Here is a 230,686-nt window from a genome sequence, read left to right as displayed (position 1 = left end):
GGTTCTGGCATCCGCAACTGAGGCCAGGGTCATTCCCCCGAGAACCAGGGACGTCGATAAAATACGAACCAGGGATGATGTTACAGGCATGGCAGTACTCCGGATATTTGTTGTTGTAGTACGGGTGGTGGGCTCCCTCCCGAAATGGTTCATATCCTGAAATATCACGATAGTCGCGGAACAGACAACCAATCAACTGGTTGGTAAAAAAATCGTCGGAATGGACGAGGGAAAGCGGAGCAACCTGAGACGATTGACGGAAAAGTTTCTTCAGCAGATGGTGCCCGGGGCCGGACTCGAACCGGCACGACCTAACGGTCAGGGGATTTTAAGTCCCCAGTGTCTACCAATTTCACCACCCGGGCATTTCGAAAGGGTAAAGACGCGCCGAATTGTATAAGGCCATGGCGCGCAAAGCAATTGGCAGGCTAACCGCTGTCTGGGGTTGCGGCAATTTTGACCGCCGTACCATGATAGAGGTAGCCGGCGATCTGTGGGGCTCCGGGCATGTAAAAGTTTTCCAACTCCTTAATGGAGAACCCCGCCTGTTCGATCAGTCGAGCGATCGGGCGATTCAGGTGGCAACCGCCGGCGAATTTCTTCCAGACCGGGGTGATTCTGTGCTGCCACTTCCGCGTAGGGTTCTCGGGGGCTTCACCGTGCTCCAGGAACAACAACTCCCCACCAGGCCTGAGGACCCGCATCATCTGCTCCAGGGCGCGCTGGTGACCCGGAATAGTGCAAAGTGTGAAAGTCAGCAGAACCGTATCTACACTGTTATCCGGAAGTGGAATTTCCTCTCCTGGAAGGTCCAGCCACTGGACGGGTACCCGGGATTTGGCCATGTTATCGGCGGCTTTCAGTCGCATACCCGGTGAAGGCTCCAGACCATACACCAACTGGACAGTATCCGGGTTGTAGAACTCAAGGTTAATGGCCGACCCCATGCCCACTTCCAGTACGATACCGGTGGCCCGCGGGACTAACTGGCTGCGCAGCTTCATGACCTGGCCCACTGAACACGCCTTGTCGATGATATGGGGAAGTATGCGTTCCTCGTAAAAGCCCAAGGTTTTCTCCACAATTGATTTAACGCAAGTGCGTGCGACATTCTGCCCCTATGGAGAACAGCGGCTTCAGAGTAGCATGCTAGTGTTCCAGAATATAAGTTAGCTGCCGGTACTAACAAAAACTGCACAAACGGAAGGCAGTATACCAAGGTGGGAGTGGCCTCACTCTCCATAAGAACTATAGGTACCGGAGGTTTACGATGGAGCTAGATCCCCTGTTGCTATCGCGAATCCAGTTCGCGTTCGTGGTTTCCTTCCACGCTATTTTCCCCGTCTTTACCATTGGCCTAGCCTCCTACATCGCGGTGCTGGAAGGGCTAGCCTTCAAGACTGAAAACCCGGTCTGGACCCGACTGTCCACTTTCTGGATAAAGGTGTTTGCGGTGGTTTTCGGCATGGGCGTGGTGTCCGGGATTGTCATGTCGTTCCAGTTCGGAACCAACTGGTCAAACTTTGCCCAGGCGACGGCCAACTTCCTCGGGCCCATGCTCAGCTATGAGGTGGTGACGGCGTTCTTCCTGGAAGCCGCATTCCTGGGCGTATTGCTGTTCGGCCGTGACAAGGTGCCGGCAGGGGTCCATCTCTTCGCGGCAATCATGGTGGCTTTCGGCACGTTTATCTCATCCTTCTGGATACTCTCCGCCAATAGTTGGATGCAGACCCCGGCCGGCGTTGAGTTTCGGGAAGGGATTTTCCATGTCACGTCCTGGTCCGAAGCCATCTTCAATCCCTCATTCACGTGGCGCTTTGTTCACATGGTGATGGCCTCATTCCTCACCGGTGGCTTTGTGGTTGCAGGTGTGAGCGCCTGGTACCTTCTGCGCGGACGCGAGGTTGAGGCCAACCGCAAGGCCCTGTCCATGTGCCTGTGGATGCTCCTGGTCATGGCCCCGTCCCAGGCAGTGATTGGCGACTTCCATGGTCTGAATACCCAGGAACACCAGCCAGTCAAGGTTGCCGCGATGGAAGGTAACTGGGAAACCGATACCCGTGTGCCCCTGCTGCTGTTTGCCCTGCCCGACCAGGAAAACCAGACCAATCACTTCGAAATCGGGATTCCGGGGATGGCCAGCCTGATCCTGGCCCATGATATCGACGGTGAAGTGCCCGGGCTGGACCTGGTACCGCAAGAGGAGCAGCCCCCGGTAATGCTGGTGTTCTGGAGCTTCCGGGTAATGGTGGGGCTTGGCTTCCTGATGATCGGCTTCGCCATCGCCGGCCTGGTATTGCGCCGGGGTGGGCGTTACGCCGAGAACCGCTGGTTCCTGCAGGGGCTGCGGCTGATGTCGTTGACGCCCTTTGTAGCGGTACTGGCCGGTTGGTTCGTTACCGAGTTTGGCCGCGCGCCCTGGGTAGTCTACGGCATGATGACCCAGGCGGAGGGGCTGACACCCTCCCTCACTGGCGGCATGGCCCTGTTTACCCTGATCGGTTATATCGTTGTCTACGCCCTGGTGTTCTCGGCAGGCGTTTACTACCTGATGCGAGTACTGCACGACGGACTTGAGGCAAAGGACCGGGAATACTCGTCGGACCACCCCAAGCGGCCGCTTTCCGCAGCCCATGTGCCGTTTGAATACAACGAAGACATCGTGCGTCCGGGAGGGTACTGATTATGGAACTTTTTGACCTGGCCCTTATATGGGCATTCATCATCGGCTTTGGCGTCATCATGTATGTATTGATGGATGGCTTTGATCTGGGCGTGGGAATTCTCTTCCCCTTTGCGCCGGATGATGAGTCCCGTGATGTGATGATGAACTCCGTGGCACCGGTCTGGGATGGCAACGAGACCTGGCTGGTACTTGGCGGTGCCGGGCTATTGGCAGCCTTCCCCATGGTGTACTCGATTCTCCTGCCGGCGTTGTACATCGGCGTGTTCCTGATGCTGGCCGGCCTGATTTTCCGCGGGGTGGCCTTTGAATTCCGGTTCAAGGCCAATACCTCCCGTTACCTCTGGAACTGGGCGTTTGCCGGTGGTTCCACCGTTGCTGCCTTTGCCCAGGGCGTCGTGGTCGGTGCCTATATCGAAGGTTTTGAAACGGCAAACGGCGTCTACGTCGGTGGTGCGCTGGACTGGCTGACACCCTTTACCGTGCTGACCGGACTTGGCCTGCTGGCCGGTTATAGCCTGTTGGGGGCCACCTGGCTGGTGCTCAAGACCGAGGGTGAACTCCAGCAATGGGCGCGAAGACTGGTTATACCTCTGCTGGTGGCTGTGCTGGTGGTGTTTGCGATCATCAGCATCTGGACACCGTTCGTCGATCCGTTCGTGCGCGACCGCTGGTTTAATCACATCACACTGATCTGGGTGTTCCCCGCCTTCGGCCTGTTCTGCGCCTGGCAGATCTTCCGGGCCACTCGCCGGCACAAGGACGCATGCCGTTTGTTGCGACCATGGGATTATTTATCAGTACCTACCTTGGGCTGATCGTCAGCAAATGGCCTTACGTAGTGCCGCCGGACTACACCCTGTGGGACGCATCTTCAGCCTATGGATCGCAGCTGTTCCTGCTGCTGGGCCTGTTGTTCGTGATCCCGGTCGTGCTGGGGTACACCGCCTGGACCTACTGGGTATTCCGCGGCAAGGTCCGTGCCGGGGAAGGCTACCACTGAGTGCCTGAACCCTCCCCCGACACACCCTCCCGGGAGGCAGCGCGCTGGCTGAGGGAGCGCCAGCGCCCTGCCCTGGGTGTCATTCGAGCCGCCGCTCTGGCGTGCATCCTCGCCGCCGTTGCATCTTTCTTCCAGCTGGGGGGAATGGCCTGGATTGCCCATCAGGTACTGGTGGGCAAACAGCCGCCAGACCAGTTGGTTGCCGTGGTTATCATGGTGTTGGCCGCCATTGCAGTGCGGGCAGCCGCCGTTGCCCTGCAGAACCGATTTTCAGCCAGCGCCAGTGACCGGATACGGCTGGCCCTGCGCCGGGACCTGCTTGATCATTTTCACCACCTTGGCCCTATCGGTGTCGGTCAGTCCTCAGCGGGCACCCTGGCGTCAGAGTGGCAGGACCAGGTAGAAGCACTGCACGGATACTACGCCCACTACCTTCCCCAGATGGTGCTCTCGGTGGTGGTGCCACTGTTGATACTGGTCACTGTAGTCTGGCTGGACTGGCTGGCCGCACTGTTCCTGCTATTGTCGGCTCCGCTGATTCCCCTGTTCATGGCCCTGGTGGGTATGGGAGCGGAGAAGCTGAACCAGCAACACATGGAAACCCTGGGACGCCTGTCCGGTCATTTCCTGGACCGCCTGCGGGGGTTGTCCACCTTGCAGCTGTTTGAATACACCGGTGCCGCCACCCGCGAGATTGCGGAGGCCACCGACCAGTACCGGCAGGTAAACATGAAGACCCTCAGGGTGGCGTTTCTGTCCTCGGCGGTGCTGGAGTTCTTCGCCTCCATTGCCATCGCAGTGATTGCCATCTATATCGGTTTCGGGTTACTGGGCTATATCTCCTACGGTCCATCCCCGGAGCTCACCCTGTTCTCGGGCCTGTTCATACTGCTACTGGCACCGGAGTTCTACCAGCCCCTGCGCCAGCTGGCACAGCATTACCACGACCGGGCGACAGCGCTGGGCGCGGCAGCGCAGTTGCAGCAACGGCTTGCAACGCGTCCCGGCGCCACCACGGGTTCGCCCGGTCAGGCCTGCGGAAACAGGACTGCCGTGGTGGAAGTGGTTCATGCGTCCGTTGTTTTTCCCGACGGGCGCATCGGCCTTGAGCCCTTGTCCCTGGTGGTCGGCAAAGGCGGAGGTCAAGCCGAGCTGGTTGCCCTGGCTGGCCCCTCCGGCTCGGGCAAGTCCACCCTGCTCCACCTGATTGCCGGATTTCTGCCCCCCACAAGCGGCGTGGTCCGTGTGAACGGTGAGGAACCGGGGGCCCGGCCCTTTGGCTGGCTGGGGCAGACACCATTCATTCGGCAGGATACCTGGGCCGGTAACCTGCGGATGGTGGCACCGGATGCAACCGACGAGACGTTGCTGGATGCCCTTGAGAAAGTCGGTCTGGGTGACCTGGTCCGGCAGCGCCCCGGGGGACTCGATACACCCGTTAATGAAGGTGGCGGGGGGCTGTCAGGTGGCCAGGCCCGCCGGCTGGCTGTGGCCAGGCTGTTTTTGGCACGCTACCCACTGATCCTGATGGACGAACCTACCGCCGGGCTGGACACCCGCAGCGAGCATTACCTGCTGGAGGCCATTCGCCAACTGCGGGATCAGGGCTCTACCATCATTATGGCCAGTCACCACCCGGCAGCGTTGGCTGCCGCAGACCGTTGTCTGACCCTGGTGGACGGGAGACTCCAGGATGAATGAACTGCGGCCCTGGGTTGAGCTCATTGCCGCCCGCTGGCGAAGGCTGCTGGTTGGCGGCCTGCTGATGTTTGCCACGGTGCTGGCAGGGATTGGCCTGCTGGCACTGTCGGGCTGGTTTATCACCGCCACAGCCCTGACCGGATTATTGCTGGCGGCCGGCGTAGCGGCACAACTGGATATCTACACACCGGGCGGCGGTATACGTTTTTTTGCCCTGGCGCGAACCGTATCCCGCTACCTGGAGCGGGTTTACAACCATGACACCGTGCTCAGGTTACTTGCCGATGTGCGGGTTACCCTGTTTTCCCGCCTGGCTATGACCAGGCCCAACCGGGTTGGGGCCAAGCGCCCGGCTGACTGGCTGAATCGACTGATTGCTGATATTGACGCGCTGGACACCCTTTACCTGCAACTGGTCGCCCCGCCTGGACTGGCCCTGGCCGGTCTGTTGCTCGCTGGCCTGGTGATGGCCATGGTAGCACCTCCGCTGATCTGGTCGCTGGTGCCCCTGGCGCTGTTACCCCTGGTTTTATACCTGCTGGCCCGCCACACCCTGGCACCGTCTCGCAACCAGGGCGAGCAGGCCGAAGCTCTGCGTGGCCGCTTTGTCGATGTCATTGAGGGTAACGCAGAACTCCAGGCCGCCCACCTGTGGTCCAGGGAAGCCGATGCCCTGCTTCACAACAGTCGCACCCTGGATAACACGCGCTTGCTGGTTGAGCGGCAGGCCGCAATGGCCAATGGTTTGACCTTGATGGCGGTCCAGCTGGCGTCAGTGATTGCCATGCTGACCGGGCTGTCACTCTGGCGATCTGGCGAGCTCAGCGGTCCGGTAGCCTTGCTGTTTACCCTGGCGGTTCTGGGCCTCGGGGAAGCGTTTACCGGTTTGCCGGCGGCCTTCAGCCGTCTTGGGGCGACCCTTGGTGCGGCCGGCCGTCTGAACGGTGAAGGTGAGTCCCGCTCCCCGGGCGATTCTGGCCCGCATCCTGGCCCGGGTAACCTGCAGTTGGCCGACTTGGTTGTGGAGCAGAACGGAGAGGCCCTGATGCGCCCCGTTTCCCTGGAACTGCCGGAGGGCGGCCGCCTGGCCCTCATTGGCCGGTCCGGCGCTGGCAAGTCCACGATGCTGGATGTGTTGGCGGGTCTGAACGACAACTGGCACGGCGAGCTGAAACTGGCAGGCCGAGCACTTGACCCGGCCAGCACCAGGGACTGGCGCAGCGGTGTCAGTTACCTGACCCAACGTACCCACCTGTTCAGCGATACCGTCGCCGCCAATCTGCGGATCGCAAAGCCGGAGGCCGCGGACCAGGAACTCAATGCGGTACTGGCCGCTGTCGCACTGACGCCGTTGCTGGAGCGGTTACCCAATGGGCTCTACAGCATGATTGGCGAACAGGGGCGGAGGCTATCCGGCGGTGAGCGTCGCCGCCTCGCCCTGGCCAGAGCCCTGTTGCGACCTTCCTGGTTGCTATTGCTCGATGAACCATTCACAGGCGTGGACAGCGCGACCATCGAGCAGATCCGTGTGTCCATGGAACCCTGGCTACAAGGACGGACCTGCGTGTTTGCCGGCCACAATACTGCCGCCTTGCCAGGTACCGACATCCAGCTGAATCTTGACGGAAGTCAGTAAAGCGGGTTAACTAAAATGGCAATATCTCGTTGTATTCCAGAGTTTTTCTCCTCAGCTTTCGCACCCCACCAAGTTGCACCGGAGATGAAGTGTACTATCTGAAGGCCTTTTCCCATGCTTTCCTGCATGCACTGAAAAACCTCCTCCCGATCGTGGTGGTTGTGGCCTTTTTCCAGGTGCTGGTGCTTCAGCAGCTTCCCGATAACCTGGCCAGTATGATCGTTGGCCTTTTGATCGTGGCGGCCGGTGTGGCACTTTTTCTCCAGGGCCTGGACCTGAGTATATTCCCGGTCGGCAAAAGCCTCTCAAACCAATTTGCCCGCAAGGGTTCCGTGCCGGTGCTACTGGCCTTCGGATTTGCGCTCGGCTTTTCGGCGGTTGTGGCCGAACCGGCTCTGATCGCTGTCGCCATGCAGGCCCAGGAGATCAGCGGCGGCCGGATTGACGGATTCACCCTGCGAATGCTGGTCGCGGTTTCCGTGGGCCTTGTGACAGCACTCGGGGTGTTTCGAACGATTTTCGGCTTGCCCCTGCACTGGTTCATGATCACCGGCTATGTCACCGTTGTCATTGTTACCTGGTTCTCGCCGCCCGAAATCGTGGGCCTTGCCTATGATTCCGGCGGGGTCACCACCAATGTTGTAACGGTGCCCCTGATTGCCGCGCTGGGTATCGGGCTGGCTACTTCCATCCGTGGTCGCAACCCATTGATTGACGGATTCGGACTGGTGGCCCTTGCGGTTATGGTGCCCATGGTTACCGTCCAGCTGTACGGCATTGTGGTGTATGGGGGACACGACGAGCTGCCGGGCAATGTGTCATTGCTCGCAACGGATGTCGACACGTCACCTGCTTCCGGCATCGCAAAAACGATCAGCGAACTCGTGGGAATGGTTCGGGATGTGCTCCCCATCATCGCCACTGTGCTCATCTTCCAGTACCTGGTGTTACGCAAGACCCTCGCAAACCCTCGCCGTGTTGCCTTCGGCTTCATACTGGTGATTCTTGGTCTCTACGCCTTTGTGGTGGGCCTGAAGCTGGGCCTTTTTCCGATCGGGACCAGTATGGCGGAGCAGCTGATCAGACTTGACGGTTACCTGTTCGTCTACCTGTTTGCATTTACCATCGGTTTCGCCACTACCATGGCCGAACCCGCACTGATCGCTATAGGCCAGCAGGCTGAGGAGGCGGCTGCGGGCCAGATTAACGGTAACGTCATTCGCATACTGGTGGCCTGCGGGGTGGCGGTTGGTATCACCATTGGTGTGCACCGCATCATCGCCGGCGACTCCATGCATTTTTATATTATCGGCGGGTATACGGTGGTCATACTGTTGACGCTAATGGCGCCCCGGTACATCGTGGCTCTCGCCTATGACCTTGGCGGGGTGACCACGTCGGAAGTCACGGTGCCACTGGTGACCGCGCTCGGCATTGGCCTGGCGACGAATATCGAGGGTCGCAATGTACTGATCGACGGTTTTGGACTTATTGCCTTTGCCTCGATCTTCCCTATTGTGACGGTCATGGGCTACGCCATACTGGCCGAGTGGATGAACCGACGACGTGAGGTAGAATCATGAAATTTTCCGCGCTTGCGGCCATCGTCCCTGAGGACCTGGAGCAGGAATGCATCGATGCCGCCCGGGAATTGGGCGCTGGTGGTATCACGGTTCTGGCTGGCCGCGGGATCAGCAATACCGCCCGCAAGACCTTCTTTGGGCTTACCTACGATGGGAGCCAGAGCGTCCTGCTGATGGTGCTGGAAAAAGGCCTGTCGCTGGAAATTCTCAAGGCTATCCAGAAAGTGATCATGCCGGACAACAGGGACTCTAGCGGCATCGTGTTTACCCTTCCGCTTGAACATCTGGGAGGGATCGATTTCAGCCAGGTAGAGAAATTCGAGCAACATCTCAAAGATTCACAGGAATAGGAGCCACCTGATGCTGACAGTTAGGGACGTGATGGTTCGGGAAGTAATCAAGGTGTCGCCCTTTGCCACCATCCGGGAGGCGATAACCCTGATGAAGCAACATGGTGTGAAATCGCTGGTGGTAGAACAACAGAACGAGCACGATGCCTGGGGGCTGATCACCTACACCAACATTCTCAAGACGGTAATTGCAGAAGACGGTGATATCGACCTGCTCAACGTTTACGACGTCTGCGCGAAGCCGGTAATCAGCGTTGGCGAAAGTCTCGGGTTGCGCCACGTGGCTGCCCTGATGAGCGACCACCGGGTGAAACGTCTGCTGGTACTGGAAGACAACCGCCTGCTGGGGTTCGTGACGATGGACGACATTATGGCGGCACTGTTCGAGAGAATGGAAAGTTAACAGCCCCCTGTAGAACAGGGGCTGCAGGGTGCTGTGGGTTTCAGGCAGTCGAGGCTGTCAAAACCTCGAACGTTACCTTCGCGTTGGCCTGTAATCGCTTCAGCAGGTCGCCATCCATCAGGCTCGACGGCGTCCAGAACCCGCCCACTGCATCCTCTGCCACATCAAAGGCAAGACATTCCGCCGCCTGGGCGAGCATTCGGCTGGTGGAACCATATCCCGGATCGCCCTGGCCGGTCACCTTGACCGTCAGGCTCTCGCCACCCTCCGTGGTGCCAATAAATCGCAGGTCGTAGAAGCCTTTTTGCTGGGCTGCCTGGTCCGGACCCTCGCCGGGTTCCGGCAGCACGAATCGTTCCAGGGCCCAGCGGGTGGGCTTGATGGCGGTTGCCAGGGCAAAACCGCCCATGGCACCGGCAACTGCCAGCGCCCTTCCCCGTCCTTTCAGGCCGCGCCCGGTCATCATTGCCTCGTCATACTGGAACTCGGTTCCGTAACAGGCGTCCAGTAATGCGTTGGAGCGGTGCACCACCCGGGTATTGATAGCGGCCATCAGAAACGGTGCCACCCACGATTCCAGGTCCTGGTCGAACTCCGCCGCCGTGACGTTGGGCTGGCGGGTGACGGACCGATGATCTGGCGGACACAGGGAAAAGGGGTTCGCCAACTCCTTGCGAAGTGCCTTGTTGGAGGCGGCTTCCTGGATGACGTTCATCAGACTGGCGACGGTTCCCCCGGAAAGACCCCCCTTGGCGGCCTTTACTCGCATTTTCACGCGCTGGCAGGGCTGGCCAAAACGGGAGATGGCCTCCTGCTGCAGGTACCATACTCCCATGTCGGAAGGAATGGAGTCGAAACCACAACAATGAACGATCCTTGCGCCGGTGACCTTCGCCCTCTCCTCGTAAAGCTGGATCATCCGGCGTATCCACTGCACTTCACCGGTCAGGTCACAATAGTCCGTCCCGGTTTCTACACAGGCCCGGACCAGGGGCTCGCCGTGAAGCGCGTAGGGGCCCACGGTGGAGACAACGACCCGGGTTTGTTCGCACATGGCGTTCAGCGAATCCTCGTCGCCGGCATCTGCAATGAGCATGGGCAGGTTGACGGCTGCCGGGCCCAGCTCATCTTTCAAACTGTCCAGCTTTGCCTTGGAACGACCGGCAATGGCCCAGCGTACCGGTTTTCCTTCGTTACCCTGTGAGTCCTTCCCATCTCCAAAACCATGACGTTCAGCCATCCGGCGAGTGAGAATCTTTCCGATAAAGCTGGTGGCGCCGAACAGCACGATATCAAACGGAGTTTCCATGGCAGTTGCTCCTTTGGGGTGAGGGGAAGTTGGTCAATATGGTCCGGGAGTCTGCAAGGATAGCAGAGCGAATGCGGGCATGGTGAAAGCGGGACGTTTCTTTCGTCCGGGGACAAAAAAGGGGCGCCCGGAAGCGCCCCTTTTTAACCTGAAACAAGCCCTTATAGGACTTTTTTCAGTTCCTCTTCAAGCTGGGGAACAGCTTCGAAAAGGTCAGCTACCAGACCGTAGTCGGCAACCTGGAAGATCGGGGCTTCTTCGTCCTTGTTGATCGCAACGATCACCTTGGAGTCACCCATACCAGCCAGGTGCTGGATAGCACCGGAGATGCCTACGGCAACGTACAGCTGCGGAGCAACGATCTTGCCGGTCTGACCGACCTGCATGTCGTTGGGCACAAAGCCGGCGTCAACTGCTGCGCGGGATGCGCCAACAGCCGCACCCAGCAGGTCAGCAACCTGCTCCAGCATCTTGAAGTTCTCGCCGTTCTGCATGCCGCGGCCACCGGAGATAACGATGGAGGCGCTTGCCAGGTCCGGACGGTCAGACTTGGCCAGCTCTTCGCTGACAAAGGAAGAAATACCGGCGTCCTTGACCACGTCCAGGTTCTCGACAGAAGCGGAGCCGCCTTCACCGGCAACCGGATCAAACGCGGTCGGGCGAACGGTGATCACCTTGGTGCTGTCCTTGGACTTGACGGTCGCGATGGCGTTACCGGCATAGATCGGACGAACAAAGGTGTCAGCGTCAACGACGCCCATGATGTCGGATACCTGGGCAACGTCCAGCAGCGCAGCAACGCGCGGCATGAAGTCCTTGCCAGTGGTACCGGCAGCAGCCAGGATATGGCTGTAACCGTTGCCTACTTCGGCGACCAGCTCGCCAAGGTTCTCACCCAGGTTGTGACCGTAGGCAGCGTTGTCGGCAACCAGTACCTTGTTAACGCCTTCGGCCTTCGCGGCCTGCTCGGCAACCGCACCACAGTTCTCGCCGGCAACCAGAACGTCGATATCGCCACCGATCTCCTTGGCAGCAGCCAGGACACTCAGGGTAGCCTGCTTGAGGCTGCTGTTATCGTGTTCAGCAAATACCAGGATGCTCATTTAGATCACCTTCGCTTCGTTCTTCAGTTTGTCGACCAGCTGGGCTACGTCTTCTACCTTGATACCAGCCTTGCGTGCGGCAGGCGCCTCAACCTTGACGGTTTCCAGGCGATGGGCCATATCGACACCCAGGTCAGCCGGGGTGGTGGCGTCCAGCGGCTTCTTCTTGGCCTTCATGATGTTCGGCAGTGAAGCGTAGCGCGGCTCATTCAGACGCAGGTCAGTGGTGACCACAGCCGGCAGGTTCAGGGAAACGGTCATCAGGCCGCCGTCAACTTCACGGGTTACGTTGACCTTTTCACCATCTACAACAACTTCGGACGCGAAGGTACCCTGGGCCATACCGGTCAGGGCGGCCAGCATCTGGCCAGTCTGGTTGTTGTCGGAATCGATGGACTGCTTGCCGAGGATAACCAGCTTCGGCTCTTCCTTCTCGACAATCGCCTTCAGCAGCTTGGCAGCTTCCAGGGACTGGACTTCTTCGTCAGTCTCCACGTGGATACCGCGATCAGCACCGAGGGCCAGGGCTGTGCGGATCTGCTCCTGGGCAGCCTTCGGGCCAATTGAAACCACGACGATCTCGCTGGCAACGCCCTTTTCCTTCAGGCGAACCGCTTCTTCAACCGCGATTTCACAGAAGGGGTTCATTGCCATCTTGACGTTGGCAAGATCAACACCGGAGTTGTCCGGCTTGACGCGCACCTTCACGTTGTAGTCGATAACTCGTTTTACAGCGACCAGAACCTTCATAGATTCCTCGTTCTTCTACGATGGGTTTAATGACTCGTAATCAGAAAGACTCTCGCCGGAACCACCCGGGAAACGAACCGCCAGGGCTGGCAACACCAGAGCATTCATGATTCCTGTCGCTCCGACCGCTCGCGACGCCGCGGCCGAACCTTGATTCAAACAGCAAAACTCCGTTGGACCTGCTGTCAGGGCGCCATAATACTGAAGGCAAAGACCCGGTGGGTCAATAGCAAATGCAGCATTGCGGCGGCTTTGCAAGGCATTTCAGGGCTTTTTTGCGGTATTTTTCCGGATCGCATGTTCTGATTTTGACCCTGAAAAGCCAGTTTTGATTGCGTTATTGAAACACTGTTTCGCAAAATATGGTAAGATTAGCTTTGCTTGCTATCCGGTTGGTTTCCTCCTGATCGGGGTAGTAACCGGAGCGTTCAAACCTTGCCAGAAACCGGCACCATATTCAAACGAGCGTTTGAACTAAGCAAAAAGCAGGTTAAACTGTCGTTTATCAGCCAGTTGTCCGGTAATATGTGCCCTTTGCCCTGAGCGCGGGTACGCCACGCCGGGCCCTGGCCACGAACATGTGACATGTTCAATAAACCAAATAGATGAAGGGACAGACGCAGTGTGTGCCCGGCGCATCACCTGCCCCGGCTGAATCCGGTCGGCGCCCGAACGTGCCAGATTCCTTCTGTTCAACTGATGAGATGTTTGAGGAGACCAACGTGGAACGCGAATCAATGGAATTTGATGTTCTGATCGTCGGCGGAGGACCTGCGGGTCTCTCGGCAGCCTGTCGCACGATGCAACTTGCCCAGGAAGCCGGCGAGGAACTGACCGTATGTGTTGTTGAGAAAGGCTCCGAAATCGGTGCCCACATTCTCGCCGGCACCGTATTCGAGCCCACTGCCCTGAACGAACTGTTTCCGGACTGGAAAGAGCGTGGCGCTCCCCTGAACACTCCGGTTACCCGGGATGACATCTTCCTGATGAAGAGTCAGGACAAGGCCACCAAGATTCCAAATGCCTTTGTTCCCAAGAACATGCACAACGAAGGCAACTACATCATCAGTCTGGGCAACCTGTGCCGCTGGCTGGCCGAACAGGCTGAAGCGCTGGGCGTTGAAGTCTATCCCGGCTTCCCCGCCGCCGAGACCATCGTTGAAGATGGCCAGGTGAAAGGTATTATCACTGGCGATATGGGCGTTGCCCGTGACGGCAGCGAGAAAGACGGCTACATGCCCGGCATGGAACTGCGCGCCAAGTACACCCTGTTTACCGAGGGCTGTCGCGGCCACCTGGGCAAGCGCCTGATCAACGACTTCAAACTGGATGAAGGCAAGGATCCCCAGCACTACGGTATCGGCATCAAGGAACTGTGGGACATCGATCCCGAGAAGCATGAGCCGGGCCTGGTGGTACACAGCACCGGCTGGCCCCTGAGCGAATCAGGCACCACCGGTGGTTCTTTCCTGTATCACCTGGAAAATGGCCAGGTCTACGTGGGCCTGATCACCGACCTGTCCTACAGCAACCCCCATGTCAGCCCGTTCCATGAGATGCAGCGCCTGAAGCTGCACCCGGAAATCAAAAAGTACCTGGAAGGCGGCAAGCGTGTTTCCTATGGCGCCCGGGCGATCACCAAGGGCGGCCTGAATGCCCTGCCGAAAATGAGCTTCCCCGGTGGCCTGCTGCTGGGCTGCGACGCTGGTACGCTCAATTTCTCCAAGATCAAAGGCTCCCACACTGCCATGAAATCCGGCCTGCTGGGTGCTGAGGCTGTTTTCGAAGCCCTGAAGGAAGGCAAGAGCGGTGAAGAGATCACCGGCTTCCAGAAGCAGTTCGAGGACAGCTGGCTCTACAAGGAGCTGTTCCAGGAGCACAACTTCGGCCCAGCCATTCACAAGTTCGGCCAGGTTGTCGGGGGCGCGATTGCATTTGTTGAGCAGAACATTCTTGGGCGTCCGCTGCCGATCACCTTCCGTGATACCGTTCCGGATTACGCCACCATGAAGCCGGCGGACCAGTGCAAGAAGATCGACTATCCGAAGCCGGACAATGCCCTGACCTTCGACAAGCTCTCCTCGGTGTTTATCTCCAACACCAACCATGAGGAAGATCAGCCGATTCACCTGAGGCTGAAGGATCCGTCGATTCCCATCGAGCACAATCTGCCCAAGTACGACGAGCCAGCGCAGCGTTACTGCCCGGCTGGTGTGTACGAGGTAATAGAAGCGGAGGACGGCAGTGGCAAGAAATTCCAGATCAACGCCCAGAACTGTGTTCACTGCAAGACCTGTGATATCAAGGACCCGGCCCAGAACATCACCTGGGTGACGCCCGAAGGCGGCGGTGGTCCCAACTACCCGAACATGTAAAAGCGTATCGGATAGCAGTAAGGCCGGGGTTCGCTCCGGCCTTTTTTGTGCCCGTAGAATACGCCCGCCCCTCTCTGGCAGCCGGCTTTTCTGCGGACATAAAAAAACGGCCCCGTAGGAGCCGCTTCTTACGCAACCTTGACGGAAGGCATCAGTGCACGTGACCGTGCTCCTGCTCTTCGTCGGTTGCCGGACGGGTTTCTACCACTTCCACGTCAAAGTGGAGGGTTTCGCCGGCCAGCGGGTGGTTCGCATCAATGGTGACGGTTTCGTCGTTGACTTCCACGACACGAACAATCTGGGGGCCACCCGGGGTCTGTGCCTGGAACTGCATACCAGGCTCAATGGTGTCGACACCCTCAAACGCGGAACGCGGAACCGGCTGAATCAGTTCGTCGTTCTTTTCGCCGTAACCTTCGGCCGGGGCAACGGATACCTTGACCTGGTCGCCAGAGTCCTTTTCGGTCAGCGCGCTTTCCAGCCCGCCGATGATGTTCTGTGCACCTTCGAGATACGACAGTGGCTCACGACCTTCCACGCGGGAGGAGTCCAGCTCTTCTCCCTGATCATTGGTCAGTGTGTAGTGAATGGTAACAACGCGAGGTTGGGCCATGGTTTCTCCTTGCATGTCGCAATGACTGTAAATGTAAAAACGGATGATCGATGATCTTGAACAGTCGGACTGCACAGAGGAACTAACGACCACCGGGCCTCGTTAGAGAGCCGGGCTCGGTAACAAGATCTAAAAGACAGTCTAACAAGGGTCAGACTGCGTTTTCTACCGTGTTGCACCCATTGGTGGAGCCGGGCGGGCGTATTTCAACCGTTACCCACCGGAAAAAATTCACCATTGCTCCAGACTCCAAGTGCTGCGCTATCACCGGAGGGCTGCTCGACCAGGAGGTCTGCCAGTTCGTAATAGGCAACAGTAACCAGCCTCGCTTCCAGTCCGCGCCGCACCTGAACGACCGGGCGCGGGCTGCCATCACTGTTATAGGTGCCCACGTCAAGGGGATGGTCCTGGCCCAGTAACAGGCGTTCGCCGAAATTGGTGGTCACTGCCAGAACCTGTTCTTCGCCGGTTCCGGCCACTTCCAGACTGTGGGCCAGTAATGGTGTGTCTTCCACCTGGATGCGCCATTTCTCTACCGGCGTAACCAGGTAGTACTCGCCGTCATCCTCACGCCGAAGGATGGTGGAGAAAAGGCGCGGAATCGCTTCACGCTGGATCAGTTCGCCCTCGTGATACCAGTTTCCGTCGCGGGCGATTCGTATATCGATATCGCCGGAAAGCTCCGGGTTCCATTTTTCGATAGGTGGCAGGCTGGCACCTTCTGCAGCGGCTTTCACCTGATCTGCGAGACGTTTCGGGTCCTGGCTCATGGGTCTCTCCTGAAGGATTTTTGAAACGATACGGGCTAAGTCATCTTATGGGGTAAAAATGGGGCCGGACACGGAAAGTTGCAACCCGTCATCGGGCCCTGTCACGAAGCCGTCCGGCGGTAAGGCATGACCAGGAATCAGGGGAGGAACTGGGCTTTCAGGTCGGCGCAGCCAGGGCCCACCACCGGCATCTCCAGGGCGACGGCCTGACTGGTCATGAACGGAATGCCCTGGCGATGGGCATCCACAAGCAGCGTAGCCAGGGCACCCACCAGGGGCATGTGGGAGATAATCAACAACCGAGTTGCCGGCGACTCTTCCAGCAGCGCATCCAGGCAGAGGCCCGGATCGTCATCCGGTGCCAGGAAGGGTTTCTCGGTGACCCTGCAGTTGAGTATCTCGGAAGCTATTGCGGCGGTCTGGCGAGCACGAATCAAGGTGCTGCACCAGATCTCCCGGGGACGCCAGGGGGACTCTGCAATCTGGTGAACCACCCTGCCCGTTCCATAGCGCCCTGTCTCGGTGAGCTCGCGCTGCTGGTCAACGGAGTGCCAGCCGGCTTCACCATGGCGCATCACCAGTACTTTCACGACTCAGCGCTGCCCTGCCAGGGTTCTGGGAAGAATGAACTCCACATCGGAGTTCTGGACAGCGGTCATCAGGCCATTGATAACGGCCTTTATGGAGGCGCCGCCATAGAGGATGTCATAGAGGCCCCGTACCAATGGCATATAGATGCCCACGCTCTCTGCCTTTTCCTTGACCAGTAACAGTGTATGGATGCCTTCGGCTACCTGGCCAAGCTCCGCCACGGCGTCCTCCAGGCGGGCGCCCTTGCCCACCGCATAGCCAACCCGGAAGTTACGGCTCTTGGAGGAGGTACAGGTTACGACCAGGTCGCCTATGCCAGCAAGGCCCATGAACGTCATGGGATTCGCGCCCAGGCTCACCGCAAAGCGGCTCATCTCGGCCAGGCTGCGGGTGAGCAACATGGCTCGGGCGTTCTCTCCCAGATCCAGGGCCGCTCCCATTCCCGCCACGATGGCATAGATATTCTTGAGCGCCCCCGACAGCTCAACCCCGTAGATATCGACGTTCGCATAGACCCGGAAATAATCACAGCCCAGCAACTCCTGGACGGTTCGCCTTACGTCCGGGTCTTTCGCCGCAATAACCGTTGCAGTCAACTCCCGGTTGACGATTTCAGCGGCCAGGTTGGGGCCGCTCAATACACCGATGCGTGTACGGGGGATTTCTTCCTGGAGAATTTCACTCATCAGCCTGAAACCGTCCCGCTCAATCCCCTTGGTCAGACTGATGACGATCTGGTTCGGCCGGAAGTCGCCGGCATGGGCGCGAATGACATCCCGGAAGGCCTTGCTGGGAATGGCAACAAACACGATCTCGGCGTTCGCGAGGGTCTCGGCAAAGCGAGTGGTGGGCAGGAGATCGCCCTCGATGCGGACATCGGGCATGTAACGGCTGTTGGTGCGATTCTCCTTCAGTTCCTGGACTTGCTGCTCGTCCCGCATCCAGAAATGCACACGGTGGCCGTTCTCGCACAACACCTTGGCCATGGCAGTGCCGAAGCTGCCGCCACCAAGGACGGCAACGTCGTGTTTACTGTCAGATGACCGGGAAGTGTTTGCGGAGGTGTGCCCGTTACCGGGCCGTGTAGTTTCAGACATAGTGCTTCCGTATCGGCCCTGTCGTGTCATTGGGCGTAGCTGGCGCCTGTGCTGAACTCAGCCCGTATCCTCACACTCCAGGGCACGAACCAGGTTGTGAAACTCTTCCCGGTTGCGGCTGTTCAGCCCCATCAGTACACGGTGGGCATCCAGTACCTTGTCCCGTACTTCCTGCTCACTGGCACGCAGCACGGGAATTTCTTCGAGTTCCTCGATACGCGAGGCAGGCTCACGCACAATAATAAAAATCCGGTCAAACCCCATCGACGTGATGATTCGGGTGATGTCCGGATTGGTGGAAATCAGGGTTGGCAGAAAATGGCTCTGCCGCTTGGCGGCCATGGCTATCTTGGCCAGCAGTCCGAGGGTGGTACTGTCAATCACCTCGGTTTCGGTCAGATCGATTACCACGGTCTTGAACGCGGGATCGGACGTGATGGATTCCACCAGGTTGTCCAGCGTCGAGCACAGGTTGAGACGGATTTCTCCAATAAACTTGAGGACGTAAATCCCCTGCTTCTCAGCCTGCAGAATCTTGTAGCCAGCCATGTCTTCTACTGCCAGTCGTTCGACAAAACGGAAACGCCCGGTAAGCCTGGCTTACCTGACACCCGCCGGCTTCCCGGCATCAGTGACCGATACACCTTGCAGATCCGGATCGGTCAGTCTTATATCGGTGACAGACACGATCGCTATATCGTCCGGAAGCTCTGACGTGCTTTCAAGGTGCAGAGCCTCACTCAACGATGCGATAGTGTGACGGCCTCCTGATATGAGTTCAAGTAGTTGCCGTTCCTTTTTATCCAGATTCTCCGCTTCCAGTACTTCCAGTATACCGTCCGAGAACAGCATCAGGTGAAACGGCCCCGGTAAGGGAATCTCATACTCGTCCCACTCCGGGTCCTCAAACAGTCCCACCGGGAGTCCGGAACCTTCCAGGAAACGGGTCTCACTGTCTTCAAATGCAATCACCGGCATCGGGAAGTGGGCACCGACAGCGTAGCGCAAGGTTCGCCTGGACGCGGAGATAATGCCCACAAATACCGTGACGTGCTTGCCGAGGCCGGTATCCAGCAACTCCGAGTTGATACGCTGAAGAAACCGCGCCGGATAAAGGATGTCATCTGAGGAACCCCGACGCAGGTTTCGCTGCAGACGGTTGGTCAGGTTCTTGAGCAGCACCGTCACGAAGGCAGAACTGGCACCATGCCCGGAGACATCGGCAATATAGACCAGGGTTTCGTCGTCGGAAATACGGAAATAGTCAAGAAAATCGCCGCTCAGGAACAGGGACGGTTTGATCAGGTGATCAATTGCAAGGCCGTTAAGGATGACCTGCCGGTCCGGCAGCATTTTCATCTGCACCTTGCGCCCGGCCCGCTGGTCCGCCCGCAACTCGGAGATGCCTTCCCTGAGGTCGGAGTTGGCTTCTTCAAGCTCTTGCCGGTAAAGCTGGTTAAGTCGGTGGACCCGCACCCGGTCAAACAGCCGGCCCAGCACATCTTCTACCACGGACCTGTCCGACAGCGGCTTGAGGATGAAGTCCGCCGCGCCGGCACGCAAGGCCTCGATGACCTGGCTGGCCTCGCTGGCGTGGGAATAGGCAATCAGCGGAAGGAAGCCGCTTTCGTCTTTCAGGCAGGCAGTAAGCTCGGAGATGGTTGCTGGCGGCAGGTCCGCAAAGATGACATCCGGTGGCCGGTCCTCAAACAGTCGACGAGCCTCGGTGATACTGCCATAGCCATGCACATAGAATCCCCGGGACACCAGGTAACGGTCGAGTTCTGCCCGGGCAGCCTCGTCCGGGTCGATAATCAGTATGCGCTCGGTGCGCGATGTCATTCGTTGGCCTTCAAAGTCATCTCGGGTCTTGTTCTGGATAAGCCACTGCTTATACCGGGTATTCTGGCACGGTGGTGTGATATAACAAGTGCCACACTGTTTTCCCGCGAGGTTTCATCATGCGCAGGGCGGTAAACGACCTTCTCGGAGCCTATGACAAGATCATCATGGATCCGGTTCACGGGGGCATTCCCCTGTATCGCCACGAAATACAGGTTATCGACCATCCGCTGTTCCAGAGACTAAGGAATATCTGCCAGAATGACATCCTGAGCCTGGTCTTTCCCGGAGCGACCCACTCCCGCTTTCTGCACAGCGTTGGAGTCATGCACGTTGGCGGCCGCATGTTCCGGGCTATGATCGATGCCTACCTGCGAGAAAGACAACTCAGCGAGCAGGTCGACCTGACCCTCAGCCAGCTGGACGCGATTGACTACCTGTCCAAGACCATTCGCCTGGGTTGCCTGCTCCACGACAGCGGGCACTCCAGCTTTTCCCACCAGTTTACCCAGGCCAGGCGCATCCACGACCTGATGGCCCAGCCCGGTCGTTTTGAACAGCTCTGGGAAGGTGCGGATTACCGGACCTATTTCCGGGCACCACCGGAAGAACTGGAACACGAGCACTATTCGGTGCGGGTGGCCCACGACATCCTCACCAGCATTGACCTGGAAGAGGCCGGACTGCATGCGCAGGACGTTATGGGGATCATGGAGACAACCGAGGTAATCCCCAGTGAGGCCTTTTCACGCCATGCCCATACCTTCTGGGAGTTTATCGCCGGCGAGGATTCTGAGGCCGGTCGATTACGGCGGGCGGATATCCCGGCGCTGGTCATGACGATGCTGTCATCCATTGTGTCCGGGGAAATCGACGCTGACCGGGCAGACTATATGCTGCGGGATGGCTTCCACTCCTCCGTGACCATTGGCGGTTTCAACCTGGATCACCTGCTCAGCAACCTGCGTTTCGGCTGGGATACACGTACACCCTGGCTGGGTCTCGCCATCACCCACAAGGGACTGGGAGCACTGGAGGACTTCGTATACAGCCGCCACCAGATGTATCGCAAGGTCTATGCCCATAAGACCGCGCTGGGTTTTGACTGGTTGTTGCGGGAGGCCATCAATGAAGCACTGGAAGACCCGGAAATCTTCGAGTGGGTCAATACATGCCTGAGTGACATGCAGTACTTCGCCGACCTGACCGACAGCTTTTTCTGGGAAGCCTTCCGGCGCATCGCCCGCCGTCGACCTGAAAGCTATTCCCGGTGTATCGTGGACCGGGTTAAGCTGCGGCACCTGGACACCAGGGAGAACCTGGGGGAAGACGAAATTGGTGCCCACCGTCACTGGCTGGCCCGGGAATTACAACTTCCGCCAGCGGATGTGGTGACCTGCACCATGCGGGCAAAGTTCTCCCGCATTGGTGAGAACTTCGATGGCATCCAGGTGCTGGTGCGGGATCCGGTGAGCCGCCGCCGTAGCTTGCGTCGCATCAGTGAAGTCAGCGCGTTCTTCAGCAAGTTTGGTGACGGCACCATTACCCACTTCTATCTGAGGCCACAGCAGGTGACGGAGACCGAGTGAACCGGGCAGTCGTCAGGGGCTGTCCGGCAGAACACCTAGTGACGCAAGGCGCTTCACCAGGCTGTCGGCGCTGTTAAAGGCCCCTTCGACACGTCCACCGTCCAGCCAGTCACCGGCAATGGCGATGCGCTCACGCTCAAACCACAGCTGCCCGGGGCCTGTCCTTGCCTTGGGCCTCGCATAGAGCCAGCGGTGTACCCTTACCGTACCGGGCATTGCCTCGATAGCACCGAAGTGACGAAACTCTTTTACCAACCGGTCTGCAACCTGGTCAGGGTCTGCCTCGGTGTGTGCGTCAGACCAGTCCGGGTCGCCGTGGAGCACCCACCATTCACCCTGATCCTCGCGTCCGGGCTTGCTGGAGTTGTTGGCCGCCCAGTTGAGCACTCGGCTGTTCGGCATCAGTGCCTCGAAGTCCGCACCGGCGCCATCCGGAAAATACGCCATTACTGTCCAGCAGGCCTGCATACGACTGATCTGGATGTTGAAATCATCCGCCAGGCTTGCCAGGCCGCTGTCATTCAGGAGGTCCACAGTCTGGGCCGGCGGCGGGGTTAACAGCACAGCATCGTAGCCCCGGTGAACCGCCCCCTCGGTGTCCCTTAACTGCCATAGCTCATCCGTGTCCCGCTCAAGGCAGGCGATGCGAACACCCGTTCTGACATCAAGGCCTGCGGACAGGGCCCGGGTGATGGCAGACATCCGGGGTATGCCCACGTAACGCTCCGCCGGCCGCATGTTCTGCCAGCCGTTATCGGCACCCTGATAACGGAAGCGGCCATCCCACTGCCCCCAGCACCCGGTGCCGGCATGTTCGGTGAGGAAGTCAAGAAACGCAGGATTGCGGATGGTGAAATACTGTGCACCGATGTCCGCCGACGAGTCTGCAGGGTCAGTCAGTCGTTTCGAGGCCATGCGTCCGCCCGGGCCACGGCTTTTTTCAAACAGGGTGACGTCTACCCCCGCGGCCACTAACTTGCGGGCCGCGGTGAGGCCGGCAAGCCCTGAACCGACGACGGCCAGTCGTCGTATAACGTCCTGAGTCGCTTGCGTATGAATCATGGTTATCCAAACATCCGAAATAGCAGTCGATTACGTATCAATGCCAACGATGCTGTCTGGTGACAGCGTCTGTAGCCCAAGCCCGTTACAACAGTCAGAAAAGGTTTTAGCTGTATGACCAGAGTTCAGTCCTGGTTCACGGACATTCTGAGATGGTTCGATTCCGAGGCCGGATCGGATCATCTTGACCTAACCTCCCGGCATTTCAGTGTGGTCCGGGTAATACCCTTCATGGTCCTTCACCTGGCTTGTCTGCTGGCGTTCTACACCGGGGTCAGTACCTTCGCAGTTGTGTTTGCTGCGGGGTTATTCGCCATTCGAATGTTCGCCATTACCGGATTCTATCACCGGTATTTCTCACACAAGACGTTCAAGACCAGTCGCGGCTGGCAACTGGTGTTTGCCATCCTCGGCGCCAGCGCAGCCCAGCGCGGCCCCCTGTGGTGGGCGGCTCACCACAGGCACCATCACCAGCATTCGGATGGTAAGGAAGACCTTCACTCCCCCCATCAGGGCGGGTTCTGGTGGTCCCACGTGGGCTGGTTTACCTGTGACGCCGCTTTCCGAACCGAAGAACGACGGGTCAAGGACTGGATGAGATTCCCGGAGCTGCGCTTTATCAACCGCTTCGACGCCCTGGTGCCCGCTGCCTTTGCGGTGGCGATCTTCGCCCTTGGCGAGGCACTGGCGGCCTGGGCTCCCGGCCTGGGCACCAACGGCCTGCAGCTACTGGTGTGGGGGTTCTTTATCTCTACCGTCGCTCTGTTCCACGCCACGGTCTCCATCAACTCCCTGTCACACGTGTGGGGTTCCCGGCGCTTCGATACCCCCGACGACAGCCGTAATAATTTCTGGCTTGCACTGATCACCTTTGGTGAGGGATGGCACAACAATCATCACCGTTGGCCCCAGTCCGCACGCCAGGGCTTTCGCTGGTATGAAATTGACCTGACCTATTACGGGCTCTGGCTGCTGGCAAAGGTCGGCATTATTCATGACCTCAAGCCGGTTCCCCAGACCATCCGCGACGAAACCCGCCGTCTTGACCTGCAGCGGAGGACCCCATGACTATTCAAGGCACAACGGCAACTGCCACAGATATCCACCAGAACGAAACGGCCTCGGCAACGGTCGAACGGTTTCAGAGATTGTTCAACACCCTGTCGTCCGGCAACGTTACCGGGCTGGCAGAGGTCTACAGTACCGACATTCGGTTCACTGATCCTTTCGGAACCGTCACTGGCCGTGAGGAACTGCAGGCCTATTTCGAAAAAGTCTACACCAACGTCCGGTCGTGCCGGTTCAGCTTTGCCGAGGTCATCATAAGCCGCGACCACGCCTGCCTTGCCTGGGTGATGCACCTGGAACACCCGAAATTGCGACGTGGCCGCGAAATCACTGTCCACGGAATGACCCACCTCACCATCGAGGCCGGCCGTGTGAACTATCACCGGGACTATTTTGACGGCGCGGAACTGCTCTACGGCAACCTGCCGTTGCTGGGCGGCGCCATACGCTGGATCCGGAACTATGCGTCATGAGCCAATTTCTCCAGACGCCATCCAGCATCTGGCTCACAGGTGCTACCTCCGGTATTGGTGAGGCACTCGCCAGGCGACTCATTAAAGACGGTCACTCACTGGTGCTGACAGGGCGGCGGCAACCTGCCCTCGATGAACTGGTGGCACTGGCTCCGGAGCGTCTCAAAAGTGCCCGGGCAGATACCACACAGACATCAGACCTGGAGCAGATCGAACCAGTACTGGCAGCAGCAGGTCCTGTCGACCTGGCCATTCTGAACGCCGGCACCTGTGAGTATCTTGATGTGAATCAGTTCGACGCCGGATTGGTCGGGCGCAATATAGAAACCAACGTTATGGGCACCGTGCGTTCCGTTGAACGGATTTTGCCCCACCTCCGCCGGACGCGTGCCTCTGGTCGCCCTGCAGCACTGGTCATTGTCGGCTCGTCGGCCTGGTGGTTTCCGTTTACTCGCGCGGAGGGTTATGGGGCGTCAAAGGCTGCACTGGCCTACTTCGCCCAGTCATTACGTGCTGACCTGGCACGGGAAGGTATAGAGGTCTTCCTGGTGTCTCCCGGGTTCGTCAGGACGCCGCTCACCGACCGTAACGACTTCCCCATGCCCTTCCTGATCGAAGCAGATGATGCCGCCGAGAGAATCGTGGACGGGCTGCGCAAGGGCCGGCATTCCATTGAATTCCCGAAACGCTTTACCTGGACCCTGCGCCTGTTGGGTAACCTGCCCCAGGGGCTGATCGACCGAATGGCCGCGAAAATGGCCCGAAACACCACCCAGGAAAACCCATCACCATGAGCAATACCCCCCAGCGTATCGCGGTTATCGGCGCCGGAGTCTCCGGGCTCACGGCAGCCTGGCTGCTTTCCGAAAAACACGATGTATCGCTGTTTGAAGCAGGTAACTATGCCGGCGGCCACACCAACACCCGAATGGTGAGCGCCGGTGGCCGGGAGTGGCCGGTGAACACAGGCTTCATAGTATTTAATGACTGGACGTACCCGAATTTCATCCGGTTGATGGACAAGCTTGGGGTCGCTTCCGAAGACAGCGACATGAGCTTCAGCGTTGACTCGCCAGCGAACGGTCTGCAGTACAACGGCACCAGCCTGAATACCCTGTTTGCCCAGCGCAGGAACCTGGCCAACCTCCCCTTTCTGAAGATGATCAGGGAAATCCTCCGGTTCAATCGGCAGACCCGGGCTGACCTGGAGGCAGGCACCCTGGACGACACCCAGACCCTTGGCGATTACCTGGACCGACATGGTTTTTCCCGTTACTTCCGGAACTACTACATCGTACCCATGGGCTCGGCTATCTGGTCAGCTCCCGAAGTCGTGCTGGAGCAGTTCCCCGTCAGGTTCTTCCTGCAGTTTTTCAATAACCACGGCATGCTTTCGGTGGATGATCGTCCCCAATGGCGGGTCATTTCAGGTGGCTCAGTGACCTACGTTAACCGCATGATGGAGCGCCTGGGCGATCGCACCTGGCTGAACAGCCCAGTGGAATCGGTTATCCGGGATGCAGAAGGTGTGACGGTTCGGGTCCAGGGTAAAGATCACCGTTTTGACCAGGTTGTTTTTGGCTGTCACAGCGACCAGACCCTCGCCATGCTCCGGGACCCCACGGAGCAGGAGCTCTCGATCCTGTCAGCGATCCCCTACCAGGATAACGATGTGGTCCTTCACACTGACAGCCGGCTGCTGCCGTCAAACCGACGCGCCTGGGCAGCCTGGAACTATTATATTCCGCAGAAACCGGATCAGCCGGTTTCTGTGACCTACAACATGAACATCCTGCAGAATTTCCACGACGCCCCGGAAACCTTTTGTGTCACCCTTAACCGTAGCCATGACATTGACCCGAATCGGGTGATTGAGCGCTACACCTATGCCCACCCGGTGTTCTCCCTTGAGGGCGTAGCCGCCCAGCAACGCTACGCCGAAATTGGCAACCAGAACCGAACCCACTATTGCGGGGCCTACTGGTTCAACGGCTTCCACGAGGATGGCGTACGCAGTGCGCTGCGGGTAGCAGAAGCCTTCGGGGTACGGCTGTGACCACGATGGCTCCTGCCCTTTCCAGCAGCTGGCTCACCGGTACCGTAAGGCATCGGCGCCGGTCTCCGGTTCGCCATGAGTTCCAGTACCGCACCGGCATGCTGGCCCTGAACCTGGCCGACTGGTCGGCGTTCGATCAGTTGGGTCCCCTGGTATCGGTGGAAAGCTTCAACGTTCTGTCATTACGCCGCCGGGATTATCTCGACCCCTACATACCAGACCTCCAACAGGCTGTTCGCGACCGTGTGGAGACTGCCACCGGGTGGCGGCCGGACGGGCCGTTGGAACTGATTACCCATCCGCGGCATTTCGGCTATGTGTTCAACCCGGTGAGTTTCTATTTCTGTTATCGCCACGGTGACGACCCGGCTAACGGGGCAGTACCCCGGGTGATCCTCGCCCAGATCACCAATACCCCCTGGCATGAACGGCACGTGTACTGCCTCGAAGTGGGCGATGTTCCCGTCAGCACTAGCGGATGGCAGTCGGTTAAGGCCGGCTTCGACAAGCGATTCCACGTATCACCGTTCAATCCCATGGAGCAGAGCTATCAGTGGACGTTCAGTTTCCGGGGCCCGGAACTGAGGATTCACATGAACGTGAGCGGGGCCGACTCAGGAGAAGAGCGTGCAAAAACCGGGTTTTTGATGCCACCCTGGTGGTCCGGCGCACCCCCCTTACCCGTAAAACGGTATACAGGAGCCTGATGCGCTTTCCGGTTGAGTCTTTCAAGGTCGTGGCCGGCATTTACTGGCACGCCCTTCGCCTGAAACTCAAGGGGGCACCTTTCCATACCCACCCGGACAAACTGCCCGCCGATCACCCCAGCCGGGGGCTGGGGAGGGATGACCGGGGTCGGGACAACCGGACAATCGACCCCCACCAGGGCTCGCCCGATTCACATGGCTCCGCCTGCGACACTGTTACGAGGATTACTTCATGGAGAACATAGAAAACCAGGCTGCACGCCAGAGTCTGCCGCTGATGACCCGTGTTGCCCGTCACCTGGTGTGCAGCCAGCTTGGGCAGCTGGGAGCCGGGCAGCTGGTCGTTCGGGAAACGGGCGGCCATGAACAGGTTTTCGGCGATGGTGACCAGCGCTGGCCGGTTGCAAGGCTGGACATCCACGATGGCTCGGCCTGGCGGGACCTGCTGACCGGAGGGGGTATCGGCGCAGCGGAGGCCTTCGTAGCCGGCGACTGGAGTTCCCCAGACCTGACAGACCTGCTGCGATTCTTCACCCGTAACGTAGACCGGATGAACGCGTTCGAGGATCGTTTTGCCTGGGTCACAAAACCCGCGCTCAAGGGGCTCCACTGGCTTAACCGCAATACACCCACGGGCTCGCGAAAGAACATTTCGGCTCATTATGACCTCGGCAACGAGCTGTTCGAGTTATTCCTGGACCCGACCATGATGTACTCATCGGCGGTGTACCCTGGTGAGGACAGTACGCTGGACGAGGCCGCCATCTACAAGCTGGACCTTATCTGCCGAAAGCTGGAGCTGAAACCCGGCGACCGTGTCATTGAAATCGGTACTGGCTGGGGCGGATTTGCCATCTATGCAGCCAAACACTTCGGCTGCCACGTCACCACCACAACCATCTCCGCCGAGCAACTTGCCATGGCCCGCGAAAAGGTCGAGGCGGAAGGCCTGCAAAACCGGGTGACGCTGTTGTTTGATGACTACCGGGACCTGGAAGGCCAGTTCGACAAGCTGGTCTCCATTGAAATGATCGAGGCGGTGGGGCCGCAGTTCCTGGACAGCTATCTCAGCCAGATCAGCCGCTTGCTGAAACCTGACGGACTGGCGCTGGTGCAGGCCATTACCATGCCGGAACAGCGCTACCGGCGGGCCCTGAAGAACGTTGATTTTATCCAGCGCTATATTTTCCCCGGCAGCTTCATTCCGTCTTTTGGAGCCATACTCGAGTCCATGGGTCGAAAATCCGACCTGGTAATGACCCACGCCGAGGACTTCGGGTTCCACTATGCCCGCACCCTCCGAGACTGGTACAACCGCTTCGACGAGCGTACCGCTGAACTGGAAGCACTTGGCTATGACCAGTCGTTCCGGCGCCTCTGGAAGTTCTACTTTGCCTATTGCGAGGCTGGCTTCAGTGAACGGGCTATTGGCGTTAACCAGATCCTGATGGCAAAGCCGGAAAACAAACGGGCTCACCTGATCGCAAACGTCGCCGGTAGCTGATCCCATGAATCGCGACACCCTGCGCAAGGCCGCCAACTTCATCCTGTTCCAGGCGGGCTGGCTAATTTGTGTACTGATGGGGAACTGGACGGCAGTCGCTATCGGCCTGGTCCTGGTGGCCATCCACCTGCTGGCCCTGAGTGACCGCCCCCTGGCGGAAGCTCGGTTCATCCTGGTCGGTGTGGTGCTGGGCAGCCTGCTCGATGGGCTGTGGTTCCGCACCGGCGTCCTTCAGGATGCTTCCATGAGCGGCTGGACGCCGCCCTGGTTGGTCATAATATGGGCCCTGTTCCTCACCACATTGTCCCACTCCCTCGCCTGGATGCACAGCCGACGCTGGTACCCGTTCGTGTTTGCCCCACTGGCGGGGCCTTTTGCCTACTTCTCCGCAGCGGCACTGGGCGCCATTACCCTGCCCTACGCCCTGGTTTCGCTTGCGGCCCTTTCCGCCGGGTGGCTGGTGATGTTCCCGGCGTTAATGCGCATTCAACGGCGTTACTTTTCGGAGACACTGGCATGAAATCCTGGCTGGCACTGTTCGGTTACCCATTGCTTGCCCTGTCCGCAGCTGCCTCGGAAACCTTCGTTTTCAGCGGAATCGCATCCAATACCGACGGTGTCCAACTCTATCAGGAGGAGCACAGGGTCACCGGTTCCTGTGTGGAGGGCCATTGGCGTCCCGAACAACAGAACGTCGATTACCTTCGCCAGGACAGTCCTAGTCCGTTTGCTGCCAAGGCACTTACCTATAAGGACTCCCCGTTACGGCCGGAGGTCGACTTCAAGCAACCAGACTTCAGCGAGCACCTGCTGGTTCGCCATGATGGGGATGAAACGCTCAAAGTAGAATGGACAATGTCTGATCAACCTTCGAAACGCTGGCGTGTCCCATTTGAAGACCAATTGGTGGTTGACGCGGGGTTCGATCATTTTGTCCGTGCGAACTGGCAAGCCCTGACTGACGGCAATGCGGTGGGCTTTTCCGTACTGGCACCGACACGTGGCGAGAGCTACGACTTTGTCGCTGAACCGGCACCAGACAAACTTGCAGGCGCCGACCACAGCTTTCGTATCCGGCCGCAGGCATGTTCTTACGAGTCCTGGTGGACCCCATCCGGCTTGGTTATCGAGACGATGGCTTTCTCACCCACTATGCCGGGCTGGGCAATATCCGCCGTAACCAGGACGAGAACCATGTCGTCTCTATTCGCTACCAGGTGATCGAGGCGCCCGGCTGCTCATTGCTGCCCTCCAGCCAGTCCCGTTGACGTTCTTTCCCCGCAGACGCTGGTGACTTGGCCCTGCCGGGGGCTGTGATAGACTTGCCGGGGCATTCATAGTGAACGGCGGGCCAGACCTGATGAAACTTGTTTCCTTTAACGTCAACAGCATACGAACCAGACTTCACCAGTTGCAGGCCGTGGTGGACCAGCTGAACCCGGACATTATCGGTCTTCAGGAAACCAAGGTGAATGACGACCAGTTCCCTGTTGCCGAAGTAGAAGCCATGGGTTACCACGTTCACTTCCACGGACAGAAGACCCATTATGGGGTAGCGCTGCTTTCACGTCAGGCACCTGAGGATGTTTACCGCGGCTTTCCCTGGGACGGTGAAGAGGCGCAAAGGCGGCTTATCCGCGGCCATTTCACGGTGAATGGTACGCCCCTGACCGTTATCAACGGCTATTTCCCACAGGGCGAGAGTCGTGACCACCCGGTAAAATTCCCCGCCAAGGAGAAGTTTTACCAGGATCTGATGCGACTCATAGATGACCTACAGGCCGAAGGCGGTCACCTGGTGGTGATGGGTGACATGAACATCTCCCCGACAGATCGGGATATCGGTATCGGAACGGACAATGCCAAACGCTGGCTTCGTACCGGAAAATGCAGTTTCCTGCCTGAAGAGCGGGGCTGGCTGGCTGAGGTGGAGCGTCGTGGCCTCACCGATGTGTTCCGGCATCTCCACCCGGAAGAAGCCGACACCTTCAGCTGGTTTGATTACCGAAGCCGGGGATTCGAACGGGATCCGAAGCGGGGCCTGCGCATTGACCTGATCATGGCCAGCGACAGCCTCCTGCCCAAAGCCAGGGCCGCCGGTGTCAGTTATGACATCCGAGCCATGGAAAAACCATCGGACCACTGCCCGGTCTGGGCTGAGTTCGATCTCTGAGCAAACCTCAGCCAGGGAGACGGCGGTGGCGAAGGTAAAAACCCGGGACAGGATACTCACCACCAGCCTGGCGCTGTTCAACGAGCTTGGTGAACCGAATGTCACCACACTGCTTATCTCCGACGAGCTGAATATCAGCCCTGGAAACCTGTATTACCATTTCCGCAGCAAATCCGACATCGTCGGTGAACTGTTCGGTCAATACAGTCATGAGATCAACGACCTGCTGGCCATTCCGAAGGATGTGGAAGTGAGCCTCGACCAGCTCGGGTTCTTTCTGCACCTGCTGTTCGAAACCATCGAGCGTTACCGGTTTCTCTACCACGACCTGGTGAATATCCTCTCCCGTTACCCGGAACTTCGGCCAGGGTTTCGCCGGATTCTGGATAGTAAACAGAAAGGATTTCAGATCCTGTGCGACAGCCTGGCAAACCAGGGGCTGATGGCAACTGAGCCAACGATAATTAAAGCACTATGCGAACAACTAACTTTAACTGTATGTTACTGGGAGAGTTTTGATTCTTTGAGAGATGCGGGAAATCGGAACAACCTTGACCCTCGCCGGGGCGTCTACCAGGTCTTCCACTTGCTGATACCCCACCTTGGGGCATCTGCTTCAAGGGAGCTGTATCTTCTGGCGCAGGACTACCAACCCGACTGACTCCCTATTCTTCCTCGTCAGACCCGGGCACACGAGCGCCAGTCACACTGGTGCCGGCTGAACGGAGTTCGGCGAGTTCCTGCTCCAATGCCTCTACCCGATCCTCCAGCCGCCTGAGATCTTCGCGGCGTGGAATGCCAAGTCGCCGCAGGGCGCCAGCGACGCGGTCATCAAACAGGGTTTCAAGGCGATCCCAGGTGCCAGTGGCACGGTCACGAACATCTTCCACCCGGTGCTCAACCGCCTTGACCTGGCGCTCTACCAGGCCCCGGGTCTTGCCCTCAAGCTCTTCTCCTTCGTGCACCAGGCGTTCGAAAAACCGGCCGGCGTCTTCTTCCGCCTTGGTGTAGGCACCAAGACCTGCCAGCCAGATCTGGCGGGCAGAATCGCGGATCTTCCCTGCAAGCTGGGGATCGTCCTCCAACTTGGACGGCGGCGTATCAGCGTTGCGGTCAGGCTTTTTGTTGGGCATAGACAAGGCTTCTTTTCCAGCTTGCGGGAGAGCAATGAGCGAAGGTTACTGTCCCTAGTCTATTACAAGAATCGGCACAATTCATGATGGTCCCTGACCATACAGCCATGCAGTTTAACTATAAGAGTGCTATTCATATTCAAAAACAGTTTTAGAGATCACACATTGTATCCTTGAAGTGTTCAAAATATGGTCAATACTGAAACTGACTGGCATCCCTGCTGATGTCAGTTTGTCTGGAAGTCTTTCATGGATACTACTCGCACGCCTCTGCCCGGCCATCAGTGCCGGGCCTTTTTTTGCCGGATCCGTATATCTCCTGAGAGCAACCTCATTTTGATATAAGCTTAGTTTCATTTATTATATCGGCCGTTCACCACTCCGCCTGACGGCGGAGGTCCAGCGTTCAACCGGAGGTATCCATGCCCACTATCGCCTGGGAGAGTTTCACCCCCTGGTCCGCCCTTGCCGGCGGACTGGTTATCGGCCTCGCAGCCGCCCTGTTCGTTCTGCTTAACGGCCGGATTGCAGGCATCAGCGGCATACTTGGCGGCCTGCTTGCCCCTGAGAAAGGCCATATTGCCTGGCGCGTAGCCTTCCTGGCCGGAATGGTCCTTGCGCCGCTGGGCTGGATGGCCCTGGCTGCCCTGCCCGATATCCGTGTAGAAGCCAGCTACCCGGTGGTTATCGTGGCCGGCCTGCTGGTTGGTATCGGTACCAGCTATGGCTCGGGCTGCACCAGCGGTCACGGGGTATGCGGACTGTCGCGCTTCTCCCTGAGATCCCTCGTTGCCACCCTGAGTTTTATGCTGGCCGGCTTTGTCACCGTTTACCTTGTGCGCCACGCCTTCGGCGCCTGACATTTCCACAGGAGATTCCAGTATGAAGTACACACTTTCGTCTTTTGTGGCTGGCCTGGTGTTTGGCCTCGGTCTCCTGCTCTCGGGTATGGCCAATCCGGAAAAGGTTCTCGGATTCCTTGACCTGGCAGGCAACTGGGACCCGTCCCTGGCCCTTGTCATGGCGGGCGCTATCATTGTCGGCGTAATTGCCTTTGCCATTGCCAGGCAGCGACATGTTTCCTTCCTGGGTTTCGACATGCGCCTGCCCTCCGGTGACCAGATATCCAGGCGGCTTGTCATCGGCAGTGTCATGTTCGGTGTAGGCTGGGGCCTGGCCGGCTTCTGTCCTGGCCCGGGCCTGGTAGCCCTGGGTGCCGGCGAGCCAAAAGCGGTAACGTTTGTGGCAGCAATGGTCGCAGGCATGGCCCTGTTCCAGCTGATAGAACGGCGCCGTCAATCAGCCTGACAGGCTTGGTTCCAGGCTGTCCTGGCGGGCGCTTTTCTGTAGAATCCATTCAGGTTTGTTACTGACGCGTTTCCGGCCTGTCCAGCGCTCCACAGGCAGGCCAGGCCGGTGACCATGCCATCAAAGAGATCCCAGACATGGATATTCGCAAGATCGACGACAGCATTTCTGTTGCCCCCCAGATAACCCCGGAAGATGTAGCGGAGCTTGCCCGCCTCGGGTTCCGCACCCTGGTCGCCAATCGCCCCGATCGGGAAGAACCCGGACAACCGGCCATGGCTGATATTCAGCGTGCCGCCGAGGAGAACGGTCTGAAGTGGGTTTTCCTGCCCGTGGAGTCCGGTAATATCCAGGATTCTGACGTAGACGCCTTTGCGCCCATGTTCGAAGAGGCTGAAAAGCCAATGCTGGCATTTTGTCGCTCTGGCACCCGATGCACTGTGCTGTGGGCCCTGAGCTCAGCCCGCCACATGCCCCTGGAGCCCATCATCCAGCGCGCCGGACAGGCCGGCTACGATATCCGTGGGCTGGTACCGCGTCTTCAGCAGCAGGCATCCAGCCACCAGGACTGATCCCGGAGCAAGCCGGGTTCGTATGATCGGCTTCGCTGAATTGCCCCGAACCAACAACTCTGAGGATCACCGCCCCCATGACCTACAAGGGTGAGGAAACTTTTCGCCACGGCCAGCCATCACGCCTGGGTATCCTGGTCACCAATCTGGGCACCCCCGATGCCCCCACCACCAGTGCGTTGCGCAGGTATCTCGCCGAATTCCTGTGGGATCCAAGAGTCGTCGAGGTGCCCCGCCCGCTGTGGTGGCTGATTCTGCACGGCGTTATCCTGCGGATTCGACCCTCCCGCTCCGCCGAGGCCTACCGCTCGGTGTGGCAACCGGGAGGGTCGCCCCTGCTGATTCATACCGCCGATCAGTGTGAGGGCATCCGCGCCGCATTGCAGAAGAAGTACGGCGACAACCTGGTGGTCGGGTTTGCCATGCGTTACGGCAACCCGTCAATCGCCAGTGTGCTTGACCAGATGCAGCAACAGGGCGTGCGCCAGCTTCTGGTGCTTCCCCTGTACCCGCAGTATTCCGCGTCGACCTCGGGGTCCACCTTCGATGCTATCGCGAAGGACTTCACTCGTCGCCGCTGGCTGCCGGACTTCCGTTTTATCAGCCATTACCACGACTTCCCCCCCTACATCGAAGCCATGGCCACCCGGATTGAGCGCCACTGGGCAGCCAATGGCCGTAACCAGAAGCTGGTACTTTCCTATCACGGGGTCCCGAAGAAGTACCTGTTGAGAGGGGACCCCTATCACTGCGAATGTCACAAGACCTCAAGGCTGCTGGCGGAGCGTCTGGGGCTCAGTGCAGACGAGTTCATGACCACGTTCCAGTCCAGGTTTGGCCGCGAGGAATGGTTGCAGCCCTACACAGACGAAACCATGAAGTCCCTCCCGGGCAAGGGCGTTGAGTCAGTGGATGTGTTCTGTCCCGGCTTTTCATCCGACTGCCTTGAGACCATCGAGGAGATTAACGAGGAAAACCGGGAATATTTCACTGAGTCAGGCGGCAAGGGGTTTGCCTACATTCCTGCGCTCAACGCCAGTGAGGAGCACATCGAGGCGTTGGTTGCACTGATCGAGCAAAATCTTGAAGGCTGGGCCGCTCCATCCAATGACCCGGAAACGTTACGCCATCGCGAGCAGCGGGCAGAATCGGTGAAAGAACAGCTTGGGTGGTAAACTGACCCGGTAGTCGTTCGATCAGAGGGTCAATAGCCATGAAGCTCAACTGCGATCTCGGGGAAAGTTTCGGCGCCTGGACCATGGGCCAGGATGAGGCGGTCATGCCCTATATTGACATGGCCAATGTTGCTTGCGGTTTTCATGCTTCCGATCCGTCCATTATGGCGACAACGGTAGCCCTGGCGCTGCAACACAGTGTCGAGATCGGAGCACATCCCTCCTACCAGGACCTGGTGGGTTTTGGACGGCGCTCAATATCCCACACCCCGGAGGAAATACGGGGGCTGATCTGGTACCAGGCGGGCGCCCTTGACGGCATATGCCGGGCGCACGGTACCCGTGTGACGTACGTGAAACCCCATGGCGCCCTCAACAATGACATGATGAAGGACAGGACCGTCCTGAGGGCGGTCATGGAGGCTGTTGCCAGCTTCCGTGACGGACTGCCGCTGATGCTTCCGGTCACCCTGCAGGCCGACCAGCATCGGGAGCTGGCCGGGCAAATCGGCCTTCCGCTGATTTTCGAAGCCTTTGCTGACCGGGCCTATGATGACCAGGGCCACCTGGTACCCAGGCGGGAGGCCGGTGCTGTGCATGCGGATCCCGAGGTGATTGTGCAACAGGCGCTCTCGCTGGTTAGCCACCAGGGCCTGCGTAGCCGGTCCGGACAGTGGCTGTCCCTGGCGGCCGACACCCTGTGCGTTCATGGCGACAACGCCCATGCCCTTGAAGCCACCCGCCTGATCCGTAAGACCATCAGAGAACAACAGGCCAGCGCCTGATAATGACGGTGACAGCCCCCCTTCCTCGCATCATTCCTGTGGCTGAAGATGCCGTGCTGCTTGAATTCAGCCAGCAGATCGAACCGCAACTGGCACCGGTTATTTCAGCCTGGGCTGTGGCCATTCGCCAACAGCTTGGCCAACTACTGACAGACTTGGTTCCTTCCTACGGTTCTATCACCGTTTACTATGATCTGACCTCAGCTGATTTCCGGCTAATTATCAGTCTATTAAAGACTATTCCTGAGAAGCTTTCCCGACAACCAGCTCAACGCCCCGGGCGCCTGGTTGAGTTACCCGTCTGGTATCACCCGTCGGTGGGGCCGGACCTGGAGTCCCTTGCCCACGCCCGTGGGCTTAGCCCCGACCAGGTCGCCGACATCCATAGCGCAACCACATACCAGGTCTACGCCCTGGGTTTTAGCCCGGGTTTCGGCTTTATGGGCCTGGTAGACCCTGCTGTCGCAACCCCGCGCCTTGAGCGGCCGCGTACCCTCGTACCAGCCGGCAGCGTAGGCATCGCGAATCGCCAGACCGCGGTTTACCCTTCGCTATCACCTGGTGGCTGGCAATTGATCGGTCGATGCCCGACGCCGCTCTTCGACGAGGACAACCTTGCCTTACTCACCGTCGGCGATCGGGTGAGGTTTATCGCCGTTAACAGGCATCGTTTCGTGGAGCTTGGAGGTGACGAAACACCCTTTGAAGACACGGAGAGCCCCCGGTGACCGGCCTTCGGATTGAAAACCCCGGCCCCCGCAGCACCGTACAGGACGGCGGTCGCACCGGTTTCCAGCATCAGGGCCTTTCCCCGGGGGGAGCGGCCGATCTTCGTGCATGGCGATGGGCCAACCACCTGCTCGGCAATCCCCCGGACGCGGCCTGTGTGGAAATTACCCTCGGGGGCTTCGCGGCAGAGGCCGAGGGTGACCTTCTGCTCGCCGTAACCGGGGCAAGCGGTGCCGTCCATGTCAATGGCAAGCCGGTACCCGAATGGGGTGTGTTCAGCATGCTGCCAGGCGACCGTTTGCAGCTCGGAGCGCCAGGGCATGGGCTGCTGACCTACCTGGCGGTCGCGGGCGGCTGGCGCACCCGCTCCTTTCTCGGCAGCCGGTCAACGGTCGCACGGGAGGGGCTCCGGGAACTTCGTGCCCTGCGCTGTGGTGACCTGTTGCCTGCCCAGCCGATTCGCCATGAAGCAGCAAGCGACACCATCAGGCGCCGGCAGGTACCTGAACAATGGCGGTCACAGCCAGCGCAACCGGACAAACCCCTGAAGCTCATTCCCGGCCCGGACCGGTCACAGTTCAAACCGACCGACCTGGCCCGCCTTGTACTGAGCGACTACCGGGTGTCCGGGTTATCGGACAGAATGGGTTACCGGCTTGAAGGACCGGCACTGTGCTCTCCAGGTGGCGTGACTTCCAGGGCGGTCAACTGCGGCACCGTGCAGATTCCCGGAGATGGCAAACCGATGGTTATGCTCAACGATCGCCAGACCATTGGCGGCTACACGGTACCGGGTACTGTGCCACGACTGGACTGCAGCCGGCTGGCCCAGTGCCGCCCCGGTGACGTCATACGTTTTACCTGGGCGGATGTCGCGGAATGCCAGGCTGAGCGCATGGTGTTCGAGGAACAGATGAACTCAATGAGCTGGGATCACAAGGGCCGTCTGGTACGGCGCAGGGGCTGATGGCCGCTGTCCAATCACGCAGGCAACCGACCTGGCCACCAGGCCCGGGTTCAGCTTAGCGCAGGGAAGGCGTTGACAGCCCAGAACATTCCGGTATCATGCACGTCGCTGTCGCAATGGCAGCAACAATTTGGATCAACGGTGGGCTGGCAGAGTGGCTGAATGCAGCGGTCTTGAAAACCGCCGACGGTTAATAGCCGTCCCGGGGTTCGAATCCCTGGCCCACCGCCATTTTCCTTGCTTTATAGTCCCTCCCCCTCGACATCTTCCCTGAAAGCCGTCCCAGACCGAGCGACGATACAGCGTTGCGTTAACACCCCCAGGGAAAAACCTTCCTGGCGACCCATTATGCGGCTCTACCACCTCACAGTCCTTTGAGAAACCAGAACTCCGGGGCGTTTTCGAGATTATTACCCGGGCCAGTTGGAAACCTTTGCCAACGGTTTTCTTGCCTTATTATCAATGTTTTGCCAGTCTAAAAAGGCGTTAATCAAAAAATGCCACGGCTGGGTTCGGGTTTCTCGCGCCCGATCCCTCGGCCTACCTACAGAATAATAAAGCCGGTCAGACCCCAGCCGTGCCTCTTGAGGACGATGGAGAAGAAAGGCATGAACAAGAGCACAATGTTACGGAAAATCACCGGTGCAACCACGCTCACCCTGGCTGCGGCCATCGGTGCGACCAGTGTTGCCAACGCTGCGACCTGGCGCTACGCCCACGAGGAGTATGACGGCGACGTCCAGGACGTCTATGCCGAGTTCTTCAAGGAATACGTTGAGGAGAACTCTGACCACCAGATCCAGATCTTCGAGTTCGGCCAGCTGGGCGAATCCGATGACATCATGGAGCAGACCCAGAACGGTATTCTGCAGTTTGTGAACCAGTCTCCCGGCTTTACCGGCGCGCTTATCCCGGAAGCCCAGATCTTTTTCATCCCCTACCTCATGCCCACCGACATGGACACGGTAGTGGAGTTCTTCCGGGAAAGTGACGCCATCAACGAGATGTTCCCGGAGCTGTACGCAGAAAAAGGCCTGGAGCTCCTGAAAATGTATCCCGAGGGTGAAATGGTCATCACCCTCGATGAGAAGGCCTCCTCACCGGAAGACCTTCAGAACAAGAAGATCCGGGTCATGACCAACCCACTGTTGTCTGCCACCTACGAGGCCTTCGGCGCCACGCCAACACCACTGCCCTGGGGTGAGGTCTATGGTGCCCTGCAGACCAATATGATCGACGGCCAGGAAAACCCGATCTTCTGGATCGAGTCAGGGGGTCTGTACGAGGTGTCACCGAATCTGCTGTTCACCGGCCACGGCTGGTTCACCACCGCCATCATGGCGAACCAGGACTTCTATAACGGTCTGTCCGAGGAAGACCAGAAGCTGGTGCAGGAAGCCGCAGACTACGCCTTTGACAAGATCATCGGCCATATCGACGGTCTCGCCGAGGAGTCCCTTGAGAAGATCACGGAAGCGTCTGACGAGGTTACCGTGACCAAGCTCAATGAAGAGCAGATCCAGGCATTCCGTGAGCGCGCCCCTCAGGTTGAGGAGCGTTTCATCGAAATGACCGGCGAACGTGGTGAGGAGCTGCTCAATCAGTTCAAGGAAGACCTCAAAGAAGTACAAAGCAACTGAGCCGGCAGGCCCCGGGGATCACCCCGGGGCCTGATTGCTTTACAGACCTGTTTCAGAACGGAGTTCGCCCGTCATGACCAATTCAGCCACCGAACCGGATGAAGCCGAAGGCTACAAATCGGGACTACCTGGCCCACTGGGCTTTGTCGACCTGGCAATCGCAAAAATAGAAGCTGTGATGCTTGCGGCCGGTGTGTTGCTAATGGCCCTGAACACCTGCATTAACGTCATCGCCCGCTTTGTGTTCGGAGAGGGCCTTTTCTTCTCGGGCGAGATCAACCGCATACTGATTATCCTGATCACCTTTGCAGGCCTCGGCTACGCCGCACGCCATGGGCGGCACATCCGGATGTCTGCCATCTACGACACATTGCCAACGACGGCCCGCAAGGTCCTGATGGTGGTGATTGCCCTGTTTACGGCAGCGGTCATGTTCTTCCTGTGCTACTACTCGGTGGAATACATACAGAACCTCTACAGCCGTGGACGGGTATTGCCAGCCCTGGGCCTGCCGATCTGGATTATTTACCTCTGGGTACCCATCGGCTTCGCCATCACGGGTATTCAGTACGTTCTCACCGCCATCAAGAACCTCATGGCCAGGGACGTGTATCTGTCGACTTCCGTGCTGGACGGCTACGCCGACACCGAATCCGAAGTCTGACGCCCCGCAAGAGCAAGAAAAAAGGAAACATTCATGGCGACTTTACTACTGGTGATCATGATCGTGCTGCTCCTGCTGGGCTTCCCGATGATGATCCCGCTGCTGACCGCAGCCCTGGTCGGCTTCTACGAGATGTTCAACGGCTTCGGACAGATGACCACCCTGATCCAGCAGATGATGGGGGGCATTCGCCCTGCCTCGTTGATTGCGGTACCCATGTTTATCCTGGCGGCCGATATCATGACCCGGGGCCAGTCTGCCGACCGCCTGATTGCGATGGTTATGTCGTTTATCGGCCATATCAAGGGTGGCCTGGCGATCAGTACCGCCACCTCTTGTACCCTGTTCGGCGCAGTTTCCGGTTCCACCCAGGCGACGGTAGTGGCCATTGGTTCGCCACTGCGGCCAAAGATGCTCAAAGCCGGTTACTCTGACTCCTTTACCCTGGCGCTGATCATCAATGCCAGCGATATCGCTTTCCTGATTCCTCCCAGCATCGGCATGATTATCTATGGGGTAATCTCTGAAACGTCCATCGCCGAACTGTTTATTGCCGGCATCGGCCCCGGCATCATGATCCTGTTGATGTTCTCCCTTTACTGCCTGTTCTATGCCTATCGCAACAAGGTACCTACCGAAGACAAGGCAAGCTGGGGAGAGCGGCTGCGCTCAGTCCGCCAGGCGGTCTGGCCGCTGTTTTTCCCGGTTATTATCGTGGGCGGGATCTATGGCGGCATATTCAGCCCCACTGAGGCAGCTGCCGTCTGTGTGCTCTATGCATTGCTCCTGGAGTTTGTGATTTTCCGCTCCCTGAAGACAATCGATATCTATAGGATTGCCAAGTCCACTGGCCTGATTACTGCAGTGGTGTTTATCCTGGTCGCGGCGGGCAACGGCTTTTCCTATATCATCTCGTTTGCACAGATTCCCCAGACCATCCTGGCAGCTGTCGGTGTGAACGAAGCCGGGCCGGTGGGTGTTCTGGTTGCCATCTGTGTGGCCTTCTTTATCGCCTGCATGTTCGTTGACCCCATCGTGGTGATCCTGGTACTCACCCCGATCTTTGCCCCGGCAATCCAGGCTACCGGCCTCGATCCTGTGCTGGTGGGTGTGTTGATCACGCTGCAGGTTGCTATCGGTTCGGCAACCCCGCCGTTTGGCTGCGACATCTTCACCGCAATCGCAATCTTCAAACGACCCTACTGGGAGGTTATCCGGGGTACACCGCCGTTTATCTTTATCCTGATTCTGGCGGCTGCGCTGCTGATCGCCTTCCCGCAAATAGCCCTGTTCCTGCGGGACGTGGCATTCCGTTGACCAGAAAGCGCGAACGCGCGTTGAGGAGGTGATCATGTTCCGACGAATCCTGGCAGCCGTCGATGGCTCCAAGCCGGCACTGTATGCACTGGAAAAAGCGGTGGAATTCCAGAAACTGACCGGTGCTGAGCTCTATATCATCTGCGTGTTCAAGCATCACAGCCTGTTCGAGGCGTCTCTGTCCATGGTCCGCCCCCAGGAGTTGCAGATTCCCGACCAGGCGCTGACCGAGTACGCACGGGAAGTGGTGGAGCATGCCAAGCAGCACGCACTGGAACTGGGTGCGCCCAGTGTGCGTGGCTTCGTCAAGGGCGGCCGACCGTCGAAAGCCATCGTAAAGTTCGCAAAACAGCATGATGTAGACCTGATCGTGCTGGGCTCCCGGGGCACTCACAGCGACAAGGACGGCATGGTCCTTGGCAGTGTCTCCCAACGCGTCGCCAGTATGGCCAAGTGCCCTACCCTGGTGGTGTAACCATTGATTCCTGCCCGGGTGCCCCCAAATTGAAGGTCAGTGATACCGGATGCTACCGCTCCGATTCCAAGCCAACGGTGAGACTCTATGACCACTGACAAAACCCCTCAATCTGATCAGCCGGAACGGGAACGGGATCGGCGATTCTCGGTTTCAGCAAACCGTGGCTCGGCCCGTCATCGGATAAGATATGTCGAGGCTGGTGGCGCATCTGTTGATATCGAAGAATGCACATTTTGCCAGGCCAATCCTGAACTCGACTGGGAGCCCGGCACTACCGGCAGAAAACGGCAGCCCGAAGACTCCGGTCATGGCCAGTCAGCATCCGACAAACATTAATTTGAAGTAATGCGGAACCCTGACAACTGAAAATTGTCTGAATTCCTGAACCTTAACGATTGAAACTTGATGGCCGTCCATTATGATGGGCGGTATGGCGCAAGGGTTCCGAACCGGGAACCGCTAACCCACGAGCAATCATCCTACGGAGACACACATGGATAACAGGCGTTTCAACGTCAACCAGAACCAGGGTACCTATGCGGCTCCGCGAGCCGGTGCAGGCACCGGCATCAGCGCCGATGCCACGAAGGTGCTGAAAAATACCTACATGCTGCTGGCCATGACACTTGTCTTCAGCGCTGTTATGGCGGGTGTCTCCATGGCAATGGGACTCGGCCACGGGATTGGCATGGTCTGCTCCCTCGTTGCACTGGGTCTGATCTGGTTTGTACTACCCCGCACTGCCAACAGCCCGGCAGGTATCGGTGTGGTATTCGCATTTACCGGCCTGCTTGGCCTTTCCCTGGGGCCGCTTCTGTCCCATTACCTGGCACTTTCGAACGGTGGCGCCGTTGTTATGCAGGCGCTGGGCGGCACGGCGATCGTGTTCTTCGCCCTGTCCGGCTACGTGCTGACCACAAAGAAGGACTTCTCCTTCATGCGCAGCTTCCTGGTCGCCGGTCTGGTGGTGGTTCTGGTAACCATGCTGGGCGCTATGGTTGCTTCCATGTTCGGCGTTGATGTCAGCATGCTGAGCCTGGCCTTGAGCGGTGCGATTGTGCTGCTGATGTCTGGCTTTATCCTGTTCGACACCAGTCGAATCGTGAACGGTGGCGAAACCAACTACGTCATGGCGACTGTTGGCCTCTACCTCAGCATCTACAACCTGTTCGTTTCCCTGCTGCACATCATTGGTGCGCTGAGCAACGAATAGCGCGTCAGGCGACCTGACGCCCAACGGAAAAGCCCCGCCCTGCGGGGCTTTTTTCTTGCTACCATCCATTACGGACAACTGATCTGATTCCGGGATATTGGCAATGCCTGACATTTCTACAACCAGCAAACCCGGCTACAGCCTGGTGATCACCGGGGCACCCTATGTCAGCCAGGCACCCGCCACCGCCCATGCCTTCTGCCAGACGTTACTGGAGACCGGCCACAAGATTGACCTGGTGTTCCTGTATGGTGACGGAGTCCACCTGGCCTCTGCCCTCAATACACCGCCTTCCGATGAAACTGACTGGACATCTCGCTGGCAGGCCCTCGCTGGCGAACACCAGATTACCCCGGTGGTCTGCATCGCCTCCGCCCTGCGCCGGGGGCTGCTGAACGACGAGGAAGCACGCCGCTATGAGAAGCCTGCGGCCAATCTGGCCAATGGATTCGCCATCGCAGGGCTCGGAGAGTGGGTACAAGCGGTGACCAGTTCGGATCGGGTGGTCTATTTCCATGGAGGTGCGTGAGATGAGCGATGCCACCACCAAGACCCTTCTTATCGTCATTGACAGCCCACCATACGGTGACTGGCGGGGCCGGGAAGCCCTGGATATGGCCTTTTCGCTGGCAGCATTTGACCAGCCTGTCGCCTTGCTGTTCCGTGGTGAAGGCGTCAATTGGCTCAGACCTGGCCAGGATGGCGCATCGATAAACCAGAAAACCGTGAGCCGGAACCTGGGCGCGGCAAGGATGTTCGGTGTCAGTGAACTCTTTGCCGATACAGCCTCCCTGGCTCGCTTCGGGGTAGAAAGGCCCCAGCCCGAGGTTGAGCCGGTCGTTGCTGACGCCGCTTTCTATACTCGCTTTCAGGAGGTGATCCAGCCATGACCAGCTCAGCCGTCAATGGCAAGACACTGCCCACATTGCACCTGCTCAACAAGCCCCCCTCACACCCACGGTTTCGGGACTGTCTGGGCGCTGTAGCAAACGAGGATAGTCTATTGCTGATGGAAAGTGCGGTTATCGCACTGCCTGATGCCACCCTGGCGCTACCGGCCAATACCCGTGCGTTAAGGCACGACTGCCTGGCCCGGGGTCTCGACGAAGACACCCAGGAGGACGTGGAGTTGATCGATATCCGGGGCATGGTCGAGCTCACCGACCGGTTCCCACGAGTGGTCAGCTGGTAGCCGTTTCAGGAGACAAGTCCGGATGCCAATACCCGAACGCAACAACGAAGGCTTTCTCGAAGATGCCTGGCAATGGAATGAAGCTATCGCCAGCAAAATTGCTTCAGAGTCAAATATTGACCTGGATGAAAAGCATTGGGAGATCATATGGTTATTAAGGGACTTTTACAAAGAACATGAAATTTCCCCACCATCCAACCGCCTGTTTGTGAAGGCCGTAAGGGAAATTCTGGGAGAGGAAAAGGGTAACAGTATCTACCTGATGCAGCTGTTCCCGGGCACACCGGCAAAAACCGCGTGCCGAATCGCGGGCCTGCCCAGGCCCACGAATTGCCTGTAGACAATGATACAGACGGTCCGGTTTGCTCCCATAAAAAAGCCCCGATCTCTGGAGATCGGGGCTTTTCAGGCTGGACAGCAGACCGCCAGGAACACCGAAACCTTCCTGGAAACCTTACTGGTAGTAAGCGTTTTCCTTGTAGGAATGATCGGTGACATCCCGAACTGCAGTAATCTCCGGCACACGCTCTTTCAGTGTGGATTCAACGCCCTGCTTCAGGGTCAGGCTGACAGCGCTGCAACCCTGGCAACCGCCGCCGAACCGAAGTACGGCAACGGATTCATCAACAATTTCGACCAACTGAACATCACCGCCGTGGGACGCCAGCCCCGGATTGATTTCTGACGCCAGTATGTAGTTGACCCGATCCGGCAGCGGAGCGTCGTCATCAATCTTGGGAACCTTCGCATTGGGCGCCTTGATGGTCAGCTGGCCACCCATCTGATCCTTGGCATAGTCCACGTAGGCTTCTTCCAGGAAAGGTACCGAGTTGTGGTCCAGGAACAGGGTGAACTTGCCCAGGTCGAGCTGCTCATCGGTGGGCACCACCTCGTTGGGTGGACAGTAGGCAAGGCAGGTCTCGGCGTGCTTGGTGCCCGGCTGGGTCACGAAAATGCGCACACCCATGCCTTCTACGTCCTGCTTGTTGATCAGTTCGGCAAGATAGTCTCTTGCAGAGTCGGTAACAGTAACCAGTGCCATTTCGTAAACCTGTTTGAAAATGTGAGTTCATTTTAACGGAGTTCGCGGGATCCTGAAAGACCAAGTAAAATAGTCAGACTTTATACTGGATATAGGCGCAGACCCGACGATTCAAGGGTTGAGAGACTTGACCCATATCAGGGCCTGCAGGACGCCATGGGACAACTTTGGTATTATGCGCCGCTCCGAATCGCACACTCATTACTCCCGGAAAGACCTGACCATGACCGATCGCGCAACACGACTCGCCCAGCTTCACCAGGCTCTCAAGGAACGCATTGTCGTCCTCGATGGCGGAATGGGCACCATGATCCAGAACGAGAAGCTGGATGAGGCCGCCTTTCGCGGTGAGCGATTCCGGGACTATGAACGAGAGGTCAAGGGCAATAACGACTTGCTCTGCCTGAGCCAACCTGACCTCCTGACCCGCATCCATGCCGACTACCTGGAAGCCGGGGCGGATATCATCGAAACCAATACCTTCAACTCCACCCGGCTGTCCCAGGCCGACTACGGCCTTGAAGCGCTGGTCCCGGAGCTGAACCTGGAATCTGCAAGGCTTGCCAGGGCCGTCGCGGACGACTTTACCGCCCGCAACCCCGACAAGCCCCGCTTCGTGGCCGGCGCCATCGGGCCGACCTCCCGCACAGCGTCTATCTCTCCGGATGTAAATAACCCCGGTTACCGCAATGTGGATTTCCAGACCCTCGTCGATAACTATTACGAAGCTGCCAGGTATCTCACCGAAGGCGGCTGTGACCTGATATTGATTGAGACCATCTTTGACACCCTCAACGCCAAGGCTGCCATCTACGCGGTACAACAGTACTTTGAGGATTCCGGTGTCGAACTGCCGCTGATGATTTCCGGCACCATTACCGATGCTTCCGGTCGTACCCTGTCTGGCCAGACTACTGAGGCTTTCTGGAACTCCGTTGCCCACGCCCGGCCGCTCACCGTGGGGCTGAACTGTGCCCTGGGGGCCGATGCCCTTCGACCCTACGTGGAAGAATTGTCGGCAAAGGCGGATACCTATATCAGCGCCCACCCCAACGCGGGCTTGCCCAACGAGTTCGGCGAATACGATCAGACCCCCGAGGAAATGGCATCCATCATCGAGGGCTTTGCCCGGGATGGCTTCCTCAACATCATCGGCGGCTGCTGTGGTTCTCGCCCGGATCATATCGCAGCCATTGCCGAGGCCGTAGCCAAGTACCCTCCCCGCCAGATCCCCGAGCGCCCGAAGGTTCTCCGCCTTTCCGGCCTGGAACCGTTCACTGGTGATGAAAACACCCTGTTTATCAATGTGGGTGAGCGCACCAACGTCACCGGCTCAAAACGTTTTCTGCGGCTTATCAAGGAAGAGCAGTACGAAGAGGCCCTCAGTGTGGCCCGGGACCAGGTGGAGAATGGAGCCCAGATCATCGATATCAACATGGACGAGGGCATGCTGGAGTCAAAGGAGGTGATGGTTACCTTCCTGAAGCTGGTGGCCTCCGAGCCGGATATCTCCCGTGTGCCCATTATGCTGGACTCCTCCAAGTGGGAGGTCATTGAAGCTGGCTTGCGCTGCGTTCAGGGCAAGTCCGTCGTCAACTCCATCTCCCTAAAGGAAGGTGAGGAAGAGTTTCTCAAGCGGGCCCGGGACTGCATGCGGTACGGCGCTGCGGTTGTGGTCATGGCCTTTGATGAACAGGGCCAGGCGGATACGTTTGAACGCAAGACCGAGATCTGTAAACGCTCCTACGATCTGCTGGTCGGCATAGGCTTCAACCCCGGGGATATCATCTTCGACCCCAATATCTTTGCCATCGCCACCGGGATTGAAGAACACAACAACTACGCGGTGGATTTCATCAACGCGACCCGCTGGATCCGCGAAAACCTGCCCTACGCCTCGATCTCGGGGGGCGTAAGTAACGTCTCCTTCTCATTCCGGGGCAACGATGTCGTGCGCGAAGCCATTCACTCGGTGTTCCTGTACCACGCCATCAAGGCTGGCATGAACATGGGTATCGTCAACCCCGGCCAGCTCGTGGTCTATGACGAGATTGACCCGGAACTGAAGGAGCTGGTCGAAGACGTGGTGCTTAACCGCCGTGAAGATGCCACCGACCGGCTGCTGGAGATCGCCGAGCGCTACAAGGGCCAGGGCGGCAAGACCAGGGAAGAAGACCTGGCATGGCGCGAATGGCCCGTTGAAAAGCGGATCGAGCATGCCCTGGTGAAAGGGATCACCACCTATATCCTGGAAGACGCTGAAGAATGCCGTCAGCGGGCCGAACACCCCATCGAGGTTATCGAAGGCCCCCTGATGGACGGCATGAACGTGGTGGGCGACCTCTTTGGTGACGGCAAGATGTTCCTGCCCCAGGTGGTAAAGAGCGCTCGCGTCATGAAGCAGGCAGTTGCCCACCTGATTCCATATATCGAGGCGGAGAAGACCGAGGACCAGAAAGCCAAGGGCAAGATCCTCATGGCTACCGTGAAGGGTGACGTCCATGATATCGGCAAGAACATCGTTGGAGTGGTCCTGCAGTGTAACAACTATGAAGTCATCGACCTGGGGGTTATGGTTCCCTGCGAAAAGATCCTGGATACCGCCCGCAAGGAAAACGTCGACATTATCGGTCTGTCCGGTCTGATCACGCCGTCCCTGGACGAGATGGTCCACGTGGCCCGTGAGATGCAGCGGCTCGACTTCAACATTCCCCTGATGATTGGTGGCGCTACCACGTCCAAGGCTCACACCGCAGTCAAGATTGAGCCCCAGTACAAGAACGACGTTGCCCTGTACGTGTCCGATGCTTCCCGTTGCGTCAACGTGGCCTCCACCCTGCTCAGTCGCAATGGCAAGCCGGAGTACGTCGCAGGCATTCGCAAGGAATACGATGAAATTCGCGAACGCCGCAAGAACCGTGGCGACCGCACCAAACTGGTCTCCCTGAGCGAAGCCCGGGCGCGCGCGCCAGAGATCGACTTCGAGACCTACCAGCCAGTACGCCCCTCGTTCCTGGGTGTACGCAGCTTCGAGGACTACGACCTGGAAGAGCTGGTGGACTATATCGACTGGACGCCGTTCTTCATCTCTTGGGACATTGCAGGCAAATACCCGGCGGTACTGGACGATCCCAAGCGTGGAGAGGCGGCCCGCAGCCTGTTCAACGACGGCCAGGCGATCCTGAAGCGGATGATCGCGGAAAAACGCGTCCGGGCCCGGCGGTTATCGGTTTCTGGCCTGCTCGCCGACGTGGCGATGACATTGTGGTCTACAAGGACGAGTCCTGCAGTGACGAACTGACTGTGCTCCACCACCTGCGTCAACAGGACGAGAAAGCCCCGGGGCAACCCATGCGGGCCTTGTCGGACTTCATCGCGCCAGAATCCAATGGCTGCGACTACGTCGGTGGCTTTGCGGTGACTACCGGCATCGGCGCTGAAGAATTCTCCCTGGAGTTCAAGGAGGCCAATGATGACTACAACGCCATTATGGTGAAAGCGCTGGCAGACCGCCTGGCGGAAGCCTTCGCCGAGCGTATGCATGAGCGTGTGCGCAAGGAGTTCTGGGGCTATCAACCGGAAGAGTCGCTGGAGAACGAAGACCTTATCCGGGAAAAATACCAGGGCATCCGCCCCGCCCCTGGCTATCCGGCCTGCCCGGACCACACCGAGAAGGCGACGCTGTTTGAACTGCTGCAGGCGCCGGAAAATGCGGGTATCGAGCTGACCGAACACTTTGCCATGTTCCCGACCGCGGCGGTTTCCGGCTGGTATTTTGCCCACCCGGAATCAAAGTACTTCGCCGTGGGCAAGATCGGCAAGGACCAGGTAGCAGATTACGCGGAGCGCAAGGAACTGAGCAAGGCCGAGGCTGAGCGCTGGCTCGCCCCAAGCCTGGCCTATGATCCCGCGGAATAGCAATGAAGCGCAGGTGGTCGGCAGAGCCCTTGAGTTCTTGCCGGCCACCCGGCATTCTCAATAGAACAAGAACAATCCGGGATGGAGAATATCCATGTCAGACCAGGTATCAGGGCAGTCACGAAACGGGGATCATCCCCCTCGCCGCAAGGGTCCGGGCGTATTGAAGGTTCTCCAGAGCGTAATGGCTGGAGCCTTTGGTGTTCAGTCCGGTAAACGCCACGAAGAGGATTTCAGCAGCCACAGCCCCTGGCCCTATATCGTCGCGGGCCTGATCTTCACCGTTGGCTTTGTCGGCGCGCTGGCGCTGATTGTCCAGTGGGTACTGGCGTCACATTAAGAAAATGGCAGTGAGCTATACAAAGCACTGGCAGGAGGGAAAACAACGGCAGGCATACCCGTAAGTACCACCTGCCGTGGGGCATTTCGACCGGGTTACTGGCCGGACACCCAGGTAACAGCGAAAGCCACCACCAGCAGAGCCAGCATGGTGAATGCGATGGCATCGACCTGACTGTCTTTCAGGGTACTTTTCTTCATAGACGGTTCTCCGTGATTACTGTTGTTGGTCTTGTTTTTCCTCGAATTCCGGTTACCGCGATCGGCCCCCCTAATTTAGGTTACCTTATCGGGCAAGTCCACCCGGCTGTGCCCCCTATTTCCTGTTTTTGTTAACCGGCAACCCGGATTAAAACCACCGGAAAGTCAGCCGCTGCTTATCACTTAAATCGATTACTATATTTTGAAATAATCATTTTAAGAATAAGGGCGTGGTGCTATCCTGCCCCGCATCTGCACTGATTGACCGATGTCATCCCTTTCAGGAACAGTGCCCAGACTTATTCAGGACCACCCGATTATGTACGTTTACGATGAACACGACCGGCAGCTTCTGGCAGAGCGCGTTGCCCAGTTCCGGGACCAGACCGATCGTGCCCTCGCTGGCGAGCTGAGTGAAGACGAGTTTCTCCCCCTGCGTTTGCAGAACGGCCTGTACGTGCAGCGGCTGGCCCCCATGCTACGCATCTGCGTACCCTACGGCATGATGCGCTCCGGGCAGCTTCGCCGCCTGGCGCGAATTACCCGTGACTACGACAAGGGCTATGCCCACTTCACCACCCGCCAGAACGTACAGCTGAACTGGCCGGCGCTTGAGGACGTGCCTGACATCCTTGCGGAACTGGCCGAGGTGGAAATGCACGCTAACCAGACCAGTGGCAACTGCATTCGCAACACCACAACGGATCAGTTTGCCGGCGTACAGGCGGACGAGATTACCGACCCGCGACCCTATTGCGAGATTATCCGGCAATGGTCCACCTATCACCCTGAGTTTGCTTTCTTGCCCCGCAAGTTCAAGGTGGCGGTCAATGCCTCCGAGCATAGCGACCGTGCGGCTATCCAGATCCACGACATCGGCCTTCAGATGGTCCGTAATGAGGCGGGTGAACTGGGCTTTCGGGTGCATGTAGGTGGCGGGCTTGGTCGTACTCCCATGGTTGGCCCGGTGATTCGTGACTTTATTCCCGAGCAGGACCTGTTGACCTATCTTGAAGCCATTCTGCGCGTCTATAACCGCTATGGTCGCCGTGACAACAAATATAAGGCGCGGATCAAGATCCTGGTAAAGGCACTGACCCCGGAAGGGTTCGCCGAGAGGGTTGAAGCAGAGTGGGCCCACATCAAGGACTCCCCCACTCACCTCACCCGTGAGGCCATTGACCGGATGAAGGGGTTCTTCACCGAACCCGCCTATAAGGCGCTGCAGGATAACCCGCCGGCGCTGGCAACGCCCCGTAGCGAAAGCAAGGCGTTCGACAACTGGATCCGCCGCAATGTAAACAGCCACAAGCAGCCGGGCTATGCCATCGTCACCCTGACCATGAAGAAAACCGGTACACCGCCAGGCAATGTGACTGACCGCCAGCTTGAGCAGATTGCCGACGTGGCAGACCAATACAGTTTCGGTGAAGTGCGGGTGACCCACGAACAGAACGTGGTATTGGCCGACGTTCGGCAGGACCAGTTGTTCGAGCTGTGGCAGGCCATCCGGCCCATGGGCTTTGCCACCGCCAACCTGAACACCCTGACCGACATTATCTGCTGCCCGGGAGGCGATTACTGCGCCCTCGCCAATGCCAAGTCGATTCCGGTGGCAGAGTCGATACAGCGTCGCTTTGATGACCTGGATTTTCTCTACGACCTCGGCAATATCGATCTGAACATTTCAGGCTGCATGAACGCCTGTGGTCATCACCATGTCGGTCACATCGGCGTGCTGGGCGTGGACAAGAAAGGCGAAGAGTACTACCAGATCAGCCTCGGTGGCGCGTCGCAGCACGACGCTGCTATCGGCAAGATCCTGGGGCCCTCCTTCGCCAGGGATGACATGCCCCAGGTGATCGAGAAGATTATCAACGTCTACGTGGACAACCGGACCGAGGAAGAAGAATTCCTCGATACCTACCGCCGTATCGGAATCGCCCCCTTCAAGGAGCGTGTATATGCGTAATATTGTCAAACACGACGGCACGATTGTTGTCGATGCCTGGCAGGTACTTGAGCATCCGGCCGAGGGCGATTCATTGGCCCTGCCGGAGGGGCCATGCCTCGTTCCTGCGGAGCTCTGGCTCGCAGGCCGGGAGCATTTCGTCGGTAATGAGCAGGTCGGCCTGTGGCTGGACAGTCATGAAGAGCCCGAGCTGATTGCGGACCATATTCATCAGCTTCCCCTGATTGCAGTGAACTTTCCCAAGTTCAGTGATGGCCGGGGATATTCCTCCGCTCGCCTGCTCCGGGAGCGCTTTGGCTACCGGGGTGAACTCCGGGCAATCGGCGATGTTCTGTTGGATCAGCTCCAGTTCATGAAGCGCTGCGGCTTTGATAGCTACGCCTTGCGGCCAGACAAGGACATCAGCAAGGCCCCTCGTTGCCTGAACTTCTTCAGCAACGCCTACCAGGCCGCTACAGACAATGATGAACCACTGTTCCGTCGCCGGGGCGAATTTCCGGTCGCGGCAACGGCATAATCCCTGAGCACGGCAAAAAAAAACGCTGACCTGGAACAGGTCAGCGTTTTTACACCTGCAAGCCGGTCCATCGTCGGATGAAGACCGGCCGGGCTTACCGTCAGCGGGCGTGGTCGAGCACGATCTTGCCTACGGACTCGCCCTTCAGGAAGGCCTTCAGCGCCCCGTCCAGGTCACCACGGCCAATGTCCCGCGCAGCCGCCTCGGTTTTCGGACATGCCCAGTCCGAAGAAAGCTTGTGCCAGACCTGCCGCTTCTGATCCAGCGGAATCTCCACCGAGTCAACACCCAGCAGGTTCACACCCCGGAGGATAAAGGGCATTACCGTGGTTTCCACCTTCGGGCCAGCAACCAGGCCACAACAGGACACTGAGCCGCCCGGCAGGACCTGTTTGAGCAACTCAGCCAGCGGCGCACCACCGACCGTGTCCACGGCATTGGCAAAGACCGGCTTCAGCATTGGCTTGGGTGAGGCCTCCAGAGTCTCGCGGCCAACCACCGCGGTTGCGCCCAAACCCTTGAGGGCGTCCACCTGATCCTCCTTGCCGGAAACCGCGGTAACCTCAAAGCCAAGGCCCGCCAGGATTTCCACGGCGACTGTTCCGACCGCACCACTGGCGCCGGTCACTACCACCGGTCCCTGTTCGGGAGCGGCGCCCATTCTCAGCAGTTTATTGACACAAAGTCCTGCCGTCAGTCCAGCGGTCCCATAGATCATCGCCTTGCGGGCGTCCCATCCGGCCGGCATTTCCACGCACCACTGCGCCGGTACACGGATATATTCACCGAAGCCACCCGGGGTGTTCATGCCAAGGTCATAGCCGGTGACAATCACCTGGCTACCCTTACCCGGAGTGCCACTGGATTCCACGACTTCCCCGGCTGCATCAATACCCGGGGTGTGCGGGAAGTTCCGGGTTACCCCCTTGTTACCGGACGCCGACAGTGCATCCTTGTAGTTCAGGGACGAGTGCGTGACCCGGATCAGCACCTCATTGGCAGGAAGGTCAGCCACGCGGCAGGTTTCTTCTGCACCAACGTACTCGCCGTCCTTTTCATGAACGCGCCACGCCTTGTATTCGATGTCATTACTCATATTCGTCCTCCTGGGGGTTGGGAATTGTTATTGGAGATTCTGGTTACGAAAGGTACTCAGCAACCGCCACACGGTGTGTTCAAAGGCTGCACTGGTGGCCAGCCCGAGCTTTTCGGGCAGGGTTCGTTTGCGCTGGAATCCGACTGAGACCACTTCGGATCGCTCACAGGCGTCAATCAGGTATTCGTCAGAGGTCTTGACCTCATCGATCAGTTTTACCTCCAGGGCACGGGTACCAAACCAGATGTCACCATTGGAGACCTTGTCGATATCCAGCTCCGGGCGTCGTTCACTGACATAGTCCTTGAAAAGGTGATGGGTATCTTCCAGATCCTCCAGGAACTTGCGCCGGCCTTTCTCGGTGTTCTCACCAAAAATGGTCAATGTTCGCTTGTGTTCCCCGGCGGTGAGAATCTCGTAGTCAACCTCGTGCTTTTTCAGGACCCGGTGGAAATTGGGAAGCTGGGCAACAACGCCGATGGAGCCAAGTATCGCAAAGGGTGATGCAACAATGCGATCCGCCACACACGCCATCATGTAGCCGCCACTGGCGGCCACCTTGTCGACACAGGCAGTCAGCTTGACGCCCTTGCTACGAATACGGTCCAGCTGGGCTGCAGCCAGTCCGTAAGCGTGGACAAGGCCGCCGCCGCTTTCAAGCCGGATCACTACTTCATCCCTTTCCGGATCGGCCACGGCAAGTACCGCTGAGACAGACTTGCGGAGGGTTTCCGTATCCGAGGCCTTGATGTCTCCGTCAAAATCGATGACAAAGGTCCGACTGGGAGTCTCCTCCTCCCCTGCCTTGCCCTTACGCGCCTTTCGGGCAGCCTTTTCAGCCTTATGCTTCGCTTTCGTCCACGCCTTTCGCTGATCCGGCGCAAGCATGCGGCCTTCAATGGCTTCACGCAGTTTGCGGTACTTTTCATTGAGGCGGCGAACGGTGAGCTCACCCTCATCGTCGCCCTCGCCCCGGTTACGCTGAACGGCAGCTGCACCGAGTGCGATAATGATCACGACAGCAACGACAACGGTCGCCGCCTTGGCGAGAAACAGCCCGTACTCAGATAGAAATTCCAATGCACACTCCATGATGTTCGTGGTACACGGTCTGAAACCGTGCCCTGCCACTGTCCTGGTGCCAAAATGCACCACACGGCAAACGACGGAAACCCGATTGTAACCGAGGCCATGGTGTGTACAACCTCCCACCCGGAAAAGTTATCAAACGATCGTTTGATTTTTCCTTGACACGCCTGGGTGCGGCCCCTAAAGTCGGAATGAGCCGGCTGGCAGGGAGGCCCGACAGCCCCATTAAACCAATAGACGTACCAGCCGGCCGATTGGCAGGGAGCGACAACCTCACCCGCCCCGCAGACTCCGTTTTATTTAAAGGGAAAAATAATGTCCGTAGCCCAGGTATTCGAGAAATTCGAGCAGAACTTCAATCCGGAAGCCGCCGAAGGCATGGATCTGGTCTTCCAGTTCAATATCGAAGACGACCAGAACCACCATGTCATCGTGAAGGATGGCACCTGCAAGGTGGTTGAAGGCGAACACGAAGACCCTTCCGTTACCCTGATCATGGATGCCGCCACCCTTAAGGGCATCGCTTCCGGAGAGACCGATGGCATGCAAGCATTCATGTCCGGTCAGCTGCGGGCCGAAGGCGACATGATGCTGGCAACCAAGCTGGGCCAGCTCTTTTCCATGGGCTAAGCGATCAAGCGCTTCGTGGACAAAAAAGGCACCTTTCGAGGTGCCTTTTGTCGTTTATGGCAGGAGCCTTTTCAAAGCCCGCCGTCCTGTAGTGACGTTTCCGCCAGGCGCAACAGGTCCGGATTGCGGCTATCACGGGTACCAATGTTCTCGATGTAATACTCGAGTGATGTCAGGGCATCCGCCAGTGACTCCAGTACCGCATTGCCAGGAGGCTCTTTGACATCCAGCAGGCGGGTCTGGATTGATCGGGCAACCCTGTCCATGACGTCCGCGGCGTCGGGATCGCCGATCATCATCAGCCCCCCCCAGATGCTGTGGAGCGTATTGGGCAGGTTTGCCAGGTGCAACTTGTCGTAGTCCGACTCGACAAAGGCCGTGATGGCCCGCTTTGCCAGGGTCAGGGCACTTTTTGCCTCGTCACCGACTACAATCGCTGCTTCTCGCAGGTACAGGGTGCCTTCCCGGGTGTCAGGGCGAGCAATCGCCAAGGCGTCGGTTTCGGAGGTAATGCCACGGCTTACCATCTGCTGGACAGCGCTCTCGATGCCAAGCACAGCGTCCGCCAATGTGTACAATTCATCTTCCGCAGGCAGCTCACCGGCCTGTTCCCAGGTAAGCAGGCGGTCTGCCTCGTTGCGGGCAATATCCGAAAGGCGGTTCAGATCCAGCATGTTCAGGGTGTTGGCCAGCCGCTTCAGCGAATCTGCAATGGTGGAAAGTTCACTGAGGTCCGGTTCAATGCCCCGCTCAATGATATCCAGGCGGTCCTTGAGCTGGTTGAGCTCATCCTGCAGCGCACTGGACAGCGACTTGAGCACGTCTGCCCCAGGCCCGTACAGGCGCTTGCGATGCGCCTCCATCATGGATTCCGGGTAGTCTGAAGGGGCCAACTTCCAGGCCGACAGAATGCGCTGTACTTCCTGGTTGGCAGAGCCACTGCGATACAACAGGTAGACCAGGTCCCGAATGACGGACTCGTCCAGAGTGCGGCGGGCAGCGGTGCGACCTACATAGACAATGTCCCGGCTATACTTCTCGATTCGCATCAGCAGGCGCTTGCGGGCCTGGTTGAATCCCATGGCGCGGTCAGTCATGGTCTCCGCCACAACGACCAGCAGGCACCATAACTGCTTTAGTTGACCTTCTCCGCAAAGACGCGCAAACCCCCGGGACGAACGGGCTATCAACTTTTTGCTAACCTCTTCGTTGCGCTCCCGGATGACACCTACCAGCGCCACCTGAAGCATGAGACGCATACGACGGGCGTAAGCTTCAAATTCGGTGTCGGAGAGTTGCACCGGCTCTGCCGCAACCCCTGTGCAGAAATCCGGTCGCTGTTCCGTGTCCAGCTCAAAAAAATGGGACTCCGGAAGGGGCGCCTCGCCCCGGGCTACTTTCAGTTCGTTGATAATGGGCAGCAGTAGCTCTGGGTGATCTTCCCGTTGCTGGTGATAGTACTCAACGTAACGACGGAGGATAAACAACGCGCTATTGAGCGTGGTTAGCAGAATATTCTTGTCGTCACTGGCGCCTACAGGAACGTCATTGGCAACGGTCACTGCCTCTTTGCACAGGAGTGTGCCGCCCCTGAGCTCCACCAGCACAAAAATGCCCCGGAGCTGGTTCAGGTAATCGACACAGTTCTGGAGGTCTTCTCCGCTTTCACGGTTTTCCTGGAAGCGTTCCAGGCTGGTTTCCGCATTACGGATGGTCTGTTCGATCTCACTTTTTACCAGATCGAACGACTGTGACTTCGTCGCGAGTGACGACTGGATCATATACTGGCGCTTCCTGTCTCAGCTTTGCCTGCGCAGGTACCCTGGTCACAACATTATCCGGGCACCTCCTGCACAGGGCTGACCTGAACAGGGGTTTCCCCGGGGGCGTCGGAAATCCGACCCCCGGCTACAACGGGTACTGCCTGGTCGGGCGCCCCAGCCGGCACGACAAAGCCGCACCAATGAACGCCCTGACGAACTGCCGTAATTCAAGGACTGTCCATTACTTATAACACAAAAGGCTGGTCGCTCAAGGGCCTGCTGCAACCACTTTCGCGATATCCTAAGCAGTTCTCAGTTCTGCACGCTGGCCATCGCACACCGCCCCGGGAGCTTGCATTTCAGGCGTTACGCCAGACCGCTTCGCCGCCGGCTTTCTCTACCGTATCCAGGAAGGCTTCATGGGCTTCCACCTCTTCATTAGATGCACGGAGGACAGACAGCGCCGGACGGTCCGCCGACAACCGCCGGATAACCTGTCCACCCTGGTCACCATCGCTGCCTGCGTCCAGGGATAACGCTGTCTGTCCACCCGTGAGCAGCAGGAATACATCGGCGAGGATCTCGGCATCCAGCAAGGCGCCGTGCAGCTCACGGTTACTGTTGTCCACGCCGTAGCGTTTGCAGAGGGCATCCAGGCTGTTCTTCTGGCCCGGGTGCTTGCGACGGGCAACCGCCAGCGAATCCAGTACAGAACAATGGTCCGCGACCTTACGCACCGGTTTGATGCGGGCAAACTCTGCGTCGATAAAACCCACGTCAAAGGCCGCGTTGTGAATGACCAGCTCGGCACCGTCAATAAAGTCCAGGAATTCCCGGGCAATCTCCCTGAACCGTGGCTTGTCCTCCAGAAACTCATTGGTAATACCGTGAACCGAGATGGCCTCCTCTTCCACTTCACGATCCGGGTTGATGTAGACGTGGTAGTGGCGCCCGGTGAGCTGACGCTCCATTAGTTCAACGCATCCGATCTCGATAATGCGATGACCTTCATTGGGATCAATACCGGTGGTTTCCGTATCCAGAACAATCTGTCTCATTGGTTCACTACCCTTTTCTCTTGGCCGCGGCCTTTTCAATGCCCAGGTTAGCCAGTGCGTCCGCACGCTCGTTGTCCGGCACGCCGGAATGCCCTTTCACCCAATGCCACTTCACCTCGTGCCTCGCCACTTCCTCGTCCAGGGTGCGCCAGAGGTCTTCGTTCTTGACCGGTTTCCTTGCGGCGGTTTTCCAACCGTTCCTTTTCCAGCCGGTCATCCACTCGGTGATGCCTTTACGCACGTACTGGGAGTCGGTATAGAGATCTACTGGGCAACTCCGTCTCAAGGCCTTCAGACCCTCGATGGCGGCCATCAACTCCATCCGGTTGTTGGTGGTGTCGGCTTCACCCCCACAAAGCTCCCTGGATTTATCCCCGTACCGCAACAGGACACCCCAGCCGCCGGGCCCGGGATTCCCCTTACAGGCGCCATCGGTATACAGCGTTACTCGTTTGCTCATGATATATCCGCAGTCAGCATCCTTCGGCGTTCCGCCCCGGTCCTTCCTGACGCCGGGCCTGTCTTGAGGCGCCGAGTGTACCGGGTGTAGGCAATGGAATCACCTTACCGGGGCGCCACAGGCGCCGGCGGGCAATGGGCGCACAAACCCGTTTGCTCGCCAGGATGCAGTAATAGGCGCCTACCGGGAGCATGCCCTGGGTACCGAGATACTCCAGGGCACTGCGACGCTCCAGCAGTCGCTCATTTTGCAGCGGCAAACGGAAAAAATAGCTGCCGGAGCTTTCCACCGTAAAATCAAGCAGGTTAAGCCAGTCTTCCATTCGTGATCGCAGGAGAAAACGACCGCCCCAGGGGCCTCGCCGCCTGCGGCTCAGCAACCGGCGTATACCCCAGCTGCTGAGAGGATTGAAACCCAGCACCAGCAACTGTCCCCCGCCCCGTAACACCCGGGCAGACTCCCTCAACACCTGGTGGGGCCAGGCAGAGAAATCCGCGCTGTGATGGAGGATGACCAGGTCAATGGAGGCCGAGGGAAGTGGCAACTCGTCAGGATCACAGACCACCACACCATCGGGGAGTTCAGCGTGCCAGTAGGGTGTCGCAACAATATGCTGGGTATAGTCGGTATCAGCAGCTAGCGGAAGGCGATGACTCAGGGCGATGTGTAACTGCCGTGCACCTCCCAGGTCCTGCACGTGGGTATTGACACAGGCCCGCTGATCTTCCAGCAATGCCTGGCCCAGAGGCGAACGGAACCAGTGCTCCAGGTTGCGGTGAGAGACCCGGTAATCAGGCCGTCGCCTGCCACTTGACCTGAACGGTTTCTGCCATTGACCGCGATTGCTTTGCATCATCCTTCCCCCAACCCGGTATGGAAGCCCTGCAGTGGTTCCCTTGGGCAGGGACTGCCTGATGCACTATGATAGCAGTCACCATCTGCCACCTGAACATGAGGGCCCTATGCTGAGCATTACACCGATTTCGGCATTCTCCGACAACTATATCTGGTGCCTGTCCGATTCGGAGTCCGGCAAGGCACTCGTGGTCGACCCGGGCCAGGCGGCCCCGGTCGCTGACTTTCTTGAGCGCCAGGGGCTTACCCTGGATACTATCCTGGTAACCCATCACCACCCGGACCACACCGGCGGAATCGCCGAATTGCTTGAACGCTATAATCCGGAACGGATCGTGGCGCCCGCCGACTCCCCCTATACCGGTGGAACCGATGCCGTTCATGCCGGCGACGAAGTGGTCTGGCTGGGCCTGACGTTCGAAGTGCTCGCCACACCCGGTCACACCCTTGACCATATTGCCTACTTCTCGGACACACAGGTAGCCGGACACCCGGTTCTGTTCTGCGGTGACACGCTCTTTGCCTGCGGGTGCGGCAGGCTGTTCGAGGGCACACCGGGACAAATGGTGGAATCCCTTGCCGGCCTGAGGGCCCTGCCCGACGAAACCATGGTGTATTGCGCCCATGAGTATACCCTTGCAAACCTTCGTTTCGCCCGCGACTGGCTCCCGGACGACCCTGCACTATCCTCATTTGAAGCTCATTGCCAGAACCTGCGAGACGAAGGCAAGCCCACGGTGCCAGTGATGCTCGGTGACGAAAAACAGCGCAACCCGTTCCTGCGCTGGGATGACCCGGCCGTTATCCGGGTGGCAACAGACTATGGACGAGGGCACGGGCTCGTTACCGACAGTGACAGTGGCGTGTTTGCGGCAGTGCGTCACGGCAAGGATCATTTCTGATCCAGTAAAATGATTGCTCGCCCGGCAACCAGCGGCTGCCAGGCGAGTCGTTTCGATCCCGTAACGCAGGTTTCATTGACCCGGATTGCCGGCACACATAGAATCGCGAACGTTTCATAGAACCCGATAACCCGCTCGGAAGCCCGGGAACATCGCGGGAGTCTGCCCGACTTTCCTGCCTTGCAGACTTCCAGGCCCCTTCCGAGCCCTGGAATGTCGATTATGATGGCAAGACGTACGACCACGCTGACCCTCCTTACCGTATTGCTGACTGGTTGCTCTTCCACACCTGCATGGCTAGGTAACAATGATGACGCCGTTCTGGGTACCCACCAGCAAACGGTTGCAGCTGGCGATGAAGCCCTCAAGGACTCCGTGGAGGGAGGCAACAAGCAAGACACCACCCGGCTGGATGACTCCATAGAGCCCTCTCTCAAGCAGACCGCAGAGCAGGCCCGCAACCGGCTGGATTCCGGTCAGGTAGCCGGGGACCAAGCACCCCCGAAAGAGCGTGACCTCTGGACCCGGCTTCGTAATGGCTTCGACATGGACCACGAGCAGGGAGACGAGCGGGTCCAGCAGCAACTGAACTGGTACGCCCGTCATCCTGCCTATATAGAGCGGGTTGTTGAGCGTGGTCGGCGCTACCTGCACTATATTATCGACGAAACCGAGCGCCGTGGGCTGCCAATGGAGTACGCCCTGCTACCGGTGGTCGAAAGTGCCTTTGACCCCTTCGCCTACTCCCATGGCCGCGCCTCCGGTCTGTGGCAGTTCATCCCCGGAACCGGACGCCACTTCGGGCTGGACCAGAGTTGGTGGCACGATGACCGGCGTGACGTGATCGCTTCCACCAATGCAGCGCTTACCTATCTGGATCAGCTTGCGAAACGGTTTGATGGCGACCCGACACTGGCGCTGGCTGCATACAACAGTGGGGGCGGCACGGTAAACAGTGCCATCCGCCGCAACAGCCGCCAGGGCAAGCCCACAGATTACTGGTCACTGCAGCTGCCCAAGGAAACCCGTCACTATGTGCCCAAGCTGATCGCCCTGGCGCGGATCTTCGATGATCCGGAGGCCTATGGTGTCAAGCTACCGCCTCTTGAAGACAAGCCCTATTTCGAGGTGGTCGAAACCGGCGGTCAGATCGACCTTGCCCATGCGGCGGAACTGGCAGAGGTAGACGTGGATGAAATCTACCTTCTCAACCCGTCCTTCAACCGCTGGGCAACTCGCCCCGATGGGCCTCACCGCTTGCTGGTCCCGGTGGCCAGCGCAAACCGTTTTCGTGAGGGTATCGCGTCGCTGGACCCGAACAGTCGTGTCTCATGGGAGAACTACCAGGTCCGCTCCGGCGATAACCTTGGCGCCATAGCCCGGCGCTATGGCACTACGCCTTCAGTTCTGAAAGAAGTCAACAAACTCAGCAATGACCTTATCCGGGTTGGCCAGCAACTGCTGATTCCCTCGGCCCGAGCCGGTCAGGACAGCTACAGCCTCAGCCAGAACCAGCGACTCGCCCGCAAACAGGAAAGCGCCGGGCGTAATAACGGGGGTGAACGTGTTGAACACCGCGTGACCCGGGGTGATACGTTCTGGGATATTGCCCGTGAGCACGGTGTCAGTGTCCGCCAGGTGGCCGCCTGGAACGGCATGGCACCCGGAGACCCACTGGTCCCCGGCCGCAAGCTGGTGATATGGTCGAAGAACGCTGAGGCAGCCTCCGGCGCCCGTGTTGCCACCAACAACCGCGCCGGCATGGTGCGCAAGGTGGGTTACCGGGTCCGCCGTGGAGACTCGCTGTCCGCTATCGCCAACCGGTTCGCAGTTAACGTCCGTGATATCGCGGCCTGGAATGACCTGAATACATCCCGTTACCTGCAGCCAGGACAGAGTCTGGTACTTTACGTGGACGTACGGAACAGCCCCTGAGTTTTCCGGTCAAACGCTTTCGAAAGTTTCCACGGGCTGTCTGACTGGCAGCCCGGCCACCGACAACGGGTATCACAACAGCTATGGCCAGCAGTCCAAGGACTTCCCGATTATCGCGCTCTCTCCTTCTCATTGGTGCCCTGATTCTGCCCGCTGGTTTCAGCGCGGCTCAGTCCCCAGAACGCGCGTCATCGAACCCGGCTCCGGAGCCGGTGCACGGACTCGCCATGCACGGAGAGCCGGCCTACCCTGCGAGCTTTGAGCACTTTGACTACGTCAACCCGGACGCGCCCAAGGGCGGACGCCTGCGACTGGCGGTTCGTGCTAACGGTTATGACAGCTTCAACCCGTTCGTTGTCCGCGGCGTTGCTGCCGCCGGCATCAACAGCTACCTGTACGAAACCCTCCTGGTGTCCTCTGACGATGAGCCGTTCAGCGCTTATGGGTTGATTGCCGAAAGCATCGAGACTCCGGAAGATCGTAGCTATGTTGTGTACAACCTTCGCCCGGGCGCACGCTTCCATGACGGCCACCCCATCACGGCAGAAGATGTCGCCTTTACCTTCAATACGCTGATGAAGGAAGGACATCCGTTCTACCGCAGCTATTATGGCGGAGTTGAAAGCGTCACGGTGGAGTCCGAGCGCCGGGTACGCTTTGACTTCGGCGAAACAAACAACCGGGAGCTACCGTTGATCCTGGGACAGATGCCGGTGCTGCCAGCCCACTACTGGGAAGAGCGCAGTTTTGGCGACAATGGCCTGACGCCACCCCTGGGTAGCGGCCCCTACCGCATCAAGGAATTCGAGGCGGGCCGCTATATTACCTATGAGCGTGTAGAGAACTACTGGGCCAAGGACCTGCCAGTCCGCAAGGGACGTTACAACTTCGACCGGCTGCGCTACGACTATTATTCGGACGAGACCGTGTCACTGGAGTCCTTCAAGGCGGGTGACTACGACTTCCGCGTCGAAAGCTCCGCGAAGAACTGGGCTACGGCCTATACCGGGGACCGTTTCAGTACCGGACAGATTGTTACCGAGGCCATCGAACACCAACGCCCCGCAGGGATGCAGGCCTTCATTTTCAACACCCGCCGCGGCCAGTTCGCTGACCCGAAGGTCCGTGAGGCCATCGCCCACGCCTTTGATTTTGATTGGGCCAATCGCAACCTTTTCCACGATCAGTACACCCGGACGCAAAGCTATTTCGAGAACAGCGAGCTGGCCTCCTCCGGACTCCCTGAAGGCCGTGAACTGGAGATACTCGAAGGACACCGGGAACAAATCCCGGACGCAGTATTCAACGAACCCTACTCGCCTCCATCTACGGAAGGTGACCAGACGCTCCGTGATAATCTCCGCAAGGCGCTGACACTGCTTAAGGAAGCCGGGTACCGTATCCAGGATGGCATCATGGTGCACAGCGAAACCGGCCAGCCCCTTTCCTTCGAGTTTCTGCTGCACCAGAAAAACTTCGAACGTATTGTGCTGCCCTTCAAGAACAATCTTGAGCGGCTGGGTATGAAAGTGGAGGTCCGGCTGGTGGACACCAACCAGTACGTTGAGCGGGTACAGAATTTCGACTTCGACATCATTACGCAGGTGATTGCCCAGTCGGACTCCCCCGGTAATGAACAACGGGATTTCTGGCACTCCTCCGTTGCCGATATCAAAGGCTCCCGCAACTACGCCGGCGTCCGTGATCCGGTGGTGGACGCCCTGGTGGAGCAGGTTATCCAGGCGCCTGACCGGAAAGAGCTGGTGTATCGAACCCGTGCCCTGGACCGGGTTCTGCTTCACGGCCACTATGTGGTGCCTCAGTGGCACTTGTCCATGGACCGGATCGCTTACTGGTCCTTCCTGGAAAGGCCGGAAACCACTCCCAAAAATGGCGTCGACATCAACAACTGGTGGTATGGCAACTGATTTCATGCTGATGACCACTATCCACCCCCTCCACCGGAGCTGATAGCAACCATGGGCGGCTATATACTCCGGCGACTTGCGTTGATCATTCCGACCCTGTTCGGGATCATGCTGCTCAACTTTGTCATCATCCAGGCGGCACCCGGTGGACCTGTCGAGCAAATGCTGGCTGAAATGCAGGGCCATGGTGGCAGCGCGCTCAGCCGTGCCGGCGGCGGTGGCGGAGCGGAGGTCTCCAGCGGTGGGGGGGATTCTCGGGCATCCCGGGGGATACACCCGGAACTCCTGGCCGAAATCGAAGCCATGTACGGCTTTGACAAACCGGCCCATGAACGTTTTTTTCCAGTTGGTGGGCGACTATGCCCGCTTCGACTTTGGTGATTCCTTCTACCGGGACCGCAGCGTGGTGGAGCTGATCATCGACAAGATGCCGGTATCCATCTCCCTAGGCCTCTGGTCTACCCTCGTCATCTATCTGATATCCATTCCCCTGGGCATCCGCAAGGCCGTGTCGGATGGCTCCCGGTTCGACGTATGGACCAGCTCGCTGATCGTCATCGGTTACGCCATACCAGGGTTCCTGTTTGCGATACTGCTGATCGTCCTGTTCGCTGGCGGCAGTTATTTCGATATTTTCCCGAACAGCGGGCTGACTTCCAGCAATTTCCACGAACTGTCCTGGCCTGAACAGGTGAAGGACTACTTCATGCACCTGGTATTGCCTGTTACTGCCAACGTCATCGGCGGCTTTGCCACCCTCACTCTGCTCACCAAGAATTCCTTCCTGGACGAGATCGGCAAACACTACGTGGTGACAGCCCGGGCCAAGGGTCTCAGCCAGCGCCAGGTGCTCTACGGGCATGTGTTCCGAAATGCCATGCTGATTGTGATTGCGAGCATGCCCGGGGTCCTGGTCAGCCTGTTCTTCACCGGCTCACTACTGATCGAGGTCATCTTCTCCCTCGACGGCCTCGGATTATTGGGATTCGAGGCGGCACTCAACCGGGACTACCCGGTCATTTTCGGCACCCTGTACATTTTCACGCTGATGGGACTATTGCTGAAGCTGGTGAGTGACCTCACCTACGTGGCGGTGGATCCACGCATCGATTTTGAAAGCAGGGAGGGCTAGGTTTGTCTCCCATTCAGCAACGCCGCCTGGCCAATTTTCGCCGTAACCGCCGTGGGTACTGGTCGCTCTGGATATTCCTCGCGCTGTTCGGCCTGTCCCTGTGCGCGGAACTCATCGCCAATGACCGGCCGCTGCTGGTGTCCTACCAGGGAGACCTCTATTTTCCGGTAGTACAGTCCATTCCGGAGGAAACCTTCGGCGGTTTTCTGCCCTCGGAAGCCGACTACCGGGAAAGCGTCATCGCCGACGAAATCAACAGTCACGGCTGGATGCTTTGGCCGCCTATCCGCTTCAGTTATGACACAGTGCACTATGAGCTGGACCAGCCCTCACCGGCACCACCCTCAACCGAGAACTGGCTGGGTACTGATGACCAGGCCAGGGACGTGGCTGCCCGGGTAATCTACGGTTTCCGTATCTCCGTGCTGTTCGGGCTGATCCTGACGGCACTTAGCTGTCTCGTTGGCGTGGCCGTGGGTGCCCTCCAGGGGTATTACGGCGGCAAGATCGACCTGTTCGGTCAGCGCTTTATCGAAATCTGGTCCGGGCTGCCGGTGCTGTACCTGCTGATTATCCTGTCAGCCATACTGCAGCCGAATTTCTGGTGGCTGCTGGGCATCATGCTGCTGTTCAGCTGGATGGGACTGGTGGACGTCGTTCGTGCCGAGTTCCTTCGCGCCCGTAACCTCGAGTACGTAAAGGCCGCCCGCGCCCTGGGGATGGGCAACCGCAAGATAATGTTCCGGCACATCCTGCCCAATGCGATGGTGGCTACCCTGACTTTTCTGCCGTTCATCCTGACCGGCGCAATAACCGCGCTGACGTCGCTGGATTTCCTGGGCTTTGGGTTGCCTCCGGGATCACCTTCCCTTGGTGAACTGATCTATCAGGGAAAGGAAAACCTGCACGCGCCCTGGCTGGGCATTTCCGCATTTTTCAGCCTGGCGCTCATGCTTACCCTGCTGGTGTTCGTCGGCGAGGCAGTTCGTGACGCATTCGACCCGAGGAAGAACTGATATGGGCAGTGTGCTGCGCTTCGACAGGCTGACCCTGAGCTTTGGCCACGACGAACCCGCGGTCAGGGACCTGTCATTCGAGATTTACGAAGGAGAAACCGTTGCCCTGGTTGGCGAGAGCGGCTCAGGCAAGTCCGTCTCCGCACTGTCCGTGTTACGCCTGCTTGATCATCGACTGGTAAGCTACCCGGGCGGCTCGATTTTCTACCGGGGCGAGGATCTGCTGCATGCCGACGAAAAACGCCTGCGGCAGGTACGTGGCCGGTCCATCAGTATGATTTTCCAGGAGCCAATGACGTCGCTCAATCCTCTCCATACGGTGGAGAAGCAGATCAGCGAGATCCTCGCCGTACACAAGGGGCTGCGTGGGCCAAAAGCCCGGGAGCGGGTTGTGGAGCTGCTGGAACTGGTCGGCATCCCCGAGCCACGGGATCGTCTGAAGAGCTACCCACACCAGCTTTCAGGCGGCCAGAAACAGCGGGTAATGATTGCCATGGCACTGGCAAACGAACCCGACCTCCTTATCGCTGACGAGCCCACGACGGCGCTGGATGTGACCGTACAGAAGCAGGTCCTGGAGCTGCTCAAGTCCCTGCAGCAGCGATTTGGCATGGCCATACTGCTGATCACCCATGACCTCTCCATTGTGCGCCACTACGCCCGCCGTGTAGTGGTCATGGAAAGGGGCACCAAGGTTGAGGACGGGGAAACAGGGACTGTATTCAGCAAGCCTGAACATCCCTATACCCGAAGGTTGCTGGACTCCGAACCGCCCGAACATCCGGGCGCACTGGATAGCAACAGTGAAGAACTCCTTCACGTGGAGGACCTGGGTGTTCGTTTCCCGGTCCGGCAATCCCTTTTCGGTCGTACCCGCGAGTGGTTCCATGCCGTCCGGAACGTCAGCTTCCGGCTGCACAGGGGCGAAACCCTGGGCATTGTCGGCGAAAGCGGCAGTGGCAAGACCACTATCGGCCATGCCTTGCTCAAGCTCACCGAGAGCCAGGGCCGCGTACATTTTCTCGGTGAGCGAATTGATCATCTGAACCAGAGGGAGTTCCGGCCCTGGCGCCGGCGTATGCAGCTGGTTTTCCAGGACCCCTTTGGCAGCCTGAGCCCGCGCATGTCGGTAGGTGACATTGTTCGGGAGGGCCTGGAAGTACACGGCACAGATAGCCGGGACTTCCAGGAACAGCAGGTTATCCGTGCCCTGCAGGATGTAGGGCTGGACCCTACCGTTCGCCACCGCTATCCTCACGAGTTCTCTGGTGGCCAGCGACAGCGAATTGCCATCGCCCGGGCGCTGGTTCTGCAACCGGATATCATTGTGCTGGACGAGCCCACGTCGGCCCTGGACCGTACGGTACAAAAGCAGGTTATTGAACTATTGCAGCAATTGCAGGCCCGTTACCGCCTGAGCTACATTTTTATCAGTCATGATCTGGCGGTGGTAAGGGCCCTGAGTCACCAGTTGCTGGTTTTGCGCGGTGGCCAGATCGTTGAAAGTGGTCCGGCAGAAACCATCTTCCGGAACCCCGGAACTGACTATACCCGGGAACTCCTGACGGCCGCCCTGTTCTATCGGCCACCAGTGACCGAACCGGTGGCAGACCTACGACCAATGGACCGTTAGGCAGCACCACCTCCATCAGGGATAATGCCCGCAACATTCATCATAGGGAGAAAAACCATGGGAATCCTCAGCGGAAAACGCGCACTTATCGTAGGTGTCGCGAGCAAGCACTCCATTGCCTACGGTATTGCCGAGGCATTTCACGAGCAAGGCGCCGAGCTGGCGTTCACCTATCAGAACGACAAGCTCAAGTCCCGGGTACAGGGATTTGCCGAAGGCTGGGGAAGCACCCTGACCTTTCCCTGCGATGTCGCTTCCGACGAAGAAATTGATCAGGTATTTGCTGACCTGAAGCAGCACTGGGATTCGGTTGACATCATCGTTCACGCAGTCGGCTTCGCGCCCGCTCATGAACTGGACGGCAACTACGTGGATGTCACAACCCGGGAAGGCTTCCGCATTGCCCACGACATCAGTTCCTACAGCTTTGTTGCGCTGGCCAAGGGCGCCCGCCAGCAGGGGCTGCTGAACCAGAACAGCTCCCTGATGACCCTTTCATACCTGGGCTCCGAAAAAGTTCTTCCGAACTATAATGTCATGGGGCTGGCAAAGGCCTCGCTGGAAGCCAGTGTACGTTACATGGCCGTCGCCCTGGGTGGTGACGGTGTTCGGGTCAACGCGATTTCTGCGGGCCCCATAAAGACCCTCGCCGCCTCTGGTATCAAGGCCTTCCGCCGGATGCTGAATGAGAACGCCGGCCGGGCACCACTGAAGCGTAACGTCACCCAGAAGGAAGTTGGTAATGCGGCCGCATTCCTTGGCTCTGACCTGGCCAGCGGCGTGACTGGTGAAGTCATGTACGTGGACTGCGGCTTCAACATCACCGGCATGGGTACCCTGGAAGATTGATACCACGCCAGGTGCACCTGTTCTAGGGGGGGGCGCCAGGGGTTAGTTAGCCCGGGCCTGGCCCGGGCTAGCCCGCCTCCATTACCCGGGCCATCGCCTCTATCCAGGCTAGGTAGTTTGCTTCCCCCGACTCCAGTACGCAGAGCCCTGACTGCCATTGGCCATCCGTTGCCATTGGGCGGCACCAGACCACTTCCACTGTCAGTTCAAACCCTTGCTCTTCTCCGGGCAGTAGCACCCGTGCCGGCAACAAGGCGCCCGGAGGCAACGGTTCTTCGGTCACCAGGCGCATGCCACCGGCGGACACATCTGAGCTTGTCGCCTGGATGATATTGGCCTCAGTGCCGCTACCCGGCTCTGCCGCCACCAGTTCCAGCGTAACGCCGGCCCGCCCGGTCAGGCGATATTCCGCTCGCTTGTCCTGCTCGGGTTCCGACTCCGGATTACCGAACGAGTATGGATCCTGTGTTGTCATGGTGTCGGTGTTTCCCCGTAGTTTCTGGCAGATGCTTTCCAGCCGTCTGCGTTCGTCCCTTGCTAACGGCCCACCCGGATGCGACCCACCACCCGACTCAGGGTTTCGTCGAACTCCGCAGAGGCCCCGAGTATACGGGCCGTTCCTGCCAGCAAGTGATCGACCAGGCCATCTACCGTCAACTCGGTACGATTGAGTCCAAGCCGGTCTACGAAAACCAGTTTACGGCGGGCATTAATCCGGACCGCCAGTTTCAATCGCTGCTCCTGCCCTTGCTGCCCCTCAACCGGCACCCTCAAGGCAATCCAGCTACCCGGCCCGAGGCGGTCAACCTCCGTCTGGGCCTGGTTCCGGGCAGCAGCACGGACCGCCTCAATGCGGGCTGCCTCCTCCTCAAGGGCTCGCGCCCGGGCTTGCTGTTGCTGGTGTTCCTCTTCGGCCTGTCTCCGTGCTGTTGCCTGGCGCTGCTCGAGTTCCTGCGCCTCTTGCTGCAAGCGCAACTGTTCAGCCTTGGCCCGCGCACGACGGGCTGCCTCCTGTCGTTGTTGTCTCTGTGACTCAAGCACCCGGCTCAGGGCGTTAACCGTGTCATCAAGCACCTGCCCAAAGCGTGTCAGTTCCGGTAAAGGCCGTACAGCGCCGTTGGCAAGGGATTGCTGGAACGATTGCCAGTCAGTCGTCGCGAGCCTGACGCCAAAACCATTGCTCCAGAGGATTTCGCTCGTCTCCGGAAAGCAGGCCAGGAAATAACGGCGCTGCTCATCTTCTCCCTCGCCTTCCACAAACCAGTTGTCCCGGTAGCGACTGAGTTCTTCGGTGGGAACATCCGGAAGGTCCAGCCAGTGGCTGTGGTAATCCAGGGTGGCGAGTCGCTTCCTGGTGGACACAACTTCGGGCTCGTCACCGCGAAGCCGCGCTACCAGCACCTGTTCCATCGCCGCCAGCTCGTCCCGGGGTGGGGGTTGATGACAGATTCGTTGCCAGACTTCGGTAATCCGGTCAGTTAACTGCTCACCCACCTGGTAGAGGCGCTCGAGGTTCTGTCCAGCCAACGCCGGATCACCAACCCAGACCATCCACTCCAGCAACCGCTGTCCATGCCGCCAGTTCTCACCTTCCAGTCCTTCACGCCAGGCAATCTGGCGAAGCAGGGGCACCCAGTGATCTACCAGGAAGTCCTGGGTAGCCGCCGGCAACTGGCGACCTTCGAGTGCACGGCCAGTAATCGCCCGGGAAACCTGGTCAGCCCGGCGCTGGCGTGCCGCCCCCGCTTCGGTTTCCAGTAATCGCTGGTGCAGCCGGCTTGAATGCTCACGACGTCTCTGGGCGTCGGTTTGCCACTTTTCGCAATATGCCATGAACGGGGAAATATCCCTGTTTTCGAAGCACTGATCGATGTCACCAACCAGGACGTCCAGGCGGTCCAGCAGCGCCCGGGAAGAGCGGCCACCGGAGTCGCTCCAGCCCCGCCAGTCAACAAAACTGTCCAGCCAGGTTACAAGGGTGTCGAGAAAGGCCTCCCTCTGATCCCCTGCCAGCTGCCATGCCAGAGGGTATCGAAGCCGTGCCAGCCGGGCTACCAGCACCGGGTGTAATCCTGACGAGCGCAGGAAGACATCCATAATGCGATCGGCCACATAGGCCGCATTCACCTGTATCACCGACCAGGGTCCGTCCAGGTGCCGGAGCAGATCCGAGACCCGCTGGTCGACCTGGTCAGCCCACCGCGACCGCAACAGCCCGTTCCAGTCCGCTGCCTGGACTGGCTGGCCTACGGGATAAGGCAGGTCCGGAACCCGGATTTCCCGGAGGACACCGTCAATCCTGGCAGACATCGCCAGGGGGGGTGGGGTTTCAGGCATAGGGGCTGCTTACCGGCATGGGGTTATTCAGTGACACAGTCTGTGTTTCGAACATAGAGGTACAGGATCACATTGCATCACGGCAAGTTCCCCAGGTCCAGCCAAAACGCCGGCGCTGTCCCCCTTGGCTCGTTGCATTGACCTGTCAAATGGCGCAGTATATCCATCCATCAAAATAACCACTGAAAGCCCTGCAAGGCACAGACCGCAAGGCTTCCAAGAGAGAGCACCAGGAACACAACAGTATGTCCGGCAAGCAACTAGAGAATCTGAACGTGGCCAGTCAAGAGCCGCTGATCACCCCGGAAGCCCTGAAACGGGAACTGCCCCTCACTGACAAGGCCGCCGCCACCGTGACAGAAGGTCGGCAAACCATCTATGACATTCTTGACGGCAAGGACCACCGCCTGTTTGTTGTGGTTGGCCCCTGCTCGGTACATGACGTAGAGGCAGCCCTTGAATACGCCCGCCGTCTCAAGGCCCTGGCGGATGAAGTCAGTGATACCCTGTACATCGTCATGCGGGTGTATTTCGAGAAACCACGTACGACCGTGGGCTGGAAGGGTTTGATCAACGACCCGCACCTGGACGACTCCTTTGACATCGAACAGGGGCTGCATATTGGCCGCCGCCTGCTGCTGGATATCGCCGAGATTGGGTTGCCGACGGCTACCGAGGCCCTGGATCCAACCTTACCCCAGTATTTGCAGGACAGTATTTCATGGTCCGCCATTGGCGCCCGTACCACTGAGTCCCAGACTCACCGGGAGATGAGCAGCGGCCTGTCCATGGCCATTGGCTTCAAGAACGGCACCGATGGCAGCCTCGATGTGGCCGTCAACGCCCTGAAGTCAGTATCCCACCCCCATTCTTTCCTGGGCATCGATCAGCAGGGCAAAGGCGCCATCATCCGTACGCGAGGTAACAAGTATGGCCACGTGGTACTTCGCGGAGGCGGCGGAAAGCCAAATTACGACTCTGTGAGCGTAACCTTGTGTGAACAAGCCCTGGAGAAGGCAGGGGTACGCAAGTCCATCATGGTGGATTGCAGTCACGCAAACTCCAACAAGGATCCGGCTATCCAGCCGTTGGTGATGCAGGATGTCACCCACCAGATACTGGAAGGCAATCGCTCTATCCAGAGCCTGATGATTGAAAGCAACCTGAACTGGGGCAACCAGCCCATTCCGGAAAACCTGGCCGACCTGAAGTACGGCGTATCGGTAACCGATGCCTGTATCGACTGGGAAACCACCGAAAAAGCCCTGCGCGAAATGCGGGATAAACTGAAAGACGTACTGCCACGCCGTCTGGGCTGATCTGCATCGATACTGAGGCGGTCCGGTAATACGGTCCGCCCTTGCTCCCCTTCCCTGGCTGGAATTTACGGTGTTTCCCGGCCGTCCATAGTCTGAACCGCAGCCATCCAGTCCAGTCGATTCCGCAGACTCACTACTTCACCGATAATCACCAGGGTCGGTGCTGGCACCTCCCGTTGCTGTACACGCTCGACAATATTCTCAAGGGTGCCACACACGACTTCCTGTTCCGGCGTGGTGCCCCGGGACACCAGCGCCACTGGCATGGTTGGCCGCATGCCGTGGGCTGTCAGCTCCCGGACGATAATGGGCAGGCCTACCAGCCCCATATAGAACACCAGGGTCTGGTGAGTCTGTACAAAGTCATTCCATGGCAGGTCGCAGGTATCGTTCTTGAGATGGCCTGTTACGAACCGGACTGACTGGGCGTGATCCCGGTGGGTCAATGGTATGCCTGCGTAGGCAGCGCAACCAGAGGCCGCAGTGATCCCGGGCACAACCTGGAAGCGAACACCCGCCTCTGCCAGGGTTTCAATCTCTTCACCGCCACGACCGAATATGAACGGATCTCCGCCCTTCAGGCGTACCACTTGCCGGCCTTCACGGGCCAGGGTCACCAGGCGCTGGTTGATCTCGTCCTGGGGAACACTGTGATTGGAACGCTGCTTGCCCACATGCACCATATGGGCACCGTCAGGAATCATATCCAGTATGGGCTGGGAAACCAGTCGGTCATACAGTACGACCTCTGCCGACTGCAGGATGCGCCAGGCTTTCAGGGTGAGCAGTTCGGGATCGCCCGGACCGGCCCCCACCAGGAAAACCTCCCCTGCGGACGAGTTAGGGTTCCGGGTAACGGGATTGGCCCGGTACCGGGGCGGCAGGCGAACGCCGTCCTTGCCTCTGAGTGGTGCATCTTCGGGCCGCCCTGCCCTTTGTTGTAGCCTGTTGATATCGCTCCGGTCCGGTCGTGTCATTGAATCCTGTCGAGGCCTCGCATATAGGGTCTCAGTACTTCCGGCACCTCAATGGTGCCATCAGCCTGCTGATAGTTTTCCATAACTGCAATCAAGGTTCGGCCTACCGCCAGGCCTGAACCGTTCAGGGTGTGTACAGGTTCGGGCTTGCCGGTTTCCGGGTTACGCCAACGCGCTTGCATGCGCCGTGCCTGGAAATCCCGTGTATTGGAACAGGACGAAATTTCCCGGTACTGATCCTGCCCCGGCAGCCAGACCTCAAGGTCATAGGTACGGGCAGCCGAGAAGCCGATATCGCCGCCACACAACTCGACCACCCGGTAGGGCAGGTTCAGCAACTGCAGGATTTTTTCTGCATGGCCGGTGAGCTCCTCCAGCGCCGCATCGGATTGCTCCGGTCTCACCACGTGGATCAGCTCCACCTTGTCGAACTGGTGCTGACGGATCATGCCACGGGTGTCACGTCCGTAGGAACCGGCTTCGCTGCGGAAGCATGGCGTATGGGCGACAAACTTCAACGGCAGGCTGGCATCATCGATAATGCTGTCGGCCACCAGGTTGGTGACCGGCACTTCCGCTGTGGGAATCAGGTAAAGGGGGTGTTCGCCCACGGTGCGGAACAGGTCTGCCTCGAACTTCGGCAACTGACCGGTGCCATAAAGTGTGTTGGCGTTAACCATGTAAGGCACATAGGTTTCTTCATAACCATGCTCAAGCGTGTGCTGATCAAGCATGAATTGGGTGAGGGCCCGGTGCAGGCGGGCAATGGCGCCGCGCATGGCAACGAACCGACTGTGGGCCAGGCGAGTTCCTGCCTCGAAATCCATACCACCGAGTTCTTCACCAAGGCTCACATGGTCCTTGACCTCGAAGTCAAAGGCACGGGGCTCGCCCCAGCGGCGAATTTCAACGTTATCCGCCTCACTCTCACCTTCCGGTACGGTCTCGTCCGGCACATTGGGGATACCGGAGAAAAATGCGTTGAGGGCCTCCTGAACTGAACGAAGCTCATCCTCGGCTTCCGCCTTCTGACGCTTGAGCTCTTCCACTTCCTGCAGTAGCGGCTGGATGTCCTCTCCGGCTGCCTTGGCCTTGCCAATAGACTTGGAACGGCGGTTTTGCTCGCCCTGTAACGTCTCGGTCCGCACCTGGATGGCACGACGTTTCTCTTCGAGCTCGTTGAATACATCCCGGTCGAAGGTGAAGTGCTTGATAGCCAGGCGGCGGGCAATCTCGTCGGTTTCAGCGCGGACGCGTTTGGGGTCGAGCATGGCAATCCCTGTGGTTAACTGGATGAAATCGGTTTGGACAGCGTCGCATTATAACCTTGGGGCCTGCGTGCCGTTAAGGCGTGGCTGCCAATTCGCCGGTTATGGTCAGCCGGGGGGGGATAAAACCACCGAATGTGTGGGGCTCAGCGCGAGCCGGAAGGATAGCGCTGACGATCACTGGCCCGGTTCATGGCGTCCAGCCGCTCACGTTTCTCGCCCAGCCGGATTTCAAGCCCCCGTGGCACCGGCATGTAATATCGGCGTTGGTGAATATCTTCCGGAAGATAAGCCTCCCCGGCGGCAAAGGCATCGGGTTCATCGTGGGCGTAGCGGTACTCCTCACCGTAGCCGAGGTCCTTCATCAAGGCCGTCGGGGCATTCCGGATATGCACCGGCACCTGATAGTCCGGATCTTGTCGGATGTCCGCCATGCAACGGTTGTAGGCGTTATAGACAGCATTGCTCTTCGGTGCCAGTGCCAGGTAGATGACCGCCTGGGCCATGGCCAGCTCACCTTCCGGCGATCCGAGCCGCTCCTGAACGTCCCACGCGTCCAGGCAAAGTCTCAGGGCCCGGGGATCAGCATTGCCGATGTCTTCGGAGGCGATCCGGACCAGCCGCCGGGCCACGTACACCGGCTCAGCGCCTCCATCGAGCATGCGACACATCCAGTACAGGGAAGCATCAGGGTCAGAGCCGCGCACAGCTTTATGCAGAGCAGATATCTGATCGTAGAAAACATCGCCGCCCTTGTCGAAGCGCCTCAGGCTGCTTTGCAGCACCAGCTCGAGAACCGTTTCGGTGATCTCGGGAATACCTTCCACCCCGGGCTCAGCGAGATCCGACGCCACCTCCAGCACGTTCAACGCCCGCCGCGCGTCACCCCCGCCGGCACTGGCGATCATTGCGAGCACGTCTTCACTCACTCTGACCTTCCCTGCCAACCCCTCTGCGGAGGTCAATGCCCGCTGCAGAAGCGCGATCAGGTCAGGTTCTTCAAGGTTTTTCAGGACATAGACCCGGGTTCGGGACAGCAGTGCGCTGTTCAACTCAAAGGAGGGATTTTCAGTGGTCGCCCCCACAAATATGAAGGTACCATCCTCGATATGGGGCAGGAACGCATCCTGCTGACTCTTGTTGAAGCGGTGGACCTCGTCAACAAACAGTAAGGTATCCCTTCCCTCTGCCTGCTTGCGACTTCGCGCCCGGTCCACCGCGGCACGGATATCTTTCACGCCCGCCAGTACCGCTGAGAGCGTTTCGTAGCCCATATCCCCGACACTGGCCAGCAACCGGGCGAAGGTGGTCTTGCCAACGCCTGGCGGCCCCCAGAGGATCATTGAATGCAACTGACCCTGCTCGACCGCCATGCGAAGGGGCTTTCCAGGCCCGACCAGGTGGGCCTGGCCAACGTATTCATCAAGGTTACGCGGTCGCATGCGGGCGGCCAGGGGTTCAAATCCCGGCTGGTTGTCGAACAGGCTGTCCTGCATTACTGAATGCCCTGAATCACATCTACCGAGTCAGGGTAATCCAGCTCGAACGCCCCATCCGGCACGGGCTCGTTGATGCGGATATTGCCGAATTCCAGCTCCGTGCGCTGGGCCAGGGAGTCATCCAGGCGCATGGCCTGAAGCTCTCCGTTATAGAAGGTAAGGGTCAGCGAGACGAACAGCGAATCCTCACTGCGGGGCAAGAGGGTATATTCACGGGTGCTGTCACCATAGCGCTCTTCCGTGATCTCGTAGGTCTCGGCCAGGCCTTCGGTTTCGCCACTGAGCAACAAAGCCGGGGTTGTACTCACCTGCTCGTCCAGTTCCTGGACGGTGACCTGCTCCAGGTCTGGATCGTAGAGTTCAACGGTCTCGCCATCACTAACGATAAACTGGTTGGCAGGGGGATCGGTTTCCCAGTAGAACAGGCCCGGACGCTTGGCCTTCAGATTACCGGTGGTTTGCTGCATAACCCTGCCCTGTTCGTCCGCAACGACCTGGGTAAAAGCTGCCTGAAAGGTGGAATAGCCGCCAAGGACATCCGCCAGTCGATCGGCAGCTTGTTGCTCTGCCCGGACTGTGCCGGTCGCAAAGAGCAGGAGCGCGAATGAGGCCAATATTACACGACCGGTTTTGATCATCTGGAACCTCCTGATGGATCAGGCTTTCGGGGGTGGCGGTGCCAGAACTTCCCGGGCACCGTTATGGCCGGCCGGGCTCACAACACCGGCGGCTTCCATGGCGTCCACCAGGTTGGCGGCACGGTTATAGCCAATCTTGAACTTGCGTTGAACGGAAGAAATGGAGACCCGACGACCCTCCGTCACAAAGGCAACAGCCTCATCGAACAGGGCGTCACCTTCACTATCGTCACCCCCCTCGCTCAGGGTGGGCACACCGGGCAAACTCTCGCCCTCGGCCCCATTAAGGACATCATCGACGTACTCGGGTTCCCCACGGGCCTTCCAGGCATTCACAATCCGGTGCACCTCATCATCATCCACAAAGGCCCCGTGGACGCGGACCGGCAGCCCGGAGCCAGGCGGCAGGTAGAGCATATCGCCATGACCAAGCAACTGCTCTGCCCCCCCCTGGTCCAGCACGGTACGGGAGTCGATCTTCGACGACACCTGGAAGGAAATCCGGGTGGGAATGTTCGCCTTGATCAGGCCAGTAATGACATCTACCGACGGACGCTGGGTCGCCAGAATGAGGTGGATTCCAGCCGCCCGGGCCTTCTGGGCAATACGGGCAATGAGCTCCTCCACCTTCTTGCCGACAATCATCATCATGTCGGCGAACTCGTCGATCACAACCACGATAAACGGCAGTGTGTCCAGTTCGGGGCGCTGCTGCTCGTCGTTTTCCAGGTATTCGTCCGGCTTCCAGAGAGGGTCAAGCAGGGGTTCCCCCGCGGTACGGGCATCCTTCACCTTGCGGTTGTAGCCTGCGATATTCCGGACACCCAGGTTTGCCATGAGCTTGTAGCGGCGCTCCATCTCGGCCACACACCACCGCAAGGCGTTGGCGGCCTCCTTCATGTCCGTCACCACAGGTGAGAGCAGATGAGGGATACCCTCATAGATGCTCAACTCCAGCATCTTGGGGTCCACCATGATGAAGCGAACCTCATCCGGCGTGGCTTTCAGCAACATGCTTAGCAGCATGGCGTTAACCCCCACCGACTTGCCCGAGCCGGTGGTACCGGCCACCAGCAAGTGAGGCATCTTCGCCAGGTTGGCTACCATGGGGTTACCCCCAATGTCGTTCCCCAGGGCGAGGGTCAGCGGCGAAGAGGACTCGGTGAATACCCGGGCGCCAAGAACCTCGCTGAGGCGAACCATCTGGCGCTTTTCGTTGGGGATTTCGATGCCCACCACCGATTTTCCCGGGATAACCTCGACCACACGAACGCTCAGTACCGCAAGTGAGCGGGCCAGGTCTTTCGCGAGGTTCGAGATTTTGCTGACCTTGACGCCCGGCGCCGGCTTAATCTCAAAACGGGTAATGACAGGCCCCGGGTTTACCTCCACCACTTCGACCGTTACGCCGAAGTCCGCCAGCTTTTCTTCAAGCATGCGGGACATATGTTCCAGGGATTCCTCGGAATAGCCTTTTTCCTGGTGCTCGTCGGGGGGGTCGAGCAATGTCAGTGGCGGAATCGGACTTTCCAGGTCCTCGAACAGCGAAGCCTGCTTACGGGTCTTTTCCTTCTCGGAGTCCGTGTTGTCGTCCCGCTTGAACGGCGAGATCTTCACTTTGCTGGCGACACCGGCGGCCTTTGCCGGCCTGACGGACTCTGGTTCGGGTTCTGCGTCATCGCGGGAGCTGAAACTCTCAAGCAAGACAGGTTCGTCGTCATCAGGACGACGACGCGCAGAACCGGTTTGCTGCTTGCCATGATCGGATGAGCCGTGGTCCTGAACCGGTCTTTCGGTGCCACCAAACGGCCACAAGCGTCGCCACCAGGACGGCTTGTCAGAGACCTCATTGTCAGAGGTCAGTAGCGGAGGCTCCGGTTCCTTCCGGGGCGGCTCCTTTTTCGGGGAGGCATCCGGCCCATCTCCCGAGGCGAAGAGTCCGCGAAGCCAGAGCATGCCTTCCAGGGTATAGCCCCCTACCCTGTCCATCAGGCTGAACCAGGACAGTCCCGTGGTCACCGTCAATGCAAACAGGAAGATTGCCACCAGGATCAGGGTGGTAGCGGGCAAGTTAAAGAAACGAACCATCGCGGAAGACACCGCCTGCCCCAGAACGCCTCCGGAGGCAGCTCCGAGGCCAAACAGGGAATAGAGTGCCAGCAAGCTGCACGCGGACAGAAGGATAAGCAGGAAACCACCGGCGCGCACCAGCAACAGCGGCCAGTGCATCTCCAGTGGGTCATGGCGCAGACGTATCAACAACAGTGCATAACCTGCGACCATCAGCGGAAACAGATAGGAAACCTGGCCGAATACATCCATCATCAGGCTGGCCAGCCAGGCCCCGAAACGGCCAGCTGAGTTATCGACCCGAACATCATGGCCGATCGACGCCCACCCGGGGTCCGCTGCACTGTAGGTCGCCAGCGCCATGGCCAGGAAAATGGCCATGGCAATCAGCGCAATAACCAAGCCTTCCCTGGCGCCTTGGGCGACCAGGCGACGGAACCTTTGCTGTTTTTCGGTGAGAGCCGCTGGGGCTTGCTCTTGCTTGCCGGTTTTAGCCATGAAGTCGGGACATGATCCTTTGCTGATGAAATGGCGAAAGCGTCGATACCGCCGGCATCAATTCTGGAGGGCCTGCAGCCCCCGCTTCATGTCGTTTTTCAGGTCTTCGAGGGCCTCGATGCCCACCGACAGGCGGATCAGGTTGTCAGTGATCCCCGCCAGTGCCTTGTCGTCCGGCGACAGGCGGCCATGAGTGGTGGTGCCGGGATGGGTGATGGTGGTTTTCACATCACCCAGGTTGGCAGTAATGGACACCATGCGAGTGGCATCAATAAAGGCCCAGGCTTCAGCCTGGCCGCCTCTCACGGTGAACGACAACACACCGCCGAAGCCGCTCTGCTGGCGACATGCCAGCTGATGTTGGGGGTGGCTTTCCAGCCCGGCGTAATAGACCTTCTCCACCGCTGACTGCTGCTCCAGCCAACGGGCCAACTGTAGCGCATTCTCACAATGCGCACGCATACGGATTGGTAAGGTTTCCAGACCCTTATGGAACACCCAGGCATTAAACGGACTCATGGTGGGCCCCGCCGAGCGCAGGAATCCGTATACCTCTTCCATCAGCGAAGCACTGCCAACCACCACACCGCCAACACACCGTCCCTGTCCATCCAGGTACTTGGTGGCGGAGTGGATCACGATGTCGGCTCCGAATTCCAGCGGGCGCTGCAGTACCGGTGTGCAGAAACAGTTGTCCACCACAAACAGTGCACCATGGGCATGGGCCAGCTCCGCCAGTGCGGACATATCGGCCACCTCGCACAGCGGATTCGACGGGGTCTCGATAAATAGCATGCGGGTGTTCCCGGTTACCGCATCACGCCAGCCATCCATGTCAGTGAGTCCGACAAAGGTTGTGCTCACGCCAAAGCGGGCCAGGTACTTCTGGAAAAGCACGTTGGTGGTCCCGAAGACCCCCCGGGAGCAGACCACGTGATCCCCACTCTGCAGCATCGACATGCAGGTTGCCAGGATAGCCGCCATACCGGAGGCAGTGGCAACGGCTCGCTCCCCTCCTTCCATGGCGGCAATGCGCTCCTCGAATGCCTTTACGGTCGGATTGGTGAAACGGGAGTAGATATTGCCAGGCTCCTCACCGCCGAACCGTGCCGCCGCCTGGGCGGCACTCCCATAGACAAAGCTGGACGTGGGAAAGATAGCGTCACTGTGTTCCAGCTCTCCGGTCCGGTGCTGGCCGGCCCGTACCGCGAGGGTGTCCACTGAGACCCCGTCCAGGTCTGCTTCCGGAATCATGATGTGCTCTTCGCGGCTTTGCGTCATGGTGGTGCTAGCCTCAGTCTTCGTCGTTGTGCAGGTCGATAATACCGTTGTCTTCGGGGAGCCCGGCCTGGGCCGCTTCACGGGCCTCATCCCGGCGCTGCGCATCCAGCCTGGCCAGGTAGGCGTCGTCAACGTCGCCGGTAATGTACTTTCCATTGAATACGGAACACTCCCAGCCCTCTATGTCCGGGTTCACATCGTTAACGCAGGAGATCAGGTCTTCAAGGTCCTGGTAGACCAGCCAGTCAGCCCCAATCAGGGTCTGGATCTCTTCCACGGTGCGGTCGTGGGCAATCAGTTCCCCGGGGGATGGCATATCGATGCCGTAAACATTGGGAAAACGTACCGGGGGAGCGGCCGAGGCGAAGTAGACCTTGCGCGCCCCGGCGTCACGGGCCATCTGGATAATTTCATGGCAGGTGGTCCCTCGCACGATGGAGTCGTCAACCAGCATTACATTCTTGCCACGGAATTCCAGGTCAATGGGATTGAGCTTCTGGCGCACCGACTTCTTGCGCATCTTCTGACCCGGCATGATGAAGGTTCGGCCGATATAGCGATTCTTGATGAAGCCTTCCCGGAACTTCACGCCGAGCCGGTGGGCCATCTGAAGCGCAGAGGTCCGGCTGGTATCCGGGATGGGCACCACTACATCAATATCGTGGTCAGGGCGCTCGCGAAGCACCTTGTCAGCCAGGGTTTCACCCATGCGCAGCCGGGCCTTGTAGACCGACACCTGGTCCATGATGGAGTCGGGCCGCGCGAAGTAGACATGCTCGAAGATACAGGGGTTCAGGCTCGGAGCCTCTGCGCACTGCTGGGTATAGAGCGTGCCATCAGTTTCGATATAAACCGCTTCACCCGGCGCTATGTCCCGCACCAGTTTGAACCCGGCTGCGCTCAGGGCCACGCTTTCAGAGGCAATCATGTATTCCTTGCCCTCCGCGGTCTCCCGCACACCATAACAAGCCGGACGGATACCGTTAGGGTCGCGGAAGCCGACGATGCCGTAGCCGGTAATCATGGCAATCACCGCATAGGCTCCCCGGCAGCGCTGGTGTACGGCACGCACTGCAGCAAAGATTTCGTCCTTGCTGGGGTCGAGCTTGCCCAGTTTCTGCAGTTCATGGGCAAATACGTTGAGCAGCACTTCCGAGTCGGAATTGGTGTTGATATGGCGCAGGTCGGTGCGGAACAGGTCCCGGGACAGGTCATCGGCGTTAGTCAGGTTGCCGTTATGGGCCAGTGTGATCCCATAGGGACTGTTCACGTAGAACGGCTGCGCCTCGGCCGAACTGGAACTTCCGGCGGTGGGATACCGTACATGACCGATGCCAACGTTACCAACCAGCCTGCGCATGTGGGAGGTGCGGAACACATCACGCACCAGGCCATTGTCCTTACGCAGATAAAACCGGTCATCCTGGAAGGTTACGATACCGGCCGCGTCCTGACCCCGGTGCTGGAGTACCGTCAGAGCGTCATACAACGCCTGATTGACATACTGCGTACTGACAATTCCTACAATTCCACACATGGGTGCTGCGTTCTCCAGAACATTGAAACGACTGCGTTACTTACAGCGCCTGAGCCTTGACGGCGTCGGACACCTGCTCCCGGACCACGTCACCGTCTGGCGCGGGCCCAAGGAAACGTTCGAATTCATCACCAAAGGTTCGCCGGGACCAGTCCTCGACCACACCAAGCCGTTCAATCATTACGGAGGTGCGCCACCAGGTGTCCTCAGCCAGCGGGGTGTAACGGGTAAAGGCAATGGCGACCACAACAACGACCACGCCCCTCAGCAACCCGAAAACCATCCCCAGCACACGGTCGGTGGCACTCAGGCCGGTTACCCGGACCAGGTGGCCAATCAGGTTGTTGATAATGGCGCCGACAATCAAAGTGGCCACGAAAAGGATAGCAAAGGCGGCAATCAGGCGAACCAGGGGAGTTTCCACCGTGCCAGCCAGAAGGGACTGCATTTGCGGATGAAACGTGCGGGCGACAATGAACGCTGCCACCCAGGTAATGAGCGACAGGGCTTCCCTGACAAAGCCCCTTTTCAGGCTGATCAGGGTGGAGATTGTCAGCAGGGCGATGATGACCCAGTCGATCCAGATCAGCGCGTTCATGAATTACCCGGTGATGAACAGGAACCGCGAATTCTATCAGGAATCACCGGCAACCCAAACCAATTACCCCATCGCAAGCCACAACCGGGAAGGCGTGCTGGACGCCCTGCCCCATCGCTCAGTCTGCGGACAGTCTCAGCCTTCGCCCTTGGTGACGAGGGACTTGATGCCGAATGCCTCGTCCAGAACGGACTTGGCCTTTTCGGCTTCTGCCTTTTCGGCGAACGGACCGGAAAACACCCTTACCAGACGCTGGTCACCCCGAGTCACCTCCTGCAAGTGGGCACCGTAACCCCGCTCCCTCACGTTATCACGCAGGCGGCGCGCGTTATCCGCATTACCAAAGCTGCCCAACTGGAGGATCCACGCGCCCTCCAGTGTGCGCTGGAAATCGGCGTCGGCGTCCGCTTCAGAAGCTTCGTCGCCGGACGCGGGTCCGGCATCGCTGTCAGCAACTTCGGCAGGAACCTCGGTGTCGGTAACTTCTGCGGGCCGGGTTTCCTGCCGGACCGAAGGCGGGCTTTCGGGGTCCTGCTCCCCAACCAGCGGCACCGGGTCCCCTGCTTCAGCCGACGCCGAGTCGTCCCCGGCTACCGAAGGCTCCTGGCCCATGGCCGGGGCTTCAATGACGTCGGGGACTGGAGCAGGGTCAAGTTGCTCAACCCGGTAGCTCGGCACACCCTCAAGTCGGTCTGCATCCCCGGGGGCGTTCACCTCCGGGAATGGAGGCTCTTCCGGAATATCCAGGGAACGCACAGCCCGCTCGTTATGGGGCTCGTCAAACATCATTGGTACGAAAATCACCGCCAGTGAAATCAGCACCAGTGCGCCTATAATCCGCTGTTTCAATCCACTCACGTTACTTCGGCTCCCTGTTGCAGCCCCCGGCATTGTAACCGGTTAACGACCAGCCCCTTTCGAGGCATCGACACCATTGAATATAACTGTCGTAAAACCCCAACTCAAAGTGGCAGCGGGTCTATGACCAATATTTAAGGGCTTGCGGAAAAGTAGCGACGCCCTTCAGCCACTGTGAAGAACGACCCAAAGACCAGCACCAGCCCTTCAGCGCCCGCGCTTGCCATTGCCTCCGAAATTGCCTCCCTTATGCTGTCGCAGACCGTAAGTCGGCCCATGGGGATCACGGAACCCAGGCGATCCTGAAGGGCTGTCGCCGACAAGCCGCGAGGGACATCCAGTCCGCCGAGGAGCCAGTGATCCACGACAGGTAGAAGCGCCCGTGCTACGCCAGCGGAGTCTTTATCGGCAAGCCCCCCATACACGGCAACGATGCGGGTATAACCCCCGGTACGACGAAGGAATGACAACCGGCGGGACAACCATTGGGCGGCGTGGGGGTTATGGCCCACGTCCAGGAACACATCCGGGTGATGACTGACCTGCTCAAACCTTCCCGCCAGCGATACCCCGGCCAGTACTTCACCGATACGCTGGTCAAACAACGACAGACCAAGCTCGGTTGCTGCGACGGCAGCGGCAGCAAGGCTATGAACCGGCAGGCGGTCGCCGGGAAGGACGACCTGGTGCCCGGAGTCCGTCATGACAGCCACATGCCCGCCTTCCTGCAGGACGACATAGCCATTACCGGGCCGGAGAAGGTTCACACGCTGTGCATTGGCTTGCTGCAACACCGAAGGGGGTGGATCCAGGTCTGCGTAGATCGCCGTTTGTCCTGGACGGAGAATTCCGGCCTTCTCGAAGCCGATCGTATTGCGGTCATCACCCAGCCAGGCGGTGTGATCCAGGTCCACGGACGTTATAATTGCAAGATCCGCATCGAGGGTGTTGACAGCATCCAACCGCCCCCCCAGGCCCACCTCAAGCACCATGTTACTGACACCGGCCTCGGCCATGATCAGAAAGGCCGCCAGGGTGCCGAACTCGAAATACGTCAGGGTGGTGTCGCGCCTGGCAACTTCCACCTGTTCGAAGGCCCGGATAAAGGCCTCATCACTGGCGTTACTGCCATTAACACGAACCCTTTCGTTGTAATCAATCAGGTGGGGAGACGTATAGCTGCCGACCGATTCACCACTTGCTAGCAACAGGGCTTCCAGGGCAGCGACGGTACTGCCCTTTCCGTTGGTGCCGCCAATGGTAATCACCCGGGCCCTTGGCCGGGCCGGCATCAGTCGCCGCAGGACCAGCAGCACCCTGTCCAGTCCCAGGTCCATTTCCACCGGGTGAATGGACTCCAGGTAGGTCAGCCACTGATCAAGGGATGCGCCCGGCCCGGGGGCCGGGATGGTTTCATTCCCTGGCATCGGCTACGTCGGGACTGTCCGGCCTTTCACTCACATCGAACTCGATGGGTTCATCGGCGGCCGGTTTTTCCTGGCCCGTGAACTTGGCCAGGATGGCCGCAATCCGCTCCCGCATCTTGTGACGGTGGAGAATCATGTCGATGGCGCCGTGCTCCAGCAGGAATTCGCTGCGCTGGAAGCCTTCCGGCAGCTTTTCCCGGACGGTCTGCTCGATAACACGGGGGCCGGCAAACCCGATCAGTGCGTAGGGCTCGGCAATATTGAGGTCACCCAGCATGGCAAGGCTGGCAGACACACCGCCGAACACCGGGTCCGTCATCACCGAGATATAGGGGATGCCTTCCTGCTTCATCCGTTCCAGCACGGCTGCCGTCTTGGACATCTGCATCAGGGACAGGATCGCCTCCTGCATGCGTGCACCACCGGACGCCGAGAAACACACCAGCGGAATGCGCTCTTCCAGGCAGATATTCGCGGCCTGGACAAACTTTTCACCAACGACCTGCCCCATGGAGCCGCCGAGGAAGTTGAATTCGAACGCACAAGCGACCAGTGGAATGCCCAGGGTACGACCCTTCATGACCACCAGTGCGTCTTTCTCGCCGGTGGCTTTCTGGTTCTGCGCCAGGCGTTCCTTGTAGCGGCGGGTGTCCTTGAACTTGAGCCGATCCCAGGGTTCCAGGTCCGCTGCGACCTCTTCACGACCATCTTCGTCGAGGAAGATTTCCAACCGCCGCCGTGCAGTTACCCGCAGGTGGTGGTTACATTTGGGGCAAACATCCAGGTTCTTGTCCAGTTCAGGCTTGTACAGGAACGCCCCACATTTCGGGCATTTCTTCCACAGCCCTTCCGGCACACCAGTCCGCTGCTTGGATTCCGAGCGAATCTTGCTCGGCATGATCTTGTCTAGCCAGTTACTCATGTTGTCATCCTGTCATTCCATTCACTGTACGGGCGGCCTCAGGCCAGCGCGTCCAGTGCTTCGCGCATCGGGTGCAACAGATCCGTCAGGGCCTGTCTGAGAGCGGCGGGATCTGTCTGGTGGTGGGCTATTGTATCCACCAGCACGGAGCCGACTATTACACCATCGGATACCTTACCCACCGCGGCTGCGGTGTCTGCGTCACGGATTCCGAAACCAACGCCAACCGGCAAGGCAGTTATCCGGTGAACATTGGCCACCTTGCGACCAACCTCCTCCACATCAATGGCTGCAGAGCCAGTTACCCCTTTGACTGAAACATAGTACACATAGCCGGAAGAGTGTTCACTGATTGCACGTATCCGGTCATCAGTGGTGGTGGGGGCGAGCAGGAAAATCGGGTCCATATTGCGGCGGGAAAACAGTGGAGCCACGTCCTCCGCTTCCTCCGGAGGCAGGTCCACCGTGAGGATGCCGTCGACACCAGCCTCGGCCGCCGCATCGGCAAAGACTTCGTAGCCCATGGCTTCCATCGGGTTGAGGTATCCCATCAACACCACAGGGGTGTCCTGATCCTGTTCACGGAAAGTTTTTACCATGCCAATCACCTGCCGCAGGGAGGTGCCATGTTTCAGCGCCCGCTCACAGGCCAGCTGAATGACCGGGCCGTCGGCCATCGGGTCGGAGAAGGGTACTCCCAGCTCAATGATATCGGCTCCGGCCGCCGCCAGCGCATGCATCAGGTCCACGGTCTGGTCCGGATGGGGATCCCCGGCGGTAATGTATGGGATCAATGCCTTGCGGCCCTGTTCCTTGAGGGTCTCGAGTACCCCTGTAATTCGACTCATGCCTGCTCCTGTAAGAAATAGACCCGGTTCACCGGAACGGTTATCAGACCTCAATACCGTCCAGTTCGGCGATGGTATGGATGTCCTTGTCGCCCCGGCCGGAAATATTGATCACCACCATCTGTTCCGGATCCATGGTGGCTGCCAGCTTGATGGTGTAGGCCACTGCATGGGCGGTTTCCAGGGCCGGCATGATACCTTCGACACGGGTCAGTTTGCGGAATGCGTCCAGCGCCTCCTGATCGGTTACCGACACGTAGTTGGCCCGACCGATATCCTTCAACCAGCTGTGCTCCGGTCCAACACCGGGGTAGTCGAGGCCGGCAGAGACGGAGTGAGTAGCGGCAATCTGGCCGTTCTCATCTTCCATCAGGTAGGTTCGGTTACCATGGAGGACACCTGGGCGCCCCGCTGCCAGGGGTGCCGCGTGCTGGCCGGTTTCAACGCCAAGACCACCTGCCTCGACACCATAAAGTTGTACTGATTCGTCAGTGAGGAACGGATAGAACATACCGATAGCATTGGATCCCCCTCCCACACAGGCCACCAGGGCATCCGGCAGTTTGCCGGCCTGCTCAAGGGCCTGAGCCCGGGTCTCGCGACCGATAACCGACTGGAAATCACGGACCAGCAACGGATAAGGATGGGGGCCTGCAACGGTACCGATGATATAGAAGGTATCGTCGACATTGGCTACCCAATCCCGCATGGCCTCGTTCATGGCATCCTTGAGGGTACGGGTACCGCTCTGGACGGCGTGGACCTGGGCGCCAAGCAGCTTCATGCGATAGACGTTCAGGGACTGACGGCGCACGTCCTCGGCCCCCATGAACACATGACATTCAAGGCCGAGACGGGCGCATACAGTGGCCGTAGCCACCCCGTGCTGACCCGCACCGGTTTCTGCAATGATGCGTTTCTTGCCCAGAAACGCTGCCAGCAGGGCCTGCCCAATAGTGTTGTTCACCTTGTGGGCGCCGGTGTGGTTAAGATCTTCACGTTTGAGCCAGATCTGGGCGCCACCGGTCTCACGAGTCAGACGCTCGGCAAAGTACAGCGGGCTTGGTCGGCCTACGTAATGGGCCAGGTCCTTGTCAAAGGCTGCCTGGAAGTCGGGGTCCTTCTTGAGGCGCAGGTACTCCCGTTCCAGGGTCATCAGGGAATCCATCAGGGTTTCGGATACAAAGCGGCCACCATAGGCGCCGAAGTGCCCCCTGGCGTCCGGCAGATGGCTCAGCATTTCTTCAGTCAGTTTGATTGACACTATTAACCTCGCTCAGAAACTCGGTAATTTTGGCGGCGTCCTTGATGCCCTTCAGGGCTGTTCCGCGTTCGATGTCGAAAGCTTCCACCCCACCGCTGACGTCCACGCCCCAGGGACGGACCTGACGGATAGCGCGGGCCACGTTGCCGGCCTCCAGGCCTCCGGCAAGAATCAGCGGCATGGGTCGTTTTTCAGGTATGACAGACCAGTCGAAACGTTGTCCGGTACCGCCATAGCGTTGAGGGTCATACGCATCCACCAGCAAACCCGATGCCTGGCTCCAGCTATCAAATGCCTGTTCAATGTCGCTCCTCAGCTGTACCCGGACCGCCTTTATCCAGCGACGATGAAATTGCTGGCAGAAATCCTGCGGTTCATCACCATGAAACTGCAGCAGGTCGAGCGGTACCCTGGACAGGACCTGTTCCACCGCCATCCTGTCGGGGTTTACGAACAAACCGGTAACGGTGACAAACGCCGGTACACTGCTGACAATGGCCCGGGCCTGCTCGATGGACACACTCCGGGGGCTGGGCTCGTAAAACACCAGCCCGATAGCATCCGCACCGGCTTCCGCCGCTGCAAGGGCGTCTTCCGGCCGGGTGATACCACAAATCTTGGTACGAATACGGGTGGGCTGCACTCTGCTCCTCTCGGCGTATCCTGCTCAGCTACTTAGTGGCGTCTTACGGTGGACCCAGCTCGGGGCAATGGGCGCATTCTGATCATCTTCGAACCAGGGTCTGACAAAAGCCGGCCCACAGCTGGCCCGGGGAATACCAAACTCTGCAGGGTACCCCACATCCACCAGGTACAGACCGGCCGCCGGTGCGGTGATCCCGGCCATACGCCGGTCCTTTCCGGCCAGAACCTCAGCCACCCACTGCGGCGGGTACTTTCCCTGCCCGACCGCCATCAACGCACCGGCAAAATTCCGCACCATATGGTGAAGGAAGGCATTGGCCTGGACATCAATGACCACAAAATCACCCCGGCGGCAGACCCGGACAAACTCCACGAAACGCCAGGGAGACCGGGACTGACACCCCGCGGCCCGGAAAGAACTGAAATCGTGCTCACCTTCGAGTTGCCGGGCCCCTTCCTGCATCGCCTTCTCGTCCAGCGGGCGAAACGTCCAGCTCAGCTGGCGTGCCAGCAACGCCGGGCGGACCGGACCGTTGAAGATAACATAACGATAGCGCCGGTACACGGCTGAAAAGCGCGCGTGGAAGGGTTCCGGGGTGTTTCCGGCCCAATGAACCACAATGGAAGGCGGTAGTGCGGTATTGATGCCCATGACCCAGGACCGCAGGTCCCTGACTGCATTGGTATCAAAGTGCACCAACTGGTAACTGCCATGGACACCGGCGTCTGTACGCCCGGCACAGACCAGTTCGACAGGTTCGTTGGCCACCTTGCTGACTGCGCGAACCAGTTCTTCCTCGACCGAAGGGACACCGCTCTTCTGCTTTTGCCAGCCATGGTACGCGGCACCATCGTACTCCAGGGCAAGTGCAACCCTGCCCTGTCCGATGGCGTTGTCGGTGGTCAGTGCTACCGGGGTCTGAAACAAGTGTCTACCTGAAAATAATGGGATTACGGACATAAAAGAACGCCGGCTCTGGGCCGGCGTTCAGTTCAGGGGCAGGATTATAACGTATCAGGGCAGCTTTTTGAGCAATGACTGGGCATCTTCCTTTTGCTCGTCCGTGCCTTCGAGGATTACCTCTTCAAGAATCTCCCGTGCACCTTCGCTGTCTCCCATGTCCACGTAGGCGCGGGCCAGGTCCAGCTTCGTAGCCACCTCGTCGGTACCGGACAGGAAATCGAAATCATCGTCATCGCCAAGGGATGCCTCACTGATCTCATCGATACCGGAGACTCCGGTCGCGGGGGTAACCGCATCAACTCCGGATTCGCCAAGTTCCTCCTCCAGGGCTTCGTCGCTTTCCAGCTCTGGGATATCGAAGTCAGACAGATCGTCTTCCTCGGTACCTTGCGCTTCGGAAAGCGCCTGCTCATCCAGGTCAAGGTCACCCAGATCCAACTGGCTTTCATCCTCCGGCTCACTATCTGAGGCCTGATCCATCAGCGCCAGGTCTTCATCAGACACATCCAGCTCAAGGTCGTCCAGACCGTCAGTCGTTTCATCTTCCTCCGAGGAAACCTTGTCCAGCTCCGCATCCAGTTCGTCGAGGAAAGACTCGTCGAGGTCGGCTTCTTCTTCCGGATTGGCAGACTGGTCGACAGGCCCTTGCTCGGCGGCAGCATCTTCCAGGTCGAGGTCGCCGAAGTCCAGGTTATCCTCTTCACTGAGGTCGGCCGCGCCCTCAACGTCTTCCGCACGGGGCTCGCTGTCGATACCGGCATCGTCCAACTCCAGGGAACTGAAGTCGTCTTCCAGGTCGAGTGGCTGTTCAGAGGGCTCGTCCGCGGCTTCCGCGGTGGCGCTGTCTTCTGCCGGCAACTCGAAATCGATGCTCGCGAAGTCGTCCTCGGCCAAGCGCTCCTCGACCGTGTCGCCCTCAGCCGCTGCCGCCTTACCCGCAGGCTCATCAGCGCCGGTAGTATCGAAACCGGTAAAGTCGTATTCGATATCGCCGTCCTCTTCCGGCTCGTCGCCAGCCCGGGATTCCTCTTCCGGCAGATCCAGCTCTTCGAAGGCAGACATCAGCTCGCTGGTTTCCGGGTCGGCCGGTGCTTCAGATGAAGCAGCGTTACCCTCAGCAAAAACTGTTTCGTCTGCCGCGGGGGTACCAAGGCTGTCGCCGCCCCGTAGCTGGGATTCGAGTTCATCAATGCTCGGTGTGGATTCGACTTCTTCCAGACGCGCCCTCAAGGCCTCAGCTTCCGGCTGGACGTCATCGTGCTCCATGGCTTCCAGTTCGGCATACTGCTTGTCGAAGGCGGCCCGGTTACCGGTATCCGCATAGACAGCCAGCAACTTCAGCCGCAGATCGGAACGGCTGGGTTCACGAGAGATGGCATTCTCCAGTACTTCCGCAGCAGAATCATGCTGGCCGTAGGAGATGTACCGGTCGGCTTCCTCCAGGGCATTCCCGGAAGCTGCTGCCTCTTCTTCACCCAGGGTCAGCTCGAAACCATCGTCATCGGACTCATCATCAAGTTGCTGGTAAAATTCTTCGTCCTTGCTGGCACGGCGCCGGGAAACAAGCAGCACCAGCAACAACAGCAGCACAAGGAAACCGCCAAGCGCAATCTGGTACATGAAGTTTCCGGCGATCAGGTCGATAGCGGTTGCCAGGAACCCTTTCTCCGGTGCAGTACGTTCCTCAGCGATGGTGGTAGCAGGCTGCTGCTCAGGCTGTTCGCCGGTGGCGGCCACGGGCTCGTCTGCCTGGATCGGTTCTGCCGTGCTTTCGGCGTCCTCTTCGGCACTTAAACCCTGGTCCAGGTCAGTAGTCTGGGCTGTTTCTGTTGAGTCGCTCTCTCCGGCGCCCGCGGCGGGCGTTTCCGCTGATTCAGACTCGGGTGGCTGTCCGTCTTCGCCAGCCGCTGCGTCCGCAGAAACCTCTGCTCCGAAAGCGTCTTCAGCTACTCCAGTCCCACTTTGATCCACGCCAGCAAGGTTGTCGTCACCGGTACCAGAAGTGGCTCCTTCTGCGACAGAGCGGTTCTCGTCGGCGGCATCGGCAGTGGCTTCATCGCCGGCGCCAGGCACAACTTCAGCGTCGCCCTGGCCAACACTTCCCTGAATTTCCGCAAGCTGGCTGTCTTTCAGTTCGATCAGCCGCTCAAGTGTCTCCACCTGATCCTGCAAATCCTGGAGGCGACTGTTCAGCTCTTCGTTTTCCCGGCGTACGCTGTCCAGTTCTTCGAGGGCTATCGCGGAGCCAGCATCCGCAGTGCCACCCTGGGTACCGTCACCGCTGGCAGAACCTTCACTACGGGCGTCTTCACCCTCTCCGGGAACCACCAACCTGAGCTCATCGGCACCCTGCTGACCTGCTTCACTTGTGCCACCCGAGGCATCAGCTACATCCCCGGCGGTCGCATCGACGGAAGGCTCCGGCTGGGCGATCGCCTGGTTCTGCGCGGCGACCTCACGGTTGGCCTGGGCCTGGCTCCGGGATCGGATATCATCCATATCCGGCACCCGCAGAACGGCGCCACGCTTGAGTCGGTTGATATTGCCATTAATAAATGCGTCCGGGTTCAGGTCCTGGATGGCCAGCATGACCTGCTGCATGGAGACACTGTTGTCGGGCCTTATGGACTGGGCAATCTCCCACAGCGTATCCGATGCCTGGACAGGACCCAGGGTACGCGGACCGGAGGATGTTGCTGCTGCACTCCGACCGGTCGAGGTGGAGCCGGACTCGGCGCGAGGCCGGGATGGGGACTCACTGGTAACAGCCGTAGTCCGGGCTTGCTGAACCGGCTGGGTATCGCCGGATTCTTCCGCATAAACCGGCGGGTCTACAAGTACCGAATATTCACGCATGACGCGGCCGCTGGGCCAGGTTACTTCCACCAGGAAGTTGAGGTACGGCTCGCGGACGGGGTCCCGGGAAGTGACAGAGATAACCAGCTCACCGTTAGGTGCAGTGGTTACGTTGAAATCCAGCTGGGTAAGGAAGTAGTCACGGCGGAGACCGACACGTTCGTAGTCACGTTCCGATGCCAGGTTGACGATAATATCGCCCGGACTGACGCCTCCGGCCCTGTTTACGTCGATCTCTGCATCCAATGGCTGGTTGAGATAGGACTGTAGTTCTATTTCCCCGAGCCCCAATGCCTGTGCGACACCGGAACCAAGCCCTCCCGCCAGAGCCAGAGCAACCGCAAGCTTGCGTACCTTCATGCTTTTTCCTTACCAGTCTCCGTTATTCGTTACCGCATATTGAATACAGATTCGGACGAGGTTGGATGACTTTCGTGTTATTAAAATTAGGGTTTCGAAAGTATTGTTGATAATGCCTTCTTTATCAATCAATCACGCATCAACTTTGTACCACTTCCTGATGTATTTCACGGAACCAGTTGTGAAACCAAGATTAGAACTGCCTTGGCTATCCCGGGATAGCCAAGGAGAAGATCTCAGAAAATAACAGGGGCGGCGACTGATTTCAGCCGCCGCCCCTGGCCTGTTACCTGAAACGGTACACAGTTGGCATTACACGCACTTGTCCGCGACAGATTTTTAACGCTCCTGCAGGATCCGCAACATCCGCCGCAGGGGTTCCGCCGCCCCCCACAGCAACTGGTCACCCACGGTGAACGCGGAGATGTATTCCGGGCCCATGGTCAGTTTGCGGATACGGCCGATCGGGATACTGAGGGTGCCGGTAACCTTCGCCGGCGTCAGCTCCTCGATGGTGGCCTCCTTCTCATTGGGGATGACCTTCACCCAGTCATTGGCCTTTGCCAGGATCGATTCGATCTCTGAAACCGGCAGGTCCTTCTTCAGCTTGATGGTCAGCGCCTGGCTGTGGGAACGCATGGCACCGATCCGGACACAGATACCGTCAATGGGGATCGGGTTATCACTGCGACCAAGAATCTTGTTGGTCTCGACGCCCGCTTTCCACTCTTCCTTACTCATGCCGTTATCGAGCTGCTTGTCGATAAACGGAATCAGGCTGCCTGCCAGCGGTACCTGGAAGTGCTCGGTGGGGAAACTGCCGGCACGCATGGTCTCGGTAACCTTGCGGTCAATCTCCAGGATGGCCGAGGACGGATCTTCCAGCTCGGACTTCACCGCGCCGTTGAGCTCACCCATCTGATTAAGAAGCTCACGCATATTCTGGGCGCCGGAACCGGAGGCCGCCTGATAGGTCATGGGGGACACCCACTCGATCAGGTCCTGCTCCAGCAGGCCGCCCAGGGCCAGCATCATCAGGCTGACGGTGCAGTTACCGCCGATGTAATCCTTGACGCCCTTGTCCAATGCCGCATCGATGACATTACGATTGACCGGATCGAGAACAATGACAGAGTGATCCACCATGCGCAGTGTGGAAGCAGCATCAACCCAGTAGCCGTCCCAGCCCGCATCACGGAGCTTTTGATAGACCGCATTGGTGTAATCACCGCCCTGGCAGGTAACGATGACATCCAGGGTTTTCAGGGTGTCGATATCAAAGGCGTCCTGGAGTGGCGGAACGCCATCCTTGCCAACATCCGGGGCCGGTTTACCGGTCTGGGAGGTGGAGAAAAACACCGGATCGATGTCAGCAAAGTCGTTTTCTTCACGCATGCGCTGCATGAGGACCGAGCCCACCATGCCACGCCAACCTACAAGTCCAACTCGCTTCATGTGCGACCTTTGACTCTATGCCCGCCCGCTACCGTTATCGCTGGCAGGGACAGGATGGATGACCCCGCAGCAGCGGCATTGTGCTGCCGTCGGGTTTCGATGAAACAAATGGTACCTGAAGCTTACAGGGCCGCCAGCACAGCTTCACCCATTTCACGGGTAGAAACCTGTTTTGCACCCTCGGACATGATGTCCGCAGTGCGCAGCCCCTGGTCCAGTACCTTGCTGACCGCTGCCTCAATGGCCTCGGCGGCTTCTTCCTCGCCCAGGCTGTAGCGCAACATCATGGCACCACTAAGGATAGTGGCCAGCGGGTTGGCAATGCCCTGCCCGGCAATGTCCGGCGCTGACCCGTGGCAGGGCTCATACATGCCCTGTTTTTCGGAGTTCAGCGAGGCGGACGGCAGCATGCCGATGGAGCCGGTGAGCATGGCCGCTTCATCCGAAAGGATATCACCAAACATGTTGCCGGTCACAATCACGTCGAACTGCTTGGGTGCGCGGACCAGCTGCATGGCGGCGTTGTCCACGTACATATGAGACAGTTCCACGTCCGGATACTCCTTTGCCAGGTCATTCATGATTTCCCGCCAGAGTACAGTAACTTCCAGGACATTGGCCTTGTCCACGGAACAGAGCTTGCCATTGCGTTGCTGTGCCGCCTCGAAGGCAACCCGGCCAATGCGACGGATCTCGGACTCACTGTAGACATAGGTATTAAAACCCTGCCGCTCGCCGCCCTCAAGCTCACGAACGCCTCGGGGCTGGCCGAAATAGATACCACCGGTCAGTTCACGGACAATCATGATGTCCAGGCCGGACACCACCTCAGGTTTGAGGGAAGATGCCGACGCCAGCTGCGGGTACAGGATGGCTGGCCGCAGGTTCGCAAACAGCTCAAGGTTGGAGCGCAGGCCCAGCAGCCCCTTTTCCGGCCGCTTTGCCATTTCCAGTTTGTCCCACTTGGGACCGCCAACGGCACCCAGCAGGATGGCGTCGGCCTTCTTCGCCCGCTCCAGGGTGTCGCTGGGCAGTGGTTCGCCGGTTTCGTCGATGGCAGCACCACCGACCAGGCCGGTTTCGAACTGCAGTCCCAGATCGAATTGGTCGTTAACCTTGTTCAGGACTTTCTCGGCCTCGGCCACGATTTCCGGGCCAATCCCGTCACCGGGCAGCATCAGTACGCTTCTGGACATAATATTTTTTCCGTTGTCTGCTTGGATGATCAGTTCGCCGTGTTGAACAGCCATGGGGCCGTTTCGCGCCGCTTGTTTTCGTAGTCGCGGATAAGGTCTGCGTCCTCAAGGGTCACGCCGATATCGTCCAGTCCGTTCAGCAGGCAGTGGCGGCGGAAATCGTCCACGTCAAAGCTGAAGGATTCGCCGGACGGTGTTGTAACCGTCTTTGCTTCCAGGTCAATGGACAGCTGATAACCCTCATTCTCATAGGTCTCCTGGAAAATCCTCTCAACCACTTCTTCATCAAGAACAATGGGTAACAGGCCATTCTTGAAGCAGTTGTTGTAGAAGATATCCGCAAAGCTCGGGGCAATGATCACGCGGAATCCAAAGTCATCCAGGGCCCAGGGGGCATGTTCGCGGCTTGAGCCGCAACCGAAGTTGCGGCGGGCCAGCAGCACACTGGCGTTCCTGTAGCGATCCTGGTTGAGTACGAAATCCGGGTTCAGGGGCCGGTTGGAACAGTCCTGGTCAGGCTTGCCCTCGTCCAGGTAACGCAGTTCATCAAACAGGTTGGGGCCAAAGCCGGTCCGCTTGATGGATTTCAGGAATTGCTTGGGGATGATCATGTCCGTATCCACATTGGACCGGTCCATGGGGGCGACGACGCCCTGATGTTGCTTGAATGCGCGCATGGCTTTGTCTCCTGTGGATCAATCAGTTCATCATTTCGCGGACATCGACGAAATGACCCTTTATGGCTGCTGCCGCCGCCATGGCGGGGCTGACCAGGTGAGTCCGGCCACCAAAGCCCTGGCGCCCCTCGAAGTTACGGTTGGAGGTGGACGCGCAATGCTCCCCCTGCCCCAGCTTGTCGGCGTTCATGGCCAGGCACATGGAGCAGCCCGGGTCCCGCCATTCCAGGCCGGCTTCGATAAAGACCTTGTCGAGGCCTTCCTTCTCGGCCTGGGCCTTCACCAGGCCGGAGCCCGGCACCACCATGGCCTGCTTCAGGGTCGGAGACACCTTGTGGCCTTTTACAACCTTGGCCGCTTCCCGCAGGTCTTCGATGCGGCTGTTGGTGCAGGAGCCAATGAAAACACGATCCAGTTTGATGTCAGTGATCTTCTGGTTGGGCTGAAGGCCCATATACTTCAGCGCCCGGACGATGCCTTCGCGTTTGATGGGATCGTCTTCCCGGTCCGGATCCGGTACCGAACCATCAACACCGGTGACCATTTCCGGACTGGTCCCCCAGCTTACCTGGGGCTGGATTTCGGAAGCTTCCAGCTCCACCACCTTGTCAAACACGGCGTCGTCATCGCTATGCAATGTGCGCCAGTAGTCTACGGCCCTGTCCCATTGTTCGCCTTTCGGGGAAAACGGACGGCCTTTAACATAGTCGATGGTGGTGTCATCAACGCTGACCATACCAACACGGGCGCCAGCTTCGATGGACATGTTGCAGATGGTCATGCGGGCTTCCATGCTCAGGTCATGGATGGCCTCACCGCCAAACTCGATGGCGTAGCCAGTGCCGCCGGCGGTGCCGATCCTGCCGATAATGGCCAGTACCACATCCTTGCCGGTCACGCCGGGACCAAGCTTGCCATTGACCTTGACCAGCATGTTTTTCATCTTCTGCTGGACCAGGCATTGGGTGGCCAGCACGTGTTCCACTTCGGAGGTGCCGATGCCGTGGGCAAGGCAGCCGAAGGCGCCGTGGGTGGAGGTGTGGGAGTCACCACAGACGATGCTCATACCCGGCAGGGTGGCGCCCTGCTCTGGCCCTATGACGTGGACGATGCCCTGGCGCTGGTCCTTGATCTTGAATTCGAGGATGCCAAACTCGTCGCAGTTCTTGTCGAGGGTTTCTACCTGGATCCGGGAGACCGGGTCGACGATGCCCTCTACGCCCCGCTCGCGGTCGGTGGTGGGGACGTTATGGTCCGGCGTGGCGATGTTGGCGTCGATGCGCCATGGTTTGCGACCGGCCAGGCGCAGTCCTTCGAAGGCCTGCGGTGAGGTGACTTCGTGGAGCAGTTGCCGGTCGATGTAGATCAGGGCCGAGCCGTCATCCCGCTGTTTGACCAGGTGGTCGTCCCACAATTTGTCGTATAAGGTCTTGCCCGCCATGGTGGTGTCTCTCTCGGTTGTTCGGGTCTGGTTTTGATTGCTATGGGTGGATTTTACTCCCCTGATATGAATAACCGCAATTCATGTTTTTTATCTAATACATTCCTGAATGGAATGGTATATTCATGACGAACGAGTTACCGGTGCCAAGTTCCCTTTAAACCAGGCCTGAGATTTGGGTGCGAAGGCCGGTGAGCGGGATGGCTTTTCCGGACACGCCCGCAAGTACGTCCATGTAGGGCTCGACGAGCGCCTTCCCTGGCGCTCGACGGTCCGGAAAAGCCATCCCCCACCCCGTCCTGCATACCTTGTGCTGGCCGCATTCAGGTTCTGCTCATATGGACTCCAATGCGTTAAAAGCCTTCATCACGATCATTGATCAAGGATCTTTTTCGGAAGCTGCCGAAACCCTCCACCTGACCCAGCCGGCCATCAGTAAGCGACTGGCGGCCCTGGAGAATCAGCTGGGGACTCCGCTGCTGGAACGTAGCCACCGGCAGATCCGGCTAACCGATGCCGGCGCCCGGTTGCTGCCCCATGCCCGGCGGATTCTCGATGAGGTGCATAATGCCCGGCTGGCGCTGCAGGACGGGGCCGGTGAGGTGTCGGGGCACCTGGCGTTGATTGCCAGCCACCATATCGGATTACACCACCTGCCAGCCTGGTTGCAGCGGCTGAGTCGTGAGTATCCGGAGGTGTCGCTGGGGCTGCAGTTTATGGACTCGGAGGGTGCCTATGACCAGATGCGCAAGCGGACGGCGGAATTGGCGTTTGTGACGCTGAGTGAGAGTATGGACCAGTCGTTTGAAGTGCATGTGCGCTGGGAGGACCGCATGGCGTTCGTGGTGTCGCCGGACCATCCTCTGGCGCAGCTGGACAGCCCCGGATTGGCTGAGCTATCCCGCTACGATGCCCTGCTGCCGGAGGCAGGTACCGCGACCTATCGGACAGTGAGCCGGTTGTTCCTGGACGCAGATTTGCCCCTGAACCTGCCCATGCCAACCAATTATATGGAAACGCTGAAGGTTATGGCCGGCGTTGGTCTCGGGTGGAGCGTGCTACCGGTCAATATGGTGGATGAATCCCTGAAGGTGGTACCCGTGCCGCACCGGGTAAGCCGTTTCCTCGGCGCTATCGGGCTGAGAGGGCGAACGCTGAGTCCCCAGGCAAGGGCACTGCTGGGGATTGCCGGTGAGATCAGGTAACGGTGCTCTCCGGTGGTGGCCGCAGCCAGCGCCAGGTAATGCCGACGGCGAAGACCATGGCGATGGCGCCGCCCCAGAAGGCGATCGAGGTGTTGAAGCCCTCCACCAGGAAGCCGGAGAGCCAGGCCCCCACTGCGCCACCAGCGCCAAAGGTCAAGCCACTATAGAGCGCCTGCCCCTGCCCGTGGTGGTGCTGGCCGAAGAAGCCCTGGACGTACTGCACGGAGATAACGTGCAACGCGCCGTACGAGGCAGCGTGGAGTAATTGCGCGAAGATAAGGACAGAGACTACGTCGGTGACTTCAGCAATAAGGATCCAGCGAACCATGGTCAGCATGAGCGCGCCGATGGCAATCTGGCGTACGGAGAAATGCCGGGTAATCCGGTGCATGACCAGGAACAGGCCAATTTCCGCCAGGACACCCAGGGACCAGAGCAGGCCGATGCTGAGCTTGCTGTAGCCGAACTGCTCCAGATGGATGCTGAAGAACGTGTAGTAGGCTCCGTGGGATACCTGCAACAGAAAGTTCATGGCAAAGAAGGCTACCACGGCGGGATGGCTGACGATGGCCTTGAGGCTGCCCCGGGGCGCGGGGGCTTTTTTCTCGCCCCGCTCTGAAGGGACCAGGAACGCCGAGATGGCGATACCAGCAAACACCGGCAGCAATAGCCAGGGCAGCGATGTAATGGGTACCCGTTCCAGCACCCCTCCGATAATGGCTACGTCACCGATGAAACCTACAGACCCCCACAGACGGATCCGGCCATAACGTTCCTTCTGGCGGCCCAGCACACGCAGGGTAATCACTTCGTACAGCGGCAGGATGGCGTTCCAGAAGAAGGTGAACAGCAGCATCACCAGCAGCAGACCGTAAAAGCCCGGCTCCAGGAATACACCGGCAAAGCAAAGTGAGCCGATGACAGCGCCGAAGCGCACCAGCCGAACCCGCAGACCGGTGCGGTCTCCCAGCCATCCCCACAGGCTGGGAGCGAAGATCTTGGTGAGCTGGATGGTCGCCATCAGGGTGGCGATCTGCAGGTAGGAGAAGCCACGCCCTTCCAGGTACAGGGACCAGTAAGGCAAGAGTGACCCCAGCAGGGCGAAGAACCAGAAGTAAAGGTTTGAGAGTCGCCAGTAAATAACGGTTTTCCTTAAGATTCAGATCGTCCGGTAAAACCCGTTACGGGGGCTTTCGCCCCCGCTGTCAACGCTGTCCGATATTGGGTGTCGTCACCTCGACATCGCCGTTCTGACCCCGGTGGCGCAGGTAGTGATCCATCAGCACAATGGCCATCATTGCCTCGGCGATGGGTGTTGCCCGTATGCCAACACAGGGGTCATGGCGGCCCGTGGTGATCACTTCCACCGGGTTGCCGTCCACGTCGATGCTCTGCCCCGGCAGGCGCAGGCTGGACGTCGGCTTGAGTGCAATGCTCGCAACAATGGGCTGCCCCGACGAAATGCCACCCAGAACACCACCGGCATGGTTACTGAGGAAGCCTTCGGGGGTCAGTTCGTCACGGTGTTCGGTGCCCTTCTGGGTCACCGACTCAAAACCGGCGCCGATCTCCACGCCCTTCACCGCGTTGATACTCATCAGTGCATGGGCCAGGTCAGCATCCAGCCGGTCAAAGATGGGTTCACCCAGCCCGGGAGGCACACCTTCTGCGACTATGTTGATGCGGGCACCAATGGAGTTACCCTCCTTGCGCAGGGCGTCCATGTAGGCTTCCATTTCCGGCACCCTGGCGGCGTCCGGGCAGAAGAAGGGGTTCTGGTGCACCTGGTCCCAGTCGAAGGACTCTGCCTTTATCGGGCCCAGTTGAGACAGGTAGCCACGGATACGGATGCCCAGCCTCTGCTCCAGGTATTTCCGGGCTACGGCGCCTGCCGCAACGCGCATGGCGGTTTCCCGGGCCGAGGACCGGCCCCCGCCACGATAGTCCCGTACGCCATACTTGTGCATGTAGGTGTAGTCGGCATGGGCCGGTCGAAACTGTTGCGCGATTTTCGAATAGTCCTTGGACCGTTGATCTGTGTTCTCGATCAGCAGGCCAATGGGGGTACCCGTGGTCTTGCCTTCAAACACCCCGGACAGGATACGCACCTCGTCAGCTTCCCGGCGCTGGGTGGTGTGGCGGGAGGTTCCAGGCTTGCGCCGGTCCAGGTCCTTCTGGAGATCGGCTTCAGTGAGCTCCAGCCCAGGCGGACAGCCGTCGATAATACAACCCAGAGCTAACCCGTGACTTTCGCCAAAGGAGGTGACGGTAAACAGTTTTCCAAACGTATTTCCGGACATGATTCAGTATCTTGTAATAAAGTATTCAGAAAGATTCTCAGGAATTTGTCAGCCCTGACACCAGTTGCTCACGGGTCAGCAGGAAGACCCCGTCACCACCATTCTCAAAATCCAGCCATGTGAAGGGTAGCTGAGGATAAGCAGCATCCAGCGCGTGCCAGCTGTTGCCCACCTCAACCACCAGGAGGCCACCGGGATTCAGGTGTTCGGCAGCATCAGCCAGTATGCGATGGGCAATAGAGAGGCCATCATCACCCGCTTCCAGGCCCAGACGGGGCTCATGGTGGTATTCGGCTGGCATGTCGGCCATGTCTTCGGCATCCACATAGGGCGGATTGCTGACGATCACATCATAACGTCCGGTTACCTGGTCGAATACATCCGAACGAACGGTGAGCACACGATCAGCGAGCTCATGCAGCTCGATATTGGATTCCGCGACAGCAAGGGCATCTTCCGAGATATCGGAAAGTTCCACTTCGGCTTCCGGGAAAACCGTGGCTGCGGCAATACCGATACAGCCACTGCCCGTGCAAAGGTCCAGGATACGCTCCACCGGGTGGTCCGCCAGCCAGGGCTGTAACCGGGCTTCGAGCAGCTCAGAAATGGGGGATCGAGGCACCAGGACCCGCTCATCTACGTGGAAGGGCAACCCCATGAACCAGGCTTCGCCAATCAGATAGGCTACCGGGCGCCGTTCATTGATGCGTCGTTCAATGCGCTCGAGTATCAACTGGCGTTCATCCCGGGTCAGGCGAGCTTCCAGGAACAGGTTGTTGTTTTCCAGCGGCAGATGCAGGCTTCGCATGACAAGCAATACCGCTTCATCCCAGAGGTTGTCGGTACCGTGGCCGTAATACAGGCCAGCCTCGCTGAAGCGGGAAGCGGCGTACCTGAGGTAGTCTCTTACGGTGATCAGGTCGTCAATGGGACGGGTCACTGCCGGGTCCTTTTGTCCGGGCCGCCACGGGGCGGACCATGAATGATTGTGGCGGATTATACGCGGATTCCCTGCCCCCGGGCAGCCCCGAAGGCTGAGCGTCCTCAGAGGGACAGGGGGCCGGAACTGCTGCGATGCTTCTCAAACCGGTCCAGGGCGGCGTGCATGCGTTCGCGACCGATCTGGATCAACTCCGGCGCCTTGTGGTAATCGTAGGTGCGGCAAGAATTCTTGGGCACGTTCACCAGCAGGTCTGGCGGGTACCCGGCCAGTTTGTATTGCACCAGGGCGCTCTGCATGGTTTCGATTGTCAGGTTCATGATATCGAACTTGCCAATACCCAGTTTTTCCCAATTGATGGTGCCGGTCTCAGCCCAGGGGTCCTGGCGTGCCGCGGGTTTCTCTTCGGCCTGGTCCCTCACCTCCTCCTCCAGCTTTTCTTCCGGAGTGCCGGCCTTGTCCGGTACGCCATTATCGCGCCAGCCGCCAAAACTTTTCAGCACATCCCAGTCAAACCAGCGCGATGCCTTGTCCCGGACCTTGCCCACCCATTCATCCAGCTCACTGTCTTCTGTTACCGGATGAAAGGCCGCATCAGGTATACGCCGGCCTGCGTCATCCTCACCGCTGAGATTGACCGCAAACACCAGGTCTGCATGGGCCGAGATGGTCGGCATGATCGGCAGCGGATTAAGCAGTGCACCGTCCACCAGCACCCGGCCGTTCATCACGACCGGGGTAATCAGGCCGGGTATGGCAATAGACGCACGAATCGCCTGGTCCAATGGACCTTCCTGGAACCAGATCTCCTTGTGGCTCAGCAGGTCCGTCGCAACGGCCGTATAGGCAAGGGGCAAGTCTTCAATGCGGGTATCCCCGAGCATTTCCCTGACCACCGAGAATACTTTCTCTCCGCGGATAGCCCCCACAGAGTTGAGGGTAAGGTCGAGCAGTTTCAACACATCAAACTGTCCAAGACCGGTCACCCAGTCCTTGTAGGCCTGTAGCTTGCCCGCAGCATGGACGCCGCCAATCAGTGCCCCCATGGAACAGCCGGAAATAGCGACAATGTCGTAACCGCGCTCACTGAGCACCTCGATGGCACCGATATGGGCATAGCCGCGGGCACCTCCGGAGCCAAGTGCCAGGGCAACGGTTTTACGACCATAGGTCTCCTGGGGTAATGAACCCTGCCCGACGCTGACCGCTCCGACCCGCTCCGTCCTCCCGGATTTTGCAGGGGGTCTGGGCTTTGGGGTCTCACTCATTACCACTACTTCCTTCCGGGGGCCTGATGACGAGGATTTCGATCCGGTTCTCGGGGCGTTCCGGTGTCGAGAACCGTACCAGTGGACCGATAGCCCGGACAATATGCCGTGAGCGGGACAGTCCGGACCTGTCCAGCAGGTCCGACATGGTGTTGGCTGCCCGCTCGGCCCGCTCAGTTGCCGCTTCCAGGGTCTCCCCCGGTTCGAGTCCGGAAAAACCGGCAATCACGATGCGGGCATTCGGGTCCGAAGCCATACTGTCCAGTATACGCTGGCTTTCAGCACCCCACTCGAAACTTACGCTAATACTCCCTTCCCAGGGCACGATGACCGGGCCGGCCAGTCGACCGCCTTCACCATCGAGGCCAGGTAAAACTGCATCGTCTGCCAGCTGCAATTGCTCGAGCCAAAGGTACTCCCGCTGGTTGCCGCGGGTGACGGTATAGAGCACGACCAGCCACCGGCCACCTTCGCCGTCCTCAAAACCCGCCACCAGGTAGTCCTGCTGTGCGTCACGGCCATAAAGCGTCGCCAGGTCGAACACCTGGTTTGCCCAGACGTTACTGCGCCCGCATTCCCGCCCGCTACACTGGAACAGGATGGACGCACCGCGATTCTGCAGCTGTTCCAGGTACCAGCGTCTCGCGTCCTGGCGGGTGATACCAGGAGCCATCCTGAAGAGCTGGCCGCTACCTTCCACAGCCAGGCGTACGGAATTCTCCGCACGCAGCTCGGAACCGACTTCACGGATGGGGCTCAGCATTACGCGATAGGACGACGAGGACCGGTCCCGTTCCTCCTCGAGTTCCGCCTGGGGAAACGCCAGCAGGACGCTGGCTTCTGCCTGCAGCCAAGGCATCAGTGAAGCTAACAGGATCAGCGCAAGGCGGCTGGACAGCGAATGACGGCTACTACAGACAGACATTGCAATTCTCACTTCTCGGACAGGAACGAACGTATGCCGTCTACAACGGGCGTCGTGTCACCATCCAGGTGGCAATGATGGCCGCCATCAATATCCAGGCAGCGCACGTCGGCCAGGGTGTCGAAACGTTCCTGCCAACGATCGAAACTGGCCAGCAGCCCGTGTTCGGCACGAACCAGCAGGGTCGGCGCCTCCACAGCAGCGACAAATGCCATTACCTGATCTTCAGTGAACATCATGACCGAGGGATGTCTCAGCCGCGGATCCGTACGCCAGCGAAGCCCATCCGCACCCTCAGTAAGGTTACGGGACAGCAACACCTGGGCGATGTCTTCTGACAGGGGGTTGCGGCCCCCGGTTCGCAGCCGGGCAGCCTCTTCCAGACTACGGTATGTGTTGCTGGTGCCGGAGCCCGCCAGACGCTTGCGGATGCCGCGGCGAAGCTGGCTCACCGCCTCCTCCGGCGCCTTGGAAATAGGCCCCAGGCTGTCAATCATCACCAGCCGGCGAACTTTTTCCGGAAATGCCGCTGCAAACAGCAGGGCAACGATGCCACCGAGGGAATGTCCGACCAGATCGACGGTTTCATGGTCGCTGAAATGGGTTTCCAGCAATTCCGCCACGTCAGACACATAGTCTGCCAGCAGGTAACCCTGACCTTCCGGCCGGTGGTCAGAATGGCCATGCCCGGCGTGGTCAATGGCCCAGAGCGGACCCAACTGCCGAAGCCCCGGCGCAAGCCGGCAGAAGCTGAGACTGTTATCAAGCCAGCCATGGAGCATGATGACCGGGCGGCCGTCCCGTGACTCGCCGGAAGCGGGCCAGTGCAGGCCTGCCAGGGTAATGTGCCTGAGCGGCCAACGCATTTCGGTGAAGCTTGCTTCGGTTTCGGCCAGGGGGCCCGGAGACAGGGAAAGGTTCATGGACGCGGTTCATCCTCCTAAAGGAACTGCGGGCATTGGCGCCCGGTGGTGCCACAGGGTTGCTACGGGCGAGTTCACCCCACCCTACATGGTGTGGGTCGGCCGATCCGAACTCAGTGACCCTGCCAGGTAGGCCTCAATCTTGGTGCGGGCGGTTTCGTCCTCACCATTGAACTGTACGCCAATACCTGCCGCCCGGTTTCCCTGGGCACCCCTGGGTGTAATCCACACCACCTTGCCGGCGACAGGTATCTTCTCGGGCTCATCCATCAGGTTAAGCAGCAGGAAAACCTCATCCCCCAGCTGGTACTGCTTCTGGGTCGGAATGAACAGGCCGCCCTGGCGAATGTAGGGCATATACGCTGCATAAAGCACCGCCTTATCCTTGATGGTCAGGGTCAGAATACCGCTGCGCGCGCCAAATCCAGGACCCATATTGTTCCTCCAGCTGTTATCGTTCTTTCAGGTTACCGGTAATGGCACAGGATGCCACACTACCTTCGTAATTGTTGGCCGGCCTGAACCTCCCGCCGGAGTGACACTGGCTCCTTAGCCCGCCGAACGTCTCCGGCCAGGCATCAGGCCCCGCCACTGAATCAGCAGACGATCAGTCTCCAGTTCCGGGTTCACATTATTCACCAGCGCGCGCCGGGAGTCCCGGATCGCGTCGACAAGTTGCTGCGCGCGCCATGGCGGATTCGACTGGGCCAGGTATCGTACCACCTCTGCGATCCCCGGATCGCGGGCGAGGCCTCCCGCCATAACGCGAGCCAGGTCATTAGCCCAGCCTTCCATCAGGTTCAGGGTGGCCTCGTGACCGAGGTCCCGGAACGCCCTGGCAGTCATCGCAACCGTTATTGCGCCCTTCATAAACTGGCGAAAAGCGTCGAGGGCGGCGTCCCGCTGGTCGAGGAAGCCACTCTCCAGTAACTCCATTGCCAGTCTCGGAGCACCGCCGGCCAGGTACAGCGCAAGGGCCTGGCGCTCCGGATCAGGCGCCCCTTCACTGGTGTTGAGTTCTGTGGCAAGCCACGCAGTCGCCTCTTCGGCCGGCGGGATTGCCACTGGCAGGATACGACAGCGGGACCGGATGGTAGGAAGCACTGGCCGTCCGGTCTCCTGGAGGAGCAACAGCACCACATCTGACGCGGGTTCCTCCAGGGTTTTCAGCAAGGCGTTGGCGGCATTGATGTTCAGCTGATCCGCCCGGTGGACAATGGCAACCTTAACCCCCGCCACCTGGGGTGATGCCACCGCAAACTGCGACAATGACCGCACCTGGTCGATACGGATCATGCGGGATTTCTCGGGCTGGTAAAGCCGGATATCCGGATGGGACTCACCCGCCCGTAACTGACACTGCCGGCACTCCCCACACGGGGCGCGCATACCTGGCGTTCGACGGTCGCAAACCAGCAATGCGGCAATTCGCTCAGCCAGCTGACGCTTGCCCACGCCGCGTTCACCGGTAACCAGGCTGGCATGGGGCAAACGTCCCTGATCCAGGGCCTGCCCGAAATGTTCAAGTACCGGCGTCAGCCAGGGCATGTCGTTCACAGTGACTTCCGAATCAGGACGGGTGCTGCGCAGGCCCGTGTACGGTGGATCGTTTTCTCAGTTCCCGGCGGATGCGAGCCAGGCGCCGGCGCATCAGGCGCAGCTCGGTTGACCGGTGGCTGCCGCGCCCGGGACGCGACCGGGAACCGGAGCCATAGTAATGATTGTTAAGGTCACGGGCAAAGGCGCGTGCGACCGCAGCGGCTGCCGGCGCCTGTTGCTCGGTCATCCTGGCGAGCTCCAACGGCGTTGCCCCGGCCGGTACGGCGCTCCCCCGCTTCTGCAACAGCCGGGCCCACCGTGAAACCAGCACCCCGGCCGGGTCTGTTCGTGTTGCCCCGCCATGGCGAATCGCCGCGACCAGCGCTGCCACCAGCAAAGCAACACCCATCAGGCCGGCCGTCAGGTAGCCCAGCTCCCTGAGTCCGATATTCCCTGGAAGACGGCTCATCAGGTCCATTTGTGACTGACCCTGATAGCCAATAACCCAGCGCTGCCAATTATAGTTGATCCGGTCCAGTTGCAGGCTCGCCCACTGCACCAGGGGAAGATCGCCATAACGCTGTGGGGATGCCCAGTTATCCTCCAGGAACGAGCCCTCCTCGGCGACAGCATCCCGCAGGCCAGACTCGATCCGCTGTGGTGCGATCGCCGCTGTCGGATCGAAGCGCACCCAGCCCCGCTCCTCGATCCAGGCTTCCACCCAGGCGTGGGCATCGTATTGGCGGATAATCAGGTAGGCCTCGTCGGGGCCTGGGGAGCCTCCCTGGTAGCCAGCCACGACCCGTGCAGGTATGTCAGCGGCCCGCAAAAGGAAGGTCATGGCACTGGCGTAATGGGCGCAGAATCCTCGCTGGGCATCGAACAACAGGGTGTCCACGGGGTCGTCTGGCATGGCCGGTGGACGCAGGGTGTAATAGTAGGGTTGCTCCCGGAACCGGTTGAGCACCGCGTTGGCAAAGGCCAGGTCCGTGCCTGCGCCCATGGCCAGGTCCCGGGCCAACTGCCGGCTACGCTGGTTGCCTTGCGGGGGCAGTTGCAGGTATTGGCGGCGCTCCGCAGGCGAGAGCCCGCCAGCCGTGCCTGTTTCCCGCTCCAGCTCCATACGGTAACGCACCGAGGTATCCGCGGGCCGCTCCAGCCGGAATACCCTCCCGGATACTTCCGCAATATTGGCAGATACCGGCCGGGAATTATCCAGCGCATAGACCCATCGCTGGCCGGAGGCTTCCATCAGCACATCGTATTCATTGTCAGCCAGCGCTTCGAGGCCTGCGTCCCGGTTGACCCGACCAAGGGGACGATAGGGCTCCTGCTGCCACTGACTCCAGGTACGGCCATCGAAACGGTCAAGGATCAGGCCGCGCCAGTACCGGTCTCTGTGCTCGGGCGTTTCGCCAGCGAACGTCACACGGAACGCCCGCTCGCTGCTTTGCGCAAGGCTCGAAATATCCCCGGGCGTCATGGAGTCCGACAGCCCCGTTCGAGCCTGGTCCGAAACCAGGGGCACACTCCATAACGGCGCCATACGGGGGAAGAACACAAACAGCGCGATCACCACCGGCAGGGTTTTCAAGAGCATGCCGCCCAGGCGCCGGAGACCATGGAATGAGCTGTGTCGGCTGTCCGCAGGCGTATGCAACAGTTGCAGTGCCACCAGGGTCACTACCACCCCGGCCAGGGTCACTAATGACCAGCCAATGCCCTGACGAAACAGGAAATTCACTGTGGCCAGGTATACCAGGATGAAGAACAGAACAAAGAAATCCCGCCGGTTGGCCGTTTCCAGCCACTTGAGGCCGACCGCCAGCACAAAGAATGAGGCCGCCGTATCGACACTGAACCGACCGCTGACTGTGGCGATGTAGACCGCAATCAGGGTGCCCATAATGGCCAGCCTCAGCCATCTGCCCGGCAGACGGGCCCGGCCGGTCTGCGCCAGCCACCGCCAGCCGGCCAGTGCAATACAGGCTGCGGCGAGCCAGACCGGAAGCCGGTCCCACTGGGGTAACAGCAACAACAGGAAGCCACAAAGCAGCCACAGCAGGGCACGGGTGGGCAGTAGCGACGGTTTTAGGCTCATTGGACCCCCTCGCCGGGTGCTGACCTCTGCCAGGTAGCCAGGGTTCTCAGGCACTGCCGAGTGTGGAGGTTGCCGAGGTCGGGCTCAATGGTGATACCCGGCAGCCGCAGCCCCCAGGGCTCACCGGTCCGCTCCCGATCCAGTACCAGGGCAGCCAGGTAGCTCAGGCGAAGCTCGTGATCGACTCCCGGAAAGCCATCAAAATCCAGCCATTGCGGACTGCCCTGCTCCCCCTGCCAGTCGGCGACAGCCATCTCCCCGTTCCGCGAGTATCGCTTCCAGTCGATGCGGGCGCTAAGGTCACCTTCCCGCCAGGGGCGGAGCTCCACCTGGTCCTGGCCCTGGCTGACGGATACGGCTTCAGTGTCGCCAGCTTCCACGCTGCCTTCCGGCGCGCGTGGTGGCACCACAGGTTTCGGGTAGACCAGGGCCGGGGTAACCGGATGTAACCAGGACCAGGCCATGAGCAAACCAAAGGGAAACCGGGTTTCCACCCGCAACCGTTGCGGACGCAGATAACCCCGCTCCCGGCTGGCCACCTGCAGTGTGCCCTCGACCCGGTCGTGGCCGGATACCGACAGGGTAACGGCACCCCCGGTCTCTTCTCCCAACTCGATGGCGGTAGCGTCATGGGGTGCCTGCAGGACAAACCGGAACGGGATCGGCTCCCCGGCAAAGCCTTCCCCCGGCTGCAACAAGGTCAGTTCGAGGCCGCTAAGATTGTTATGGGTCTGGTGCATGGCCGCAACAAACAGCGCCCCCAGCAGGAACGTCAAAAGGTAGATCAGGCTGTTCTGGTAATTGATTCCGGTAAGCAGCATAACCACCAGTAGCAGGCCAAACACCAGCCCGGCAGCGGTGGGAAGGATGAAAATGGAGTGACGATCAAAGCGTCGCCGGTCGTCCACCGGAATTCGACGGTTGATCCAAGCCTGCCAACGCTTGCGGATGTTTGATCGGATAGTGGACAACAATGGACGCTTCACCGTGGACAGCAGACTGGGACGAAACGGGTTTCCCGCAGTTTCCGGGTTACAGGCTCGAGGTGGATATAGGGTATCATGCACGACCCATTTTCCTGTCAGGTTACCGGATGTCTAACCGCTTCTCTGTGCCGCCTGCCCAAATTGCCGACTTCGTCACTGCCCTGTCCGGGCTTGACGGATTCCTGTGCCTGGGGACACAGCGCGGCAGCAGTCGCCGTTACAGCGCAATGCCTGAACGGCAATGGCAGTTCTCCGCCGAGAGGGAAACGTTCGACCAGGCCGTGGACGATATCCTGGCAAGCCACCGGGTTATTGCCGGTACGGATCGCTGCGGTTTTATCGCTGGCAGCCTGTTTTACGATGCCGGCGGCCATACGGTTCCCGGGTTTTGTAGCAAAAAAACAACGCCGGGCACGGTAGGCTGGGCAGGGCTCTACTTCTGGCAACTGGAATTGACCCGGCAGGAGACTTCGACAACCGCTACACTGGCCTTTGACCCGGCCTGCCCCCCTGCCACTCGTAAGCAGGTGCTGGGCCTGCTGGCGGCCCCCTCTCCCACAGAGCCCGCTGATACCTTCCGGATGACCCGTCACTTCCAGGCGTGCTGCACACCCGGACAGTACCGGAAGGGGGTCGGCCAGGTGCTCGAGTACATCCAGGCCGGCGACTGCTACCAGGCCAACCTGTCACAACAGTTTGAAGGCACCTTTGAGGGTTCGCCCTGGCAGGCGTGGCAGGCCCTGGCGGATGCGATACCCGTGCCCCATGGAGGCTACCTGGACGCAGGGTCGTGGCAACTGCTGAGCGTGTCACCGGAACTGTTCCTGGAAATCGACAACGGCCGGGTTACCAGCAAACCCATCAAGGGTACCAGGCCTCGAAGCGAAGACACGCACAGGGACAGGACGCTGGCAGAAGACCTGGTAAACAACGCCAAGGACCGGGCCGAGAACCTGATGATCGTGGACCTGATCCGCAACGACCTTTCTCACTTCTGCAAGCCGTTCTCAGTAAAGGTACCGCAGTTGTTCGAGGTGGAGAGTTATCGCAATGTCCACCAGTTGGTCAGCACCGTTACCGGTCTGCTCAAGCGTGGAATTACTCCTTTCGAGGCCATGCTGAGCGCCTTCCCGGGAGGCTCCATTACCGGCGCACCAAAACGGCGGGCGATGGAAATCATCGACGAACTGGAATCCCACGTCCGGGGCCCCTATTGCGGCACCCTGTTCTGGTGGGATGCGAACAATCACCTGGTGAGCAATATCGCCATACGCAGCCTTCAGACCTTGCCAGACGGGACCATCCGGGCCTGGGCGGGCTGCGGTATTGTGGCGGATTCCGATCCGGAGGATGAGTACCAGGAGTCTCTCAGCAAGATACAACGTCTGCTAGACACCCTGGAGGCCATGGGAAGCCAGCAACGCGGTGAAGGCGGCACCTGAGTGCAGGCCTGAACCAGCCTCGCCTCCAGGCGCGCCTGCCTGAACATCCCGTCAGTGGCGGTGACTGAGTGACAGGAAGGTCTTCTTGAGCTCCTCGAAGTCGTGTACTGCAGGGAACTGGGGGAATTCGTCAATCACATTCTGGGGCGCATGGAACAGAATGCCGCCTTCCGCCTGGGACAGCATGGTAGTGTCGTTATAGGAATCGCCTGCGGCGATCACGCGATAGTTGAGCAGCTGGAAGGCCCGGACCGACTGGCGCTTGGGATCACGTTGGCGCAGCAGGTAGTCAATGATGCGGCCATTCTCGTCAACTTCCAGCTTGTGACACAGCAGTGTGGGATGCCCCAGCTTTTTCATCAGCGGCATGGCGAACTCGTAGAAGGTGTCCGACAGGATCACCACCTGGAAGCGGTCACGCAACCAGTCGAGGAATTCCCGGGCACCGGGCAGCGGATCCAGTTCACCAATAACCTCCTGGATTGCTGGCAGGCCATAGCCGTGTTCGTCCAGCAGACGCAGGCGCTGTTTCATCAGCACATCGTAGTCAGGAATATCCCGGGTGGTGGCCTTGAGCTCCTCAATACCGGTTTTTTCCGCAAAGGCAATCCAGATTTCCGGGATCAGTACTCCCTCAAGGTCAAGGCACGCAAGTTCCACGGTGGTCTCCTGTCAGTCGCCGACTAGCGGCAATGGGGTTAATGGCAAATCGCGCGGCTATGATAGAAAAAACGCGCGGGGAATGCACCGTCCATCACGATCGACCGGGCTGTGCCCCGACCGTTGATATAACCTTATGATTGCAGATTCCTTCAGCAACCTGCGTTCCGGTGATAGATTGGCGCCACCATCCAATAATCAGTATCCTCCGGACCCGGTCCGGGCGACCACCTGCAATGGGACCAGACTTCCGATGAGCGAGATTGAACAACTTCAGAAAGAGCTTGATGGACAAAGCCCCCGGGCCATCCTCAAGGCCGCGCTGGCCCGTTACGACGAAGTCGCCATTTCCTTCAGTGGAGCCGAAGATGTTGCCCTGATCGAAATGGCTCACAAGCTCACAGACCGGTTGCGGGTGTTTTCCCTGGACACCGGCCGCCTGCACCCGGAAACCTATGAATTCTTCGAACAGGTTCGCAAGCACTATGGTATCGAGATTGAGTTCCAGTTTCCGGATGCGGAAGCGGTGCAATCGCTGGTAACCGAAAAAGGCCTGTTCAGTTTCTACGAGGACGGCCACGGGGAGTGCTGTGGTATCCGCAAGGTCGAACCCCTGCGCCGGAAGCTGAAAACCCTGGATGCCTGGATTACCGGCCAGCGCCGGGACCAGAGCCCGGGCACCCGCAATGAGGTGCCGGTGGTACAGCTCGACGATGCTTTTGAAGGTCGTAGCGGAGGACTGGTGAAGTTCAACCCCCTTGCCAACTGGACGTCAAAGGAGGTCTGGGACTATATACGTATTTCCGAGGCGCCCTACAACAAGCTCCATGAGCGGGGCTTTGTCAGCATCGGTTGCCAGCCCTGCACACGTCCGGTGCTTCCCGGACAGCACGAACGGGAGGGCCGCTGGTGGTGGGAAGAAGCCACCCAGAAGGAATGCGGACTGCACGCTGGCAACCTGATTGCCAGCAACATTGGCAGCGCCTGACGTTGACACCCGGAAGCTGACCGGTCAGTAGACCGGCAGCTCCACATCACGGAAAAGGTCTTCGATTTCCTGCCGGCTACCCTGGTGGGCAACGGCCTCATTTACCATGTCCCTGCTCAGGTGTGGGGCAAATCTCTCCATGAAATCGTACATGTAACCACGCAGGAAGGTCCCTTTGCGGAAGCCAAGCCGGGTAACGCTGGGACGGAACAGCTTGCTGGCATCCAGGGCCACCAGATCCGAATCGGCTTCCGGGTCATAGGCCATGGACGCGATAATCCCTACTCCGAGCCCCAGTCTCACATAGGTCTTGATGACGTCGGCATCGGCAGCTGTGAATACCACCTTCGGTTCCAGTCCTTCGGCCTGAAACGCCTCATCCAGCTTGGAACGGCCGGTGAACCCGAACACATAGGTGACCAGCGGGTGCTGGGCCAGCTCCGGCAAGGTCAGTTCAGACAGCTGGGTGAGCGGATGGTCCCGGGGCACAATGACGCACCGATTCCAGCGGTAGCAGGGCATCATGATCAGGTCGTTGAACAGCTCCATGGCCTCGGTGGCAATCGCGAAGTCCACTGCACCGTTGGCAGCCATCTCCGAAATCTGCATGGGTGTACCCTGATGCATATGCAGGGATACATCCGGGTAGGCTTCGATAAAGCCCTGGATGACCGGCGGCAGCGCATACCGGGCCTGGGTGTGGGTAGTGGCAATACTGAGGTCACCCTTGCGCTGATTCGAGAACTCCTGGGCGATTTTCTTGATGCCTTCGACCCGTCGCAGGATTTCGCCAGCCTCGCGGATGATGGTCTCGCCACCGGGTGTAATCCGGGTCAGATGCTTGCCGCTGCGGGCAAACACCTCGATACCCAGCTCATCTTCCAGTAGCCGGATCTGCTTGGAGATACCAGGCTGAGAGGTGAACAGACTTTGGGCCGTAGCGGAAACATTGAGGTCGTGATGGGCGACTTCCCAGATATAACGCAGCTGCTGTAGTTTCATTGATCCTTTCGCTCCCTAAGCGGATTCAGGACTTTGCGTCCTGCCACCGGCTATGCGTCACGGTTTTGTCAGTGTTATTACCAGAATACGCATAAAGATGTTTGTTTTCATTCTTTTTGAGAATAGAGAGTCTCCGAATACTCAGTGTAGCCCATATTCCTCAAATGCAACTGTTGCCCGGACCACAGAACCGTTACTGAATGATCCTTCGGAATGGCGGTAAGGCATCGAGCAACAGCTGTCCGTATCGGCGGCTGACAATCCGCCGGTCCAGGATGGATACCCGACCGGTGTCGGACTCGGTACGTAACAGTCGGCCCACCGCCTGTACCAGCTTGACGGAAGCGTCCGGTACGGTAATTTCCATGAACGGATTACCGCCACGGCTGGTGACCCACTCTGCCAGGCTGGCCTCGATAGGGTCGTCCGGCACAGAGAACGGCAGGCGAGTGATGATCACATGGTCCAGGTAACGCCCTGGCAGGTCTATGCCCTCGGCGAAACTGGCGACACCGAACAGAACCGAGGGCTTCCCCGCGTCTACCCTCTCGCAGTGATGCCGCAGCACCTCACCCTTGGCCATATCGTCCTGGGTGGTGATCAGTCCCGGGTGGTCCGGGGCCAGCCGGTCACGCACCGCGTTCATTTGCCGGCGTGAGGTAAACAGCACCAGCGTTGCCTTTTCCGCCGCCCACAATTCCGGCAGCCGCTTCACAAGGGCGGCCGTAAAGCCTTCCGTATCCGTTGGCAACGCGTCCATGGGTGGCACTTCCACGGTCGCCATTTCGCCATAGCGGAAAGAGCTGGGCACCACCAGGTAGCGGCTGTCGGCAGGCAGGCCCGCGCGGGAGCGCAGGCGATCGAACCGCCCCAGTGCAGTCAGCGTGGCGCTGGTTAACACCGCGCCATGGGCCCGGGACCAGAGTCTCGAATAGAGCAGGTTATCCGCCAGTACAGGGCTGCTGTACAGGGTGACCTCCTCGGCATGGTCCCAGCGTTGCCGCACCGCCCAACGGGCCGGAGGTGGCGGCCGGTGCGCCGGCTTGTCGTCATCCGAAGCGGGGGCCGGGGCCTCGCACCAGGCGGCCCAAAGCCGGGACTGGTCCTCTGCGCGGGCATGGAAACTGCCAATCACCGGATACCAGGCTTCCGCCGTGTCCCGGTCCAGTTCATGGTCCTTGCGCTCGTCAAACCCTTTCTGGAGCTCGTCCGCCATTGTGCCCAGGTGACGAACCAGTCCGGCCGTCGCGGCGCGGGTTTCCGTGGCCAGGGCCAGCAACTGCTCAGGCAACTCACCTTCCGGATAACGCCACTGGGCCGTGCGGCGCTCATCGGAGAACTCCCACTGGATACTGTTGAGCAGGTGTTCCTGGACCCGGTTGAGGCAGTCTTCCAGCTGACGGGAGGCTTCAGACACCTTTTCCACGGTGCGACTGGCCACAGTGGATGGTGGTAACCAGGGCTGGATCTTCACCAGGGCCTGGCCCAGCTGTTTGAGCCACTGGCGAGTACTGTTGAGCGGCACCGAAGCGGCGAAGTGGTTCAGGGCCTTGTCCGGCAGGTGGTGGGCCTCGTCAAAGATGTAGAGGGCGTTCTCCGGCTCTGGCAGGATAGCACCGCCGCCGAGGGCCAGGTCAGCCAGCACCAGGTCATGGTTGGCCACCACCACGTCAGCGGTTTCCAGGCCCTTGCGAGCGTCGAAGAAGGCGCAGTTGTCAAAATAGGCACAGTGACGATTGGTGCATTGACGATGGTCAGTGGTGACCTGGCGCCAGATATCATCCGGGATGGTGCTGGGCCAGTGATCCCGGTCGCCATCCCATTGCCTGGAACCGTACTGCCCCAGCAGTTCCTCGAAGAACTCCCGGGTACCCGGTTCCTGTTCCCTGCCCTCATCCAACAGGAACAGCGGCATGGTATCGCTGTCACCATGGCCTTCATCCTGCAGGCGGGTTTCCAGGCGAGACAGGCAGAGATAGCGGCCCCGCCCCTTTGCCAGGGTCCATTCGAACCTGAGCCTGGTGTGCTTCTCCAGGTCCGGCAGGTCCTTGCTGATGATCTGGTCCTGGAGGGCCACCGTCGCCGTGGAAATCACCAGGGTCTTGCCCAGCGCCCGAGCGACCGGAATAGCTGCAATCAGGTAGCCCAGGGTCTTGCCGGTACCGGTACCAGCCTCCACCACGCAGGCTGCCGGCGCGGAAGTGCGCTTGCCGTCATCCTCGGTGATATCTCCCATATAGCGGGCTATCTCGGCAATCATCAGCCGCTGGCCATAGCGGGCCCGGATACCCTTGCCTGCCAGTACATCGCGATAACCCTGCTGGATTTCCGCCTTTACGTCGTCACTCAGGGGCATTAGCGGGGGCTGCTCCAGTCACGGACCACACCCACCCGGAAGCGCTGGCCATCCATACTGAGCTCCACGCCATCCTCGGTTATATTCTCGATCCTTAACGGCCCCAGGGTATCCCCCATCCGCAGGTAGCGATTATTGATCATCACACTGCGAGCCGATGGGCGTGAGGAGTAGACATGGCTGTTGAACACCAGGTCAGGTACCTGCCGCTGGAAGGCCATGGGCAATTCCACCAGATGGGGAACCCGACCTTCCCAGGGTGCCGGTGAATAGGCGTCGTCACTGCCATCTGGGTTGGCAGGGCGAACGGTCGGGACAATAACCGTAGGCGCTTCGTCCAGCGTATCCAGTACCACTACCCCGGCCCCATCAAGGTCACCGGTAGCCTCAGCAATTTCCCCCGGCGCTTCGGTCACGGGCTGCGCGCCTGCCCCGGTGCCGCCCTGGGGAACCGCTTCTGTCGCAGTGGCGGAGTCCGCCGCCGGGCTGGGTGTCGATGATACTGAAGACATGTTCGCCTGATGCTGCGCTGGGGCCGGGTCCGGGACGACCGTGGTCCGCAAAAGGCCGCTGTCCGGCCAGAACAGCACCCCGAGCACCAGTGCATTCAGGGTCAGGGCGATCGCCAGCCAGCCGAGGGCGGGGATACCCCGACGATGACGCCGGTGAATCATGCGAACCTGCTGGCCAAGGTCTGGCACCCTGCCCTGGTTGCGCTCGGACTCGGACTTCTTCAGTGCTTCCAGAATGTAGGACATACTTCGAACTACCCTGACCTTGGCCGGGTCGCCTGACCGGTTTCAACGGGGGCGACCATGGCAGCATCACTGGGCACAAGGCGAGGCACGCCGGCGTCCAGGTCGTTACTCATCTGGATCAGGGTCATGGCACCGACCACCCCGTCCTGCTTAAGGCCTTTGACTTTCTGGTACCAGCGAACCTGCTCGTTGCGGATCATACGACTTACCCGGTCGACTTCTTCACGGTCCGAGGCATGCATCCCGACCAACTGCATCATCCTGGCGCTGAGCCATACACCCTCGCGGTTATTGCGGGGCAACTCCGACGGGTCACCCCCCCATGCCATATAGGGCGGTAGTTGCCAGAGCACTGAAAACTGACCGTACCAGTAATCTTCCAGGTCGCTGAACGATACATCCAGCGTCCCCTCCCTGGTAGCAATTTTGGCCACATCGCCCTTCAGGCGAAGCAGGGTGACGTATGTTCGTTCTCCTCCGGGCCCACGGAGATCCAGAACCGCAGGTCGGTTGATAGCCTCCATGCTGCGCCGACTCCCCTGGCGATGCATACAACGCAATCCCGCAGCATCGGCATAGTCACAGGCGAAGGGATAGGCACTTCGATCCCAGTCAAAGCCCCACAGGCGGAACAGGCCGGCATAGGCATCCGCCGTTGACAGGCCATGCTCCTCGAGGTCAAAGGCAGGTAGCTCAGCGGCCTCATTGACCGCATCCTGTTGACGCTCGACGGTGCCCGACGCGACCTGCGCCTCGGCGGAATCGTCGCCGCCGGCGGTGGACACCGGATCATTCGGGTCACCTTCCTCACTGCCCGGCCCTGGCAATGTTTCAACAGCGTCTCCTCCCTGCGCGCCTCCGGCAGCCGCCAGCTGCTCGGGAATGGCAGCCCCCTGGCGCTGGTCAACCACCGCCCATGCAGCAACCGCCAATGCGACAACGACAGCGGCCACGGTTACCAGGCGAAGCACAGGGGGCACAGCATTGGGCGACGGGCGCGACGCCAGGCCACCGACTTCCTTTGCGGCGGCGCGGATGTGACGGGGCTCAATATGCTGGACACCCTCGCTGTAGGCCCCCAGCAGGGCCCGGTCGCTGAGCAGGTTGATCAACCGGGGAATACCATGGCTCTTGCGGAACAGCAGGCGGGTTGTCGCCGGACTGAACAGTTCCACCTTGACCCCGGCCACTCCCAGTCGGTAATGCAGGTAAGCCGGCAATTCCTCCCGCTCCAGGGCATCCAGGTGGTAACGCGCGGTGACCCGCTGGTTGAGTTGCCGCAGTTCCGGCCGGTCGAGCATTTCTTTCAGTTCCGGCTGGCCCAGCAGGACAATCTGCAGCAGTTTCTTTTCCGCCGTCTCAAGGTTGGTGAGCAGGCGCAGTTGCTCCAGCACTTCCGCGGACAGGTTCTGGGCCTCGTCGATCATCAGTACCTGGTGGCGCCCGCGGGCATGGGCTTCCAGCAGGTGCTGGTTGATCCGGTCAATCAGTTGCTTGATGGTGGCATTTTCAGCGTAGGGGATGCCCAGCTCATCGCAGAAGGACGCCAGTAACTCACGGGCAGACAAGCGTGGGTTAAGGATCAGCGCGATGTCGACGTGATCGGGAACATTCTCGATGAAACAGCGGCTGATGGTGGTCTTGCCGGTACCTACCTCACCGGTGATCACCACGAAGCCACCCTGCCCCTGGACGCCATACATCAGGTGAGCCAGGGCTTCCTTGTGGCGTTCGCTGAGGTACAGATATCGAGGGTCCGGCGCAATTGAGAACGGCGGCTCCCGAAACCCGAAGAAGTCGTAGTACATGAAGATCCAGTCAGCTGGCGGCCGGAATTACCGGGCCCGTCCCTTTCAGTCGAAGGCCCGCATTATGATGCTCCCATGATACCGTCGGCGGTCGCTGACTGTCACCATGACACACCGACCGGTTCACTTTCCCGCGTAGAATATCGCCGGTTGGACGAGCTCAGAAGTTGTCCAGCATCAGGTCTTCCTCTTCACCGCTGGTAAAGGGGTCGGAAGTAGCCTTGCCGTCGTTGATCAGGTATTCCCGCCGTTGCAGATAGGCATTACGCACGAACACATATCGGTCACCAGATATGAAGCGCTCTGCTGAAATCAGGTCGGCCCGCGTGTCGACAACATCGAGGGCCAGGGCGTAGTAACGATCAGGACTCTCTGCGTAAACCCACAGTGACGGGAAGGTCAGGGTTTCCGTGGCGAAACCGGTGAAATCACGCGGCGAGGATGGCCCCAGGAACGGCAACATCAGGTACGGGCCCGGCCCTACGCCCCAGTACCCCAGGGTCTGCCCGAAATCTTCCGGGCGCTCGGGCAGGTCAAAGGCGGTTGCCACATCAAACAACCCGCCAAGACCAAAGACAGTATTGTAGGTAAACCGCCCTGCAGCCACCACGGCGTGTTCCCCCTTGAGCTGGAGGACACTGTTAACGAAGTTGCGGACTTCGGTGAGGTTATTGAAGAAATTGGTCACTGCCCGGTCCGCGAACGAGGGCATCACGAACTGATATCCCTCAGCCACTGGCCGCAGCACCCAGTCGTCTACCGTCTCGTTGAAAGCGAAGACCTGGCGATTCCAGGGCTCCCAGGGATCGCGACTGCCCGTTTGTCCGGTCTCGGTGGAAACCCTCTCATCGGGCTGGACCGTTTCATCAGCTACCTGGTCCGGGGAAGATGCACACCCGGCAAGCAGCAGCGCCGCCAGGGTCAGTGTTGCAGCCGCTTTGGGCATTTCATGAAACATGGTCATTCCTGATTGGCAGTCATCATCCAGAAGTTCGGCCTTGAACGGGTATGGGATCAGCGCTTGCGCACCACCACGCTGCCAATGGAATAGCCGGCGCCAAAGGAACAGATCACTCCCAGATCACCGGGGGTAAAGTCATCCTTGTGCTGGTGATAGGCGATGATAGAGCCGGCGGAACTGGTGTTCGCGTATTCGTCCAGGATGACCGGCGCTTCATCGGTAGTGGCGTCACGGCCAAGGACGCGCCTGGAAATCAGCTGGTTCATGTTCAGGTTGGCCTGGTGCAACCACATACGCCTCAGGTCTTCCGCTTTCAGGGACAGGCTCTCCAGGTGGCTGACAATCAGCTCTGCCACCATGGGTGAAACCTCCTTGAATACCTTGCGGCCCTGCTGCACGAACAGCTTGTCCGGCTTGCCAATGCCGCTTTCGTCACCCCGGTTCAGGAAGCCGAAGTTGTTGCGGATGTTGTTGGAAAAACGGGTTTTCAGGCGGGTGCCCAGCACCTCGAAGCCGTGACCTGCCGCTACCTGGTCGTCACGCTCCACGAGCACGGCGGTGCACGCATCGCCGAAAATGAAGTGGCTGTCGCGATCCCGGAAGTTGAGATGTCCGGAGCAGATTTCCGGGCTGATCACCAGCACGGCCCGGGCAGTGCCGTTTTCAACCGCATTGGCAGCCGCCTGGATGCCAAATGTGGCCGAGCTGCACGCCACGTTCATATCGTAGGCAAAACCGTCGATACCCAGGGCTTCCTGAACCTCGATGGCAACCGCAGGATAGGCCCGCTGCAGGTTTGAGCAAGCCACAATGACGGCATCCACATCCTCCGGCGTGCGGCCAGCCTGGGCCAACGCTTCACGGGCGGCAGCCACCGACATGTCACACTGGATGGAAGGCTCGTCGTTACTGCGCTCCGGCAGGCGCGGGCACATCCGCTCCGGGTCCAGTATGCCGTCCTTGTCCATGACGTGACGGCTCTTGATTCCTGAGGCCTTCTCGATGAACTCCACAGCTGAAGGCTGCAGGGGGTCGATCTCTCCCCGTGCAATGGCATGCGCATTGCGCTCATTGTGGAGCTCGACATAACGATTGAAGGAAGCCACCAGTTCTTCATTGCTGATGGAGGCAGGCGGTGTATACAAACCGGTACCGTGATAATGGCGGTGATGCTCACGTAGGACCCCGACTGTTCTGGAAATTATTGTGGACAGCTATCCTGCAGGCTAAACAGGACGCGTGAAACATCCCTGTCCGATAATTAGCGGGGATGTTATCACAAACCCCGGAGTCCGGTCCCCACCCGAAAACGAGAAAGGCGACCGGCCCGAAAGACCGGCTACCAGCGGGTTGCAGCCGCTCCAGTTACTGACTACTGACGAACTTCCGCCCACTGGCGGTCCAGCCGTTTCACCGAGACCGGCATGGCTGTTCCCAGCTGTTGTGCAAACCAGGATACGCGGAACTCCTCCAGCATCCAGCGGTAGAGGGTAAGCTGGGGGTCCATAACGCCCTGACGACGCTGCTGCTCGTGCTTTTGCTGGTAGCGGCTCCAGAGGGGAGCAATCGTGTGCAGAAATTCCCTCTCCCGCCCCATTTCCCTGGGCATCTTCTCCAGCCGGATGTCCGCAGCCTCGAAATAGCGGGGAAAGCAGGCCAGCCACTGCGGGGGCGTTGCCACCAGGAACCCGGGGTACACCATGTGCTCCATCTGGAACTTGAGATCCGCCATGCTATTGGCCAGGGCGAGGTTGATCTTGCCTTTCAGTTGTTTCATCACCCGGTGATAGCCCTGCATCACCTGGTGGAGCTGTTCGTCAGCCTGCTCAAGCGCTGGCAGAAAATCTCCCCGTCCATTGTTATACACCAGGTCAAAGTCTGTACCACTGCTCGGAAGTGCTCCAGATGCCTGTTCCGGCTCGCCCAGGAAGTGATTGGCCGCACTGGCCAGCAGAAAGTCATCAAGCAGCGCCCGGGCCTGGCCCATCGGCGCAAACATGAGCGCGGACTGGCGAAACCGGGGCAGCCGGCTATCTATGCGATCCAGGGAATTGCCGAGCCGGTTCAACAACAGGCGCGCTACTGCTTTACGGTGGCTTTCATAAGCCGTCAGCGGATCCAGGAAACGGGTTTCCCGCACCTCACCGCCCAGGTCTTCGAGCGCCGGATAGACCGTAACCTGCATACCACCCCTGTCGGTATGAACCGATTCCTGCAAGGTGCCGAACTGCCAGTCAGACGCCTGGATCCGTTCCGCCTTGCCCTCGGCCTCATCCACCCGACTGAGGGCTTCTTCCGCCTGCTTTTCCAGTTTCTTCTGGAGTACTTCAGGGTCCCGCCCCCGGGCCAGTACCTTGCCGCCCTCACCCAGCACCTTCAGGTTCATGCGCAGGTGCCTGGGCAGTTCATCGGTTGGCCAGTCTTCCGGCGCGATCCGGACGCCGGTCATGCGGCGCAGCTGGTCAGCGAGCACCTCGGTCAACGGCTGGTTTGATGGCGCCATGTTCTGCAACGCCGCGTCGACAAAATCGGGTACCGGCACAAAGTTACGACGAACGGCCTTTGGCAGCCCCTTGACCAGGGCAATGCACTTTTCCCTCACCAGGCCAGGCACCAGCCAGTCCAGACGATGCCCTGGCAACTGCTTGAGCGCCATTACCGGCACCTGGATGGTGACACCGTCATCCTCAGCCGTGGGCTCGAACTCGTAGCTCAAGGGGTACTTAGCTCCCTCCCATTCCAGCTCGTCTGGGTATTGCTCCAGTTCGCTGTAGTCCAGGTCCCGTTGCAGGATATCCTTCTCGGAGAGTTCCATGGCCTTCAGGTCTGCCGCGGAAAGGGATTTCCACCAGCTTTCGAAATGCCGACCACTGACGATCTCCGCCGGAAGGCGCTCGTTATAGAAAGCGACAAGCTGCTCGTCATCCACCAGCAGATCCCGACGCCGGGTTTTGTTTTCCAGGCTCTCGACGGTATCCAGCAGTTCCCGGTTTCGGGCAATGAAGGGTGCCTTTGTACGGTAATCACCCTCCACCAGGGCACGGCGAATGAACAGTTCGCGACAGGTAACCGGGTCAACCTTTGCATAGGGCACCCGCCGTTGGCTGACTACGTCCAGACCGTAGAGGCTGACCCGCTCGAAGGCCATAACCTGGGCCCGTTTCTGTTCCCAGTGCGGTTCCGAATAATGGCGTTTGACCACGTGCTCACCCAGGGGCTCGACCCAGTCCGGCTCGATCTTGGCAACCATCCGGCCAAATACCCGGCTGGTTTCAACGATTTCCGCCGCCACGATCCACTTGGGTGCAGACTTCGCCACTTTTGAGCCAGGGAAGATAAACACTTTGCGGTTACGGGTAGCCAGGTACTCCCTTTTCTCCAGCTTGGTCGCCACCTGCCCCAACAGACCGGCCAGTACAGCCTTGTGTATGGCATCATAACCGGCCGTATCCCGATTCATGGTGAACCTCTGCTCCCGGCACAACAGGGTGAGCTGACGATGGATATCCCGCCACTCCCGCATTCGCATGTAGGAAAGGAACTGTTTCTTGCAGTGCTTGCTGAGCTGGTTACCGGACAGTTCCTGACGCTGCTCCTCGAAGTCATTCCAGAGATTGAGCAGGGTAATGAAGTCGGACTCCTTGTCATTCCACTGACTGTGTGCCTGGTCCGCTGCCTGTTGCTTGTCCTGCGGTCGCTCCCTGGGGTCCTGGACACTGAGCCCGGCAATAATGACCAGTAGCTCGGCCAGGCTGCCCAGTTCGCTGGCGGCCACCAGCATCCGGGCCAGCCGTGGATCAAGTGGCAAACGGGCCATGGTGCGCCCGAGGCTGGTAATGCGGCGTTTGCCGGAAACAGCGCCAAGCTCTTCCAGCAATTTATAGCCATCATTGATCTGACGGTTGTCCGGCGCCTCCAGGAAGGGGAAGTGGCGAATATCCCCCAACCCGAGGGTCACCATCTGCAGGATGACCGACGCCAGGTTGGTGCGCAGGATCTCCGGATCGGTAAACTCGTCGCGGCTGACGAAGTCCTGTTCATCAAACAGCCGGAAGCAGATCCCCGGTGCTACCCGCCCGCAGCGCCCTGCCCGCTGGTTCGCACTGGCCTGGGAGATAGCCTCAACCGGCAAGCGCTGGATTTTGGAACGTACCGAGTAACGGCTGATCCGGGCCACACCGGTGTCAATGACATAACGGATACCCGGTACCGTCAACGACGTCTCTGCCACGTTGGTAGCCAGCACAATGCGCCGGCCCCGGTGGGACTGAAATACCCGGTTTTGTTCCTTCGTGCTCAGCCGCGAATAGAGCGGCAGTACCTCGGTATGACGCAGGTCGGCATGGCGTAACTGCTTACTGAGGGCGCGGATTTCCCCTTCGCCGGGCAAGAACACAAGGATATCCCCTGGTGGCTTTTTCTCGGCCCGCTCATGGTCTTCGATTTCATTCAGCGCCGACACCACTGCATCGCCCCAGCCCTGGTCCCGCTCATCGGCATCTCCAGCCATGGGTCGGTAGCGCACCTCTACCGGGTAGGTGCGACCGGAAACCTCAATCACCGGCGCCTGGTGGAAATACTCGCTGAACCGCTCCACCTCGATGGTGGCCGAGGTGATGATAACCTTCAGGTCGGGCCGCCTGGGCAGCAATTGCTTCAGGTAGCCCAGCAGGAAGTCGATGTTGAGGCTGCGTTCGTGGGCCTCATCGATAATGATCGTATCGTAGGCATCCAGGAAACGGTCGTGCTGGATTTCAGCCAACAGGATCCCGTCGGTCATCACCTTCAGCCGGGTATCCTCGTTACTGGTATCCGTAAAGCGAACCTGGTACCCAACCTGGCGGCCTTGGTCCGGGCCCAGCTCTTCTGCGATACGGCCAGCCACGGTGCGGGCAGCGATTCGCCGTGGCTGGGTGTGCCCCACCAGGCCCCGAGTTCCACGTCCTGCGTTCAGGCAGATCTTGGGTAGCTGAGTGGTTTTGCCCGAACCGGTTTCGCCGGCCACGATGATGACCTGGTTTTCCTCCAGGGCCCGGGTGATGTCGTCAACCCGTTCGGACACCGGCAGCCCTTCCGGATAGCGGGCGGGCTGATGGGACCGACGGCGGGACTCCACCCTGGCCAGCCCCTGTTCCAGCCAGCGGTTTACCCGGGCCAACTGTTGCTGATCAGGGTTGTTCCGGGTTTTCGCCAGCAGTCGCAGAATACGGGCGGTTTCACGCTGGTTGCATTCACCCAGTTGCTGCCTGACGTGGTCAACAGTCAACAGCGGATGCTCCACTGAAGGCTTTTCACCAGGAAGGGTTGAAGACGAATTGCCGGAGGGGGTGTTACTCATGGATAGCCCGGTTGGTAAATGAGGGCGATATTGTAACGGAACCCAGACCACAAACGAAAAACCCCGCCGGGGCGGGGTTTTTCATCAGTCAAACCGCAGATTACGAGTTTTTGGCGATCTCTTCGTCACGCAGTTCGCGACGAAGGATCTTGCCAACGTTGGTCTTTGGCAGTTCCTCACGGATTTCGAACGATTTCGGAACCTTGTACGCGGTCAGTCGCTCACGGCAGAATTCCCGCAGTTCGTCTTCCTCCAGGCTCGGGTCTGACGGCACCAGGAATACCTTGACGGCCTCGCCACTCTTCTCGTCAGGAATACCCACAGCAGCGCATTCCAGCACCTTCGGGTGGCTGCTTACTACGTCTTCCACCTCATTCGGGTACACGTTAAACCCGGAGACAATGATCATGTCCTTCTTGCGATCGACAATGCGGATATAGCCGTCTTCCTGGATGACCGCCACATCGCCGGTGCGCAGGAAGCCATCTGCGGTGAACGACTTCTCGGTTTCTTCCGGGCGCTGCCAGTAGCCACGCATGACCTGGGGGCCCTTGACGCACAGCTCACCGGGCTCACCCAGCGGCAGGTCGTTGCCATCTTCATCCACGGTCTTGCACACGGTATTACAGATGGGCAGGCCAATGGTGCCGAGCTGGATAGCGCTGGGCGGGTTGAAGGTTACTACCGGTGAGGTTTCGGTCATGCCATAACCCTCGGCGATCTCCACACCGGTCACTTCCTGCCAGCGCTTGGCGGTGGCGCTGGTAAGGGCCATGCCGCCCGAAGAGGTCATCTTCATCTGGCTGAAGTCCAGGTTCCGGAAATCCTCGTTGGCCATAAGGCCGTTGAACAGGGTGTTCAACCCGACAAACGACGTAAACTTGTAGTTCTTCATTTCCTTCACGAACGCCGGAATGTCACGCGGGTTCGGGATGAGCACATTATGGGCGCCTGCTTCCAGCATGATGCCGCAGTTCAGGGTAAACGAATAAATGTGGTACAGCGGCAGGGGCGCAATCATCACCTCCTTGCCTTCTTCGATCTTGTCTTCCAGCAACGGGCGTGTCTGCAGCAAGTTGGCGACCAGGTTGCCGTGGGTCAGCATGGCACCCTTGGCTACGCCTGTGGTTCCGCCAGTGTATTGCAGCACCGCCAGGTCGTCCTGGGTGGGCCGGGCTTCGTCCAGTTTTTCCTTCGCACCGGCGGCAAGTACTGCAGGCAACTTGTGGGCCTGGGGCAGGTTGTAGGCAGGCACCATCTTCTTGAGGTGTTTGACCGCGGCGTTCATCAGGGTGCGCTTGAGTGGCGAGTGCATGTCGGCCAGTTCGGTCACGATGACGTGCTCGATACCGGTATGGGGCAGCACTTTCTCGGCGTTCGACGCCATATTAGCCAGCACCACCAGCGCCTTGGCGCCGGAGTCATTGAACTGGTGCTCCATCTCCCGTGTGGTGTACAGCGGGTTGGTATTGACCACCACCAGCCCGGCGCGCATGGCACCGTAGACAACCACTGGGTACTGGGTGAGATTCGGCATCTGCACGGCGATGCGGTCACCCGGCTTCAGGTTGGTCTTGTTCTGCAGCCAGGCAGCGAAGTTGCGGGCCTGGGCGTCGAGCTCACCATAGGTCATGGTGACGCCTACCGCACTGAACGCCGGCTTATCAGCGTACTTTTTTACCGACTGGTTGAAGACATCAACCATGCTCTGGTATTTGTTCAGATCAATCTCGCGCGGAACACCGGGTGGATACTTGTCCTGATAGAACTGTTCGAAGTCCATCGCACCATCTCCTGTAGTTACTTATGATTATAGTGTCGCAGCCTCGCCACCCCCGGATTCCCTGCCGTGACCAGCCAAGAACTGCTTTAGCTTGTCGGGATACCGTCAAGGAGTCTGCGAGGTTTTTTTTCTGCGCAGACGCCCGACCAGTTATTCCACCGGAACCGGTTCCAGCGAAAAAACAAGCAGACAAAAGTATCAGCCTTAAAAGAAAGGCGAGAATACCAGTTTTGTCCTTATTCAGGTAGATCCTGCCCGGTTCGACCACGTTTGCTGACGATCTCTGTGATCGCTTTCGCGTTAATCCGTCAGTTATTTTTACAGATCTGCGAGGCTCCGCGGTTTATAACGCGTTTCAGGAGGGGTACCAAATTGATTAGAAGGGTAATTTCAGGAGGTGGCAGCGATCCTGCTAGATAGGTGGATGACGCAGGCGCTTACTGGAGGTGTTTGCGTTAAATGCCGAGCTTGGCCGATACACACTCAACCGTGTATCGGCTTTTTTTGGCCCTTTACCTGGCGAAGGGGAAAAGCGGCATTAATGTCCGTTTTGGTGCCGGTACGGCTATCTCCGACACCGGGAAGCCGGATCAGGCGCCCAGTTTCGCTTCGCAGTTTTCACCGATCAGCCTGGTGGCGGCTTCAACGTCCATGGACTTATCGGCGTAGATCTGACCTACGGATTCCTTCAGTACATTGGCAGATGCCTCGCTGCTCGCATTCTCATCGATGGCCGAATAGACCTCCTCGATTGCGGTGTCGTTGTCACGTGCGCCCACAAGGTCCGGGGCAGCGGCTTTCTGGGCTTCACACACAGGGTTTGCCTGGGCAACAGTGGCAAGGCCCATACCGGCAAAAACGACGCTGGCAAGCAACAGTTTCTTGTTCATAAACAGGTTCCTTCCTGGCAGGTTCTTGAAGTGGGGAGCCCCGGAATACCGCGCGAGGTTCCGTCTCGCAAACCAGGGCATAACCTTGGAGTTTGACGGGCAAGCCTTCACAGCAAGCCGTCGGTCACTCCGGGAAGTGATTGAAACATAGTGAGACATTAACTGAAAATGTCTTATTCTTTAGCAGATACAGAACAGCCCGGGAACCGGCCCGGGCTGCACCTGGGGTGACCGGTCTGACTCCGGTCTGTGAGCGGGATCAAGCCGCTTTCATTACTTGCTGAGGTGGCGCATGGCCGACTCCAGCCCTTCAATGGTCAGTGGATACATGTGATCCCCTACCAACTGCCGGGTGATACCCAGTGAGCCTCCCCTGCCCCAGTAACTCTCCGGCAGCGGGTTGAGCCAGACCACCTTGCGGAAGTGGTCGGTAACCCGCTGGAACCAGGTGGCACCGGCTTCCTCGTTCCAGTGCTCAATGGAGCCGCCGGGATGGGTGATTTCGTAGGGCGCCATAGTAGCGTCCCCGATGAAGATCACCTTGTAGTCCGGGCTGTACTTGTGAAGGATGTCCCAGACCGGTGTGGTCTCGTGCAGGCGACGCACATTCTTCGTCCACACCGCTTCGTAGATGAAGTTATGGAAGTAGAAATACTCCATGTGCTTGAACTCCATCCGCGCGGCGGAGAAGAGCTCTTCACAAACCCGGACATGAGGGTCCATGGAGCCACCCACATCAAAGAACAGCAACACCTTCACCGCATTGTGGCGTTCCGGCACCATTTTCAGGTCCAGGTAACCGGCATTGCGGGCGGTGGAACGGATGGTATCGTCCAGGTCGAGCTGGTCCGCCGCACCCTGACGGGCGAACTTGCGCAGCCGGCGCAGAGCCACCTTGATGTTACGTATACCCAGGGTGATGGAGTCATCCAGGTCACGGAACTCCCGCTTTTCCCAGACCTTCACCGCACGGCCGTGGCGACCTTCGTTCTGGCCGATACGGAACCCTTCAGGGTTGTAGCCGTTGGCACCAAAAGGTGAAGTGCCACCGGTACCGATCCATTTATTGCCACCCTGGTGCCGCTCCTTCTGCTCTTCCATGCGCTTCTTGAAGGTGTCGATCAGCTCTTCCAGGCCACCAAGGGATTCGATCTTTGCCTTTTCCTCGTCGGTCAGCTGCTTCTCGAACTCGGCCCGCAGCCAGTCATCGGGAATCAGCGCCTCCATCAGCTCGTCAAGGTTTTCAATGCCCTTGAAATAAGCTTCGAAGGCCCGGTCAAACTTGTCAAAATGGCGCTCGTCCTTCACCAGACACAGCCGTGCCAGGTAATAGAACTCCTCCATATCGCCAAAGGCGAGCCGCTTTTGCATCGCCTCCAGCAGGTCGAGAAATTCACGCAGGCTGGCCGGAACCTTGGCTGCGCGAACTTCCATGAAAAAATCTATCAGCATGGCGTCCTCCCAAAAGAGGCCGTTAGGTCATTTATCCACCGGGCAGCAGCCTGCCCGGGGAACCTCACTTCTTGCGACGAGCCATGAATGCCAGCTTCTGCAGCAGATGCACGTCCTGCTCGTTCTTGACCAGGGCGCCGTAGAGCGGCGGCAATGCACTGCTGGAATCGCTTTCCTGAAGCATCTTGCGGGACAGGTCATCCGCCATCAGCAGCTTGAGCCAGTCGATCAGTTCCGAAGTGGACGGCTTTTTCTTGAGGCCCGGGACCTTACGCACATCAAAAAACACCTCCAGGGCATCTCGCACCACTTCCTGCTGGATACCGGGGAAATGCACGTCGACGATGGTCTTCATGGTGTCGTGGTCCGGGAAGGCGATGTAGTGGAAAAAGCAGCGGCGCAGGAAAGCATCGGGCAGCTCTTTCTCGTTGTTACTGGTGATCACGACGATGGGACGCTTCTTCGCTTTGACGAACTCCTGGGTCTCGTAGACAAAGAACTCCATGCGATCCAGTTCCAACAGCAGGTCGTTGGGAAACTCGATATCCGCCTTGTCGATCTCGTCAATCAGCAGAACGACCTGCTCGTCGGCCTCGAACGCCTCCCAGAGCTTGCCCTTGACGATGTAATTGCGGATGTCCTTAACCTTTTCATCGCCGAGCTGCGAGTCCCGCAGACGGGAAACCGCATCATACTCATACAGGCCCTGCTGGGCCTTGGTGGTGGACTTGATGTGCCAGGGAATCAGTCGCAGCCCGAGGCCTGCAGCCATCTCTTCCGCCAGCAGCGTCTTACCGGTACCCGGCTCACCCTTGATCAACAATGGACGCTCAAGGGCTACGGCGGCGTTGACCGCCATCTGCAAGTCTTCGGTGGCTACGTATTTATCGGTACCGGTAAATTTCATGGTAATAAATCCTGTGTTCTGAATTGACCGTTAAAAGTTGAGGCTGGCGATGGCCCGGAGCGTCATCTCCGGAAACGCGCATTGCCTGCCATTGGTTAATGGAGGACGAGTATAGGTTTTTTACCCGTCGCTGATAAGCAGCGCGGGCGGCGGTCAGTGGTGAAGACGATTAATCGTCCTTCTTGCCCTCTTCTTGGGAGGGCTTCTGCCGCCTGGTGATTTCGTCCTCCTCGGCGTCCAGGTCCGGAAGGTCATCGATATCAGAAAGATCGAAGTCTTCCAGGCCAAATTCATCGCCGTCTTCATCCTCGAGCAGTGAATCGTCAAACTCATCGAGCCCCGGATCATCCGCCCGGCTGGCTTCTTTTGCGGAGTCCATATCAGGCTCTGCAAATTCCTGCAGGTCCGGTTCGTCCTGGGCTCCCTCCTGACCATCTTCCGGCAGTGTTTCCGGCTCCGGCCCGGACACCTCCCGGGCTTCCGCTGGCTCAATCTCTTCTGCCACCGGCGGCTCTTCCATGGCAGCGGCCTGGTCATCAGCTGCATCGCTGATTTCTGCGTCACCCACAGGCTCGCTCTGAAGCGCCTCTTCCGGCACCGGATCCGTATTGTCATCAAGCACCGGGGGAACCTCTTTCCTTGGCTCGTCCTCGTCTTCCATAGCCGCTCTGGTATCTACGTCAGCGGAGGTTTCCGGTTCAGGCGCTGAGGCTTCTGCCCCGGCGGCCGGTTGAGGATCGGCGCCGGCAAGCGCTGCGGAAGCGGCCTGACGCCTGCGGCGCAGCAAGAAAACCGCGATGGCCACCAACGCGACGAACAGGCCTGCGCCTCCGGCGATCCATGGCCACAAGCCGGTCAGCGAAAACCCTTCCCGGGCGGCATCGGAATTAACCACTGGTTTCGGCTCGGCGGTTTCGCCTTCCGTCACCGGTGTGCTTTCCTCCACCTGACTGAGGTCAATCGGGCCGTCAACGGCGGGTTCCGGGGCAGTGGCTCCGGCAGGCTCTGACTGCACGGCCTCCTGCTGTACGGTTTCCTCGGCCACATCAGGCCCCGTCTCCTGCGCGGCGCCTTCCGGGGCCGTTAGTGTCAACGCCTGACGATACTTGCGGGAGAAAGTACCACCATCAGCTTCGAGCTCCATCTGGTATTGGCCTGGCTCCTGCAACTGGGCAATGGTATCCCGGTAAACACCGTCCAGGGGTGGCTCACCCTCACTCAGCTTTCGAGTACCCTGACGCCCGTCCTCCGTGGTCATGGTGAGCCGAACGTCAATCACCCGGAGGAAGTCACCGTCAGTAATTCGCTCCCCGTCCTCAGTAAAAAATGCCCTCACCTCGAGAGTATCCCCAGGCTCGAAACGCGCCGGCAGCGGCTCCACTTCCAGCTTCAGGTCACTGACCACGGTTACGCGGCTGCCCTCACCCAACGTGCCTTCGAGTTGCCATTCACCGGCCACTGGCTGGTCGATGGTGATCAGGTCGTACCCGACCTCCCGTACCCAGCGGACACCGTCGACAGACTCGTCAGAGGCAATGGCGCTGCCGTCGGGAGTTACCAGGGTCAGCTGCCGTTCTGCAGGGGCCGTACTGCTGAAAATCAGCGCAGTAAATTCCTCCACCCCCTGATCCACGCTAAAGCGGTTATTATTCAGCGGAACCTCATTGGCAGCGACCGCCTGGCCCAATGTGTCAGCGAAAATGCGGCTTAACTCATCGGCGGTCCCGGCGACGCGGGCAACTCCGCCAGTGTGATCGGCAATCGCACCGAGCAGGTCAAGGTCTGCTTCTGCGGACAGGGCAATGGTATGGATGGTCAGCCCTTCCGAGGCCAGCTGTGGCACCAGTTGCTCGAGGATGCGTTCCCGTTCAGCGTTGTTGCGGGCGGCGCTGGGGTCAATATCGACCTTGCCGTCACTGAGGAGGATCAGGTGGGTATTGCGAAGGGACCGCCCGGGAGCGAACCAGTTGTCGCTGGCGGTTTCGATGGCTCCGCCGATATTGGTTCGTTGGGCGACTGAATTGATCTTCTCTGAACCTTCGTTCAGCGAGTTCCTCAGGGGATCATCGAGGGAGCCATGCGGGACCAGCATGTTGACTTCACGACCGAAGGTCCACAAGCCAACACCAGTACCATCTGGCAGCAGCCCTGCCAGCAGCCTGACTGCCGGGCGCCGGAGGTTATCCGGATCGTTGAGTTTCATGCTTCCGGAGATATCCACCACCACCCGGATATCCCGCACGGAGTCATCCTGGCCCTGCTGGGCGTAGGCAGGTGAAAGCATCAACGCGACCACCACAGTCAGCGTGAAAAGCAGCTTTCGCAACAGCATGTACGGGTCCTCTTGTTATCTTTCGGGGTTCCCGGTTTTGGGGCGGCATCCCTGCCAGGTTGGCTGCCGCGTCAGTGCGCCAGCGGGACATGAGTGTCGGTTGTCAGCGCCGGGTGAAGCGGTACCTCACCAGGTCCAGTATCCAGACCAGTGCCATGATCAGACACGCTACGCCAATATTGAAAACGCCCGGGCGGCCTCGGCGGGCTCCCCCAGAAAGGTTTCGTAACCACCAAACAGCCAGGCCGGTACCCACCAACCATCCACGACCGAGGATTGTACCGGGGTAGCAATCAGCGCAATCAACGCCGCCCTGAGCAAGCTGCGCAGGCCATACAGCGGTAACAAGCGGAATACCCGGGACATGGCCCAGTAGAACAGGACGAAGCCTACCACGTAGATACCCCAGAACAGGGCGTAGGCGGTCTGGGAGTCGGCGTCCATGGTGGCGATGGCCAGTGAGTCAGTCATAGGTCGCAATGATTCCTTCACAATACCCAGTAAATTATGTGTTCCTGCCACTCTTCTTCCGGCACCTGGTTCGCCGGGATCGTCCGGTGGGCAACGGACACACCGGCGTCATGGACCGTGTCCGGTGAGCCGGAACGTAACGGGTGCCAGTCCGGCAAGGGGCGCCCCTCGGCCAGGGTACGATAGGCACAGGTCAGGGGCAGCCAGTGGAACTCTCCGATGTTTTCCGGCGTAAGCACGGTACACTCCGGCACGATCTGCTGACGTCGCTCATAGTCCAGGCAGCGGCAGCTGGCTGTATCCATTTGCCGGCAGGCAAGGTCGGTGTAGTAGACCTCACCGGTGTCCGCATCCTGCAGCTTGGTCAGGCAGCATTTGCCACAACCGTCACAGAGGGATTCCCACTCTGTGGCAGTCATTTCGGTAAGGCGCTTGCGCTGCCAGAACGGAATATCCGCCATCAGGCACCGAAGTCCCTGAGCTTTTCCTTGAAGGCAACGATATAGCTGTCGGCCTGTTCAGGGAGCTGCAGATAGTAATCTTTCTCGTCGATGGCCTCCAGCACTTCCTTGCCGGTGGTCCGGGCCAGTTTGCGCTGGGGTGTCAGCACCAGGTCCATGGCGTGCACCGGCTTGCCAAAAAGCTCCCGCAAGGATTCAGGCAAGGCCTGCCAGTCATGGCCACGGCGAACGTACAGGTACGTCTCGCCTCTTTTGCTGCTGCGAAATACGGAAATAAAGGCCTTTTCAGTCATTCCTGGTTTCCAGTAGTACCTTGATATCGTCGAGTACCGGGGCAAGTACCTGTCGCCGCCAGCCGGTCGCAAAGTCATCCATTGCTCCAGGGGTGCCGACACGCAATATTGCTTCCAGTCGTTTCCTGGGTGCCAGTAACTCTATCGGGACATCCGCCTGTTCCGCGGCCCTGGCCATGTGCTTTTTCACTTTGCGGTACTGATCCTGCTGCGGCCGGGTCAGGGGCCGGTCGATCAGGGGATCTGGCACATTCCCGGCTGCCCGGGACGCCTGAATGAGCGTCAGTAGCTGGTCGCCATAACGACGAACGACCACCGGCGGTACATCCTCCACCGCCGCCAGAGCGCCGGCACTCTCGGGAAGCCGGTCCGCAAGGTTGATCAGGGCTGCGTCCGACAGTACCCGGTTGCGGGGGCGGTCGCGGCGACGGCATTCCTCTTCGCGCCAGGCCACCAGGGCCTTGAGAATCCCTTGGCTGGCCGGGGCCAGGTGCCAGCCACCACGAAGCTTGAGGTACCAGTTAGCCGGGTCGGAAAGCGCCAGCAGGTCCTCGGCAAAACGGTTTGATTCTTCCGCCATGGCACCGGACAGGCCGCGAGCGTCCAGGCGGCCGGCAACCCATTCATAAAGCGGCAGCAGGAAACGCACATCATCCAGTGCATATCGCAACTGGTCGGCACTGAGGGGTCGGGCCAGCCAGTCGGACCGGGTGGCAGACTTGTCGAGGGTTTCCCCGAAGAGCGTTTCCACTAACCGGGCATAGCCTAACGAAAAGCCGGCACCGGCCAGGGCTGCGCCCAGTTGCAAGTCAAGCAGGCCTCGCGGCTCCAGCGACAACCAGTGCCGGAAGAGCTCCAGGTCTTCGCCCATCGCATACAGCAACTTGGGCCTGCCCGGATCAGCCAGCAGTTCACGGAACCGGGTAGACTGTTCGACGACGGCGGGCTCTGCCAACCGAAGGGAGTCACCGGCGCCAAGCTGCACCAGCCCGGGGATGGGATAAAAGGTTGAAACCCGCTCGAATTCGGTATCCAGTGCCAGCGGATGCTGCTGATGGACTTCCAGCCAGGCATCCAGGTCGGCAACCGTCTCCAGCCACTGGGGGGTCTGTACCGGCGGCACCGGGGGTAAAGCCTGGTTCATGAAATCTCCTGGTAGGCCATGGAATCAGTCGGTCAGGGGCTTGCGACCCCGGAAGGCGTGGGTCAGGGTAAATCCGTCGACGTAACCAAGCTCACCCCCGACGGGGATGCCGTGGGCAAGCCGCGTGGTCAGCACGCCGGTGCCATCAAGGCGGTCAGCGATGTAGTGGGCCGTTGCCTCCCCTTCCACCGTAGGGTTGGTAGCAAGGATCAGTTCACTGACGGACTCATCCCGGACACGGCGAAGCAGCAACTCGATTCCAATGTCTTCGGGGCCAATACCGTCAATGGGTGAAAGGTGCCCCATGAGCACGAAATAGCCGCCCCTGTAGTCGCCCGCCTGTTCAATCGCTAACAGGTCTGATGGGCTCTCAACGACACAGAGGGTGCCGGTGTGCCTTTCAGGCTTCTCGCAGATCGGACAGATCGGTGTATCCGAGAAGTTCTGACAACTATCGCAGCGCCGGACACCGGTCATGGCAGCGGATAACGCCCCGGCCAGCCTTTCACCACCACCGCGCCCCTTCTCCAGCAGGTGAAACGCCATTCGCTGGGCCGTTTTCTGGCCAACACCAGGCAAACACCTCAGGGATTCAACCAGTTCATCCACCAGCGGGCTAAAAGCCATCCGTACTCCTGCAATTACGACTGTCTGCGGTCATCAGCAACCATGTCCCTTTCCGGAAATGGCCACGATCCGGTTTATCGGCCGTCAGAACGGCATCTTGAAGTTGGAGGGCAGCCCCATACCGGACATCATTCCGGACATGCGCTCCTTCTGCTCTGACTCCACCCGACGTACCGCATCGTTGATGGCGGCAGCAAGCAGGTCTTCCAGCACTTCCTTCTCTTCCGACATCAGTGAGTCATCAATGGAGACCTTGCGAACATCATGGCGTCCGTTCATCACCACCTTGATCAGGCCAGCACCGGACTCCCCGGTCACCTCTGCCTTGGCCGCCTCTTCCTGCGCCTTCTGCATTTCTTCCTGCATCTGCTGGGCCTTTTTCATCAGATCGCCCATACCATTCATCATCTTGAGTACCTCTCGATTCTGTTTCGACGTTATCCGGCGGAATTTTCAAGCGGCCGGATACTATCTTTGACGACCCGACCTTCAAACCGTTCCACGATGGCCTTGACCAGCGGATCTTGCTCAATAAACTGCTCAGCCTGTTGCTGACGGCGAGCTTTTTCACGCGCTTCCCAGGCGATAGGAGTCTGGTCTCCGGCGTTGCCGGGCGTGACCTCAAGGGTCGCCTCCCCGCCAAATGCCTGCCGCAGCCCCTCCAGGATCCTTTGCTGGTGGCGATCGGTCAGCAACCGGAAGTGCCCCTCATCAAGCGTCAGCCGGAAGTGGTTTCCTTCACGCTCACAGGAGGCCTGGCTCGCCAGGTTTCCTGGCATGCGACAATCCCCAACTCGCGAAAATCCCGCGGCCAGACGAAACCCTCAGCATCCAGCAACTCGCGGGGTTCAGCCGGTACTGGCATCGCCGCAGTCCGTTCTGCAGCGGTCCCGCCTTGTGCCTGCGGCACGCTCGCAGCCTGCGCCGAAGATTCGACAGGCTCCGGCTCCGGTATCAAGGGTGCAGGCGGTTCCGGTGCGGGTGATACTGATCCACTGATCGCTTCCGCATCCGCCGGTTCAGGCCCCGTATCCCAGGGCACGTCATCGTCATCGGCACCTCCGGCCAACTGGTCCGCCATCGCCATCAGGCTGTCATCTTCCGGGCCGCGGACTGCTGATGGCCCGGGAGACTGCTCCGGGGCCGGCACTGACGAAGCGTCTACCGGAACGGGTGGCGAAACGTCGGAGATAGTCGACTGGCGAGCGTTATCTGTCGGTGACGGCTGAGCGCCAGTGTCCAGAATGGGTCCTGCAGCGGCCGTTTCAAGGCCTGCGGGGGCGGGCTCCTCACCAGTCTCCCGGTCGCCACCGCTGCGACTGCCACCCGGGCTGCTCTCACGACCTTCCGTTCGGTCAGGTGTGCCGACGCTCACAGCAGGCGGTTCACAGCGCTCGGCACCAGGGCGGAATGCCAGCATGCGCAGGAGGGTCATCTCGAACCCCATTCGGGCATCAGGGGTGATTTCCAGGTCTTTCCGACCCACCAGGGCCGCCTGGTAAAACAATTGTGCGTCTTCTGCGCTCAGCTGACGCGCCAGCTCCTGGACCCGGTGGGCATCGCCCATGGCATTATCTGCGCTGCCCGGCACCACCTGTTCCATGGTGACCCGGTGGAACAACGAAAGCAGGTCCGCCAGAATCGCGCTGAAGTCCGGGGAAAAGTCAGAAATGCGGTCAATTTCCGCAAGCAGCTCCGGGCCGTTGTCAGTTACCAGCGCCTCAACCAGTTTTTCAATGTCTCGCTGATCGATGGTACCGAGCATGCTGCTGACATCGCTGGCTGCCAGTTTCTGGTTGCCGAAAGCAATGGCCTGGTCGGTCAGGCTCAGGGCATCCCGCATACTGCCGTCCGCGGCCCTGGCAAGCTGCCACAGGGCCGGCTCCTCGAACGGAATCGATTCTTCACCCAGGATGTAACGCAGATGGCCCACAATATGCTCCGGGGTCATGCGCTTGAGGTTGAACTGCAGACAGCGAGACAGCACCGTAACAGGAAGCTTCTGGGGATCTGTTGTAGCCAACAGAAACTTGACGTGCTCTGGCGGCTCTTCCAGCGTTTTGAGGAAAGCGTTGAAGGACTGATTGGTGAGCATGTGCACCTCGTCAATCAGGTACACCTTGAAACGTCCACGGGTAGGCGCGTACTGAACGTTGTCTGTAAGCTCACGCATGTCGTCCACCCCCGTGCGGGAGGCGGCGTCGATCTCGATCAGGTCAACAAACCGGCCATCGAGGATTTCCCGGCAACTGGAACATTCCCCGCAGGGGGTTGCCGTGACCCCGGTTTCACAGTTCAGGCAGCGGGCCAACAGACGCCCGATGGTGGTCTTGCCCACCCCCCGGGTGCCGGTAAACAGGTAGGCATGGTGAAGACGGTTATGCTCCAGGGCATGCACCAGTGCCTGCAGCACATGCTCCTGCCCTACCATGTCCTGGAATGTTCTGGGACGCCACTTACGGGCAAGTACCTGATAACTCATAGGGCCGTCACTGCACAAAGAAGAAATTAGGAGAAAAGCTTATCACGGACCGGCACCCCGAAGAAGCAGACACGCGGCACGTTCCAGATCAGGAAGTAATGGAACATCGGGGGGGGCATGAGGGAGAAAACTGGGGGTGGCCCCACCAGCGACACCCCGGCACACGAGTCCACCGCTGCGGCTGCTCCCTTCCGGGCCTGACCGGGTTCACGGTTTATCGTTGCGGGGGCACCGGCAGGACCACCATAACGGTAGTCCGGATTGCCCGAACGCGGCGCATAGTAGCAACAGCCGGGGGTGGTATCAATCCCTGTTCGGGCTACCGGAGAAAAAAGGGGCAGTGGTCACACCCCGGTCAGCGGAACCGGCACCACGTCCTGGCGGAACCAACAGGCGATGCTATGGCGGGTGCGGGCCGCCGGCAAAACCTCATGGGGCACCTCTTCACTCATGAACAGAGCCACCCTGCCCTCATCCGGTTGAACCCGGCCACAGATTTCCTCCGGACTTTCCCGGTTGAAGACCTGCAGTTCGCCGCCATCTTCCGGACGCCAGCCTTCATTGAGATAAAGCACCAGGCTAACCACCCGAGAGGCACGGCCACGGAAACTGTCTACGTGGCGGCGATAGAAGTCTCCCGGCTGATAGCTCGCGTAGTGCGCTTCAAAACGTTGCAACCCAAGGAACAAGCGGCGGTTCAGCCCCACCCGGACCTGCTCCAGGAAACCGAACAATTGCTGCTGGGCCGGCGTCTGGCCGTTTAGCCAGGCAATCCTGTCCCGGCGGACCGAACGGTCCCGGGTGAAGTCGCTGCCCCGACCAACACCCGCACGCTCCATGGCAGCGGTTTTCTCGAGGATTTCGACCTCCTGGCGCAACTCCGCCAGCAACGCCCGCCCCAAATAGTCACGGACATCCAGGTTCAGCCAGCCCCGTTCGCTCAGGTCAGCAGCGATAGTATCCAGCCAGGTTTCCTCGACAACCGCGCCCTCAGGCGTGCCATTGGGCGAAGTGGGCAGATCGGCGAAGGCAATGGTCATCAATGGTTTTCCCGGCGGGTAAAAAACGGCATTCTAGACCTTTCCGGGGGCGCAGGAAGCCCCCTGTTCGCGGTTTCTGATAGGCAGTTACCGTTACCTGGTTGCAAAATGCAGGGATCTTCATGAACCACCTCGCCAACGCCCGCCATGCCCGACTCACCCGCGTCGGTGAACTGGATGTTCTGGAAATCAGCCACCCACGGTTCCACGCTTCCCTGGCCTTGCAGGGGGCCCACCTCTACAGGTTCGCGCCGGCCGGCGACCAGAACTGGCTCTGGCTCAGTCCATCTGACCGCTTTGAGCTGGGTCGGTCCATTCGCGGGGGCATTCCGATCTGCTGGCCGTGGTTCGGCGACCCGGCACGCAACCCAGGGCCAGTGCGCTCCCAGCTCCGTGGCAGCGACATTCCCGCCCACGGGTTTGCGCGCACCGCACCCTGGAGCCTCGCAGGTTTCCAGGAAACAGCGGAAGACCTGACCCTCGCCCTCGTGCTCGAGCCATCAGTCAATCATCGGGAACATTGGGCAGCCACGGCAAGGGCGCAGATCACCTTCCGCTTCAGCCCCTCGGCCCTGACACTGGAACTGACCACCGAGAACAATGGTAGCGGCGCCCTGGCAATTACCCAGGCGCTTCATACCTACCTGCCTGCTTCGGGTATCGAACAAACCACCATTTCAGGCCTCGAGGGCGTCACCTACCTGGACACCCTGGATCGCTGGCAGCCACGCAACCAGGACGGTCCTGTGTGGTTCAGGGGAGAGACAGACCGCATTTACCAGGCGGCGCCTGACATGACCATCGAGACCGGAGAACAAATTTATCGGTTAACGGCCCGGGGTAGTGCCTCCACGGTAGTCTGGAACCCGGGGCCTGATAAGGCCCGGCGCCTGTCCGATTTCCCGGACAATGCCTGGACCAGCATGCTGTGCGTTGAAACCGCCAATGCAGCTGACGATTACCGCGAACTGTCTGCAGGGCAGAAACATACCCTTGCAATGACCCTGAGCCGTGAGCGTCGTGCGAGCTGACCACCTTTCATCGCCCGGCGCCCGAACGACGATACCTTTACAGGATCGCCTATACTCCGTTTAGACAGGAGAAAGGATTACCCATGAGTCTGGCAGAGTTCCTCAAACGACGTCTGGTTTCCCCGGAACTGGACCAGCAGATCGACAGCATCGGCAAGCCCATCGGCTCACTTGGGTACGATCCCTGGGGCTACAACAACGAAACCCTCAAAATCGGCTATGCCATCACCCGGCAGATCTACGAAAAATATTTCAGGGTCGAGGTGGACGGCATCGACAAGATACCGGCTGAAGGCCCGGTACTCATCATTGCCAACCACAGTGGCCAGCTGCCCATTGACGGTTTACTGATCGGCTTTGCCCTGGCTTCCCGGAAGGACAAGCCGCGGATTCCACGGGCCATGATAGAGCGTTTCTTCCCGACAGTGCCGTATCTGGGTAACCTGCTGAACCAGTTTGGGGCTGTGCTCGGGGACCCGGTGAACTGCGCGAGGATGCTGGCAAATAACGAGGCGGTCATTGTCTTTCCCGAGGGCATCAGGGGCTCCGGCAAGCTCTACCGGGACCGCTACCAGCTCAAGCGTTTCGGTAACGGGTTCATGCACCTCGCAATGGAGCACAAGGCCACGGTGGTTCCTGTTGGCGTGGTGGGCTGCGAGGAAACCATTCCGGCCCTGGCCAATATCAAACCCCTTGCCCGGTTGCTTGGCCTGCCCTACCTTCCCGTCGCGGCCCCGGTGATCCTGCCGGCCAAGGTGCATCTCTGCGTGGGTGACCCGATGTTCTTCGACAATGACGATATTCCCGAAGAGCAGGTGACCGCCCGGGTGGATTCAGTGAAGGCTGCGGTCGGGGAAATGATCAAGAAGGGACTCAACCAGCGCAAGAGGCTGTTCTGATGACGGCACCCAAACGACCGCAGATACTGGTAACCGGCGCCGCCGGCACGCTCGCACAGAAGGTCATCGCCCAGCTGCGGGAAACCTGTGACCTGGTGGCGGTGGACTTCCGCGAACAGGTGTGGCTCGGAGATGATATTCCCAGCTATTGCATCGACTTCAACAAACGTGTGTTCGAGGACCTGTTCCGCCGCTTCCACTTTGATGGTGTCATTCACCTGGGCCGCATAATGTCCAGCCAGGAAAACAGGCTGCGCCGCTACAACGCCAATGTACTGGGTACCCAGAAGCTGCTCGACCTGAGCCATAAATACAATGTCAGACGGGTCATTATCCTGTCCACCTTCCATGTTTACGGCGCAGTGCCCTTCAATCCGGCACTGATTGACGAGGAAGCGCCACTGAAGGCAGCCGGGCTGACCATGGACCTGGTGGACTCCGTAGAGCTGGAGAACCTCGCAAACATCTATCTGTGGCGCTACCCCCACCTGAACATCACCGTACTTCGCCCTTGCAACATCGTCGGACCCGGTGTGCGTAATACGATCAGCACCTTGCTATCCGGTGAGCGGGCGCCGGTGCTGGCAGGCTTCTCGCCGATGATGCAGTTCATCCATATCGACGACATGGCGGATGCCCTGGTGGCCACCTGGCGCCACAAGCAAAAAGGCATCTATAACGTGGCGCCAGACGACTGGGTGGCCTACCAGCGGGCGCTGGAACTTTGCGGCTGCCGACAGGTGCCGATTCCGTCGATACCGCCGTTACTGCCCCGCACGCTGCTCAGGGTACTCAGCCTGAAGCGCTTCCCACCGTATCTGATGGACTTTTACAAGTACCCTGTCATCATCGACGGAAGAGCCTTTAAAAGGGACTTTGGTTTTTACCCCCAACGGTCCCTGGATGATATATTTCACTACTACCGCGAGAACAAGCACCCGGTTTAGCCTCGTGAGGGTCGGACGGGAACGAATCACAGGATGTGCAGTTGATGTTCAATGAATTCGGACTGATCAGCCATGCCGCCGCCACCCTGGCATTCATGCTGCTGGGTGGACTGATCCTGACTCGCTACCTGCGCCGGACCTCGGACCGGATGCTGCTGTTCTCGGCGTTGCTGTCCACCCTGTGGGCAGGGTCGCTGGTCAGCCAGCAACTCTGGGGTGAACCGTCCTTCATCGTGCGCTATCTGCTGGAACTGCTGCGCGACTCGGGCTGGGTCATGGTCCTGCTGGCCCTGCTGCGCTCCGCTGACCGGCAAATCCTGGCCGCGGGGCGCACCCGCCGCCTGCTGGGCTTCTCCACCTTTGCCATCATCTTCGTGCTGTTCACCCTCGCAGCCCTGGAATCCCTGTTATCGTTTCCCCTGGTGAGCGGCAAGCTGAAGCTCGTCGGCCAGATCGCCCTTTCGCTCCTGGGTATCTGCCTGGTGGAGCAGATCTGGCGTAATTCCCTTCAGTCCAGCCGCTCCAGTATCCGGTATCTGTGTATTGGCATACTGACCCTGTTTGCCTATGACTTCTTCATGTACACGGATGCCTTGCTGTTCGGCCAAATCTCCAGCGGCTTCTGGGACGCCCGGGGCATGGTGAACGCGTTGATCGTTCCATTGCTGGGCATCACCATGATAAACACCCGCAAGCAGCCGGTGGAATTCCAGCTTTCCCGCAACGCCATGTTCCACGTCAGTGCCCTGGTATTTGCCGGTATCTACCTTCTGTTTGCCGCTGCCGGGGGTTACTACGTCCGGGTTCTCGGCGGCGACTGGGGCGACGCCCTGCAAATGCTGTTTATCACCGGCGCGCTGGCATTTCTGGGCCTGCTGCTTACCTCACGCAGGTTCCGCGCCCGCCTGATGGTGTTTATCAGCCAGAACTTCTTCGACTACAAGTATGACTACCGGGAAGAGTGGCTCAAGATGACCAGGGAGCTGGCCAACCTGAGCGACCAACCACCGCTTCCGGAGCGAATCATCCGGATTTTGGCAGGGTTGCTGGAAAGCAGCTCCGGTGCTCTCTGGGTAAGGGACGAAGATGGTAATTTCATGCTCCAGAACACCGTTAATATGGAGCAGCCCCGCTTCACCAGTATCGACGGCACCTGCGAACTGGCCCGCTTCTTCAGCGAGCGGGAATGGATCATAGACCTGGACGAATACCGCAGTGACCCCGTGCGCTACAACCTGCTGGAAATACCGGACCCGATTCTGAAGTTCAGTCATGGCTGGCTCCTGATACCCATGTATCTGGGCAATGAGCTCTACGGCATTACGCTGGTGGGACGGGCCAATGCCCGGGTGGAGCTGAACTGGGAAAACTTCGACCTGGTACGTGTCGTGGCCCGGCAGACCTGTAACCTGCTGGCGCAGGCGGACGCCCAGAACCGGCTCTCACGGGCCATGCAATTCGAAGCGGTCAGCAAGGCGTCCGCCTTCATGGTGCATGACCTGAAAACCCTCATTGCCCAGCTCTCGCTGCTGGTACGCAATTCCGCCCATCACCGGGACAACCCGGCGTTTATCGATGACATGATCAGCACCACCGACCATGCGGTGCAGAAGATGTCCAACCTGGTGGACCACATTCGCAAGCCGGCTCCCGTTCAGGGGGAGCAGAGTCCGCTGAACCTGCACCAGATGATCGGGGAACTGGCTACTCATTATTGCCGTAACCAGCCTCGGCCAAGGGTTCTCGGTCCTTCAGATCCGGTGATGGTGAGGGCTGACCGGGACCAGTTGTGGAGCGTGCTGGGCCACCTCATCCAGAACGCGCAGGACGCCACACCACCAGACGGAGAAGTGACACTCACCCTGAAGGCATCCTCTGACCATGTCGTCCTGTTTATCCAGGATACTGGTACCGGCATGAGCGAGGAGTTTATTCGCATGCAGTTGTTCAAGCCGTTCGAGAGCACCAAGGGCCTTACGGGTATGGGTATCGGGGCCTATCAGGCCCGGGAGTACGTCCGACAGCTTGGGGGCAATATTGACGTCACCAGTGAGCCCGGCATGGGGTCCTGCTTTTCAGTGTTGCTGCCAACCGTACGCCTGGCTAGCCGGACTGAACCGGCCGATCCTGAACCCGACACGGTAGAAGAGCCAGCCCCGGAAGCGTTACCAGAGCGGGCCAGAGGATTGCATTCCCCGTGAATTCAGTCGACACTTACGACAGACCCCGGTTGAATAAAAACGAGTTACGCCAACAACGAAAGGACTTGTCTTGTTGTGACCAAGCGACTGCTGATAGTTGAAGACGATCCGGGCCTGCAGAGTCAGATGCGCTGGTGTTTCAGCACTGACCTGGAGGTGGAAGTTGCAGCCGATCGGGCCAGCGCCCTGGCCAGCCTGCGCAGGAACGAACCCCAGGTGGTGACCCTTGACCTGGGCCTGCCACCGGACCCCGGTGGTGCTTCCGAGGGTTTTGCCCTGCTCGATGACATCCTCCGCCTCTCTCCCATGGTCAAGGTCATTGTGGTGACCGGGCGCGAAGACAAGGAAAACGCCGTCAGGGCCATTGGCATGGGCGCGTCGGATTTCTACCAGAAGCCGCTGGACCCGGACATCCTGACATTCGTGGTCAACCGGGCATTCCGGCTGGCTGAACTCGAAACGGAAAACCGTGAGTTGGCCAGTCGACACAACGGTACCAACATCAAGGGCATTGTTGCTGCCAGTCCGCAGATGCTCTCCGTCTGCCGCACGCTCGAAAAAGTCGCCCCCACAGATGTTACGACCCTCATCACGGGTGAGACGGGCACCGGCAAGGAACTGCTGGCCCGTGCACTTCACGACCTCAGCCACCGGGCTGACAAGTCCTTTGCCGCCATCAATTGCGCTGCCATTCCGGAGAACCTGCTGGAAAGCGAACTGTTCGGCTACGAAAAAGGCGCATTCACCGGGGCCACCCAGAGCAAGAAAGGCAAGATCGAGAGTGCCAACGGTGGCACACTGTTCCTGGATGAAATCGGGGATATGCCCATGTCGCTGCAGGCCAAGCTGTTGCGCTTCCTGCAGGAGCGCTCAGTAGACCGGGTCGGCAGCGTAAAGCCCGTGGCAGTGGATGTACGGGTGGTTTGCGCCACCCACCGGGATGTTCGTCAACTCATCGATAGCGGCGAATTCCGGGAAGACCTTTACTACCGCATCAGTGAGATCACCCTGGACGTACCTGCGCTCCGGGACCGCCAGGGAGACCCCCTGGTGATTGCTCGCTCCCTGTTGCAAAACCTGTCGCGCCAGCTTGACCGGCCGAATCTCTCCTTCAGCGATGATGCCGTGCGGGCCATCAATAGCTATGGCTGGCCGGGCAACGTTCGCGAGATGATCAACAAGGTCAAGCGGGCCACCATCATGGCAGAGGGCAAGCGGGTTACCGCCACTGACCTGGAACTCAGCGACGACAGCGAGCAGGCGGATAATCAGCTCAACCTGCGCCAGGTTCGGGAAACCGCCGAGCGCAATGCCATTTTGCAGGCGCTGAAAACCACCGGATTCAACATGGCCCAGGCCTCACGACTGCTGGGGATTACCCGACCCACACTCTATAACCTGACGGACAAATACCGTATCGACACCTCTGCCGAAGCCGCCCAGGCCTGAGGGCCCGGGCGGGCCCCTGCCGGCACGTCCTCAGATGACAAACCGATCCATGAAACGGTGTACCGGAGTGTCTTCGAGGGTCTGATGATGGTCGCAGATACCCAGGATCTGGTCACAGGTCTGCTGCGGAAACCGCGTTGCCAGGTTTGTGCGGAACTTCTCTACCAGTAGCGGCAACCCCTCCTCCCGGCGGCGGCGGTGACCTATGGGGTATTCCACGGCTACCCGCTCGGTGCTGCTGCCATCCTTGAAGAACACCTGTATGGCATTGGCAATGGACCGCTTGTCCGGCTCCAGGTATTCGCGGGTGTAACGCTCGTCTTCAATCACTTCCATCTTGTCGCGGATCTCATCGATGATGGGATGGGCTTCGTGGAACGTGTCTTCATAGTGCTCGGCGTTCAGTTCCCCGAAGATCAGTGGCACCGCGGCCATATACTGCAGGCAATGATCCCGGTCTGCGGCGTTGGCCAGTTTGCCCTGCTTGGAGATGATGCGGATAGCGGACTCGTGGGTCACCAGCTCAATCCGGTCAATCTCACCCAGGCGGTCACGGACCTGGGGATGAAGCTTCACCGCCGCCTCCGCTGCCGTCTGGGCATGGAACTCAGCCGGGAAAGAGATCTTGAACAGGATATTTTCCATCACATAGCTGCCGAACGGTTGCGGTAGCGAGAACTGGCGTTGTCCTTCCGGCTTGATCGCCTGGTCACGGTTGGTCTTGCTGAAGAGAACGTCGTAGAAACCCCACTGTGGCGCCGTGAGCACACCGGGGATACCCATTTCCCCTCTCAGGGCGATATCCGCCAGCCGTACAGCGCGGGAGGTGGCGTCCCCGGCTGCCCAGGACTTCCGCGAGCCGGCATTGGGGGCATGGCGATAGGTGCGCAATGACTGCCCATCCACCCAGGCATGGGACAGCGCCGACAGCAACTGGTCCCGGCTTGCCCCCATCAGCCACGCCGTCACTGCCGTGGACGCCACCTTGACCAGCACCACATGGTCCAACCCGACCCGGTTGAAGGAGTTCTCCAGCGCCAGCACGCCCTGGATTTCATGGGCCTTGATCATGGCCTCCAGCACGGTTTTCATGGTCAAAGGTGCTTCACCGTTGGCCACTCGCCGGCGAGAAAGGTGATCCGCCACGGCCAGGATCCCGCCCAGGTTATCCGAAGGGTGCCCCCATTCCGCCGCCAGCCAGGTGTCGTTGTAGTCCAGCCAGCGCACGATACACCCGATATCCCAGGCCGCCTTTACCGGGTCCAGCTCGAACGACGTACCAGGGACCCTGGCACCATGGGGCACCAACGTACCCTGAACCAGCGGCCCGAGGTGCTTGGTGCATTCCGGGAAACGCAGTGCCAGCAGTCCACACCCCAGGGTATCCATCAGGCAATAGCGGGCTGTGGTCCAGGCTTCCTCACTATCGATTGGGGTGTCCAGCACATAGTCTGCAATAGACTTGATCACCTCGTCATAGTCCGGGCGGACATTCTGGTCGGCGTTGGCGTTGGCGTTGGCGTTCATAGGACCTCCTCAATGTCGGATAACAGCCATGATCATGGAACATGGCCCGCTGCCGATCAGTCTAGACTATGGGAGGGCCACCTGATCAACCGACGGCGGGATATGGAGGACATAGCAGACCCTGTACGCCAGGGCCATGAATGGGGTCAGTTGCTGGCCAGGCGATAACGTTCGTGGAGAATGCCGACCCGCTCCACATAGGCCCGGGTCTCCGCATAGGGTGGAATACCATTGTGCCGACGGACGGCACCCGGACCAGCGTTATAGGCGGCGGTCGCCAGTCGGACATCACCATTGTGGAGCTCGATCATGCGGGCAAGGTAGTTAACCCCACCGCGAATGTTCTGGCCGGCGTCCAGGGCGTTGGTGACGCCGACTTCCCGTGCCGTTCCGGGCATCAGCTGCATCAAGCCCTGCGCCCCCTTGGAGGAAACCGCCTGTGGGTTGAACGCACTCTCGGCGTGGATCACAGCGCGAACCAGCGCCGGGTCGATATTGAACTCCTGCGCAGTGGTTTTGATTTCGTCGTCATAACGACCCGTAAACAGCGGGGTGCGTTGCCAGTTCACCTTCGAGTCTGGCCTGCATGCGTAGCATTCGAAACGAATGACATCAAAGGCTGCCCGGGAAGGCCTCGCCTCGCTGAACGTCACTACCCCGTTCTCGTCCTTGTACTTATAGACCGTTTCCCGGCCAGTGCTGGCAAGGGCCTTGCGGCCTGCGGGGGCATTGGTGTACTCCACCCGACCGTCAGGGTGGACAACCCGGCGCACTGTGTCTGCGGTAGCAGGCATGACAGACACCATGGCAGGCAAAAGGCAAAGCAGGGTTGTAACCAGTAAATGGACAGAACGACCCATTCACACCTCATGACATTCGCAGAACAACGGCCCGGTACGCCGGGAATCGGGCAACATGGCCAGGGCATTACGCGAATGATAGCAAAATCATCCTCCCCAAACCGGAACCCGGCAACATTTCGAACCCGCAGACTATATTCCCACGACCGGCCATTCACTGTGATTATCCGGGTAATAGTATCCGCTGACGCCCCGTTGCGCCGTTGCCCCGTGAGCGTGATCCGAGCCACACTGTCATTAACGATCACATGAACAGGCTGTGTCCGTCCGGAGTGGCCAATGACCACCTTTGAGAAACGCATTCAGGAGATTATCAATGACCGGGCCCATGGCTCATCCACCCTGGCATCGAAGATTGTGCAGGCGCTCAGCGGCTATGGTGGTGAGCAGCCGGACCGGCAGCAGCTGAAATGGGCCTTGAAGTCATTACGGCAGGTGGATAAGTCCATGGTAGTCGTCCACCACCTGCTGGATGAGCTGGAGGCCCGGGGCTATAAAGCCGTGCCCGAGACGCTCGAGCATTACGATCAGCAGTGGCGCGATATCGACCAGAAGCTTGCGAGCCATCTCCTCCGGCAGCGCAACTGGGACAGCAGCCAGATTCTCACCCACAGCCATAGTGGCGTTTTGCTGTCGGTGATCTGTCGACTCCACGAATGTTCACCGTCGATCGAGGTATGGCAGACGGTATCAGCGCCGGGTGGCGAAGGTCGGCTCCAGTACCAGGCATTACAGAGGGGGGGTATACAGAGTCATCTGGTGACAGATGAGCAGGCGCTGGCCAGGGCACCTGACATGGACGCCGCGCTGTTCGGAGTGGATCAGTACAACGACCAGGCGCTGGTTAACAAACGTGGTACCGGTGTACTGGCCGATGCCATGCTGACTGCTGGAAAGCCAGTGTTCGTGCTTGGTGACTCCCGCAAAAGGGTGGACCGGCTAAGCTGGACCAGCGATCTGTTCGAATCGGTTCCCTTTCGCGAAGGAATCTACCTGGTCACCGAAACCGGCCTTCTGCCAGCCTTCATTACGTCCAGCTAACCTGCCCTGTCCTTGAAAATCGGAAAACGGCATTAATGTTCGTATGTAGCCCCACAAAAATCGCTGGGATCATCCATACTCAGGATGGAAAGGTTCAGTGATTGCCACCCCCTATGATCTGGAGGACACCATGGAAAAGATCTGGATTCTGGTCGCCGACAGTGCCAATGCCCGGATTCTGGCCACCACCGCCCGCACCGCGATGCCAACCGAAGTGAAGCGCCTGGAGCACCCGGAGGGCCGTCTAAAGGAGAGCGAACTGGTCACCGACCAGCCGGGCCGCTCCCGTGAGAGTCGCGGCCAGGGCCACGCCATGCAGGAAGCGAGCGCGACTGAGCATGAGGAAATGCTGTTTGCCGGCGAGATTGTCCAGACCCTTGACAAGGCCCGACAGGAAGGCAAGTTTGAAAGCCTGATCCTGGTGGCGCCGCCCCGCTTCCTGGGCATGATCCGCCAGAAGCTCAACGGCCCCCTGGAGAAGGCCGTGATCCAGAGCGTGGACAAGAACCTGGTAGCGGAGGACGAAAGCACCATCCACCAGAACATCTACAGCTAGGCAAGTGTCCCCTCTGGCCGATTTGCTGCCGCAAACCCGCCAGAGGGAGCCCAGGCTCAGAGTTTCACCACATGACCGTCGGCCGGGTCAACATCGCCGTTCACCAATGAGCGGATCAGGGACTGGGCCGACATGAGTCCATTGTGCTCCTGCACGTGAATCCAGGGTGAGTCCGGCTGTTGAACCCGCTCGATAAAGGCCAGCTGGGCCTGGTTGAACCGACGGGTTACCTCCGCAGGACCCCAATCAGCGTTGCGCTTGCGAATCTGGTCTGGTGCAAAGTAACGCTTCGGTGCTGGTCCCGGCAGGGTCCACTCTGTCTCACTGATATGCTCGTGGTTATGGGCAGAGCCGGCATAGCAGTTATGTACCAGGCGGTCGGCCATGTGCCGGTGAATCGTCTCACGCACTGCATCGTTACCGGAAAAGTCCACGTAAAGCGTCGGCACGCCCGGATCCAGGGCTTTGATGTCGTTGTAATTGACGACTCGATCGTAGCAGCCAAGCCCCTCGACGAAACCGGTATTGGCTGAGGAGGTCAGGCCGATAACCTCCAGGTCGTTACGGTCTTGCAGACAGAAAACCGTGCCATAGGCGGTCTTGCTGGACGCGCTCGAAACCAGAATCCGCTTCGCCCCGAAGAAGGCGTTATCTTCCAGGAAGTCCGCCAGCATGAACGAGGTAATGAACAGCGGGCGCAGCAACATCTGGTAATTTTCGCTCTCCGGGCGGTAGGCGGCATCGGTGCTGATACGTTGGTACTGATTGTAGGCGGATACCAGTTCGAGCCGGTGACTGGCACCATCATAGAAGCCCCGCTCACTGACCCGAACCGGTTCCACGATCAGGTGAGTCGCCAATGGCCAGAAGCCATAGAAGCACTCGCCGGGCTCAATGCCTTCCACCGTGGTTTCTTCTACCTCCGCAAATCCCCAGGCCGGCATCTGCCCCCAACCCTCGTCGGCTACCGGAAAGAAGTCCCAGTACCGAAGGTGGGGCGTGTGACCGAAGGCAGCGTAGGTAATGTTGTTGGCCGTGAGGGCCACACGGTGGACTCGCATGCGTGCCTGACCGTCAGCCAGGGGGCCCGAGTCGATGGTTTCCAGCCGGGACTCGGCAAGCTTGTCCTGGTCTGTCAGCAGTCGGGTGATCTCGGTCATCATTCAGTTCCTCTGTTTCCTCATGGAGTACGTCTCGGCAGAGTGCCAGCTTCCGGACGGAAACTCCGGAATATGGGATACTGCCCGTGACACCATTCTAACGATCACCAGATACACCGTGGTTCGGAAACCGGATGAGCAGATCCACCTCCACCGATAACCCGCGTACCAGGCCCCTCAAGCGGCCCCGACAGGCCCGTGCCCGGTTCACCGTACAAGCCATCTACGATGCCTATGTTCGGATTTGGCAGCGGGAGGGCTGGGAGCAGTTAACTACCCGCAAGGTTGCCCTGGAAACCGGCATTGCCATCGGCACCCTGTACGACTACTTCCCCAGTAAGGAAGCACTGCATTCCGGCTACGTTCGCCACTGCATCGAACAGATGATCCGGCGGATCGATGAACAGATCGTTGCTCCTGCAGACCTGGAGTGGCAACAGCGCATCCAACTGTTGGTTCAGCACCTGGCCGGACTGGCGGGTGACAAAAGCACCTGGTTCTCGCCAGAAATGATGCAGCTCGAACCCAAAGTGGCAGACACCCGGCTTCAGCAGCGCGCCTACAACGAATTGCTTGCCGTCTGGCACCGGGTGGTCGACGCGTGCCCTGACCTCTCCCCCCGGCCCTCGGACACTACCCTTGAAGCACTGCACCTGTCGGTCTGGGGGGGCCGCCGCTATGCCCTGCAGGTCGAGCTGGACGACGAATCCCGCCAGGCCTGGGCGGCAGAGATGGAGCGGCTTTGTACAATGGCACTCCTGCACGATCCAGGCTGACGACACTATATTCCTTAAAGCGATATAACTATTATTTTTTAGACTTTTCGGTTTTTAGCACCATTTGTTACATTCCCCGGACTTCATCACCTGATCCGGGAGGAACACCATGAAAAACTGGCTGAAGGGTCTTGTTATCGGCGCCAGCCTTGCCAGCACACAGGGAGCGGTTGCCGCCGAACAGCAACTACTCAATACCTCCTACGACATCGCCCGGGAGCTGTTCGCCGCTTACAACGAGCAGTTCCAGGAATACTGGCAGGAAAAAACCGGCAACACCGTCACCATTGACCAGTCCCACGCCGGCTCCTCCAAGCAGGCCCAGGCCATTATCCAGGGTCTGAAGGCGGACGTGGCCACCTTTAACCAGGTGACCGACATCAACATCCTCCATGAGCGGGGCAACCTGGTTCCTGAGAACTGGGCTGACCGCTTGCCCAACAACAGCTCCCCCTACTACTCCACCATGGCCTTCCTGGTTCGCAAGGATAACCCGAAGAACATCCAGAATTGGGATGACCTGGTGAAGGATGGCGTCGAACTGGTGATGCCGAATCCGAAAACGTCAGGCAACGCCCGCTACACCTACCTGGCGGCTCTCGGCTATGCCCAGGAAACCTTCGGAGATGACCAGGAACGGATCGATCAGTTCGTGGCCGACCTGCTGGGCCAGGTGAAGGTCTTCGACAGCGGCGGCCGGGGTGCCACCACCACCTTTATCGAACGTGGTATCGGGGATGCCCTGCTCACTTTCGAGTCGGAAGTGCTGAACATTGCTGACCGTTATCCCGGCGAATACCAGGTTGTTACCCCGAAGGTGAGTTTCCTGGCCGAGTTCCCGGTCACCTGGATCGATGAATACATCGAACAGAACGATACCGAGGAGCTCGCCAAGGCCTACCTGGAGCACCTGTACAGCGAAGAAGCGCAACGGTTGCTGGCCGGCTTCAATTACCGGGTCCACCACGACGCGGTGAAAGCCGAGTTCTCCGATCGCTTCCCGGACGTCAAATTGCTGCCCATCGATCAAATCGCCGGCAGTTGGGAAGACGCCATGCAGACCCACTTTGCCAGCGGCGGCAAACTCGACCAACTGCAGCGTCGCCGCTAGGAACAACCGGTGGCCCACGCTTCACCATTAAAACCCCGCTCGAAGCGGGTACTCCCGGGCTTTGGATTGAGCCTGGGGGTTTCCTTGCTGTTTATCAGCCTGGTTCTGCTGCTGCCCCTGACCGGCCTGGTAGCCGAGACCGCCGGCATGACCTGGAGCCAGTTCTGGTTCGTCGTCAGCGATCCGCGGGTAGTGGAATCCTATAAGGTCACCCTGTGGACGGCCTTCCTCGCTTCGCTGTTCAACGGCGCCTTCGGCTTGTTGCTGGCTTGGGTACTGGTCCGCTATGAGTTCCCGGGTAAACGCCTGATCGACGCTATGGTCGACCTCCCGTTCGCCCTGCCGACTGCTGTGGCCGGTATTACCCTGGCCACCCTGTTCTCCACTTCAGGCTGGTATGGCCAGTGGCTGGAAACCATTGGCATCAGCGTTGCCTATACCCCCGTGGGGATCATCATTGCCATGGCCTTCACTAGCATCCCCTTCGTGGTCCGCACCGTGCAGCCGGTACTGGAAGAGCTGCCGCCGGAAGACGAGGAGGCGGCCATTACGCTGGGAGCCAGCGACGGGCGGGTGTTCCGCAAGGTGATCTTTCCGTCGCTGTGGCCGGCCTTGTTGACCGGTATCGCCTTGTCTTTCACCCGCAGTCTTGGTGAGTTCGGGGCGGTCATCTTTATTGCGGGCAACACCCCCTATGAAACCGAGGTCACCAGCCTGATGCTGTTCGTGCGCCTGCAGGAATTCGACTATGCCGCCGCCAGCGCGATCGCATCGGTAGTCTTGCTGGTGTCACTGGTGTTGCTGTTTGCCATCAACCTTTGGCAGGGGCGCTACCTGCGCCGCCTGCATGGGAAGTAAGGCCATGAAATACCAGTCCCATCACCGGGTCGGCGACCAGCCCTGGCTCAGACGCACGCTGATCCTTGCTGCCGTGGCTCTGTCCGCGCTGCTGCTGGCCATTCCGCTGGTGCTGATTTTCACCCAGGCTTTCAGCGCCGGCTGGGGTGCATTAGTGAGTAATATTGGCGACCGGTATACCCTGCATGCGATCGGGCTGACGCTGTTCGTCGCCCTGCTGACGGTGCCGCTCAACCTGGTGTTCGGTACCGCACTGGCATGGCTGGTGACCCGCTTCCGGTTCCCAGGCCGGAAACTGCTGGTCACCCTGATTGACGTACCCTTTGCTGTTTCGCCGGTGGTTGCCGGCCTGCTCTACCTGCTGCTTTATGGGCGCAATGGGTGGCTCGGTAGCTGGCTGGCCGACTATGACGTGCAGCTGATGTTTTCCTGGCCCGGCATTGTCATGGTCACCATTTTCGTGACCTGCCCCTTTGTCGCCCGGGAACTGATACCGCTGATGCAGCAACAGGGTACCGAGGAAGAAGAAGCCGCCGTAACGTTGGGAGCATCGGGCTGGCGCCTGTTCCGCCGGGTAACCCTGCCCAACATCAAATGGGCGCTGATCTACGGTGTGGTTCTGACCAACGCCAGGGCCGTTGGTGAGTTTGGCGCTGTTTCAGTAGTGAGCGGCAATATTCGAGGTCAAACCAACACCTTACCGCTTCATGTTGAACTGCTTTATCAGGACTACAACATTGCGGGCGCGTTCGCTGCCGCCTCCCTGCTCGCTGCTATCGCCATTCTGACCCTGGCGATCAAGGGCGTGGCCGAATGGCGCCAGGCCCGGCTGCTGGCCCGTGAACCCGCAGACAGGAACCCCCAATGAGTATCAAGATCGAGCACCTGAACAAGACCTTTGGCAGTTTCCAGGCCCTGCGGGATATTTCCCTGGACATCCCGGATGGCAAGCTGACCGCCCTGCTGGGCCCATCCGGTTCCGGCAAAACCACCTTGCTGCGTATTATTGCGGGGCTGGAAAACGCCTCTGACGGCCGCATCCTCTTTGGTGACCGGGACATCAGTCAACTGCCGGTGAAGCAACGCAACGTCGGCTTTGTATTCCAGCACTACGCCCTGTTCCGTCACATGACGGTAGCCCAGAACGTCGCCTTCGGCCTGGAGTCTCTGCCAAGGAATCAGCGTCCTCCGAGAACGGAAATCCGCAAAACCGTTAACCGGCTGCTGGAGATGATCCAGCTGCCGGAACTGGCCAACCGCTACCCGGCCCAGCTCTCCGGGGGCCAGAAACAACGGGTGGCCCTGGCCCGCGCCCTGGCCACCCGCCCGGATATACTGTTACTGGATGAGCCGTTTGGCGCGCTGGATGCGCGGGTACGAAAGGACCTGCGCCGCTGGTTGCGGGGGCTCCATGATGAATTCCACTTCACCAGTGTGTTTGTCACCCATGACCAGGAAGAAGCCCTGGAGCTATCCGACCAGGTGGTGGTCATGAGCCAGGGCCAGGTCGAACAGGTGGACAGCCCTACCCGGCTCTACGCCAACCCCACCAGTCGCTTTGTTTTCGACTTCCTGGGTCACGTCAACATCATATCGGGTACCGTGAGCGATGGCTGGCTGCAGCAAGGAAATGCCCGCGTGTCACTACCGGGCGTGTCGACCTCTGGTAACGCCCAACTCTATCTTCGCCCCCATGAGGTGCACCTGTCCGTGGAACCGGACAGTCGCGCCTGCCTGCCCTTCACCATCGAAGCGATCAACCTGATTGGTGCAGAAGTGCGGGTCGAACTGAGACCGGACGGCTGGGACTGCGACGATATCTGGGAGGTAGGCGTCTCCCACAGTGAGTTTAGCCGCTGGCAACCGCAGCGGGGAGACCGCTGCTTCGTCTCACCGGAAATCGGTCACCTGTTCCGTAACGGCGACAACCGGCCCCAGCCGGTCACCTGGCCATGACGTGATCACCTGGCGGGAAACTCCCCCGCTCAGGTGGTCGCCGCCCGCTCCCGGCCAAACCAGGCAGAGCCCGAATAGATTGCCAGTGCCACCCAGATCATCACGAAGCTGAACAGCTTGCCCGGGCTCAGGGGTTCATCAAACACGAACAGTGCCAACAGGAACTGGATGGACGGTGTGATGTACATCAGCAGGCCTACCGTCGCCAGCCGCAGACGGCGCGTGGCTCCGGCAAAGAACAGCAGGGGAATGGCCGTTACCGCTCCGCTGGAAAGTAATAACAACGCGGTACCAGGGCTGTCGGTGAAATGAGATGCCCCGCTCTGCGCCAGGAACGCCAACGCCAGCAGCCCCAGCGGAAGCAACAACAGGGTTTCCACGAACAGCCCGGACAGGCCATCCAGTACCACCTTTTTGCGGAACAACCCGTAACTGCCGAAGCTGAAAGCCAGTACCAGGGTAATCCAGGGCACAAAGCCAAGCAGGAACAGCTGGAACAGGATGGCCATGGTTGCGATCACCACCGCCACTGCCTGCATTCGCGTAATAGTCTCCCGCAGCACGATCAGCCCCATGGCCACGTTCACCAGGGGCGTGAGGAAATAACCCAGGCTGGCCTGAAGCACATGGCGGGTTTCCACCGCGTAGATGTATACGCCCCAGTTGATAGCGATAAAGATCGCACAAGCCAGCACATAGCCCAGTTCTTTCGGGCGCACCAGGGCAGCCTTGACCGGCGGCCAGCGTCGCAACAGTGAAATCACGAACACCAGGAATACACAGGACCAGATTACCCGGTGGATCAGTACTTCAAAGGCGGGTATGCCCTCAAAGAGGGCGAAGTAGAGGGGAAAGCTCCCCCACAGGCAATAGGCCGACAATCCAAAGGTTATCCCCTTGCCAGTCTCGCGCACGTCTTGTTCCATAGGTTCCTCATCAGCAGAACGAGAAATGTAGCACAGGATTAACCCCGGAGTGCGGATGGCAACTGACGACGAACTGGCGCACAGCCGCAACCTGGTTCACTATAGAAACACAGTCACGGATCAGGAAGTCACGCTATGCCTATGATTGGGTGGGTATTCCTCCTGCTGGCTATCGCCCTGGTAGTGGGCAGCCTGCTGATGCTCAAGGATTCTGCCAACATGCCCATCTCGAAAGAGAAAATGGCACGTATCAAGAAGCGCAAGGAAGAAGTGGAAGCACAGGAGAAAAAAGAAAAGGAAAAGGATGACTGGTGATCATGCGCCACTGTCGGCCTCGCTACGACGCACGGCGTCTACTACCCCTGGTGCAATCAGTCCCTGCGCCACGGCATGTTTAGCCAGTACCTGGTTGTCATCGCTGAGCACAAGCTCGCAGCCCGCCTCACGGGCTTCCTCTGCCAGTCTGGCGATAGCCTCGGAACGCTGGGGGTCAGCACTGACATCCCGGATATAGATCGCCAGGATGCGGTCAGGATGTGCCCGCAGAATCCGGGTATAGATTTCCGGGTCGTGTTGGCCTGAGTCGCCAACCAGGACAAATTTCAGGTCCTGGTAAAGGCCCATCACGTGGCGAATGGCGTCCAGCTTATGGTCCCGGGCGCGCCGGGGAAGCAGGCTTCCCCGCTTCATACCCCACTCCCTCAGAATCAGGATGGGGCCATTGGGGATGCGGTGCATTCTGAACATCTCCACCAGCACCTGATAGATACTCCATGGCCCACGGGACACGTAGACCAGGGGGTTTCCCGCATTGCCGCCGGGGCCGTCATGGAAGCCCTGGTACAGGGCCGGCACGCCAGGAAAGATCACCCGGCTGTCTGCTCCCTGGGCAAACAGCCGCCACATCATCTTGAGGGTATTGGCCACACCGGTGTAGACCACGGTGTCGTCGATATCACTGATCACACCGTAACTGGCGCTACGGGTTGGGGTAAAAAACTCGCCAGTGGTGGTGGCCCGCTCATCCGTCGGATAATCGAGGGAAAGCTCCACAGCATGCCAGGTCACATCGGAAGGCATCTCGCCCAGGTTCATATCGACCCGGAAGAAGCCATGACGGTCGGTCTCTACCACCGCTGTCGTGCCCTTGTACCGGACACGTACCCGGGCCCCGGCGATGGGTTTACGCAGCAGGCGCCTGAGCAGGTCCAGCAGGTCGCGACGTAGCCACTCTTCCCGCAACGTCGCACCAAACCCCGGCTGCCGGAACACCCGGCCCATCAGGAAGACCCGATCACTCGAGCCGTAGCCACGATAGGCCTGGATGAACAGCCCGCCCCGGCCATTGTCGCCCTTGACCGGTGCCGCCAGCACATGGAGCCCCCTGCGCAGGACACCAGGAAATGGCGGAAACGTTGTCGAACGGGCATTCAGCTCTCCATGCCAGGCGCACCTGGCCGGGTATCGCGACCGGCCAGGAAGGTTTTTCGGGCATTATAGCCACCCGGGTAATGAATCACAGGGACACCGTTCAGATCGCGGTGTAGCCACCATCCACCGGAAGAGCAACACCGGTGCTGAAACCCGCGCCCTCGGAACACAGGTAGAGCACCGCCTGGGCGATCTCATCCGCCTGGCCCAGCCGGCCGACAGGGTGCATATTCATCGCGCCCTCCCGCTTTCGGGGATCCGCCGCGGCGGCCCGACGGAACATATCGGTATCAATCACCGCCGGGCACACCGCATTCACCCGGATACCCTTGCGGGCATACTCCACCGCTGCAGACTTTGTCAGCCCGATGACGGCATGTTTACTGGCGCTGTACACCGCCATTTTCGGGGCGGCGCCAAGGCCTGCGACCGAGGCTGTATTGACGATCACACCGCCGCCAGGCTGATTCAGCATGGCCTCGATCTCGTGCTTCATGCATAGCCAGACACCCTTGACGTTCACGTCCATCAGTCGGTCGAAGGTCTCCTCGCTGCCATCCGCCAGCTTGGAGTCTTCCACATCAATCCCGGCGTTGTTGAAGGCGCAGTCCAGGCGGCCATGGGTGTCGATAATGCGCTGGATCAGCCCCCGCACTTCCCCCGCCCTGCTCACGTCACAGGGTATGAACATGGCGTCACCACCCTGTTCTGCGATATCCGCTGCGACCGCCTGACCCTCTGGCTCTGCCACATCACTGACCACGACCCTCGCTCCCTCTGCCGCAAAAGCCCGGGCTGTCGCCTCACCAATACCGGCCGCACCGCCCGTAACCAGCACAACCTTGTCGGAAAACCTTGTTTTCATTGTCCTGAACTCCCGAAATGTAGGTAAGCGTTCGATACTACGAGGCAAACGACATGATGGGAACTGAATCGGGCTTATCGGTCGCAATAAGCCCGATTGATCAAAAAAACGATGGCTGAACCGGGGCAACCTGCGCGAGCGGCTTTAGGCCGCCCGCGAACCGGGCTTATTTCAATGCCGGCGTCGGACGCACAAGAATTTCGTTCACATCCACGTGGGCCGGTTGTGCCAGTGCGTAGGTGACTGCGCGGGCAACATCAACGGGTTCCAGTGCGTTGTCCGGGCGTTCATCGAAGAAAGGCGTATCCACCATCCCCGGCTCGATCAGGGTCACACGGACGCCACTCCCACGGATTTCCTCGCGCACACCGTAACCAATTGCCGAGACGGCCCACTTCGTGGCGCTGTACATAGAGCCAGGGATGGTAACGCGGCCCGCCACAGAGCCGGTGATCAGGATATGGCCGCGGGATTCTTTCAGTGCCGGCATGCACACCTGCAGGGTAATGCCTACACCGAGAACATTGGTCAGGATCATATCCTTCCAGACATCCGGGTCCGCGCCGCTGAAGCCACCCGGCTCCCCACCCCGGCCGGCATTGGCAAACACCGCATCGATTCGTCCGAAGGCCGCCAGGGCCTTGTCGACCATGGCTTTCTGGTCGCTGACAGACTTCACGTCGCAGGCCGTGATGGCCACCCGGTCTTCCCCGCCCAGCTCCTGCTGCAGGGCCCTGAGCTTGTCTTCCGAGCGGGCTGCCAGCATCAGCCGGTAACCATCTGCCGAGGCGGCCCGGGCTGTTTCGGCGCCGATACCGGAGGACGCACCGGTAATCAACAGTACAGGGTTGTTGGAATCTGCCATGAACTATCTCCTTAATCGTCTGGGTACAGGTATCAAGCTTTGATGCTGAACGGGCATACGTCCAGTCAGTCCCGGCCCGATCACCCTGCTCACCCCCTTTTATTCCACTATGCTGTCCCCAAAGACCTGTGCAAGGACCATTGAGAGCCTGACCCGATTTTCCAACGGACCACCTGACCAACCGGGGTAAGATCGATGCGGCGAACCATCACCAGCCTGTCTTCTCTGATTCTCAGTATCATCCTGCTCATTGTCGGTAATGCGTATCTGATGACCCTGCTTGGCCTCAGGCTGAGTATGGAAGACTTTGACCCCGGCATCATTGGCTGGATCCTGGCGTTCTATTCCATTGGCTTTGTCGCCGGCACCCTGTACGCGGGGCGCATCATCGAGAAAGTTGGCCATATCCGCGCCTTCGCGGTGTTTGCCGCGGTGCTGGCAGCGTCCACCCTGATCTATCCAATGGCGATCGACACCTGGCTGTGGGGATTTCTGCGGGCTATTGGCGGCTTTGTGATGGCCGGCCTGATGATCGTTATGGAGAGCTGGTTCAGCAGCAAGGCGGATAACCGCAACCGGGCCAGCCTGTTCGCGATCTACCAGGTCATCTTCTTTCTCTCGACGCCGGCGGTCAGGTGCTGATCCGGGTAGCCGACCGGCCGGCTTTATTCCTTTCTCATTGGCGACGATCCTGGTGGTACTTGCGCTCACGCCTCTCTCGATGACCAGGCGTGCATCGCCTACGATTACCCGCGAAGACCGGCTGTCCCTCACCAGGCTCTACCGGAAGTCACCGTCGGGCACACTCGGAGCGCTGGTCGCCGGGCTGCTGATCAGCGGGTTCTATGCGATGGGGCCGGTGTATGCTGACCGTATTGGCCTGGACCTCAACCAGCTTTCAAACTTCATGGCGGCCGCGATTGTCTCTGCGATGATACTGGCGTGGCCCATCGGACGGCTGTGCGACCAGTTTGATCGTTATCGTGTCATGCTGGTGGCGGCAGCCGTAGCGGGCGCTTGCAGCCTGGCTGCCGCTCTGGTTGGTAACGCCAGTATGATTGCGCTGGTATTTTTCGTGGGACTCTACATGGGAATCAGTGCTGCCATTTATCCCATCGCCGTCGCCATCACCAACGACCTGATGGAAAGCCACCAGATCACGGCCGCGAGTACGGCCCTGCTACTGAGCTATGGTCTGGGCAGCATTATCGGTCCGCTGCTCAGCGCCCTGTTCATGGATGTGCTTGGGCCCCAGGGCCTGTTCGTGAGCAACACCCTGGTTCTGGCCGCGTTGATCCTGTTCATGCTGGTCGGACCTCAGCATCGTCACCCTACAGTGGAGCAACAGGAGCACTACTACCCAACCATGCCTGAAGCTGCGCTGGGCGTGGCCGAACTGGATCCTCGCAACACGGAGTTTGAGGAGAGCACGGAAATCGTGGAAGAAGGTATAGGGACTGACCCCATGACGTCCCGGAGTGACCAGTAGTCAAGCCCATCGCGCATGGCCGCTGCGATGTTCAGGCTAGCTACCCGCTACCAGCGTAACCGCCAGCACCAGTGGGGTTGACACAGCGGCGACAACGTTCCAGCCCATGGTTTTCTGGAAGGCCGCAGGCTGTTCCCCACGACGCGCGCCCCCATCCAGGCCAAGGCGCCGGCGCCGAGTGGCAGCAGGACCAGTAGAGATAGGGCGGGCAGCCCCATCGCTGCCACACCGGCCAGCACCAAGAGAGCCGCAAAACCCAGCTGAATTCCATAAACCTGTGTGCTGAACCGGCGACCGTAAACGATTGGCAAATGGCGGCGCCCAACCTGGTTATCGGCTTTGATGTCCGGGTACTGATTCAACAATAACAGGTTATTCACGAGGAAAAACGGTATCAATGAAGCGAAGGCCGCCAACAGACTGTATTCGCCGGTGAGCACAAAGTGAGTACCCATAACCATCAGCGGTCCAAAGGCCAGTCCAGGAGCGACCAGGCAAAGCCAGGGTCGGCGGTTCAGCCAGCCGGTGTAAAGAACAATGGTTGCCAGGCCCAACACCCCCACCGGCAGAAGGGCACTTCCGTACCGCGCCATAAAATAGCTACCAACAAGCACCGTCACCGCAAGGGAAAGTATCGCAACCCAACGCACCGCCGTAGCGGCCCCTGGGTCAGTGACCAGCGCCCCGCTGCCCCCGCTGAACGGCGTTCGGACGGTAAGGGCATCAAGGCCACTAGCAAAGTCCTGGTACTCATTCAGCGTATTCACCCCGATATGCGCCGCCAGCGCGCCGGTCAGGGCCAGGCACACATCCAGCCAGGCCACCGCGCCGCTGGTTGCAAGGGCTGTTGCTACCCCCACCAGCACGCAGGCGGGGGTCAGCACCAGGAAGGGTAACCTCATGGATCTGACGACAGTGTAAAGGGTCACTGAATACCTCGTGGCCGGAATACCAGGGAGTTAGACATGAAGATCGGCGGGGAATAGTAGAGGGTGGTTATACGAGGGATATTGTTATAGATCAAGTGACAAGGCTCGCCCTTTCCACCCAGGGCAATTTGTGGCAAAGAGCATTCAGCAGAAAAGGGAAGAAACTGCACGCCGTCCGGATCCTTTCAGGGAGGTTACAAAAGCTTATTTGTGGGTGTGCAGCTTTCTGTTTCATGACCTCATAGAATAGCCATCACCCATCGCTCCGGCGCGGAGCAACACGGATCAGACCAGGAATCAGCGATACCACAATGGATGTCATCGAACTTGTCGGCCGTCCGGGTACCGGGAAAACTACCCTGGCGCGCAAGATTTACCGGCAGTCAGACCACGTTATCAGTCGGGGTACCTTCTTCAAGCGCGAGCTGAGCCGGGGCCGCCTGTTCCGGTGGGTTCCCGACGTTTTCCTGGAAAGCCCCTACCTGGAAGATTACATCACGAGCAAGACCGGTGAACTGTTCGGAGCCGGTCTTGATCAAGACCCGGCTCTGCTGGAGGCCATTGCGCTGATCCTGCAGGAAGTAACCCGCTATGACCGGCTGCAATCGCGCCTGAACCTGCTCTTCCGGGACTACGTCATTCATACCCTCGCCCAGCGCAGTGACAGTGATGACATACTGTTGCTGGACGAAGGCCTGACCCACCGTGTCGGCACTTTCACCCTCAATGGCCTGTCCCAGAACACGGCCAGGAAAGTCGCCGCGCTGCTACCAACCAGCGACCTCTATGCCTACATCGAAGTGCCAGACCAGACAACCCGGAATCGCCTCATAAACCGGGGCAAGAGTGACTCACTGTACATCGCCCGGGAGGTATACCAGAGCCTGAAATCCGGCCTGGCCGAGCGCGACGCCCGCTTTGTGGACCTGTCAGCGCTGGAAGATGCGGATGCGAACCTGGAGCTACTCCTTGATGCCTCCCGGGCAACATAGGCCGGGGAGAGCCCTGCAATTCAGTGGATCTCACTGCGAAAAATGAAGTAGACAGCACCGAGGATGCACAGCCCTGCCCAAAGGTAGTCCAGTTTCAGTGACTCCTTCATGTAAAGAACCGCAAATGGCACGAAAATGCTCAGGGTGATGACCTCCTGCAGGATTTTCAGTTGCCCCAGGCTCATCACCGAGTACCCGATGCGATTGGCCGGAACCTGGAAAAGGTACTCAAGCAAGGCAACGCCCCAGCTTGCCAGTGCGGCAATAATCCAGGGCTTGTTATTCAGTTCCTTGAGGTGGGCATACCAGGCAAAGGTCATGAAAACGTTACTGCACGTCAGCAGTACGATAGTGGTTAGCACAGGATTCACGAATAGCACCAGCGGCGGTCTCCGGGTCAGGGAAAGAGCGCTATTCTACCCCGGTTTTTGCAGCATCTTCGCAGCAATCAAATGATCAGGGGCAGGCGAATTGATCCGCGGGAAGGCTCACAGCACTGTCTGCTTTGCTATCATTTCCCTCCTCCCCCTGTCCCGATGCGACCATGAAACTCTCAAGAATACTCAGCAACGAGAACGGCGTAAGCCGCAAGCAGGCCAACCAGAGCATTGCGACAGGAATGGTCATGGTGGATGGTCAGCGCTGTAGCAACGCCTCGGCAGAGGTCTCGCGCTTTCAACAGGTAACTTCTCACGGGAAGATCATCCAGCAAGGCGCCACGGCCCGCTATCTGATGCTGAACAAGCCGGCAGGGTATCTGAGTGCCACCCGGGATGCAGTCCACCCCACCGTGATGGATCTGTTGCCGACGGAATGGTGCGACGACCTGCATATCGCCGGACGACTGGACAGGGCCACGACAGGACTGCTCATACTGACCAATGATGGCAACTGGTCACGGAATCTGACCGAGCCCCTTACCAGGGTGCCCAAGGTTTACCGGGTTACCACGGCGTATCCCCTAAGCCCGGATACTGAAAGCCGGTTTGCTGCGGGGATCTGGTTCGCCTGGGAGGGACTGACTACCTCGCCGGCGGTACTCGAGCAACTGGCCCCCTGCGAAGCACGGCTAACCATCTTCGAAGGCCGTTACCATCAGGTGAAACGGATGTTCCATGCAGTCGGCAACCGGGTAACCGGTTTACACCGGGAACGAGTGGGTGACATCGTCTTGCCTGACGACCTTCCTCCAGCCACTTACAGGCACCTCTCAGATTCAGAGCTCCAGTCAGTGCCTCAGAGCCGTGCCAGTGACTCAGCGATGCCGTAATCCCCTGATAGCAGGTCAAAGCTTTGATGGATACTGTTGTCGGCATCAAGCGTGGCCAGCAGTACGGCCGCCACGTCCTCCCTGGGGATCGACCCGGTACGGTCAAGGCGGGCTGCCAGTTCGACCTTGCCAGTACCCGGGTCGTTGGTCAGTGGGCCCGGGCGGACCAGGGTAAAGTCCAGGCCGCTTGCCCGGAGGTGCTCGTCAGCCTTGTGCTTGGCCCGTAGATAGTGGTGTAGCTTCTCCGGGGCATTCTCCGGCCGGTCCGCCCGCAGGCTGCTGACCATCAAAAAGCGTTCTACGCCGGCTGCCCGGGCCGAGTCGATCAGACGGATGGCGCCATTCTGGTCCACGTCGATGGTTTTCTCAGGGCCCGTGTGGGGGCCGGAGCCCGCAGTGAAAACCACGGCATCACAACCCTTGAGGGCATGGGTGCAGTCCTCCTCGAGGTCTCCGACAACCGTCTCTGCTGCACCAAGCTGTTCAAGGGCAGCGGCCTGTTCCGGCTTTCGGACCATGGCCCTGGCGGTATGGGGGCTGGCTGCCATCAACCTGACCAGGTGTTGGCCAATCTTGCCATTGGCACCGGCTATGAGAACACGCATGGATCACCTCCTGATTCGGGGATTGATTATCCTTACCTGAGTCCACCACTTCGCCATTTCAAGTCATCCTGTCCGGCGCGATGGGCAAGCGTATACCGCGCTGTTTTCTGTTAATGCACTAGACTATGAGTACGCCAGACAGGGCGTGCCCAGCCACCAGGCGGGCCCACAAGGATTTATGTTCAAGGAGTCAGGCACTGATGAGCATAATGAAAGAGTTCAAGGAGTTTGCGGTAAAGGGCAATGTCGTCGACATGGCCGTGGGAATCATCATCGGGGTAGCTTTTGGCAAGATCGTATCGTCATTCGTGGCGGACGTGTTGATGCCGCCCATCGGACTGTTGATCGGTGGCGTGGATTTCACCAACCTGGCAATCACCCTCAAGGCGGCCGGGGAAGGTGTTGAAGCGGTCACCCTGCGTTATGGGGTTTTCCTGCAAACGGTGTTCGACTTCATCATCGTCGCATTCGCAGTATTCATGGCGGTCAAGGCCCTGAACAGCATGCGCAGGAAAGAGGCCGAAACACCGGCCGCACCCCCTGCCCCGTCTGCCCAGGAGCAATTACTGATGGAGATCCGGGACCTGCTCAAGACGAAATGACCTCATCCCGGACCTCAAGCGTCACTGTCAGTCGCGCCTGACCTCGAGCCTTGCAATGTTGATCTTGTGCATTGTGATCATCGAATCGAAGGCCCAATTGGCAGTGGCCGGGGCCGGGTAAGTATTCACCGGCATCAGGATAGGCGGGGTAACCTGCCATGATATGCCCCGCTTGCTTTCAAATCAGAACCGGCATCCACCCTCTCATGCGGCACATTTTCGTTATATCACCCCGCCCTTAATAACTTTTAAGAACGCCTATTAATTTGCTACCACACTAGTTTGTCAACTTGCGCATATACCGTTTATTTGAGCTTCCAATAACGGCCTTTTTGTGAACTTCGCGTGATAGTAAGCAAAAACCCCGACTCCTACACTGCTTCGGAACCTGTTGGAAAGACTAATCAACGTCTTTGCACAGGAAGATGTCCGCAGGTTTCATAGCTGTAAATTGAATCCTTAATTTGAAGAAAGAAAACCGTAATCTTTGAGAAAACATATAACAAGAGGTTTTTTATGAAACTGTCAAATAAAGCGAAGTTCGCCAGTGTCTTCGCAGCTCTCGCGTCAGGGCTGTTCATGTCAGGTTCCGCCCTGGCTATCGGTGGTGGCGGCGGCGCGGATTGCAGCGTAAGCCGCGACACTGGTCTCGGCTCAGTGTTTTATGTCCCCAGCGGTGGTAGCGGTAACTACAATATCCTGGGCTGGGGTAACGGAACGGGTGGCACTTCCGGTACCTACAGGGGCCTGCTGGAGTCTGTCGCAGAGCAGTGCATCCTGGTGGCAGCCGCCACTACCGCCAATTCCGGCGATGGCCGTGATGTAGAGCGTGCCGTTAACGACGCCAAGAGCCGCTACCGCAATATTGTCGGCTCCGACCCGAAAGTCTGTACTTCCGGTCACTCCCAGGGAGGTGGTGGCTCTTTCAACGCTGCCAACCGTCTGGATGCCGACTGCGTGATCGCGGTCCAGCCTGATACCGTCTTCACAACACGCATCGATCGCCCGGTTGCAAGCGATGTGGACGTTGTGTGCATCTTCAGTACCGGTGACGTACTGGCTCCGGCGCTTCCTTCCAATGGTCCAAACTGCCGTCGTAATTCCACCCGGTACACCCAGGAGCTCACTTCTGGTACCCACTTCGCACCGACAACCGGTGATGGTGGCGAACCTGGTGAAGTCATGCGTGAGTATGCCAACCGCTGGCTGGTTAACTGATCGCGCCTGGGTTTAGCATTAAAACCTCAACCCTCAGGGTTGGGGTTTTTTATTGGTTAACGTGCATTCCGCTGAGGAGACGTAATGAAGGCTTACTCATCCACATTTGCACTTTTGCTGATGGGCGCGGCGCTCGCAGGTACCTATAGCGGCCCGGCATTCTCCGAGGACCCCAGTCAGGTTGAGACCGATGAGAAACAAAGTAAACATGGCTTTGAAACCCTCGACGACCGTTTCAGCTATGCCTATGGCGCCGACCTGGCGGAAAAATTCAAGGAAGAAGGCATCGAATTGAATGTAGATATCCTCGCGATGGCAATGAAGGATGCCTATCGCGGAGGCGAGATGAAAATGCCGGATGACGAAATCGCGGCTACCCTGGATCTTTACCAGAAAGTCCATACGAAAAAGAAAGAGGCAGAGCGGGCAATCATCGGCAAGAAAAACAAGAAAGAGGGAGAAGTATTCCTCGCGGAAAATGCAGGGAAAGAGGGTGTAATCGCCACCAAAAGCGGCCTGCAATACAAAGTCATCACTAAAGGTAATGGCGACTATACCCCGACCGAAAATGACGAAGTCACAGTGCATTATCGCGGTACATTCGTCGATGGTACTGAATTCGACAGCACCTACCAAAGAAACGAGCCTTATCGTGTCAAAGTCAAACAACTTATCCCGGGTTGGATCGAGGCTCTTAAAATGATGTCAGAAGGCGACAAATGGGAATTGTATATTCCGGCCGATATTGCCTACGGGGAGCGCGGCTCAGGGAACTATGTGGGACCCAATGCAACATTGATATTTGAGGTAGAACTGCTGGATATCGAAAAAAGCTGATTCGGGCCAGGCGATCATAACTGGGGACGGCCCTCTCCATGATGTTCTATCGCCGGGGCAGAAAGCCGTCCTCAGACGTCAGAGCTTGCTGAACGCCGCGTCAAAATCCCTGGCTGCGGCATCGGTAAAATCAAAGGTTTTACGGATGTAGGCCAGCGTAGCCTTCTCGGTGTCGGTCACACCTGGCCCATCCTGGGCCGATTTGAACAGTTCCGCCACTTCATCCTTGGATAACTGGCCTTCACCCTGCCCAGTGGTGTGTTTTCGGGCCAGGTCCAGCAATTCCTTTTCGTATCGTTGTCCATCTATTGTTTCATAAGCCATGACTGTGTAACTCCTTTTCGCAACAGCTTGGAACTCCCGGAGGCCAACTGGTCCCTGGAGCGAGATAGGTAAAGGCCACCGATACAGACCATGGCCTGACTATTTGATCAAAGCATAGGGGACAACATTGCGCAAATATTGATCTCTTCGGCTATAGACCGCCACTCCTCAATCATTCCTCAATGGGGAAATACGTAAAAGGCGGCTGGTAGTAATTCAGGAACGTCGCCGTCTTGTCATAGCCATTTCGCCTGAAGAGGTCAGTGATGTTCAGCCCTATAGCGATGTAGAGGTTACGCTCATCAGGGTCGTCCGTGTCCGAGTAACCTCGCGAGTAGTAACCGGCGTGCAACTCGAAATGTCTCAAGAAACTGTCGCGGAAGGCACTGAAACCATTCAGTTTCAGCGCCAGCAGATACTTCGAATTATCATAATCTGTGGTTATGTCGAACTGCTCGGGCTCCAGCCCGACTTCCCAACGAAAATCGACTTTGCTGGCCCACTCCGGATAACGATACCGGTAGTAACCAGCAAGGCCACCTATGGCGTTCGCAAGGAAATCCTCATATGAAAATCCATAACTGCTGAACGCGTCGCCCAGCTCCATATAACTGAGGATGGCCAGGGACGACAGGGTGCCATAGAGTGCTGCGTCCTTCCGGGGAAAACACCAGTCTTCAAAAAGACTGGCGACCCCCTGGGATGTGGCGTAGGTGGTGAACATATGGCCGAGCTTGTCCGCCCCACCCTCAGGGCTTTCCTGACCGAACCAGCCTTCCGACGATGCGGTGGGCTTTTCCGTAAAGTAGTCCCAGTTCACAATACCCCACGCCGTAATCACACCCACCCCGGTGGTGGTGACCGCCAATGTACGACGAACCTGCTGATCCTGCTCAAGCGGCTGGCGGCATGCCCCCTCCGCCCCTGAACCCAGGACCAGAATTGCGATGAATGCCAGAACCTGACGGAACCCGAACCCTTTGCGGTACAGCGCCGAAGTCATCTCTTGCCGCATCACACCAAACCTGTCCCACGGATGATCTACAGAGTAAGAATAGGCCTATAGTCATAGTAGACCCTCATCAAATGCGGAACGTGAACATGAAGCACCTGAGACTCAAGCTGGCCACAGTGGCCTTTATCGCCGGATCTGTATTCGCCTCTCCCGCGGTGGCCGAGAGCTGCCCGTCGTTTCTGGACCATGAACAGCGCAGGCTTCACTCTGACGAAACCGTCAACCTTTGTGATATTGCCGCCGGCAAACCACTGCTGGTGGTCAACACCGCAAGTTACTGTGGCTACACGGGCCAGTTTGAAGGGCTGGAGAAGCTACACCAACGCTATGCCGATGATGGGCTTGTGGTCGTGGGGTTTGCCAGCGATGATTTCCAACAGGAAGCCGATTCCGAAGAAGAAGCCGCTGACATCTGTTTCAAAAACTTCGGGGTCACCTTTACCATGATCGCACCGGGGCCGGTGACCGGACCTGACGCCAACCCGGTTTTCCGGGCCATTAATCAGCAGAGCGAACCGCCGCGCTGGAACTTTACCAAGTACGTACTCGATGCCGAAGGAAGTGTCGTCAAATCGTTTCCCAGCAGGGTAACGCCGGATGATGCTGAGCTCATTGAGGCCGTGGAATCCGTACTTTAATCGACGAGGACAGTACGTGTCCTCGCAGCACCTGGGCCGAGCCAGGCTCAACCTTCAAACGGTCGACGCAGCAGAGTTGCCCACTTAGTAAAAATCGCCAAGAGTTGCTTTCCCGCCAGGTCAAACCTGGCTGACATATCCCTTCCAAGGGTTACTTGCGGTTCGTCACATGCCCGAATCAGTGCTAGCTTTTAGACTGAACCCACACCCATGGAGAAGTAACAATGTCCGACACTATCTCAGCCGTCGTAGTCGCCTGTGATGGATCAGAACACGCTTCCCGTGCCGCAAGAATGGCCGCTGACCTGGCCAAAGCAACTGGTCATCCACTCAAGCTACTCACCGTTTTTCCGGGATCCAGGGCCGAACGGCTGATCATAAGCGGGGTCTGGCCCAGCGACCTTGAACAGGAACAGCAGGAATACGGCCGCAAGGTATTTGATACAGCGAAGGAAGCCCTTGACGGACCGGTTGATGTCAAAGAGGAAATCCTGCTCAAAGGCGACCCAGCCCATGAGGTCGTCGAGTACATGGAACAGAACCCCGGAACTCACCTGGTTATCGGGAAACGGGGCCATTCCGCACTACGCTCCCTGACCCTTGGCAGCGTCAGTGAAAAAGTCATCCGGCACGCCCCGGGCCTGGTAACCATTGTCTCCTGATATCCCGTGACTTTGGTGAGGAAGGAGTCCCCGAACTCCTTCTCACTCAAGTCGTGGCGCCGGAAGCATAGCGCGGCCTGCTCACTGTCTCTCCCAGTTTTCCGGCCCACTGGCATCCAAAGTGACTACCCGACCGTAATCTGTTAAAAATCCAGCCAGCAGGTTATCCATGACCCATCAATCCACGCCCAGTGCTCCATCGACGTCTCACCGCTTACCGTGCAGGGGTTGCCTTCCCGACTGTAAAAACTATCCAACCTGCGACGGCATGCCCTGGCGCACTGACAAGGTGCCATCGGCAGGGCCCGACAAGCCTTCGAACGGACGCTAACCGGGTGTAGTCAACCGCTGGCCAGTATCGGGATAACTGATGTGGCCAGCTATGGCACGCACCTGAATCTGAGACTATGGCGCGTGCTCCCTGTCGATCGCCGACTGAACCTGCCGATAAAAGGTCAACCGCTCTTCATCCTGACCGCCTCCCTGACGACCCGATGCCTGCGGCCAGTTGCCATTCGATGCGATGACCAGTTGGCGCTCGGGATCAATAAAAATGCCTTGGCCAAAGATTCCCCGGGCCATATAAGCGCCATCATCGAGGGCCCACCACTGGTAGCCGTAACCATATCCTTCCCGGGTGGTATCCACGAGGTGGCTGGTCGCCTCCTCAACCCAGTTCTCGGGTAAGACAGGTTTGCCATCGGCCAGGCCACCGCCAAGGAAAAACAGGCCCAGACGTGCAAAGTCGCGGGTGGAGGCCTGGATACAGCAACCACTGATTTCATGCCCGGTGGACCCGAGGATCCAGCTGGCATCCTGTTCCATACCAAAGGGTTTCCAGACTTTCTCCGACAGGTAGTCAGACAGGTGCTTGCCGGTCGCTGAACTCACCAGCACACCAATCAGGTTGGTCTCGCCGGTCTTGTACACCCACTTCGTGCCGGGTGGCGCCTCGGTTTCCAGTTGCCGCATGTAATTTACCGTGGCATCCACTCCCGGGTCCGGTTCATGGGCATTGAACAAGGCGACATCGGATTGCGGGTCTGAGTAATCCTCATTCCATTGCACCCCGGACGTCATGGTCAGCAGCTGCCGGATGGTGACATTGTCATAGGCGGATCCCCTGAGGTCCGGGATATAGTCTGACACCTTGTCTTCAATACTCTTGATATACCCGTCTTTCAGGGCGGCGCCCACCAGTGTCGAGGTCAAGGACTTGGCCACGGAAAAACTGGTCCAGCGCCCCTCCGGACCGAAGTCCAGGCCATAACGCTCGAGCCGTACCTTGCCGTCCTGGACAATCACCAGCGCCGCCGCCCGCTGGCTCTCCATAAAGGCGTCCACATCGGTATCCAGCTCAAGCGGCATTCCTTCAGGTAACGGATAAGGGTCATCACCTGCAGGGATAACCCGTGATTTCGAAAGAAACGGCAAACGGTCCATGGCACGGAACACCGCATCTCTTTGCTCCGTTGACCAGAAAAGCACGTTGGTATCCGTCGGCAGGTTCAGCACCAGTCGACGCATGTCCTTATCGGCCAATGCCCAGAAAGTACCACACGCCAGCACGATCAAAACAATGATCGAAAGAAGCCATCTTTTCATAGGAGTTCTACTTTTTTGTTTATTGTATAAGAAGCCCGGAGGCCAGGAGCGGGTGTCGGGTCCATCTTGCCTGGACACCCGGCCCAGGTTCTAACCCGTCATTCAGACAAGCAGGTGAATTGGCCGGGCCACCAGAGTGATCGATATCTCGTGGGGTAAGCCGTCAATCATTATCGGTTAGCCCCGCTCAAGGTATATCCTACTTTCTGGGCTTTTTATCGATAAGAACATCTTGCTGCCACTTGCCGGGCCTTTTGTCAGTACGATGAATGCAGCCAGGCCAGCAGCACGGACGTCTCTTACCATCCGCAAGCTCCTCAACAGTACGATTGATCCGTTTCACCCTGGTCTTTTCCTGCTTCGCATCTTCAATCCAGCAAATGAACTCATTACGTGCGACAGGCGTCAGGCTTTCCCAAAGATCAACCGTTTTGCTGTTCTGCATTAAGGCACCAGCCAGATCCGCTGGCATTTCGTGTACGATGCCGCCTGAAATACTCGACATATTTTCTGGACCTATATTTTCTGGACCTACAAGTTGCATGCTTAGTCATAGGATTCCCGTCTATGGCCTGGAGGTGATGAACACCAACGAGGCTGTAGAAAAACTCGATTTCGAGCCGTCCCCAACGCCTGCTTCCTAAAATTTTTGTAGCGGCCATCAGCTAGCTGATTATCGAGATACCAATGTTCAGCCGTCAGTTTCGGCCCTTTGACGGTCTCAGCACCGGTATTACTGACATTCAGCGGCCACACTCCTAGCCTTCCACACTCAGCATTACGCCGCTAACCGCCCGTAATTCGTCAGCTTTTCAATATTGTGCACCAGGCAGTATAGCTGCCACTGGCCCTGCACCTTTTTCCGGCTCCGCAGACTGAAGCGATTCAGGCGCTTGTTCGTACCGATGTTGCCGAACACCGGTTCCACCACCGACATCCGGTGGCTGTAAATCTCTTTACCCTGCGGGCTGTCTACCCGATGCTTCATCCAATCGGTGTAGTTGGGCAGGCGCTTATTCTCGATGGTGAACGAGACCTGCCTTCCGGACCCTTTGCGATGATTGGCGGACGCCGGGTTCTGCATGCACTGATGCTTCTTCGAGCAGTGTCGACATTGCAACAAACGGCCTTCGAAATGCACCCGCATTTTGCCGTTCTCGGCTTCGCGTGTGGCTTGGTAGCTGATGGCATTGCCTGCCGGGCAGATGCACGTCAGGTTCACCGGATCGAACTGGAATTCACTGGCTGGGATGATTTTCTTCCAGCCAGTGTCCGGCAAGTTCTGATGACGCTTGCCGTACTTGTCTTTCTGGTTCTGGAACTTCGGGTCGCGACTGCGGAATTTGTTGTCCGGCACGTAGCCGTTGATCTGCCGTTCGTGCAGGTACCTCATGTTGGCTTCGTTGGCGAAGCCGGTATCAGCGGTAACGATGGTACCTTGCTGATAAATGTTGTCGGCGATACCCAGTTTCTTGAAGCGGGCTTCTACGCTCTCCAGTACCGGTTGTAAGGTGTGGTGTTCCTGGCCTTCGCCAAAGGCCTGGGCATCGATAATGATCTGGTGTTTCCTGTCCACCGTGGCCACGCCGTTATAGCCCTGGATCGTGCCCTTGCTGGTGGTCATCTTGGCGCTTTCGTTATCGGTGATGTTGCTCTTCACTTCCTTGCTCCGTTTCCCCCGGCCCATCCTTGGGCGGTTCGTCTTTAGGAAGCGGTCGACTTTCTTCGCGGCCTCATCCAGGGACAGGATGGTTTTCGCTCGTCGGATATCCCGGTCCAGTTCGGCCTCGGTTTCCGCCTCGTCCCGCTCGTAATGGGCCTTGAGATGATGACGAACCAGGCGTCGCAGCTTGGTGCGTTTCTCTTCCAGTTCCTTAAAGGTGCCGGACCATTCTTTGGCCGCATTCGACGACATCTTGCAGCCGTCGATGGCGAAGAGCTCGTTGCCCAGCAGGCCTTGGTCGTGGCAGACCAACAATACCTGCTCGAACAGCTCTTCGATCTCATCCGAGTGACTGCTAACGAACTTGGCCAACGTAGTGAAGTGCGGAACGGTGTCGCAGGACAGGGCCTTGAAGATGATGTTGGTCTCGCAGCACCACTGCATCTCGCGGCTGGAGGTGATCCCCTTGGAGTAGGCGAACAGGATGATCTTGAGCAGGATGGCCGGATCGTAGGCCAGCCGGCCGGTGTCTTCGTTGCGGTACTTGGGGTGGAACACCGACAGATCCAGCTTGTGCTCAATCAGGTAGTGCACCGCATGTTCAAAGGTGCCGGGCTGGAGCTGTTCCTGGTAGTTGATCACGACCATGGCGTCCTGGTCGTAGTTGTAATGCTTGAAGCGGGGCATATGACCACTCCTTGTCCGTTTGCCTGATCCTATCAAAACCGAGGGGGATATCGGGGTTTTTCTACAGCCTCAACGACCTGCGCAGCGGCGCACGAAGTGCGTCCGGCGCCCAAAGGGCGCGCACTGGCGCTGCTTGTTAAATGCTCGCACGGAGCGCTCCTATGGCGGCCTTACTGCCCGCTGACTCCGCAACCTCTAGTACTGTTTCTCCGTCAGCCAGGATATCCATTCTGGCTCCGAGCTTTCTAAGCACAAGAATAGCCTCTGGCTTGTCCATTTGTGCCGCGTAATGCAAAGGAGTGAATCCATTCTCACCCTGCGCATTGACATCGGCGCCGGCCAGAGCAAGCAATTCTATGGCCTCACAATCACCCCACAGGGCAACGATATGAAGAGGGGAATCTCCATAGCCATTCTGATAGTTCACAGAATCTATGTGGTGAGACACAAAATCTGGAACTCCCTCTATTTCCTTGAATACATCCTCGATGCTTCTCATGGCATTTAACGCCTAGCACAGCCGCCGAAGGTCGGCCTGCTGCTTATTGTTAGTGCTCATGATCCGACTCGATGTACTTGTAATCAGATAAGAAATCGACCTTACCCCCACACGAGCACGTATCGATACTTTCTTCACGAACAACCCTTTCACACTCAATACAAAATCTTTCCGAATTCATTCTTTTCCTACGGAAATATATATACACCACAAGGTAAGCACCGACACCCCAAATAGCATAGACATGTAGCCGACCAAACATCTCACCCCAGCTCAACGGGTCAGGGCTTCTGAATTTTGAAATCCCTAGTTTATCTGAGAAAGCGATAACTACTGGCAAGAACACGGCAGCAAAAGAAGCGAACCCTTTAGCCCGGATTTCTCATAGTGCTCCAACAACCTTCGCAGACCAAGCCTGGTAGTGCCAGATCCGAGTGGTCATGGTCGAAGTTGGCGATTATTTAGCCAGTTTCCGGCATTCAGGCACAACTCCCCCTTTCCCCCATTGGTATCGGGCCGGGGGAGCCCGATTATCTACTGGGGCACCAAGCGCTGAACCAGTGCTGAGAGATCGTTCTTGTGTGGATAGCTATCACTCATCAACACCCGTATTCGGCGGGTGTTGCGGATGATGACTGCGCCAACCTTGATCAGCTTCAAGCGCAAGGTGCCGGCACTCATACGTTCGAAGGGCGTGTTTTCAGATGCACCCGCAAACGCTCGAACAGGGTGTAGGCGAAGCCGGATAAGATCAGCCGCCACTGGTTGGTCCACCAGTGTGTGCTGGAGGTGCGACCGGCAAACAGATCCAGTTGTTGATCCTTGATCCGGTTCTCCATATCACCCCGTGCGCAATACTGTTCGTAGTAGAGCTTGAATCCGTCATCGTAGCGGGAGCTGATAACGAACCGGGGGTTCGGGCCTTGAGGGCCATATTCCAGGCGCGCAACCACCCAGCGTGGCTTATGCCAGCTTCGGGCTTTGTAGCGGAAGCGGAAGGTGCTGGCGAGCTTATGGCCATGAGCCTCGTAGTAGGTCCGGACTTTGTCCATGGCTGGGGCGGCAAGCGCCTCCAGCCGCTGGTTGCGGGCCATGCCTACGATGTAATCCACCTGGTTGCGATCGCACCAGGCCAGCAGTCGGGGCTTGCTGAAGTGGGAGTCGCCCCGGAACACGATCCGGGTCTGTGGCCAATACTCGCGAATAAATCGCACCAGCAGCGCCAGAATGGCCCAGCTGTGCCGGGCATCACCTCGATTGCTGGTGCGCAGATAGCTCACCAGCAAGTGCCTACCGCAGAAGACGTAAAGCGGGAAGTAGCAGTGATGGTCGTAATACCGGTTAAAGAACTTACCCGGCTGGTCGCCGTGCACCGGAATATCGGTGCCGTCAAAATCCAGCACGATTTCCTTGGGCGGCTTCTCATGCTGCTCGATAAAGTGGTGCCAGAGCAACTCATGCGCTTTGACAATGGTTTGCCGATCCATCGCCTGCTCCATTCGACAAAGCGTGGACTTGCCGGCCAGAGTCGAGGCATTCCCCGTGGCGGTTTGTAGTGCCTGATCAAAGCGAAGCGCTTCATGATCATTCAGATCTTCGTAGCCACCGGCCACACCGTAGACCCGTTGCCGGACCAGGGACTTGAGCTCATGACGAATCATCCGGGGATCCCGCTGGTCGGTCAGAGTCTCGGCCAGCCGTTGGGTTAACCGGTGTTGTTTGTCGACTTCGCGCAGTAACAGCAAGCCGGCATCGGAGGTGATATGGCCTCCGGAGAAGTCGGTTTCAATCTGGCGGCGGGAAAGTGGCGAGAAGGTCAGTTTTTGAGGTACCATTTTGGATAGCGGTTGTTGGTGTTGATTGATGGTGTAAGGTCCTGAAATTTTAACACTTTCAGCCGCTTTCTTTTATCCCCTCATGAGAAATTCGGGTTAGCACTGCTTTCGCGCTCCATGGACAGATCAAACTCGTTTCGTTTTACCCACATAGCTAAGAGTCACTAACAGTTTATTCTACGTCAAAAATGGCAATATTTCTGGGCATGCCCGTTGCCGGGAATGAAATTTAATGTCTATTATATCAAGGGGTTGTCATCACAAAGCAATTTTAAACCCTGCATATCCATTCCGAAAAAAACGACAAAAATGACGGTATATTTCGAATATAACGCCAGAAGTGGCTGAATATCCCCCGGATATCCGTAAAAACATCAAATTCGAGCATAAATGTGACCTAAATCACGCCCTCGCCATGCCGGATACTGTACACATATACAGTAATGTTTCAGGAACTATTGTCGCCATGGACGTGCCACCACCAGTATCCTCTCAATCACCTCGTTTTCTGGATCGACTTCGTACATTCATCCGTGCTCGCGGTCTGGCCTACCGAACGGAGAAAACCTACTGCGCCTGGATCCGGAGGTTTATTCGTTTCAGCCAGTATCGATCCCACGATCAGCTTGATGCTCATGATATCCAGGCTTTCCTCAGCTACCTGGCGGTTGATCAGCATTGTTCAATCAATACGCAGAAAACCGCACTGAACGCGCTGGTGTTTCTGTTCCGCGAGTTTCTGAAGCAGGACATACCCGACCTGAACTTCCGGAAAGCAGCGGGCGGGCGCAAGCTGCCGACAGTGCTTTCAGGTGCCGAAGTCGCCCGCGTGCTTTTGCACCTCTCTGGTACCCACGGCTTGATGGTTCAACTAATGTATGGCTGTGGGTTACGACTCATGGAGGTGGTTCGGCTGCGGGTCAAAGACATCGACATCGAGAACCAGGCCCTCTGGGTGCAGGAAGCCAAAGGGGGAAAAGCCCGAAGAACACTGTTGCCGGAGCGGGTACAAAGTAAGCTGGCTGAGCAAATTCGATGGGTAACGGAGCTTCATCGATGCGACCTGAAGGCCGGTTACGGCAGTGTCTATCTACCGGACGCGCTGGCCAGAAAATACCCGAATGCGCCTTTTGAGCTCGGGTGGCAGTATCTGTTTCCGGCTCGGCATTACTCCACTGACCCGCGCAGCGGTACGAAGCGCAGACACCATGTGGACGAGCGTCAGCTTCAACGGGCAGTCAAGCGGGCAAGTGAAAGGGCGGGTATTAACAAGCGGGTCTCGTGCCACACTTTCAGGCACTCTTTCGCGACAGAGCTACTTCGGCAGGGGACTGACCTTCGTGCTATTCAGGAGATCCTGGGCCATAACTCCATCGAAACAACGCAGATCTATACGCACGTTGTTGGTCTGCACGAACGTGGAATGGTTAGCCCCATAGACCGGCTTTAACTGTCGCACAGGCCCCACCAGGCACGCTACCGCCCCGCCGGTTACCTGACACCCAATCCCTGGCTGCATTTAAAACCCCCGTCGAGCTGATGCCTGACCTGCGATTTCGCAGGCGAATGGTCGCCGTTCCACCCGGGATGGCCTTTGCACTCGGGGTGAAAGTACCGCGGCATTCTGTGGAATTCGCCCAAGGAGACATTAACAAACGGTTAGATGCAACACTATCCCGTCAAGTCACACTCCGCAAACAACAAAGACCATCCGCAAAGGAAAAACCAAAAGGCCCACTTCGAACTAATACACCCGCTGAAGAAGCTCGAAACCAGAACATCGAAAACCTCCAAAGTCGAGCAACTCGGGTCTCATACTCCAGCCATTTTTAATAGTATTATCTTCTGGTCATCAGGAACCCAATGCCCACAAGGACCGTGCTCATGATCAAATTCGACGACCTATTGTCCCGTTCGGTTAATTCGCGCGCTTATTGTCAATTAAGCTCAGCTTTGCCCGCGCCACTGATGTCATAATAGCTTCGGCGCTTTTATGCCACCGGAATGGCTTGGCCAGTTTTTCGTTGTGGACCTTGATGTACTTTTTAATAGCTGACTTCAACTCACCAACGCTGGTGAAAATGCCTCGATAAAGCGCGCGCCGTTCCAGTTGGCCAAACCACCCCTCAACGGCGTTCAGCCACGATGCGCTCGTAGGCGTGAAATGGAGTTTGAAGCGAGGGTGCTTGGCCAGCCAGGTTTTGACCTCCGAGGTCTTGTGAGTCGAGCTGTTATCCAGAATCACGTGCAGATCCAGATCGTTCGGGGTTTCTCGGTCGATCTGTCGCAAAAAATCCAGAAACTCCTTGGCACGATGGCGTTGAGTAACACGACCAATAACCTCGCCCGTCAAAATGTTAAAAGCTGCGTACAGGCTGGTCGTGCCATGGCGCTTATAATCGTGTGTATGACGCTCAATTTGTCCTGGCCTGAGCTGTAACTTTGGCTGTGTCCGGTCGAGCGCCTGAATCTGTGTCTTTTCATCAACAGACAGAACCAGCGCATTATCCGGAGGATTCAGATAAAGACCTACGACGTCACACACTTTCTCAGCGAAGTTCGGGTCGTTGCTGATTTTGAACGTTTTGAGCCGGTGCGGCTTTAAGTCAGCCGCTTTCCAGATCTGGCGCACTTGCCAGCGCGTCACTCCGGCATGTTTCGCCATGAGGCTGAGACTCCAGTGTGTGGCTTCTCTCGGGACCTTATGGACTGTGTCTTCTAAAATCTTTTTGACAGTTTTGTTGTCCAGCTTTCGAGGCTGCCCCGGTCGCGGCGCATCATAAAGCCCTTCAAGACCTTGCTCGCTATAACGCTTGCGCCATTTGAAGACCGTTTGAGTGCTCACCTGAAGCGAGTCTGCAATCCCTTGAGGCGTCTCGCCTTCATTCAGTAACAGAAGGATCCTGGCGCGTTGAGCCAGATGCTGACTCAGAGTGCTTGTTCGGCACCAGCCTTCAAGTTCCAGTTGATCGTTAACGGTCAGATTAAACGGGGCTGCTGGCTTGGGCACAATGGGAACCTATTTTTACTGATCGATAGCCTCATTATAACCAATATGAGTCAGCGAATTAACCGAACGGCACACTATGGTCAAACCACGCCACCGTCAGCGGTGTCGATAGTCCCTGCATCGTAGAAAACAAACCGGCTTTCTCTAACCAGTGCGCTATTCGTGTCGGTAATGCCCTCGCACTTTGCGGCTTTGACACCACCACCCTACCTGGTGCTGAACATTGCTGGCATCACGCGAATTCCCATGGGCATGTTCTACGCGCTGAGCAGATGGCCCAGGCTCTGAAGAAAGTACGTCCAGCGGGCCTTGCTGCAGCACAGAGCATCCCCGTAGATGGCTTCAAAAAGCACATTTCAGGTAAGAAGGGGATCATTTTCTTCAAGGATTACTGGTTGAGAACGAGCGATCCCGAGAACAATCCAACTGGCGATCATATTGACCTATGGAATGGCTCCCGGTTGACCGACTGGAGTTCGTGGTTCCGCATCGCAACTGGCCTATCAATTGATGGTGTCTGGTCAGACTATGAGAAATCGAAGGAAATTTTGTTCTGGAGGGCTGAAGCGTGAGAGCCGTATTCCTTACCGTCCTGTTTGCCATCATCGGCCTCCTGCTCAGCATAGCCCTATTCTACCTCGCCGGTTCAATCTGGGGTCCGCTCTACCAGGGTGAAGATGAAGCGACTCGCAATTTCAAAATCTTCCTGCTTGTTAGCCTTGGATTTATTGTAGTCGGGGGCTTTGCGGGATACAGGGTGGCTGGCAAGGCCTGAGTGATTACACGGGCCTCAGAAGCAAAAAAGCCGCCAGGCCCATAGGGCACTGGCGGCCATCAGTCAGGAGACCAATCCTGCTTTGAGTCTGGACGAGGCGCCTAGAACGAGTCCCCAGGCACCCTCACCCAACCTTCCATAAGCACCCGGGCGCTACGGCTCATCACAGCCTTGGTCGCAGTCCACTGCCCGTTAACCTGGGAGGCCTCAGCCCAGAGCTACAAGGTCCCGACGGATACCCAAATTCGTATACCGCTGCCTGTTGCTGGACCGGGGGCGGTATGGAATACTTTCCTTAACTCGTAGATTGGGCGCATGACGTTGTCCCTTGTTCGACAAAGAACACACGAGGTAAGGAAGCTCCTGTAATCCCGATGAACACTGGTTTGTTGAGGAGGGGCAATTTCAAGGACAGATACAGGAACCGCACCATGACAGATATCGTCATTCCCCGACATTCGTCCACCCTTTCCGATTTTTGTGAGCCGTCAGCCTCTCTCGATGAATATGCAAGAGCTCGTCGGGTCATGTTCGGGTGCCAGTCAGTTGCCAAAGATTATGCCTATTGCCTGGCAGTCGACCCTAATCCCCAGGATCTAGCGATTAGCAACATGCTTAACAGCCTCCCCGAGAAGTCCAGGCAGCGCCTCGGTTGTTGTGTCGACCAGCATGGTCAGGACACAGTTCGCCTTGCGTTGTTCATTGATTGGGTTCAAAGCCGGCTGAATCCAGACAATGCCAGCACGGGCAACTCTGTCGCTGGTATAGGTGCCACAGTGCTTGGTGCAAGGACAGACAGCTTTATGAACGCGCTCAGCCAATATCAGGATGCGCTCGTTAAGCTGAATAACTTCACACGCGTGGGACGAGGCCCTTCCCGGACAAAAGCACATCTCAGGCAAAACGTTCGCTCAGCTTACGAGCGTCTGAATCGGTATTTCCAGCAGGAACTGAGCCGACTGGCACCCCGTTCCGACTTTGGCCTAAATAAAGGCAGCGCGATCACGGGAGCTGACAGGGGCGTCAGATTGGCTGAGAGACATAAGGGACGCGGTATCCATGTGGCAGACATGAATGAGGGGCGGGCTGTCAGTCGCTTTTCTCAAGGCCTGCAGTATGCCGGGCGAGGCATCATAGTGGCGGATGTAGGTTTGCGCGCGAACGCAGTATACCGAAGCTATCGGAATGAGGATGAGTGGGAACGTGAACTGGTCGCGCAAACGGGCGGACTGGCTGGAGCTACCTCAGCAGGTTTCGTCACTGGTAAGACCGTTGCGATGACCATGGCACGAGTCGCGCTGGCAGCCACACCCTGGGGATGGGGCTTGATGATCGGTTCCGCCGTTGCTATCGGAGCCTATGCGGCTTATCAAGCCGACGAACGTGGACAAAACCTATTCGGAAAAATCTACGACTACTTTACGGGCGACTGACGGGTGGACGGAGAGCTGATTTTTGCATTTGTTTTCGCCGGCTGTCTGCTGACGGCGATGGTTTCCTGGCTGGTATTCGGCCGGTTGTCCATGGCGAAGATCGAGAAAGCGATCATGGCTGAAGGTAAGCCTCGCCCCTGCCCCTGGGACGGCGTCGGGGGCCGGCTGGTCTGGTACGCATACGCTGTCGCGTTACCCGAGTCCTTTTTTAACGAGGTAGACAATCGACAACTCAATACCTCAGATGTAAAACGGTATACAACAAGGGCTGACCAGCTCCGGGCATGGGTGTTTATGATTGCCGGGCATGGCTTTGTATTGCTTGTATTTGCCGCTGTCGTCTTTGATTTCGGATAACCGGACGGGACCGGCTCGTGAAGACAAAAAAGCCGCCAGGCCCAAGGGCACTGGCGGCAATCAGTCAGGAGACCAATCCTGATTCGAGTCTGATCAGGGTACCTAGAACGAGTCGCCAGGCACCCTCACCCAACCTTCCATAAGCACCCGGGCACTACGACTCATCACAGCCTTGGTGGCCGTCCACTGCCCGTTCACCTGGGAGGCCTCAGCCCCCACCTGCAAGGTCCCGGACGGATGACCGAAGGTGACGGAGGTGCGGTCCCCGCCCCCGGCCGCCAGGTTCACCAGCGTGCCGGGTACCGCAGCGGCCGTTGCAATAGCCACCGCAGCGGTGCCCATCATGGCGTGGTGCAGTTTGCCCATGGACAGGGCGCGGACCAGTACATCAACATCACCGGCCTCGATATCTTTACCTGATGAGCTGACGTAATCCTTTGGCGGCGCTACAAAAGCTACCTTGGGCGTGTGGCCACGGTTTGCGGCTTCCTCCGGGGTCTTTATCAGCCCCATCTTCACCGCGCCGTGGGCACGGATAAGTTCGAAACGGGCCAGGGCTTCCGGGTCGCCGTTGATGGCCGGCTGCAGCTCGGTGCCTTGGTAGCCGATGTCTTCGGCATTGACGAAGATGGTGGGTATGCCGGCGTTGATCATAGTGGCCTTGAGGGTACCCACGCCGGGCACCTCCAGGTCGTCTACGACATTGCCGGTGGGGAACATGGCGCCCTCACCGTCTGCGGGGTCCATGAATTCCACGGCGACTTCTGCCGCCGGGAAGGTGACGCCGTCCAGTTCGAAGTCACCCGTTTCCTGCACTTCACCGTTGGTCATGGGGACCCTGGCAACAATGGTCTTGCCGATATTGGCCTGCCAGATGCGAACCGTGGCGATGCCGTTGTCCGGTACCCGGCTCTTGTCCACCATGCCGTTGGTGATGGCGAAGGGCCCCACCGCCGCGGACAGGTTGCCGCAGTTGCCGCTCCAGTCCACGAAGGCCTTGTCGATGCCGACCTGGCCAAAGAGGTAGTCCACGTCGTGGTCGTCACTCTGGCTTTTGGCGAGCAGCACGGTCTTGCTGGTGCTGGAGGTGGCGCCACCCATGCCGTCGATCTGCTTCTCGTAGGGATCGGGGCTGCCGATGACGCGCATCAGCAGCTTGTCACGGGCCTCACCGGGTTGTTGGCAGCGTTCGGGCAGGTCTTCAATGTTGAAGAACACGCCCTTGCTGGTGCCGCCACGCATGTAGGTGGCGGGGATTTTTACCTGGGGTACGTTACTCATTCTGGTACCTGTGTTTGGTTCTGGCTTGTGGAGTCGCCTGCTTCACCCTCTCCCTGACCCTCTCCCGTCTAGGGAGAGGGAACATTGGGCGGAGGTGTGGGAACTTGGCTGAGACCTCAGGCAGCGCCTTCGGATTCCAGGAAGTCCTGGGCGAAGCGTTGCAGCACACCGCCGGCCTTGTAGATTTCCACCTCTTCCGCAGTATCCAGGCGGCAGATGACCGCGACGTGCTCGGTGCTGCCGTTCTTGCGGTGGATGACCAGGGTCAGTTCCGCGCCCGGTGCGGCGGTGCCTTCCACGTCGTAGGTTTCCGTACCGTCCAGTGCCAGGGTGTTGCGGGTGGTGCCTTCCTCGAACTGCAGGGGCATCACACCCATGCCGATGAGGTTGGTCCGGTGGATGCGCTCGAAACCTTCCGCGACGATGGCTTCGACGCCCGCCAGTGCCACGCCCTTGGCGGCCCAGTCACGGGAAGAGCCCTGGCCGTAGTCGGCGCCCGCGATGATAATCAGCGGCTGCTTGCGGCCCATGTAGGTCTCGATGGCTTCCCACATGCGGGTGACCTTGCCTTCCGGCTCGATACGGGCCAGCGAGCCCTGCTTCACGTTGCCATTCTCGTCCCGCACCATTTCGTTGAACAGCTTCGGGTTGGCGAAGGTCGCACGCTGGGCGGTCAGGTGGTCGCCCCGGTGGGTGGCGTAGGAGTTAAAGTCTTCCTCCGGCAGGCCCATCTTGTGCAGGTATTCACCGGCGGCGCTGTCCATCAGGATCGCATTGGACGGCGACAGGTGGTCGGTGGTGATGTTGTCCGGCAGGATCGCCAGCGGACGCATGCCCTTGAGGGACTTCTCCCCCACCATGCCACCTTCCCAATACGGCGGACGGCGGATGTAGGTGCTCTGGGGCCGCCACTCGTACAGTGGGCTGACCAGGTTACGGGCATCCTTCGACACATCGAACATGGGAATGTAGGTCTGGCGGAACTGCTCCGGCTTAACCGCCGTCTTGACGATGGCGTCGATTTCTTCATCGCTGGGCCAGATGTCTTTCAGAGTGATGGGGTTGCCGTCCTTGTCGTAGCCCAGGGCGTCCTTCTCGATATCAAAGCGGATGGTACCGGCGATGGCATAGGCCACGACCAGCGGCGGCGAGGCCAGGAAGGCCTGCTTGGCGTAGGGGTGGATACGACCATCGAAGTTACGGTTACCAGACAGCACCGCCGTGGAGTACAGGTCGCGGTCGATGATTTCCTGCTGGATTTTCGGGTCCAGGGCGCCGCTCATGCCGTTACAGGTGGTGCAGGCAAAGGCCACCACGCCAAAGCCCAGGTTTTCCAGCTCTGGCAGCAGGTTGGCTTCTTCCAGGTACATCTTGACGGTCTTGGAGCCCGGCGCCAGGGAGGACTTCACCCACGGCTTGCGGGTCAGGCCCAGCTTGTTGGCATTCCGCGCGATCAGGCCGGCTGCCACCATGTTGCGGGGGTTGCTGGTGTTGGTACAGCTTGTGATGGCGGCGATGATCACCGCGCCGTCCGGCATCTTGCCTTCTTCCTGCTCCCATTCACCGGCAATGCCGCGCTTGGCCAGCTCGCTGGTGGGTAGGTGGGCGTGGGGGTTGGACGGGCCCGCCAGGGTGCGCTCGACCTTGCTCAGGTCAAACGTCAGTACCCGCTCATACTCGGCGGATTTCAGGTCATCGGCCCACAAGCCGGTGTGTTTCGCGTACTTCTCGACCAGGGCTACCTGCTCGTCTTCACGACCGGTGAGCTTGAGGTAGTCGATGGTCTGGCCGTCAATGTAGAACATGGCGGCGGTGGCGCCATATTCCGGGGTCATGTTGGAGATGGTCGCCCGGTCGCCCACGGTCAGGCTGTCGGCGCCTTCGCCGTAGAACTCCAGGTAGGCACCCACTACCCGCTCCTTGCGCAGGAACTCGGTGATCGCCAGCACCATGTCGGTGCCAGTAATACCCGGACGCAGCTTGCCCTTGAGTTCCACACCCACGATGTCCGGCAGGCGCATCATGGAGGCACGGCCAAGCATGACGCTTTCCGCTTCCAGGCCGCCAACACCGACCGAAATAACGCCGAGGGCATCGACCATCGGAGTATGGCTGTCGGTGCCCACGCAGGTGTCCGGGAAAGCCACATTGTCCCGAACCTGAACCACCGGAGACATCTTCTCCAGGTTGATCTGGTGCATGATGCCGTTGCCGGGCGGGATCACGTCCACGTTCTCGAAGGCGGTCTTGGTCCAGTTGATGAAGTGGAAGCGATCGTCGTTACGGCGGTTCTCGATCTCACGGTTCTTCTCGAAGGCGTCCTTCTCGAACCCCGCGTGTTCAACTGCCAGGGAGTGGTCAACAATCAGCTGCGTCGGCACCACCGGATTGACCTTGGCGGGGTCACCGCCCTTCTCTGCGATAGCATCCCGCAGGCCGGCCAGGTCCACCAGGGCAGTCTGGCCCAGGATGTCGTGGCACACGACCCGCGCCGGGTACCAGGGGAAGTCCAGGTCCCGCTTGCGTTCGATAAGCTGCTTCAGCGAATCCGTCAGCGCGGCCGGCTCACAGCGGCGAACCAGCTGCTCTGCCAGGATACGGGAGGTGTAGGGCAATTTGGCCCAGGCGCCGGGCTGGATGTCTTCCACCGCCTGGCGGGTGTCGAAATAGTCCAGGTCTGAGCCTGGGAGGTTCTTGCGATATTGGGTGTTCATGATTCTTGGCTCTCTCGGGGGCGTCTGGTTGGCGTGCATCAGGCCTGGGGGGCTGGCCCTATGGTGGAGGTCTTTTTCCGCCGCAATTCACGGTCGTCCCTTGACCGACCTTGCTACCGCGCCATCCCTGGCGCTGCTCCAAAAGACCTCCACCACAGTGCCGATCCATCAGTGTGCTGGCCCGCCCTGGTTAGCGGGCGATGACAGATCTTTTACGGGCGCTCGTCGATCGGCACCCACTTGGCGTCCGCCGGGCCGGTGTAGTCGGCGCTGGGGCGGATAATCCGGTTGTTGGCGCGCTGCTCCTTCACGTGGGCCGTCCAGCCGGATACCCGCGACATCACGAAGATGGGTGTAAACAGCTCGGTGGGGATGCCCATGAAGTGATAGGCAGACGCGTGGAAGAAATCCGCGTTACAGAACAGCTTCTTCTCCCGCCACATGACTTCTTCGCAGCGAACGGATACCGGGTACAGCACGGTGTCGCCCACTTCGTCCGCCAGCTTCTTCGACCATTGCTTGATGATCGCGTTGCGGGGATCGGATTCCTTGTAGATGGCGTGACCGAAGCCCATGATCTTTTCCTTGCGCTCCAGCATGCCCATCAGGCCTTCTTCGGCCTCATCCGGAGTCTGGAACTTCTGGATCAGCTCCATGGCGGCCTCGTTGGCACCGCCGTGCAGCGGGCCACGCAGGGAGCCGATGGCGCCAGTAACACAGCTGTGGATGTCAGACAGGGTCGACGCACACACACGGGCGGTGAAGGTAGAGGCGTTGAACTCGTGCTCCGCATAGAGGATCAGGGAGACGTTCATCACCCGCTCGTGCAGCTCGCTAGGCTTCTTGCCGTGGAGCAGCTCCAGGAAGTGGCCACCGATGGAGTCCACGTCGCTCTCGGTCTCGATACGCACGCCTTCGTGGGCGAAGCGGTACCAGTAGGTGATGATGGACGGGAACACCGCCAGCATGCGGTCGATCTTGTCGTCCTGCTCGGAGAAGTCCTGCTCGGTTTCCAGGTTGCCCAGCATGGAACAGCCGGTACGCATGACGTCCATCGGGTGGGCGTCTTTGGGGATCTGTTCCAGCACAGTCTTCAGGGCGTCCGGCAGGCCACGCAGACTTTGCAGCTTCTGCGTGTACTCGTCCAGCTCCTTGCGGTTGGGCAGTTTGCCACGCAGCAGCAGGTACGCGATTTCCTCGAACTGGGCTTTCTCCGCCAGGTCGGCAATGTCGTAGCCACGGTAGGTCAGGCCGGCACCGGACTTGCCCACGGTACACAGGGCGGTTTCACCAGCGACCTGCCCGCGCAGGCCGGCACCACCGAGTTTCTTTGCTTCAGCCATGAGTCATCTCCCTCACATCTCTTGTTGGATTCGGTTCAGTTCTTTTTCTGGGCGAAGAGCTCGTCCAGTTTCTGTTCGAAGTCGTGGTAGTTCAGGAAGTCGTAGAGTTCAGCACGGGTCTGCATACTGTCCACCACGTCTTTCTGGTCGCCCTTCTCCAGGATATTCTCGTACACCATCAGCGCTGCCTTGTTCATGGCGCGGAAGGCACTGAGCGGATAGAGCACCATACCGGCACCGGCTTCTGCAAGCTCGCTCTTGTTATAGAGCGGTGTAGCGCCGAACTCGGTGATATTGGCCAGCAGGGGTGCGTCGATGGCGTCCGCGAAGGCCCGGTAGTCAGACAGCTCATGCACGGCTTCAGCGAAGATACCGTCGGCACCGGCTTCAATGCAGGCCTTGGCGCGGTCAATGGCCGCTTCCAGTCCTTCCTTCTGGAAGGCGTCGGTGCGGGCCATGATAAAGAAGTCCTTGTCCTGGCGCGCATCGGCCGCAGCCTTGATACGGTCCACCATTTCCTCCTTGGAGACAATTTCCTTGTTGGGGCGGTGGCCGCAGCGCTTCTGGGCGACCTGGTCTTCAATGTGGATAGCGGCGACGCCGGCACGCTCCATCTCACGAATGGTGCGAGCAATGTTGAAGGCGCCACCCCAGCCGGTGTCGATGTCGACCAGCAGCGGCAGGCCGGTGGCGGCGGTGATGCGACGGGCGTCTTCCACCACATCATTCATGGTGGTCATGCCCAGGTCCGGCAGGCCGAAGGAAGCGTTGGCTACGCCACCACCGGACAGGTAAATGGCCTGGTGCCCTACCCGCTCTGCCATCATGGCGGAATAGGCGTTGATGGTGCCGACGATCTGCAGCGGCTTGTTCTCTTTCAGCGCCTTGCGGAAGCGTGCGCCCGGGCTCAGTTGCTGTGACATGGGGATTTCCTTCTTGTTCATGAATGTTGGGTTCGGGATCAGAACGAGATCTCGCCCTGTTCAATCTTGCGTTCGATATTCTGTCGGGCAGCGTTGATGTGGCGTTTCATCAGGAACTCCGCCAACTCGCCATCCCGCTGGGCAATGGCCTCCACGATACGCCGGTGTTCACCCAGTGCCCGGTGTGGCCGGCCGCTGGAGGTACTCAGCCGGTAGCGATACATGCGCACCATGTAGTAAAGATCACCCAGCAGCATTTGCGCGAGCTTGGTATTGCGGCTGCCGGTGGCGATGCGGTGGTGGAAGTCGTAGTCGCCTTCAGCCTGGTAGTAGGCCTGGCCGCGGGCTTCCTCAATCATGGCTTCGTGGCTGTCTAGGGTAGCTTGCAGGTCTGCGATTTCCTGGTCTGTCATCCGCTCTGCCGCCTGGCGAGCCGCCAGCCCTTCCATCACTTCACGGATGCGGTACAGCTCCAGCAGCTCAGCGGCACTGACAGACACCACCCGTACACCCGCGTGGGGACGACGAACGAGCAGGCCCCGGGATTCCAGGCGGCCGAGGGCTTCACGCACCGGGCCGCGGGTCAGGTTGAAACGCTCGCACAGGTCCAGCTCACCGATTTTTTCACCGGGGGCCAACTCGCCTTTCACGATGGCCGTTTGCAGACAATCGAAAGCTTCATCGGCGCGAGTCTGAGTGATTGTTACGGGAGCGTTCATAGTGTTTGTCAACAATATTAAAAGTAACGACGTGAAATTTACGCCGAACCACCCATATTGTCAACAATCCACAGGGTTGATGCTCCTTTAATTGTTAACATTCAATAGGTGCACCAATTCAGTGCACTTATGCAATGTCGGGTGCCGTGAAAAAACCGTAAAAAAGACGCAACCTCCCGGTGTTTCCCTTTATAGCGGTACCTTGGTTACACTTGGCATGCTTTCTGGTTGCCCGACTACCAAGCGTTCCGGAGGCGCCAGGCCCGTGCTGGCAGCCCCAATCAGGAAAACCACATAAAAGGACGATATTGATGATCAAGAAATGCCTGTTCCCCGTTGCCGGCTACGGCACCCGCTTCCTCCCCGCTACCAAGGCCATGCCCAAGGAAATCCTTCCCATTGTTAACAAACCCCTGGTGCAGTACGGGGTTGAGGAAGCGTCCGAGGCTGGCATGAACGAATTCGGGTTTGTGACCGGTCGGGGTAAGCGGGCCATCGAGGATCACTTCGATATCAGTTACGAGCTGGAGCACCAGATTGCCGGCACCGGCAAGGAAGACCTGCTCACCTCCATCCGAGACCTGATCAACAACAACACCTTTGCCTTTACCCGCCAGAACGAAATGAAAGGCCTGGGCCACGCCATTCTCACCGGCCGCAACCTGATGGGTGACAACCCGTTCGCGGTGGTGCTGGCCGATGACTTCTGCGTCGTTCCTGAAGGCGAAGACGGCGTACTGACCCAGATGGCCAAGCTGTACAAGCAGTTCCGTTGCTCCATCGTGGCCATTGAGGAAGTGCCCGAGGACCAGACTCACAAGTACGGTGTCATCGCCGGCGAGCCCATGAAGGATGGCCTGTACCGCATAACGGACATGGTAGAGAAGCCCTCACCGGACAAGGCGCCGTCCAACCTGGCGATTATTGGCCGCTACATCCTGACGCCGGATATCTTCGAGATTATCGAGAACACCAAGCCGGGCAAGAACGGCGAAGTCCAGATCACCGATGCCCTGCTTGAACAGGCGAAGAACGGCTGTGTGCTGGCCTATCAGTTCAAGGGCAAGCGGTTTGACTGTGGTTCCATTGAAGGCTTTGTGGAAGCCACCAACCACGTCTACGAAAACATCTACAAGAAAAACCGCGACAAGAAGCAATAAGGAAAGAACACCGGCCGCTTCAGCGGCCCAGCAACTGCAGGATCATGCGCCGGTTTTCTTCCGTGCTCTTGCGGAACCGGCGCAGCAATTCCGCTTCCTCCTCATTGGGCTGAACCCGCTGCACCTGGCGTTCAAGCTCTTCCAGCGCCCCGGCAAGCTCATCACTGTTGGAAAACGCCAGCCCCGGCAGTTCCAGTTGCCCGGGATCGTCGAGTTGCGACGTATCCAGCAAGGACTCCAGGGGGACTGACAGGTGGCGGCACAGGTCAATGAGCTCATCCACCGCCGGATACAGTCGCTGACGGGCGTCTACCTGTTCCCAGCGGGTAACAATGTCCGGCGTCACGCCCACCAGTTCCGCCAGGTCCCGGCGGGACAACTGACGTTCCTCACGGGCATCCTTCAGCCTTTGCCAGAATGTTTCCAGGTAACGCATGGGGTGACTCCTGCCGACTATGGGCTGTTATTCCGGACAGATACTGAGAACCACGATCCGGGCGCATGCATCCTACTGTATCCGCAAAGCGGTATTCGCGCGACAGCGTCTCTTCGGGAGGGTCGCTACTCGCCCAGGGAGGTCTGCCAATCGCGCTCGGCGGCAAACCCGGTTTCCAGCGGCCGCATGCGGGCGTGCTCTACCAATTGGCGAATGCCCTGAACCACCAATGGGTTAAGCCCTTCGGTGCTGGCCGCCAGCGCAATGGCCGCGGCCACCGACGAGTCATTCACCTCATCCACCAGACCACCTTCGAGCGCCTGTGCCGACCCCCACTCCAGGCCGCAGAGCAGCATCCGTTTGCTGATGGACTCTCCCAGCAAACGAGGCAATAACTGGGTACTCCCACCCATGGGAAAGCGCCCACTCCGGGGGGCGTCAAACCCGAAACCGGCATGGCCAGACGCCACCCGGAAGTCACAACTAAGGGCCAGTGCCACGCCTTCGTCACGGGCCTGCCCGTTGATGGCGGCAACGGTCAACGCCGGGTACTTTCGCAGGGTGGCGTAGGCCTGGGAGTATAGCCGGGCCAGCTGACTCAACGGTACACGGGCGTCCGCCAGGGCTGACGCCCGTGTACCCCCGCAGAACCAGTCAAACCCTGAGCCGGTTATCACTAGTGAAGGACAGGGGGTCTGGCGGGCCAGGTCGCCCAGTACCCGGTGCAACTGCTCCAGGCTGTCACCGTGCCAGCGGTTTTCCGGCGGTGCATCCAGGGTGAGCACCCAGAGGGTTTCCGGTGCGTCGGATTGGTATTCCGTTGCGGGGGTCAGCTTGATCAAATCGAATTCCCGTGTCGTTTCAAACAAAGTAGGTGCTGCGTGAATTACAACCGATTCACCGGGGACATTTCCACTGGCAGGGTCTACTTTATGACTTTACAGTGAATCAATCGGGGATTTTTACGTAACAGTTATAGCAGCACCGCAAACACCCGGGATCCACCCCACAAACTTGAGGCAGTGATGACACCCGAGCAGGCCTGGCAGATAATTCTTCGGCAATGCCACCAGCCCGATACGACCAGCGACCGCTGGCCTTCTGAAGTCCCCCTGTCTGACGATGACCATGCGCGACAACTGCTGCAGCTTTTTCAGCCCCTGATAGAGCCGGCATTCGCCAACCAGAAACAGGGGATGTATGTGGTTGCCCAGATGGGCCAGAGTCTGGACGGGCGGATCGCCACGGTCACCGGCAAGTCCCGCTATATTAATGGCGAGGACGGCCTGGTTCACCTGCACCGCCTGCGGGCGGTATCCGACGCAGTGCTGGTGGGCTCCGGAACCGCCAGCGCAGACAACCCACGGCTGACGGTTCGTATGACCAGCGGACCCAACCCGGTGCGGGTTGTGGTGGACCGCAACCGTCGCGTGCCAGAAAGCCACCACCTGTTTACCGATGGCGCTGCGCCAACCTTGCGGCTGGTGGCGAAGGATGGCCACTCGCCTTCACTTCCGGATGCCCTCACTGGCGGTGTACAGGACATTCCCTGCCTGACTGGCGGTAACGGGCCGATCGACCCCCGGGAGGTACTCGGAGTTCTGGAACGGCTTGGCCTGAGGCGAATTTTTGTGGAAGGCGGCGGCCAGACGGTCTCCACATTTCTGACCGCGGGGTTGGTCGACCGCCTGCACGTGCTGGTGGCACCTATGATCATTGGCAGCGGTCAGCCTGCATTTTCGCTGCCGGAGATCGACAGCCTGGGCGATGCACTGCGCCCGAAGGCACGCATGGTCAATCTTGGCACGGATATGCTGTTTGACCTGGCGTTTGACACCGGCCGTTGAACAGGAAAAACACACCTGGTAAGGCGGATACCAGCACCAGCACCCCATAGCACACCGCCAGGGCCACGCCCTGTTCCGCGTCCATGCCCACCAGCGGCCACAGTACCGCCGCTGCACTTTCCCGAATGCCCCAGCCTGACACCGTCAGGGGAATGACCATGGCCATCAGCAGGACCGTGCACAGTGCCAGCAACAGCCCCGGCTCATCCAGCGCCACGGGAAACCCGAGGCCCATGGCCAGGCACCAGAACGCTGCCAGGTAGGAGACGATAACCGCCAGGGAAGAGGCAAGCTGCTGCGGCAAGGCACCCCTGCTGAGAAGTGCCCGCCGTATATCGGCTTGAAAACCGGCCCACCAGTTCGCCAAAGGCGGTGCCCGGAACAATGACCAGGCCAGTAGTACGGCAACCAGGATTCCGGGCAACAGGAACAGCCCCGGCATGGGCGGCGTCGGCAGCGGTAACCAGGCCACGGCCAGCACTGCGGCAAGGAGAAACAGTACCAGTTGCCCGGAGAGTCGCTCGATCATGACGCCATGGACCGCCAGCGTTGTGGTCTGCACCCGGTGCCGATGCCGCAACGCCCGCCCCGCGTCGCCAACCACGCCCCCTGGTACCAACTGGTTCACCAGTGTGCCCAGGTAATACTCGCCAATGGCGTAACCCAGCGGCAGCTGCCCACCCAGCCGACGCACCGTGAACTGCCAGCGCCAGGCGGAGATAACGACCTGTAATGGCGTGATAGCCAGTGCCGTTAACAGCCAGGGCCAGCGCACAGTCTGCAACTGCGCGCCGACGGCTGCCGGATCCACCAGCCAGAGCACCGTCACCAGCAACAACAGGGTCAGTCCCCAGCGCAGTACTGGCGAAACACGACGAACCCGGAGGGTCACAGCCCCGGCGCTCCGAACAGGTCGATATGGTCGACTTCGATGTTCAGCGCCCCCTGTTTCGCCTGTTCCAGCCGGGTGTCCAGCCAGTCTTCCAGCCAATCGGCCGGCGCGTCGTCCTCGCCGGGCAGTCGTTCAATCTGCGCCCGGGCCGCCGCCACCCAGCCTTCCATAAGGGCTGCCTGCAGCGCCGGGCAGCGTTGATCCAGGCGCCAGGTGCTGGGTGCCAGCTGAACATGGTAGCCATTGGTCCTGAGGGCGTTCGCCAGAACCTCGCTGGCCTCGGGGCCACAAGCGGCACCGGTACCCTTGTCGCCGTGCTGATGCTGGTTGACCATCGCCCTCAATACATCGTCGCAGGGATGCGCCGGAAACAGGCGGAAGCGACCCGCATAGGAAAGCGTCACCAGCACCGCTGAGGAGCGTTCTGCGGCAGCGCTCGCTAACGCCTCCAGCCAGGCTTGTGATACCAGGTCGATCAGCGCCGAGGCGGTGACCAGGTGTAACGGCGCCGGCAAGGCCGCATCGAGGTCGCCGGCTTCTAGCCGACGAGGGTGGAGTGTGGTCGAAAAATCGTCCACGGCCACCGTGTTCAGCAGCGTCTCATCCTGGTCATAGAGGTGCCACTGGCAGCGCGCGTTCAGCCCGGCAGGAAAGGCCTGGCGGAGATAACGCCAGTTGGACCCGCGGCCAGCGCCGATATCGGCCACGACCAGGGCCTGGTCGGATCGCTGCTCCAGCCAGTTGACCGTTTCCGCGCAAAGCTGGCGGTCACGGGCCTGGTGGTCCGCCGGTTCCCGCAACCGCAGCCAGTCTTCGGCAAAGTCACTGCCGTGCGGGAGGCTTGCACCGGTGGTTCCGGCTACACGGTCAAACTCACGCGCGCACTGGTCCCAGCTACGCAGGGCGTTTGCACTCTCGCGGGCTGCGGCCCGCTGGTCCTGCAACAACGCCCGGTCCTGTAATCGCTCGCTGACCAGCCGTGCAAGCGCCTCAGTTTCGCCGGCAGCATAGGTTACGCAACCGGGGCGATTGGCGGTCGCCGCCAACGCACCACCATCGGAGGATATGACCGGCAAACCGTGGGCCAGCGCCTCATCGATCACCATGCCGTAGCCTTCATAGTGAGAGGGCAGCACAAACAGGTCAGCCTGGGCGAACGCACGGGTCAGCTCCGGGCCAGAGAGCTCGCCGGCTAACCGGATGCGCCCGGTCAGGCCCCGCTCGGCAATCCTGGCCTTCACACGACTCGCGTAGTCCGGGTTCCGGTCCACGGAGCCCACCAGTTCACAGGTCCACCCGCCCGCGTCCAGCCTGGCCAGGGCATCCACCAGGTCGAGTTGCGCCTTTCGCGGAGACAGGTGGGCAACGCAGAGAAGCCTGATTTCCCCTTGACCTGCCCCCAGACGACCAGATTCGGGTTCTTCCGGAACCGCTGGCAGGTGAACACCCGGAAGCACCACCTTGGTTTTCGACGATGGCACACCAAATCGACCCAGCCCCAGGGCGGTGGTTTCGCTGGTTGTGATTACCCGGCTGACTGCTGCCAGGGCCCGGCGTTCGGTCTCCAGGAAATGGGCGCGCTCGTCGTCACCGAGGCCGGTCTCGTCAGCCAGCGGATGGTGCACCAGTGCCACCAGGTTGAGGCGAGGGCCGTGGACCTCTGCCGCTTCCGGGTAACCACACAGGGCGAGGCCGTCGACGACAACGGTGCCGTCGTCAGGCACCGACGCCAAGGCGTTATCGAGCGCAGCCCGCGCGGTGTCATCCACCTTTGGAAACTGGCCCTCCAGCCCCTGAAGACTGACTTCACGGCCCATCCGGCGGAGCCCGGCCACCACCTCCCGGACATAGCCATAGCCGCCGGTCCGTTGGTTCGGGTCACCGGGAACCAGGAACCAGTAGCGGCGATCAGAGTTCGCCACGATAGCTGGCCCAGGCGATGTGGGATTCAGACAGGGTGACTTTCAGTGCTGTCAGGGCCCGTGCGCCCTCCCCCAGCTCGCCGTTGCGAACTGCCTGGGCCACCGAGTCGAAGATATACCGAGCCATGAACTCCGTGGTCGTGTTATGGCCTGTGAACTGGGGCAGCTCGTCCAGGTTCTGCATATTGATGGGCGCCAGGACCTTGCCCAGGACCTCGCTGGCCAGGCCGATGTCCACAACCAGGTCATGGTCGTCCAGCTCCGGGCGTTCGAAAGTGACATCCACCACATAGGTGGCACCATGGAGATTCTGGGCCGGGCCAAAGACCTCGCCGGTAAAGCTGTGGGCAATCATTACGTTGTCGCGGACGGTGAGTGTATACATGGATTGTCCTTCTGGTTCAGGAATAACGGATGCGGTGACAGAGGGTGTCAGAAGCCCCACGGGCCAGTTCCGCCATAACGTCGGGTAACTGTTCGAAGTCGCTCTCGCCGGTAATCAGGGCATCCAGCGCAGGGTCTGCCATTAACCGGATCGCCAGCGCCATGCGGTCGCGGTAGGACCAGCGCGGTAGCTGGCGAGGGTTCAGCTGACCCACCTGGCTGGAACGCAAGGTCAGGCGGCGGGAATGAAAGCTGCCCCCGAGACTGGCTGGTACGACTTGCTCGCCATACCAGCTCATTTCGATAATGCGAGCTTCGTTGCCCGCCAGGCCCAGGGCCGTCTCCAGCCCCGAGGGCTGGCCGCTGGTGTGGAACACCAGGTCATGGTCATCCTGGGCCAGCTCAGGCGCCCACTCAACACCCAGCATCGCCAGCACGGCCTGACGGTTAGCGTTGGGGTCAACGGCGGTAACCCGGGTGCCAGCAATACGCCCCGCCAGCCAGGCGACCAGGCAGCCAACGACACCGCAGCCAACGACCGCAATACGGTCCCCTACCAATGGCTCGCCATCCCAGAGGCCATTGATGGCGGTTTCCAGGTTGGCCGCCAACACCGCTCGGCCCGGGGGTATGTCTTGCGGAAGTATCGTCACCGTATTGGCGGGCACCCGATAGCGGCGCTGATGCGGGAACAGGCAGAAGCCGTAACGACCCACCAGCCTGGATGGCCCGTCCACCACACGCCCCACATTCATATAGCCATAGCGAATCGGCCCCGGAAACTCTCCCTGCTGGAACGGCGCCCGCATCCGCTGGTACTCAGATTCCGGCACCTGGCCATTGTAGACCAGGGCCTCGGTTCCACGGCTTATGGCGCTGTAGACTGTCTCCAGCTCCAGCATCGGTCCGAGGTTGTCACTGCTGTGATCCACCTGGCCCGGGGCAATCTCGCTATAACCGTTACCGAAAGACCAGAAGGCCGGTGACATTTCCGTTGACGGGGAATTCATACACACTCCATGCTGAGGGCAGTACCCGCTAAGCGGCTGTCGCTGTGAACCAATCGCTGCAGGCGCGGGTATAAACAGCATGACAGTATAGATTACGACAGGTTACGGCTATGGATTCCTCGCCAGCACATCGTGCACCGCAACCGCTTCCGTTGGCGGACCTGTCACTGGGTGCGGCCGCCCTGGCCGGACTGTTGTTGCTCACGACCCGGATCGCGCCCCTGTCGCCAGTCACCACGATTCTGGCCGTTGCCCTGTACAGCGGTTTTGCGCTGGCCATTGTCGTGGGCCTGGGCCTCTCAGGCGGCCGCTTCGGTCCCGCAGATCGGGTAACCCTGGTGCGCGCTGTACTGGTCCTGTTTCTTGCCAGCCTGGCCGGAACCCCGGTGCTGCTGCAAACCCTGGCCTGGCCCTATGCCCTGCTCTGCCTGCTGGCACTGATCATGGACGGCGCGGATGGCTATGTTGCCCGACGTACCAATACGGCGAGTCCGTTCGGCGCCCGCTTCGATATGGAGCTGGACGCCTTCTTTATTTTGGTGCTTTGCGTCGCCCTGATGTTACTGGGAAAAGCCGGCGCCTGGGTGTTGCTGATTGGCCTGATGCGTTACGGCTTTGTCATGGCGGGAATGCACTGGACATGGCTCAATGAACCCTTACCGGAGAGTTTTCGCAGAAAGACCATCTGTGTCTGGCAGCTGGTTACCCTGATGGTCGCCCTGCTGCCCCCCGTACCCGATTGGTTTGCCCATGCTACGCTTATAATGGCACTGGTCCTCCTGGCAGCGTCCTTTGCCCTCGACATCCGCTATCTATACCGGCACAGCACAACAAGGAGCTAGTGATGACTATTCGAAGGAACCCTTTAAATCCCATTGTCGCTGGCGTTGCTGCGCTCAGTCTCGCGCTGTCCGCAAACAGCACGCTTGCCGAACCGAAGAGCTACAAGATCGATGAAGAGCACCTGTCCATCACCTTCGAGGTCAATCACCTGGGCTATGCGTCGGTGATCGGCTTGTTCCTTGAGGGCAAGGGCCAGTTCGAGTATGACGAGGAAACCAACGAGGTACCGTCTGGCAAGGTGGTCATTCAGAGTGCCAGCGTATTCTCCAACCATGACAAGCGGGACGAACACCTGCGCAAGGAGGACTTCCTCCATAGCGATCGCTATCCCGAAATCACCTTTGAGGTGACTGACTTCGAAACCAACGGCGAGCGCACGGGCAACCTGACCGGTGACCTGACCCTGCTGGGCCAGACACGGCCGGTAACACTGGACGTCACCCTGAACAAGGCGGCGGACTACCCGATTGGTCACAAGGAATACACGCTTGGCATCTCTGCCAGCACCACCATCAAGCGCAGTGACTGGGGCATGACCTACGCCCTCGATCCCCTGATGGTGGCGGATGATGTGCATTTGCGCTTCGAGTTCGAGGCTATCCAGGACGAAGGCTGGTTCTGACGTTTCACCAGCAAGGCAAACCTGGTGACATCGGTTATACCCGGGCAACACCGACCCGGGATGGGCACCCCTGTAGCCGGGCAAGGATTAGGCCGGACGTGGTGAGCATGCTAAACTCCGCGGCCTGATTTCCGGACACGTTCTTGCCATGGCCCTCTCTGACTCCCATAAAGCTGACCTGCTTCTCGTCTTTGTGACCTTGCTGGCCGCCGTCAGCTGGGCTTTCTCCAAAGAGGCGGTGCTGCTGATGCCGCCGTTGCTGTTCATGGCCATGCGATTCCTGATGGCTGGTGCCATCCTGGCATTCTTTGCGCGCCATCAGCTACCGCGCCTGGGTGTTCGACAAATGCTCCGTGGTGCCCGGGTAGGCCTGGTGTTCGGCTCTGCCATGAGTTGCTGGGTGATGGGTATTTGGCTGGGCGTAAACCTGGGTGAGGCCGCGTTTATTACCAGCCTGGCGGTGGTGATTGTTCCCGCCATTGCCCGCATTTTCTTCCGCGAGCCCCAGCCCCTGAACACCTGGCTGGCGATCCCGGTGGCCATTTCTGGCCTGGCCCTGCTCTCCCTTGAAAATGGCTTCCGCCCGGAGCCCGGGCAAATGCTGTTTGTGGTGGCAGCGCTGATCTTCGCCATGTCGTATATTCTTACGTCCCGTACCGCCAATACCCGTACTGTGGTGAACGCCAGTGGTGAACAGGTTGTCAAACAGAAAGTACCTGCCCTGCCCCTGACGGCACTGAGCATGACCACGGCCGGGGTACTTACCGGACTGGTCTCGCTGATCTTCGAGGAGTGGCAACCAACCTTCGATAACTTCACCGGTCCCATGTTCTGGTGGCTGGTGGGCAGCGCGACCATCGGAACTGCCTTTCGCTTCTTGCTGCAGACCTACGCCCAGAGCCTGTCCTTCAACAGCCATGGCGTGGTGATACTGATCCTGGAGCCGGTGTGGGTGGCGTTGCTGGCCTGGGTATGGTTCAGCCAGACCATGAGCCCCACGCAACTTGCCGGTTGCTGCGTGATCCTGCTGGCGCTGCTGATTAACCGCTGGACGGTGCTGGCCCGGGCTATCAGGAACTGGCTGCGCAAGTCCGCCCGGGCACGCCGTATTGCCCGTATCCGCGCCGCGAACCGGGCATAACCGGCAACATAAAAAAGTCAGGGAAAACGGTTGACCATCCCGGTCCGGATCAGTATATTTCCTCCCCGTTGAACACAGGACCATAGCTCAGTTGGTTAGAGCGCTGCCTTGACATGGCAGAGGTCGGCAGTTCAAATCTGCCTGGTCCTACCAGATTCCTGAAAGCCCTCGCTCCTCACGGACGGGGGCTTTTTTGTCCGAGTAGCGTTCGGTTCGCGAATGGTTTGGCCCCCAACCGGGCTTGCGCCCCCGTTTCATTTGACCTATTCCAGGGCACCGACCACACTTCTTCTGCATGATGTTTTAAACGCGATTGAATTTGCCCACCTTTTCATCAGGAGGATGTCATGGCGCACAAGCAGATCCAGACTCCATCAGCCCAGACGGCTGGCATCGCCACGCTGATACTAGGGCTTATCGGACTTGCCGCAGGGATATGGTATTACCGGGAGCACACCGCCACGAGATCGCAACGGCTGAGACGCCAAGCCAACCGCCAGCTTCGCAGGGCGGAAAGGAAACTGCGCCGCTGACGGCCGGGGCCCTGGCTTACCAAGGCTCAAAGACGCTGTTCTCTGACTGTTTTAACAGCAGTTACCCGAAGACTTTCCACCTAAATACCTGACCTGCTCATGCCTGAGCCCAACCCGGCCCAGGGTCTTCCCGCCAGAGGGCCTGGGGACCTTTCTTCGAAACAGTCAGAAAACAGGGTTTTCGTTTCGAAGAAAGGTCCCCAGGCCCGGTCTGCCAGAATCGCACCCGTTGCGAACCTTCAGACATATTATCTGGAGTTGGTGCAAAACGCCGAAGGCCCGGCACCCCCTTCCGAAACGAGAACCCTGTTCTCTGACTGTTTCGGAAGGGGGTGCCGGGCCTCCGGCTATCAGGCTTCCTGCTTGCCTGCTTTTTACATCAGGTTGTGGATGAATACGGCAAGTACGGCGATTGGCATTACATAACTCAGGAGGTTGCCCGCTACACGCCGTAGAACGCACGATACCAGTCGACGAAACGACCAAGGCCTTCTTCAAGGGAGGTTTCCGGTTTATAGCCGACGTCGGCAATCAGTGAGTCGACATCGGCGTAAGTCGCGGGAACATCGCCAGGCTGCATTGGCAGGTAGTTCTTTTCGGCGGTCTTGCCGGTCTTTTCCTCGATGATTTCGATAAACCGGGACAGCTCTGCCGGGTTGTTGCTGCCGATGTTGTAAAGCCTGTACGGCCCCTTACTGCTGGCGGCGTCCGGGTGCAGGCCGCTCCAGTGGGGGTTGGGCTGGGCCACATGGTCAAGGGTTCTGACCACACCTTCGACGATGTCATCGATGTAAGTGAAGTCGCGCTTGTGGTGGCCAAAGTTAAAGACGTCGATGGGCTCCCCCGCCAGGATCTTGCGGGTGAAGATAAACGGCGCCATATCCGGCCGCCCCCAGGGACCATAAACGGTAAAAAACCGCAGGCCGGTGGTAGGCAACTGGTACAGGTGGCTGTAGGTATGAGCCATCAGTTCATTGGCTTTCTTGGAGGCTGCGTACAGGCTCACCGGATGGTCCACGTTGTCCTGCACCGAGAACGGCATGGTCTCGGTGGCTCCGTAGACGGAGCTGCTCGAGGCATAGACCAGGTGCTCTACCCGGTTATGGCGACAGCCTTCAAGGATGTTCATGAATCCCACCAGGTTGGAATCCACATAGGCATTGGGGTTCTCGATGGAGTACCGCACACCGGCCTGGGCAGCCATGTGAGCGACCCGCTGCGGCTGGTGTAGCCGGAACAGCGCCGCCATTGCCTCCCGGTCGGCAATATCCTGACGGACCTCGGTAAACCCCTGGAAGTCACGCAGACCTTCGAGTCGGGCTTCCTTCAGCCGGGTATCATAGTAGTTATTGACGTTATCGACGCCAATGACTTCGTCGCCCCGCTCCAGCAAACGCCGAGCGAGGTGGAATCCGATAAATCCGGCGGTGCCGGTGACAAGAATTTTCAAGGCGTTGACCCTGTTCCCTGATGACTCTTTCGCCAGCGGGCTGCTCCCGTCCTTCGCGGCGGTGGCAGGCTTCGCTGGCTCTCCTTATTTAACTGACCGGGATCAGAAGCTGAACCCGACGCTGGCAAACGGACCACCGATGTCGATATCGAGGCGGTCGTCGCCGTCTTCGTAATCAACGGCCATCTCCCGGTAGCCCGCCCGGAGCTGGAGACCGGCAACAGCATACTGGCCGTAAATGTCATAATCGTACACGGAATCACCGCTGTAACTAATGACATTACCATTAACACCGACAGATACGCCGGTGAGGGGAAGGTCAAACCTGGCGGCGGCGTAAACCATGGGAATAACCGCGTCCACCTCAGTGGTACTGCGGGTCAGATCAGCCACATCCACGATCTCCAGTTTCGCATCCAGGTCGCGGGCGGTCAGCCCCAGGTCCAGGTTGACCCAGTTGTCCAGCACTTCGTAGTACAGCGTAAGGTCGGTCTGACGCCAGTCGAGGCTGGAGTCCACCGAGGCCCCGGCAGGAATATTGTCATAGCCGTTATCCAGTTCACCGCGCCCGGTCTGGTCAACTTTTACATAGCTGAGGCGGACATTTGGCAAAAGCGGAACCGGGTGCTCCAGAAATGCGCTAAGGTTGGCCTCGGTGTTGTTGCTGAGGTCCAGCTCGTTCTCAACGTTAACCCGGTCACCACCTTTGGAGGACTTACCTGAAAGGTCAGAATCCCAGTAGCCGATGCTGGCCCCAAAGCCCAGCACGTCAGACTGGGCGGCTGGAACCACTGCAATGGCGGACAGCATCACGGCAGATCGGATCAGTTTCATAGGCGGGTCTCCCCTGCGTGGAATGCGTTACAGATACGGTGTAAAACAAAGGGGCCCGGTGGCCCCTCTATTGTGATTATTCGTCGAAGTTGATGCCGAGACGCCGGCCAACCTCTTCGTAGGTCTCGATGACCTCGCCGAGCCCCTGGCGGAAGCGGTCCTTGTCCATCTTCTTGCGGGTTTCCCGGTCCCAGATACGACAACCATCCGGACTGAACTCGTCCCCCAGCACGATGCGGCCTTCACTGCGGCCAAATTCAAGCTTGTAGTCCACCAGCAGCATGCCGGCATCTGCGAACAGGGCCTTGAGGACGTCGTTTACCTGGTAGGTCAGGCGCTTCATTTCCGCCAACTCTTCGGCGGTGGCCCAGCCAAAGGTTATCGCCAGCGACTCGTTCACCATGGGGTCATGGAGCTCATCGTTCTTGAGGAACAGCTCGTAGGTAGGCGGATTCAGGTCCTGCCCTTCTTCCACGCCCAGGCGACGACACAGGCTACCGGCGGACACATTACGTACCACGCACTCCACCGGAATCATTTCCAGCTTCTTGACCAGGGACTCCGTCGGCGACAGCAGTCCCTCGAAATGGGTGGGGATGCCAGCGGCTTCGAGCTTTTCCATAACAAAGGCGTTGAACCGGTTGTTCACCATACCCTTGCGGTTCAACTGCTCTTTTTTCTGGCCATCAAAGGCCGAGGTGTCATCCCGGAACACCAGGACGAAGCGGTTCGGATCGTCTGTGGTAAAAACAGACTTGGCCTTGCCCGCGTAGAGTTCTTTGCGCTTTTCCATATCGGTCTCCGGCAGCCGACGCCCGTGGGGCGATCGACTAGCGTCTTTGTTCATGCCAGCGTCACGCCGGCCATCAATAGAGGTAATCGTAAAGCCGCGTAATCAGTGAGCGGGAATAGTTGCCACCGTTATAGTCATCGGCCCGCTCCGCGGTCACCACGACTGATCCGTCCTGTTCGCTGAGCAGGATACGGTTGGTCGCTTCCGGCGCCACTTCGTCACCGGCGAACCAGCTGGTCAGCCAGCCACGACGGCGATCCTCTTCCGGGCGTCCATCCACCAGGAAATAACCAGCACTCTGGTCCAGATCCAGCACCGGGATATTCTCGTCTTGCAGGACCCGGCGAATCTCGCTCCACACCCGCCCGAAAGGCAGGTCAACGGCAATGGCCTGGTCCCGCTCGGCCGTGGCTTCGAGCAGGGTCACCCTCGGCTCACTACCCATGGCCAGGGCGGCCCGGGAGTATGAACGGCTGTCCTCGCGGGACTGCAGGAACGACGACAGGTTCTCCAGCAGGTCTTCTTCCAACCCCTGGTCCAGGGATTCGTCCTGCCAGGGCATTAACCCACCCGGCGCGCCGGCTACCGTGCGGGGCCGAACCTGCACTTCGGTAGTCTTGCGACGGACGCCAGGGGCCAGGCGAACCTGCACCACGATTCTTGACTCGTCTTCGGTGGCTTCGCCGAGGCCGACCAGGTCACGGGCGCGACGGCTGAAATTAACGATCTCGCTCTGCATCAACCCAAGCTGGGTACTCTCTTCCGCCACAGCCAGTCCGGTTTCATTCATCCATGTCACCACGGCAGGCCAGATACGACCGGGCACATCGTTGACCAGCAACCATGACTGGTCATCGACGGATTCAACAACATAGTTCTCGTCAAGGATTTCGGCCGTCAGGTCCGGCGGCTGAGGCACCTGATTGGCGAGGGTGGCAGAACCTTCCACATCGCGAATCGGGAATTCGGCGCGCTGCCTGGGGAGCGGCTGACCGTCGATGCCCTTCAGTGCACGGGACTGCTCGGCGGTCGCATAGTCGTCCGACCGGTCATTAATCAGGCTGCAGCCACTGAACAGCAAGCCGGTCATGGCAACGGCCAGCATGGCCGCCCGGGGACGGAAGTCTATTGTGCTGGAACGCTCGGTCATTCAGATTACGCCTGCCGCCTGTAGAGCTTCTTCGACCTCACCATGGAACTTTTCGCTGAGGGGCGTCAGAGGTAGCCGGATACCGGTGTCAATCTGCCCCATGCGCTGAAGGGCCCACTTGACAGGAATCGGATTGGCTTCCAGGAACAGTTTACGGTTCAGCGGTTCAAGGATGCCGTTGAGTCGCTCGGTTTCCTCACGGTTGCCGCCTATGGCCGCCTCGCATAACTGGGACATCAGCCGGGGGGCCACATTGGCCGTTACCGAAACGTTACCCTTGCCGCCCGCCAGCATGAGCTCTGCCGCCGTGGCATCATCACCAGAGTAAACAGCCAGCCTGCCCTCGACGGCCTTGATCAGCTCGACACCCCGGGGGATGTTGCCGGTAGCATCCTTGATGCCCACGATATTGGGAATGTCCGCGAGCCGCTCTACCGTCTCATTAAGCATGTCACAGGCTGTGCGCCCGGGAACGTTGTAGAGAATCTGGCTGACGCCGGGCACCGACTCGGCAATGGTCTTGAAGTGCCGGTACAGACCTTCCTGGGTCGGCTTGTTGTAGTACGGAACCACCAACAGACAGGCATCAGCGCCGAGCTTTTCTGCCTCCGAAGTCAGTGCGATGGCCTCGTGGGTAGAGTTGCCGCCTGTGCCGGCAATCACCGGAATCCTGCCCGCCGTCCGTTTGATGATCTTCTCGATCACCTTGAGATGCTCTTCAGGGGTCAGGGTGGCTGACTCGCCAGTGGTACCGACAGCAACAATGCCGTGGGTGCCGTTTTCAAGGTGAAAGTCCACCAGGGCGTCCAGTTGCTCCCAGTGGATGCTGCCATCCGGGTGCATGGGCGTCACCAGAGCGACAAGGCTTCCAGTAATCATAAGGACTCCGTGCAGATAAAACGGTTATGGTAATCTTGGGTGTCAACCGACACAAGGGAAACAAGGGAGAAGCCATGGCAAAGCCAGAACTTGACCAGATTGTTCAGGATTTCGAAGCACCGGCCACCGGAGACCAGACAATACGGCTGTCAGACTTCCGCGATAGCCACAATGTTGTCATCTATTTCTATCCCAAGGACAACACCCCCGGCTGCACCTCTGAAGGCCAGGATTTCCGTGATCTCCACGACCAGTTCCAGGCCCACGACACCGTCATTTTCGGTGTTTCCCGGGACGGGCTCAAGGCCCACGAGAACTTTCGGGCAAAATACGAGTTCCCGTTCCAGCTGATCTCCGACAAGGACGAATCTGTCTGTGGCCTGTTCGATGTCATCAAACTCAAAAAGCTCTACGGAAAGGAGTACATGGGCATCGATCGCAGCACGTTCCTGATCGACAAGGAAGGACGCCTGCGCAAGGAATGGCGGGGCGTAAAGGTAAAGGGGCACGCCCAGGAAGTACTTGAGGCGGTCAAGGCCTTGTAACCGTCACGGCCCGGCTTGCCACAAGGCTGGCCGGGCCTTCCGCCGCAGCTTACTGACCACGGCGGCCTGGCAAGGGTTCCGGATGGACCGGCCAGGCAGCAAACACGGCCTTGACCATCGTCGCCAGGGGTATTGCGAAAAACACCCCCCATAGGCCCCAGATACCCCCGAAGAACAGAACCGCGATAATAATCACCACCGGGTGCAGATTATTGACCTCCGAGAACAGCAGCGGCACCAGCACGTTTCCGTCGAGGGCCTGGATAATACCGTAAGCCACCATCACCCAGATGAAGTGCGATCCCCAGCCGAAGGCAAACAACGCAATCATGGCAACCGGCAGCGTAACGACCGCCGCGCCAATGTATGGAATGACAACGCTCAACCCAACCAGCAGTGAAAGCAGTGCAGCGTAGGGAACCCCGAGAATCTTGAACGTCACGAACGTAACCCCGCCCACGATCAGGATCTCCACGGCCTTGCCGCGCACATAGTTGGCACACTGCTGATTCACTTCCTGCCAGATCTGACTCATCATCGGGCGCTGGCTTGGCAGCAACCGGGCGATCGCCCTGAGGATCTGCCGACGGTCCTTGAGGAAGAAGAACACCAGGATGGGCACCAGAACCAGGTAAATGAGCAGCCCCAGAAGGTCAGGGATACTGCCAAGGGAAAAAGACACCAGCCACTGGGTCAGGTTGCCCGCCTCGGCAGCCACCTGGTGGTAGAAGTCGTTCACCGCCTCAATGGAAATCAGGTTTGGATACTGTTCAGGCAAAAGCTCAAGATATGTGCGCATCTCCCTGAAAATTCTGGGAGCTTCTGTGGCAAGGGAGGCGAGCTGGGTCCACACCAGCGGCATCAGGCCAAACAGGAAACCCGCCAGGGTCCCCATGAAGACCACAAAAACACCGGTAATTGACAGCAGCTCCGGAACGCCCCACTGGGTCAGACGGGTTACCAGGCCCTGCAGGATAAAGGCGATAATGACAGAGGCGATAACCGGTGCCAGCATGGCCCCGAAGAAAATAATGGCGAGAACGCCACCTACCAGCAGCAGGAACAGGATGACCGCTTCGTCATCTGAAAAATATTTATGGGCTATGCCACGGAGAATACGAACCATTATCCTGTCTTACTCCTGTCCACCAACACGAATCACGAAACGATAACGCCCCCCGGAATCGTCACTGCTGACCAGCGAGTGGGGCGTGTGGGACAACCAGGCGGGAATATCCCGAGCCGAGCCCGGATCGGTCGCCAACACCTCAAGCTGCTGCCCTGGCGCCATGGTGCCAATCTGCAACTTGGCCTTCAGCAATGGCATTGGGCATCGCAGCCCGGTAGCATCAAGGGTAATATCAACCATGGGCGCGAATGAACCTTCCTGACATGGATTACAGGGACACCATTATGCCCATGCACCCTGCTACTTGCATCGTTTTATGCGGAGTTTAACGACCAAGGTATGACTTTCGATTGCTCTTGCCATAACCGGCCAGGAAAACGCCTGCTGGCGCTGGCCATGATCCTGGTCATGGTACTCGCCCCCCTTGCGGCCTCAAGGGCACAGCAGCGAGATCTGCCGTCTATTGGCGGCCTGGGAGGCGGGCTGTTGTCTGACCGCATGGAGGAGGATATCGGTCGTCAGGTCATGGCTTCCATACGCCGCTCTGCCAGTCAGATACACGATCCCCTGGTGGCCGAATACCTCACCTCCGTTGTCTATCGCCTGGTGCCTTACACACCGGTCAGTAACCGCGAGCTCACGATCGTGGTCATTGATAATCCGGCCATCAATGCTTTTGCGGTGCCGGGCAATATCGTTGGTGTTAACGGCGGACTGTTTCTCCATGCCCGCACTGAGCAGCAGTTCGGATCTGTAATGGCCCACGAACTGGCCCACCTCAGTCAACGCCATTTTGCACGCCGCCTCGAGCAGCAGGAACGCTCGGCCCCCCTTACCGCAGCCGGCATTATTGCCGGCATTGTACTTACCGCGGTCACCGGCTCTGATGCAGGCATTGCGGCTATCATGGGTACCCAGGCCCTCTCGGTACAGAACATGCTCGCCTACAGCCGCGCCCACGAACAGGAAGCGGACCGGGTCGGCCTGGACATCATGGCGGACGCTGGCCTTGATCCGAGGGGCATGCCTGAGATGTTCGAGGTAATGATGCGCCAGAGCCGGCTGCAGGGAAATCGGCCACCAGAATACCTTTCAACCCACCCGCTGACGGAGTCCCGGGTATCCGATACGCGCAGCCGTGCAGAACAGTACGCAGCAAGTGGTGCCAGCGACACCCTTGAGTACCACCTGGTCCGGTCGCGTCTGCAGGTTCGCTATGCACGCAATCTCGGCGAGGCCATTGAAGCTTTCGAGGCTTACCTGAAAGAACCGAATGCCGGCCAGAAGGACGCCGCACGCTATGGCCTGGCCGTTGCCCTGCTGGCGGACGGGCAACACGCCCGCGCACGGACGCTACTGGAAGATCTTCTGGAACAAAGTCCTCACCGCATCACTTACCAGGTAACACTGGCAGAGGCTCTCCAGGCCCAGGGCAACCTGGCGGAGGCACGGCAACTGATGGAGAGAGCCCTGCAGCGCAACCCGGGCAACTACCCGATCATGGACCGGTTGGCTCTCATCGAGATCGAGGCAGGCAACGGCAGCCAGGCCGCTGACTACCTGCGGACCCTGACCCGGGACCACCCACAGCGGGAAAATCTCTGGCTACGGCTGGCCGAAGCGGAAGGCATGGCCCGGAACATTGTGGGTGTGCATCGGGCCAGGGCCGAGTACGACATACTGACGGGAGACCTGGAAGCGGCACAGCGCCAGCTACGCCAGGCCCAGGAACGGGTGCCAGCTACAGCCCCGCTGCGCCAGGTGATATCCGAACGACTGACAGAAGTCAGTCGCCGGCTCAGCCAGTCATAGCGCTGCCTGGTCCATGACACTCAGCGCAGGAAGGCCCTGCGCGGAACATGGATTACGTCGAGGTCGTGAATCAGGCGTTTCCAGCCGCCTTCAGGTTCATGTTGGCGGTAAAGTCCAGCATGCGACGCAAGGGCCGCAGGGCGTCTTCACGCAGGGTCTCATCCACATGGACTTCCTGGGTACCCTGCTCCAGCACCTGCAACAGGTTTTCCAGCCCATTCATCGCCATCCAGGGGCAATGGGCGCAGCTGCGGCAGGTAGCCCCGTTACCCGCGGTAGGGGCCTCGATGAGCGTCTTGTTAGGGGCCAGCTGCTGCATCTTGTAGAAGATGCCGTTATCAGTCGCCACGATAAAACGCTCATTCGGAAGTGACTGTACCGCATGGATCAGCTGCGAGGTGGAGCCGACCACATCTGCCATGTCCACCACGGCTTCCGGTGATTCCGGATGCACCAGGACGGCAGCATCGGGGTACAGGGCCTTGAGGTCCTCAAGGCCACGATACTTGAATTCCTCGTGGACAATGCAGGAGCCATCCCATAGCAGCATGTCGGCACCAGTGGTGCGCTGGATGTAGTTGCCCAGGTGCTTGTCTGGCGCCCACAGGATTTTCTCACCCCGGGCATCCAGGTCCTCCACGATGGCCTGGGCGCAACTGGAGGTAACCACCCAGTCTGCCCTCGCCTTTACCGCGGCAGAGGTATTGGCATAAACCACCACGGTACGGTCCGGATGCTGATCGCAGAACTCTGCGAACTCATCCGCCGGACAACCGATATCCAGCGAGCAGGTAGCCTCCAGGGTGGGCATCAGCACCCGCTTTTCCGGGTTCAGGATCTTGGCGGTTTCACCCATGAAGCGCACACCTGCCACCACCACGGTGGAAGCCGGGTGACGGTTACCAAACCGTGCCATTTCCAGGGAGTCCGCGACACAGCCGCCTGTCTCTTCAGCGAGGCGCTGGATATCCGGATCCGTGTAATAGTGCGCGACGAGTACCGCATCCTGCTCCTTGAGTGCCTCGCGGATGCGGGATTCCAGCTGGGCCTTCTCCTCGTCGCTGAGGGGCTTGGGCTCCGCCTTGTGGGCCAGGTATTCCTGGACCAGGATACGATCTTCAAGTCGAGTCATGGTTGTGTCTCTGTTGTTACGCCTGATGCTGGCAGTATATCACCCTTGCCGGGTTGTCACCCTCCTGCCACAGACCTGCAATCTGCCTCATGGATAAATGGAGGGTTGCCAGTACCTACCTTGTTTTATGAGGTTTTTCGGGCAAAAAAAAAGAGCCCGAAGGCTCTTTTTTACAGCAGGCGGATGATCCGGATCAACCTGCCCTATTGGTGGGTCGTGAAGGATTCGAACCTTCGACCAATTGGTTAAAAGCCAACTGCTCTACCAACTGAGCTAACGACCCAAAGGAGGCGCATATAGTACGGATTTTTTTGGGGTGATCAACCCCTTTTAACTCGCGCCCAGATATTTTTTTGCGAGGTTGGCTGCCTGGCTGGCGCCATATTGATCAACTACCCGCCTCATGTACCTTTCCGCCTGTTCCTTGTCACCCATCCTGTCGTGGACCACGCCAAGTTTGTAAAGGGCGTCCGGCGCCTTGCGATGATCCTGGTAACGGGTCGCCACGATGGTGAAGGCCTGCTTGGCCTGCTCCAACTGGGGCTTAACCAGGTAAACCTCACCGAGCCAGTAATAGGCGTTGACCGTCAGGTCGCCCTCCGGGTACTCCGAGACGAAGTCATAAAGCTCGCCAATCGCCTGGTCGTAGGCCTTCTGCTCCTGGATAAGGTTCTGGATGCGGTCGTAGGCCTGACGCTCCTCCTGTGAAGGCTGGCGATATTCCCGACTGACGGTCTGGGGCTGCTGACGCTCCTGTTTAGCGGGAGCTGCTGTGCTGCCAGGCGGCGATGCAGCGCCGGCTCGCGATTGTTCGCGTTTCTCAGACAGGTCCAGCAGGCGCTGGTCCAGGTCAATGTAGCGTTCACGGGACTGCCGGGTGAGGCGGTCCAGCTGATTCTGCTGCTGTTCGATTTCTCCCCGGAGATCACGGACCTCCTGCTGAAGCCGCTCAATCATGAAAAACAACTCAGCGTTGCCCTGATTGCCAGCGGCCTGACGGCGGGCTTCAGACTGGTTGTTCTGGTACGCCGGCGTGGAAGACTGTGCCAGGGCACCTGTAGACACCGCCAGCGCCATGGCCGTCACGAGAAGCTTTCTCATGGGTACACCTATCTTTTCAGTCGGACGGTGCTGCTGCCTTCCCGGGCGTTTTCTCCCATTGAAGGCAGCAGACCTGTGCCGATCTTAACGGAAGATCAGTTCCACACGGCGGTTCTGGGCCCAGGCACTTTCGTTGGAACCCATGGCCGCCGGCTTTTCCTCACCGTAGCTGACGGTTTCGATCTGGCCACGATCCGCGCCATTGACCACCAGGAAGCGCTGCACAGCGTTGGCTCGACGCTCACCCAGGGCCAGGTTGTATTCCTTGGTGCCACGCTCATCGGTGTGGCCTTCGAGACGAACATTCACGTTCGGATTGCTGGCCAGGTAACGGGCATGGGCTGCCAGTACATCGCGGGATTCCATCTTGATTTCAGAGGTGTCGAAATCGAAGTAGAACGTTGTGATACGGCGCAGTGACGCCTCGTCACCGCCCTCACCCCGTGCTTCGGCTTCACGCCGCTCCCGCTCACGAAGCTCGTCAGATGAGATACCGCCGTCATCGTCGCTGCCATAAACAGAGGCTCCGCCTTCCTGGTCAACGGCTGACATTTCCTCATCGGTCATCGGCTCTTCACCGGTGGTGCTACAACCAGCCACCAGACCCAGTGAGAGAACCAGGGCAAATGCAGTCTTCTTCATGATGATGTTCATAGAACGTCCTTCTGGTTTGGTTTTCAGTTCCTGTTTTATCGAGCTGCCGGACTGTCACCTATCGGAGGATGGGGGACCAGGCCGGCTCACGTACATCGCCCCGGGCCGCCGGCAGGGTATAGGCAGCACCACCATCGGCAGAGATGACGGTAAGCACGCTGTCGTTACCCTGTCGGGTTGCGTATATCAGCATACGGCCATTGGGCGCGATACTGGGTGATTCATCCATTCCGGTGCGGGTCAGCACCTGTTCGTTGCCGGTATCCAGTTCCATGCGGGCGATATGAAAGGCGCCCTCACGTTGATGGACATAGTAGAGATACTCGCCATCCGGGCTGAACCTGGCGCCCGCGTTGTAGCGGCCGCCAAAGGTGACTCGCCGCGGCGATGCGTTTTCGCTGTCCTTGATATAGATTTGCGGCCCGCCGGACCGGTCGAGGTGAAGGCCAAGCCTTCGCCGTCCGGATGCCAGGCACCCTCGGTATCAATGCCCCAGTGATCCGTCAAGCGCGTCAGCGACCGGGAATCAATGTCCAGTTTATATACCTCGGCATTACCGGAACGGGACAGGGTTACCAGCAGTGAACGCCCGTCCGGGGACCAGTCCGGCGCCGAGTTCAGGCCAGGGAATGAGGCGACGGCGCTCCGCTTGCCACTGGCAAGTTCGTGGACGAAGATTTGCGGCTTGCCACTTTCAAAAGAAACGTAGGCGAGTCGCTTGCCGTCCGGCGACCAGTCCGGGGAGAGGATCGGCTCACGACTCTCCAGACGCACACTCGCCCGGCGTCCATCCACATCGCTCACCTGCAGTCGGTAGCGGGGCTTGCCCCCCTGGTCATCCACGGTGACGTAGGCCAGCTTGGTGGAGAACACCCCGGGCTCGCCGGTCAGGGCCTCGTATACCTTGTCACTGATATGGTGCGCCAGCGAACGGATATTGTTCACCGACGTGCTCGATGACTCGCCGAGCAGTCGCCGCTCTCCGTTAACATCAAACAGCTCGTAGCGTGCACGGACCCTGTCCCCCTCCCGGCTGACATTACCCACCAGCAGATATCGCTGACCCAGCATGCGCCAGTCCCGGAAGAAGACATCGTCGCCGCTGGTGGGCAGGCTCAACATACGGTCAGCCGCCAGCGGATCGAATTCACCGGTCATCTCCAGGTTATTACGGATGATGTTGCTTACATTGTCACCCGCCGGAAGGTCGCCGGACTGACCAAAGGGCACCACCGCCACCGGTACTGCCTCACCAGCGCCCTTGGTAACACGGATCATCAGCTCTGCCCGGGCGCTGGTGGCCAGCGCCACCAACAATGCCAGCGCCGCCGGTAATGCAATCAGCCTGCGCCACATAACAGGCACCTGTACTGGTTGTCTCATTCTGGCCTCACCATCCTGTCTGCGGTTTTCATTTCGGGGATCCGGCACATCAGCACCGTCAGACCTCCGGTTCAAAGCGGATTGTAAACTGGCGGAAATACCGGTCGAAGGTATCCCGGCTGTCCGGTATCGGGTACCGGTTGATTGCCCTGGCCGCGCTGATGGCCGAGTTGTCAAACGCCCGGTTACCACTGCTTTCGACGACGTCTACCGACTGAAGTTCACCACTGGGCAAAAGCGTCAGCCTCAGCACCACGCCCATACCCTCACGGGCAGAGGACGGCGGGTACCAGGCGCCGTGCAGCGCGTCCTGATCAGGGACTCATACCTGGACCTCTCATTGAGCATCTGGGTTTCCCGGGCCCGTGCTGCGGCTGCCTCCTGGCGACGACGCTCTTCCGCTATCCTTGCCTCCTCGGCTTCCCGGGCCATCTGCTCAAGCTGCTGTTCCCGCTGCTTCCTGGCCTCTTCCTGACGCTGGCGCTCAGCCTCTTCCTGTCGGCGACGTTCTTCTTCCTCGCGCTGGCGCTCGGCTTCCTGGCGGCGGCGCTCCTCTTCTTCCTTGCGCTGCTGTTCCTGGCGCTTGCGCTCTTCCTCGGCGCGCCGTTCCGCCTCTTCCCTGGCCTTGCGTTCTTCCTCGGCACGGCGCTCCGCTTCTTCCTGTGCCTTGCGCTCCTGCTCCGCTTTCTGCCGTGCCTGCTCTTCAGCCTCCGCCTCGGCTTTTTGCCTGGCGGCCTCTTCGGCCTCAAGAGCCTTGCGTTCACGCTCCCGCGCCGCCGCCTCCTGCTGGCGCTGCTGTTCCTGGCGCTCCTGCTCACGCCGGCGAGCTTCTTCCTGCTCCTGCTGGCGCTGCTGTTCCGCAATTCTCCGTTGCTCGGCTTCCTGCTCCTGCTGCCTTTCTTCGGCCGGGTCAGGCTGCTGCTGTTCCGGCTCGGGCTGCGGCGGTGGCGATGTGTTTTCCGCAGGCGGCACAGCTTCCGGGGATACCAGCCGCGCCGAAATGCTGGGTTCCGGCGGCTCTTCCATTGGTGTTATCCAGTGCCAGCTCACCAATGTGATCACCACGATCACACCGTGCAGCAGCAAAGACAGGATGACCGGCGATGTCCACGCCGGACGGCTTTCCTTCAGCTCTTCGCGTCGTGGATCCGTCACTGATTAACCACCTGTCCCGTCAGTCTCTTCCGCTTCGGTTATCAGGCCTACGTTGGTTGCGCCAGCCTGCTGCAATACGGACATTAACCGCACCACGGTTCCGTACTGTACGTTCTGGTCACCCCGCACCAGTACTTCCCGGTTGCTGCGACCAGCCATGATTTTGCTGACCTGCTCCCGTACCCGCTCCAGGGGCATGGGATCGCTGCCCTCATCACCCACCTGAAGGAAATAGGCGCCATTGGCATCTACCGACACCACCACTGACTCGGTTTCCTTCTCGGCCTGTATCGGGTCCGACGTGGTTTCCGGCAAGTCCACCTTGACCCCCTGCGTCAGCATGGGCGCCGTGACCATAAAGATCACCAACAGCACCAGCATGACGTCAATGTACGGCACCACGTTGATCTCGGACATGGGCTTGCGGCGCACGGACTGCATCATTCCGCCTTTCATGTCATACCCTCCTGTCAGCCGGGCCTTCAGCCCTGAGCGGTGCCACCATTGCCGTGAACGCGACGATGAAGGATGCTTGAGAACTCTTCCGCAAAGGTTTCATAGTTCTTCAGTAGGGCGTCTGACATGGCCGAGAACCGGTTGTAGGCAATAACAGCTGGAATAGCAGCGAACAGCCCCATGGCAGTAGCAATCAGCGCCTCGGAAATACCCGGCGCAACCGTAGCCAGTGTGGCCTGCTGGACCGTTGCCAGCCCGCGGAACGAGTTCATGATGCCCCACACAGTACCGAACAGGCCGACATACGGACTGGTGGAACCCACCGTAGCCAGGAATGGCAGATGGGTTTCAAGACGTTCCTGTTCACGGGAGAACGCGACCCTCATGGCGCGCTGGGCACCTTCCATGACGGCGTCGGCATCCCGACTTTGCTGGCGCAGACGCGAGAATTCACGGAAACCGGCCCGGAAAACGGACTCCATGCCGGAATATGGAGTCGGGTTGGCATTCACCTCCCGGTAAAGCTGCCCAAGATCCATGCCGGACCAGAATTGTTCCTCGAACGCCAGCTGGGATCGCTTTGCCTTTCGGAACACCTGGACGCGCTGGAAAATCAGCGCCCAGGAAACAACTGATGCCAGTGCCAGCAACAGCATGACCAGCTGTACCAGCGGGCCCGCCTGGGCAATGAGGTGCCATACAGAGAGTTCTGAATCCACCGTTTACTCCTGATGTGTTTGCAATGATGGCTTTGATGCCAGGTGCTGCTGGAGCAGCTGGCCCAGATCTTCAGGCAACCGACGTGGTCGGCCGCTATCCAGGGCGACGCAGGCAACACGCACGGAAGCTCGGGCCAGTGGCCGTTCCTCACCTTTTCGAGTCACTTTCTGGTCAAACTCCATCCACACCCGGCCAGCGTTCACCAGGTCCGCCGTGACCTCAAGCTCGTCATCCAGGTACGCCGGTGCGGCATAGTGAATGGACAGCTTCTGGACCACGTAGCTGATATTGTCGCCCAGCCCGGATCGCAGCCCTACACCACGGTGGCGGACCCACTCGGTACGGGCGCGCTCCATGTAGTGAAGGTACTTCGCGTGGAAGACGATGCCCCCTGCATCTGTGTCCTCAATATAGACACGAATGGGCAAGAAATAGGGTTCCAGTGCCTGTGCCGAGTCATTACTGCTGACCGTCAAGGAGATCCTCCTGGTGTGATGATCGGGGCGTGGTGCCAAAATGCAGATAGGCGCTGCTGGTAACCATCCGCCCGCGGGGCGTGCGCACCATGAACCCCTGCTGAATCAGGAACGGCTCAAGCACATCCTCGATCGTGCCCCGCTCCTCACTGATCGCAGCCGCCAGGCTGTCCACTCCTACCGGGCCGCCATCGAACTTCTCGATCATGGCCAGCAGCAGGCGCCGGTCCATATGGTCAAAGCCTTCGTTGTCCACTTTCAACATATTCAGCGCCTGGTCGGCGATATCGGCGCTGATGGTGCCGTCACCCTTCACCTCGGCGTAGTCCCTTACACGCCTCAACAACCGATTGGCGATGCGCGGCGTGCCACGGGAGCGACGGGCGATTTCATAGGCGCCGGCTTCCTCGATGGCAACCCGGGACAGGGCCGCCGAGCGTAGAACGATAGAGGTAAGGTCACGGGTATTGTAAAACTCCAGCCGCTGGACAATGCCAAAGCGGTCCCGCAAGGGAGAGGTCAACAGCCCCGCGCGGTGGTGGCGCCCACCAGGGTGAAAGGCGGCAGGTCCAGCTTGATGGAACGGGCGGCAGGCCCCTCCCCGATCATGATATCGAGCTGGTAATCTTCCATCGCCGGATAGAGCACTTCCTCCACCGCCGCATTCAGGCGATGGATTTCATCGATAAAGAGCACATCCCCCTGCTCCAGGTTGGTCAGGAGGGCGGCCAGGTCGCCAGCCTTTTCCAGCACGGGCCCGAGGTGGTTTTGATGGCCACGCCCATTTCATTGGCAATAATGTTGGCAAGGGTGGTCTTGCCCAGACCGGGCGGACCGAAGATCAGGGTGTGGTCCAGGGCCTCATCCCGGGCCCGGGCAGCGGAGATAAAGATCTCCATTTGCTCCCGCACTGTGGGTTGGCCCACATAATCTTCCAGGCGATGGGGCCGGATGGCCCGGTCGTAGACTTCTTCCTGAAGTCCGGCCTGGGGAGAAATCAGTCGATCAGATTCAATCATGTAAAGACTCGTTACAGGTTTCCACCATCATACCTGTGTTCGGATGAATTGTTCATCCGCCCTGACCGTCACGTCCGGCGACCGGGACCGGATTCGGTCAACCGTTAACCCGGACACATTGTACGGTCAGTAGTATGCCTGTCACGTTACGCTCTTTACACATTCATTGCGGGGTGCAATCAGTTAGACGGTGGTCAACTGGCAGGAATCATGGCCTTCAGGGCCTGGCGTATCAGCTCTTCCCGGCTCATGCCCTCGGCAGCTACCCGATTGATAGCCCGGGAGGCTTCCTGGGGCTTGTAACCCAACGCAATGAGCGCTGCCTCGGCTTCTTCACCGGCATCCGGTTGCCGCGGCAATGACTTTTCAGCAACGGGGGCAGCACTATTGGGAACGAACTGCCCTTCCAACTGGCCGATCCGGTCGCCCATATCGATCAGCAGCCGCTCGGCGGTCTTTTTGCCCACACCCGGCAGTTTGACCAGGGCGCTGGCGTCCCGCTGCTCGACGCAGCGGATAAACTGGTCCGCTTCCAGGCCGGACAGAATGCCCACCGCCAGTTTGGGACCCACCCCGTTTACCTTGATCAGCAGACGGAACAGGTCCCGGTCCAGTCGACTGGCAAAGCCATACAGGCTCTGGGCATCCTCACGCACTGCGAAATGGGTGTGGAGGATCACCTCCTGGCCGGGCTCCGGCAACTGGAAGAAGGTGCTGTAGGGAATGTCCACTTCATATCCGAGGCCCGCTGCTTCCACCAGGGCCTGGCCCGGCTGCTTTTCAATCAGGGTACCGCGCAGTCGTCCAATCACCGGTCGTGAACTCCGTTATCAATGTGGGTTAGCCGAATCATGCGTCAGGGCTTCTGGCGAAGTTAACGCATCCGACCGCCGCGGACACGCCCCCGGGGCGCAACACCCTGTCCAGGCAGTTCGGAGAGCGAACGCCCCCCTCCTGTGAGTCGGGCGACACTCTGGCTCATGTGTGCATGGCACAAAGCAATGGCGAGCGCATCCGCTGCATCAGCCTGGGGTTTGCGCTCCAGTCCGAGGATGGCCTGGACCATGTGCTGAACCTGGGATTTGTCCGCCCCACCCTTCCCCACCACTGCCTGTTTGACCTGGCGGGCGGAGTATTCGTGCACTGGCAGGCCTGAATTGGCCGCACTCACAATGGCGACGCCCCGGGCCTGACCCAGTTTGAGGGCCGAATCAGGATTGCGGGCCATGAAAACCTGCTCAATGGCAAACTCGTCGGGACGGAATTCGGCAATGAGGGTGGCCAGGCCCTGGAAAATCACCTGCAGGCGTTCCGCCATGGGCCGTTCACCCATACGGATACAGCCGCTATCGAGGTAGTCGGTATGGCGACCGGTTACTCGTATGATGCCGTAACCGGTAATCCGGGACCCGGGATCCACACCGAGAATAATCGCCATCTGCCACTGCCTCTGTGTATCAACTGAACAGGCTTGCTGCAGGTTCAGCCGTGGAGTTCCTGCAACACCTCATCGGAGAACTCGGCATTGGACCAGACGTTTTGCACGTCATCCAGGTCTTCCAGCAGGTCAATCAGCTTGAGGTTGGATTCGGTGCCATCCCGGTCCAGTTCCACCGTGGTACTCGGCACCATGGTGACTTCGGCATTGTCCGGCTCAAGTCCCGCTTCCACCAGGGCTTCTTTTACATCCAGGTAGTTTTCCGGTGTAGTTCGCACCTCGAAGGAGCCGTCGCCCTGCTCGACGATGTCCTCCGCACCGGCCTCCAGCGCCACTTCCATCAACTGCTCTTCACTGGTGCCCGGAGCGTAGCTGAGGATGCCCAGCTTGCTGAACAGGAAGGCCACCGAGCCATCGGTACCCAGATTACCACCAAACTTGTTGAACGCGTGGCGAACCTCTGCCACGGTGCGGTTGCGATTATCGGTCATGGCCTCCACGTAGATGGCGACGCCACCAGGGCCATAACCTTCATACGTGAGCTCTTCGTAGTTATCGTCATCCGCTCCACCTGCACCCCGCTCAATGGCGCGCTCGATGGTGTCTTTCTTCATATTGGCCGTCAGGGCCTTGTCCATCACCGCCCGCAGACGGGGGTTGTCGTTCGGATCCGGGCCGCCCTGCTTTGCAGCTACCACCAGTTCACGGATGATCTTGGTGAAGATCTTGCCACGCTTGGCATCCTGGGCCGCCTTGCGGTGTTTGATGTTGGCCCATTTACTATGCCCGGCCATAAACCACTCCTGTCTTTCCTGTTGGCCTATGATTTCGGAGTTGCCCCGGCAACTGTGGCCGGGGCTGAAACAAACTTACCCTTCGGAACCGTCACCTTTTTCGGCTGCCTTTGCTGCCGGCTTGCGCAGTCGGATATGCAGTTCACGCAGCTGCTTCTCGTCAACCTCCCCCGGCGCCTGGGTCATCAGACAGGTGGCGCTCTGGGTTTTCGGGAAGGCAATAACGTCGCGGATAGAGCTCGCGCCGGTCATCAGCATCACCAGCCGGTCAAGGCCAAATGCCAGGCCGCCGTGGGGCGGGCACCCGAACTTGAGGGCATCGAGCAGGAAGCCGAACTTGGCGCGCGCCTCTTCCTCATCAATACCCAGCACGCGGAACACCCCCTGCTGGGTCTTTTCGTCATGGATACGGATGGAACCACCGCCCAGCTCGGTACCGTTCAGAACCATGTCGTAGGCCCGTGACAACGCGTTGACGGGGTCGGCTGCCAGCTCTTCCGGCGTGCAACTGGGCGCCGTGAACGGATGGTGGATGGCGGTCAGGCGGCCGTCATCGGTTTCCTCGAACATGGGGAAGTCCACCACCCAAAGCGGCGCCCACTCGCTGGTGAGCATATCCATGTCATGGCCTACCCGGATCCGCAGCGCACCCAGCGCTTCGTTTACCACAGTCGCCGTGTCTGCGCCGAAGAAGACGATATCGCCGTCCTGTGCGCCGGTACGTTCCATCACGGACATGGCGGTTTCGTCACCCAGGAACTTGACGATAGGTGACTGTAGCCCTTCCACACCCTTGGCCAGCTCATTGACCTTGATGTAGGCAAGCCCCTTGGCGCCGTAGATACCAACAAATTTCGTGTAATCGTCGATCTGCTTGCGGGTCAGGGTGCCGCCGCCGGGAACCCGCAGTGCGGCCACACGGCCCTTCGGGTCTTTCGCCGGACCGGAGAACACCTTGAAGTCCACGCTTTCCACCAGGTCACCCACATCCACCAGCTCCAGCGGGATACGCAGGTCCGGCTTGTCGGAACCAAAGCGCTGCATGGCTTCAGAGTATGGCATGCGCGGAAATTCCGGCAGTTCCACGTCCAGCACATCCTTGAACAGGTTGCGGGTCATCGACTCCGTCAGTTGCATCAGGTCTTCCTCGTTAACGAAGGAAGCCTCGATATCCACCTGGGTGAATTCCGGCTGGCGGTCAGCGCGCAGGTCCTCATCCCGAAAACACTTGGCAATCTGGTAGTAGCGATCCACGCCAGACACCATCAGCAGCTGCTTGAACAGCTGGGGCGACTGGGGCAGCGCAAAGAAGGAGCCCTCATGGGTACGGCTTGGCACCAGGTAGTCACGAGCGCCTTCCGGTGTGGCGCGGGTCAGGATCGGGGTCTCCACGTCCATGAAACCGTTGCCGTCCAGGAAGTTGCGCAGGTAGCTGGTCACCCGGGAACGGAACCGCAGGCGATTAAGCATCTCCGGACGACGCAGGTCCACAAAGCGATAGCGCAGACGCACATCCTCGCCAACATCGACGTGTTCATCGAGGGGGAACGGCGGTGTGGCTGCGGCATTCAGAATGGTCAGCTCGCGACCCAGCACTTCCACCTGCCCGGTCGGCATGTTGGCATTCTCGGTGCCCGCCGGACGACGACGTACCCGGCCGGTCACCTGGATGACGAACTCGCTGCGCACCTTTTCGGCCTTGGCGAAGCTTTCCTCGGTGTCCGGGTCAAACACCACCTGGGCCATGCCGTCACGGTCGCGAAGATCCAGGAAGATAACCCCTCCGTGGTCCCGTCGACGGTGGACCCAGCCGCAGAGTGTAACGTCCTGATCGATGTTTGATTCGTTGATTCCACCGCAATAATGACTGCGCATACCCGTTCCCATAGCTGTCGTGACAAGTGTGAATTCCGGATTGGCCACCGCTCAAACCACGGCTGACCCGGAGGTCATTGGCAGACCTCCCGAAAAAGCGGGTCATTATAAACACAATCGCGCATAAAATCAGGGCCTGGAAGGAATATCGCAGGCCCGGCCTGCGGGCCCGTTCCGGCCTACCATCCGGCGACACCTCTGACTACAATGACACGCTTTGAACCATGTACAAGGACTATCCGTGGCAGCCCGCGCCGAGCAGAAACTCCGTACCCGCCGTGCCCTCATGGATGCGGCCCTGTCGCAACTCAGCGCCGACCGCGGCTTTGGCAGTCTCAGCCTGCGAGAGGTTGCACGGGAAGCCGGCATTGCACCCACGTCCTTCTATCGCCACTTTGCCGACCTGGACGAACTCGGCCTCGCGCTGGTGGACGAAGGTGGCGTAGCTCTGCGGCAACTGATGCGCCAGGCCCGCAAGCGGATTGCCCGTAATGGCAGCGCCATCAGTACGTCGGTGGACACCTTCCTGGAATACCTCGGTAACAACGCTAACCTGTTTCGCCTGATGCTGCGGGAACGCACGGGCGTCTCCAAACAATTCAGGACAGCGGTGAAGGCCGAGATTGATCACTTTGTCACGGAACTGGCGGACGACCTGGACCGGTTTGGCGAGGAACGGGGAAAGCCACTATACAGCCCACGCACGGTCGCAGAGGCCATGGTGACGCTGGTGTTCAATCAGGGAGCAGAGGCGCTGGACGGCACGCGGCCGGAAAGGGAACGCCTGCGTCAGCGCCTGAAAATGGAACTCAGGATGGTGCTGCTGGGCTCCCAGGTGATGGCCAGGCACCAGAAAACAACCGAATTCTGAGAACTGGCCTCCAATTTCGTTAGCCAGCACCCAACGCCTGAAGTATGGGGGAAAGTCGCTTGCGAACGTCTGCCAGCTCCACCTCTGAATAAGGGACTGGCGCTTGCACCCCCCAGACAGGCCCGGGCCAGGCAGCATCTCCCTCATGGCGGACGATATGGTGCAGGTGCAGTTGAGGCACCATATTGCCCAGTGCGGCAATATTGAGTTTGTCCCCGCTGAAGACCTCCATCAGGCCCTTCCCCAACACAGAGCTTTCCCGCAACAGTTGCTGCTGATCACCTTCGGACAACTCATGGATTTCCCGGATGCCCGGGCGCCTGGGCACCAGCAGTATCCAGGGCCAGGTCCGGTCATTCATCAACCGGACCTCGCAGAGCGCACTGCGACCGAGAGCGATGGTATCAGCCTCCAGACGCGGGTGAAGCTCGAACGCATTGAGTACCTCAGTCCATCCGGAACTGGTTGCGGCCGCGACCAATGGCGTAATAGACCAGGCCATGACGATCCAGCATCTGGGGCTCGTACATATTACGCCCGTCGATGACCACCGGCTCCTTCAGTGCCTTGGCGATGCCCTCGAAGTCCGGGGACCGGAATTCCTTCCATTCCGTGCAGATCACCAAGGCATCTGCGCCGCGCAGGGCCTGCTCCTTGGTGCCGCAGAGTTGCAGGTCATCCCGGTCACCGTAAATGCGCTGGGTCTCTTCCATAGCCTCAGGATCGAAGGCCTGGACCCTCGCACCAGCCTGCCACAGGGATTCCATCAGGGTCCTTGAAGGGGCCTCGCGCATATCGTCGGTATTTGGCTTGAATGACAAACCCCAGACCGCAATGGTCTTGTTGGCCAGGTCACCCTGAAAGTAATGGCTGACCTTGTCGAACAGCACATGCTTCTGGGCGTAGTTGACGGTTTCCACCGCGTTCAGCAGCGTTGACTCGTAGCCACAACCATTGGCGGTGCGCGCCAGTGCCTGAACATCCTTGGGGAAACAGGAGCCGCCATAACCACATCCCGGATAGATGAAGTGGTAGCCAATGCGCGGGTCGGAACCGATGCCCCGGCGTACGTTCTCGATATCCGCACCGAGGCGCTCTGCCAGGTTGGCAATCTCGTTCATGAAGCTGATCTTGGTGGCCAGCATGGCGTTCGCCGCATACTTGGTGAGCTCAGCGGACCGGATATCCATGAAGATCATGCGATCATGGTTTCGGTTGAACGGGTAATAGACCTCCCGCAGTACTTCTTCGGCCCGGTCACTGCTGGTACCAACGATAATCCGGTCAGGCTTCATGAAGTCATTGACCGCAGCGCCTTCCTTCAGGAATTCCGGGTTGGAGACCACGTCGAAGTCCAGCTCGAGGTTACGGTGGTCAAGCTCAAGCCGAACGGCATCGCGTACCTTGTCTGCGGTTCCCACAGGCACGGTGGACTTGTCCACCACCACCTTGTAGTCGTCCATGTGCTTACCAATGGACCTGGCCACAGCCAGAACATACTGCAGGTCTGCGGAACCGTCTTCGTCCGGCGGCGTGCCGACCGCAATAAACTGCAGCAGGCCGTGGGCGACCGCCTCGGCGGTATCTGTAGTGAACTTCAGGCGCCCGGCGTCAGCGTTGTGGCGCACGATAGGCTCCAGGCCTGGCTCATAGATGGGAATCTGGCCGTTCTTGAGTCGCTCGATCTTTCCCTGATCCACGTCCATGCACAGCACGTCATGGCCTGAGTCTGCGAGGCAGGCTCCGGTAACAAGCCCGACATAGCCCGTGCCAAAAATCGTAATCTTCATGCTTTCATTCCCTGCTGTTGAATCAAGTTGGAAATCACCTCCAGAAGATACTGCAACTTATTGGTTTTTATTATTTTCTTTTTTAATCGTTGCCACTTCTTCTCCCAGTCCAGCGCCGTCTGGACGATGGTGTCCAGGTCGTCGTAGTCCGGTTTCCAGCCCAGCGTTTCGGTAATTCGTTGGTTATCTGCCATCAATGCAGCAGGATCGCCTGCCCGGCGTCCCGTTTCTTGCACCGGGAAGTCTTCACCTGAACGGGCCTTCACCACATCGATGACTTCCCGCACGGTGAAGCCGCGACCGTAGCCACAGTTGAGTACCTGTGACTGGCCTCCATTGGCCATGTAATCCAGCGCCATCACGTGGGCCTTGGCAAGGTCTTCCACGTGGATGTAATCACGGATACAGGTGCCGTCCCGGGTATCATAGTCGGTGCCGAAAATACTCATACCTTCCCGGGCACCGGTCACGCACTCGCAGGCCACCTTGATCAGGTGCGTAGCCTCCGGTGTGGCCTGCCCCAGAAGCCCTTCAGGATTCGCACCAGCCACGTTGAAATAGCGCAGGATGACGTAGTTCAGGGGCGAGGCAGCGGCCAGGTCCATGATCATGCGCTCACTCATCATCTTGGACGCCCCATAGGGGTTGATGGGAGCCAGGGGCAGGTCTTCCGTGAGTACGGTCTGCTCTGGCATACCATAGACGGCGGCGGTCGACGAAAACACCATGTAGGGCACACCATGTTGCTCGATGGCCTTGAGCAGGTTCAGCGTGTTGCGGGTGTTATTGCTGTAATACTTGAGGGGGTTGGCGACGGACTCCGGCACCACGATATTGGCCGCAAAGTGCAGCACCGCATCGAAGGTGTGGGCGCTGAACAGCGACTCGATGGCTGATGCGTCCGCCAGGTCGCCCACCACCAGTTCGCCAGCCGTGACGGCCCAGGCATAGCCGGTGGAGAGGTTATCGAAGACGACGATATCATGCCCGGCTCGCCCCAACTGGCGCACCACATGACTTCCGATATAGCCGGCGCCGCCGGTCACCAGTACTTTCATGGTTTCGTTCCGTTTCGTCCCTGACTCTCAGGCTTCCGGTGATTGACGGGCCCGCCGCTTCTGTTCACGACGGGCCGCAAAGAAATCGCTGAGCAACTGCCCGCTCTGTCCCGCCAGTACACCCCCGGTCACAGCAACATCCCAGTTGAAATGAGGCTCATCCAGGGTTGCCCTGATCGATTGTACGGCGCCACCCTTGGGCTCAACTGCGCCATACACAATGCGGGATACACGGCTATGAACGGTCGCCCCGACACACATGGTACAGGGTTCGAGTGTTACGTAAAGCGTGGCGCCAACCAGCCGGTAGTTCCCCACCCTGGCCGCAGCATCTCGCAGCGCGCGGATCTCTGCATGGGCCGTAGGGTCACAGGCCGATATCGGGGCATTATAACCGGAACCGATTTCACGCCCATCCAGTACGACAACCGCACCAACCGGGACCTCACCCTGACTGGCTGCATGGCGGGCCAACTCCAGGGCCCGCTGCATCCACCGCTCGTCCGCACTACTCTCCATGGAACCGACCGCTGTTATTCCCACTCAATGGTCGCGGGGGGCTTGGAGGAGATGTCGTAGGTCACCCGGGACACACCGGTGATCTCATTGATAATGCGGTTGGATACCGTCTCCAGCAACTCGTAGGGCAGGCGTGCCCAACGCGCAGTCATGAAATCAATGGTTTCCACGGCCCTCAGGGCTATCACGTATTCGTAGCGGCGCTGGTCGCCGACCACACCCACAGACTTCACCGGCAGGAATACCGCAAACGCCTGGCTGGTCTTGTGGTAAAGGTCTGCCCGGTGCAGCTCCTCCAGGAAGATGGCGTCAGCACGACGGAGAATCTCCGCGTATTCCTTCCTGACCTCACCGAGGATACGCACACCCAGACCCGGTCCCGGGAAGGGATGACGGTAGACCATATCGTAGGGCAGGCCCAATTCCAGGCCAATTCGGCGCACCTCATCCTTGAACAGCTCCCGCAGTGGCTCCACCAGCTTGAGCTTCATGGTCTCGGGAAGTCCGCCAACATTATGGTGGGACTTTATGACATGGGCCTTACCGGTCTTGGACGCAGCCGATTCGATCACGTCAGGATAGATGGTGCCCTGGGCAAGCCAGTTAACATCGGTAATCTCGGCGGCGTGTTCATCGAACACCTCGATAAAGGTATTACCAATGATCTTCCGCTTTTCCTCCGGGTCCTGGACACCCTTGAGGCGCCCCAGGAAAAGGTCTTCGGAATCGGCGCGGATGACCTTTACGCCCATGTTGCGGGCAAACATATCCATCACCTGGTCGCCCTCGTGGAGGCGTAACAGACCGTTATCCACGAACACACAGGTCAGCTGGTCACCAATTGCCCGGTGCAACAGGGCCGCGGTTACCGACGAATCGACACCGCCGGAAAGACCCAGCAGTACCTTCTCGCTACCAACCTGCTCGCGGATCTGGCGAACAGCGTCGTCCACAATGCGGGCCGGGGTCCACAGTGCCTCGCAGTGGCAGATATCCTTCACGAAGTGCTCGAGGATACGCTGCCCCTGCAGGGTATGGGTGACCTCGGGATGGAACTGGACGCCATAGAGGCCACGACGGGTATCCTGCATGGCGGCGATTGGCGCGCTCTCGGTGGATGCCAGCAGCTCGAAGCCCTCCGGCAGTGCAACCACCTTGTCACCATGGCTCATCCAGACATCAAGCAGGGATTCCCCCTGAGCCGTCAGGTGATCCTTGATATCCCGTAACAGCGGGCCTTCCGCGCGAACCTTGACCTGGGCGTAGCCGAACTCCCGCTTATCGGAACTGGCCACTCGGCCGCCAAGCTGCTCAGCCATGGTCTGCATGCCGTAGCAGATGCCCAGTACCGGGATGCCACGTTCGAACAGTCCTTCCGGCGCCCGGGGGCCTCCCAGCTGGGTGACGGATTCAGGACCACCGGCGAGGATGACGCCCTTGGGACGGAACGCCTCGATCTCGTCCGCGGTGAGATCAAAGGGCCTGATCTCGCAGTAAACTCCGATTTCCCGTACCCGGCGGGCAATAAGCTGGGTGTACTGGGAACCGAAATCGAGAATCAGGATGCGGTGGTCATGAATGTTCTGGGACATGGATTCCTCAACATGAAATAAGAAACGGCCCGGAGTCGGGCCGTGTATCGGGATGGCTCAGCCGATGCGATAGTTCGGAGCTTCCTTGGTGATGGTCACATCGTGAACGTGACTCTCACGCATACCCGCGTTGGTGATTCGGACAAACTGGGGCCTGGTGCGCATGGTTTCCATGTCGGCGCTGCCGGTATACCCCATGGAAGCACGCACACCGCCCATCAGCTGATGGACAATATTACGCATCGGTCCCTTGCAGGCCACCCGACCTTCGATGCCTTCGGGCACCAGTTTTTCAACGCCTTCGCTGGCATCCTGGAAGTAACGGTCGCTGGAACCCTGCCCCATGGCCCCGAGGGAACCCATGCCACGATAGGCCTTGTAGCTACGACCCTGGAACAGCTCCACCTCACCCGGGGACTCATCGGTACCTGCCAGCAGGCTGCCCACCATGACGCTGTAGGCACCGGCAGCAATGGCCTTGGCGATATCCCCGGAGAACCGGATACCACCGTCAGCAATCAGGGGTACACCGCGGTCCTTCAGGGCCTCCGCCACATTGGATACCGCGGTAATCTGCGGAACACCGATACCCGCCACGATCCGAGTGGTACAGATGGAGCCCGGACCAATGCCCACCTTGACGGCATCAGCACCGGCATCCGCCAGCGCAATGGCCGCCTCGGCGGTTGCAATATTGCCACCGATAACGTCTACCTGCGGAAAGTTCTGCTTGATCCAGCGAACCCGCTCGATAACGCCAGCCGAATGGCCGTGTGCGGTGTCCACAACGATCACATCAACACCCGCTTCCACCAGGGCTGCAACACGTGCTTCGGTGTCGCCCCCGGTGCCCACGGCCGCGCCAACCCGCAGGCGACCCTGCTCATCCTTGCAGGCCAGGGGATAGTCCTTCGCCTTCTGGATGTCCTTTACGGTAATCAGGCCACGCAGTTCGAAATCGTCATTGACCACCAGAACCTTCTCGATGCGATGGCGATGCAGCAGCTCCTTGACCTCGTCCAGGTCGGCACCCTCGCGCACGGTTACCAGCTTGTCCTTGGGAGTCATAATGTCCGCCACACGGGTGTCCATGCGGCTTTCGAAACGAATATCGCGGCCGGTTACGATACCTACCAGGTCCCTGCCATCCACGACGGGCAGGCCGGAAATACTGTTGGCCATGGTAATGTCTACCAGCTCACGGACCGTGGTGGCCGGGGATACCGTGATGGGGTCCTTGACCACGCCACTTTCGAACTTCTTGACTTTGCGGACCGCAGCAGCCTGCTGCTCAACGCCCATGCTCTTGTGCATGATGCCGATGCCACCTTCCTGGGCCATGGCAATAGCCAGTTCGGATTCGGTAACGGTATCCATGGCAGCTGAAACCAGCGGAATGTTGAGGGTAATGCCCTTGGTCAACCGGGTTTGCAGATCGACGTGCTTGGGCAGCACTTCGGAATATCCCGGCATCAGGAGAACGTCGTCAAACGTGAGGGCTTCTTCGGCTATACGCAACATTGGGACCCGCCTTTGAGAAAGAACATGTGGAGGCCCGGCACCGCCGTTTTAAGGCGCTGTCTCAGCGCGTAACGGAACCGGTCACCTTAATCGGACTATTATAAATGTCGCAGCCGCGACAGTAAACCGGGCCAGGACCACCTGGATGCTGCATCTTGCTGAATTTCCGTTGGTTTTGGGAAGGCTCGCTAGCGGAAAACCCGTATGGTGACAGAGAAGGTTCTGATAACATGGCGTTTTTTACTGTCCGGAGACCCAGATGTACCCAGATGACTCGCCCACCGTTCGCCCCCGCGCCCTGACGGTCTCCGAACTCAACCGGCAAGCCCGACACCTGCTTGAAAGCAGTTTCATGCAAGCCTGGGTGGAAGGTGAACTGTCCGGTCTTTCCAGGCCCTCCTCGGGCCACTGGTACTTCTCCCTCAAGGATCAGCGTGCCCAGGTACGGTGCGCCATGTTCCGTGGCTTTAACCAGCGGCTCAGACAGACACCGAAAGAGGGCGACCAGGTACGGATTCGCGGCAAGGTCAGCCTGTATGAGGCCCGGGGCGATTACCAGATCATTGTCGAGCACCTGGAACCGGCCGGCCTGGGGGCACTGCAGCAGGCGTTCGACGCCCTGAAAGCCCGACTCTACGCCGAGGGACTGTTTGCGGCCGAGCGCAAGAAGCCGCTTCCGGTCACGCCCCGACACATCGGCGTAGTCACCTCACCCACTGGCGCAGCGATCCATGACATATTGACCGTGCTGGGCCGCCGCTGCCCAGGTATTCCGGTCACTCTCTACCCCACGGCCGTACAGGGCCAGGCGGCGACGGCAGGCATCGTCGACGCCATCAACCGGGCCATTCGCCATAACCAGGCCGACGTACTGATCATCGGCCGGGGCGGCGGTTCCCTGGAAGACCTGTGGTGCTTTAACGAAGAGGCCGTTGCCCGCGCCATCGCAGCCTGCCCGATTCCCACCGTTAGCGCCGTCGGGCACGAAGTTGACGTCACCATCGCGGATTTCGTGGCCGACCTGCGCGCACCGACCCCATCAGCCGCAGCCGAAAAGATTTCACCGGACCAGTCCACCTGGATCAGTCGCCTGGACGAAACCCGCCACAGGCTCGTCCACGCAATGACCCGACAACTGCGCCAACAACAGACGGGCGTCAATCAGTTAACGTCCCGACTACGGGATCCACGGCGGCAACTACAGGAAAAAGCCCAGCGCCTGGACGACATGGAGTTGCGGTTCCGGCAGGCAATCAGCCAGCGCCTGGATAGCGAGCGAACCAGAAGTGACCACCTCCAGCAACGACTGCTGACCCACCGACCTACCCGGCGGATTGCTGAACACAGTCAACGCGTCGAATCAGTCCGCGAGCGCCTGCAGTCATCGCTGGGCCGGCAGCTGGAAACCCGCAGCCAGCGACTTGAATCCGCCGCCCGCACCCTTAACGCCGTCAGCCCCCTGGCCACCCTTGGGCGCGGCTACACCATCATCGCATCGGATAACCAGACCGTGGTCCGCGATCCGGCCACGCTGGCTCCGGGGGACCGGATAAGCGCCAGGCTGGCCAGGGGCACGCTGGAAGCTACTGTCGACTCGGTCCATCCTGGCGCCGATGGGACCGAAGTTGACAACTGATTAGCCTTTGGTCTACTTCCTCTGCGTGCCAGATGGCTTACAGTCAGGTTCTCAGGTATCAAAAAAACAACAACCCGACTCCAAGCTATGAGAGGTGGACCAATGGACTACCAATCGGAATTCCGTCGCTCCGTGGACCAGCCAGAGGAATTCTGGCGAGAAAAAGCCCGCGCGATCGACTGGATACGCCCCCCGGAAGAAATCTGGAAAGCCAGCGAGAATGGCCACGGCCAGTGGTTTCCCGATGGTCTGATCAACTCCAGTGATGTCGCCCTGGATGCCAATATTCGCGCCGGTCGCGGCGACCAGAAAGCACTGATCTATGACTCCCCCGTCACCGACACCCAACAGAGCTTTACCTACAACGAGCTGACCGACCAGGTGGCCCGTTTTGCCGGCGTACTCAAGGCACGCGGGGTGGGCCACGGGGACCGGGTGATTATTTACATGCCCATGGTGCCCCAGGCAGTGATCGCCATGCTCGCCTGCGCCCGGCTGGGGGCCATTCACTCGGTGGTGTTTGGTGGCTTTGCCGCCCACGAACTGGCAGTGAGGATCAGTGACGCCAAGCCAAAGGCCATTGTTACGGCCTCCTGTGGTATCGAAGTAGCCAAGGTTATTTCTTACAAACCACTGGTGGACCGCGCCATCGAGGAGGCTGACCACAAGCCGGAATTCTGCATTGTATTCCAGCGTCCCCAGGTGACTGCTGAACTTCAAGCCGGACGTGACGCGGACTGGGACCAGGAAATGGCGACCGCGACTCCGGCAGACCCCGTTCCTGTCGCCGCCACTGATCCGCTCTATATCCTGTATACCTCAGGTACCACCGGAAAGCCCAAAGGCGTGGTACGGGATAATGGCGGTCATGCCGTGGCGCTTCGCTACAGCATGGAACTGGTCTACGGCGCCGGCCCGGCGATGTATTCTGGGCCGCCTCGGACGTGGGCTGGGTGGTCGGTCACAGTTATATCGTGTATGCGCCTTTGTTCATGGGCTGCACTACCATCCTCTATGAAGGCAAACCGGTAAAGACACCCGACGCCGGCGCTTTCTGGCGGGTTTGCCAGGACCACAAGGTGAACTACCTTTTCACCGCACCCACTGCTTTCCGCGCCGTCCGCAAGGAGGACCCGGAAGCCGACCTGATGGCGAAGTACGACATCAGTGCCCTGAAGCGCCTCTTTCTGGCCGGCGAACGCCTCGACCCGTCCACCTACGAATGGCTCAAGGAACATACCAGCCTTCCGGTGCTGGATCACTGGTGGCAGACGGAAACCGGCTGGGCCATCTGCTGTAACCCGGTAGGCATTGAGGAAATGCGCACCAAGCCCGGTTCAGCGACCGTTCCCGCCCCTGGTTTCAATGTGCAGGTGGTTAGCCTCGACGGTCGCCCCATGCCCGCGGGCGAGCAGGGTCAGGTGGCCGTAAAACTGCCCCTTCCACCTGGGTGCCTTTCTACGGTGTGGGGCGACGACGCCCGCTTTCGCAAGACCTATCTCGACCCCATTCCCGGCTTCTACAGCTCCGGAGACGGTGGTTTCATTGATGAGGATGGCTATGTGTTCATCATGGGGCGCACCGATGACGTGATTAACGTTGCCGGACACCGGCTCTCCACCGGCGAGATGGAAGAAGTGGTTGCCTCTCACCCTGCAGTGGCCGAATGCTGCGTGGTGGGTGCCCGCGATGAAATGAAGGGGCAGATTCCGGTGGGCCTGGTGCTACTGAAAGACGGCGCCACCATCGACCCGGACGAGCTGGAAGAAGAGCTGGTGGAAATGGTCAGGGACCGTATCGGCGCCATTGCCTGCTTCCGCCGGGCCATGGTGGTGGACCGCCTGCCCAAGACCCGGTCCGGAAAAATCCTGCGCCGCGTTATCCGTCAAATTGCGGACGGTGAGCAATGGTCTGTGCCGTCGACCATCGATGACCCCGCCATTCTCGAGGAAATCGACCAGAAG

General features: G+C 59.2%; 213 protein-coding genes, 4 tRNA genes, 1 other RNA gene and 10 pseudogenes (2 of these 228 running past the window's edge). 92 read left to right on the top strand and 136 right to left on the bottom strand.

The features are described from left to right. The 3 genes from LJ360_RS10095 to LJ360_RS10085 all read right to left on the bottom strand — a co-directional run. Positions 1-90, bottom strand: partial view of a C4-dicarboxylate TRAP transporter substrate-binding protein gene (locus LJ360_RS10095; RefSeq protein ID WP_264993877.1) — the beginning only. 1,074 nt of this gene lie to the left of the window's left edge; 90 of the gene's 1,164 nt are visible here — the first part of the coding sequence; the start codon lies at positions 88-90; the stop codon falls past the left edge of the window. Between the two features lie 188 nt (positions 91-278). After that, positions 279-365 (bottom strand) — tRNA-Leu (locus LJ360_RS10090). A gap of 63 nt (positions 366-428) precedes the next feature. Beyond that, positions 429-1,070, bottom strand: a complete 642-nt coding sequence (locus LJ360_RS10085) for a class I SAM-dependent methyltransferase (protein ID WP_264993876.1) — start codon at positions 1,068-1,070, stop codon at positions 429-431. 200 nt (positions 1,071-1,270) lie between these two features. Here LJ360_RS10085 and LJ360_RS10080 point away from each other — a divergent pair, with 200 nt between their 5' ends. The 7 genes and pseudogenes from LJ360_RS10080 (at position 1,271) to LJ360_RS10050 (ending at position 9,359) form a co-directional block, all read left to right on the top strand. Next, positions 1,271-2,683, top strand: coding sequence for a cytochrome ubiquinol oxidase subunit I (locus LJ360_RS10080; RefSeq protein ID WP_091850489.1), 1,413 nt, complete (start codon positions 1,271-1,273; stop codon positions 2,681-2,683). 2 nt (positions 2,684-2,685) lie between these two features. Beyond that, positions 2,686-3,686 (top strand): annotated as a pseudogene (cydB, locus tag LJ360_RS10075) (cytochrome d ubiquinol oxidase subunit II). Then, complete coding sequence (gene cydD, locus LJ360_RS10070) at positions 3,687-5,387, top strand: thiol reductant ABC exporter subunit CydD (RefSeq protein ID WP_264993875.1); 1,701 nt, start codon at positions 3,687-3,689, stop codon at positions 5,385-5,387. It abuts the pseudogene before it with no gap. Next, positions 5,380-7,023 carry a thiol reductant ABC exporter subunit CydC gene (gene cydC / locus LJ360_RS10065; RefSeq protein WP_264993874.1) on the top strand — a complete coding sequence of 548 codons (1,644 nt, stop codon included), beginning with the start codon at positions 5,380-5,382 and terminating at the stop codon, positions 7,021-7,023. The genes cydD and cydC overlap by 8 nt, the downstream gene beginning before the upstream one ends. Positions 7,024-7,112: 89 nt before the next feature. Further along, positions 7,113-8,606, top strand: a complete 1,494-nt coding sequence (locus LJ360_RS10060) for a DUF1538 domain-containing protein (RefSeq protein ID WP_264993873.1) — start codon at positions 7,113-7,115, stop codon at positions 8,604-8,606. Then, a complete protein-coding gene (locus LJ360_RS10055) occupies positions 8,603-8,956 on the top strand; it encodes a transcriptional regulator (RefSeq protein WP_091850480.1) in 354 nt (117 codons plus the stop codon). The genes LJ360_RS10060 and LJ360_RS10055 overlap by 4 nt, the downstream gene beginning before the upstream one ends. Before the next feature lie 10 nt (positions 8,957-8,966). Continuing rightward, complete coding sequence (locus LJ360_RS10050; RefSeq protein WP_091850478.1) at positions 8,967-9,359, top strand: CBS domain-containing protein; 393 nt, start codon at positions 8,967-8,969, stop codon at positions 9,357-9,359. Between the two features lie 40 nt (positions 9,360-9,399). On the opposite strand, the gene LJ360_RS10045 is transcribed toward LJ360_RS10050, so the two are convergent. The 3 genes from LJ360_RS10045 to LJ360_RS10035 all read right to left on the bottom strand — a co-directional run bounded on the left by LJ360_RS10045 (position 9,400) and on the right by LJ360_RS10035 (position 12,521). Further along, positions 9,400-10,668, bottom strand: a complete 1,269-nt coding sequence (locus LJ360_RS10045; protein ID WP_264993872.1) for a saccharopine dehydrogenase family protein — start codon at positions 10,666-10,668, stop codon at positions 9,400-9,402. Positions 10,669-10,829: 161 nt separating this feature from the next. After that, complete coding sequence (locus tag LJ360_RS10040) at positions 10,830-11,771, bottom strand: electron transfer flavoprotein subunit alpha/FixB family protein (RefSeq protein WP_264993871.1); 942 nt, start codon at positions 11,769-11,771, stop codon at positions 10,830-10,832. Beyond that, positions 11,772-12,521 carry an electron transfer flavoprotein subunit beta/FixA family protein gene (locus LJ360_RS10035; RefSeq protein ID WP_091850471.1) on the bottom strand — a complete coding sequence of 250 codons (750 nt, stop codon included), beginning with the start codon at positions 12,519-12,521 and terminating at the stop codon, positions 11,772-11,774. Positions 12,522-13,243: 722 nt separating this feature from the next. Here LJ360_RS10035 and LJ360_RS10030 point away from each other — a divergent pair. Continuing rightward, a complete protein-coding gene (locus LJ360_RS10030) occupies positions 13,244-14,896 on the top strand; it encodes an electron transfer flavoprotein-ubiquinone oxidoreductase (protein ID WP_091850586.1) in 1,653 nt (550 codons plus the stop codon). 151 nt (positions 14,897-15,047) lie between these two features. Here LJ360_RS10030 and LJ360_RS10025 read toward each other — a convergent pair whose 3' ends face one another. From LJ360_RS10025 to LJ360_RS10000, 6 genes are all read right to left on the bottom strand, one after another. After that, the gene (locus LJ360_RS10025) at positions 15,048-15,509 is read right to left on the bottom strand and encodes an FKBP-type peptidyl-prolyl cis-trans isomerase (RefSeq protein WP_264993870.1); all 462 of its coding nucleotides are present in this window, start codon (positions 15,507-15,509) and stop codon (positions 15,048-15,050) included. A gap of 206 nt (positions 15,510-15,715) precedes the next feature. Further along, entirely contained in the window at positions 15,716-16,279 is a 564-nt protein-coding gene (locus tag LJ360_RS10020; protein WP_264993869.1) for a DUF1285 domain-containing protein, read from the bottom strand. A 137-nt stretch (positions 16,280-16,416) separates the two neighbouring features. Continuing rightward, complete coding sequence (locus LJ360_RS10015) at positions 16,417-16,869, bottom strand: SixA phosphatase family protein (RefSeq protein ID WP_264993868.1); 453 nt, start codon at positions 16,867-16,869, stop codon at positions 16,417-16,419. Between the two features lie 3 nt (positions 16,870-16,872). Beyond that, positions 16,873-17,856: an NAD(P)H-dependent glycerol-3-phosphate dehydrogenase gene (locus LJ360_RS10010; RefSeq protein ID WP_264996022.1), complete on the bottom strand. Its 984-nt coding sequence runs from the start codon at positions 17,854-17,856 to the stop codon at positions 16,873-16,875. A gap of 168 nt (positions 17,857-18,024) precedes the next feature. Continuing rightward, positions 18,025-18,516: an STAS domain-containing protein gene (locus LJ360_RS10005; protein ID WP_091850461.1), complete on the bottom strand. Its 492-nt coding sequence runs from the start codon at positions 18,514-18,516 to the stop codon at positions 18,025-18,027. Between the two features lie 51 nt (positions 18,517-18,567). Further along, on the bottom strand, positions 18,568-19,809 hold the full coding sequence (locus tag LJ360_RS10000) for a PP2C family protein-serine/threonine phosphatase (protein ID WP_264993867.1): 1,242 nt from the start codon (positions 19,807-19,809) through the stop codon (positions 18,568-18,570). Positions 19,810-19,928: 119 nt separating this feature from the next. Between LJ360_RS10000 and LJ360_RS09995 the strand changes: the two genes are divergently transcribed. Beyond that, positions 19,929-21,398: an HD domain-containing protein gene (locus LJ360_RS09995; protein WP_091850457.1), complete on the top strand. Its 1,470-nt coding sequence runs from the start codon at positions 19,929-19,931 to the stop codon at positions 21,396-21,398. A 12-nt stretch (positions 21,399-21,410) separates the two neighbouring features. Here the strand turns inward: LJ360_RS09995 and LJ360_RS09990 are convergent, their stop codons facing one another. Beyond that, positions 21,411-22,460: an NAD(P)/FAD-dependent oxidoreductase gene (locus LJ360_RS09990; RefSeq protein ID WP_091850455.1), complete on the bottom strand. Its 1,050-nt coding sequence runs from the start codon at positions 22,458-22,460 to the stop codon at positions 21,411-21,413. A gap of 114 nt (positions 22,461-22,574) precedes the next feature. On the opposite strand from LJ360_RS09990, the gene LJ360_RS09985 reads away from it, so the two are divergent. The 11 genes from LJ360_RS09985 to LJ360_RS09935 all read left to right on the top strand — a co-directional run bounded on the left by LJ360_RS09985 (position 22,575) and on the right by LJ360_RS09935 (position 31,102). Beyond that, a complete protein-coding gene (locus tag LJ360_RS09985; RefSeq protein ID WP_264993866.1) occupies positions 22,575-23,528 on the top strand; it encodes an acyl-CoA desaturase in 954 nt (317 codons plus the stop codon). Next, positions 23,525-24,001, top strand: coding sequence for a nuclear transport factor 2 family protein (locus LJ360_RS09980; RefSeq protein ID WP_091850450.1), 477 nt, complete (start codon positions 23,525-23,527; stop codon positions 23,999-24,001). Before LJ360_RS09985 ends, LJ360_RS09980 begins: the two co-directional genes overlap by 4 nt. Beyond that, positions 23,998-24,795, top strand: a complete 798-nt coding sequence (locus LJ360_RS09975; protein WP_091850448.1) for an SDR family NAD(P)-dependent oxidoreductase — start codon at positions 23,998-24,000, stop codon at positions 24,793-24,795. Before LJ360_RS09980 ends, LJ360_RS09975 begins: the two co-directional genes overlap by 4 nt. Further along, positions 24,792-26,057 carry an NAD(P)/FAD-dependent oxidoreductase gene (locus tag LJ360_RS09970; RefSeq protein WP_264993865.1) on the top strand — a complete coding sequence of 422 codons (1,266 nt, stop codon included), beginning with the start codon at positions 24,792-24,794 and terminating at the stop codon, positions 26,055-26,057. Before LJ360_RS09975 ends, LJ360_RS09970 begins: the two co-directional genes overlap by 4 nt. Before the next feature lie 5 nt (positions 26,058-26,062). Then, entirely contained in the window at positions 26,063-26,764 is a 702-nt protein-coding gene (locus tag LJ360_RS09965) for a DUF1365 domain-containing protein (protein ID WP_264996021.1), read from the top strand. After that, a complete protein-coding gene (locus LJ360_RS09960; RefSeq protein ID WP_264993864.1) occupies positions 26,716-27,009 on the top strand; it encodes a DUF1365 domain-containing protein in 294 nt (97 codons plus the stop codon). The genes LJ360_RS09965 and LJ360_RS09960 overlap by 49 nt, the downstream gene beginning before the upstream one ends. Further along, the gene (locus tag LJ360_RS09955) at positions 26,997-28,268 is read left to right on the top strand and encodes an SAM-dependent methyltransferase (protein WP_264993863.1); all 1,272 of its coding nucleotides are present in this window, start codon (positions 26,997-26,999) and stop codon (positions 28,266-28,268) included. Before LJ360_RS09960 ends, LJ360_RS09955 begins: the two co-directional genes overlap by 13 nt. 4 nt (positions 28,269-28,272) lie before the next feature. Then, positions 28,273-28,788, top strand: a complete 516-nt coding sequence (locus LJ360_RS09950) for a DUF2878 domain-containing protein (protein WP_091850440.1) — start codon at positions 28,273-28,275, stop codon at positions 28,786-28,788. Further along, positions 28,785-29,489: a hypothetical protein gene (locus LJ360_RS09945; RefSeq protein WP_264993862.1), complete on the top strand. Its 705-nt coding sequence runs from the start codon at positions 28,785-28,787 to the stop codon at positions 29,487-29,489. Before LJ360_RS09950 ends, LJ360_RS09945 begins: the two co-directional genes overlap by 4 nt. 139 nt (positions 29,490-29,628) lie before the next feature. After that, entirely contained in the window at positions 29,629-30,441 is an 813-nt protein-coding gene (gene xthA / locus LJ360_RS09940; RefSeq protein WP_264995977.1) for an exodeoxyribonuclease III, read from the top strand. Positions 30,442-30,466: 25 nt separating this feature from the next. After that, entirely contained in the window at positions 30,467-31,102 is a 636-nt protein-coding gene (locus LJ360_RS09935; RefSeq protein WP_264995976.1) for a TetR/AcrR family transcriptional regulator, read from the top strand. Between the two features lie 4 nt (positions 31,103-31,106). Here LJ360_RS09935 and LJ360_RS09930 read toward each other — a convergent pair whose 3' ends face one another. Next, the gene (locus LJ360_RS09930) at positions 31,107-31,574 is read right to left on the bottom strand and encodes a phasin family protein (protein ID WP_264995975.1); all 468 of its coding nucleotides are present in this window, start codon (positions 31,572-31,574) and stop codon (positions 31,107-31,109) included. A gap of 422 nt (positions 31,575-31,996) precedes the next feature. Here LJ360_RS09930 and LJ360_RS09925 point away from each other — a divergent pair, with 422 nt between their 5' ends. The 18 genes from LJ360_RS09925 (at position 31,997) to LJ360_RS09840 (ending at position 43,954) form a co-directional block, all read left to right on the top strand. Then, positions 31,997-32,434 (top strand): YeeE/YedE family protein, encoded by a 438-nt coding sequence (locus LJ360_RS09925; protein ID WP_264995974.1) that lies wholly within the window; start codon positions 31,997-31,999, stop codon positions 32,432-32,434. Positions 32,435-32,456: 22 nt separating this feature from the next. Further along, the gene (locus LJ360_RS09920) at positions 32,457-32,882 is read left to right on the top strand and encodes a YeeE/YedE family protein (protein WP_091850430.1); all 426 of its coding nucleotides are present in this window, start codon (positions 32,457-32,459) and stop codon (positions 32,880-32,882) included. Between the two features lie 137 nt (positions 32,883-33,019). After that, complete coding sequence (locus LJ360_RS09915) at positions 33,020-33,454, top strand: TIGR01244 family sulfur transferase (RefSeq protein WP_264995973.1); 435 nt, start codon at positions 33,020-33,022, stop codon at positions 33,452-33,454. Between the two features lie 77 nt (positions 33,455-33,531). After that, a complete protein-coding gene (hemH, locus tag LJ360_RS09910; RefSeq protein ID WP_264995972.1) occupies positions 33,532-34,629 on the top strand; it encodes a ferrochelatase in 1,098 nt (365 codons plus the stop codon). 38 nt (positions 34,630-34,667) lie between these two features. Then, entirely contained in the window at positions 34,668-35,414 is a 747-nt protein-coding gene (locus tag LJ360_RS09905; RefSeq protein ID WP_264995971.1) for a 5-oxoprolinase subunit PxpA, read from the top strand. 2 nt (positions 35,415-35,416) lie between these two features. Beyond that, on the top strand, positions 35,417-36,142 hold the full coding sequence (gene pxpB / locus LJ360_RS09900; protein ID WP_264995970.1) for a 5-oxoprolinase subunit PxpB: 726 nt from the start codon (positions 35,417-35,419) through the stop codon (positions 36,140-36,142). Next, positions 36,139-37,110, top strand: a complete 972-nt coding sequence (locus LJ360_RS09895; protein WP_264995969.1) for a biotin-dependent carboxyltransferase family protein — start codon at positions 36,139-36,141, stop codon at positions 37,108-37,110. Before pxpB ends, LJ360_RS09895 begins: the two co-directional genes overlap by 4 nt. 140 nt (positions 37,111-37,250) lie before the next feature. Next, positions 37,251-37,341: transfer RNA gene (locus LJ360_RS09890), tRNA-Ser, on the top strand. Between the two features lie 377 nt (positions 37,342-37,718). Continuing rightward, entirely contained in the window at positions 37,719-38,750 is a 1,032-nt protein-coding gene (gene dctP / locus LJ360_RS09885) for a TRAP transporter substrate-binding protein DctP (RefSeq protein WP_091850418.1), read from the top strand. Positions 38,751-38,823: 73 nt separating this feature from the next. Beyond that, positions 38,824-39,414, top strand: coding sequence for a TRAP transporter small permease (locus LJ360_RS09880; RefSeq protein ID WP_091850416.1), 591 nt, complete (start codon positions 38,824-38,826; stop codon positions 39,412-39,414). A gap of 33 nt (positions 39,415-39,447) precedes the next feature. Continuing rightward, positions 39,448-40,731 (top strand): TRAP transporter large permease, encoded by a 1,284-nt coding sequence (locus LJ360_RS09875; RefSeq protein WP_091850414.1) that lies wholly within the window; start codon positions 39,448-39,450, stop codon positions 40,729-40,731. 34 nt (positions 40,732-40,765) lie between these two features. Next, on the top strand, positions 40,766-41,206 hold the full coding sequence (locus LJ360_RS09870; protein ID WP_091850412.1) for a universal stress protein: 441 nt from the start codon (positions 40,766-40,768) through the stop codon (positions 41,204-41,206). Positions 41,207-41,293: 87 nt separating this feature from the next. Then, entirely contained in the window at positions 41,294-41,545 is a 252-nt protein-coding gene (locus LJ360_RS09865) for a hypothetical protein (protein WP_091850410.1), read from the top strand. A 157-nt stretch (positions 41,546-41,702) separates the two neighbouring features. After that, positions 41,703-42,422, top strand: coding sequence for a Bax inhibitor-1 family protein (locus LJ360_RS09860; RefSeq protein WP_091850409.1), 720 nt, complete (start codon positions 41,703-41,705; stop codon positions 42,420-42,422). Positions 42,423-42,525: 103 nt separating this feature from the next. Then, positions 42,526-42,951 carry a sulfurtransferase complex subunit TusD gene (gene tusD, locus LJ360_RS09855; protein WP_091850407.1) on the top strand — a complete coding sequence of 142 codons (426 nt, stop codon included), beginning with the start codon at positions 42,526-42,528 and terminating at the stop codon, positions 42,949-42,951. 1 nt (position 42,952) lies between these two features. After that, positions 42,953-43,312, top strand: a complete 360-nt coding sequence (locus tag LJ360_RS09850; RefSeq protein ID WP_091850405.1) for a DsrE family protein — start codon at positions 42,953-42,955, stop codon at positions 43,310-43,312. Then, positions 43,309-43,614, top strand: a complete 306-nt coding sequence (tusB, locus tag LJ360_RS09845; RefSeq protein WP_264995968.1) for a sulfurtransferase complex subunit TusB — start codon at positions 43,309-43,311, stop codon at positions 43,612-43,614. Before LJ360_RS09850 ends, tusB begins: the two co-directional genes overlap by 4 nt. A gap of 22 nt (positions 43,615-43,636) precedes the next feature. Beyond that, positions 43,637-43,954, top strand: a complete 318-nt coding sequence (locus LJ360_RS09840) for a TusE/DsrC/DsvC family sulfur relay protein (protein ID WP_091850401.1) — start codon at positions 43,637-43,639, stop codon at positions 43,952-43,954. Between the two features lie 114 nt (positions 43,955-44,068). Here the strand turns inward: LJ360_RS09840 and nfuA are convergent, their stop codons facing one another. Continuing rightward, complete coding sequence (gene nfuA, locus LJ360_RS09835; protein ID WP_091850400.1) at positions 44,069-44,656, bottom strand: Fe-S biogenesis protein NfuA; 588 nt, start codon at positions 44,654-44,656, stop codon at positions 44,069-44,071. Between the two features lie 223 nt (positions 44,657-44,879). Here nfuA and metH point away from each other — a divergent pair. The 4 genes and pseudogenes from metH to LJ360_RS09815 all read left to right on the top strand — a co-directional run bounded on the left by metH (position 44,880) and on the right by LJ360_RS09815 (position 51,603). After that, positions 44,880-48,574, top strand: a pseudogene (gene metH, locus LJ360_RS09830) (methionine synthase). A gap of 94 nt (positions 48,575-48,668) precedes the next feature. Beyond that, the gene (locus LJ360_RS09825; protein WP_091850397.1) at positions 48,669-48,914 is read left to right on the top strand and encodes a DUF2970 domain-containing protein; all 246 of its coding nucleotides are present in this window, start codon (positions 48,669-48,671) and stop codon (positions 48,912-48,914) included. Positions 48,915-49,433: 519 nt separating this feature from the next. Next, positions 49,434-51,086, top strand: coding sequence for a nitrite/sulfite reductase (locus LJ360_RS09820; RefSeq protein WP_264995967.1), 1,653 nt, complete (start codon positions 49,434-49,436; stop codon positions 51,084-51,086). Further along, positions 51,079-51,603 (top strand): DUF934 domain-containing protein, encoded by a 525-nt coding sequence (locus LJ360_RS09815; RefSeq protein ID WP_091850393.1) that lies wholly within the window; start codon positions 51,079-51,081, stop codon positions 51,601-51,603. Before LJ360_RS09820 ends, LJ360_RS09815 begins: the two co-directional genes overlap by 8 nt. Positions 51,604-51,703: 100 nt before the next feature. On the opposite strand, the gene LJ360_RS09810 is transcribed toward LJ360_RS09815, so the two are convergent. Both LJ360_RS09810 and sohB read right to left on the bottom strand, forming a co-directional pair. After that, positions 51,704-52,699: a YhdH/YhfP family quinone oxidoreductase gene (locus LJ360_RS09810; RefSeq protein WP_264995966.1), complete on the bottom strand. Its 996-nt coding sequence runs from the start codon at positions 52,697-52,699 to the stop codon at positions 51,704-51,706. A 27-nt stretch (positions 52,700-52,726) separates the two neighbouring features. After that, complete coding sequence (gene sohB / locus LJ360_RS09805) at positions 52,727-53,779, bottom strand: protease SohB (protein ID WP_264995965.1); 1,053 nt, start codon at positions 53,777-53,779, stop codon at positions 52,727-52,729. 324 nt (positions 53,780-54,103) lie between these two features. Here sohB and LJ360_RS09800 point away from each other — a divergent pair, with 324 nt between their 5' ends. Then, entirely contained in the window at positions 54,104-54,418 is a 315-nt protein-coding gene (locus LJ360_RS09800) for an SCP2 sterol-binding domain-containing protein (protein WP_091850388.1), read from the top strand. Between the two features lie 71 nt (positions 54,419-54,489). Here LJ360_RS09800 and LJ360_RS09795 read toward each other — a convergent pair whose 3' ends face one another. The 4 genes from LJ360_RS09795 to LJ360_RS09780 all read right to left on the bottom strand — a co-directional run bounded on the left by LJ360_RS09795 (position 54,490) and on the right by LJ360_RS09780 (position 58,552). After that, a complete protein-coding gene (locus LJ360_RS09795) occupies positions 54,490-56,199 on the bottom strand; it encodes a chemotaxis protein (protein WP_264995964.1) in 1,710 nt (569 codons plus the stop codon). A 341-nt stretch (positions 56,200-56,540) separates the two neighbouring features. Beyond that, positions 56,541-57,239 (bottom strand): DNA polymerase III subunit epsilon, encoded by a 699-nt coding sequence (gene dnaQ / locus LJ360_RS09790; RefSeq protein ID WP_264995963.1) that lies wholly within the window; start codon positions 57,237-57,239, stop codon positions 56,541-56,543. Between the two features lie 7 nt (positions 57,240-57,246). Continuing rightward, positions 57,247-57,699 carry a ribonuclease HI gene (gene rnhA / locus LJ360_RS09785; protein WP_091850382.1) on the bottom strand — a complete coding sequence of 151 codons (453 nt, stop codon included), beginning with the start codon at positions 57,697-57,699 and terminating at the stop codon, positions 57,247-57,249. Between the two features lie 13 nt (positions 57,700-57,712). Further along, on the bottom strand, positions 57,713-58,552 hold the full coding sequence (locus LJ360_RS09780; protein WP_091850380.1) for a class I SAM-dependent methyltransferase: 840 nt from the start codon (positions 58,550-58,552) through the stop codon (positions 57,713-57,715). A 109-nt stretch (positions 58,553-58,661) separates the two neighbouring features. Here LJ360_RS09780 and gloB point away from each other — a divergent pair, with 109 nt between their 5' ends. The 7 genes and pseudogenes from gloB to LJ360_RS09745 all read left to right on the top strand — a co-directional run bounded on the left by gloB (position 58,662) and on the right by LJ360_RS09745 (position 67,949). Continuing rightward, positions 58,662-59,456 carry a hydroxyacylglutathione hydrolase gene (gene gloB / locus LJ360_RS09775; RefSeq protein ID WP_264995962.1) on the top strand — a complete coding sequence of 265 codons (795 nt, stop codon included), beginning with the start codon at positions 58,662-58,664 and terminating at the stop codon, positions 59,454-59,456. 222 nt (positions 59,457-59,678) lie between these two features. After that, the gene (locus LJ360_RS09770) at positions 59,679-61,391 is read left to right on the top strand and encodes a LysM peptidoglycan-binding domain-containing protein (protein WP_091850375.1); all 1,713 of its coding nucleotides are present in this window, start codon (positions 59,679-59,681) and stop codon (positions 61,389-61,391) included. 83 nt (positions 61,392-61,474) lie between these two features. After that, positions 61,475-63,319 carry an extracellular solute-binding protein gene (locus LJ360_RS09765; protein ID WP_264995961.1) on the top strand — a complete coding sequence of 615 codons (1,845 nt, stop codon included), beginning with the start codon at positions 61,475-61,477 and terminating at the stop codon, positions 63,317-63,319. Between the two features lie 51 nt (positions 63,320-63,370). Further along, positions 63,371-64,451: pseudogene (locus LJ360_RS09760) on the top strand (microcin C ABC transporter permease YejB). A 2-nt stretch (positions 64,452-64,453) separates the two neighbouring features. Further along, a complete protein-coding gene (locus tag LJ360_RS09755; RefSeq protein WP_091850369.1) occupies positions 64,454-65,467 on the top strand; it encodes an ABC transporter permease in 1,014 nt (337 codons plus the stop codon). Position 65,468: 1 nt separating this feature from the next. After that, positions 65,469-67,100: an ABC transporter ATP-binding protein gene (locus tag LJ360_RS09750; RefSeq protein ID WP_264995960.1), complete on the top strand. Its 1,632-nt coding sequence runs from the start codon at positions 65,469-65,471 to the stop codon at positions 67,098-67,100. A gap of 57 nt (positions 67,101-67,157) precedes the next feature. Further along, positions 67,158-67,949: an enoyl-ACP reductase gene (locus LJ360_RS09745; RefSeq protein WP_091850365.1), complete on the top strand. Its 792-nt coding sequence runs from the start codon at positions 67,158-67,160 to the stop codon at positions 67,947-67,949. Between the two features lie 67 nt (positions 67,950-68,016). On the opposite strand, the gene LJ360_RS09740 is transcribed toward LJ360_RS09745, so the two are convergent. Both LJ360_RS09740 and LJ360_RS09735 read right to left on the bottom strand, forming a co-directional pair. Beyond that, on the bottom strand, positions 68,017-68,424 hold the full coding sequence (locus LJ360_RS09740; protein ID WP_091850363.1) for a PilZ domain-containing protein: 408 nt from the start codon (positions 68,422-68,424) through the stop codon (positions 68,017-68,019). A 62-nt stretch (positions 68,425-68,486) separates the two neighbouring features. After that, a complete protein-coding gene (locus tag LJ360_RS09735; protein WP_091850361.1) occupies positions 68,487-70,286 on the bottom strand; it encodes a DUF1631 family protein in 1,800 nt (599 codons plus the stop codon). A 245-nt stretch (positions 70,287-70,531) separates the two neighbouring features. Here LJ360_RS09735 and LJ360_RS09730 point away from each other — a divergent pair, with 245 nt between their 5' ends. After that, complete coding sequence (locus LJ360_RS09730) at positions 70,532-71,605, top strand: 3-deoxy-7-phosphoheptulonate synthase (protein WP_091850359.1); 1,074 nt, start codon at positions 70,532-70,534, stop codon at positions 71,603-71,605. 65 nt (positions 71,606-71,670) lie between these two features. Here LJ360_RS09730 and cobA read toward each other — a convergent pair. The 21 genes and pseudogenes from cobA to leuC all read right to left on the bottom strand — a co-directional run. Further along, a pseudogene (gene cobA, locus LJ360_RS09725) lies at positions 71,671-72,462 on the bottom strand (uroporphyrinogen-III C-methyltransferase); the annotation flags it as partial. Between the two features lie 116 nt (positions 72,463-72,578). Further along, positions 72,579-73,853 (bottom strand): serine--tRNA ligase, encoded by a 1,275-nt coding sequence (gene serS / locus LJ360_RS09720; RefSeq protein ID WP_091850355.1) that lies wholly within the window; start codon positions 73,851-73,853, stop codon positions 72,579-72,581. A 143-nt stretch (positions 73,854-73,996) separates the two neighbouring features. Continuing rightward, the gene (locus LJ360_RS09715; RefSeq protein WP_091850353.1) at positions 73,997-75,346 is read right to left on the bottom strand and encodes a replication-associated recombination protein A; all 1,350 of its coding nucleotides are present in this window, start codon (positions 75,344-75,346) and stop codon (positions 73,997-73,999) included. Further along, positions 75,346-75,987 (bottom strand): outer membrane lipoprotein chaperone LolA, encoded by a 642-nt coding sequence (gene lolA, locus LJ360_RS09710; protein ID WP_091850351.1) that lies wholly within the window; start codon positions 75,985-75,987, stop codon positions 75,346-75,348. Before lolA ends, LJ360_RS09715 begins: the two co-directional genes overlap by 1 nt. Before the next feature lie 18 nt (positions 75,988-76,005). Continuing rightward, positions 76,006-77,547 (bottom strand): annotated as a pseudogene (locus LJ360_RS20030) (DNA translocase FtsK); the annotation flags it as partial. A gap of 401 nt (positions 77,548-77,948) precedes the next feature. Further along, positions 77,949-78,555 (bottom strand): annotated as a pseudogene (locus LJ360_RS20025) (DNA translocase FtsK 4TM domain-containing protein); the annotation flags it as partial. Positions 78,556-78,612: 57 nt separating this feature from the next. Beyond that, positions 78,613-79,836 (bottom strand): O-succinylhomoserine sulfhydrylase, encoded by a 1,224-nt coding sequence (locus tag LJ360_RS09700; protein ID WP_091850347.1) that lies wholly within the window; start codon positions 79,834-79,836, stop codon positions 78,613-78,615. A 13-nt stretch (positions 79,837-79,849) separates the two neighbouring features. Beyond that, positions 79,850-81,373, bottom strand: coding sequence for an amidophosphoribosyltransferase (gene purF, locus LJ360_RS09695; RefSeq protein ID WP_091850345.1), 1,524 nt, complete (start codon positions 81,371-81,373; stop codon positions 79,850-79,852). A 40-nt stretch (positions 81,374-81,413) separates the two neighbouring features. Then, complete coding sequence (locus tag LJ360_RS09690) at positions 81,414-81,971, bottom strand: CvpA family protein (protein ID WP_091850343.1); 558 nt, start codon at positions 81,969-81,971, stop codon at positions 81,414-81,416. Between the two features lie 135 nt (positions 81,972-82,106). Then, positions 82,107-82,829, bottom strand: coding sequence for an SPOR domain-containing protein (locus LJ360_RS09685; protein ID WP_264995959.1), 723 nt, complete (start codon positions 82,827-82,829; stop codon positions 82,107-82,109). Positions 82,830-82,963: 134 nt separating this feature from the next. Then, on the bottom strand, positions 82,964-84,256 hold the full coding sequence (gene folC, locus LJ360_RS09680; protein WP_264995958.1) for a bifunctional tetrahydrofolate synthase/dihydrofolate synthase: 1,293 nt from the start codon (positions 84,254-84,256) through the stop codon (positions 82,964-82,966). Further along, complete coding sequence (gene accD / locus LJ360_RS09675) at positions 84,243-85,178, bottom strand: acetyl-CoA carboxylase, carboxyltransferase subunit beta (RefSeq protein WP_264995957.1); 936 nt, start codon at positions 85,176-85,178, stop codon at positions 84,243-84,245. Before accD ends, folC begins: the two co-directional genes overlap by 14 nt. Positions 85,179-85,216: 38 nt before the next feature. Then, positions 85,217-86,026, bottom strand: a complete 810-nt coding sequence (trpA, locus tag LJ360_RS09670; protein ID WP_264995956.1) for a tryptophan synthase subunit alpha — start codon at positions 86,024-86,026, stop codon at positions 85,217-85,219. A 43-nt stretch (positions 86,027-86,069) separates the two neighbouring features. Further along, positions 86,070-87,266 (bottom strand): tryptophan synthase subunit beta, encoded by a 1,197-nt coding sequence (trpB, locus tag LJ360_RS09665; RefSeq protein ID WP_177186031.1) that lies wholly within the window; start codon positions 87,264-87,266, stop codon positions 86,070-86,072. 4 nt (positions 87,267-87,270) lie between these two features. After that, complete coding sequence (locus LJ360_RS09660; RefSeq protein ID WP_091850332.1) at positions 87,271-87,933, bottom strand: phosphoribosylanthranilate isomerase; 663 nt, start codon at positions 87,931-87,933, stop codon at positions 87,271-87,273. 24 nt (positions 87,934-87,957) lie between these two features. Further along, entirely contained in the window at positions 87,958-88,863 is a 906-nt protein-coding gene (truA, locus tag LJ360_RS09655) for a tRNA pseudouridine(38-40) synthase TruA (protein ID WP_177186029.1), read from the bottom strand. A gap of 87 nt (positions 88,864-88,950) precedes the next feature. Beyond that, positions 88,951-92,115: a FimV/HubP family polar landmark protein gene (locus LJ360_RS09650; protein ID WP_264995955.1), complete on the bottom strand. Its 3,165-nt coding sequence runs from the start codon at positions 92,113-92,115 to the stop codon at positions 88,951-88,953. 339 nt (positions 92,116-92,454) lie between these two features. Then, positions 92,455-93,570: an aspartate-semialdehyde dehydrogenase gene (asd, locus tag LJ360_RS09645; RefSeq protein WP_264995954.1), complete on the bottom strand. Its 1,116-nt coding sequence runs from the start codon at positions 93,568-93,570 to the stop codon at positions 92,455-92,457. Positions 93,571-93,692: 122 nt separating this feature from the next. Then, positions 93,693-94,766: a 3-isopropylmalate dehydrogenase gene (gene leuB, locus LJ360_RS09640; RefSeq protein ID WP_264995953.1), complete on the bottom strand. Its 1,074-nt coding sequence runs from the start codon at positions 94,764-94,766 to the stop codon at positions 93,693-93,695. A gap of 29 nt (positions 94,767-94,795) precedes the next feature. Beyond that, positions 94,796-95,443, bottom strand: coding sequence for a 3-isopropylmalate dehydratase small subunit (leuD, locus tag LJ360_RS09635; protein ID WP_264995952.1), 648 nt, complete (start codon positions 95,441-95,443; stop codon positions 94,796-94,798). 22 nt (positions 95,444-95,465) lie between these two features. After that, entirely contained in the window at positions 95,466-96,884 is a 1,419-nt protein-coding gene (gene leuC / locus LJ360_RS09630; RefSeq protein ID WP_091850320.1) for a 3-isopropylmalate dehydratase large subunit, read from the bottom strand. Between the two features lie 338 nt (positions 96,885-97,222). Here leuC and LJ360_RS09625 point away from each other — a divergent pair, with 338 nt between their 5' ends. Continuing rightward, on the top strand, positions 97,223-98,089 hold the full coding sequence (locus LJ360_RS09625) for a LysR family transcriptional regulator (protein WP_264995951.1): 867 nt from the start codon (positions 97,223-97,225) through the stop codon (positions 98,087-98,089). On the opposite strand, the gene LJ360_RS09620 is transcribed toward LJ360_RS09625, so the two are convergent. The 10 genes from LJ360_RS09620 to LJ360_RS09575 all read right to left on the bottom strand — a co-directional run bounded on the left by LJ360_RS09620 (position 98,082) and on the right by LJ360_RS09575 (position 109,152). Next, the gene (locus tag LJ360_RS09620; protein WP_264996020.1) at positions 98,082-99,185 is read right to left on the bottom strand and encodes an MFS transporter; all 1,104 of its coding nucleotides are present in this window, start codon (positions 99,183-99,185) and stop codon (positions 98,082-98,084) included. The genes LJ360_RS09625 and LJ360_RS09620 overlap by 8 nt on opposite strands. Positions 99,186-99,294: 109 nt before the next feature. Then, positions 99,295-100,389: a chorismate synthase gene (aroC, locus tag LJ360_RS09615; RefSeq protein WP_264995950.1), complete on the bottom strand. Its 1,095-nt coding sequence runs from the start codon at positions 100,387-100,389 to the stop codon at positions 99,295-99,297. Positions 100,390-100,426: 37 nt separating this feature from the next. Further along, positions 100,427-101,329, bottom strand: a complete 903-nt coding sequence (gene prmB / locus LJ360_RS09610) for a 50S ribosomal protein L3 N(5)-glutamine methyltransferase (protein ID WP_264995949.1) — start codon at positions 101,327-101,329, stop codon at positions 100,427-100,429. 104 nt (positions 101,330-101,433) lie between these two features. Next, positions 101,434-102,597, bottom strand: coding sequence for a patatin-like phospholipase family protein (locus LJ360_RS09605; protein WP_264995948.1), 1,164 nt, complete (start codon positions 102,595-102,597; stop codon positions 101,434-101,436). Next, positions 102,590-103,522, bottom strand: a complete 933-nt coding sequence (locus tag LJ360_RS09600; RefSeq protein WP_264995947.1) for a DUF4892 domain-containing protein — start codon at positions 103,520-103,522, stop codon at positions 102,590-102,592. Before LJ360_RS09600 ends, LJ360_RS09605 begins: the two co-directional genes overlap by 8 nt. 8 nt (positions 103,523-103,530) lie before the next feature. Then, the gene (locus LJ360_RS09595) at positions 103,531-104,445 is read right to left on the bottom strand and encodes an alpha/beta fold hydrolase (protein ID WP_264995946.1); all 915 of its coding nucleotides are present in this window, start codon (positions 104,443-104,445) and stop codon (positions 103,531-103,533) included. Positions 104,446-104,529: 84 nt separating this feature from the next. After that, positions 104,530-104,880 carry a PilZ domain-containing protein gene (locus tag LJ360_RS09590; protein ID WP_091850305.1) on the bottom strand — a complete coding sequence of 117 codons (351 nt, stop codon included), beginning with the start codon at positions 104,878-104,880 and terminating at the stop codon, positions 104,530-104,532. Positions 104,881-104,994: 114 nt separating this feature from the next. Then, entirely contained in the window at positions 104,995-105,993 is a 999-nt protein-coding gene (holB, locus tag LJ360_RS09585; protein WP_264996019.1) for a DNA polymerase III subunit delta', read from the bottom strand. Between the two features lie 22 nt (positions 105,994-106,015). Continuing rightward, positions 106,016-108,085, bottom strand: a complete 2,070-nt coding sequence (locus LJ360_RS09580; protein ID WP_264995945.1) for a transglutaminaseTgpA domain-containing protein — start codon at positions 108,083-108,085, stop codon at positions 106,016-106,018. Next, positions 108,082-109,152 (bottom strand): DUF58 domain-containing protein, encoded by a 1,071-nt coding sequence (locus LJ360_RS09575; RefSeq protein WP_264995944.1) that lies wholly within the window; start codon positions 109,150-109,152, stop codon positions 108,082-108,084. Before LJ360_RS09575 ends, LJ360_RS09580 begins: the two co-directional genes overlap by 4 nt. Positions 109,153-109,178: 26 nt before the next feature. Between LJ360_RS09575 and pabB the strand changes: the two genes are divergently transcribed. Next, positions 109,179-110,513 (top strand): aminodeoxychorismate synthase component I, encoded by a 1,335-nt coding sequence (pabB, locus tag LJ360_RS09570; RefSeq protein ID WP_264995943.1) that lies wholly within the window; start codon positions 109,179-109,181, stop codon positions 110,511-110,513. 51 nt (positions 110,514-110,564) lie between these two features. Here pabB and thrH read toward each other — a convergent pair whose 3' ends face one another. Next, positions 110,565-111,173: a bifunctional phosphoserine phosphatase/homoserine phosphotransferase ThrH gene (gene thrH / locus LJ360_RS09565; RefSeq protein WP_264995942.1), complete on the bottom strand. Its 609-nt coding sequence runs from the start codon at positions 111,171-111,173 to the stop codon at positions 110,565-110,567. A 253-nt stretch (positions 111,174-111,426) separates the two neighbouring features. On the opposite strand from thrH, the gene LJ360_RS09560 reads away from it, so the two are divergent. Then, complete coding sequence (locus LJ360_RS09560) at positions 111,427-112,161, top strand: phosphoadenylyl-sulfate reductase (RefSeq protein WP_264995941.1); 735 nt, start codon at positions 111,427-111,429, stop codon at positions 112,159-112,161. A 24-nt stretch (positions 112,162-112,185) separates the two neighbouring features. Here the strand turns inward: LJ360_RS09560 and cysB are convergent, their stop codons facing one another. From cysB to LJ360_RS09455, 22 genes are all read right to left on the bottom strand, one after another. Beyond that, positions 112,186-113,163, bottom strand: a complete 978-nt coding sequence (gene cysB / locus LJ360_RS09555) for an HTH-type transcriptional regulator CysB (RefSeq protein ID WP_091850295.1) — start codon at positions 113,161-113,163, stop codon at positions 112,186-112,188. A gap of 193 nt (positions 113,164-113,356) precedes the next feature. After that, positions 113,357-115,519, bottom strand: coding sequence for an ATP-dependent DNA helicase DinG (gene dinG / locus LJ360_RS09550; RefSeq protein WP_264995940.1), 2,163 nt, complete (start codon positions 115,517-115,519; stop codon positions 113,357-113,359). Continuing rightward, entirely contained in the window at positions 115,519-116,277 is a 759-nt protein-coding gene (locus LJ360_RS09545; protein WP_091850291.1) for a general secretion pathway protein GspB, read from the bottom strand. The genes dinG and LJ360_RS09545 overlap by 1 nt, the downstream gene beginning before the upstream one ends. An 8-nt stretch (positions 116,278-116,285) precedes the next feature. After that, positions 116,286-118,085: an ExeA family protein gene (locus LJ360_RS09540; protein ID WP_264995939.1), complete on the bottom strand. Its 1,800-nt coding sequence runs from the start codon at positions 118,083-118,085 to the stop codon at positions 116,286-116,288. Between the two features lie 160 nt (positions 118,086-118,245). After that, positions 118,246-119,043: a VacJ family lipoprotein gene (locus LJ360_RS09535; RefSeq protein WP_245742533.1), complete on the bottom strand. Its 798-nt coding sequence runs from the start codon at positions 119,041-119,043 to the stop codon at positions 118,246-118,248. Between the two features lie 56 nt (positions 119,044-119,099). Beyond that, a complete protein-coding gene (locus LJ360_RS09530; RefSeq protein ID WP_264996018.1) occupies positions 119,100-120,248 on the bottom strand; it encodes a beta-ketoacyl-ACP synthase III in 1,149 nt (382 codons plus the stop codon). 170 nt (positions 120,249-120,418) lie between these two features. After that, positions 120,419-124,384, bottom strand: coding sequence for an ATP-dependent RNA helicase HrpA (hrpA, locus tag LJ360_RS09525; protein ID WP_264995938.1), 3,966 nt, complete (start codon positions 124,382-124,384; stop codon positions 120,419-120,421). A 100-nt stretch (positions 124,385-124,484) separates the two neighbouring features. Then, positions 124,485-126,167: an AMP-binding protein gene (locus tag LJ360_RS09520; protein ID WP_091850285.1), complete on the bottom strand. Its 1,683-nt coding sequence runs from the start codon at positions 126,165-126,167 to the stop codon at positions 124,485-124,487. Between the two features lie 590 nt (positions 126,168-126,757). Further along, positions 126,758-127,057, bottom strand: a complete 300-nt coding sequence (locus LJ360_RS09515; protein WP_091850283.1) for a hypothetical protein — start codon at positions 127,055-127,057, stop codon at positions 126,758-126,760. 273 nt (positions 127,058-127,330) lie between these two features. Beyond that, complete coding sequence (locus tag LJ360_RS09510; protein WP_091850281.1) at positions 127,331-128,509, bottom strand: vWA domain-containing protein; 1,179 nt, start codon at positions 128,507-128,509, stop codon at positions 127,331-127,333. Between the two features lie 64 nt (positions 128,510-128,573). Then, a complete protein-coding gene (locus LJ360_RS09505; RefSeq protein WP_091850279.1) occupies positions 128,574-129,416 on the bottom strand; it encodes an AAA family ATPase in 843 nt (280 codons plus the stop codon). Between the two features lie 169 nt (positions 129,417-129,585). Then, complete coding sequence (locus LJ360_RS09500) at positions 129,586-131,748, bottom strand: vWA domain-containing protein (protein ID WP_264995937.1); 2,163 nt, start codon at positions 131,746-131,748, stop codon at positions 129,586-129,588. A 168-nt stretch (positions 131,749-131,916) separates the two neighbouring features. Then, positions 131,917-132,219 (bottom strand): hypothetical protein, encoded by a 303-nt coding sequence (locus LJ360_RS09495; RefSeq protein ID WP_320108796.1) that lies wholly within the window; start codon positions 132,217-132,219, stop codon positions 131,917-131,919. A gap of 17 nt (positions 132,220-132,236) precedes the next feature. Then, positions 132,237-132,683: a YcgN family cysteine cluster protein gene (locus tag LJ360_RS09490; RefSeq protein WP_091850275.1), complete on the bottom strand. Its 447-nt coding sequence runs from the start codon at positions 132,681-132,683 to the stop codon at positions 132,237-132,239. After that, positions 132,680-132,973, bottom strand: coding sequence for a YcgL domain-containing protein (locus LJ360_RS09485; RefSeq protein WP_091850273.1), 294 nt, complete (start codon positions 132,971-132,973; stop codon positions 132,680-132,682). The genes LJ360_RS09490 and LJ360_RS09485 overlap by 4 nt, the downstream gene beginning before the upstream one ends. After that, a complete protein-coding gene (locus tag LJ360_RS09480) occupies positions 132,966-134,117 on the bottom strand; it encodes a ribonuclease D (protein WP_091850271.1) in 1,152 nt (383 codons plus the stop codon). Before LJ360_RS09480 ends, LJ360_RS09485 begins: the two co-directional genes overlap by 8 nt. A gap of 24 nt (positions 134,118-134,141) precedes the next feature. Further along, complete coding sequence (gene recR, locus LJ360_RS09475) at positions 134,142-134,744, bottom strand: recombination mediator RecR (RefSeq protein WP_091850269.1); 603 nt, start codon at positions 134,742-134,744, stop codon at positions 134,142-134,144. Between the two features lie 84 nt (positions 134,745-134,828). Then, positions 134,829-135,152, bottom strand: a complete 324-nt coding sequence (locus LJ360_RS09470; RefSeq protein WP_264995936.1) for a YbaB/EbfC family nucleoid-associated protein — start codon at positions 135,150-135,152, stop codon at positions 134,829-134,831. A gap of 29 nt (positions 135,153-135,181) precedes the next feature. After that, positions 135,182-135,439: a DNA polymerase III subunit gamma/tau C-terminal domain-containing protein gene (locus LJ360_RS20020; RefSeq protein WP_413774411.1), complete on the bottom strand. Its 258-nt coding sequence runs from the start codon at positions 135,437-135,439 to the stop codon at positions 135,182-135,184. A gap of 23 nt (positions 135,440-135,462) precedes the next feature. Beyond that, positions 135,463-137,226 carry a DNA polymerase III subunit gamma/tau gene (gene dnaX, locus LJ360_RS09465; protein ID WP_413774410.1) on the bottom strand — a complete coding sequence of 588 codons (1,764 nt, stop codon included), beginning with the start codon at positions 137,224-137,226 and terminating at the stop codon, positions 135,463-135,465. A gap of 140 nt (positions 137,227-137,366) precedes the next feature. Continuing rightward, positions 137,367-137,463: signal recognition particle sRNA small type (gene ffs, locus LJ360_RS09460), an RNA gene on the bottom strand. Positions 137,464-137,570: 107 nt separating this feature from the next. After that, the gene (locus LJ360_RS09455) at positions 137,571-138,266 is read right to left on the bottom strand and encodes a 2OG-Fe(II) oxygenase (RefSeq protein WP_264995935.1); all 696 of its coding nucleotides are present in this window, start codon (positions 138,264-138,266) and stop codon (positions 137,571-137,573) included. A 122-nt stretch (positions 138,267-138,388) separates the two neighbouring features. Between LJ360_RS09455 and LJ360_RS09450 the strand changes: the two genes are divergently transcribed. From LJ360_RS09450 to prsR, 5 genes are all read left to right on the top strand, one after another. Beyond that, complete coding sequence (locus tag LJ360_RS09450) at positions 138,389-139,297, top strand: D-hexose-6-phosphate mutarotase (protein WP_264995934.1); 909 nt, start codon at positions 138,389-138,391, stop codon at positions 139,295-139,297. Positions 139,298-139,380: 83 nt separating this feature from the next. Then, the gene (locus LJ360_RS09445; RefSeq protein ID WP_091850259.1) at positions 139,381-140,196 is read left to right on the top strand and encodes a lysophospholipid acyltransferase family protein; all 816 of its coding nucleotides are present in this window, start codon (positions 139,381-139,383) and stop codon (positions 140,194-140,196) included. After that, positions 140,196-141,143 (top strand): SDR family oxidoreductase, encoded by a 948-nt coding sequence (locus LJ360_RS09440; RefSeq protein WP_091850257.1) that lies wholly within the window; start codon positions 140,196-140,198, stop codon positions 141,141-141,143. The genes LJ360_RS09445 and LJ360_RS09440 overlap by 1 nt, the downstream gene beginning before the upstream one ends. A gap of 44 nt (positions 141,144-141,187) precedes the next feature. After that, complete coding sequence (gene prsK, locus LJ360_RS09435; RefSeq protein ID WP_091850255.1) at positions 141,188-143,344, top strand: XrtA/PEP-CTERM system histidine kinase PrsK; 2,157 nt, start codon at positions 141,188-141,190, stop codon at positions 143,342-143,344. A 126-nt stretch (positions 143,345-143,470) separates the two neighbouring features. Next, positions 143,471-144,793 carry a PEP-CTERM-box response regulator transcription factor gene (gene prsR, locus LJ360_RS09430; RefSeq protein WP_264996017.1) on the top strand — a complete coding sequence of 441 codons (1,323 nt, stop codon included), beginning with the start codon at positions 143,471-143,473 and terminating at the stop codon, positions 144,791-144,793. Between the two features lie 30 nt (positions 144,794-144,823). Here the strand turns inward: prsR and LJ360_RS09425 are convergent, their stop codons facing one another. Further along, a complete protein-coding gene (locus tag LJ360_RS09425) occupies positions 144,824-146,320 on the bottom strand; it encodes a bifunctional 2-methylcitrate dehydratase/aconitate hydratase (RefSeq protein ID WP_264995933.1) in 1,497 nt (498 codons plus the stop codon). 146 nt (positions 146,321-146,466) lie between these two features. Further along, the gene (locus tag LJ360_RS09420; RefSeq protein WP_264995932.1) at positions 146,467-147,180 is read right to left on the bottom strand and encodes a lytic transglycosylase domain-containing protein; all 714 of its coding nucleotides are present in this window, start codon (positions 147,178-147,180) and stop codon (positions 146,467-146,469) included. 279 nt (positions 147,181-147,459) lie between these two features. Here LJ360_RS09420 and LJ360_RS09415 point away from each other — a divergent pair, with 279 nt between their 5' ends. Then, positions 147,460-148,221 carry a hypothetical protein gene (locus LJ360_RS09415; RefSeq protein WP_264995931.1) on the top strand — a complete coding sequence of 254 codons (762 nt, stop codon included), beginning with the start codon at positions 147,460-147,462 and terminating at the stop codon, positions 148,219-148,221. Positions 148,222-148,351: 130 nt separating this feature from the next. Beyond that, entirely contained in the window at positions 148,352-148,777 is a 426-nt protein-coding gene (locus tag LJ360_RS09410) for a host attachment protein (RefSeq protein WP_264995930.1), read from the top strand. A gap of 56 nt (positions 148,778-148,833) precedes the next feature. On the opposite strand, the gene LJ360_RS09405 is transcribed toward LJ360_RS09410, so the two are convergent. Continuing rightward, a complete protein-coding gene (locus LJ360_RS09405) occupies positions 148,834-149,937 on the bottom strand; it encodes a DUF2855 family protein (protein WP_264995929.1) in 1,104 nt (367 codons plus the stop codon). A 134-nt stretch (positions 149,938-150,071) separates the two neighbouring features. Between LJ360_RS09405 and LJ360_RS09400 the strand changes: the two genes are divergently transcribed. From LJ360_RS09400 to LJ360_RS09380, 5 genes are all read left to right on the top strand, one after another. After that, positions 150,072-150,713, top strand: a complete 642-nt coding sequence (locus LJ360_RS09400) for a TetR/AcrR family transcriptional regulator (protein ID WP_264995928.1) — start codon at positions 150,072-150,074, stop codon at positions 150,711-150,713. 109 nt (positions 150,714-150,822) lie between these two features. Beyond that, positions 150,823-151,824 (top strand): thiosulfate ABC transporter substrate-binding protein CysP, encoded by a 1,002-nt coding sequence (cysP, locus tag LJ360_RS09395; RefSeq protein ID WP_091850241.1) that lies wholly within the window; start codon positions 150,823-150,825, stop codon positions 151,822-151,824. Between the two features lie 9 nt (positions 151,825-151,833). Beyond that, positions 151,834-152,682: a sulfate/thiosulfate ABC transporter permease CysT gene (gene cysT / locus LJ360_RS09390; protein ID WP_264995927.1), complete on the top strand. Its 849-nt coding sequence runs from the start codon at positions 151,834-151,836 to the stop codon at positions 152,680-152,682. 4 nt (positions 152,683-152,686) lie between these two features. Next, complete coding sequence (gene cysW, locus LJ360_RS09385; protein ID WP_091850237.1) at positions 152,687-153,550, top strand: sulfate ABC transporter permease subunit CysW; 864 nt, start codon at positions 152,687-152,689, stop codon at positions 153,548-153,550. Continuing rightward, positions 153,547-154,638: a sulfate/molybdate ABC transporter ATP-binding protein gene (locus LJ360_RS09380; RefSeq protein WP_264995926.1), complete on the top strand. Its 1,092-nt coding sequence runs from the start codon at positions 153,547-153,549 to the stop codon at positions 154,636-154,638. The genes cysW and LJ360_RS09380 overlap by 4 nt, the downstream gene beginning before the upstream one ends. 29 nt (positions 154,639-154,667) lie before the next feature. On the opposite strand, the gene rarD is transcribed toward LJ360_RS09380, so the two are convergent. Continuing rightward, positions 154,668-155,564 carry an EamA family transporter RarD gene (gene rarD / locus LJ360_RS09375; RefSeq protein ID WP_091850233.1) on the bottom strand — a complete coding sequence of 299 codons (897 nt, stop codon included), beginning with the start codon at positions 155,562-155,564 and terminating at the stop codon, positions 154,668-154,670. Between the two features lie 135 nt (positions 155,565-155,699). Between rarD and LJ360_RS09370 the strand changes: the two genes are divergently transcribed. Beyond that, complete coding sequence (locus tag LJ360_RS09370) at positions 155,700-155,879, top strand: DUF2897 family protein (RefSeq protein ID WP_264995925.1); 180 nt, start codon at positions 155,700-155,702, stop codon at positions 155,877-155,879. Here LJ360_RS09370 and LJ360_RS09365 read toward each other — a convergent pair whose 3' ends face one another. The 3 genes from LJ360_RS09365 to LJ360_RS09355 all read right to left on the bottom strand — a co-directional run bounded on the left by LJ360_RS09365 (position 155,880) and on the right by LJ360_RS09355 (position 158,725). After that, positions 155,880-156,938 (bottom strand): App1 family protein, encoded by a 1,059-nt coding sequence (locus LJ360_RS09365; RefSeq protein ID WP_264995924.1) that lies wholly within the window; start codon positions 156,936-156,938, stop codon positions 155,880-155,882. 157 nt (positions 156,939-157,095) lie between these two features. Further along, the gene (locus LJ360_RS09360; protein WP_264995923.1) at positions 157,096-157,860 is read right to left on the bottom strand and encodes an SDR family oxidoreductase; all 765 of its coding nucleotides are present in this window, start codon (positions 157,858-157,860) and stop codon (positions 157,096-157,098) included. Positions 157,861-158,026: 166 nt separating this feature from the next. Next, a complete protein-coding gene (locus LJ360_RS09355) occupies positions 158,027-158,725 on the bottom strand; it encodes an SDR family oxidoreductase (RefSeq protein ID WP_264995922.1) in 699 nt (232 codons plus the stop codon). 195 nt (positions 158,726-158,920) lie between these two features. Here LJ360_RS09355 and LJ360_RS19905 point away from each other — a divergent pair, with 195 nt between their 5' ends. Beyond that, complete coding sequence (locus LJ360_RS19905; RefSeq protein WP_320108795.1) at positions 158,921-159,367, top strand: MFS transporter; 447 nt, start codon at positions 158,921-158,923, stop codon at positions 159,365-159,367. A 79-nt stretch (positions 159,368-159,446) separates the two neighbouring features. Further along, positions 159,447-160,214 (top strand): MFS transporter, encoded by a 768-nt coding sequence (locus LJ360_RS19900; RefSeq protein WP_320108794.1) that lies wholly within the window; start codon positions 159,447-159,449, stop codon positions 160,212-160,214. Between the two features lie 47 nt (positions 160,215-160,261). Here LJ360_RS19900 and LJ360_RS09345 read toward each other — a convergent pair whose 3' ends face one another. Continuing rightward, complete coding sequence (locus tag LJ360_RS09345) at positions 160,262-161,143, bottom strand: prenyltransferase (protein ID WP_264995921.1); 882 nt, start codon at positions 161,141-161,143, stop codon at positions 160,262-160,264. 311 nt (positions 161,144-161,454) lie between these two features. On the opposite strand from LJ360_RS09345, the gene LJ360_RS09340 reads away from it, so the two are divergent. Then, positions 161,455-162,135 (top strand): ATP-binding protein, encoded by a 681-nt coding sequence (locus LJ360_RS09340; RefSeq protein WP_091850219.1) that lies wholly within the window; start codon positions 161,455-161,457, stop codon positions 162,133-162,135. 20 nt (positions 162,136-162,155) lie between these two features. Here LJ360_RS09340 and LJ360_RS09335 read toward each other — a convergent pair whose 3' ends face one another. After that, a complete protein-coding gene (locus LJ360_RS09335) occupies positions 162,156-162,455 on the bottom strand; it encodes a DMT family protein (protein WP_245742541.1) in 300 nt (99 codons plus the stop codon). Between the two features lie 224 nt (positions 162,456-162,679). Here LJ360_RS09335 and LJ360_RS09330 point away from each other — a divergent pair, with 224 nt between their 5' ends. Continuing rightward, on the top strand, positions 162,680-163,405 hold the full coding sequence (locus LJ360_RS09330) for a pseudouridine synthase (protein WP_264995920.1): 726 nt from the start codon (positions 162,680-162,682) through the stop codon (positions 163,403-163,405). Here the strand turns inward: LJ360_RS09330 and LJ360_RS09325 are convergent. After that, on the bottom strand, positions 163,372-164,010 hold the full coding sequence (locus tag LJ360_RS09325) for an SDR family oxidoreductase (RefSeq protein ID WP_264995919.1): 639 nt from the start codon (positions 164,008-164,010) through the stop codon (positions 163,372-163,374). The two genes, LJ360_RS09330 and LJ360_RS09325, sit on opposite strands and share 34 nt — an antisense overlap. Positions 164,011-164,210: 200 nt before the next feature. Between LJ360_RS09325 and mscL the strand changes: the two genes are divergently transcribed. The 3 genes from mscL (at position 164,211) to LJ360_RS09310 (ending at position 166,667) form a co-directional block, all read left to right on the top strand. Further along, positions 164,211-164,612, top strand: a complete 402-nt coding sequence (gene mscL / locus LJ360_RS09320) for a large-conductance mechanosensitive channel protein MscL (RefSeq protein WP_091850213.1) — start codon at positions 164,211-164,213, stop codon at positions 164,610-164,612. A gap of 516 nt (positions 164,613-165,128) precedes the next feature. Then, a complete protein-coding gene (locus LJ360_RS09315) occupies positions 165,129-165,830 on the top strand; it encodes a hypothetical protein (protein ID WP_264995918.1) in 702 nt (233 codons plus the stop codon). A gap of 84 nt (positions 165,831-165,914) precedes the next feature. Then, complete coding sequence (locus LJ360_RS09310; RefSeq protein ID WP_264995917.1) at positions 165,915-166,667, top strand: FKBP-type peptidyl-prolyl cis-trans isomerase; 753 nt, start codon at positions 165,915-165,917, stop codon at positions 166,665-166,667. Positions 166,668-166,745: 78 nt separating this feature from the next. Here the strand turns inward: LJ360_RS09310 and LJ360_RS09305 are convergent, their stop codons facing one another. Then, positions 166,746-166,991: a hypothetical protein gene (locus LJ360_RS09305; RefSeq protein WP_264995916.1), complete on the bottom strand. Its 246-nt coding sequence runs from the start codon at positions 166,989-166,991 to the stop codon at positions 166,746-166,748. Between the two features lie 172 nt (positions 166,992-167,163). Then, on the bottom strand, positions 167,164-168,006 hold the full coding sequence (locus LJ360_RS09300) for a YfiM family protein (RefSeq protein ID WP_264995915.1): 843 nt from the start codon (positions 168,004-168,006) through the stop codon (positions 167,164-167,166). Positions 168,007-168,092: 86 nt separating this feature from the next. On the opposite strand from LJ360_RS09300, the gene LJ360_RS09295 reads away from it, so the two are divergent. Beyond that, positions 168,093-168,644, top strand: a complete 552-nt coding sequence (locus tag LJ360_RS09295) for a glutathione peroxidase (protein WP_264995914.1) — start codon at positions 168,093-168,095, stop codon at positions 168,642-168,644. Between the two features lie 224 nt (positions 168,645-168,868). Further along, positions 168,869-169,306, top strand: a complete 438-nt coding sequence (locus tag LJ360_RS09290; RefSeq protein WP_091855233.1) for a universal stress protein — start codon at positions 168,869-168,871, stop codon at positions 169,304-169,306. Positions 169,307-169,711: 405 nt separating this feature from the next. Here the strand turns inward: LJ360_RS09290 and LJ360_RS09285 are convergent, their stop codons facing one another. The 5 genes and pseudogenes from LJ360_RS09285 to LJ360_RS09265 all read right to left on the bottom strand — a co-directional run bounded on the left by LJ360_RS09285 (position 169,712) and on the right by LJ360_RS09265 (position 175,595). Further along, on the bottom strand, positions 169,712-170,911 hold the full coding sequence (locus tag LJ360_RS09285) for a serine hydrolase domain-containing protein (RefSeq protein ID WP_264995913.1): 1,200 nt from the start codon (positions 170,909-170,911) through the stop codon (positions 169,712-169,714). A gap of 199 nt (positions 170,912-171,110) precedes the next feature. Then, positions 171,111-171,455: a YdeI/OmpD-associated family protein gene (locus LJ360_RS09280; protein WP_264995912.1), complete on the bottom strand. Its 345-nt coding sequence runs from the start codon at positions 171,453-171,455 to the stop codon at positions 171,111-171,113. A gap of 234 nt (positions 171,456-171,689) precedes the next feature. After that, the gene (locus tag LJ360_RS09275) at positions 171,690-173,261 is read right to left on the bottom strand and encodes a transposase (RefSeq protein ID WP_264994490.1); all 1,572 of its coding nucleotides are present in this window, start codon (positions 173,259-173,261) and stop codon (positions 171,690-171,692) included. A gap of 136 nt (positions 173,262-173,397) precedes the next feature. Continuing rightward, positions 173,398-173,760, bottom strand: a complete 363-nt coding sequence (locus tag LJ360_RS09270) for an ankyrin repeat domain-containing protein (protein ID WP_264995911.1) — start codon at positions 173,758-173,760, stop codon at positions 173,398-173,400. Between the two features lie 534 nt (positions 173,761-174,294). Continuing rightward, positions 174,295-175,595, bottom strand: a pseudogene (locus LJ360_RS09265) (IS1380-like element ISMaq3 family transposase). Positions 175,596-176,061: 466 nt separating this feature from the next. Between LJ360_RS09265 and LJ360_RS09260 the strand changes: the two are divergent. Continuing rightward, positions 176,062-177,045: an integron integrase gene (locus LJ360_RS09260; RefSeq protein ID WP_091853802.1), complete on the top strand. Its 984-nt coding sequence runs from the start codon at positions 176,062-176,064 to the stop codon at positions 177,043-177,045. Between the two features lie 468 nt (positions 177,046-177,513). Here LJ360_RS09260 and LJ360_RS09255 read toward each other — a convergent pair whose 3' ends face one another. Then, the gene (locus LJ360_RS09255) at positions 177,514-178,605 is read right to left on the bottom strand and encodes an IS630 family transposase (RefSeq protein ID WP_264994393.1); all 1,092 of its coding nucleotides are present in this window, start codon (positions 178,603-178,605) and stop codon (positions 177,514-177,516) included. A gap of 119 nt (positions 178,606-178,724) precedes the next feature. Between LJ360_RS09255 and LJ360_RS09250 the strand changes: the two genes are divergently transcribed. Both LJ360_RS09250 and LJ360_RS09245 read left to right on the top strand, forming a co-directional pair. Continuing rightward, entirely contained in the window at positions 178,725-179,177 is a 453-nt protein-coding gene (locus LJ360_RS09250) for a type VI secretion system amidase effector protein Tae4 (protein ID WP_320108801.1), read from the top strand. Continuing rightward, the gene (locus LJ360_RS09245) at positions 179,174-179,380 is read left to right on the top strand and encodes a hypothetical protein (RefSeq protein ID WP_091853798.1); all 207 of its coding nucleotides are present in this window, start codon (positions 179,174-179,176) and stop codon (positions 179,378-179,380) included. Before LJ360_RS09250 ends, LJ360_RS09245 begins: the two co-directional genes overlap by 4 nt. 101 nt (positions 179,381-179,481) lie before the next feature. On the opposite strand, the pseudogene LJ360_RS09240 reads toward LJ360_RS09245, so the two are convergent. Continuing rightward, positions 179,482-179,624, bottom strand: a pseudogene (locus LJ360_RS09240) (PrpF domain-containing protein); the annotation flags it as partial. Positions 179,625-179,811: 187 nt separating this feature from the next. Here LJ360_RS09240 and LJ360_RS09235 point away from each other — a divergent pair. Together LJ360_RS09235 and LJ360_RS09230 are read left to right on the top strand one after the other, a co-directional pair. Next, a complete protein-coding gene (locus tag LJ360_RS09235; RefSeq protein ID WP_264995910.1) occupies positions 179,812-180,813 on the top strand; it encodes a hypothetical protein in 1,002 nt (333 codons plus the stop codon). A gap of 3 nt (positions 180,814-180,816) precedes the next feature. Beyond that, positions 180,817-181,170 (top strand): hypothetical protein, encoded by a 354-nt coding sequence (locus tag LJ360_RS09230; protein WP_264995909.1) that lies wholly within the window; start codon positions 180,817-180,819, stop codon positions 181,168-181,170. Between the two features lie 102 nt (positions 181,171-181,272). On the opposite strand, the gene prpF is transcribed toward LJ360_RS09230, so the two are convergent. The 5 genes from prpF to LJ360_RS09205 all read right to left on the bottom strand — a co-directional run bounded on the left by prpF (position 181,273) and on the right by LJ360_RS09205 (position 188,150). Next, the gene (gene prpF, locus LJ360_RS09225) at positions 181,273-182,451 is read right to left on the bottom strand and encodes a 2-methylaconitate cis-trans isomerase PrpF (RefSeq protein WP_264995908.1); all 1,179 of its coding nucleotides are present in this window, start codon (positions 182,449-182,451) and stop codon (positions 181,273-181,275) included. A gap of 116 nt (positions 182,452-182,567) precedes the next feature. Continuing rightward, complete coding sequence (gene acnD, locus LJ360_RS09220) at positions 182,568-185,165, bottom strand: Fe/S-dependent 2-methylisocitrate dehydratase AcnD (RefSeq protein ID WP_264995907.1); 2,598 nt, start codon at positions 185,163-185,165, stop codon at positions 182,568-182,570. A gap of 212 nt (positions 185,166-185,377) precedes the next feature. After that, positions 185,378-186,508 carry a 2-methylcitrate synthase gene (gene prpC / locus LJ360_RS09215; RefSeq protein WP_091853787.1) on the bottom strand — a complete coding sequence of 377 codons (1,131 nt, stop codon included), beginning with the start codon at positions 186,506-186,508 and terminating at the stop codon, positions 185,378-185,380. Positions 186,509-186,543: 35 nt separating this feature from the next. Further along, positions 186,544-187,431 (bottom strand): methylisocitrate lyase, encoded by an 888-nt coding sequence (prpB, locus tag LJ360_RS09210; protein WP_264995906.1) that lies wholly within the window; start codon positions 187,429-187,431, stop codon positions 186,544-186,546. Between the two features lie 38 nt (positions 187,432-187,469). Next, positions 187,470-188,150, bottom strand: coding sequence for a GntR family transcriptional regulator (locus LJ360_RS09205; RefSeq protein ID WP_264995905.1), 681 nt, complete (start codon positions 188,148-188,150; stop codon positions 187,470-187,472). A gap of 311 nt (positions 188,151-188,461) precedes the next feature. On the opposite strand from LJ360_RS09205, the gene galU reads away from it, so the two are divergent. Continuing rightward, the gene (galU, locus tag LJ360_RS09200) at positions 188,462-189,310 is read left to right on the top strand and encodes a UTP--glucose-1-phosphate uridylyltransferase GalU (protein WP_264995904.1); all 849 of its coding nucleotides are present in this window, start codon (positions 188,462-188,464) and stop codon (positions 189,308-189,310) included. Between the two features lie 19 nt (positions 189,311-189,329). Here galU and LJ360_RS09195 read toward each other — a convergent pair whose 3' ends face one another. Next, positions 189,330-189,746, bottom strand: coding sequence for a helix-turn-helix domain-containing protein (locus LJ360_RS09195; protein WP_264995903.1), 417 nt, complete (start codon positions 189,744-189,746; stop codon positions 189,330-189,332). A 125-nt stretch (positions 189,747-189,871) separates the two neighbouring features. After that, a complete protein-coding gene (locus LJ360_RS09190) occupies positions 189,872-190,588 on the bottom strand; it encodes an enoyl-CoA hydratase-related protein (protein ID WP_264995902.1) in 717 nt (238 codons plus the stop codon). Between the two features lie 183 nt (positions 190,589-190,771). On the opposite strand from LJ360_RS09190, the gene LJ360_RS09185 reads away from it, so the two are divergent. Continuing rightward, the gene (locus tag LJ360_RS09185; RefSeq protein WP_264995901.1) at positions 190,772-191,593 is read left to right on the top strand and encodes a RibD family protein; all 822 of its coding nucleotides are present in this window, start codon (positions 190,772-190,774) and stop codon (positions 191,591-191,593) included. On the opposite strand, the gene LJ360_RS09180 is transcribed toward LJ360_RS09185, so the two are convergent. From LJ360_RS09180 to LJ360_RS09165, 4 genes are read right to left on the bottom strand one after another with little or no spacing between them, the layout of a single operon-like run. After that, positions 191,541-192,485: a lysylphosphatidylglycerol synthase transmembrane domain-containing protein gene (locus LJ360_RS09180; protein WP_264995900.1), complete on the bottom strand. Its 945-nt coding sequence runs from the start codon at positions 192,483-192,485 to the stop codon at positions 191,541-191,543. The genes LJ360_RS09185 and LJ360_RS09180 overlap by 53 nt on opposite strands. After that, on the bottom strand, positions 192,482-194,407 hold the full coding sequence (locus tag LJ360_RS09175; protein WP_264995899.1) for a glycosyltransferase family 4 protein: 1,926 nt from the start codon (positions 194,405-194,407) through the stop codon (positions 192,482-192,484). Before LJ360_RS09175 ends, LJ360_RS09180 begins: the two co-directional genes overlap by 4 nt. After that, a complete protein-coding gene (locus LJ360_RS09170) occupies positions 194,394-194,792 on the bottom strand; it encodes a 6-pyruvoyl trahydropterin synthase family protein (protein ID WP_264995898.1) in 399 nt (132 codons plus the stop codon). Before LJ360_RS09170 ends, LJ360_RS09175 begins: the two co-directional genes overlap by 14 nt. 16 nt (positions 194,793-194,808) lie before the next feature. Then, entirely contained in the window at positions 194,809-195,801 is a 993-nt protein-coding gene (locus LJ360_RS09165) for a zinc-binding alcohol dehydrogenase (RefSeq protein ID WP_320108793.1), read from the bottom strand. 110 nt (positions 195,802-195,911) lie between these two features. On the opposite strand from LJ360_RS09165, the gene LJ360_RS09160 reads away from it, so the two are divergent. The 4 genes from LJ360_RS09160 to LJ360_RS09145 all read left to right on the top strand — a co-directional run bounded on the left by LJ360_RS09160 (position 195,912) and on the right by LJ360_RS09145 (position 198,560). Then, complete coding sequence (locus LJ360_RS09160; protein WP_091853766.1) at positions 195,912-196,643, top strand: CDP-alcohol phosphatidyltransferase family protein; 732 nt, start codon at positions 195,912-195,914, stop codon at positions 196,641-196,643. A 2-nt stretch (positions 196,644-196,645) separates the two neighbouring features. After that, positions 196,646-197,266 carry a YceI family protein gene (locus LJ360_RS09155; protein ID WP_264995897.1) on the top strand — a complete coding sequence of 207 codons (621 nt, stop codon included), beginning with the start codon at positions 196,646-196,648 and terminating at the stop codon, positions 197,264-197,266. A 148-nt stretch (positions 197,267-197,414) separates the two neighbouring features. Continuing rightward, positions 197,415-198,407: a DMT family transporter gene (locus LJ360_RS09150; protein WP_264995896.1), complete on the top strand. Its 993-nt coding sequence runs from the start codon at positions 197,415-197,417 to the stop codon at positions 198,405-198,407. Positions 198,408-198,483: 76 nt separating this feature from the next. After that, positions 198,484-198,560: transfer RNA gene (locus LJ360_RS09145), tRNA-Val, on the top strand. An 822-nt stretch (positions 198,561-199,382) separates the two neighbouring features. Here the strand turns inward: LJ360_RS09145 and LJ360_RS09140 are convergent. From LJ360_RS09140 to dapA, 5 genes are all read right to left on the bottom strand, one after another. Then, complete coding sequence (locus LJ360_RS09140; protein WP_264995895.1) at positions 199,383-200,390, bottom strand: NAD-dependent epimerase; 1,008 nt, start codon at positions 200,388-200,390, stop codon at positions 199,383-199,385. A gap of 102 nt (positions 200,391-200,492) precedes the next feature. Next, entirely contained in the window at positions 200,493-201,224 is a 732-nt protein-coding gene (locus tag LJ360_RS09135; RefSeq protein ID WP_091853747.1) for a TIGR04219 family outer membrane beta-barrel protein, read from the bottom strand. Between the two features lie 76 nt (positions 201,225-201,300). Then, positions 201,301-202,017 (bottom strand): phosphoribosylaminoimidazolesuccinocarboxamide synthase, encoded by a 717-nt coding sequence (gene purC, locus LJ360_RS09130; protein WP_091853745.1) that lies wholly within the window; start codon positions 202,015-202,017, stop codon positions 201,301-201,303. 73 nt (positions 202,018-202,090) lie between these two features. After that, positions 202,091-203,167 carry an outer membrane protein assembly factor BamC gene (bamC, locus tag LJ360_RS09125; protein ID WP_264995894.1) on the bottom strand — a complete coding sequence of 359 codons (1,077 nt, stop codon included), beginning with the start codon at positions 203,165-203,167 and terminating at the stop codon, positions 202,091-202,093. Beyond that, positions 203,168-204,046, bottom strand: a complete 879-nt coding sequence (dapA, locus tag LJ360_RS09120; protein WP_091853741.1) for a 4-hydroxy-tetrahydrodipicolinate synthase — start codon at positions 204,044-204,046, stop codon at positions 203,168-203,170. A 74-nt stretch (positions 204,047-204,120) separates the two neighbouring features. Between dapA and LJ360_RS09115 the strand changes: the two genes are divergently transcribed. Further along, a complete protein-coding gene (locus LJ360_RS09115; protein ID WP_264995893.1) occupies positions 204,121-204,591 on the top strand; it encodes a peroxiredoxin in 471 nt (156 codons plus the stop codon). 49 nt (positions 204,592-204,640) lie between these two features. On the opposite strand, the gene LJ360_RS09110 is transcribed toward LJ360_RS09115, so the two are convergent. Together LJ360_RS09110 and LJ360_RS09105 are read right to left on the bottom strand one after the other, a co-directional pair. Beyond that, a complete protein-coding gene (locus LJ360_RS09110; RefSeq protein WP_091853739.1) occupies positions 204,641-205,717 on the bottom strand; it encodes an AI-2E family transporter in 1,077 nt (358 codons plus the stop codon). 9 nt (positions 205,718-205,726) lie between these two features. Continuing rightward, positions 205,727-205,960, bottom strand: a complete 234-nt coding sequence (locus LJ360_RS09105; protein WP_091853737.1) for a sulfurtransferase TusA family protein — start codon at positions 205,958-205,960, stop codon at positions 205,727-205,729. A 99-nt stretch (positions 205,961-206,059) separates the two neighbouring features. Between LJ360_RS09105 and LJ360_RS09100 the strand changes: the two genes are divergently transcribed. Further along, on the top strand, positions 206,060-207,532 hold the full coding sequence (locus LJ360_RS09100) for a M48 family metalloprotease (RefSeq protein WP_264995892.1): 1,473 nt from the start codon (positions 206,060-206,062) through the stop codon (positions 207,530-207,532). Between the two features lie 70 nt (positions 207,533-207,602). Here LJ360_RS09100 and nadA read toward each other — a convergent pair whose 3' ends face one another. From nadA to aspS, 16 genes and pseudogenes are all read right to left on the bottom strand, one after another. Then, a complete protein-coding gene (nadA, locus tag LJ360_RS09095) occupies positions 207,603-208,664 on the bottom strand; it encodes a quinolinate synthase NadA (protein ID WP_264995891.1) in 1,062 nt (353 codons plus the stop codon). A 207-nt stretch (positions 208,665-208,871) separates the two neighbouring features. After that, positions 208,872-208,947, bottom strand: a tRNA-Lys gene (locus LJ360_RS09090). Positions 208,948-208,994: 47 nt separating this feature from the next. After that, positions 208,995-209,765, bottom strand: coding sequence for a tol-pal system protein YbgF (gene ybgF, locus LJ360_RS09085; protein WP_091853848.1), 771 nt, complete (start codon positions 209,763-209,765; stop codon positions 208,995-208,997). Between the two features lie 84 nt (positions 209,766-209,849). Then, positions 209,850-210,419: a peptidoglycan-associated lipoprotein Pal gene (gene pal, locus LJ360_RS09080; RefSeq protein WP_264995890.1), complete on the bottom strand. Its 570-nt coding sequence runs from the start codon at positions 210,417-210,419 to the stop codon at positions 209,850-209,852. A gap of 58 nt (positions 210,420-210,477) precedes the next feature. After that, complete coding sequence (locus LJ360_RS19895; protein ID WP_320108792.1) at positions 210,478-210,693, bottom strand: hypothetical protein; 216 nt, start codon at positions 210,691-210,693, stop codon at positions 210,478-210,480. Continuing rightward, complete coding sequence (locus LJ360_RS09075) at positions 210,660-211,775, bottom strand: Tol-Pal system protein TolB (RefSeq protein ID WP_320108791.1); 1,116 nt, start codon at positions 211,773-211,775, stop codon at positions 210,660-210,662. Before LJ360_RS09075 ends, LJ360_RS19895 begins: the two co-directional genes overlap by 34 nt. 85 nt (positions 211,776-211,860) lie before the next feature. Then, positions 211,861-212,058, bottom strand: coding sequence for a cell envelope integrity protein TolA (locus LJ360_RS09070; RefSeq protein ID WP_264995889.1), 198 nt, complete (start codon positions 212,056-212,058; stop codon positions 211,861-211,863). After that, complete coding sequence (gene tolA, locus LJ360_RS09065) at positions 212,049-212,957, bottom strand: cell envelope integrity protein TolA (RefSeq protein ID WP_264995888.1); 909 nt, start codon at positions 212,955-212,957, stop codon at positions 212,049-212,051. The genes LJ360_RS09070 and tolA overlap by 10 nt, the downstream gene beginning before the upstream one ends. Before the next feature lie 3 nt (positions 212,958-212,960). Next, entirely contained in the window at positions 212,961-213,413 is a 453-nt protein-coding gene (gene tolR, locus LJ360_RS09060; protein WP_264995887.1) for a protein TolR, read from the bottom strand. Between the two features lie 26 nt (positions 213,414-213,439). Then, entirely contained in the window at positions 213,440-214,069 is a 630-nt protein-coding gene (gene tolQ, locus LJ360_RS09055; protein ID WP_413774422.1) for a protein TolQ, read from the bottom strand. A 66-nt stretch (positions 214,070-214,135) separates the two neighbouring features. After that, positions 214,136-214,609: a YbgC/FadM family acyl-CoA thioesterase gene (locus LJ360_RS09050; protein ID WP_245742663.1), complete on the bottom strand. Its 474-nt coding sequence runs from the start codon at positions 214,607-214,609 to the stop codon at positions 214,136-214,138. 34 nt (positions 214,610-214,643) lie between these two features. After that, positions 214,644-215,628: pseudogene (gene ruvB, locus LJ360_RS09045) on the bottom strand (Holliday junction branch migration DNA helicase RuvB); the annotation flags it as partial. A gap of 194 nt (positions 215,629-215,822) precedes the next feature. After that, a complete protein-coding gene (gene ruvA / locus LJ360_RS09040; protein ID WP_264995886.1) occupies positions 215,823-216,440 on the bottom strand; it encodes a Holliday junction branch migration protein RuvA in 618 nt (205 codons plus the stop codon). A 62-nt stretch (positions 216,441-216,502) separates the two neighbouring features. Then, on the bottom strand, positions 216,503-217,066 hold the full coding sequence (ruvC, locus tag LJ360_RS09035) for a crossover junction endodeoxyribonuclease RuvC (protein ID WP_264995885.1): 564 nt from the start codon (positions 217,064-217,066) through the stop codon (positions 216,503-216,505). A 44-nt stretch (positions 217,067-217,110) separates the two neighbouring features. Beyond that, on the bottom strand, positions 217,111-217,860 hold the full coding sequence (locus LJ360_RS09030) for a YebC/PmpR family DNA-binding transcriptional regulator (RefSeq protein ID WP_264995884.1): 750 nt from the start codon (positions 217,858-217,860) through the stop codon (positions 217,111-217,113). A 75-nt stretch (positions 217,861-217,935) separates the two neighbouring features. Then, positions 217,936-219,735, bottom strand: a complete 1,800-nt coding sequence (gene aspS / locus LJ360_RS09025; RefSeq protein WP_264995883.1) for an aspartate--tRNA ligase — start codon at positions 219,733-219,735, stop codon at positions 217,936-217,938. A 241-nt stretch (positions 219,736-219,976) separates the two neighbouring features. Here aspS and fabR point away from each other — a divergent pair, with 241 nt between their 5' ends. Then, the gene (gene fabR, locus LJ360_RS09020) at positions 219,977-220,606 is read left to right on the top strand and encodes an HTH-type transcriptional repressor FabR (RefSeq protein WP_413774409.1); all 630 of its coding nucleotides are present in this window, start codon (positions 219,977-219,979) and stop codon (positions 220,604-220,606) included. Positions 220,607-220,625: 19 nt separating this feature from the next. Here the strand turns inward: fabR and LJ360_RS09015 are convergent, their stop codons facing one another. From LJ360_RS09015 to guaB, 6 genes are read right to left on the bottom strand one after another with little or no spacing between them, the layout of a single operon-like run. After that, entirely contained in the window at positions 220,626-221,108 is a 483-nt protein-coding gene (locus LJ360_RS09015) for an HIT domain-containing protein (RefSeq protein WP_264995882.1), read from the bottom strand. Next, a complete protein-coding gene (locus LJ360_RS09010) occupies positions 221,053-222,396 on the bottom strand; it encodes a UDP-glucose dehydrogenase family protein (protein WP_091853824.1) in 1,344 nt (447 codons plus the stop codon). Before LJ360_RS09010 ends, LJ360_RS09015 begins: the two co-directional genes overlap by 56 nt. Continuing rightward, on the bottom strand, positions 222,393-223,454 hold the full coding sequence (gene galE / locus LJ360_RS09005; RefSeq protein ID WP_264995881.1) for a UDP-glucose 4-epimerase GalE: 1,062 nt from the start codon (positions 223,452-223,454) through the stop codon (positions 222,393-222,395). The genes LJ360_RS09010 and galE overlap by 4 nt, the downstream gene beginning before the upstream one ends. Before the next feature lie 27 nt (positions 223,455-223,481). Beyond that, positions 223,482-223,973, bottom strand: coding sequence for a tRNA adenosine(34) deaminase TadA (gene tadA, locus LJ360_RS09000; RefSeq protein WP_264995880.1), 492 nt, complete (start codon positions 223,971-223,973; stop codon positions 223,482-223,484). 14 nt (positions 223,974-223,987) lie between these two features. Next, positions 223,988-225,565 (bottom strand): glutamine-hydrolyzing GMP synthase, encoded by a 1,578-nt coding sequence (guaA, locus tag LJ360_RS08995; protein WP_091853614.1) that lies wholly within the window; start codon positions 225,563-225,565, stop codon positions 223,988-223,990. Positions 225,566-225,622: 57 nt separating this feature from the next. Continuing rightward, entirely contained in the window at positions 225,623-227,086 is a 1,464-nt protein-coding gene (gene guaB, locus LJ360_RS08990) for an IMP dehydrogenase (protein WP_264995879.1), read from the bottom strand. 259 nt (positions 227,087-227,345) lie between these two features. On the opposite strand from guaB, the gene xseA reads away from it, so the two are divergent. Then, entirely contained in the window at positions 227,346-228,722 is a 1,377-nt protein-coding gene (gene xseA, locus LJ360_RS08985) for an exodeoxyribonuclease VII large subunit (protein ID WP_264995878.1), read from the top strand. A gap of 102 nt (positions 228,723-228,824) precedes the next feature. Further along, positions 228,825-230,686 (top strand): annotated as a pseudogene (locus LJ360_RS08980) (propionyl-CoA synthetase) (it continues 12 nt past the right edge of the window).

It is taken from the genome of Marinobacter sp. AN1 (genome assembly GCF_026013985.1).
GTDB lineage: Bacteria > Pseudomonadota > Gammaproteobacteria > Pseudomonadales > Oleiphilaceae > Marinobacter > Marinobacter segnicrescens.
The sequence above is the reverse complement of the archived record's forward strand: the minus strand, read 5'-3'. Positions and strand labels throughout refer to the sequence as shown.

What these genes read in the sequence shown, in the direction of transcription:
- tolQ (WP_413774422.1), bottom strand. Translation starts at nt 214,069, where the DNA reads ATGCTGTTGCTGGCACTGGCATCAGTTGTTTCCTGGGCGCTGATTTTC.
- cysW (WP_091850237.1), top strand. Translation starts at nt 152,687, where the DNA reads ATGAAATACCAGTCCCATCACCGGGTCGGCGACCAGCCCTGGCTCAGA.
- LJ360_RS09730 (WP_091850359.1), top strand. Translation starts at nt 70,532, where the DNA reads ATGTCCGGCAAGCAACTAGAGAATCTGAACGTGGCCAGTCAAGAGCCG.
- LJ360_RS19905 (WP_320108795.1), top strand. Translation starts at nt 158,921, where the DNA reads ATGCGGCGAACCATCACCAGCCTGTCTTCTCTGATTCTCAGTATCATC.
- aspS (WP_264995883.1), bottom strand. Translation starts at nt 219,735, where the DNA reads ATGCGCAGTCATTATTGCGGTGGAATCAACGAATCAAACATCGATCAG.
- LJ360_RS09975 (WP_091850448.1), top strand. Translation starts at nt 23,998, where the DNA reads ATGAGCCAATTTCTCCAGACGCCATCCAGCATCTGGCTCACAGGTGCT.
- accD (WP_264995957.1), bottom strand. Translation starts at nt 85,178, where the DNA reads ATGAGTAACTGGCTAGACAAGATCATGCCGAGCAAGATTCGCTCGGAA.
- LJ360_RS09495 (WP_320108796.1), bottom strand. Translation starts at nt 132,219, where the DNA reads ATGACTGACTCACTGGCCATCGCCACCATGGACGCCGACTCCCAGACC.
- LJ360_RS09860 (WP_091850409.1), top strand. Translation starts at nt 41,703, where the DNA reads ATGGATAACAGGCGTTTCAACGTCAACCAGAACCAGGGTACCTATGCG.
- LJ360_RS09955 (WP_264993863.1), top strand. Translation starts at nt 26,997, where the DNA reads ATGGAGAACATAGAAAACCAGGCTGCACGCCAGAGTCTGCCGCTGATG.
- LJ360_RS10000 (WP_264993867.1), bottom strand. Translation starts at nt 19,809, where the DNA reads ATGACATCGCGCACCGAGCGCATACTGATTATCGACCCGGACGAGGCT.
- acnD (WP_264995907.1), bottom strand. Translation starts at nt 185,165, where the DNA reads ATGAACACCCAATATCGCAAGAACCTCCCAGGCTCAGACCTGGACTAT.
- asd (WP_264995954.1), bottom strand. Translation starts at nt 93,570, where the DNA reads ATGAAGCGAGTTGGACTTGTAGGTTGGCGTGGCATGGTGGGCTCGGTC.
- LJ360_RS09875 (WP_091850414.1), top strand. Translation starts at nt 39,448, where the DNA reads ATGGCGACTTTACTACTGGTGATCATGATCGTGCTGCTCCTGCTGGGC.
- LJ360_RS09280 (WP_264995912.1), bottom strand. Translation starts at nt 171,455, where the DNA reads ATGCAACTTGTAGGTCCAGAAAATATAGGTCCAGAAAATATGTCGAGT.
- LJ360_RS09500 (WP_264995937.1), bottom strand. Translation starts at nt 131,748, where the DNA reads ATGCTGTTGCGAAAGCTGCTTTTCACGCTGACTGTGGTGGTCGCGTTG.
- prsK (WP_091850255.1), top strand. Translation starts at nt 141,188, where the DNA reads ATGTTCAATGAATTCGGACTGATCAGCCATGCCGCCGCCACCCTGGCA.
- LJ360_RS19895 (WP_320108792.1), bottom strand. Translation starts at nt 210,693, where the DNA reads ATGGAACTGGATACCGGCAACGAACAGGTGCTGACCCGCACCGGAATG.
- prpF (WP_264995908.1), bottom strand. Translation starts at nt 182,451, where the DNA reads ATGAGTAACGTACCCCAGGTAAAAATCCCCGCCACCTACATGCGTGGC.
- LJ360_RS09420 (WP_264995932.1), bottom strand. Translation starts at nt 147,180, where the DNA reads ATGGGTCGTTCTGTCCATTTACTGGTTACAACCCTGCTTTGCCTTTTG.
- tadA (WP_264995880.1), bottom strand. Translation starts at nt 223,973, where the DNA reads ATGGAGAGTAGTGCGGACGAGCGGTGGATGCAGCGGGCCCTGGAGTTG.
- LJ360_RS09135 (WP_091853747.1), bottom strand. Translation starts at nt 201,224, where the DNA reads ATGAAACTGATCCGATCTGCCGTGATGCTGTCCGCCATTGCAGTGGTT.
- LJ360_RS09820 (WP_264995967.1), top strand. Translation starts at nt 49,434, where the DNA reads ATGTACGTTTACGATGAACACGACCGGCAGCTTCTGGCAGAGCGCGTT.
- purF (WP_091850345.1), bottom strand. Translation starts at nt 81,373, where the DNA reads ATGTGTGGAATTGTAGGAATTGTCAGTACGCAGTATGTCAATCAGGCG.
- LJ360_RS09010 (WP_091853824.1), bottom strand. Translation starts at nt 222,396, where the DNA reads ATGAAGATTACGATTTTTGGCACGGGCTATGTCGGGCTTGTTACCGGA.
- LJ360_RS10055 (WP_091850480.1), top strand. Translation starts at nt 8,603, where the DNA reads ATGAAATTTTCCGCGCTTGCGGCCATCGTCCCTGAGGACCTGGAGCAG.
- LJ360_RS09380 (WP_264995926.1), top strand. Translation starts at nt 153,547, where the DNA reads ATGAGTATCAAGATCGAGCACCTGAACAAGACCTTTGGCAGTTTCCAG.
- LJ360_RS09740 (WP_091850363.1), bottom strand. Translation starts at nt 68,424, where the DNA reads ATGACAACACAGGATCCATACTCGTTCGGTAATCCGGAGTCGGAACCC.
- LJ360_RS09445 (WP_091850259.1), top strand. Translation starts at nt 139,381, where the DNA reads ATGAGTCTGGCAGAGTTCCTCAAACGACGTCTGGTTTCCCCGGAACTG.
- LJ360_RS09270 (WP_264995911.1), bottom strand. Translation starts at nt 173,760, where the DNA reads ATGAGAAGCATCGAGGATGTATTCAAGGAAATAGAGGGAGTTCCAGAT.
- LJ360_RS09795 (WP_264995964.1), bottom strand. Translation starts at nt 56,199, where the DNA reads ATGATCCAGTCGTCACTCGCGACGAAGTCACAGTCGTTCGATCTGGTA.
- LJ360_RS09075 (WP_320108791.1), bottom strand. Translation starts at nt 211,775, where the DNA reads ATGTGGCGCAGGCTGATTGCATTACCGGCGGCGCTGGCATTGTTGGTG.
- LJ360_RS09105 (WP_091853737.1), bottom strand. Translation starts at nt 205,960, where the DNA reads ATGGTTGATATTACCCTTGATGCTACCGGGCTGCGATGCCCAATGCCA.
- ybgF (WP_091853848.1), bottom strand. Translation starts at nt 209,765, where the DNA reads ATGAGAAAGCTTCTCGTGACGGCCATGGCGCTGGCGGTGTCTACAGGT.
- LJ360_RS09905 (WP_264995971.1), top strand. Translation starts at nt 34,668, where the DNA reads ATGAAGCTCAACTGCGATCTCGGGGAAAGTTTCGGCGCCTGGACCATG.
- tusB (WP_264995968.1), top strand. Translation starts at nt 43,309, where the DNA reads ATGACCAGCTCAGCCGTCAATGGCAAGACACTGCCCACATTGCACCTG.
- pal (WP_264995890.1), bottom strand. Translation starts at nt 210,419, where the DNA reads ATGAACATCATCATGAAGAAGACTGCATTTGCCCTGGTTCTCTCACTG.
- LJ360_RS09690 (WP_091850343.1), bottom strand. Translation starts at nt 81,971, where the DNA reads ATGAACGCGCTGATCTGGATCGACTGGGTCATCATCGCCCTGCTGACA.
- tusD (WP_091850407.1), top strand. Translation starts at nt 42,526, where the DNA reads ATGCCTGACATTTCTACAACCAGCAAACCCGGCTACAGCCTGGTGATC.
- LJ360_RS09625 (WP_264995951.1), top strand. Translation starts at nt 97,223, where the DNA reads ATGGACTCCAATGCGTTAAAAGCCTTCATCACGATCATTGATCAAGGA.
- prpC (WP_091853787.1), bottom strand. Translation starts at nt 186,508, where the DNA reads ATGGCTGAAGCAAAGAAACTCGGTGGTGCCGGCCTGCGCGGGCAGGTC.
- hrpA (WP_264995938.1), bottom strand. Translation starts at nt 124,384, where the DNA reads ATGAGTAACACCCCCTCCGGCAATTCGTCTTCAACCCTTCCTGGTGAA.
- LJ360_RS09520 (WP_091850285.1), bottom strand. Translation starts at nt 126,167, where the DNA reads ATGGACTTCGAACAGTTCTATCAGGACAAGTATCCACCCGGTGTTCCG.
- LJ360_RS09650 (WP_264995955.1), bottom strand. Translation starts at nt 92,115, where the DNA reads ATGAAGGTACGCAAGCTTGCGGTTGCTCTGGCTCTGGCGGGAGGGCTT.
- dnaX (WP_413774410.1), bottom strand. Translation starts at nt 137,226, where the DNA reads ATGAGTTATCAGGTACTTGCCCGTAAGTGGCGTCCCAGAACATTCCAG.
- LJ360_RS09310 (WP_264995917.1), top strand. Translation starts at nt 165,915, where the DNA reads ATGAAGGCTTACTCATCCACATTTGCACTTTTGCTGATGGGCGCGGCG.
- LJ360_RS09415 (WP_264995931.1), top strand. Translation starts at nt 147,460, where the DNA reads ATGACCACCTTTGAGAAACGCATTCAGGAGATTATCAATGACCGGGCC.
- LJ360_RS10035 (WP_091850471.1), bottom strand. Translation starts at nt 12,521, where the DNA reads ATGAAGGTTCTGGTCGCTGTAAAACGAGTTATCGACTACAACGTGAAG.
- ruvC (WP_264995885.1), bottom strand. Translation starts at nt 217,066, where the DNA reads ATGGCGATTATTCTCGGTGTGGATCCCGGGTCCCGGATTACCGGTTAC.
- LJ360_RS09800 (WP_091850388.1), top strand. Translation starts at nt 54,104, where the DNA reads ATGTCCGTAGCCCAGGTATTCGAGAAATTCGAGCAGAACTTCAATCCG.
- LJ360_RS09115 (WP_264995893.1), top strand. Translation starts at nt 204,121, where the DNA reads ATGGCAAAGCCAGAACTTGACCAGATTGTTCAGGATTTCGAAGCACCG.
- LJ360_RS09360 (WP_264995923.1), bottom strand. Translation starts at nt 157,860, where the DNA reads ATGAAAACAAGGTTTTCCGACAAGGTTGTGCTGGTTACGGGCGGTGCG.
- cydC (WP_264993874.1), top strand. Translation starts at nt 5,380, where the DNA reads ATGAATGAACTGCGGCCCTGGGTTGAGCTCATTGCCGCCCGCTGGCGA.
- LJ360_RS09595 (WP_264995946.1), bottom strand. Translation starts at nt 104,445, where the DNA reads ATGAACCTTTCCCTGTCTCCGGGCCCCCTGGCCGAAACCGAAGCAAGC.
- LJ360_RS09505 (WP_091850279.1), bottom strand. Translation starts at nt 129,416, where the DNA reads ATGAAATTTACCGGTACCGATAAATACGTAGCCACCGAAGACTTGCAG.
- LJ360_RS10005 (WP_091850461.1), bottom strand. Translation starts at nt 18,516, where the DNA reads ATGGCTGGCTACAAGATTCTGCAGGCTGAGAAGCAGGGGATTTACGTC.
- leuD (WP_264995952.1), bottom strand. Translation starts at nt 95,443, where the DNA reads ATGCGCGCATTCAAGCAACATCAGGGCGTCGTCGCCCCCATGGACCGG.
- tolR (WP_264995887.1), bottom strand. Translation starts at nt 213,413, where the DNA reads ATGAAAGGCGGAATGATGCAGTCCGTGCGCCGCAAGCCCATGTCCGAG.
- LJ360_RS09700 (WP_091850347.1), bottom strand. Translation starts at nt 79,836, where the DNA reads ATGACGCAAAGCCGCGAAGAGCACATCATGATTCCGGAAGCAGACCTG.
- serS (WP_091850355.1), bottom strand. Translation starts at nt 73,853, where the DNA reads ATGCTCGACCCCAAACGCGTCCGCGCTGAAACCGACGAGATTGCCCGC.
- LJ360_RS09400 (WP_264995928.1), top strand. Translation starts at nt 150,072, where the DNA reads ATGAGCAGATCCACCTCCACCGATAACCCGCGTACCAGGCCCCTCAAG.
- LJ360_RS09735 (WP_091850361.1), bottom strand. Translation starts at nt 70,286, where the DNA reads ATGCCTGAAACCCCACCCCCCCTGGCGATGTCTGCCAGGATTGACGGT.
- LJ360_RS10040 (WP_264993871.1), bottom strand. Translation starts at nt 11,771, where the DNA reads ATGAGCATCCTGGTATTTGCTGAACACGATAACAGCAGCCTCAAGCAG.
- aroC (WP_264995950.1), bottom strand. Translation starts at nt 100,389, where the DNA reads ATGTCCGGAAATACGTTTGGAAAACTGTTTACCGTCACCTCCTTTGGC.
- nfuA (WP_091850400.1), bottom strand. Translation starts at nt 44,656, where the DNA reads ATGGCACTGGTTACTGTTACCGACTCTGCAAGAGACTATCTTGCCGAA.
- LJ360_RS09015 (WP_264995882.1), bottom strand. Translation starts at nt 221,108, where the DNA reads ATGGCCTGGTCTATTACGCCATTGGTCGCGGCCGCAACCAGTTCCGGA.
- LJ360_RS09450 (WP_264995934.1), top strand. Translation starts at nt 138,389, where the DNA reads ATGAACCACCTCGCCAACGCCCGCCATGCCCGACTCACCCGCGTCGGT.
- LJ360_RS10050 (WP_091850478.1), top strand. Translation starts at nt 8,967, where the DNA reads ATGCTGACAGTTAGGGACGTGATGGTTCGGGAAGTAATCAAGGTGTCG.
- LJ360_RS09945 (WP_264993862.1), top strand. Translation starts at nt 28,785, where the DNA reads ATGAAATCCTGGCTGGCACTGTTCGGTTACCCATTGCTTGCCCTGTCC.
- LJ360_RS09165 (WP_320108793.1), bottom strand. Translation starts at nt 195,801, where the DNA reads ATGAATTCCCCGTCAACGGAAATGTCACCGGCCTTCTGGTCTTTCGGT.
- LJ360_RS09195 (WP_264995903.1), bottom strand. Translation starts at nt 189,746, where the DNA reads ATGCGTTACCTGGAAACATTCTGGCAAAGGCTGAAGGATGCCCGTGAG.
- LJ360_RS09370 (WP_264995925.1), top strand. Translation starts at nt 155,700, where the DNA reads ATGCCTATGATTGGGTGGGTATTCCTCCTGCTGGCTATCGCCCTGGTA.
- LJ360_RS09770 (WP_091850375.1), top strand. Translation starts at nt 59,679, where the DNA reads ATGATGGCAAGACGTACGACCACGCTGACCCTCCTTACCGTATTGCTG.
- LJ360_RS10010 (WP_264996022.1), bottom strand. Translation starts at nt 17,856, where the DNA reads ATGGCCAAGGTGTTGTGCGAGAACGGCCACCGTGTGCATTTCTGGATG.
- holB (WP_264996019.1), bottom strand. Translation starts at nt 105,993, where the DNA reads ATGCCCTGGCTGACGCCGGTACTTGAACATTTCGGGCAGGCCCTGGAT.
- LJ360_RS09540 (WP_264995939.1), bottom strand. Translation starts at nt 118,085, where the DNA reads ATGTACTACGACTTCTTCGGGTTTCGGGAGCCGCCGTTCTCAATTGCG.
- LJ360_RS09160 (WP_091853766.1), top strand. Translation starts at nt 195,912, where the DNA reads ATGGATTCCTCGCCAGCACATCGTGCACCGCAACCGCTTCCGTTGGCG.
- pabB (WP_264995943.1), top strand. Translation starts at nt 109,179, where the DNA reads ATGTCTAACCGCTTCTCTGTGCCGCCTGCCCAAATTGCCGACTTCGTC.
- LJ360_RS09580 (WP_264995945.1), bottom strand. Translation starts at nt 108,085, where the DNA reads ATGAGCCTAAAACCGTCGCTACTGCCCACCCGTGCCCTGCTGTGGCTG.
- guaA (WP_091853614.1), bottom strand. Translation starts at nt 225,565, where the DNA reads ATGTCCCAGAACATTCATGACCACCGCATCCTGATTCTCGATTTCGGT.
- folC (WP_264995958.1), bottom strand. Translation starts at nt 84,256, where the DNA reads ATGCCAGGGAATGAAACCATCCCGGCCCCCGGGCCGGGCGCATCCCTT.
- LJ360_RS09915 (WP_264995973.1), top strand. Translation starts at nt 33,020, where the DNA reads ATGGATATTCGCAAGATCGACGACAGCATTTCTGTTGCCCCCCAGATA.
- LJ360_RS09470 (WP_264995936.1), bottom strand. Translation starts at nt 135,152, where the DNA reads ATGATGAATGGTATGGGCGATCTGATGAAAAAGGCCCAGCAGATGCAG.
- LJ360_RS09985 (WP_264993866.1), top strand. Translation starts at nt 22,575, where the DNA reads ATGACCAGAGTTCAGTCCTGGTTCACGGACATTCTGAGATGGTTCGAT.
- LJ360_RS09355 (WP_264995922.1), bottom strand. Translation starts at nt 158,725, where the DNA reads ATGGCAGATTCCAACAACCCTGTACTGTTGATTACCGGTGCGTCCTCC.
- prsR (WP_264996017.1), top strand. Translation starts at nt 143,471, where the DNA reads ATGCGCTGGTGTTTCAGCACTGACCTGGAGGTGGAAGTTGCAGCCGAT.
- trpB (WP_177186031.1), bottom strand. Translation starts at nt 87,266, where the DNA reads ATGCTGAGCCATCTGCCGGACGCCAGGGGGCACTTCGGCGCCTATGGT.
- LJ360_RS09455 (WP_264995935.1), bottom strand. Translation starts at nt 138,266, where the DNA reads ATGACCATTGCCTTCGCCGATCTGCCCACTTCGCCCAATGGCACGCCT.
- xseA (WP_264995878.1), top strand. Translation starts at nt 227,346, where the DNA reads ATGTACCCAGATGACTCGCCCACCGTTCGCCCCCGCGCCCTGACGGTC.
- LJ360_RS09330 (WP_264995920.1), top strand. Translation starts at nt 162,680, where the DNA reads ATGAAACTCTCAAGAATACTCAGCAACGAGAACGGCGTAAGCCGCAAG.
- LJ360_RS09765 (WP_264995961.1), top strand. Translation starts at nt 61,475, where the DNA reads ATGGCCAGCAGTCCAAGGACTTCCCGATTATCGCGCTCTCTCCTTCTC.
- LJ360_RS09340 (WP_091850219.1), top strand. Translation starts at nt 161,455, where the DNA reads ATGGATGTCATCGAACTTGTCGGCCGTCCGGGTACCGGGAAAACTACC.
- LJ360_RS09605 (WP_264995948.1), bottom strand. Translation starts at nt 102,597, where the DNA reads ATGAGTGAGACCCCAAAGCCCAGACCCCCTGCAAAATCCGGGAGGACG.
- bamC (WP_264995894.1), bottom strand. Translation starts at nt 203,167, where the DNA reads ATGACCGAGCGTTCCAGCACAATAGACTTCCGTCCCCGGGCGGCCATG.
- LJ360_RS09780 (WP_091850380.1), bottom strand. Translation starts at nt 58,552, where the DNA reads ATGCAAAGCAATCGCGGTCAATGGCAGAAACCGTTCAGGTCAAGTGGC.
- LJ360_RS09810 (WP_264995966.1), bottom strand. Translation starts at nt 52,699, where the DNA reads ATGAGTAATGACATCGAATACAAGGCGTGGCGCGTTCATGAAAAGGAC.
- cysP (WP_091850241.1), top strand. Translation starts at nt 150,823, where the DNA reads ATGAAAAACTGGCTGAAGGGTCTTGTTATCGGCGCCAGCCTTGCCAGC.
- pxpB (WP_264995970.1), top strand. Translation starts at nt 35,417, where the DNA reads ATGACGGTGACAGCCCCCCTTCCTCGCATCATTCCTGTGGCTGAAGAT.
- LJ360_RS09410 (WP_264995930.1), top strand. Translation starts at nt 148,352, where the DNA reads ATGGAAAAGATCTGGATTCTGGTCGCCGACAGTGCCAATGCCCGGATT.
- LJ360_RS09205 (WP_264995905.1), bottom strand. Translation starts at nt 188,150, where the DNA reads ATGAACGCTCCCGTAACAATCACTCAGACTCGCGCCGATGAAGCTTTC.
- dapA (WP_091853741.1), bottom strand. Translation starts at nt 204,046, where the DNA reads ATGATTACTGGAAGCCTTGTCGCTCTGGTGACGCCCATGCACCCGGAT.
- galU (WP_264995904.1), top strand. Translation starts at nt 188,462, where the DNA reads ATGATCAAGAAATGCCTGTTCCCCGTTGCCGGCTACGGCACCCGCTTC.
- LJ360_RS09110 (WP_091853739.1), bottom strand. Translation starts at nt 205,717, where the DNA reads ATGGTTCGTATTCTCCGTGGCATAGCCCATAAATATTTTTCAGATGAC.
- LJ360_RS09325 (WP_264995919.1), bottom strand. Translation starts at nt 164,010, where the DNA reads ATGCGTGTTCTCATAGCCGGTGCCAATGGCAAGATTGGCCAACACCTG.
- LJ360_RS09285 (WP_264995913.1), bottom strand. Translation starts at nt 170,911, where the DNA reads ATGAAAAGATGGCTTCTTTCGATCATTGTTTTGATCGTGCTGGCGTGT.
- LJ360_RS09535 (WP_245742533.1), bottom strand. Translation starts at nt 119,043, where the DNA reads ATGTTTCATGAAATGCCCAAAGCGGCTGCAACACTGACCCTGGCGGCG.
- LJ360_RS09425 (WP_264995933.1), bottom strand. Translation starts at nt 146,320, where the DNA reads ATGAACGCCAACGCCAACGCCAACGCCGACCAGAATGTCCGCCCGGAC.
- LJ360_RS09235 (WP_264995910.1), top strand. Translation starts at nt 179,812, where the DNA reads ATGACAGATATCGTCATTCCCCGACATTCGTCCACCCTTTCCGATTTT.
- LJ360_RS09275 (WP_264994490.1), bottom strand. Translation starts at nt 173,261, where the DNA reads ATGCCCCGCTTCAAGCATTACAACTACGACCAGGACGCCATGGTCGTG.
- leuB (WP_264995953.1), bottom strand. Translation starts at nt 94,766, where the DNA reads ATGTCCAGAAGCGTACTGATGCTGCCCGGTGACGGGATTGGCCCGGAA.
- LJ360_RS09515 (WP_091850283.1), bottom strand. Translation starts at nt 127,057, where the DNA reads ATGAACAAGAAACTGTTGCTTGCCAGCGTCGTTTTTGCCGGTATGGGC.
- dctP (WP_091850418.1), top strand. Translation starts at nt 37,719, where the DNA reads ATGAACAAGAGCACAATGTTACGGAAAATCACCGGTGCAACCACGCTC.
- LJ360_RS09260 (WP_091853802.1), top strand. Translation starts at nt 176,062, where the DNA reads ATGGACGTGCCACCACCAGTATCCTCTCAATCACCTCGTTTTCTGGAT.
- LJ360_RS09185 (WP_264995901.1), top strand. Translation starts at nt 190,772, where the DNA reads ATGACACCCGAGCAGGCCTGGCAGATAATTCTTCGGCAATGCCACCAG.
- LJ360_RS09170 (WP_264995898.1), bottom strand. Translation starts at nt 194,792, where the DNA reads ATGTATACACTCACCGTCCGCGACAACGTAATGATTGCCCACAGCTTT.
- LJ360_RS09485 (WP_091850273.1), bottom strand. Translation starts at nt 132,973, where the DNA reads ATGACTGAAAAGGCCTTTATTTCCGTATTTCGCAGCAGCAAAAGAGGC.
- LJ360_RS09990 (WP_091850455.1), bottom strand. Translation starts at nt 22,460, where the DNA reads ATGATTCATACGCAAGCGACTCAGGACGTTATACGACGACTGGCCGTC.
- rarD (WP_091850233.1), bottom strand. Translation starts at nt 155,564, where the DNA reads ATGGAACAAGACGTGCGCGAGACTGGCAAGGGGATAACCTTTGGATTG.
- rnhA (WP_091850382.1), bottom strand. Translation starts at nt 57,699, where the DNA reads ATGAGCAAACGAGTAACGCTGTATACCGATGGCGCCTGTAAGGGGAAT.
- hemH (WP_264995972.1), top strand. Translation starts at nt 33,532, where the DNA reads ATGACCTACAAGGGTGAGGAAACTTTTCGCCACGGCCAGCCATCACGC.
- LJ360_RS09405 (WP_264995929.1), bottom strand. Translation starts at nt 149,937, where the DNA reads ATGACCGAGATCACCCGACTGCTGACAGACCAGGACAAGCTTGCCGAG.
- LJ360_RS09865 (WP_091850410.1), top strand. Translation starts at nt 41,294, where the DNA reads ATGACCACTGACAAAACCCCTCAATCTGATCAGCCGGAACGGGAACGG.
- lolA (WP_091850351.1), bottom strand. Translation starts at nt 75,987, where the DNA reads ATGATCAAAACCGGTCGTGTAATATTGGCCTCATTCGCGCTCCTGCTC.
- recR (WP_091850269.1), bottom strand. Translation starts at nt 134,744, where the DNA reads ATGGCTTTTAGCCCGCTGGTGGATGAACTGGTTGAATCCCTGAGGTGT.
- trpA (WP_264995956.1), bottom strand. Translation starts at nt 86,026, where the DNA reads ATGAGTCGAATTACAGGGGTACTCGAGACCCTCAAGGAACAGGGCCGC.
- LJ360_RS09335 (WP_245742541.1), bottom strand. Translation starts at nt 162,455, where the DNA reads ATGACCTTTGCCTGGTATGCCCACCTCAAGGAACTGAATAACAAGCCC.
- LJ360_RS09305 (WP_264995916.1), bottom strand. Translation starts at nt 166,991, where the DNA reads ATGGCTTATGAAACAATAGATGGACAACGATACGAAAAGGAATTGCTG.
- LJ360_RS09750 (WP_264995960.1), top strand. Translation starts at nt 65,469, where the DNA reads ATGGGCAGTGTGCTGCGCTTCGACAGGCTGACCCTGAGCTTTGGCCAC.
- LJ360_RS09930 (WP_264995975.1), bottom strand. Translation starts at nt 31,574, where the DNA reads ATGCCCAACAAAAAGCCTGACCGCAACGCTGATACGCCGCCGTCCAAG.
- LJ360_RS09965 (WP_264996021.1), top strand. Translation starts at nt 26,063, where the DNA reads ATGGCTCCTGCCCTTTCCAGCAGCTGGCTCACCGGTACCGTAAGGCAT.
- LJ360_RS09870 (WP_091850412.1), top strand. Translation starts at nt 40,766, where the DNA reads ATGTTCCGACGAATCCTGGCAGCCGTCGATGGCTCCAAGCCGGCACTG.
- LJ360_RS09715 (WP_091850353.1), bottom strand. Translation starts at nt 75,346, where the DNA reads ATGCAGGACAGCCTGTTCGACAACCAGCCGGGATTTGAACCCCTGGCC.
- galE (WP_264995881.1), bottom strand. Translation starts at nt 223,454, where the DNA reads ATGAAAGTACTGGTGACCGGCGGCGCCGGCTATATCGGAAGTCATGTG.
- LJ360_RS09920 (WP_091850430.1), top strand. Translation starts at nt 32,457, where the DNA reads ATGAAGTACACACTTTCGTCTTTTGTGGCTGGCCTGGTGTTTGGCCTC.
- LJ360_RS09030 (WP_264995884.1), bottom strand. Translation starts at nt 217,860, where the DNA reads ATGGCCGGGCATAGTAAATGGGCCAACATCAAACACCGCAAGGCGGCC.
- LJ360_RS09815 (WP_091850393.1), top strand. Translation starts at nt 51,079, where the DNA reads ATGCGTAATATTGTCAAACACGACGGCACGATTGTTGTCGATGCCTGG.
- prpB (WP_264995906.1), bottom strand. Translation starts at nt 187,431, where the DNA reads ATGTCACAGCAACTGAGCCCGGGCGCACGCTTCCGCAAGGCGCTGAAA.
- guaB (WP_264995879.1), bottom strand. Translation starts at nt 227,086, where the DNA reads ATGTTGCGTATAGCCGAAGAAGCCCTCACGTTTGACGACGTTCTCCTG.
- LJ360_RS09290 (WP_091855233.1), top strand. Translation starts at nt 168,869, where the DNA reads ATGTCCGACACTATCTCAGCCGTCGTAGTCGCCTGTGATGGATCAGAA.
- gloB (WP_264995962.1), top strand. Translation starts at nt 58,662, where the DNA reads ATGCTGAGCATTACACCGATTTCGGCATTCTCCGACAACTATATCTGG.
- mscL (WP_091850213.1), top strand. Translation starts at nt 164,211, where the DNA reads ATGAGCATAATGAAAGAGTTCAAGGAGTTTGCGGTAAAGGGCAATGTC.
- LJ360_RS09745 (WP_091850365.1), top strand. Translation starts at nt 67,158, where the DNA reads ATGGGAATCCTCAGCGGAAAACGCGCACTTATCGTAGGTGTCGCGAGC.
- LJ360_RS09100 (WP_264995892.1), top strand. Translation starts at nt 206,060, where the DNA reads ATGACTTTCGATTGCTCTTGCCATAACCGGCCAGGAAAACGCCTGCTG.
- LJ360_RS09295 (WP_264995914.1), top strand. Translation starts at nt 168,093, where the DNA reads ATGAAGCACCTGAGACTCAAGCTGGCCACAGTGGCCTTTATCGCCGGA.
- LJ360_RS10045 (WP_264993872.1), bottom strand. Translation starts at nt 10,668, where the DNA reads ATGGAAACTCCGTTTGATATCGTGCTGTTCGGCGCCACCAGCTTTATC.
- dinG (WP_264995940.1), bottom strand. Translation starts at nt 115,519, where the DNA reads ATGCCCCTGAGTGACGACGTAAAGGCGGAAATCCAGCAGGGTTATCGC.
- LJ360_RS09840 (WP_091850401.1), top strand. Translation starts at nt 43,637, where the DNA reads ATGCCAATACCCGAACGCAACAACGAAGGCTTTCTCGAAGATGCCTGG.
- LJ360_RS09315 (WP_264995918.1), top strand. Translation starts at nt 165,129, where the DNA reads ATGAAACTGTCAAATAAAGCGAAGTTCGCCAGTGTCTTCGCAGCTCTC.
- LJ360_RS09440 (WP_091850257.1), top strand. Translation starts at nt 140,196, where the DNA reads ATGACGGCACCCAAACGACCGCAGATACTGGTAACCGGCGCCGCCGGC.
- LJ360_RS09980 (WP_091850450.1), top strand. Translation starts at nt 23,525, where the DNA reads ATGACTATTCAAGGCACAACGGCAACTGCCACAGATATCCACCAGAAC.
- cysB (WP_091850295.1), bottom strand. Translation starts at nt 113,163, where the DNA reads ATGAAACTACAGCAGCTGCGTTATATCTGGGAAGTCGCCCATCACGAC.
- LJ360_RS09150 (WP_264995896.1), top strand. Translation starts at nt 197,415, where the DNA reads ATGGCCCTCTCTGACTCCCATAAAGCTGACCTGCTTCTCGTCTTTGTG.
- LJ360_RS10025 (WP_264993870.1), bottom strand. Translation starts at nt 15,509, where the DNA reads ATGGCCCAACCTCGCGTTGTTACCATTCACTACACACTGACCAATGAT.
- LJ360_RS09825 (WP_091850397.1), top strand. Translation starts at nt 48,669, where the DNA reads ATGTCAGACCAGGTATCAGGGCAGTCACGAAACGGGGATCATCCCCCT.
- purC (WP_091853745.1), bottom strand. Translation starts at nt 202,017, where the DNA reads ATGGAAAAGCGCAAAGAACTCTACGCGGGCAAGGCCAAGTCTGTTTTT.
- LJ360_RS09880 (WP_091850416.1), top strand. Translation starts at nt 38,824, where the DNA reads ATGACCAATTCAGCCACCGAACCGGATGAAGCCGAAGGCTACAAATCG.
- LJ360_RS09480 (WP_091850271.1), bottom strand. Translation starts at nt 134,117, where the DNA reads ATGAACCAGGCTTTACCCCCGGTGCCGCCGGTACAGACCCCCCAGTGG.
- nadA (WP_264995891.1), bottom strand. Translation starts at nt 208,664, where the DNA reads ATGACTCGACTTGAAGATCGTATCCTGGTCCAGGAATACCTGGCCCAC.
- LJ360_RS09970 (WP_264993865.1), top strand. Translation starts at nt 24,792, where the DNA reads ATGAGCAATACCCCCCAGCGTATCGCGGTTATCGGCGCCGGAGTCTCC.
- LJ360_RS10020 (WP_264993869.1), bottom strand. Translation starts at nt 16,279, where the DNA reads ATGAGCCAGGACCCGAAACGTCTCGCAGATCAGGTGAAAGCCGCTGCA.
- dnaQ (WP_264995963.1), bottom strand. Translation starts at nt 57,239, where the DNA reads ATGAGACAGATTGTTCTGGATACGGAAACCACCGGTATTGATCCCAAT.
- LJ360_RS09600 (WP_264995947.1), bottom strand. Translation starts at nt 103,522, where the DNA reads ATGTCTGTCTGTAGTAGCCGTCATTCGCTGTCCAGCCGCCTTGCGCTG.
- LJ360_RS09590 (WP_091850305.1), bottom strand. Translation starts at nt 104,880, where the DNA reads ATGGGTCCTGGATTTGGCGCGCGCAGCGGTATTCTGACCCTGACCATC.
- LJ360_RS19900 (WP_320108794.1), top strand. Translation starts at nt 159,447, where the DNA reads ATGACCAGGCGTGCATCGCCTACGATTACCCGCGAAGACCGGCTGTCC.
- LJ360_RS09925 (WP_264995974.1), top strand. Translation starts at nt 31,997, where the DNA reads ATGCCCACTATCGCCTGGGAGAGTTTCACCCCCTGGTCCGCCCTTGCC.
- LJ360_RS09300 (WP_264995915.1), bottom strand. Translation starts at nt 168,006, where the DNA reads ATGCGGCAAGAGATGACTTCGGCGCTGTACCGCAAAGGGTTCGGGTTC.
- LJ360_RS09560 (WP_264995941.1), top strand. Translation starts at nt 111,427, where the DNA reads ATGAGCGAGATTGAACAACTTCAGAAAGAGCTTGATGGACAAAGCCCC.
- LJ360_RS10080 (WP_091850489.1), top strand. Translation starts at nt 1,271, where the DNA reads ATGGAGCTAGATCCCCTGTTGCTATCGCGAATCCAGTTCGCGTTCGTG.
- LJ360_RS09545 (WP_091850291.1), bottom strand. Translation starts at nt 116,277, where the DNA reads ATGTCCTACATTCTGGAAGCACTGAAGAAGTCCGAGTCCGAGCGCAAC.
- leuC (WP_091850320.1), bottom strand. Translation starts at nt 96,884, where the DNA reads ATGGCGGGCAAGACCTTATACGACAAATTGTGGGACGACCACCTGGTC.
- LJ360_RS09995 (WP_091850457.1), top strand. Translation starts at nt 19,929, where the DNA reads ATGCGCAGGGCGGTAAACGACCTTCTCGGAGCCTATGACAAGATCATC.
- LJ360_RS09850 (WP_091850405.1), top strand. Translation starts at nt 42,953, where the DNA reads ATGAGCGATGCCACCACCAAGACCCTTCTTATCGTCATTGACAGCCCA.
- LJ360_RS09510 (WP_091850281.1), bottom strand. Translation starts at nt 128,509, where the DNA reads ATGCTGATAGATTTTTTCATGGAAGTTCGCGCAGCCAAGGTTCCGGCC.
- LJ360_RS09155 (WP_264995897.1), top strand. Translation starts at nt 196,646, where the DNA reads ATGACTATTCGAAGGAACCCTTTAAATCCCATTGTCGCTGGCGTTGCT.
- xthA (WP_264995977.1), top strand. Translation starts at nt 29,629, where the DNA reads ATGAAACTTGTTTCCTTTAACGTCAACAGCATACGAACCAGACTTCAC.
- LJ360_RS09950 (WP_091850440.1), top strand. Translation starts at nt 28,273, where the DNA reads ATGAATCGCGACACCCTGCGCAAGGCCGCCAACTTCATCCTGTTCCAG.